The sequence below is a fragment of the Sphingomonas sp. AC449 genome (genome assembly GCF_979253475.1).
In genome coordinates this window covers 230,687-451,871 of sequence record NZ_CEEDCZ010000001.1, presented here as the reverse complement: position 1 = coordinate 451,871, position 221,185 = coordinate 230,687, and the positions used below count along the sequence as shown (strand labels likewise).

The window sequence follows — 221,185 nt, the reverse complement described above, 5'->3', positions numbered from 1 at the left end:
AGATGATCTGCCGCTTCGTCTTACGCCCCGCGTCATGCCATTTCGGCCCGAACTCGCCGCCGCCGCGGATATTGGCGAGCACGAAGCTGCCCCCGCGCTCGAGCCACAGCTTGCCCATCACGCCCGAATAATAGGGCGTCATCGACGATTCGAACCCGCCATAGGCGGTCATGATCGTCGGCGTCGTCCCGTCGAGCGGCACGCCCTTGCGGTGGACCACGAAATACGGAATCTTCGTGCCATCGGTCGAGACCGCCTCGAACTGCTCGACGGTGTCGTTCGAGGCATCGAACTTCGCTGGCAGCGCCTTGACCTGCTTCGGCACCCCCGTCGGGCCCGCATCCAGCGTCCACAACGTCGTCGGCTGAAGGAAGCCCGTGACCTGCACGAACGTCGCATTGCTGCGATCCGTCGTGCTCGCGACGTCGATCGAGGCGTTGTCGGGCAGCGCCACCGCGCGCGACGTCCAGCCCGTCTTGCCGCGCGTGAACACCATCGCCCGGCCGCGCACATTGTCATACACGCTCGCCACGACGTGATCGCGCGTCACCGACACGCCATCGACCGACTGGCGCGCGTTGGGCGCGAAGATCAGCGTCGGCGTGAACCGGCCCTTGCGCACCTCGGCGAGCGGTGCCGACGCGATCGCACCCGCCGGGATCTGCCCCCACGCCTCGCTGGTCGAGAAGATCACGTGCCCGTCGACCATCCCCGACGGAAACACCCTGGCCGGGACGTCGAGCTTCACCAGTCCGGTGGGCGTCACGACGTGCTTCTCGCCGCCGAAGAACGTCGGCCGCCGCTGGATCATCGTCACGCGATTGCCCTGCCCGTCGGTCATCACGCCGGCATAGGTGCCGAGCTGATCCGACGCCTCGCCGCGGAAGATCTCGCGCGCCGCACTCAGCGGCTGGCCGCGCTTGACTTCCTTCACGACGAACGGATAGCCCGACGCGGTCATCGATCCCGCGCCCCAGTCGCGCGCGACCAGCACCGTGTCCTTGTCGACCCATGACGCGCCTTGCTTCGAGGTTGGCAGCGTGAAGCCGCCGGGGACGAACTGCCCGGTCTGGAGATCGAATTCGCGGTACGTCACCGCGTCCTCGCCACCTTCGGACAGCGACACCAGGCACAAGCGCTCGTCGGGCTGGAGGCAGGTCGCGCCCTTCCAGACCCATTTCTTGCCCTCCGCCTTGCTCAGCACGTCGAGGTCGAGCGCGGTGGTCCAGACGGGGGTCGCCTGCGTGTAGCCCGCCTCGCTCGTCCAGCGCCAGATGCCCTGCGGATGCTCGGCATCGCGCCAGAAATTGTAGATCCGGCCGAACCGCTGGTCGGGCATCGGGATCCGGTCCTTCGCCGCCGCGATCGCCAGCGCCTCGGCATAGAAGCTCTTGTAGCGCGGGTCGTTCTGCAGCCGGGGCAGCGTCACGGCATTCTCCGCCTCGACCCAGGCAAGCGGCTTCGCGCCATCCTTGTCCTCGAGCCAGATATAGGGGTCGGCAGCGGCGTCGGCCTGCGGGGCCTTGGAAGCGTTGGGCGTGGTCATCGATGCGACTTGGGCGAGCGCATCGCCTCCTGCAACCCCGACGGATCCCGCCACGATCGTCGCCGCTAGTGCCGTGGCCACAACCCGCATCGTCTTATCTCCCGCTAAACGCTTGGCCCCGAAGCGCCTGCCCCCGAAGGGCTTGGCCCCGAAAGCCTTGAGCGAGGTACATGCCGCGGTCTATCGCGCTCTGCAATGCAGCCCGACCAGATCTCGGCCGTCGACGGCCTTCCCAAACCCCGCCGATTCCTCGCGGTCGCAGCGATCTCCGCGGGCACCGCGCTGACAATCATCGATGGCGGCGTCGCCAATGTCGCACTGCCGACGATCGCGCGCGATCTGAACGTCGGCAGCAGCGCCGTCGTGACCGTGGTCACCGTCTATCAGCTGATCCTGGCGATGGCGCTGCTCCCCTTCTCGGGTCTGGGCGACCGGATCGGGCTCAAGCGGATGTATCAATATGGCCAGCTCGTCTTCACCATCGCGACGATCCTGTGCTTCTTTGCCAAGAGCCTGCCGTTCCTGCTCGTCGTCCGCGCGGTCCAGGCGCTCGGCGCCGCCGCGGCGCTCAGCGTCTCATCCGCGCTGATCCGGTCGATCTATCCGGCAAGGCAGCTTGGCCGCGGGCTGGGGATCAACTCGGTCGTGGTGTCGAGCTCGGCCGCGCTCGCCCCGACGATCGGGGGGCTCGTCCTCGCGATCGCGCCCTGGCCGTGGGTCTTTGCCAGCGCGGTGCCGTTCGCGATCATCAGCCTCGTCCTCGGCCGGTCGCTGCCCGAGCCGCGCAAGCGTGAAGAGCCGTTCGACGTGGTCGGCGCGATCATGTGCGCGGCGATGTTCGGCCTCGTCATCGGCGGCGCGGAAAGCGGCGTGCACGGCGACAGCCCGGTCGTGTCGGTGGCGATCGTCCTGACCGGCATCGCGATCGGCTGGGTGTTCGTCCGCCGCGAGCGTGCGGAGACCAAGCCGATCCTGCCGATCGACCTGCTCGCGCGGCCCGTGCTCGCGCTGTCCGCCGTCGGGGCCTATACCGCGTTCATCGCGTCGATGACGCTGTTGCTGTCGACGCCGTTCCGCCTGACGCACGGCTATGGCTTTTCCGCAGCGGAAGTCGGCGCCGCGATCGCCCCTTGGCCGCTGACCAACATGATCGTCGCGCCGCTCGCCGGCTGGCTGTCCGATCGCTATCCCGCGGGGATCCTCGGCGGGATCGGCATGGCGATATCGATCGCCGCACTGTTGCTGATCGCGTTCATGCCCGCCGACCCGAGCTATTTCGACGTCGCGTGGCGGATGGCGCTGTGCGGGTCGGGGTTCGGGATGTTCCTGCCGCCCAACGCGCGGCTGATGATCGGGTCCGCACCACGCGACCGCGCCGCGGCGGCAGGCGGGCTGGTTTCGACCGTGCGCTTGGTCGGGCAGACGACGGGCGCGACGCTGGTCGCCGCGCTGCTCGCGCTCGGGATCGGTGCGGGCGCGACGCCGCCGCTCGTCGCCGCCGGGTTCGCGCTCGTCGCAGGGCTGTGCAGCCTGTCGCGCCTGCGCCCCTCGATCCGCAATCCCCCGACCGACGAGACGCGCGACGTCCAGCCCGCGTCGCAGGCGCGCTGACCCGCGGCTCAGAACACCGCGAGCGGGCGCGGCTCGTTCATCATCCGCTGCCGGACGAGCGGGATCGGCGGCCCGCCATAGCTCATCAGCCGGTCGTGGAACGCCTTCCATGCGCGTCGCCCCCCGCGGGCTGCGGTCCAGTCGGCGCGCAGCCGTCGGATCAGCAGCTTGCCCATCGTGTAGTTCAGATAGGCCGGATCATATGTCCCGCGCAGCGCCTGTTGCCGCGCATTGCCCTCGTCCTGGTGGCACTGGTCGACGAACAGCCGGAATGCCTGCGCCTGCGTCATGCCGCGCGTGTGCAGGCCGATCGCCGCGAGAAACCGGCAGTCGCGCAGCAAGGCGTTCGACAGCTGGCCGACATGCGTCTCCGGATTTCCCGCGTTGAGGCCCGCCTCCCACATCATCTCCTCGGCATAATGCGCCCAGCCCTCGGCAAACGCGTAGCCGACGAACACCCGCCCGATCAGCGACGGCGACCGGTTGGAGTGGAGGAACTGGACGAAATGCCCCGGCATCGCCTCATGGATCGAGGTGAACATCAGGTCGTCGCGGCCCGGCACGAACGCCGCCTGGACCGCAGGCGTCCAGCGCGGGTCGGGCGGCGAGATGTAATAGACCGACGGCACGCCGCGGTCGAACGGCCCCGGCGGATCGATATAGGCGAGATTCTGCCGGCTATAGGGCGGGCTCTCCTCGACCAGCGCCCGCTCGGGCCCGGGGATCGTCAGCAGGTCGCGATACTGGATGAACGACTGCAACAGCGGGATCTGTCGCCGCGCTTCCGCGACGGGTCCGTCGACCGGCTTGTCCGCCGCCATTTTCGCCATGCACGCAGCGATCGACTGGCCCCGCGCGAACGTGCGGCAGGCGATCCCGAGTGCCCTCTGATTGCGCGCGAGGTCCGCGCGCCCGGCGGCCTCGAGCTGGTCGAGCGGCGTATCCACCCCCTCGGTCGCCGCGATCATCCGTGCGAAGCGGCGGTCGCCCAGCGCGAACGCCTCGGTCGCGGTCGATCGCTGCGCCTCCATCCACCGCCCGAGGTCGCGCATCGCCTCCGACGCCGTCATCGCCGCATCCGCCAGCTCGCGCTGCAACTGCTCGTCGTCGACATCCGCGAACGCCTTGACCGAATCGTCCATGTAATAGGCGGCAAAGCCGTTGAACGCGGTCGCGCCGTAATCGACAAAGCTGCGCGGCATCGGCGTCCGGAGATTCGCCCTGATGTTCGCCGCCGCGACCGGGATTCGCCGCAGCAGGCGAGTCAGCGCCTTCATCCGGATTACCGGACTGGCATAGGCCCGCATCACATACACGTTCGGGTCGAGCCCACCGGTCACGTACCAGGCCGGATTGCGATGCGGCTGATCCGCATCCTCGAGCCAGAACAGCTTGCCGCGCGCGACCATCATCAGATAGTCGCGCTCGAACCGTTCGTCGGGGTTCAGCGCAGCGTCGCGAAAGCCCCGCGCTCGCGCGATTGCCGCATGAAGGAACGCCGCCTGCCGTGTGAGCCCTGCCGCGCTCCAGTCGGAAAGCCCGCCATCGAAATCGTGGCGCCCCTGGAACACCGCATAGGCCGGGTCGATCCGGAACCAGTCCTCGACGAAGCGGTCGCGGAACGCGGCCCAGTCCCGGTTGCGCCGCACCTGCGATCCCGCGCGCGTCTCGCCCCCACCGAGCGCCCCCGCCCGCCCCCTTGCCGCACGCGAAGCCCGCTCCGAAGCGGTCCTGTCGAAATCACACGACCCCAGCGACAGCGTGACCCAGATGGTCACGACCGTAGCCAGACGCGTGGTCCGCATGCCTCTCCCCCTTCACGCCCAACCGGTCGGCCGATGCTGCCAGTCGAAACGCGTCGGCGCTAGAGCGGGAACGGGGGACGACTCCACCCGTTACGTCCAAATACGCCCGATCTATCTTGGAGAGTATCATGCCCTTTATAAAAACACGTGATGGCACGGATATTTACGTCAAGGATTGGGGCAGCGGGCGCCCCGTCGTCCTTTTGCATGGCTGGCCGCTCAACGCCGACAGCTGGGATGCGCAGGCGATGGCGCTCGCCAATGCCGGGTTCCGCGCGATCGCGTATGACCGCCGCGGGTTCGGTCGCTCGAGCCAGCCCTGGTCGGGCTATGACTATGACACGCTGACCGACGATCTTGCCGACGTGCTCGAGGCCACGGGTGCGCAGGACGATGCGACGATCGTCGGCTTCTCGATGGGCGGCGGCGAGGTCGCGCGCTACATGAGCCGCTATGACGGCAAGGGCGTGGTCGCCGCCGGGCTGATCGCCTCGGTCGTCCCGTACATGCTCAAGACCGACGACAATCCCGATGGCGTCCCCGCCGAGACGCTCGCCAGCATCGGTGCGGGTATCGAGGAGGACCGTCCGGCCTTCTTCAAAACGTTCCTGCAACAGTTCCTCGGCGTCGGGTTCATCACCTCGCCGGTCAGCGACGAGGTCGTCGACTGGGTCTGGGGTCTGGCGATGCAGGCCGGGCTCAAGCCTACGCTCGCCTGCGCCGAATCGTTCGGCCACACCGACTTCCGCCAGGACCTCGCGGCGTTCCGCATACCCACACTGATCGTCCACGGCACCAGCGACAAGACGGTACCGATCGATGCCACCGGCCGCGCCGCCGCCAAGGGCATCGCAGGCTCGCAGCTCGTCGAATATGACGGCGCCCCCCACGGTCTCACGCTGACGGAAAGCGAGCGTTTCACCAACGACCTGCTGACGTTCCTCGGCCGGTAATTCCGTCTGTCACCCACCCCGTCATCCTGACGAAAGTCAGGATCCAGAGCCCCGAGCGATACCGCCAGTGGCTCTGGATCCTGGATCAAGTCCAGGATGACGGATGTTAAGTTCCCGCGGGACGATCAAGGCGCCAACAGTGCCCCCGTCTGTCATCCTGGCGAAAATCAGGACCCAGAGCCCCAGGCGCTACCGCAACCAGCACCCGATCCAAGATCAAATCCGGACCGGCACGATGATCAGTTCCCCAGCGGAACGATCACCTCATCCGGATGCGCCACATTGAGCTCCTTGCGCACCATCTCGTCGACCATGTCCGGATTGGCATGGTCCGGATCGAGCAGCGCGACGCGGTTCTTCAGGATCTCACGCTTGCGGTCGAGCGCGGCATAGTCGCGCTCGCGCTTGGCAAGCTGCCGCTTATAGTCGCCATAGGCAAACATGCCGTTCGGCCCGAGCACGGCGTACGCGCCGAAGAACGCCATCAGCGTCAGCCCCAGCGCGGGCCATGCGGCCTTGCGCATCGTCCGCCGCAGCTTGCTCGTCTTCGTCACGCGCGCCATGTCGGTTCTCCTGCGCCTAGCCTATCAACGCCCGATCAGGATGTCGCGACCCGCATAGCGCGCCGCGTCGCCGAGCTCTTCCTCGATCCGGATCAGCTGGTTGTACTTGGCGAGCCGGTCCGACCGCGCGAGGCTGCCCGTCTTGATCTGCCCGCAATTGGTCGCGACCGCGAGGTCGGCAATCGTCGAATCCTCGGTCTCGCCCGACCGATGTGACATGACCGCGGTGTACTTGGCGCGCTGTGCCATCGACACGGCTTCGAGCGTCTCGGTCAGCGTGCCGATCTGGTTGACCTTCACCAGCAGCGAATTGGCATAGCCGCCGTCGATGCCGCGCTTGAGTCGCTTCGGGTTGGTCACGAACAGATCGTCGCCGACCAGCTGGACCTTGTCGCCGATCAGGTCGGTGAGCGTCTTCCAGCCTTCCCAATCGTCCTCGCCCATGCCGTCCTCGATCGAGAAGATCGGGTAGCGGCGCGTGAGGTCGGCGAGATACTCGGCCATCTCGGCGCTCTCGAGAATCTTGCCCTCGCCCGAAATGTCGTACTTGCCGTTCTTGTAGAATTCGGTCGCGGCGCAATCGAGCGCGAGCATCACGTCCTCGCCGGGGGTGTACCCCGCCTTCTCGATGCTCGACATGATGAAGTCCAAGGCCTCGGTCGTGCTGCCGATGTTCGGCGCGAAACCGCCCTCGTCACCGACGCTGGTCGACAGGCCCTTCTCGCTCAGGCCCTTCTTGAGCGTGTGGAAAATCTCCGAGCCGCAGCGCACCGCCTCGAGGATGTTCGACGCGCCGACCGGCACGATCATGAATTCCTGGAAATCGATCGGGTTGTCGGCATGCTCGCCGCCATTAATGATGTTCATCATCGGCACGGGCAGCAGATGCGCCTGCACGCCGCCGACATAGCGGTACAGCGGCAGGCCGCGCGCTTCCGCCGCCGCCTTGGCGACCGCGAGGCTGACGCCGAGGATCGCGTTCGCGCCCAGCCGGCCCTTGTTCTCGGTGCCGTCGAGCTCGATCATCGCGCCGTCGAGATCCGACTGGTCCTCCGCGTCCATGCCGAGCACGGTGTCGGTGATCTCGTCGTTGACCGCGTCGACCGCACCGTCGACGCCCTTGCCGCCCCAGCGCGTCTTGTCGCCGTCACGGCGCTCGACCGCCTCGTGCGCGCCGGTCGATGCACCCGACGGCACCGCCGCGCGACCGAAGCTGCCGTCCTCGAGCAGCACGTCGACTTCGACGGTCGGATTGCCACGGCTGTCGAGGATCTGGCGTGCATGAAGGTCGATGATTGCGGTCATGTAACGATGCTCCTACAAATTCCCAGGCTGATCCGATCACCCGGGGTCGTTCGCGTTGCCTCTATCGCCTCGCGACTTATCGGGCAATCGGGCCGGCAAGGCGGAACCGTGCCATCGCGCCGGTGTTGAGACCGTAACAATTCGAAAGGGACCGTCATGGCCGATACCGACGCACAGCCAATGGGCAATGCCGACTTCAACGCCGCCAGCACTGCCACCACCGCAACGCCGGTAAAGGGCGCCACGCAGACCGCCACGACGTCGGATGGCACGGCTCTCGCAAATACTGTCACCGACGCCAAGCAGGCGCTCAAGGACAATGCCGGCAAATATGGCCAGCAGGCCGCCGACAAGGCGCGCAGCTTCGCCGAGGACGGCAAGACGCGTGCGGGCGAAGCGCTCGACCAGATCGCGCAGCTTCTGACCGACGCGGCGGGCCAGGTCGACGACAAGCTCGGCGCACAATATGGCGGCTATGCGCGCACCGCAGCCGACAGCGTATCGGGCTTTGCCGATCAGGTGAAGGCCAAGGACATCGACGCGCTGATCGAAGACGCGACCGCGCTGGTCCGCAAGTCGCCGGCAATCGCGATCGGCGCAGCCGCGGCGGTCGGCTTCGTCGTCGCGCGCCTCGTCCAGTCCGGCGTCGATGCCGATCCGAAGGTCTGACCTTGGACAACTCCGTCACGTCCCCGTTCGACAGCGATGAGAGCCTGACCGAAGTCGTCGGACGTCTCGCCGCGGAGACCCGTGCACTCGCGGGTGCGGAAGTCGCTGTGTACAAGGCGAAATTCGGTGAGACGGCGTCGGCCTACAAGTCGGCGGCGATGTTCTTCGCGGTCGCCGGCGTGCTGGGGCTGGCCGCGTTGATCGCACTGCTGGTCGGTGCGATCTTGACGCTGGCGACGCTGGTGGGGCCAGGTTGGGCGACCGTCATCGTCGTCGGGGTCGTGCTGGTGCTTGCCGGCATCCTCGCGATGATCGGCAAGTCGAAGCTTCAGACCAAGAGCGAGCCCGTATCATGACATCCGCCAAAGTCGCCGCCGCAGAGATCGAAGCCGCCCTCGCCCGCCAGCGCGTCATGATGACGATCGGCCAGCTTCAGGACCGGCTCAACCCACGCCGTCTCGCGCTCAACGCCAGCCGCGATGTGGCGGACGTGAGCAGCGCCGCGCTCACCGCAGGTGTCGACACGGTACGGCGCAATCCGGGGTCGGCGGCGGGTGCCGCGGCCGTCGCCGGGCTTTTCTTCGCCCGTCACCGCATCGTTGGCCTTTTCCGCCGCGGTCGCTGACCGGTTTCGACCGAAACCCTATTCACCGGCGTGCGTTCGATACCGTGACGCCGGAAACCAGAAGGACCGTCCCATGACCGACGCCCATACCAAGATCCACGATGCCGAAAACCGTCTGCGCGAGGGCTATGACAGCGTTCGCGAAACCGCATCGCGCGTCATCCACGACGCGGGCGACAAGGCTGCGGAAGCGCTCGACGCCTCACGCGAGACTGCCAAGCGCACCGTCCACAGTCTCGAATCGAATCCGCTCGGCATTCTCGTCGGAGGCCTCGCCGTCGGCGCACTCGCGGGTGCGCTGATCCCGCGGTCGGCGCGTGAGAAGCAGCTGCTCGCCCCACTCGGCAAGCGTCTGGGTGCGACCGCCGTTGCCGCCGTCGCCGCTGCCAAGGCAGCGGGCCAGTCGGAGCTCGGCGAACTCGGGCTTACCAAGGACAATGCCCGCGGCCAGGCCAAGGGTCTCGTCGAAGGCGTCGTCAAGGCGCTGACCACCGCGAGCACCGCAGGTGCGAAGGCCGTAACGCAAAAGCCGGCCAGCTAAGGGTTCAAAGCGCGGGTCGAACACGCTAGGGCAACTGCGACATCCCTCCCAAGGACAGCAGCGCATGAGCAAGCTTCACCTCGTATTCGGCGGCCGCGTCAGCGACCCGCGCACCCTCGACTTCAACGATCTGAGCAAGATCGAATTCGTCGGCGTCTTTCCCGACTATGCCAGCGCCGAGAAGGCGTGGCGTGCCGCAGCGCAGCGTACGGTCGATGACGCCGAGATGAAATTCGTCGTCGTCCACCTCCACCGCATGCTCGAGCCGAACCTCAACAGCACGCCCACTGCCGCATAAACCACTACCGCAAGCCCCCGCCCGTCATCCTGACGAAAGTCAGAACCCAGCGCCAAACACGGCCAACGCGGCATCTGTAGGTTTATCTGCCGCCGCATGACGGGGAGGGCAGGCGCGGGACACAGCCTCCGAGGCTGCCGGGTAACCAATCAGGCCGCCCGGTACCGCCACAGCAACAGCGGCCGCGCGAGCACGAGCCCCGCCAGGAACCCGCCAATATGCGCGCCGATCGCGATCGGCCCATTCGCACCGACTGACGCGCCAAACCCGGCCAGTCCCATCAGCAACTGGATCCCGATCCATGCCGCGGCAAGCCATGCGACATGCACGACGCCGGCAGGCACCGGACCAATCGCCTTCGCGCGCCGCTCGCCGTACAACAGCGCATAGGCACCGACGACCGCGGAGATCGCGCCACTGGCGCCGATCATGGGAGCAACGGACTGCGGGTCGAACGCCCAGTGCCCGGCCGCCGCGACATACGCGCCCACGGCGTACAGCAGCACCGTCTGCGGCGTCCCGATCGCGCGTTCGACGAATTGCCCGCAATAGACGAGCATCACAAGGTTGAGCAGGACATGCGCCCATCCGCCATGGATCAGCGTCGCGGTCAGTGGCGTCGCCCAGGCGGGAACCGCGAACATGTGATCGACCGGCACGCCGGCGTCGCCCATCCGCAGCGGAATGAAGCCCGCGTTGACCGCCCAATAGGGCAGTAGCCCCGCAACCAGCAGAAATCCCGAGACGATGACCGTCACGATCGCGATGATCGCCGTCGCCCGCGTCTCGAAAAACGGCATGGCGATCAGATGAACTCGATCTTCGACACCACGTAATAGCGATCGCCCGCGGGCACCGTGACCTCGACCTCCTCGTCGAGCTTGCGACCAATCAGGCCACGCCCGAGCGGCGAATTGTACGAGATGCGGCCCGTCTTGGCGTTCGCCTCGGTCTGACCGACGATCTGGTACGTCACCGGCTTGTCGTTCTCATCGAGCAAGGTGACCGTCGCGCCGAACACGACTTTGTCACCCGACAGGTCCTTGGGATCGATGATCTGCGCGCGGGACAGCTTGTCCTCGATGTCCGAGATCGAGGCCTCGACCTGCCCCTGGCGTTCCTTCGCGGCATGATATTCCGCGTTTTCCGACAGGTCGCCATGCGCGCGCGCTTCTTCGATCGCGTCGACTATCGTCGGACGTTCGGCTTTCAGGCGCTTGAGATCCGCACTGAGCGTCTCATAGCCTTCCTGCAGCATCGGCATCTTTTCGACGGTCGCCATCATCTCGTCCCCAAATTCATTACCCGACGCGGGGCGCGATGGCCCCGCCCACACATCACGCTCATGTCGGGATCAGTTGTGCGACTGCGAATAATAGGATTGCAAGGGCCGTACTTCAAGGCTGTGCGTCGAAAGCTTGGCGATCGCCTTGGCCGCCTCGAGCGATGCGGGCGCGGTCGTGAAGTAGGGAATCCGCTGCCCGAGCGCGGACGCACGGATCGGTTGCGAGTCCTTCAGGCTCTGCCACCCCTCGGTCGTGTTGAAGATCAGCGCGATGTCGCCGTCCTTGATCCGGTCGACGATATGCGGCCGCCCCTGCGCGACCTTGTTGACCTTCTCGACCGGGAGCCCCGCACGCGCGAGGTAATCCGCGGTGCCGCCGGTCGCGACGATCGCAAAGCCCGTGTCGATCAGCGCCTTGACCGCCTCGACGATCATCGCCTTGTCACCGTCCTTCACGCTGACGAACACGTTGCCGCTCGTCGGCAGGATCGTCCCCGCCCCGAGCTGTGCCTTGGCGAAGGCCGTCGTGAAATCGGGATCGATTCCCATGACTTCACCGGTCGACTTCATTTCCGGTGACAACACCGGATCGACGCCCGGAAACTTGTTGAACGGGAACACCGCCTCCTTGACCGCATAATAGGGGATATGCCGGTCGATCGGCGGCAGGTCCTTGAGCTTCTCGCCCGCCATCACGCGCGACGCGATCTTGGCGATGGGCACGCCGATCGCCTTGGCGACGAACGGCACGGTGCGCGACGCACGCGGATTGACCTCGATGAGGTAAACGAGCCCGTCCTTCACCGCGAACTGGATGTTCATCAGCCCGACGACCGACAGCGCATGCGCCAGCGCCACCGTCTGCCGCTCGATCTCGGCGATGATCTCCGCGGACAGCGAATAAGGCGGGATCGAGCACGCAGAGTCGCCCGAATGGACGCCCGCCTCCTCGATATGCTGCAGCACACCCGCGACGACGACATCGGTCCCGTCGCAGATCGCATCGACATCGACCTCGATCGCATCGCGCAGATACTGGTCGATCAGCACCGGCGAGTCGCCCGACACCTGCACCGCGGTGGTGATGTAATCGTCGAGCTGCCCGAGCGTATCGACGATCTCCATCGCCCGCCCGCCAAGCACGTACGACGGCCGCATCAGCACCGGATAGCCGATCCGCTCCGCCGCCGCGACCGCCTCGTCGCGGCTGCGCGCGAGCCCGTTGGCGGGCTGGAGCAGACCCAGCTTGGTGATCAGCGCCGCGAACCGCTCGCGGTCCTCCGCCAGATCGATCGCGTCGGGCGTCGTCCCCAGGATCGGGATCCCGGCGGCTTCCAGCGCACGCGCGAGGTTCAGCGGCGTCTGCCCGCCAAACTGCACGATCACGCCGACGAGCTCGCCCTTCGACGCCTCGACATGCAGGATCTCGAGCACGTCCTCGGCAGTCAGCGGCTCGAAATACAGCCGGTCGCTGGTGTCGTAATCGGTCGACACGGTCTCCGGGTTGCAGTTGACCATGATCGTCTCATAGCCCGCATCGGCGAGCGCGAAGCATGCATGGCAGCAGCAATAATCGAACTCGATCCCCTGCCCGATCCGGTTCGGCCCGCCGCCAAGGATGACGATCTTCTTCCGGTCGGTCGGCGCGGACTCGTTTTCGGGCTCGCCGAAGCTCGGCGCCTCATAGGTCGAGTACATATACGGCGTCTTGGCGTCGAATTCGGCCGCGCAGGTATCGATCCGCTTGAACACCGGCCGCACGCCGAGCTTCAGGCGATGCTGGCGCACCTCCTCCTCGGTCACGCCGCCGGTCATCGCCTTGACGACCTCGTGGATCAGCCCCGACCCGCGCGCGATCCCGCGGTTCATGCCCCGCAGATTGGCAGACTGCAGCGCGAGCCAGGCGAGCCTTTTGTCGCTGAACCCCATGCTCTTCAGACGCCGCATGCCCGCCGCGTCGATCGGCAGCCCGTCCTTCATCACCTCGGCCTCGGCCGCGATGATCTCGGCGATCCGCTCGAGGAACCACGGATCATACTTGGCGATCGCGTGCACCTCGGCGACGGTGAAGCCCTCGCGCAACGCCTGAGCGGCGACCAGCAGCCGGTCGGGGGTCGCGACGGCCAGTGCCGCCTCGATCTCCCCGCGCGGCGCGCCGACCAGATGGTCGACCTGGTTGAAGCCCGACAGCCCGGTCTCGAGCCCGCGCAACGCCTTCTGCATCGATTCATGGATGTTGCGGCCGATCGCCATCACCTCGCCGACAGACTTCATGGCGGTGCCGAGCGTGCTCGACGCACCCTTGAACTTCTCGAACGCGAAGCGCGGGATCTTGGTGACGACGTAGTCGATCGTCGGCTCGAAGCTCGCGGGCGTCGCGCCGGTAATGTCGTTCTCGATCTCGTCGAGCGTGTAGCCGACCGCGAGCTTGGCCGCGACCTTGGCGATCGGGAAGCCCGTCGCCTTCGACGCCAGCGCCGACGAACGCGACACGCGCGGGTTCATCTCGATGACGACGAGCCGGCCGTCCTTCGGATTGACCGCGAACTGGACGTTCGAACCGCCTGTTTCGACACCGATTTCCCGCAGCACCGCGATCGATGCGTTGCGCATGATCTGGTATTCCTTGTCGGTCAGCGTCAGCGCCGGCGCGACCGTGATCGAGTCGCCAGTATGGACGCCCATCGGATCGACATTCTCGATCGAGCAGATGATGATCGCGTTGTCCTTGCGGTCGCGCACCACCTCCATCTCATACTCTTTCCAGCCGAGCAGCGATTCCTCGATCAGCACCTCGGTGGTCGGCGACAGGTCGAGCCCGTTGCGGACGATCGCGATAAACTCCTCGCGATTATACGCGATCCCGCCGCCCGATCCGCCCATCGTGAAGCTCGGCCGGATGATCGACGGAAGCCCCGTCTTTTCAAGCCCTTCCAGCGCTTCCTCGACAGTATGTGCGATCGCCGAGCGCGCGCTTTCGAGCCCGATCCGGTCCATCGCGTCGCGGAACTTCAGCCGGTCCTCCGCCATGTCGATCGCATCGGCATCCGCGCCGATCATCGTCACGCCGAACTTTGCGAGCGTACCGTCATGGAACAGCGCGAGCGCGGTGTTCAGCGCGGTCTGCCCGCCCATCGTCGGCAGGATCGCGTCGGGCCGCTCCTTCTCGATGATCTTGGCGACGATCGCGGGCGTGATCGGTTCGACATAGGTCGCGTCGGCCAGCTCGGGATCGGTCATGATCGTCGCGGGGTTCGAATTGACGAGGACGATCCGGTAACCCTCCTCCTTCAACGCCTTGATCGCCTGCGTGCCCGAATAATCGAACTCGCACGCCTGGCCGATGACGATGGGTCCTGCGCCGATGACGAGGATGGAGGAGATGTCGGTGCGTTTTGGCATTGTTAACCTGCAATCATGGAATACGATGATGGCATTGCCATCACAGGAGGCAGCGCATGGCGAATGTGACGATCAAGAATCTGCCCGACGACGTTGAGCAGGACCTGCGTGATCGGGCCGTACGCAATGGCCGATCGCTGGAAGACGAGGCACGTCATACGCTGATCGCGCTCGTCAGACCCGAGCAACCCGAGCTCCGCAAAGGCTTGTTCGAAATGCTGTACGAGGCCAGCCGACCGGGCATCGATCTGCCGATCCCGCCGCGAAGCCGCGCGCGTATCCTGACCTTCGACGACGAGTGATCCTGGTCGACACCAACGTCTGGAGCGAGGCGTTCCGACCGACGCCGGACCCGACCGTGCGCAAATGGGCGCAGGCCAATGCGGACCGGCTGTGGCTATCGACGATCGTGGCGGGCGAACTGTTGGCGGGCGTCGAATTGCTGCCCGTGGGTCGCAGGCGGACGACGATCGAGCAGGGCTATGGTGACCTTCTCGAAACCTATCGTGACCGGATAGCGCCGTTCGACCTTGATGCGGCACGACATTTTGCGGTCGTGCTGGCGCTTCAGGCGCGAGCCGGACGCAATCCGGATACCGCAGACGTACAGATCGCAGCAACGGCGCTTGCCCGTGGGATGTCGCTCGCGACGCGAAATACGAGGCATTTCGACGGCCTGGGGCTCGCGCTGATCGATCCGTGGCAGGCGTGATCGCCTGCTGACACGTCAGGCCAGACGCGGCCCTGATCACCGTAGCGAACCCACAAACCGCTCGAACAGATACAGGCTGTCCTGCGGCCCCGGGCTCGCCTCGGGGTGATACTGCACCGAGAACGCCGGCTTATCGGTCAGCTCGAGCCCCGCATTCGACCCGTCGAACAGCGACACATGCGTCTCGCGGACGTTCGCCGGCAGGCTGTCGCGCTCGACCGAAAAGCCGTGGTTCATGCTGGTGATCTCGACCGCGCCATCGGAGAGGCGCTTGACCGGATGGTTGGCGCCGCGGTGGCCCTGGAACATCTTGGTCGTGGTCGCGCCGACCGCGAGGCCGAGCAGCTGGTGGCCAAGGCAGATGCCGAACAGCGGCTTGCCCGTCTCGAGCAGCTCGCGGATCACCGGCACGGCGTATTCGGCCGTAGCGGCGGGATCGCCCGGGCCGTTCGACAGGAAGATGCCGTCGGGCGCGAGCGCCATCACCTCGTCATAGCTCGCGGTGGCAGGCACGACGGATACCTTCGCGCCCGCGGCGACGAGGTTGCGGAAGATGTTGCGCTTCGAGCCGTAATCGATCGCGACGACATGCGGGTGGGCCGCACTCGCGACGGGGGCATCGCCTTCGCCCGGCGCGAACGATTGGGGCGACGCATCCCCTTCCCCGTTCGTGCTGAGCGCAGTCGAAGCACCGCTCTCCCCATAGCCGAACCCAAGCCGCCACGTGCCGCCCGGCGCCTGATCCCCCCAGCCATAATGCATCTCGGTCGATACGCCCTTGGCGAGGTCCATCCCCTCGAGCCCGGGCCAGCCCCGCGCCATCGCCAGCAGCGCGGCGACGTCGAACTCGCCGCTCGCCGAATGCGCGATCACGCCGTTGGGCGCGCCGCCGACGCGAATCCGCCGCGTCAGCGCGCGCGTGTCGATCCCCGACAGGCCGATCCGCGCATGCCGCTTCATCCAGCCGTCGAGGCCCTCGACCGCGCGGAAGCTCGAGGGGCTCGTAACGTCCTCGCGGACGATGATGCCCAGCGCGTGCGGGTCGTCCGCCTCGATATCGTCGGGGTTCGCGCCGACATTGCCGATATGCGGAAAGGTGAAGCAGATCATCTGCCCGGCGAAGGACGGATCGGTCAGAACCTCCTGGTACCCGGTCATCGCGGTGTGGAAGCACACCTCGCCGACCGCCTCGCCCTCGGCGCCGAACCCGCGCCCCCAGATCACGTCGCCATTGGCAAGCACGAGCACGCCGGTCGCGCCGGCGGGCTTTGCCGAAGACATGGGTGTAGGCTGGGCGTCGGCCATCAGGCTGGGCACTCTCTTTACGTTGACGATGTCGCTAAGTGGTGTCCGCTAAGGCCGGCGTGCCGCAGCGTCAATCTGTTAAACCTTGGCTCGACGCGCTATCGCGTCCGGCTATCCCGAACCGCCTGAAAGACCCGTATATGATTCGCGACGACATCAAGGCCGCGCAGCTCACCGCGATGAAGGCCGGCGACAAGGAGAGCCGCAACGCCATCTCGTTGATCCAGGCCGCAATCAAGAACCGCGACATCGAGGCGCGGACCGGCAAGGCACCCGAAAGCGACGACGCGCTGGTCATCGAAGTGCTCCAGAAGATGGTCAAGCAGCGCCGCGAGTCGATCGAAATGTTTTCGAACGGCGGCCGCCAGGAACTCGCCGACGCCGAGGCCGCGGAGGTTGCGGTAATCGAACGCTTCCTGCCCGCGCAGATGGACGAGGCGGAAACGACGGCCGCGATCCTCAAGATCAAGGACGAACTCGGCGCGACCGGCATGAAGGACATGGGCCGCGTCATGGCCGAGCTGAAGGCGCGTCATGCGAGCGAGCTGGACATGAGCAAGGCGAGCGGGCTGGTGAAGGCGGCGCTGAGCTAAATGGACGAGGACGCCCCCCTTCTTCCTCCCCTCCCGCAAGCGGGAGGGGACCGAGGGGTGGGCCCGCGCCATCGACTGGACCGACCGACCGAGAGAGCTCGCAACCTCCGCAACGACGCGACAGATGCCGAGCAGATGTTATGGCGACAACTCAAAGGCTCGAGGCTCCTGAACCTCAAGTTCAGTCGCCAGCTCCCCATCGCCGGTTACTTCGCCGACTTCGTCTGCCGCTCGCACAAGCTGATCGTCGAGCTCGACGGCACCCAGCATTGCGAACACCAATCCTATGACGAGGCGCGAACCCGCGACCTCGCAGCAGCAGGCTACCGCGTCATCCGCTTCTGGAACAACGATCTGACGAGCAACATGGGCGGCGTTTTGGAGACCATTGTCAGCGCTGCGATCGGAACCGAGCGCGTGCCCACCCCCCAGCCCCCTCCCGCAAGCGGGCGGGGGGGCTCGGTCGAGGCTGGAACGGACTGATGGCCCTGACCCCGCAATTTCTGGACGAGCTGCGCGGCCGTACGTCGCTGTCGGCGCTGATCGGCAAGACCACCAAGCTCACCAAGGCCGGGCGTGAGCACAAGGGCTGCTGCCCGTTCCATAACGAGAAGACGCCCAGCTTCTACGTCAACGACGACAAGGGCTTCTACCACTGCTTCGGCTGCTCCGCGCATGGCGACGCGATCAAGTGGATGACCGACCAGCGCGGCCTGCCCTTCATGGACGCGGTCAAGGAACTCGCCCAGGCCGCCGGGATGGACATGCCCGCGATGGACCGCCAGTCCGCCGCCAAGGCCGAACGCGCCAAGGGCCTGCACGAGGTGATGTCCGACGCCGCCGACTGGTTCGTCGAGCAGCTGAACGGCCTCGCGGGCAACGACGCCCGTGCGCTGCTCGACCGCCGCGGCATCACGCCCGAGACCGCGCGCGCGTTCGGCATGGGGTTCGCCCCCGACAGCCGCGGCAAGCTCAAGACCGCGCTGAAAACATACGGCGACCCGATGCTTGTCGAGTCGGGCATGCTCATCAACGTCGAGGGCAAGGCCCCGTACGACCGCTTCCGCGGCCGCCTGATGATCCCGATCCGTGACCCGCGCGGCCGGACGATCGCGTTCGGCGGGCGCGTGCTCGACGGCGGCGAGCCCAAATACCTCAACTCCCCCGACACCCCGCTCTTCGACAAGGGCCGCACGCTCTACAACCTCGACAAGGCCGCCCCCGCGTCGCGCAAGTCGGGCCGCGTCCTCGTGGTCGAAGGCTATATGGACGTCATCGCGCTAGCCCAGGCCGGGTTCGGCGAGGCCGTCGCCCCGCTCGGCACCGCACTCACCGAAGCGCAGCTCGAACGCCTGTGGCGGATGGTCGATGTCCCCCTGCTCTGCTTCGACGGCGACAGCGCCGGCCAGAAGGCCGCGCTCAGGGCAGCCCACCGCGCGCTCCCCCTGCTCGCCCCCGGCCGCAGCCTCGCCTTCGTCACGCTCCCACAAGGCCAGGACCCCGACGATCTCGTCCGGTCGGGCGGCCCCGCCGCGTTCGAGGCGCTGCTCAAAGCCCCCGAACCGCTCGTCGACCGCCTCTGGGCGTCCGAAGTCGCCGCCGAGGCGCTCGACACCCCCGAACAACGCGCCGGCCTCAAGCGCCGCCTCCACGAGCTTGCGGAAGGGATCGCCGACGCATCGGTGAAGCAGGAATATCAGTCCGAGTTCAAGGACCGCTTCTACAAGCACTTCAAACCCGTCCGCGCGCCCTTCGTCCCCCGCGGTGAACGCCCGAAAGGCGGGTGGAAGCCCCCCGCCGCGCCCGTCACTGAAGACGCGAAGGCGTTTCTCGCCACCGGAATCGACCGCGTGCTGGCGAAGGCCGTGCTCGCCGGGCTGATCCGCCATCCCGTTGAGATCGCCCGCCACATGGAGGTGCTGGGGCCGCTGCAGCTCATCGACGGCGCGCTCGGCCGGCTGTTCGAGGCGGTCGTCGATGTTGCACTTGAGGACCAGAAGCTTGATAGCGGGCGACTTCTCACCATATTGGCGAGGTCCGGTTTCAATTCAGTCGCGAGTGACCTGTTGAGAGCCGATACGATGCCCTACTCGTTCACGCAGACCACGGCCGATCCCGCCCGCGTCCGCGCCGACCTAGACGAGGCGATCGCGATCATGGTCGCGCGTCCCGAGGTCGATGCGGCGCTCAAACAGGCGACCGCGGCGATGCAGACGCACTTCACCGAAAGCGCGTTCGAACGACAAGTGGCTATGGTAAGAGAGAAACAGGCGTTGGAAGTCCGACTTGCAAATCTTGTACAGTCGAACGAAGACGCCCGAGCGTTGGGTACCGAGGGCGATTGATGGCTAAGGCGAACATGGCGGAACCCGCCGAGACGAACGACACCGGCGATGCGCCACTGATCGACATGAACGATGCGTCGATCAAGAAGGTCATCGCGCGCGCCAAGAAGCGCGGCTACATCACCTATGATCAGCTCAACGAAGCCTTGCCGCAGGGCGAGATGTCGTCCGATCAGATCGAGGACATCAGCGCCGCGCTGAGCGAGATGGGTATCAACATCGTCGACAACGACGAAGCCGGCGAGGAAGGCGAGGCCGAGCCCGCCAAGGACGACGACGACGAGCCGGAGACCGCCGACGCGGAAGCCGACGCGGGTCCCGCGATCGAGAAGAAGAAGGAGACCGTCGATCGCACCGACGATCCGGTCCGCATGTATCTTCGCGAGATGGGCGCGGTCGAGCTGCTCAGCCGCGAGGGCGAGATCGCGATCGCCAAGCGGATCGAGGCGGGTCGCGACACGATGATCCTGGGTCTGTGCGAATCGCCGATCACCTTCAACGCGATCATCGACTGGTCGACCGCGCTCAACGAGGGCACGATGCAGTTGCGCGAGATCATGGATCTCGACGCGATGCTCTCGAAGGACCCAGCGCCCGAGGCGATGGCCGAGGACGGCGAAGCCGACGACGGCGAGATCAGCGAGAAGAACGCCGGCCCCTCGTTCAAGGAAGAGGCCGAGCCCGAAGAGCCGTCCGCCGACGAGGACGAGGACGGCGAGCGCCGCGCCCCGCGCGCGTCGGACGACGAGGAGGAGGACAACACCCTCAGCCTCGCGCAGATGGAGGAACAGCTCAAGCCGATCGCACTCGAGCGCTTCGCCAACATCACCGCGCTCTACAAGAAGTTCAGCAAGATCCAGCAAGCCCGTGTCGACGCGATGGGCATCGGCGGCGAGTTCTCGGCCGCCGACGAGCGCAAGTACCAGAAGCTGCGCGAGGAACTCACCGCAGAGGTCGAGAGCGTCCAGTTCCACAACGCCAAGATCGAATATCTCGTCGATCAGCTCTATGCGTATAACCGTCGCCTGACCGCGCTGGGCGGCCAGATGCTGCGCCTCGCCGAGCGCCACAAGGTGCCGCGCAAGGACTTCCTCGATCGCTATATCGGTCACGAGATCGACGAGAACTGGCTGGCGACGGTCAACAAGGTCGACAAGAAGTGGACCGCGTTCGTCGCCAACGAGAGCGAGGCGGTCGAGCGCATCCGCGCCGAGATCGCCGATATCACGCAGCAGACCGGCATGGCGCTCACCGAGTTCCGCCGGATCGTCAACATGGTCCAGAAGGGCGAGCGCGAGGCGCGTATCGCCAAGAAGGAAATGGTCGAGGCGAACCTGCGGCTCGTGATCTCGATCGCCAAGAAATACACGAACCGCGGTCTTCAGTTCCTGGATCTCATCCAGGAGGGCAATATCGGCCTGATGAAGGCGGTCGACAAGTTCGAGTATCGCCGCGGCTACAAGTTCAGCACCTATGCGACCTGGTGGATCCGCCAGGCGATCACCCGCTCGATCGCCGATCAGGCGCGCACGATCCGCATCCCGGTCCACATGATCGAAACGATCAACAAGCTGGTCCGCACCAGCCGCCAGTTCCTCCACGAGCAGGGCCGCGAGCCGACCCCGGAAGAAATGGCCGAGCGCCTCTCCATGCCGCTCGAGAAGGTCCGCAAGGTGATGAAGATCGCCAAGGAGCCGATCAGCCTCGAAACGCCGATCGGCGACGAGGAGGATAGCCACCTCGGCGACTTCATCGAGGACAAGAACGCGATCATCCCGGTGGATGCCGCGATCCAGGCGAACCTCAAGGAAACCGTCACGCGCGTGCTGGCGAGCCTCACCCCGCGTGAGGAACGCGTGCTGCGCATGCGCTTCGGCATCGGCATGAACACCGACCACACGCTGGAAGAGGTCGGCCAGCAATTCTCGGTGACGCGCGAGCGCATTCGCCAGATCGAGGCGAAGGCGCTGCGCAAGCTGAAGCATCCGAGCCGCAGCCGGAAAATGCGGAGCTTCCTCGACCAGTAAGCGGTCGTAAGATGCCGGAACGAAAAAGGGCCGCGGTGGCAACACCGTGGCTCTTTTTCGTCGCGTACGTCATTCCATGACGCTGCCCGCGCGACCTGCAAATCGAGCGTAGCGGGCCGGTGGTATTCCCGCCGAACTTACAACAGCGTCCCCGACAGGATCGCCAGTGCAATTGAAAAATAGATTACGAGCCCCGTCACATCGACGAGTGTCGCGACAAACGGCGCAGAGGCGCTCGCTGGATCGAAGCCGAGCCGCTGCAGCGCAAAGGGGAGCATCGATCCTGCAAGTGATCCGAACGTGACGATCGCAACGAGTCCCATCGCGACCGTGACCGCGATCAGCGACCAATGCGGGCCATAGTCGTAAAAGCCCAGCCCCTGCCACGTGGCGATACGTGCGAACCCCAGCAGCCCGAGAATGCTGCCGAGAACGAGCCCTGCGGGCAACTCACGCAGTGCCACCCGCCACCAATCCCTGACGCGCACCTGACCGAGCGCCAGCGCGCGGATGATCAGTGAGGTCGCCTGTCCGCCGCTATTGCCTCCGGAACTCATGATCAGCGGAATGAACAGCGTGAGCACCACGGCACGTGCCAGTGCGTCCTCGAAGTGCTGCATGACGCTGGCCGTCAGCATCTCCGACAGGAACAGGATGCTGAGCCACCCAGCCCGCTTGCGGATCATCGCGCCGAAACGGGTATCGAGGTAGGCGCGATCAAGCGCCTCGACTCCTCCGAATTTCTGGGCATCCTCCGTATGTTCGGCAACCAGCGCATCGACCACGTCGCGGATGGTAACGATGCCGAGGGGGCGATCTTCGGCATCGACGACGGGAAGCGCCAGCAGATCATGGCGACGGATCAGGTCGGCCACCCATTCGCGATCGGTGTCCGGCGACGCCTTGACCGTTTCACCGGCGCCGGCCAGCGCGAGCGCGACCGACGCCGGATCGGCGACGATCAGACGCCGAAGCGACACCGTCGCGGCGAGCCGGCCCGTGTCGTCGATGAGGAAAACCGAATAGATCGCTTCACGACTGCGTTCCGCGGTACGGATCTGGCCGAGGACCTCCCCGACAGTGGCCGCCGCCGGGGCTGCAACATAATCGGTGGTCATCATGCCGCCCGCGCTATCCGCGGGCCAGGCGAGGAGGATGTCGAGCGAGCGCCGCACAGCGGGTGGCAATGCCGCAAGGATCAGCGCCGCGACGTGCGTGTCCATTTCGGCCAGTACATCCGCTGCTCGATCATCTGCCATCCGGGCAACAAGCTGCACAGCCCGCGCGAGCGGCAACACCGCCAGGACCTCCGGCGCCGTGGTGAAGTCTGACCGGTTGAGTGCCCCTACCGCCTGCTCATCTGCCATCTGGGCAAGTGTCCGGGCGGCTTGCTTCCGTGGAAGCGACTGGAGCATCTCGACGATATCGGCGAGGGAGGGGCCACGCGTCGCGGGCCGCAGGCTGGCGGCGACGCCAGCGAACTAGCAGACGGCCGTAGAGCGTGCGGTCATACTGGAACTGTCACTGGACATGTTCATGCTTCCTGGACTGACACGGGAATCCGTATCGCCGCCTTCGTGGGCAACGTCGGGCGGCCCGTCAACCCGCAAGCGCATTCTTGGCCCGAGACGTTCAGGATCGCGCGCAGGGATCCCCGTCGACACGGATATCGTGCCGGCACAAGGAATTGTCCGCCCGGTTGCTCGTTGGCGCATCCCCACATACGGGTTAAGCTGAGACCCAACGACCAGCAGGCCCCGTGTATGTTTCACAAGCTCAATCCCCGGATCCGCATGTTTCTGGAACAGGTGGTCTGGGTCGTCGGAAGCTATCTCGCCGCCACCGGGCTCCTCGCGATCCTCATGCACAAGGTTGCAGGCCCGCCCTGGTGGGTGCTCCCGCTGTTCCTGACCGCATCGGCGTGCGCCGCGGCGTTTCGCGACATGTCGGGCGACAGTGCTACGAGCGTGCGGCCTTCCGCGCACGATAGTGACGTAACCCCCCGTTAAACCTCGACTGTTACGCTCTCCCCATGAAGGCGTCATGGATAGTCGCGGCAGAGCCGCAGCGGAATTATCTCCGCATGAAGATCTCGGGCTTCTTCACGGTCGACGACGTCGCGGCGTTCGCCGCCACCGTCGCGGCGGAGATCGCGGTGTTGAAGCGCCAGGCGGGGGCGCTGCCACACGTGACGCTGTGCGACACGCGCGGGGTGCAGATCCAGTCGCAGGACGCGGTCGCCGCGTTCACCGCGATGCTCGACAACCCCGCCGCCCGCTCGCGCCGGCTCGCTTATGTCGTCGATGCCGCACTCGCACGGATGCAGATCCGCCGCCTCACCGAACGCAGCGACGCCGGCTATTTCGACACCGTCGAGGCCGCCGAGGCCTGGCTCTTCGCCGAGGATGCGGACCCCGCCCTGCCCGGCGCTACGCCTCCCGCGACCCCGGCCCCCTAGCCCCGCTCCCCTCGACCGGCCGGTACGCGCCGGGGACGCGCAAAAAATGGCTCGCGACCGCGCCGCGCATGGTGTCGGGGCCGCTATGATACGGCGATGAAAGCGCACTTCTCCATCCGGGTCGACGTCCCGCGCAGCCTTGTCGTCATCACCATGGCCGGGTTCTTCGAGCCCGCGGACATCGCGCGGTTCGTCGCCGCGCGCAACGACGCGCACCGCCTGCTGACCTGCGGCGCGAACCAACAGGTCACGCTGATCGACATCCGCGCGATGGATATCCAGGCGCAGGACAGCGTCGCCGCGTTCCGCGCGGTCCTCGTCGATCCCGCCAGGGCCTCGCGCCGGCTCGCCTTCGTCGTCCCGCAGTCGCTCGCGCGGATGCAGATCCAGCGCGCCGCCGACAGCCGCGCGGCGCACTATTTCGGCTCGCTCGAGGATGCCGAGCACTGGCTGATGGCACCCGACCCTGACCCCGCGCCCGTGCCAGCCGCCACAGGGACACCGGCCGCTCCCGCCGCCCCTGCGGCCTCCACCGCCACGTCGAGAGCGGACGCCGCACTTCCCGCCTGACGGCGCTGCGCAGGAGCGCGTTGGAAGGACCATCGCTGTCTACATCGCGCCGGTCCCGCTGCCGCGCCGCACTATCCGGGGCAAGCATCACCAAAGCCGCCCCGGCGCCTCAACCTCTTTAACTTGACCGTCTCGATGGGGCCCGCCCGCGCGGACGGCGCGCACGAAAAAGGGCGCGGGGACCAACGCCCCCGCGCCCTTTTCCCTGTCGAACCCGGCGTACCGGGCCGCGCGATTACTCGGCGGCTGCGGTGCCCTTGGCCGGACGGTTGTCGCGGCGCTCGGCGATACGCGCCGACTTGCCGGTACGACCACGCAGGTAATACAGCTTGGCGCGACGCACCGCGCCCTTGCGGACGACTTCGATCGAATCGATGTTGGGCGAGTACAGCGGGAAGACGCGCTCGACGCCCTCGCCGAAGCTGATCTTGCGCACGGTGAAGTTGCTGCCCATGCCCTTGTTCGAGCGCGCGATGCACACGCCCTCATAGTTCTGAATACGCGTGCGCTCGCCTTCGACGACCTTCACGCCGACCTTCAGCGTATCGCCGGGGCGGAAATCGGGGATCGTCTTGTTGGCCAGGAACTTCGCGATGTTCTCGGCTTCGATCGTCTGCAACAGGTTCATAGTCAGTCCTCGTGTCGCCGCGCGCCAGAGGGCGACTGGACCCGAGCGCCCTCATGGCGCTCCCAAAGGTCCGGTCGCCGTGACCGTGTATCGATCTCCGCGCGGCGCTTGCGCCATGCGTCGATCTTCGCATGATCCCCCGATCGCAGCACCTGCGGGATCGTGCGCCCTTCCCATATCTGAGGTCGGGTATAATGCGGATATTCGAGAAGCCCCGTTTCGAAGCTCTCGTCATCCCCACTAGAAGCCGCGCCCATTACGCCGGGGAGCAGCCGAATGCAAGCATCGAGCAGCACCAGCGCGCCCATCTCGCCCCCCGACAGGATATAGTCGCCGATCGACACCTCCTCGATGGCGCGCGCCTCGAACAGTCGTTCGTCGAACCCCTCGAACCGCCCGCACAACACGGTGACGCCGGGGCCCGCTGCCAGCTCACGGACGCGCTCCTGCGTCAGCGGCCTGCCGCGCGGCGTCATCGCCAGCACCGGCCGCCCATCCGCGACGCTGTCGATCGCCGCGGCGACCACGTCTGCGCGGAGCACCATCCCCGCGCCGCCACCCGCCGGTGTGTCGTCGACCGAGCGATGCTTGTCGGTCGCGAAGTCGCGCAGTTGAACGGGCTGGCATGACCACCGCCCCTCCCCCAGCGCCCGCCCGGCGAGCGACGTGCCGAGCGGCCCGGGGAACATCTCGGGGTACAGCGTCACGATCGTCGCCGCCCAGGGTAGCTCACCCGCCGCCAGCCGCGCCAGACGCGCCTCCTCCTGCGCCGCCACAAGGACCTGGGAGACGACGTCGGCGGGAAATTCACACTCCCGCGCCTTCAGCCATTTCAGGCGCGCGAGGAACGCGTCGGCGCTGTCCTCGACATAGTCCGCCTCCACCCCGCATCGCGCGACCGCAGGCTCGGCGACCTGTGCGACGTACCGCCGCACCCCCTCCGCGGTTTCCGACGCATAGGCGTGGAGATCGCCCTCCGACCAATCACAATAGCTCATGCTGCCCGCCGCTATCACTCCCGCGCCTGGCTTGCGATAGCGATCGAGCGTTTCGCCACCGGAACGGATTCGCCGCGCCGCGCTTATAGCGGGATGGACGATTGCATCATCATCGGCGCCGGGCCTGCGGGCCTCACCGCGGCGATCTATCTCGCGCGGTTCCACCTTTCGATCCGGCTGTTCGACTGCGGCAGCAGCCGCGCCGCTTTGATCCCCTGCACGCACAACCACGCCGGCTATCCCGAGGGGATCCGCGGCACCGATCTGCTCGCGCGGATGCTCGCGCAGGCAGAGACCTATGGCGCCGTGCGCGAGGGCGCGCGCGTCGACGCGATCGAGGTCGATGACGACGGCTTCACCGTCCGCCTGGGCGATCGCCGCGCCCGCGCGCGGAGCGTCCTGCTCGCGACCGGCGTGGTCAACAATCGCCCCGCCATGCCCGACGCGGTCCACGACCAAGCGCTCGAGGCCGGCCTGTTCCGCTATTGCCCGATCTGCGACGGCTACGAGGTGACGGACAGGCGTGTCGGCGTGATCGGCACCGGCGACCACGGCATGCGCGAGGCGCTGTTCCTGCGCGGCTACACTAAGGACGTGACGCTGATCGCCCCGGACGGCGGCCACGAACTAGATCCGAAATGTGAGGCGGCGCTGGACGACGCTGGGATCTTCCGCGTCGGCGGCCCCTGCGGCAACTATGCGATCGAAGGCGATCAGCTCGCGCTGGATACCGTCGAGGGGCGGATGTCGTTCGACAGCGTCTATCCCGCGTTAGGCTCGGTGATCCGATCGGAACTCGCCGTCGCGGCCGGCGCACGCGCGACCGCCGAAGGGTGCCTAAAGGTCGACGACCACCAGCGCACCTCGATCCCCGGGCTGTTCGCGGCAGGCGATGTCGTGAAGGGGCTCGACCAGATCAGCCACGCGATGGGCGAAGCCGGGGTGGCCGCCACGACGATCCGCAACATGCTGTCGGAACAGCGCCCGATCCGGCGATGACTTAGCGACGATGTGTCCCCGCGAAGGCGGGGACCCAGACTGGGCTCCCGCCTTCGCGGGAGAACAGGCGCGCCCGAGGAATTAATCGGTCGCGAAAGACGCCTCGACCACGAGCCGTTCCGAATCCCATTCGGGCACCGCCTCGACGCGCATCGGCACCATGAACCGCTTGCCGGGCTTCTCGTCCACGGCAGGCCGCTCGATCTCGATGACATCGCCCGCGCCGAAATTGTCGATCGCAACGACGCGCCCGATCGCCTCGCCATCGGTCGAGACGGCTGCGAGCCCGATCAGGTCGGTATGATAATATTCGCCGTCTTCCAGTGGCGGCAACGACGACCGCGGCACGGTCAGTTCGGTCCCGCGCATCGCCTCGGCGGCATTGCGATCGGCCACCTCGGCGAAGCGCGCGATCGTGCCGTTGTTGCCGGCACGCGCGGACTTGAGGCTCAGCGCGCCATCGTTGAAGCTCTTATACGCCGCGAAATTCTCGGCAAAGACCTTCAGCCGCACCTCGCCGCCGATGCCGTGCGCGCCGATCACGACGGCGAGCGTCACGCTACCCTTGCGCGGAGCCGGTGTCGGGTCCGGGGCTGTCGTCGGCGCCTTCTGCGGGGTCTTCGGCGGAGACGCCTTCATTGCTGGCATCTTCGATGTCCTCGGGTGCGGGGGCTGTTCTGGGATCTGGATCGGGGGTCATCATGCGCTCCTTGTGGGTGACAGACCGACAAAGAACGCATGAACCGCCGTTCGGCTGCGGGCATCGCCGCTCCCAATCCGTCATCCTGGGCTCGACCCAGGATCCAGAGCCTAGGACGTTGCCGTCCCTGGCTCTGGATCCCAGCCTTCGCTGGGATGACGAGGAAGACGATCTTACGAAGCAGCTTCTTCGGTCTCGGCAGCAGGTGCCTCTGCCTCGGCAGGAGCCGCCTTTGCAGCCGCTTCGGCCTCGGCAGCTTCGGCCGCCTTGGTCGCACGCTCTTCAGCGCGCTCGGTGGCCTTCTCGCCGGGCTTGCCCTTGTTCGGGTTGTTGCGCGCCGAACGCTCGAGAACGCCTGCGGCATCGAGGAAGCGAGCGACACGGTCGGTCGGCTGCGCGCCGACGCTCAGCCAATGCTTTGCGCGGTCGGCGTCGAGCTGCACGCGCTGCTCGTTGTCCTTGGCGAGAAGCGGGTTGTAGTTGCCGATCTTCTCGATGAAGCGGCCGTCACGCGGGCTGCGCGCATCGGCAACGACGATCTTGTAATAGGGACGCTTCTTGGAGCCACCGCGCGCGAGGCGAATGTTGATTGCCATGATATTTTCCTTCTGGATCTAAACGTCACCCCAGCAAAAGCTGGGGTCTTTGGGTTGGTAGGTCCCGCACTCTCACCGGGAGATCCCAGCGTTCGCTGGGAAGACGGTGGGGCGCGGAGGGTTATTTCTTCTTCAGAAAATCGTCGAAGCCCGCGGGCAGCTGCGGCATCTTGCCGCCAAGGCCCGGCAGGCCGCCCCCGGAATTGCCGCCCGGAAGCCCGCCTGTGCCGGCCTTGTTGAGCATGTCGCCCATCTGCGGCCCGCCGATCGCATTACCGATGCCGCCGAGACCGCCGCCCATGCCGCCCTTACCGAGCATCGCCATCATGCCCTTCATACCGCCCATCTTCTTGATCTTCTTCATGGCGGTCGACATTTCGAGGTGCATCTTGAGCAGCTTGTTGACCTCCTGCACCGTGGTGCCGGAGCCCTTGGCGATGCGGATCTTGCGCTTGGCGTTGATCAGCTCGGGCTTGTTGCGCTCCTTGATCGTCATCGATCCGATCATCGCGTCCATATGGACGAGGACCTTCTCGCCGCCGACCGAGGCGACCGCGCCCTGCGCCTTCTTCATGCCGGGGATCATCCCCGCCAGCGCGCCGAGCCCGCCCATCCGCTGCATCTGCGCGAGCTGGGCACGCAGGTCGTTCATGTCGAACTGACCCTTGGCCATCTTGGCGGCCATCCGCTCGGCGTCTTCGACCTGGATCGACTCCGCCGCGCGCTCGACCAGGCTGACCACGTCGCCCATGCCGAGGATCCGGCCGGCGACGCGCTCGGGATGGAACGCCTCGAGCGCATCGAGCTTCTCGCCGGTGCCCGCAAACTTGATCGGCTTGCCGGTGACCGCACGCATCGACAGCGCCGCGCCGCCACGCGCATCGCCGTCCATCCGGGTCAGCACGATACCCGTCAGCGGCACCTGGTCGGAGAAGTTCTGCGCGACGTTGACCGCGTCCTGCCCGGTCAACGAGTCGACGACGAGCAGGATCTCGGCCGGCTTGGCGACATCCGCGACCGCCTTCATCTCGTCCATCAGCGCCTGGTCGACATGGAGTCGACCCGCGGTGTCGAGCATCAGGACGTCATAGCCCTGCAGCTTGGCCGCCTGCATCGCGCGCCGCGCGATATCGACCGGCTGCTGGCCAGCCACGATCGGCAGCGTCGAAACCTCGATCTGCGTGCCGAGCGTCGCCAGCTGCTCCTGCGCGTTCGGGCGATTGACGTCGAGCGACGCCATCAGCACCTTCTTGCGCTCGCGCCCGTTGCCGCCGATCGCCGACTGCCCCGCCGCGAGCCGCTTGGCGATCTTCGCAGTGGTCGTCGTCTTGCCCGAGCCCTGAAGCCCGACCATCATGATGACCGCGGGCGGCGTGACGCCCAGTTCGAGTTCGGAGGCCTCGGCGCCGAGCATCTCGACCAGCGCGTCGCTGACGATCTTGACGACCTGCTGCCCGGGCGTGACCGAGCGGAGCACGTTCTGGCCAACGGCCTTCTCGGTCGCCTTCTCGACGAAGTCGCGCGCGACGGGCAGCGCGACGTCGGCCTCGAGCAGCGCGACGCGCACCTCGCGCATCGCTGCGCGCACGTCCGCTTCGGTCAGCGCACCCCGGCCGCGAAGGCGGTCGAAGACGCCGCCAAGTCGATCGCTCAGGCTTTCGAACATCGAAATACTCCAATACACCGTCACCAAACGCAAAAGCGCCGGCGGGCGAAACCTCGCCGGCCAGCGTGCATCCTTGGATGCTCGTCTTATGCGTCCCGTGACGGAACGTGGAACGCCCGATACGCGACCGCGCCGCTTGATGCAAGATGGCGCCCGCCGGGCAGTTGCGCACGACGCTCCGCACCGCGGCTAAACCGCCTCTTAACGGGTCCTACACATTTCGCGCGCAGATGTGATGTAGATCATAAGCGCAAAGGCCCGTCATCGCATGACAGCATCGCCGGCGGCTCCCCGCCTGCCCCGCAACATCAGCCGTGAGTTCGTCACGGGTGCCGTGACGGGCGCGGCTGCGTTGTTGCTGGTCGGTACCGGCGGCGCGGTTCTGCTCGACGCGATCGCGCATGTCACGGGTGACGGGACGGGAATCGACCACCGGCTGATCGTCGCGATGCTGCTCAACGTCGCGCTCATTTTTTTCGGGGTCCTGCGCTATCGTGCGTTGTCCGTCGAATTGAACGAAGTCGCCGATGCGGGGATGCGGGATCGGATCCTCGCGCAGCGCGATCCGCTTACGGGGTTCCTCAATCGGCGCAGTCTGTCGGAAGACGGCGCGACCTTGTTCGGGAGCGCGCGTCGCCGCGGCAAGGCGGTCGCGATGCTGATGATCGACATCGACCTCTTCAAGGGCGTCAACGATCTGCACGGCTATGCGATCGGTGACCTGCTGCTCATCCATGTCGCAGAGACGATCGCCGCGATCGTTCCGGGGTCGAGCCTGCTGGCGCGACTCGGCGCGGATGAATTTGCCTGCGCCTTCATCTTCGACCCCTCGCATCAGGAAGTCGCCGACCGCATCGCCGAGCGTCTCGTCGCCGGTCTGGCCACGCCGTTTCGCGCCAACGGGATCGAGATCCATACCAGCGCCTCGATCGGCGTGGCGCGCTCGGATGCGGATTGCGCCTCGATCGACGCGCTGCTCCGTACTGCGGACATCGCGCTGCACGCCGCGCGGACGAACGGCCGCAACCGCCATGCATGGTTCAGTCCGTCAATGGAGCGCACGCTCCAGCTTCGCGGCGAACTCGAGACGGGTCTGCGCCATGCGATTCCGGCGCAACAGATCATTCCCTGCTTCGAACAGCAGGTCGATCTCGCAACGGGGCGTGTCACGGGGTTCGAGGTGCTTGCGCGGTGGGAACACCCTACCCGCGGCACGATCACCCCCGACGTCTTCATCCCGATCGCCGAGGAGATCGGCGCGATCGGCGACCTCTCGCTGTCGATCATGCGGCAGGCATTCACCGCGGCGCGCGATTGGGATGCGGCGCTGACATTGTCGGTCAACATCTCGCCGCTCCAGCTTCGCGACGCGTGGCTCGCACAGAAGATCATCAAGACGCTCGTCGAGACGGGCTTCCCCGCAAGCCGGCTGGAAATCGAGATCACCGAGAGCGCGCTGTTCGACAACCTGCCGCTCGCGCAATCGATCGTTGGAAGCCTGAAGAACCAGGGTATCCGCCTCGCGCTCGATGATTTCGGGACAGGCTATTCGAGCCTCGCGCATCTGCGCGCGCTGCCGTTCGACCGGATCAAGATCGACAAGAGCTTCGTCGCTTCTATCCTCGAAAACCCCGAGAGCATGGCGATCGTCAACACGATCGCGCGGCTTGGCGACAGCCTCAACCTGCCGACCACCGCGGAGGGAATCGAGGACGCCGCGGTCGAGGAACGCCTCTGCGCGATCGGATGCGCCAAGGGTCAGGGCTATCTCTATGGCCGCCCCCTCAACGCCGCGCAGGTCCGCCGGATGCTCGCCGAGAAGCGCCTCCTCGCGCACCAGCCCGACAGCGAGTTCCCGGCACTGCGCGATTCGTCGCCCCGCCTCGCAAGCTGACCGACCGGCCGACAGGCCCGCGCCTGCACGGTCCACCCGCGCCAAAGAGATTGCGTGGACTTCGCGCAACGTCGCTTATAGATCGCACCCATGCCATCCGCCCCCCTGCCTCAGGCTGCGCCAGAGGCCGGTCCCGACGTCGTCAGTCTGGGTTGCCGCCTCAATATCGCCGAAAGCGAAACGATTCGCGCACTGGTCGCGGGGCGGGACATGGTCGTGGTCAACAGCTGCGCGGTCACCAACGCCGCGGTGAAGGCGACCCGCGTCGCGATCCGGCGCGCCCGCCGCGACCGTCCATCGGCGCAGATCGTCGTCACCGGCTGCGCAGCGCAGATCGATCCCGCCAGCTTCGCCGCGATGTCCGAGGTCGACCGGGTTATCGGCAATGCGGACAAGCTGTTGCCGTCTGCGTGGCAGAGCGAGGCTGCGGTCCTGGTCTCCGACGTCATGGCGGTTCGCGAGACCGCACCGCATCTCGCCGCGAGCTTTTCCGCCCATGCCCGTGCGTTCGTCGAGGTCCAGAACGGATGTGACCACCGGTGCACCTTCTGCGCGATCCCCTTCGGTCGCGGTCCGAGCCGTTCGGTCCCCGCTGGCGCGGTCGTCGATCGCATCGCGGGCCTCGTCGACGCCGGGCACAGCGAGATCGTCCTGACGGGCGTCGACCTCACCAGCTACGGCCCCGACCTGCCGGGCGCCCCCACGCTTGGTCACCTCGTCGAGCGGATCCTCACGCACGTGCCCGCATTGCGGCGGTTGCGGCTGTCGTCGCTCGACGGGATCGAGATCGACGACCGGCTCTTTGCCTTGCTGACGGGGGAGGCGCGGATCATGCCGCACGTCCATCTGTCACTGCAGGCCGGGGATGACATGATCCTCAAGCGCATGAAGCGCCGCCATTCGCGCGCCGAAAGCGTCGATCTGGTCCAGCGACTCAAGGCGGCCCGTCCGGATATCGCGATCGGTGCGGACCTGATCGCGGGCTTCCCGACCGAGGACGACGCGATGTTCGCGAACACGCTCGCGCTGATCGACGATTGCATGATCGTCCACCCGCACATCTTCCCCTATTCGCCCCGCGCCGGCACGCCCGCTGCACGCATGCCCCCGGTCGAGCCTGAGATCCGCCGCCACCGCGCGACGCTGTTGCGCGAGGCGGGTGAGGCGGCACGGACGAAGTGGTGGCGCGGACTGGTCGGCACCACGCAGGACCTGCTTGTCGAGCGACCCGGCGATCGCGGCCATATCGGTAACTTTGCCGAAGTCGTGCTGGACGAAACCGCGATACCGGGCGAAATCGTCCGCGTCAGAATCACCGGCGCAACGGGCGACCGCCTGAGCGCAACACGGGACAACACATGAGCACCACCCCCACCTGGCACGACAAGCTGCTCGGCGGCTTCAAGCGCACGTCCGACCGGCTCGTCGGCAATCTCGCCGGCCTTGGCGGCGCACGCCTCGACGACGCGACGCTCGACGATATCGAGGAGGCGCTGATCGCCTCCGATCTCGGGCCCGAGACCGCTGGCCGGATCCGCCATCGCCTGTCGGAGGGCAGCTTCGAGCGAAACATGGAGGAACTCGGCATCCGCGTCATCGTCGCGGAAGAGGTCGAGAAGGTCCTCGCGACCGTCGCGAAGCCGATCGAGATCGACGCGTTTCCACGCCCGCAGGTCATCCTTGTCATCGGCGTCAACGGCTCGGGCAAGACCACGACGATCGCCAAGCTCGCGCATCTGTTGATGGAGCAGGATTACGGCGTGATGCTGGCCGCAGGCGACACGTTCCGCGCCGCCGCGATCGGGCAGCTTCGCACCTGGGCCGAGCGCGTCGGCGTGCCGATCGTCACGGGCCCGGAGGGCGGCGACGCGGCAGGCGTGGTGTGGGACGCGGTCAAGAAGGCGACCGAGACGGGGATCGACGTGCTGATCGTCGACACCGCGGGCCGGCTCCAGAACAAGCGCGAGCTGATGGACGAGCTGGCGAAGATTCGCCGCGTGCTCGGCCGCATCAACCCCGAGAGCCCGCACGACATCGTGCTCGTGCTCGATGCGACGACCGGCCAGAACGCGCTCCAGCAGATCGAGGTCTTCAAGGAGGTCGCGGGCGTGACCGGGCTCGTGATGACCAAGCTCGACGGCACCGCGCGTGGCGGCGTGCTCGTCGCGGCGGCCGAGAAATACGGCCTCCCCATCCACGCGATCGGCATTGGCGAGGGCATGACCGACCTCCGGCCGTTCGATGCGAACGAGGTCAGCCGGATCATCGCGGGCGTGGAGAGCGTTCGGAAGTAACGCTCCGTCCGGAGGGGTTACCCTCCGTTCGTCCTGCGCGACGTCGAATGACCGGCCAGCTTGTGGCAATGTCGTTCGACTATGGTCGGGGCGAACCGGATTTCACCGCATTTCTTGGAAGACACAGTGACCAAATCCCCCCTGCCCCCCGGTCTTCGCATGGCGATCGACTATGGCCCGCTCGCGATCTTCTTTGCGGTGAACTCGCTCACCCCGGGCGCACCGATCGCGCGCGTCGTCGCCGCGACGACCGCGTTCATCATCGCCACGATCGTCGCGATGATCGTCTCCAAGGTGAAGTCGGGGCATATCTCGCCGATGCTGTGGATGTCGGGCGCGCTGATCGTCGTGTTCGGCGGACTGACGATCTATTTTCACGACCAGCGCTTCATCCAGATGAAGCCGACGATCATCTACGCGATGTTCGCCGCAATCCTGACGTTCGGGCTCGTCACTGGCCGCCCGCTGCTCCAGTCGCTGCTCGGCACGGCGTATCCGGGACTGTCCGCGGACGGCTGGCGCAAGCTCACGCGTAACTGGGCGGTGTTCTTCGTGTTCATGGCGGTGCTCAACGAAGCGGTCTGGCGCAACAGCACATGGGATTTCTGGGTCGGCTTCAAGCTCTGGGGCGCGATCCCGCTGACGCTGATCTTCGCGTTCGCCAATATTCCGATGCTGTTGAAGCATGGACTGCAAACGGGCGACAAAGCCGTGACCGACTTGCCGCCCGAAGGGTAACGCAAAAACCCGTCATCGCAGCAACGCTGCAATCTCCCCGTGTCAGCGGTCACAACTACCACGGGGATACCCCGGCTGTCGCCGGGGTGACGGTTCAAGCGTCAGTTCAGCCCGCGACCTTCGCGTAGCGCTCGCCGACCACGTCCCAGTTCACGATGTCCCACCACGCCTTCAGATAGCCCGGACGGTCGTTCTTGTACGTCAGGTAATAGGCGTGCTCCCACACGTCGTTACCGAGAAGCGGCGTACCCGGCTCCTTGGCGTCGTCCATCAGCGGGTTGTCCTGGTTCGGCGTGCTGGTCACCTTCAGCTTGCCGCTGGCGTCGGCGATCAGCCATGCCCAGCCCGACCCGAACTGGCCCGCACCCTTGGTGTTGAATTCGTCCTTGAGCTTGTCGAGGCCGCCAAAGTCACGATCGATCGCCTCTGCCAGCTTGCCCGACGGGGCCTGGCCAGCCTTGGGCGCCATCGTCTTCCAGAAGAAGTCATGGTTCCAGAAGCCGCCGCCATTGTTGCGGACGAGCGGCGGTTGCGACGAGATCATCCCGAGAATGTCCTCGATCGACTTGCCCGCCAGCGCGGAGTCCTTCTCGACACCTTCATTCAGCTTCGCGGTATACGCCGCATGATGCTTGTCGTGGTGAAACTTCATCGTCTCCTGATCGATCACCGGCTCGAGCGCGTCATAGGCGTAAGGCAGCGGCGGTAATTCGAAAGCCATCGGAAGTCTCCTTGGTGAATGGGTTGGACGTTAAACGCCCGCCCGCCCCAAATGGTCCGCGCAAAGTCGTTCCGCAAGCGTCCCGACCACCCTGCGCGGCGATAGCGAGGGTGCAGGCATCACAAGTTGGTAACGGGTCAGCCGCCGGCGTTCAGCAGGTCGTGGCGCTTCAACGCATGCCGCAACTGGTCATAGGACAGGCCGAGCGCTTCCGCCGTCGCCCGCTGGTTGAACCGGTGTTCGGACAATGCCTTGGCAAGGAGATCGCGCTCGAACCGCGAGACGCGCGACTTGAAATCGGACGGCCCTTCTTCACACGCGACGACGGGATCGTCCTCGTCGATCGCTGCGACGTCGGGCTGGCGGGCGGGCGGTGCGGCCGGGACGATGGTCTGAGGCCGAGGCGCCTGCCCCGCACCGGGGCGGTGCGGCGACTGGAACGGGTCGATCTCGATCTCGTCGATCGGACCCGCCTGCTCCCACCGATAGACCGCGCGCTCGACGACGTTGCGCAGTTCGCGGACATTGCCCGGCCAGCGGTACGCGACCAGCGCGTCCATCGCGGCAGGCCCGAACCCTTCCCACCGATCGCGCCCGAGTTCGGACGCCATGCGCCGCCCGAAATGCTCGGCAAGCACCACCACGTCGCCGCTCCGCGCGCGCAACGGCGGCAGTGTCACCACCTCGAACGACAGCCGATCGAGAAGGTCCGCGCGAAACTCATGGCGATCGACCTTGTCGGGCAGATGCTCGTTCGTCGCGGCGACGATCCGTACGTCGACACGCCGTGGCCGCGACGATCCGATCCGCGTGATCTCGCCATATTCGACCGCGCGCAGCAACCGGTCCTGCGCCGCCATCGACAACGTCCCCAACTCGTCAAGGAACAGCGTGCCGCCATCGGCCTCCTCGAACCGCCCGACGCGCGCCTTGGTCGCGCCCGTGAACGCCCCCGCCTCGTGCCCGAACAACTCGGCCTCGATCAGCGACTCGGGCAGTGCCGCGCAGTTCATGATCACCAGCGGTTGATCCCAGCGCGGCGACAGGCGATGCAGTCGCTCCGCGACCAGTTCCTTGCCCGTTCCCCGCTCGCCGATCACGAGCACGGGACGGTCGAGTGCAGCCGCACGCGATGCGCGTTCCAGCGCCCCCATGAAGGTGCTCGATTCCCCGATGACCTGCGTTGTTCGCTCCATGACGAAGATGTGGCGCGATTTACCAACTCTTCGCAAGCACCTGATCGATATCAATCTGAAGGAAATCGCTAAGTAACGGTTTTTCCGCCTTTTTCAAAACTGGCACGACTGATGCAAAGCTTGAGACAATCCGCACACAGGCGGAACATCGCACCATCAGGGAGTTCCATCATGTTCAAGACCGACATCATCCGCACCGTTGCCGCCGCACTCTGCACCATCGTCTTCAGCGCGACCTGCGTGCTGGGCGCAGTCGCACCGGCGCATCAAGCGAACGCGGTCGCGGCCCGCACCGCAATCGTGGCATAAGCGCCCGACGGCTCGACCAGAGCCTCGGGCCGATCCCTGGAGTAGGATTTACATGGGCATTTTTTCCCGCACTCGCGACATCGTCGCTGCCAACTTCGCCGATCTTATCGAGAAGGCCGAAGATCCGTCGAAGATGATCCGCATGATCATCCTCGAGATGGAGGAAACGCTGGTCGAGGTGCGCGCCTCCGCGGCGCGGACGATCGCCGACCAGAAAGAAATGCGGCGTCATATCTCGAAGCTCGAGCAGCTCCAGGACAACTGGACCGAGAAGGCCGAACTCGCGCTCAGCAAGGACCGCGAAGACCTTGCCAAGGCCGCGCTGGTCGAACGGCAGAAGGCGTTCGACATGGCCGATCAGCTGAAGGCGGAGATCGTCGTTCTGGACGATGCGCTGCGCGCGTCGGAAGAGGACATCGCCAAGCTGCAGACCAAGCTGCGCGAAGCCCGCACCAAGCAGAACGCGGTGCAGACCCGACTGGAGAGCGCGAACAACCGGACGCGGCTCCGCGAGATGTACAACGGCCCGAAAACGCACGAGGCGTTCAGCCGCTTCGACATTCTCGACCGCCGCGTCGACGAGGCCGAGGGCCGCGCGGATGCGATGGGGCTCGGGGTGGTCAAGACGCTGGAGGAGGAGATCGCCGAACTGCGCAGCAACGACAAGGTCGATGCCCAGCTCGCCGCCCTCAAGGCGCGCCTGAAGAAGGAAGACTGAGATGGAAGACGTCGTTGTACCGCTGATCGCGATCACCTCGATCTTCATCGGTCTGCCCTGGGTCATCCTGCACTACATCACCAAATGGAAGCAGGCGCCGCGGATTACCGAAGAAGATGAGCGCCTGCTCGACGAGCTGCAGATGCTCGCCCGCCGCCTCGAGGACCGGGTGATGACCGTCGAACGGATCATCGCCGCCGACAACCCCGACTGGAAGCCCGGGATCACGAGCCAGACCCATTCGCCCTATCGGATCGACCGCGACGAGATGAAGCGCGACCTCGATCAATCGTTCAACCGGAGGAACTGAAATGTCCGCCAGCCGCACCAAGTTCTACCTCGACAAGCAGAATGCCAAGTACAAGGGCGTCTGCGCCGGGATCGCCGACTATACAGGGGTCGATGTCCTCTGGGTCCGTGTCGCGATGGTCCTGCTGACGTTCGCCGGCGGGTTCCCCTGGACGCTGATCGCCTATTGGCTGGTCGCGTGGATGGGCGAGGCCAAGCCGTACGGACTGTACGAAACGCCGGACGATGCGAAGTTCTGGCAAGGCGTGCGATCCAACCCGAAGCGCTCGACCGCCGAGGTCCGCAGCAAGTTCCGCGATATCGACCGCCGGCTCGCCGACATCGAGACGCACTATACCAGCCGCTCGAGCAACAGCCTCGCAGCAGAGATCGACAGCCTGCGCTGAGACGCGGGCGGGGTTGAGGGAGACGAACAATGAGTTGGGGTGGACCGGGCTTCGTCATCGCGATCATCGCGATCTCGACGGTGGGATGGGTAATCAACAACTGGATCCGGGCAAAGCATGGCTATGCGCTGGAAGACGAATGGAGCGGCAAGACGCACCGTGGCGATCCCGATGGCGAGCGCAAGGTACAGCTGCTCAGCACCGAGAACGAGCGGCTGACCGGCCAGGTCTCGCGGCTCGAGGAACGGATCGCCGTCCTCGAACGCATCGCCACCGATCCCGCGGAGCGTACCGCCCGCGAAATCGAAGCACTCCGCAACCGTTGAAGGGTACGAAGATGAACGGGTTCACGATCTTCATGCTCGCGATCATCTGCGTCGGCCTGCCGGTCACGCTCGGGATCGGCAGCGAGATGTTCAAGCGCTGGTTGAAGCACAAGGAAACGATGTCGACCGCGCTGACGGCGCAGACCGCGGAAAAGGCGGCGCAATATGCCGCCCACACCGAACGCCTCGAACAGCGCGTACGGGTGCTCGAACGGATCGTGACCGATCGCGGCATCGCCCTGTCCAGCGAAATCGATCTGCTCCGCGACGAGCGGCCCCTCAACTAGACGCGTAAGCAGGAGAAATCCGATGAATCCCTTTACGATGGTCGTCTGCATCGTCCTGATCGTGGCGGTTTCGAAAGTCCTCAGGGCGAAATACCGGGCGCAGGGCTCGCTGATCAACCCGGCGGACACCGGCGACACGCTGCGGCTGCGCGAGGAAGTCAGCCAGATGAAACAACGCATCCAGGAGCTGGAGCGCGTGATCACCGACAATCACAAGAGCGTCGACCTCGATCGGGAGATCGAGCGGCTTCGCGACCGCTAGGAGGAGGCGGACATGACCGAACCTAACATCTACATCACGCTGGCCCTGACGAGCCTCGCGGGACTTGCGATGATCGTCGCGGCGGGGCTTGCCGGCTGGCGGGGTTGGCTTTCGCTCCGGCGGATGGAACTCGACCACGCGCACGACACCGGAATGCCCGTCGCGGTATCGACCGGCGCGCGGATCGAGATCGCCGACCTGAAAGAGCGTATCAAGAAACTTGAGGCGATCGCCGCCGGGGTGGATCTGTAGGACTCACCCCGTCGCGCCTCGGCGGCTGCCCGATCGGCCAACCGGGCGATTGCGTCAGACGCGAGGTTACGATGGTTGCGGCCGACATGACGCCGGGGTACCGCAGCGCAATGCCCGACCTTTCCGCTATCCATGAGGAATATGACTTCCTCGAACCCGACGATCGCTACCGTCTGCTGATCGATCTCGGGCGCGATCTCGAACCCATGCCGGACGCGCTGAAGACCGATGCGACGCTGGTCCGCGGATGTTCGGCCTCCGTGTGGGTATACCCGACCAAGACCGACGATGGCCGCCTCCACTTCCTTGCGGACTCGAACGCTGCGATTACCAAGGGGATCATCGCGCTGGTGCTCCAGACCGTCCAGGATCAGGCCCCTGCGACGATCGTTGCGACCGACATCGGCGACGCGCTCGCACCGTTCGACCTGAGCAAGCAGCTCAGCTCGAACCGGACGCAGGGCATCCCGAACATGATCGCGCTGATCCGCGAGACGGCCGAGCGTTATGCCGCCTAGCGCAATGCCTCGGCCGGCGGCGGATCGTCGACTTCAGTCCTGCGCAAGCATCGCCACGACTTCGCGCGCTTCGGTCCCGGCCGGCACCAGCATCCAGTGCCCCGGCCGCGCGCCGTCGATCATCACGACGGCGTTTTTGGGGCAGACCCCCAGGCACTTGACCTCGACGACGCCGCGATCGGCCTTGCGTCCCTTCTTCACCCCAAATGCGGTCCGCAATAGCTTGGCAAGCGGCGTCCGGTGCTTGTCGCCAAACCCGCCGTCGAGCTTCTTCGAACATTTGCCGCACACGAGCACGCTGCCCTGCCAGCGGCTCGCGAGCACGCGGATCACACCGGCTTCCACGTCCGTGCATCCTCGGCCGCGCGCAGCACCTCGTACGCCGCCTGCACGCCCTGGAACCGCGTCGCGGCATCCTTGTCGCCGGGGCGAACATCGGGATGGTTGGCCTTCGCCATCCGCCGCCACGCCGCGCGAACGTCCTCGAACGTCGCATCGGGCTCGAGCTGCAACACTTCCAGCGCGCGCATCTCGTCACGCGACCGGCTGCCGTCACCCGACCCTGCCCAGGCATAATGTTTGGGGTCGGCATACCCGTCCGCCGTCCGCGTTTCCGCCGCCTCGCGCTCGGCGGCTTCCTCCGCGCTCAAGCCTTCGAAATAATTCCACCCGCGATTATACTCGCCTGCATGCTCCATGCAGAAATACCAGCGATCGGGGCTGTTCGGCGATTTCGGCGCGGGACAATTGCCGGGCTCGTTGCAACCATGCCGGTCGCACAGCCGCACCGTCGTCGCCTCGCTGCTCGAGCCATAGCCCCGCCACCGCGGAAAGCCCCAGTCGGACGTACGTGTCGTGCTTCGCGCCATAGCGGCCCGAGATAGGCGTCTGCGCCGACAACGCAACCGCGCCCGTCCGCAAACTTGCCCTGCATCACATACCGTGCATCACATACCGCCCGGCCACTTGACGCTTGAGTTGGCGTACCTTCATCGCGTATCAAGATGAACATTTTGTCATCTGGCATGGGATGAAGCGTCCATTCCGGTCGCATCCCGGCTGACACCATAGCGACTGGAACACCGGTGACGTCACTCATCCCGAAGCTAACGACCTGGCGGGCAGATCTTCCGGCCTCGATCGTCGTCGCGCTCGTCGCATTGCCGCTATGCCTCGGCGTTGCGCTTGCGTCAGGCGCACCCTTGTTCGCAGGGCTCATCTCGGGGATCGTCGGCGGTATCGCCGTCGGCCTCTTCTCGAAATCGCCGCTTTCGGTCAGCGGCCCCGCGGCGGGCCTGACGGTGATCGTGCTCGCCGCGATCGAGAGCATGCCGAGCTATCAGATGTTCCTGCTCGCGGTCGTGCTCGCCGGTGTGCTCCAGCTCGCCTTCTCGCTGACCCGCGCCGGGATCCTCAGCGAATTCGTCCCCTCGTCGGTGATTACCGGCATGCTGGCGGCGATCGGCCTGATCCTCATCCTCAAGCAGATCCCGCATGCCGTCGGCTTTGACCGCGAGGCGGAGGGGATCTTCGAATTCAGCACCGCCAACGGCGCGAACACCTTCACGCGCATTCTCGACAGCCTGTCGGCCAGCACCACCCCCGGCGCGATCCTGATCGCCGGGATCAGCCTCGCCTTCCTGTTCTGGTGGGACGGCGCGAAGCCCAAGACCGGGCCACTGCGGTTCGTCCCGGGCCCGCTCGTCGTCGTGCTGATCGGCGTGATCGGCAACGTGCTCCTCGGCGCACTCAAGCCCGAGTGGCAATTGCAGGCCACGCATCTCGTGCAGGTCCCCATCACGCAGCGGCTTTCCGAATTTCCGTCGCTCTTCACGCTGCCCGACTTCTCCGGGATCGGCCTCGGCATCGTCTGGACCACCGCGATCACGCTCGCGATCGTCGCCAGCCTCGAGTCGCTGCTGAGCGTCAAGGCCGTCGACGAGATCGACCCGCGGCGTCGCTCGACCGACAAGAACTGGGAGTTGTTGGCGCAGGGCGGCGGCAACATCATCTCCGGCATGATCGGCGGGCTTCCCGTCACATCGGTGATCGTCCGGTCGTCGGCCAATGTCGACGCGAAGGCCGAGAGCAAGCTGTCGACGATGCTCCATGGCTTCTGGCTGTTGATCAGCGTGGCGTTGATCCCCGCCGTGCTCAACCTCATCCCGTTGTCGGCGCTGGCTGCGGTGCTGATCGCGACGGGCTACAAGCTGACCAAGCCGAAGCTCTTCATCGAGCGCTACAAGCAGGGGTGGACGCAGTTCATTCCGTTCGTCGTCACCGTCGTCGCGATCCTGTTCACCGACCTGCTCGAGGGCATCATCATCGGCATCGTCGTCGGCTTCGTGTTCGTGATCGCGCGGAACTTCCGTACGGCCATCACCTTCGCCTGCGATGGCGACGACTGCCTCGTCCGCGCGCGCCGCAACCTGTACTTCATCCACAAATATGAACTGCAGAAGTCGCTCGACCGCGTGCCCGACAACACGCAGGTGCTGATCGATCTGTCCTCGACCAGCTATGTCGATCTCGACAATATCGACATCATCAACGCGTTCATCAAAGGCGCGGTCTATCGCGGCATCACGGTCAGCTTGCGCGGGGACATCGCCGGCAAGCGCGCCGCGCTGATCAACGCGCCATCGAGCGAGGTTCTTTACACATGAGACGCTACAAACAGCTCCTGCTCGCCAACAAGGCATGGGTCGCCGAGCTCACGGACGAGAACCCCGAATTCTTCAGCCGGCAGACGCTCGGCCAGCGGCCCGAGTTTCTCTGGATCGGCTGCTCGGACAGTCGCGTCAGCCCCGAACAGATGACGATGACCCAGCCGGGCGGGATGTTCATCCACCGCAACATCGCCAATCTCGTGAACGAACACGACCTGAACCTGATGTCGGTGCTGCAATATGCGGTCGACGTGCTGAAGGTGAAGCATGTGATCGTCTGCGGTCATCATGGCTGCGGCGGTATCAAGGGCGCGTTTCACGGCGGGACGGAAGGCCCGGTCAACGAGTGGCTCGATACCGCGCGTCAGGTGCTCGATGATCACCGCGACGAAATCGACGCGCAGCCCGACGCGGAGGCCAAGGTGAACCGTTTCGTCGAGGTCAACGTGCGCGACCAGCTGGTTCGCCTCGCGCGGACCAAGACCGTGCAGGACGCGTTCGCCAGCGGCCAGGAACTCGCGCTTCACGGATGGGTCTACGACATGCGCGACGGCCATATCAAACCGCTGATGGAGATCGCGTCGGACACGGTGCTCGACGAGATCGGCCGTCCGGCCAAGGTCCTCGTCTAACGGCGCCGCCGTCGCTCCGACCGCGCGACGGCGGCCCTGCCCCACGCCGCTGGCCGGGGCAATGCGGGAAACGGTGCCAGAGGGTCTGTAAGCCGGGTTCTGTCCATTCCCGATCCTTCGATACGGAAGTTAGGCGACCATTCCTCTAGGACGACGGTTGCCCGTCGCCTCAAGCAATCAACCCGGGTGACGAGCTGAAACGAAGCCCATGCGCCACCCCTATTCGATCTTGCTCCCGGTGGGGTTTGCCGTGCCGCCCCTGTTACCAGGCGCGCGGTGCGCTCTTACCGCACCCTTTCACTCTGACCGCCCCGGCTTGCGCCGAGGGTTGGCCGTCTGCTCTCTGTGGCACTGTCCCTAGGGTCGCCCCCGCCGGGCGTTACCCGGCACCGTCGTTTCGCGGAGCCCGGACTTTCCTCGCGGATGCCAATACAACACCCCCGCGGCCGCCCGACCCTCTGGCGCGACGATCCCTAATCGTCACCCATCGGTTTGGGAAGCAGCAAAGCGAGCAGGATGCAGCGGCATTCGGCATCGATCTCGCCATCGACCAGTTCGGGGCGGAAACGCCGCTGGAACGCCATGATCGCCGCCATCCGGTTTTCGACATCATAGCCGAAGCGTTCGAGCGCCAGGCAGAAGCCCGCCTCGGTCCAGCCCGGATCCATCAGGTTCTTCGTCGGCCGCGGCAAGGCGAGGCGGCGGCGCGCGAGTTCATGCCACGGGAACAGCTCGCCGGGGTCGCGCTTGCGCGTCGGCGCGATGTCCGAATGGCCGACGATGTTGCCGCGTGTGATCTCGTGCCGGTCCTTGATCGCCGCGACGAGCGGGAGCAACGCAGCGATCTGCTCGGCGGGAAACGGGCGATAGCCGAATTCATGCCCGGGATTGACGATCTCGATGCCGATGCTCGCCGAATTCACGTCGTCGATGTCGCGCCAGTGCGAGCGCCCCGCATGCCAGGCGCGCTTGTCCTCGGCCACCATCCGCAACACGGTGCCGTCCTCGTCGATCAGATAATGCGACGAGACCTTGGCGTCGGGATCGCGCAACCGGGCGATCGCCGACGGGCCGTCCTGCATTCCGGTATAGTGCAGCACGATCATGCTGATAGGCAGCGTGCGGTCGTCGAAATTCGGTGACGGCGTCTCGATGATCGTCAAGCGAGCTTCCCCTCCAGCCATGGCAAGCGGGCAGCATGCAGCCCGCTTGCGTCGGCAATAGCGTCAACCGATCGCCGGCGTAATAGCGGAAAAGCCATCCGCCACCATCGGATGCGAGCCAGGCGATGCTGGCACTGGTCCGGCTCAGGCGGCGGCGCGACCGGCGGTCAGCGTGGTCGACCCGGGGGGCGGCGTCTCGTAGAACCCGCGAAAGCGCTTGCTCGGCTCGAACGCGGAGGTCTGGCCGATCACCGTCTCGCCCGCCCCCATGACGAGCAGCCCGCCCGGACGCAACGCCCGCGCGATCGTCGCGAACACCTGCCGTTTCGTATCGGCCGCAAGGTACAACAGGACGTTGCGGCACAGCACGACATCGAACTGCCCCGACGGCGCCGGATCGGCGACGAGGTTGAGGCGCCGGAACGTCACCATCTTGACCAACTCCGGTTTGGCGACCCAGTCGCTGCCATCGCCGTCGAACCACCGCATCATCCGCCGGATCGGCAGGCCGCGCTGGATCTCGAACTGCGTGAACCGCCCGGCACGCGCGCGCGCGATCGCCGCTGCGGAGACATCGGTCGCGACGATCTCGGGTATCGGCGCGCCGGTCTGCTCGTGACGTTCGGCGAACAGCATCGCCAACGACAGCGGCTCCTGACCCGTCGCGCAGCCCGCGCTCCAGATACGGACGGCGCGCCCCTTGGCCTCCGCGTCGGCGATCGCCTCGACGAGCGATTCGAACACCAGCGCATCGCGGTAGAACGAGGTCTCCTGGTTGAGCAGCGCATCGACGATGCGGTCGCCGATCACCCGGTCGCTGCCCTCGAGCAGTTGCGTGACGAGCTGGTCGAGCGTGTCGAGCTTGCGATCGCGCAGCAACGGCTTCAGCGCGGTGTCGAGCCGCCATGAGCGATAGGCCGAGATCTGCTGGCCGGTACGCGCTTCGAGCAGCGCGGTGAGGACGTTGGTCGCAATCTGCGACACGGGGCTTGCCTCGGATCGGCTGGCGGGTGGTCCGGACATCATGGCCGACGCCGCATCGCGACGAGGCGGCCGATCGCATCGGGCGCAAGGACGGCGTCGGCGAGTCCCGCAGCGACCACGGCACCCGGCATGCCCCAGACCACCGAGCTCGCCTGGTCCTGCGCGAGGATACAGCCGCCCGCATCGCGAACATGCTGCGCCCCCTCCGCCCCGTCGCGCCCCATGCCGCTCAGCATGATCGCGAGCGCGCGCGAGCCAAACACCTCTGCGACCGATCGCAGCATCGGATCCACCGAAGGCAGGCATCCATTCGCAACCGGCTCGTGCAGCAGCCGGATCGCCGCGCCGCTGCCGGGCAGCGTGACGCACCGCAGATGCGCGTCGCCGGGGGCGACGATCAACCGCCCGGGACGGATGCGCAGGCGATCCGTCGCCACGTCGCATGGCCGCCCCGACAGTACCGCCAGCTGCGCCGCAAAATAGGGCATGAACGATGCGGGCAGATGCTGGGTGATCAGGATCGGCAGGCGGAACGATACCGGTAACGCGCGCAGCAGTGCGCTGAGCGCGTGGATCCCGCCCGTCGACGCACCGATCGCGATGATGTCATAATCGTCCGACGATCCGGGGCGCTCGGTTGGCTCATTTATGCTCGTCGCGAGGCGGGGGCTGATGCCCGACCGGCTTGCCGGTCGCAGCGACAGCGGCGAGGGTGTGTCGGCAATCGTTTCGGACAAGCGTTCGAGCGTCTCGACCAGTGCGCTGGCGAACCGTCCCGACATCCCCGTTGCGCCGGGCTTGACCAGCGTTTCGGCTGCGCCCAGCGCGAGCGCCTGGACCGCGGCGACGCCGCCCTCGGTCGCGGACGACGAGACGATCACGACCTTAGCCCCGGCGCCCGCCTCGATCAGGTCGGGCAAGGCGGTGAGGCCGTCGACGCCGGGCATCTCGATATCGAGCAGGATGAAATCCACGCTCGCGCCGCTGAGGAACTGCAGCGCGGCCGCGGCATTGGCGACGGCACCGACCACGGAAAACTGTTCGCTCGCGTCGACCAGCCGCGCCATCACCGCGCGGGCCACGACCGAGTCATCGACGATCAGGACTCGCGACGCCCGGTCCACCGGCGCCTTGAGCACAGGCGTGAAGGGCAGCGAAACGGCCACGGCGTCGCCTCCCCGATCAGGCCATGCCGACGATTTGCAGTTTGGATTCGAGCGTATCGCGATCGAAGGGCTTCATCACATATTCGTCGGCGCCCGCCTCGATCGCGGCGCGGATATACGCCATGCCGTTCTCCGTCGTGCAGAACACCACCTTCGGCCGATGGCTCAGGTCGCTCAGCCGCAATGCGCGCAGGAAATCCATCCCGCTCATCACGGGCATGTTCCAGTCGAGCAGGATGACGTCGGGCACGGACGCCATGCACGCTTCGAGCGCCTCGCGACCGTCACAGGCCTCGCTGACGGTAAAGTTGAGCGTCTCGAGGATATGGCGTGCGACCTTGCGGATCACCTTAGAATCATCGACGACAAGACAGGTCTTCATGGAAAGCCTTCCAGGGGTGATCGTGACGCCAGTCTTAGCCGGCAAAGCGTAAGGACAGGGTTAAGGCGCCGGGTCGTCAGGCAGCGGATTGCAACGCGGACACCGGCAGGATCGTCGCCAGGTCGAGCACCAGCAACGGCTCGCCATCCCGTTCGACGAGCCCGGTCGCGGCACTTGCCCAGCCATGGTTGAGCGCGAGCCCGGACGACAATGGCAGGCGTTCGAACGGCGCGACGTCCTCGAGCGAATCGACCAGGATCGCGTAATGATGGCCATCGACCTGCGTGATGACCGCGCGTCGTGCCGCGGCGGGCGTCGGCGCGAGACCGAGCGCCGTGCCGGTGTCGATCACCGTCACCACCCGGCTGCGCAAGGCGGCGAGCCCGCGCACCGACGGCTCGGCGAGCGGGACCGCGACGACGTCGCCGATATCGACGACCGATGCGACCTGGTCGGCAGGAATCGCGACGCCGCGCCCCGCGATATGCGCGATAAGGAACAGTTCCATCAGCCCCGTCCCCCGATCGCGGTCGTGGTTGGCCATGCCATGCGCACCGGCGGCACCACCGGGTCCGCCATCATCCGTCGCGCGATCTCCTCGATCAGCGCGGGCCGGTCATAGCGATAGATGCTGCCGTCGTCGGCGCCCGCACCGGTACGATTGCGCCGCAGCGTGACGACCGGCGCGACGCGCGGCTCGATCGTTGCATCGTCCATCGCCAGCACGATCGCCGCCGTCTCGTCGACGCCGAGCCTGGTCACGCAGCGATAGCCCGAAGCCTCGAGCGCGGGCGTGAGGAAGGTTTCCATCCACCCGCTGCCGTCGCTGTGCAGCAGGCATACCGGCCGCGACGCGTGTCGCACGGGCTCGCTCGCGAACAGCGCATAGGGGTCGACGACCTCGACCTGTTCGCCCGCGATCATCACGACACCCGCGATCGGCCCGGTCCCGCGCGCCGGCGCGATGTGGGCCGGCAGCGTCACGATCTCGATCGCCTCGGCAATCGCATAGGCCATCTCGCTGTCGCCGTCGGTCAGCCGCAGGACCGCGACCTCGGTCCGGTCGGCCAGATCGCCGACCATATGCAGCGGAATGATCGCCTCGCCGACCGCCAGCCGCATCGCACCCGCGCTCCAGCAGATCGACGCGGTCGGAACCGGCTCGACCCGGTCGATCACGGCCAGCGCAAGGACCCGGCGGTGGCCGTCAAGATCCTCGAACAGCAGCGCCGCAATCCCCGGCGCGACATCCTCCGCATCGACTGTGTCCGCAATCGTGATGGGCGCGAACCGCAATCCGGCTGCCGCCGCGATCCCCGCCCCGTCGAGCAGCAGCATCGGCAGCCCACTGTCGGGCAGCGTCTGCCCCGCATAGACTCCCGTCGCCATGACCTGCGGCGACGCCGGCTTGACGACGAGTTCCTCGGTATCGAGCACGTCGTCGACGCCCAGCGCATAATCGCCTTCGCGCGTCGACACGATCACCAGCGTTGACGGGTCGCCGATGCCGAGCCCGAACAGCGCGCCAAGCGACACCAGCGGCATCCGACGGCCACGCACCGACACGGCGACCGCATCGCCGATCGCATCGATCCGCACCTGGTCGCCGCGTACCTTGACGATCTCCTCGATCGACTGGCGCGCCAGCGCGAACCGCTGCGTGCCGACGCCGACGATGATCGTCGACAGGATCGACAGCGTCAGGGGAACGTGGATGACGATCCGCAGCCCCTTGCCCGGCTGGTTGGTCAGCGCGATCCGGCCGCCGGTCTGCTCGATGTTCGCGCGCACCACGTCCATGCCGACCCCGCGACCCGATATCGCGGTGACCGCGTCGCGGCTGGACAATCCGGCCTCGAAGATCAAGTCGAGCCTTGCCGCATCGTCCATCGCGGCGATCTGCGCATCGGTCCGCAGCCTGTGTTCGCGCGCCTTTGCGACGATGCGCTCGACGTCGATACCGCGCCCGTCGTCTTCGATCTCGACGAGAATCTGGTTCCCCGCCTGCCGTGCAGACACCAACAGCCGCCCGCTGGCCGGTTTGCCCGCGGCCAACCGATCCGCCGGCATTTCGATCCCGTGATCGACCGAGTTGCGGATGATGTGCGCGAGCGGATCGCGGATCAGCTCTATCATCTCGCGGTCGAGTTCGACGTCCGATCCCTCGATCGTCAGGCTGACCGTCTTGCCGAGCTCGGCCGCGGTGTCACGGACCATGCGTGGCAACGCCGAGAAGAGCGCCTCGATCTTCTGCATGCGCGTCCGCGTCACCGTGTCGCGCATGTCCGCGACCGTCAGCGACAGCCGCTCGAGTGCCGCCTCGACATGCGGGTCCCCCTCGGTATCGCGCAGGCGTCGTGCCAGCTCGTTGCGCGCCAGCACCATGTCCGACATGCCGCTCATCATCCGGTCGAGCAGATCGACGTTGAGCCGCACGCTCCGACTCGCGGTGCGGACCGCGACATGCGCGGAATGCGTCGCGGGGGCGGCGTCGGGCGCCAGCGCGGCAATCAGCAGGTCCTCGCTCGAATCGTCGAGCGCCATCCCGCCGTCGATCGCCTCGACGAGGTCGCCGATCCGATCGACGATCGCCAGCACCGCGTCGACCAGCGCGGTATCGGGAACGCGCTTGCCCTCGCGGACCGCCATGAGCACGTCTTCCGCCGCATGGCTGAGCCGTCCCAGCCGCGGCAGGTCGAGAAAGCCGCAGCTTCCCTTGACGGTGTGCACGAACCGGAAGATCGCATCGAGCCTCGCGCGGTCGTCGGGCGCGGCTTCCCACGCCACGATCTCGCCCGAAAGCGCCTCGAGCGTCTCGCGCGTCTCTGCAATGAAGTCTTGTAGCAGATCGTCCATGCGGGCCCCGAAACGCGTTGTCGGGACCGTCATGCCGTACAGGGGTTAAGGCGCCGTTAGCTTCGTGCCGCTCCGGCGCCGGACCGCACGCCCCTCACCTAGCGGGCGTTGAACACCGCGCCGAAGATCATGACGCCTTCGTCGGGCTCGAATACCTGCATGCTGCCCCCCGATTCGGTGACGAGCGCATGCACCATATAGGCGGCGGCGGCGCGCGGCGTGACCTCGTCGCTACCCTGCCCTTCGATCAGCGTGCGGCGGATCTCCGGGTCGAGCACGAGCCGCGCGCCCTCGACCTTGACCACGATCTCGAGATGGCCGGCATTGTCCTCGCCGCCGATCTCCATGCGCCCACCGCGCACCAGCGACTCGCTTGCGATCAGCACGAGGTTGAGCAGGACCTTGATCGCCGCCTTCGGCATCGTCGGCACCTCGACGACCCAGTCCAGCTCGATCCGCTTGTTCTCGCCGATCAGCCCCTCGATCGCCGCACGCGCCTCGCGCGTGGCGACCTCTTCGCCAAACCCGCCCGCGGCCCCGAAGGCCAGACGGAAGAATTTCAGCTTGCTTGCCGATACCCGCGCGCTGTCCGCGAGCAATTCCATGCACCGCGCGCGCATCGCGGGATCGGTTTCGTCCGCCAGCAGCTCGAGCCCGTTGTTCAACGCCCCGATCGGCGACAACAGGTCGTGGCACAGTCGCGAACACAGCAGGCTGGCAAAGTCGACCGGGCTGACAGTCATCGAAATCCCCTCGTGATATCACGCTGTTCTGGCGCGCATGGCCGAAGCTGGCAAGGCCGATAACCCGGTCGATCCCACGCATGTCCGGGTCACTTCATGACGATATCGACCTCGACGAAGCACCCCGGCTCGTCCGACCGCCACGCACGCGCCGATCCACCGCCTATAATGACCCAGACGGCGCCGTCCCCCATCGCCTGCGCGGCATCGCGGGCGGAGGGGATCGCCAAGCCCGAGGGGTGCGAATGATAGTGACCCACGACTGCCGGACCGCCCGCACGTGACCGCCGGTGCGCCGCGATCAGCGCCTTCGGGGCTATCTCGAACGTGCGCGCCGGATCAGCGGCGACGTTTGCGCATGGCTCGACCGCGTCGATCCTGTCGCGTGCGCCGAACAGCAGTCCACAGACCTCCGCATCGGGTGACGCGCCGGCATGACGAAGCAATTGCTGCAGCATGCTGCTTGAAATCGTTACGCTCATCGCCACATCGCTACCGCATGGACCGGGGGGTTTCCACGATTGAAGCGCGCATCGCGGACACGGCTCATGGCTGGCGGCTTGACCGCGCGCTCGCCGATGCGGTCCCGACGCTGTCTCGCGAGCGGCTCAAGACGCTGATCGCTGCGGGTGCGGTATCGCATGACGGGCAGCCGTGGCGCGAGACATCGAAGAAAGCCGCCGCCGGTCAGCTCTTCGCGATCGCCGTCCCCGCCCCCACGCCGCTCCACAACGAGGCGCAGGCGATCCCGCTGGTCATCGCCTATGAGGACGACGATCTCATCGTGATCGACAAGCAGGCGGGACTGGTCGTCCACCCCGCGGCTGGCAATTTCGACGGTACGCTCGTCAACGCGCTGCTGCATCACTGTGCGGGCAATCTGTCGGGGATCGGCGGCGTTGCGCGGCCGGGCATCGTCCACCGCATCGACAAGGATACCTCGGGACTGATGGTTGCGGCGAAGACCGATCGCGCGCATGAGGGCCTGGCACGACAGTTCCACGACCACAGCATCGATCGACGCTATCGCGCGATCGTCGGCGGGACCCCGCGGCCCGCCGCGGGGACGATCGACGCACCGCTCGCGCGTAGCCCGCAGAACCGCAAGAAGATCGCGATCGTCCAGGGCGGCAAGCGCGCGGTAACCCACTTCACGACGCTGCAGCCGCTGCGCGATGCCGCGCTCGTCGAATGCCGGCTGGAGACCGGACGCACACATCAGGTCCGCGTCCATATGGCGTCGATCGGCCACGCCTTGCTCGGCGACCCTGTTTACGCTAAGGTAAAGTCCACTCACAAGACAGTGATCGAAACGCTCGGTTTCCGGCGCCAGGCCTTGCACGCGGCCTATCTCGGGTTCATCCATCCGGTGAATAATACCGCTTTGGCGTTTGAAAGCAGGATGCCTGCGGACATGCAGGAACTGTTCAGTCAGCTTCACGTATAGATAGTGGGCCTGCCGCAGTGCGGTATAGGCTCGTAGAAAGGGAAGACGAAAATGGCAGCCCGCTCCAACGTTCCAGCGACCATTCCCGCGCTCGGCAGCGAAGCGGGGCTCAATCGCTATCTCGCCGAGATCAAGAAATTTCCGATCCTGCAGCCCGAGCAGGAATATATGCTCGCCAAGCGCTTCCAGGAGCATGGCGATACCGATGCTGCAGCGCAGTTGGTCACCTCGCATCTGCGTCTCGTTGCGAAGATCGCGATGGGGTATCGCGGCTACGGCCTGCCGACGTCGGAGCTGATCTCCGAGGGCAATATCGGCCTGATGCAGGGTGTGAAGAAGTTCGAGCCGGAGCGTGGCTTCCGCCTCGCGACCTATGCGATGTGGTGGATCCGCGCGTCGATCCAGGAATATATCCTGCGCAGCTGGTCGCTCGTGAAGATGGGCACCACCGCCGCTCAGAAGAAGCTGTTCTTCAACCTGCGCCGGATGAAGAGCCGCCTCGACGCATTCGAGGACGGCGATCTGCGTCCCGAACACGTCACCAAGATCGCGACCGATCTCGGTGTCGCGGAAACCGACGTCGTGAGCATGAACCGCCGCATGGCGATGGGGGGCGATACCTCGCTCAACGTGCCGATGCGCGAGGACGGCGACGGCCAGTGGCAGGATTGGCTGCAGGACGATGCACCGCTGCAGGACAAGATCGTCGCCGACGCGCAGGAAGCGGATGTCCGTCACTCGATGCTGGTCTCCGCGATGGACGACCTCAACGACCGTGAACAGCATATCCTGACCGAACGCCGCCTCACCGACGATCCGAAGACGCTCGAGGAGCTGTCGCAGGTGTATGGCGTATCGCGCGAGCGTGTCCGCCAGATCGAAGTCCGTGCCTTCGAAAAACTGCAAAAGGCGATGATGCGTATCGCCGGTGAAAAGCGCCTTCTGGCAGCGTGACGTGATACGCACCGTCGTCGTTGGCGGCGGTGCGGCTGGCATCGCTGCCGCACGGACGCTCCACGATGCGGGACACGAAGTTCTGCTGCTGGAGGCAAGCGACCGGCTCGGAGGTCGTGCGCGCAGCCTTTCGCTAGGTCCCTCGGTTTCAGGCCGGAGCACTGCTCCACCCGCGCACCCCGGGTCCGCACCCTACACCGTCGATGCGGGCTGTGGCTGGCTCCACTCGGCGCAGCGCAATCCGTGGACGCGCATCGCAGAAGCGTCGGGGTTCACCGTCGACCGTTCCGACGCGAACTGGCGCAGCCAATGGCGCGATCTGGGTTTCCCGCCCGAGGATCAACGTGCATCCGCCAAGGCTTACCTCGCCTGGAACGAACGCGCGCTTGCCGCCCTTGACGGCCCCGACCGGCCGCTGTCGGATTTCATCAGCGCTGATGACCCATGGCGCGCGAAGATCGACGCGATTTCGGGATACGCCAACGGCGCCAACCTGTCCAAGGTCTCGCTGCATGATTGGGCAGCGTATGAAAATGCCGCGTCCGACGACAACTGGACCGTGAAGCAGGGCTACGGCACGCTCGTCGTCAGCCACGGCGCTGATCTCCCGACCCACCTCGACACGCCGGTAACGCGCATCGATCACAACGGTCGCTGCCTCAGCCTCGATACGCCAACCGGGCGAATCGAAGCGGACCGGGTCATCGTCTGCGTCCCGACCACCGTGCTCGCCACGTCGCGGATCGTGTTCGACCCGCCGCTACCCGACAAGCACGCCGCCGCCGCCGACCTGCCGCTCGGCCTCGCCGACAAGGTGTTTCTCCATGTCGATCGCCCCGAATGGCCGGCAAACGCGCATCTCGTCGGCAATGCCTATGCGGCCTGTACCGCGAGCCACCGTCTTTCGCCGTTCGGCTGGCCGATCGTCGAAAGCTTCCTCGGCGGCGATTGTGCCGAGATGCTCGAAGACGGCGACGCCGCGGCGTTCGCGATCGACGAACTCGTTGGCCTGCTCGGCAGCGATTTTCGGCGTCGCGTTCACCCCCTCGCCACGACCCGCTGGCGCCACGAACGCTGGATCGGCGGCAGCTACAGTCACGCGCGGATCGGTCGCGCAGGCCAGCGCGCAGTGTTAGCCACACCGGTCGACGGCCGGATCTTCTTCGCGGGTGAAGCCTGCCATTCCCACGATTTCTCGACCGCGCACGGTGCGTATGAAACCGGCGTCGCGGCGGCACGCGCGATCATTGGCGACGACGCGACGATCGCATAAGACGCGCCGATGGGCTTTCTTCGCATCCTCGCCAAATTCGCGTTCGTCTTCGTCGTCGTGACGGTCGCCTGGGTCGGCCTCTATCGTTTCGTCCCCCCGCCCTTCACCTTCACGATGATGGGTGATGTCCTTTCGGGGCATACCGTCACGAAGGACTGGATGCCGCTGTCGGAAATGGATCCCGACATGGCACGCGCAGCCATTGCAGGTGAAGACTCACGCTTCTGTTCGCACAACGGCTTCGATTTCAAGGCAATCGCCGGCGCCGCCGCGCGCAACGCGCGGGGTGGGCGGATCCGCGGTGGCTCGACGATCAGCCAGCAGACCGCGAAGAACGCATTCCTGTTCCAGGGCGGCGGCTATGTCCGCAAGGCGTTCGAGGCCTATTTCACCGTCCTGATCGAGGCGATGTGGCCGAAGCGGCGGATCATGGAGGTGTATCTGAACATCGCCGAGACCGGGATCGGTACCTATGGCGCCAATGCCGGCGCGATCCGTTATTTCAATCACGACGCATCGCGGCTGTCGCCAACCGAGGCGGGCCGGATCGCCGCCGTCCTCCCGCTCCCCAAGAAGCGCGCGGCAATCGCCCCCCGCGGGTTCGTCCGCAAACACGGCAACACGCTGTCACGCCGCGTTTCGACCGTCCGCAGCGAAGGTCTCGACGGCTGCCTCCGATAGGGACAGCCGCCGGGACAATTTCAGTAATAGGCTAGGCGATCAGAACGGCAGCTTGAAACCTGGCGGCAGCTGCAGACCGCTGGTCATCTTCGACATCTCGGTTCCGGAGACCGCGTCGGCCTTGGCACGCGCGTCGTTGAACGCCGCGGTCAGCAGATCTTCGAGCATCTGCTTCTCGCTTACCTGAATCAGCGAATCGTCGATCGCGATGCCGATGATCCGGCCCTTGGCCGACGCCTTGACCTTGACGAGGCCGCCACCGGATGCGCCTTCGACCTCGATCGTGTCGAGATTGGCCTGCGCCTTTTCCAGCTCACTCTGGACGTTCTGCGCCATGGCGAGGATTTCATCGATATTCTTCATGCGTTGCTCCTTTGACCCGGCCACGATTCGAGCTTGGCGTCCGGAAACGCTGCCACCGCGGCCTTCATGATGGGGGATTCGAGAATGGCTTGGCGCACCGCGTCGTCCGCTGCGTCCTGCGCTTCACGCAACGTCGGCGCGCCGGGTGCATCGACGATCGACACCTTCCACGCGGTCCGCGTCACCGTCTTCAACAGCGTGTTGAGCTCGGCAAGCGTGTCCGCCGATATCGGCCGGCTGCCGCTGAGCGTGATCTCGGGGGGTGCATAGCCGACGATCCGCGCGCCGTGCCGCAATCGCGCCGCGATCGCGAGGCCACCCGATTCGTCGAGCAGGTCGACCAATGCCTCGAACGTCGGCGGCAGGATCGGGCCGGTTGCGACGGGCTCGGGAGCAGGTGTCACCGCAGCGGCATTCCACGGCGGCGCTTCGCCCGCCCCCGCAGGCGCCGGTGGCGGCGCAGCCGGCGCTGCGGTCGCGACGGGCCCGCCATTCGCGATCTGCCGCGCGAGCTCGCCGGGATCGGGCAGCGTCGACGCATAGATCGCACGCAGAAGCGCCATTTCCGCCGCCTCGATCGGCAGCGCCGCCTTGGCGACCTCGTCATGTCCCTTCAGGAACAGCTGCCAAAGTCGGTGCAACGCGGGATAGGACAGGCTCGCCGCCCAGTCCTCGCGCGCGGCACGTTCCTCGGCGGGTTGCGCCGCGTCGATCGGCGTCCCGACCTTGGTCAGCGTGATACCGTGGACGGTCTCGAGCAGCGAGCGCAACACCGACAGCGGATCGACGCCATAGTCATATTGCCGCCGCATCGAGGCGAGCGCCGCCGCGCCATCCCCCGCAAGAACCAGCGTCAGCAGGTCGCGCACCGCGCCGCGATCCGACAGGCCGAGCATCTGCCGTACCGCATCCGCGGTCACGCCCGCGCCGTCGAGACTCCCATGCGCGATCGCCTGGTCGAGGATCGAAAGACCGTCGCGCGCCGACCCCTCCGCCGCGCGCGCGATCAACATCAGCGCCTCGGGCTCGGCGACGACGCCTTCCTCGCGCGATACCCAGTCGAAATGCTTTGCAAGCTGTTCCGCCGAGATCCGCCTGAGGTCGAACCGCTGGCAGCGCGACAGCACCGTCACGGGTACCTTGTTGACCTCGGTCGTCGCGAACAGGAATTTCACATGCGCCGGCGGCTCTTCCAGCGTCTTCAGAAGCGCGTTGAACGCGTTCTTCGACAGCATGTGGACTTCGTCGATGATGTAGATCTTGAACCGCGCGGTGACCGCCGAATAGCGCGACGCGTCGATGATCTCGCGCACGTCGTCGACGCCCGTGTGGCTCGCGGCGTCCATCTCGATCACGTCGATATGGCGTCCCTCGGCGATCGCGCGGCAGGGCTCGCACACGCCGCACGGGTCGATCGTCGGGCCGCCCTGCCCGTCGGGACCGATGCAGTTGAGCGCCTTGGCGATCAGCCGCGCGGTCGACGTCTTGCCGACCCCGCGCACGCCGGTCATCAGGAACGCATGCGCCAGCCGGTCGCGCTTGATCGCGTTGCCGAGCGTCTGCACCATCGCATCCTGCCCGATCAGTTCGGAAAAGGTCTGAGGACGGTATTTGCGCGCGAGCACGCGGTAGGCGACATCCGCCTTGGCGGCCGGCTGCGGGGGTTCGCCCAGGTCGAAGGGATCTGACATTGCGCTCGATATAGGAGGTTTGGGTCGCGCTGTCGAAGGGCTAGCGAACCCTTTCTGTTCCCTCACGGTCGGGAAGGCGGTTTGCCAGGCTCAGGGCGCCGTGCGGCATTCGCGGTGGGAGCCGGGACGACCCGGAGCGAAATCGTTGTGGCTGCTTCCTTCCGGACCTGACCAAGTTGGCGACGACCCCGTCCGCCCGACTCCCGCGGCGCATATGGCGGGGTCGGGCGGGATGATCAAGCGTTTGCTGTGATCACCGGGCTGCCGGGTCGTTCAGCGGCTGACGCGGACCGTGCGGCAGACGCGCTGGCGGTGATGATTGCGCACGACATTGCGGCAGACCTGACGCGTCCGCGTGCGATGACGAACGCCCGGACGGCTATCGTTGTGACGAACGACGGTACGCTCATGAACGACCGTCCGTTGCGCCGAGGCCTGCGCCATCATGGCAGCAGGCGCGAACCCGGTGAACGCGACAAGACCGGCGGCGGCGAGTGTAAGCAACTTCATGAGAGTCTCCTGATCGGCCGGAAACGTGAGCGATCCTGACCTATGCGCACAACTCGCTGCCGTTCGTTACGGTTCCGTATCAGCGACGGAAGCAGCGACGCACCGGCCCGTAATAGCCGCGCTGGATCCGACAGACGACGCGCGAGCGCCCGTAACCGCGCGGACCGCCATAGCCATAACGACGGCGATACCCGCCGCGCGGCCCATGATAGCCGCCGCGATACCCCCGATACCCGCCGCGATACCCGTCATAGCGATGACGCGGCCCATGCCAGCCGCGACCGCCATGACCATGACCACCGCGCGGCCCGTCCCATCCGTGACGCTGCGCGTCTGCAGGCGCCGGGGTGACCAGCGTTCCGGCCGCCAGCGCGCCGGCAGCGAAAAGGGCTAATATTTTCATGATGATACTCCTCTCATGCCCGAAGGTAAGGCCCCGTACACTGGGGCGATGGAGGCATAATCATCTTGGCGCGCTGGACACTCCCTGAACCGCGTGTTGCGGATTTGTAAGGTTCGCGGTTCAACCCTGGCCAGTGCCGTCAGGGGATCTGCACGGTCAGCCCGTCGAGCGCCTCGTCGAGCCGGATCTGGCAGGCGAGCCGGCTGGTCCGCGTCGCGCCGGGGGCGAGGTCGAGCATGTCCTCCTCGTCCTCGCTCGCCGGGGGCAGCCGCGCGAAATCGTCGGGATCGACGATCACGTGACAGGTGGCGCAGGCGAGCTGGCCCTCGCACGTCCCCTCGAGCGGCTGGCCATCGGCCTGCGCCGCATCGAGCAAGCGGTCACCCGGGACGGCGACGACGGTACGGATGGTCCCGTCGCGAGCGACGAAGCGGACGTTCATGGCCATTGCGTCCGGGCTGCGGCGGCAATCGCATCGACCGCGTCGCGCAGTTCCGCCTCGCCGGTATAGCGCCCGAAGCCCAGCCTGATGCTCGATCGCGCCTGCGTCTCGCTCAGCCCGATCGCACGCAGGACATGGCTCGACCGCCCCGAACCGCTGGCGCAGGCCGATCCTGCCGAGAATGCGATGTCGCGCAGGTCGGACATCAGCCGGTTCACGTCGAGCCCGTCTCGACGGACGTTGAGGTTCCCGTGATAGCGGTTCGCGACCGCGCCGCCGCCCGTCGCACCGTTGATCATCCATCCCGGCCCGAGTCTCTCGACCGCCAGCGTCCAGAGCCGCTCGGCATGCGCGGCATCGGCGTCGCGACGATCGACCATCAGCCGCGCCGCCATGCCGAACCCCGCGCACAATGCGGGGGATAGCGTCCCCGAACGCCCCGGCGCTTCCTGGCCGCCGCCATGCAACAGCGGCGCGAGAGCGACGCCGTCGCGGATCCAGAGCGCGCCAATGCCTTTGGGCCCATGGATCTTGTGCGCGGAGATTGCGACGAGATCGACCCCGTCGGGGATCGCGACCCGACCATAGCCCTGCACCGCATCGCACAGCAGCAACGCGCCCGCATCGTGCGCGGCGTCGGCAAGCGCGGCGATCGGCTGGATCACGCCGATCTCGTTGTTGACCAGCATCGCGGCGACCAGCCCGGGACGGATGGCCTCGCGTGCGACGTCGGGGTCGATCCGGCCGTCGGCACCGACCGGAAGCACGCTCACGTCGCGCGCTCCCGGCCCGGTGCCCACCGTAGCGACGGTGTCGAGCACGGCGGCGTGTTCGCTCGACAGCGTGACGATCGCGCCGGTGCTGCCCTTGATCGCCCAGTTGAGCGCCTCGGTCGCGCCGCTGGTGAACGCGACCCGGCCACCCGATGGCAGCAACGCCGCGATCTGGTCGCGAGCCGTCTCGACGGCCGCGCGCGCACGGCGGCCCTCGCGGTGGGCCGAATGCGGATTGGCATGCTGCGATTCGAGCCAGGGCAGCATCGCGGCGAGTGCTTCGGGCGCGAGCGGCGTGGTCGCCTGGTAATCGAGATAGGTCATGCGGCGCGCACCACGTCGCGGGCGATTGCCGCCCACGCCCTGGCGAAGCGCGCGACGTCATCCGGCGTGGTGGTCCAGCCGAAGCTGACGCGGACGATCTCCGCGGCGACGTCTGGCGTATAGCCCATCGCTGCGAGGACATGGCTTGGCCGCATGCTCCCTGACGAACACGCGCTGCCCGCCGACACCGCAAACCCGGCCATGTCGAGCCGGATCAACTGCGCCGCCGAACTGACACCCGGCATCCGGTAGGCGGCGATCGTCGCGATCCGCGGCGAGCCCGGCGCGACAACCTCGCCGCCCGCGGCAATGATCGCGGCATCGAGATCGGCGCGAAGCTGCTCCATCCCGGCGACCCAGTCGCGCGGTGCCTCGAGCGCGGCGGCAAAGCCCAGCGCGCCGGGCAGGTTCTCGGTCCCGCCGCGATAGCCGCGCTCCTGACCGCCCGTCGGTTCGATCGTCCCCACATCGCGCACCAGCAATGCGCCGATCCCCGGTGGTCCGCCCAGCTTGTGCGCGGACACGATGACGATATCGGCATCGGGCAGCGGCAGCTTGCCCGCGGTCTGCGAACAGTCGGCGATCCGGAACCCCGCGACATGGGGCTGCACGACACCCGTCTCGCTGTTGGCGGACTGGAGCGCGATCGCGGCCGGGGACGAATCCTGTGCGACGACGCGCCCGCCCCTATCGACCCCGAGCAGGACCGGCTGCTCGGCGACGCGCAGGACCGCATCATGCTCGATCGCCGCCAGCCCGATGCCGGTTCGCCCGCGCAGCGCGATCGCCGCGGATTCACTCGCGCCGCTCGTCAGGATCACATGGTGCGGCCAGCCCAGCGCGGCTGCGATTCGCCTGCGCGCATCCTCAAGCGCTGCGCGTGCCGCGCGCCCCTCGGCGTGCGGCGACGACGCATTTGCCCAGCGCGTCATCCCCTCAATCACCGCCGCGGTCGCCTCGGGGCGCATCGGCGTGGTCGCGGCATGATCGAGGTAGATGCGGGACAGGATCGGTTCCAATTGCGAAAAGAGGCGTGTGGCCTATATAGCGCGCATAGCCCGGCACTCCACCCGAGTGCGTATTCCAGCTCGCGAGTGCTCATGCCAGAAGTCATTTTTCCCGGCCCCGAAGGCCGTCTCGAAGGTCGATTTGCTCCGGGGCCGCGTCCGCGCGCGCCCGTCGCGATGATCCTCCACCCGCATCCCTCGGCTGGCGGCACGATGAACAACGCGATCGTGCAACAGCTCTACAAGACCTTCCAGCGCCGCGGCTTCGCGACGCTGCGGTTCAATTTCCGTGGCGTCGGAAAGAGTCAGGGCGTGTTCGACAACGGCGTCGGCGAACTGTCCGATGCGGCAAGCGCGCTCGACTGGGTGCAGAGCTTCCATCCCGAGGCGCAGACGACATGGATCGCAGGCGTGAGCTTCGGCGCGTGGATCGGCATGCAGTTGCTGATGCGCCGCCCCGAGATTCGCGGCTTCATCTCGATCGCACCGCCGGCCAATCTGTATGACTTCACGTTCCTTGCCCCGTGCCCGTCGAGCGGGATCATCATCCAGGGCGAAGGCGACGAGGTCGCGACACCGGGCGCCACGCAGAAGCTCGTCGACAAGCTGCGTACGCAGAAGCACATCACGATCCATCACGACACGATCCCGAAGGCGAACCACTTCTTCGAGCATGAAATGCCGCAGCTGATGGGCAGCGTGGACAAGTATCTCGACATGCGTCTCGACCCCAACTCGCCGATCAGGTGAACGCTGCCGACGTTTAGACGAGGGGCGTCAGGCGGACCGGTTCCGCGGACGCCCCCGTCCACCGCGCGACGTGCGGCGCGTTCTCGCCAGCGCAGGTGGGGCGTTAGAGCGTCCAGATCGCCACATTGGCAAGCAGCACGGCCGCCATCACCAGCATCAGCACGCCCTTGGTGCGGTCGCGTTTCTTGACGATGAGCACGACTCCGCCGACCAGGCAGGCGAACATCCCGAGCATCGCAATTGCGGGCGCGGCGGCGGCGATCGTGACGAGGGCAGCGTTCATGCCCCGTGTTAGACACAGGCGCGGCGATAAGGAAACCGGCTCGCCGCATTGACTCGGGCGAGCACGAAAATAGCATGGCGATCGTCCATCCGGACATGGGAGCCGTAATGCCGATCCTCATCGCCCTAGTCGTCGCGCAGGCCGCCCCAGTCGCTGCCGGTCGGAAGCCCCCGCTCGCCGCCCCGACGCCCGCGAACTGCCGGTACGACAAGCCCGCGATGCTCGCGCTCGACGAACGTGCCTTCGATCAGACGATGTCCGGCGGCTGGCGCGCGCTCGCGTCGGCCGGGTGCGACCTCGCCGCGGCCGACGCGATCCAGGCGTGGCGCGCGGCGCATGGCGGCGAGCCGAGAACCGCCGGGTTGCTCAACTGGCACGAAGGTCAGCTGCGCGCCAATGCCGGCCAGACGGCCCCGGCGATCGCGTTGTTCGAAACCGCACGCAAGGCTTCCGCCGAAGATGCCGCGTTCGGCTGGAACCTCTATGTCGACGGCAGTATCGCCTTTCTGCGCAGGGATCTTGCGGGTCTCGATGCCGCGCGCGCCAGACTGGCGGCATTGCCGCGACCGCCCGGCTACGCGCCGGTCGGCGTCGACGGAAAGCCGCGCGCCTTTGCCTGGCCGATGAACCTCAACATCCTCGACGGGCTCGTCGCCTGCTGGAACCGCGGCTACAAACAGGCCTATGCCTGCGCGAAACCGGCGGTCCGCACGTTGCCGACCACTGGTTGAGGTCAGCCCGCCATTACCTTCGCATAGGCCGCCCGGTCGACATTGCCGCCCGACAGGATGACGAGCAGTCCCGGCTCGAGCGGCACCTTGCCCGCGAGCACCGCCGCCAGCCCAACCGCCCCCCCCGGTTCGACCACCAGCCGCAACGTCTCCGCCGCCCAGCGCTGTGCCGCGGCGATCTCCGTTTCGCTGACCGCCACACCGGTCGCATCGCGCCGCGACAGCACGTCGAAGGTCAGCGGCGACACGCGCAGCGTCTGGAGCGAATCGCACGCGGTCGGCGGCGGGTTGTCGCCAACGGGTTCGATCCACGATGCCTCGAGCGACCGCCGCATGTCGTCCCAGCCCTCGGGTTCGACGACGGTGATCCGGGCGTCCTTCACCGCCAACGCGACCCCCGCGGACAGTCCGCCCCCGCCGCACGGGATGACAATGCGCGTGGGCGTACCCAGACCGAGCGCCGCCATCTGCGCCGCGGCCTCGATCCCCGCACTTCCCTGCCCCTCGATGATCCACGGATCGTCGAAGCTCGGCACCAGCGTCGCGCCGCGCGCCTCCGCCAGCCGTGCCGCAATCGCCTCGCGGCTTTCGGTCGCCCGGTCATAGGCGACGACCTCGGCCCCCAGCGCCAGCGTCGCATCGCGCTTCGTGCGCGGTGCGTCCGCCGGCATCACGATCGTCGCCGCGATCCCCAGGCGTTTCGCTGCCCACGCGACCCCCTGGGCATGGTTGCCGGACGAAAAGGCGACGACCCCCCGTGCGCGAGTCGCGTCGTCGAGCGCGGTCAGGCGATGCCATGCACCGCGGATCTTGAACGCTCCGACCGGTTGCAGCGATTCCGCCTTGAAAGACACCACGACACCCTTGATCTCATGGGTGAAAAGCGGCGTTGCGGGGAGGATTCTGGCAATCTTTTCCGCTGCGTCGCGAACCCCGGCCCGTGTCGGCTGTCGCAAAATCGTCACACGTCGTCTCCTACGCGGCCTACGCTATTTACATGGGGGGCAAGCGACCCTAAATCGCCCTTCCGCTGCCCCATGGGACTTCCAACCGCAAGGCAGTGTTTTCGTAATTTGTCTCAGGACATTGGAGGTCCCTTGAATTGCACAAGCATCATAACGCGCTGGGGCTAGCGAAAGCCCATTCGACCGCCGTTTCCGCCAATGCAGGGCGCGGCATCGACATCGCTAAGGGGCGCCCGGTTGATCCGGTCACGCTCGTTCGACCGCACGCCGCTGCGCGCGCCGCCCGCTTCTTCACGGAGAAGTTTCCGGGCCGCTCGATGTATGCGGTGAAGGCGAACCCGAGCCCCGAACTCCTGCAGATCCTGTGGGACAATGGCATCACGCATTATGACGTGGCGTCGATCGCGGAGGTGCGCCTTGTCGCCCGTACGCTCCCTGAGGCGACCCTGTGCTTCATGCACCCGGTCAAGGCCGAGGAAGCGATCCGCGAGGCGTATTACACGCATGGCGTACGGACCTTCAGCCTCGACAGCCTGGAAGAGCTCGACAAGGTCGTTCGTGCCACCAACGAAGCCGCCGACCTGACGCTGTGCGTCCGGCTGCGCGTGTCGTCGGAGCATTCGAAGCTGTCGCTCGCATCGAAGTTCGGCGTTGCACCCGGCGAATCGAAAGAGCTGCTGTTCGCGGCCCGCCAGGCGGCGGACGCGCTGGGCATCTGCTTCCATGTCGGTTCGCAGGCGATGACCCCGGAGGCCTATTCGAACGCGATGGAGCGCGTGCGTGCGGCGATCGTCGAGGCGGCGGTCACGGTCGACGTGATCGATGTCGGCGGCGGCTTTCCGTCGTCCTATCCGGGCATGGAGCCCCCGCCGCTCGAGCATTTCTTCGAGACGATCCACCGTGCGTTCGAATCGCTGCCCGTCAGCTATTCGTCCGAGCTGTGGTGCGAGCCGGGCCGGGCACTGTGCGCGGAATATTCGTCGATCATCGTGCGCGTCGAGAAGCGCCGCGGGACCGAGCTGTACATCAACGACGGCGCCTATGGTGCGCTGTTCGATGCGGCGCATATCGGCTGGCGTTTCCCGGTCGAGCTGCTCCGCGAGCCGGACAGCCGGGCGAAGGACATGGAGTTCAGCTTCTACGGTCCGACGTGCGACGACATGGATTACATGGTCGGGCCGTTCCTGCTGCCCGCCGACATCCAGGCCGGCGACTATATCGAGATCGGCATGCTCGGCGCCTACGGCTCGGCGATGCGGACCGCGTTCAACGGGTTCGGATCGGACGAGACGGTGATCGTCACCGACGAGCCGATGGTCTCGCTGTACGACGAACGCTACCAGGACCTCGCGTCCAACGTCGTCACGCTGTAACAGCCGACCGCAATAATAACCGTCATCCTGACGAAAGTCTGGACCCAGGGCCCAGAGCGATACTCTGCAGGGTTCTGGGTCCCGGCTTTCGCCGGGATGACGACGTATGAGGACCTCTCCCAATGACCGAAGACACCCGCATCGACGCGCAGCGCAAGGCTGAGCTCCTGTCCACCACCGTCGAGCATATCGACATCACCAGCTTCGACGCGCGGCCGATCGTCGACGCGATGAAGAAGATGTCGTTCACCAGCCGCGACCTCGGCCGTGCGACCGACATCTACAACCAGATGCTCGCCGACAAGGACTGCACGATCTTCCTCGTGATCGCAGGCTCGACGAGCGCTGGCGGCTGCATGGACCTGTATGCCGAGCTGCTGCGCAACAACATGATCGACGGCATCGTCGCGACCGGCGCGACGATCGTCGACATGGATTTCTTCGAGGGCCTCGGCCACAAGCATTATCAGGCGCTCGAGGTGCCGCACGACGACGTGCTGCGCTCGCTGATGATCGACCGCATCTACGACACCTATATCGACGAGGAAGAGCTCCAGCACGTCGACCACACGATCTTCGAGATCGCCGAGACGCTGGAACCCCGCCCCTATTCGAGCCGCGAGTTCATCCGCGAGATGGGCAAGTATCTCGTCGAGCACGGCAAGAAGGAGAACAGCCTCGTCAAGCTCGCCTATGAGCATGACGTGCCGATCTTCTGCCCGGCGTTCGTCGACAGCTCGGCCGGCTTCGGTCTGGTCAAGCACCAGGTCGATGCCGCGAAGGCGGGCAAGCCGTACATGGTCCTCGACGCGATCGCCGATTTCCGCGAGCTCACCGAGATCAAGATCAAGGCGGGCACCACCGGGCTTCTCATGATCGGCGGCGGCGTGCCGAAGAACTTCATCCAGGACACCGTGGTGTGCGCCGAGATCCTCGGCCATGACGACGTCCAGGTCCACAAGTACGCGGTGCAGATCACGGTTGCCGACGTGCGCGACGGGGCGTGCTCGTCCTCGACGCTGCAGGAGGCCGCCTCGTGGGGCAAGGTCAACACCGGCATCGAGCAGATGGTGTTCGCCGAAGCGGGTTCGGTGATGCCGCTGCTCGCGTCGGACGCGTATCACCGTGGCCTCTGGAAGGACCGTCCGGTCCGCAAGTGGGGCGCGAGCTTCGACAAGGCCTGACGTCTAAATCCTCCCCCGCAAAGGGGGAGGATCGGAATGCGGACGACCTTGCTACGCGCCGGTGATTGATGCAGCCTCCTCCGGGGAACCGGGGGAGGCTTTTTGATGCATGACGACCTGATCCACAGCGAGATCCTGCGGCCGATGGTGGCGCTGATCGCCTGGACGCTGGTGATGCTGCTCTGGATGCTCGCGACGCGGCTGCCCGCGATGAAGGCGGCCGGCGTCCGCCTCGGCAGCCTGGTCGGCACCCGCGCCGCCGATGCCGATCGCTCGCTGCCCGCCAGTGCGCAGTGGAAGGCGCATAACTACAATCATCTGATGGAACAGCCGACGCTGTTCTACGCGGTCTGTACGGTGATCGCGCTCACCGACACCGGCGACGGCGTGAACGCCTGGATCGCCTGGGCCTATGTCGGCTTGCGGATCCTCCACAGTATCGCACAGGCGACCACCAACCGCGTGCAGACCCGGTTCATCCTGTTCCTGCTCTCGAGCCTCGCGCTGGTAGCCCTCACGCTGCACGCGGCACTGGCGGTGTTCTGACGACGCAGCCGTTTCGCCGGGCGTCGATGTCCCCTTCCCCTGCGCGATCAGGATCGGCTAGCAGGGTCGTCATGACCTTCGACCGTCGCACGTTGCTCGCGCTTCCGCTCGCTGCCGGGCTCGCTCCCGCCGCCCTGGTTTCCGATGCTGCCGGCCAGTCCGCGGCGGCCACTGGCACGATGCGTCTGCCCGGTGACCCCGTCTGGCCGCCCGCCGAACGCTTCGGCCTCTGGCCGGGCATTCCGGCGGGTGCGCCAACGCCGCTGCCCCGCCCGCGTCCGATGATCACCGGGCGCCCGGGCAAGTATCGCGACGTCCAGATGCGCGGCGTCGTCCAGCCCGAGGTCGGCGTCTTCCGCGCTGCCCGCCCCGACGGGCGCGCGGTGCTCGTCTGCCCCGGCGGCGGCTATTCGATCACCTCGCTGCGCAACGAAGGGATCGACGTCGCGCGCGTGCTGAACGGCTTCGGCATCACGGTGTTCGTGCTCAGCTACCGCTTGCCCGGCGAAGGCTGGGCGGATCGCGCCAACGTGCCGCTGTCGGACGTGCAGCGTGCGATGCGGCTGATCCGCGCCAATGCGCGCCGCTATGCCATCCGTCCCGATACGCTCGGCGTGCTGGGCTTTTCGGCGGGTGGGCATCTCGCCGGCTCGCTCGAGATCCATCACGGGCTTGAGGTGTATCGCCCGATCGACGCCGCCGACCGCCAGTCGGCGCGTCCCGCCTTTACCGGGCTGATGTACGCCGTGTCGAACATGGATCCCGGCCGCAGCCATGGCGGGTCGCGCGCGCAGTTGCTCGGCCCCGATCCGGATCCGGGGATGCAGGCGCGCTATGCGATCGACCGCAACCTGCGCAACGGCGACGCACCGCTGTTCCTGGTGCATGCGGAGGACGACGACACCGTTCCCGTCGCCAACAGCCTCGACATGCTCGCCGCCGCGCGCCGTGCGGGTATCCCCGTCGAGGCGCACATCCTGCGTCGCGGCCGCCACGGATTCGGCACGCGCCTGCCCGCGAGTTCGCCGGGCTCGCTCTGGCCGCAGTTGTTCGACCGCTGGATGCGCGAGGCGATCGGCCCCGAAGCGCCGCTCTGACGGCGGGTATGCGCGGCTGGGCCTAACCGAACACCCGCTTCAACGACCGCTCGAGCATCAGCAACTGCCACAGCGTCCGGCCATGCTCGGCGCGCCCGCCGCGATGCGCCTCGGCGAGCGCGGTGATCGCTGCCATGTCGAACCACCCCGTCTCGCCGAGCATCCGCGACGACCCCAGCGCGCTCGCCTCACTCGCGAGCGCGCCGCGGAACCACGCGCTGATCGGCGTCACGAACCCCATCTTCGGGCGATACAGGATGTCCTTGGGCAGATACGGCTCCATCGCCTTCTTCATCAGCCACTTCCCCTGCCCCGCGTGCAGCCGCATTCCGACGGGCAGCGTCGCACAGAACTCGATCAGCCGGTGATCGAGCAGCGGCTCGCGCGCCTCGAGCCCGACCGCCATGCTCGTCCGGTCGACCTTGGTCAGGATATCGCCGGGGAGCCAATGCTTGATATCGGCATATTGCGCGCGGTCGATCGCATCACGCGCGGGCGCATCCGCCATGCTCGCGACATAGCGCTCCTCCGCCCGGTATCCGCCAAGCGCGACCCGCGCCACGCCCGAGAACAGCTGTGCACGAACCTCGGGTGCCGTCACCCCGACCGAGCGCGCATAGGCTTCGCCGCCGCCCGCCGCGAGCGCCAGCAGGGTCGACTTGGCGCGGAACGGTCGCGGCGCCCAGTCCGCCTTGGGATAATGCCGCCCCAGCGCCCCGAACACCTGCGTCCGTAGCGACGCCGGCAGCATCCCGCGCACGCGCTCCTCCGCCGCCTGAAACCGATAGCGGCGATAGCCCGCCAGCGCCTCGTCCGCGCCATCGCCCGACAGCGCGACCGTCACCCGCTCGCGCGCCAGCGCGCAGACCTGATAGGTGGCAAGCGCCGATCCGTCCGCAAACGGCTCGTCGAACGCCGCGACGAGCGTATCGATCAGCGCGAAGTCGTCCGTATCGACCACCCGCTCGACATGATCCGTCGCGAACCGCCGCGCGATCGTCGTGGCATAGGTCCGCTCGTCATGCCCCGCCTCGTCGAAGCCTATCGTGCAAGTCCTGACCGCGCGCGGGCTTGCCTCCGCCATCAGTGCGACCACCGCCGAGCTGTCGACCCCGCCCGACAGGAACGCGCCGAGCGGAACGTCGGCGACCATCCGCGACCGCACGCCCGCGCGCATCCGCTCGACCAGTTCCTCGCCCAGCGCCTTGGCAGAGCCGGTCGCGCGGTTGGAGAAGTCGACGTCCCACCAGCGCCGCGGCGCAGGCACGCCGCGCCCGCGCTCGATCAGCAGGAAATGCCCCGCCGCCAGCTTCTTCACGCCTGCGACGAGACACGCATCGTCGGGGATATAGCCGAGCGCCATATAATCCTCGACCGCCGTCAGATCGGGCGCACGCCGCACCAGAGGATTGGCGAGCAACCCCTTCAGCTCGGAGGCGAACGCCACCGACCCGTCCGCCAGCTCGACATAATGCAGCGGCTTCACCCCCAGCCGGTCGCGCGCGAGGAACAGCACGCGCGCGCCCGCATCGTGGATCGCAAAGGCGAACATCCCGTTCAGCCGGTCGAGCATCGATGGCCCCCAGGCGCGCCAGCCGTGCAGCAGCACCTCGGTATCGCCCTTGGTCCGGAACCGCGCGCCGCCCGCGATCAGCTCGGCGCGAAGCTCTGCGAAATTGTAAATCTCGCCATTGTAGCTGATCGTCAGATCGCCGTCCGACATCGGCTGTGGCGAGCCTTCGAGGTCGATGATCGACAGCCGGCGATGCCCGAGCCCGACGCCCGGCGCGGTCCAGATGCCGTCGCCGTCGGGACCACGGTGCGCCTGCGCGGCGATCATCGCGTGGATGCGGTTGGGATCGACCGGCTTGGGGATGCCCGGGTGGAAGATCCCCGCGATACCGCACATCTAGCGCAGCCCTGCGGCATGATCGGCGACCGCGCCGACCGGCCCCAGCGCCTTCAGGAACCGCGCCATCGGCCGTGCGTCCGCCCCCTCGACCGACACATGTATCGCCACCGCGCGCTGCGGTCCGCCCAACAGCCGCGCCTTCATCGTCTCGATCTTCACGATCATCCCGTCATCGGTGGTAGCATTGCCGACCCGGTACCACGTCGCGACGATGCGCTCCACGGGTCCCGGCGCGGTAATCCGCATCGCCGAACCGCGTGCACCCGCAGCGTCCGCGACCGGGGGCAGATCGGCGACGCGGACCCAGCGATCCTCCTCGCGCAGCACCCCCGTGCCGAATGCGATCAGCTCATGCCCGTCGCCCTGCCGCCCGAACACCGCGAGGCTCATGTCGACGGTCGCGCCCGACGCGTCGGCATAGCGGCCGAACAGATAATGGTCCGCGCCCGGATACCAGGGCATCCACGGCGCGCGGACGCTGACATCGACGCGGTGCCAGCCGGGCACGTCGGGCAGCGCGATCTGCGCGGGCAGCATTTGCCGCCGCCCCGCGACCGCCGCACTCCACGCGGGAAACGCCGAGGCGACCGCCAGCACAAGCAGCGTGACGATAGCGAGATCGCCCCGATAGCGCGGGACCGCCTGCAGCGGCGCGGGATCGAAGGCGGGATCGTCGGGCGCGCGATCGAACCAGCGCCAGCCGATCGCCAGCACCGCGGCCATCACGAGCGCGAAGAACAGCCAGCCATAGACGATGTGGTCGATCCCCGTCGCCGCCTCGACCGAGGTCAGCTCGGCCGCCCAGATCGTCCCGAACGCGCGAAATCCGTTGGCGACGACCGGCACGACCACCGACACTGCGAGGAACACCACACGCCGCCGCCACGACACGAAACAGACATTGGCGACGAGCACCCCGAACGCGACCATCGCGATCACGAACTTGGCGCCCGAGCACGCCTCCGCCACCTCGAAATAATAGCGGCCGGCATGGATTAGCACGCCGTCGACGACCGCGGGCACGCCGACCAGATGCAGCAACGGCATGACGATCGCGACCGTCACCGCCTGCAACGGCGGCTCGATCCCCTCGCCAAAGGGCACGAGGAACACCGCATAGCAGAGCGGAAACAGCAGCCCGCGCGCGACATTCGGGCCGAGGATCGCGACGACCGCGCCCTGCAGCATCACCACCAGCCCCAATTGCCGCGCGAGATTGACCGACGCCGCATCGCCCATCAGCCACCCCGCGCCGCCGACCGCGACCAGCGCCAGCCCCGGCCACCAGCCGACCGGGGTCAGCTGCGCGAGCTCTCCGCGCCGCTGCCACACCAGCCAGGCGATCACCGGACCGATGAACAGGCAGTGCCCGAAGGTCGTGCTCGTCCACCAGATCGTCGTCAGATCCGCGACGTCACGCCGGAACAGCGCCAGCATCAGCAGCGCCGCGACGCCAAGCGCCAGCAGATGCCGTGGCCAGGGCGCCGCCAGTCGACCGGTCACAACGCGGTCCGGTCGCTGTCCTCGAACCCGAACAGCGCATCCAGCGGCGCCAGCCGCGCGTCCCAGCCATAGCGTCGCAGCACCTGCGCGCGCGCCGCCTGCCCCAGCTCTGCCGCGTCGGCGGGCGCATCGATCAGCGCGAGCACCTGCGCGGCGAAGTCTTGCGCGTCCGCCGCGACGCGGATCGTGCCGGCGTGGTCGATGCCTTCCGCCGCCGCCGCCGAGGCGACGACCGGGCGCGCCATCGCCATCGCCTCGAGCACCTTGTTCTGGATCCCGCGTGCGAGCTTCAGCGGTGCGACGCACACATCGGCTGCGGCGAGCCAGCCGCGCACATCGTCGACCGCGCCGGTGACGGTGACAGCTTCGCCTGCCAGTGCCTGCACCGCCGGGGTCGGCGCGCGACCGACGATCGCGAACCGCGCCGTCGGGTGTCGCGCGCGAATCTGGGGGAGGGTGTCGCGCGCGAACCACGTCACCGCTTCGATGTTCGGGCGGTAATCCATCTGGCCGGTGAAGACGATCAACGGCTCGTCGCAAGCGCCGCCTGGTAGCGCCCCACCCTTTACCTCCCCAGCCCGAACCGCCCCACCCGGCACCGCCCCACCCGGCGCCTCCCCGGCGGAGGCCGGGGTCCAGTTGGGGGACGTCGATGACGACGGACTGTCCAGTATTACTGCGGCCTTTCCAACTGGGCCCCGGCCTTCGCCGGGGTGGTAAGATGGGGTCTCGGCATACGCAGCCGGATCGAACGTCGCCGAATCGATGCCGTTCTCGACCGCGACGATGCGTCCGGTCGCGCCGCCGGTGCGGAACAGCGCGGCCTCGGCTTCGCTGACGAACAGGCTGGCGGAGACCCTTGCCGCGATCTCCCGCTCGAAGGCCCCTAACAGCCGTGCCTCGCGGCGCATCATCCAGCGCATCGGGCCGCGCGAGTCGTCCGCAAAACCCGCAAATTTGGCGGAGTCCACGTCGACGAAATCCATGACCACGCGCGCCCCGCCATCGGGGAGGTACTGCGCCATCTGTCCCGAGAAGCAGTAGATGCCGCCGACCCTCGGCAGGACGCGGTCGACCGCGACCTGCATTGCGGAAGAGGCGAACGCCGTCAGCGATACGGGCTTGCCGGTCACCAGCGCTTCGATCGCGGCGCGCGCCTGCGACTTGCCGCGTGGCAGGATCGTGCAGCTCGCGAGCCTATCCGTGAAGGCAACAGGCGGATCAAGGTCCGCCGCATCGTCGGCAAACGCCACCAGATGCACGCGCGCGCGGGCGCTGAGATAACGGAGCACATGGAAACTGCGAATCTTGTCGCCGCGATCGGGCGGAAACGGCACGCGGTGCGCCAGGAACAGCAGATCGCTCACCCCAGACCCCGGGAGATCCACGGTCCCGCGAGATTGGCCGCCCAGAGCGGCATCTTCTTCCAACTCCGCACCATCAGCGCATATTTGGGGTTGAGCGGATTGACCGCGCGCGCCGGCCCGCCACTGCGCTTGGCGTACAGTCGCGGCTCGGGCGTGAAGCCCCAGTTCTTCTTGAACGCGGCCGCCCCCGTCCCCGTCTTCGACCGCCCGAAGTCGAACCGCGTGCAGCCGCGTGCGCGCGCGTGCGCCATCAGCGCGAAATACATCCGGTCATTCGCGCGCAAGCCCCGCGCCGCCTCGGTCCCGCCACCCCAATAGGGATAGACCGTGCCCTCGAAATACAGGCTGAGCACGCTCGCGACCGCCCGCCCCTGATGCCGCACGGTCAGCACGTCCGCGTCCATCGTCTCGACGACAGAGCGGAACAGCCGCGCCGGAAAGACCGGCGTCCCAAGGTTGCGGACCGATTCGGCATAGACCCGGTAATGCTCGGCGAGCAGCGCGCGATCGTTCCCGGTCACGACGTCGAGCGCATAGCCCAGCGCACGCCGCACCTCCGCGCGTTGCTTGCGCGGGATGGCGAGGAGTTCCGCATCGTCATCCGCCGCCAGATCGCGCGCAAAGCCGAGATAGCTGTCCGAGTCACTGTCCCACCCCGCCGGCACCGCGCCACCGCGCAGCTCGACCGAAGGGCAGCCGATCCGCTGCGCCAGAGCCCAGGCCGCCGCCGCCAGCGGCTCGACCGCCGCATCGCCCAGCACGCCGCCATCGACCGCGAACCCCGCAGACACCAGGGCGCGGCCGAACAGAGGCGAGCGCATCTCGGTCAACGGCAGCACGCCGACGATCGCGCCCCCCTGTTCCGCCACCAGATAGCGCGCGCGCTGCCCGCAGCCGCGTGCGACTGCCAGGCTCCACGCGGGCAAATGAAACGGCGTCCCCCCTTCGGTCGCGGCCACGAACGCCGCGATCCGCGCGCAATCGCCCGCGTCTTCCAGATTGGCCTCGCGGACCATGGTCGTCGTCACTGCAAACGGCCCGCCTCGGCTGCGACCACCGCATCGACGCGCCCCCAGTCATGCCGTCCGATCAACCCGCGCAGCTTGCCCGCCATCGCCCCGAGCCGCGAATAATGCCGGATCTTCGAGCGAAGCGGGGCCGCGGCGACGCGCGGCTGGCCCGGATCGATCTCCCAGGGGTGGAAATAGAACATCGCCGCGTGATCCTGCGCATTCACCTGGCGCACCGCGAAATCCATTAGCGCCGACGGCAACAGCCGGAAGAACCCGCCCCCCGTGGCGACGCGCCGTTGGCCGAACTGCGCGACGGTCACCGGCACTTCGAGCAGCGTGCTGTCGGGCAGCGGCCTGAACGCGAAGCGCGGCGCGTCGCGCCAGCCATAATGATCATGGACGAGCGGTGCGACGCTCGACGAATAGGCATAGCCCTCCTCGGCCAGCACGGCGTGCGCCCAGGGGGTACGCTGGTCGATCGAGAAGCTGGGCGCACGATATCCCGTCACGCGCTGCCCCGCCGCATCCTCGATCGCCGCACGCGCGCGGGCAAGGTCGGCGCGAAACAGGCCTGCATCCATCGTGAAGACGCGCTGGTGATCCCAGCCGTGGCTCGCGATCTCGTGCCCCGCATCGACGATCCGGCGGATCAGTCCGGGATAGCGATGCGCAACCCAGCCGAGCGTGAAGAACGTCGCCCGCACCCCGCTTTCGGCGAACAAGGCGAGCACCGCATCGGTATTCGCCTCGACGCGCGGCTGGAGGCCGTCCCAGTCGCGCTTGTCGATGACCGTCTCGAACGCGCCGACCTGGAACCAGTCCTCGACGTCGACCGACATGCCGTTCAGGATCGTCCGCTGCGTCACCCGGTCAGGCCGCGTCGTGCCAGTGCGCAGCCCCGCGGATCGGCGCGTAATCGGGCTTGGGCTCGTCGCCCTCGATCCAGTCGACGAGCAATGTCAGGATCCGACGCATCGCCTGGTCCTGCTGTTCGACGCGTGCCTCCAGCGCAGCAACGCGGTCGGCGATCGCCGGGTCGGTCATCATGGCGAACGGCTCGGCCGCCGCCGCGGCCGCGAGCTCGACGTCTGGCACAGGCTTTGTCGCCGCCGTCGCGACGACCGGCATGTCGGACATCAGGTCGCGCTGCACCGTGCGCACGACCTCGCCGTCGATCACGCGCAGATCCTCGATCGCGGCATACAGCATCACGCGACCGGCGAGCATGTTGAGCCGCCGTGGTACGCCGTCCGACCCGTGGTACAGCGCGGTGAACGCATCGTCCGCAAAATCGGGATTGCCCTGCCAGCCGACCACCGAAAGACGGTGCGCGATATAGTCGGCGACCTCATGCTCCTCCATCGGATCGAGATGGTGGATCGCGATGACGCGCTGACGCAGCTGTTCGAGCCGCTCCGACCCGTGCAGCCGGTCACGGAATTCGGGCTGGCCGAGCAGCAGGATCTGCAGCAGCGCGTGCCCGCCCGTCTGGAAATTGGACAGCATCCGCAATTCCTCGAGCGCGGACACGGGCAACGCCTGCGCCTCGTCGACGATGAGCAGCGTTCGCTTGCCCGTGCGCGCGACGGCGTGGAGCCCACGTTCGATCGCCGTCAGCAGCTGTGCCTTTTCCAGCCCCGCCGGATCCACGCCGAGCGCGGTCGCGATGATCCGCAACAGGTCGTCCGCCTCGATCGCGGTCGACACCAGACGGATCGCGTTCAGGCTCTCATGATCGATCGTGTCCATCAGATGCCCGACCAGCGTCGTCTTGCCCGCGCCGATGTCGCCGGTGATGACGATAAAGCCCTCGCCCTGCGCCAGGCCATAGCCGAGATACGCCATCGCCTTGCGATGCGTCCCCGTCTCGTACCAGAAACGCGGGTCCGGGGTGAGCTGGAACGGGCGCCCCGTCAGTCCGTAGTGTTCGTCGTACATCTGCCAAATATCCTAGAACTGATACCGTGCACCGAGCAGCGCCTGCGCGGACCAGTCGCTGTCGAAATCGCCGACCTTGAAGCTGTACAGTCCGAGCGACGCGGTCGTGCCAAGCCGTCCGAAATTATGAAAATAGGTCCCTGTCGCGCCATAGGACCACACGCCGTCATCGCCCGTCGCGATCAGCCCGCTGCCGGGCTGGCCGCCGGACTGCCCGCCCAGCTGCGTCTCGAAATAATTGACGAACGCGGTGGCGTTCAGACCCGACACCGTGCTGAGCGAGCGGCCGTAATAGAGCTGTCCGTAATGGCTCTCGTCCTCGAGCCCGCTAACCACGAGCCCGGGGGCACCGTCGGGTGCATACAGCTTGCGGCTGGCATAGCCGATCCCGCCGCCGAACGTGTTGCGCCCACGCGTCGCGACCAGCACCGCGTCGATCCCGCGCGCGCGGTAGCTCGACGTCGAGATCGACTGGAACACGTCGTCGAGACACCCGCCCGGCGCCGCGCCGGTCGCACCGAACACGCACCCGTTAAACTGCTGCGCAAAACCCTGGCTCGGCGAGATAAAGCTCGTCGGCAGGTTTGCCAGTCCGGTGCGCAACTGCCGTCCGAACGTCTGCACGCCGTCATACACGTTGACCGCGAGCCCGACGTCCTTCGATGCCTGATAGGTCGCGGTCCCCGTGAAGCTGAGCGATCCGTATCGCTCGCCGACGCGCGCCGCGACCGAGGTGCGCCGGTTCGGCCGCCAGATCACGCCCGCGTCATAATATAGCCCGTCGGTGCGGTACGCGATCCGGCGCGGCGACCCGGGCGCGGTCCGGAACCGGCCGTCGCTGTCGAGCACGGGGACGCCCGTCGCATCGACCAGCGCGTCCTTCTGGCTCGTCTCGATCTTTTCATAACCGACGCCCGCGGTCAGCGCGACATAGGGCGACACCGGCAGCAGCGCGTCGCCGCGACCGAAATACCCTTCATAGCGCTGGCTCAACTGCCCCGCCGTCTCGCGGTCGTACCCTGCGCTCGCGGTCAACCCGACGGGCAGCAGCGTTCCCGGCCTGAACCCCGCGCTCGCCGTCGCGGTGTGCCCGACCGAATCATCGTAATAATCGAGCCGTTGCCCGCCGGTCGCCGTCGTCCCGAACGTCGGCGTCTCGACCTTGGTATAGCCGAGCCGGTAATTGGCGTTGACGACGACGTCGCCCGACTGCGCGTTGAAACTGGGACCGCCATACACCGCATAGACCTGCGCGATGTTCGACACGTTGCCGACCAGCACGCCGGGCGCGGCACCCCGGATGTCCGACCGCGACCGCGTCGCGATGCCCCCCGCCTCAAGCGACAGGCTCCGGGTCAGCTGCGCATCGACACGCGCCAGACCCGAATGGACATCGGTATCGCCGATGTCGTCGTCATAGGAGAACCGGCGCTCGTAGCGATAGCTTACCTGCCCATTGACGCGCGCGGTCGCGACCGCCGCATCGACGCCCGCGGCAAGCGAGGTGTAGGTCAGGACGTTGCTGTCGCCGCTCAGGTCGGCGGCGAGGATCTGCGTCGCCTCGATATACGGCACAACCACGACCCGGCGCGTGGCCCCGCTCGCGGACGACGCATCGGCCTGGGCCAGCGCGGGCGTGGCGAACAGCGCCGCCGTCCCGCCGATCATGGCCCGAAATTTCGTCACCTCGCGCCTCCCTGATCATAATAGCTGCCGAACCGCGCGCCGCCGGGGACGAACGATACCGCGTTCAGGACGAGTTGAATATGCTCGCAGCTGTCAAGCCGCTGAACCGCTGCGCGAACCTCGCCCTCAGGCGTCCGATCCGCGCGCACCACGAGCATCACCTGCCCGACCAGCATCGCCAGCACGCCGGCAGGCGACGCCGCGAGCGCGGGCGGCGAATCGAAGATCACGATGCGACGCGGATCGGCCGCCATCAGCCGCGACAGCACGCTGCGCGTCCGGGCGCTGGCGAGCAGCTCGGTATCCATCGCGGTCTTGCGACCCGCGGGCAGGATCGACAGATGCGGAACGTCGGTCCGCACCACGAGCGTCTCGACGTCGATGCTGGTATCCGCCAGCGCGTCGAGCAACCCCGGTGCATCGGTCAGCCCCAGTTGCTTCAGCACGTCGGGCTTGGCGACGTCGGCATCGACCAGCACGACCTCGGTGTCGCGCTCGGCGGCGATCGACATCGCCAGGTTGATCGCACAGAATGTCTTGCCGTCGCCCGGCCTTGCCGAACACACCAGGATCGTCCGCGCGCGTTCGGATGCGCCGTCGATCTCCGCGATCCGCGCGCGCGTGATCAACAACTGCCGCTTGATCAGCCGGAATTCCTCGGCAAGCGGGCCGACCGGCGCACCCGGGACCATCATCCCGTTGGCCGCAAGCATCCCGCGATCGATCATGGCGACGTCGCCGGGCTCGTCGGGCAGATGAAACTCGTCGGGCAGCTCCTGTCCGATCGGCGCGCGCAGCTCTTCGGGGATCGCGAGAAACGTCGGATCGGTAAAGACCGCGGCGTCGGAATCGGGCGCCGATCCGGCCCCGGTTCCGGTGTCCGTCGTCGTCCGGTCGGCCGTCCTGGCCGACGCCGAATCCGCCAGCGGCGGCACCGCGGCACGGCTGCGCACGTGCTGGCTGAAATCATAGACCTTGGCGGCGCGCTCCAGCAGCGAGGCTTCGCGCGCGCGCGGCGCGGTCGATGCCGGCCGCTTGTCCGATGAGGGTGTCGTGTCGGGCATGGTCATGTCCTCAGGCCGCGAGGCCACGCTGCAGGATCTCGACCCCCAGCAGCAATATATATGCACCGCCGAGCGCCGCCGTCCCGCCGAGGAACAGCTTCAGCTGCTTGGCGCGGTGATCCGATTGCGTCCGCGTGACGACTTCGCCGATCGACCCGATGACGGGCATCCCCGCGGTCCGCTCCAGCTTTGCGCTCGTCGGGAACGTCCCGCGGAGCTGGCCGAGCGCGAACGCCCCGCCGATTCCCGCGCCCAGACCTGCGATCAGCACCCCCGTCAGCAACAGCATCCGGTTCGGCGCGCTCGGCGTCTGCGGCGTCGTCGGCGGATCGATCACGCTGAACTTCACGCGATCGGTCTGCGACTGCGCCTGCCCGCGCAATGCGATCTGTTCGCGCTGCGTCAGCAACTGGTCATACTGGTCCTTGAGCACCTGGTAATCGCGGTCGATCGATCCCTGCTCGGCGGCGACCGTCGGGTCTTCGGACAGCTTGGCGTTGAGCTGCTCGAGATCACCCTGCAATTGGGCCTTGCGGATCCTCAGCGACGCGACTGCGGCCTGCTTGTCCGCCATCATCGCCTGCAACGACACGTAAAGCGGGTTCGGCGTCGACCCTGCCCCCGAGCCACCCGACAACGGCTCGCTCCGCGCGGCGGAGGTGGCCTGGGCGAGCTGCGCCTTCAGGGCGATCACGTCGGGATGGCTCTCCGTATAGCCCCGCGCCCGCGCATCCGCGAGCTGTCCCTGGATTGCCGACAGCCGCGCGCGTGCGGGTCCGGCGGTACCCGCGGTCCCGCCGCTGCCCGCGACCGACTGCGGCGTGCCCGCCATCTGCCCCTGCACCGCGGCAAGACCGGACTGCGCCGCCGCGAGGTCGCCATCGACCTGTGCCATCTGCGCACGCGACGCGCCGATCCGGTCACCGACCGATCCGGTGCCCGGCAGCGATCCCAGATACCGGTTCTGGAAATCCGCGCGCTTGGCCTCGGCGTCCTGCAATTGCTTCTGTCGCTGCTCGAGCTGCTTGTCGAGGAACGACAGGCTCTGGCTCGTGCTCGTCCGATCGCCCGCCAGATTGGCCTCGACGAAGATGTCGATCAGCTTCTGCGTGATCGTCCGCGCAAGCTTCGGGCTCGCGGCGGTCGTCGCGATCTCGAACAGATTGTCCTGCGCCGAGGTCACCTTGATGTTCTGCGCCAGGCTCGCGACGCGGTCGGCGACGTCGCGGTCGCTGGCGACCGTGTTGGCGAGATCGGTCCCGCGCACGACCTTCTCCAGATTGACCGCGGAGGTCAGCGTCTGGCGGATCGTGTCGATGCTCGTCTGGCTCGACGGCGTCGGCTGGTCCATGCTCGCAGGCAGTAGCGACTGCATCTGGACGAAGACGCGCGCACGCGATTCGTAGCGGCTCGGAATCTGCGACACGAACAGCCAGCCCAGCACGCACACGCCCCACGCCACCGCGAGCGCCAGCCAGCGTCGCGTCCAGATCGCGTGGAGCGCGACGCGCACCTCGTCGTAAATGCCGTTCATGCGATCACGTCCCTCAGAACATCGATTCGGGGATGATGATCACGTCGCCGGGCTCGAGCCTGACATTGGCTGACGAATCGCCCTTCTTCAGCAGGTTCGAGATCTGCAGCGAGAATTCGGTCTGCTTGCCGCTCGCGCGGTCGTACCGCACCAGCCGCGCCTTATTACCCGCGGCATATTGATTGAGCCCGCCCACCGCGATCATCGCGTCGAGCAGTGTCATGTTCGCGCGGTACGGGATCGAGGCGGGTTTTTCGGTCGCGCCGACGATGCGGACCTGCTGGCTGTATGTGCCGCTGAAATTCTCGACGATGACCGACACGATCGGGCTCTTAACATATTCGCCGAGCGCGATCTTCATGTCGTCGGCCAGCTGTGCCGGGGTCTTGCCGACCGCGGGCATGTCGTTGACCAGCGGCGTCGTGATCCGGCCATCGGGGCGGACCTGCACCTTCGACGACAGCTCGGGATTGCGCCAGACGAAGATGTTGAGCTGATCGAGCGGCCCGATCACATATTCCTCGCCCGGCAATTCCTTGTTCGCGACATAGGCCGCGGGCGGCAGCACGGGCCGGCTGCCGCCGCTCGTGCACGCACCGAGCGTCGACGCGGCGAGCCCCAGGATCGTCAGGGAACGGGATACGGGTCCGGAACGCATGGGCACTTATTCTCCTGGCGCCATACCGGCCGTCGGACGTCCGACAGCCGGCTAAACTCATGATCGGCTATGCAGGGAACAGGTGAAGATAGCGTTAGGAGCGCCCCGTAACCATGCTCCCCTCGGCGCGGTGGCTGGGGTTAGACTGGAGTAACGATCTCGCGCGCCGGAGGATGCCCGAGAAATGCCGCGGGGCTCGCGCTCGCGCCATAAGCGCCCGCCAGGAAGATCGCGACGAGGTCGCCGACCGCGACCGGCGGCAGCACGACCTTGTCGCCCAGCCTGTCGAGCGGCGTGCAGAGCGGCCCGACGACCGACACCGTGTCGGCGGCCGGATGCCCCATCCGCGTCGCCACCGCGATCGGATAATTGCGGCGCACGACCGTCCCGAAATTGCCGCTCGCCGCGAGCTGGTGGTTCAGCCCGCCATCGACCACGACGAAGGTCTCGCCTTGGCTCTGCTTCACGTCGATCACGCGCGTCAGGTAGACGCCCGCCTCCGCGACCAGCCACCGCCCGAGCTCGATCGCGAACCGCGTCTCGCGCAGGATCGCCGCGCGGTCGTCGAGCGCGGCGCGCAACGCTGCACCGACCCGCTCGACGTCGAGCGCAACGTCGCCCGCGAAATAAGGCACGCCGAACCCGCCCCCCAGGTTGACGAGCGGCGGCGCCACGGCAGCCTCTTCCGCCAGCCGCGCCGCGAGCGCGATCGTCGCCGCCTGCGTCTCGATGATCGCACCCGCATCGAGCGCCTGGCTGCCTGCATAGATGTGAAAGCCGCGCCAGTCCGCGCCGGCCGCGACGATCGCCCTCACCAGCGCGGCGGCCCGGACGGCATCGACCCCGAACGGCGATGCCCGTCCGCCCATCCGCATGCCCGATCCCCGCAGCTCGATATCGGGGTTCACGCGCACGGCCATTCGCGGCGCGATGCCCAGTCGCTCGCCGATCGCGAAGCCGCGTACCGCCTCGCCTTCCGACTCGACATTGAGCGTCGCCCCCGCGCGGATCGCCGCCGCCAGCTCGTCGTCGCGCTTGCCCGGTCCGGCGAAGCTGATCGCCGACGCGCGCTTGACGCCGAGCGCGGTCCCGAGTTCGCCGGCCGATGCGACGTCGAGTCCGTCGACCAGCGGCGCGATCGCCGCGAGCAGGTCGCCGTGCGGATTGGCCTTGATCGCATAATGCAGGTCGATCGCGGGCATCGCCGCGCGGAACCGCGCGATCCGGGCCGCAACGATCGCGCACTCGTACACGAAGAGTGGCGTATCGCCGGCCTGCGCGACCCAGTCCGCCGCCGACCGCCCGCCGATCACCAGCGGCCCATGCTGCTGCGCGAACTCAGGCGGAAATGCACCCATCGGCTTCATTGTGCGCCCTCCTTATCCGCGGCGGACCAGGACCTGACTTCAGCTGCGATGGCAGACCTGTCCAGCTTCCCATTGGCATTGCGCGGCAATTCGTGTCGCCACAGATACGCGCCCGGCTGCATGAAGCTCGGCAGCGCGGTCCGCAACCGCGTTCGCAATGCGGCCTCGCCTGACGCATCGCCCGCCAGCATCACGCTGATCGCCTGTCCCAGTCGCGCGTCCGGCACGCCGACCGCGACCGCTTCGTGCGCCTCGCCGCCGGCCAGAACCGCCTCTTCCACCTCGAGCGGGCTTATCCGGTTGCCCGCGCTCTTGATCATCTCGTCGTCGCGACCGACGAACCTGAGCAGGCCGTCCGCCCCCTCGATGACGGTATCGCCCGACCATACCGCCATTCCCGCGCTCGACCCGAGCGCCGCCGGCACGCGGCGGAAGCGCTGCGCCGTCCGCTCCGCATCGCGCCAATAGCCCTGCGCGACGAGCGGTCCCGCATGGACCAGTTCCCCCGTCTCGCCCGGCGCCGCACGCGTGCCATCGGGCTTCACGACCCAGACGTCGGCGAACGGGATTGCCCGCCCCATCGCGTCGGGATGCGAATCGATCAGCGACGGGTCGAGATAGGTCGACCGGAACGCCTCCGTCAGCCCGTACATCGCGTAGATGTCCGCAGCCGGAAACCGGGCGCGCAGCCCCCGGACCAGCCGCGGCGTCAGCGCACCGCCCGAATTGGTCAACCGCGCGAGCCGCGCCGCGGTCGCCGCCGGCCAGTTCGCCTCGAGCAGCTGCACCCAGAGCGGCGGCACGCCCGCGAGCGTCGTCGCCCCCACGCGTTCGACGGCCTTCACGACGTCGCGCGCGACCATGTAGTCGATCGGCGCCACCGATGCGCCCGCCGCCCAGGTCGATAAGAGCTGGTTCTGCCCATAGTCGAACGAGAGTGGCAGCACGCCCAGCACGCGGTCGGTGCGGTCGAGCTTCAGGTAGTGCGCGACGGAAATCGCACCCAGCCACAGATTCGCATGGCTCAGCATCACCCCCTTGGGACGCCCGGTCGATCCCGAGGTGTAGAGGATCGCGGCGAGCGTATCCGGATCGGCATCGGACGGACCCGGGCCCCCATCACGCTGTAGATCGAGCACTGCCTCGTCGACTGCTTTGCAGTTCATGGGCACGTCGCCCGGCTCGAGCGTCGCCGCCCGCGCGCCTTGCGTCACCAGCAGCGCCGCGCCGCTGTCGCCCAGGATATGCGCGACCTGCGCGCGCCGCAGCAGCGGATTGACCGGCACATGGACCAGCCCCGCGCGCGCCGCCGCGAGCGGCATCACGCAGGCGACCCGCGTCTTGGGCAACCAGGTCGCGACGCGCGCGCCCTTTGCCAACCCCTGCCCCGCGAGCCAGCCTGCGAGCGAACCGGCCGCGGTTTCGAGGTCGCGGAACGTCAACGTTCCCGCGCGGTCGATCAGCGCGACATCGTCGGGCGCACCACGCAGCGGGAGGTGATCGATCGGATACGGGACGGGGTCGAGCGGGATCATGATCCCCCCATAGCGCCAAGCCGTTGCCGAATTCACCCCCACAGGCTAGCGGGGCCGGGTTCGTAACGGTTCAGGCGATGCTCGTGATCTTCGAAGGCACTTCCCAAGTCGAAACGACGGTGCGCGCCGTCCTCGCCGACATTCTCGGCCTCGACGCCGGCCGAGTCGCCGCGTTCACCGCCGACACGCCGCTGTTCGGCGCGCTGCCCGAACTCGATTCGATGGCCGTGGCAAGCGTCCTGACCGAACTCGAGGACCGTCTCGCTATCCTGATCGAGGACGACGAGATCGACGGGGAAATGCTCGAGACGTTCGGCGCGCTCGTCCAGTTTGCCGCGCGCAAGGCGCTGGTCTAGCCTCCGCCGGGATGACCGGCGCGCGCTTCGACCATTATGACTGGGCCGGTGGGCGCGAGGCGACGTTGCGCTTCGGCCCCGATACCGGACCAATCGTCGTCGCCGCCCTGCCGCTGTTCGAGGAGGCGAACCGCACGCGCGCGTTCCTCGTCGATATCCTGCGCGCGCTGGCGGGGCGCGGCATCGGCAGCATCCTGCCCGACCTGCCCGGTACCGGCGAGAGCCTGGTCGAGACGCGCGACCTGCGGCTGGCCGATCTGCGCCAGGCCTTTGCCACGCTTGCCGGCACGCTTGACGCGCCGGTTTATGGGCTCACGATCCGCAGCGGTGCGCTCGTCGATCGCGACGCGCGCCTCGCCGGGCGGTGGCGGCTCGCACCGCAGACGGGCGGTGACCTTCTGCGCGAGCTGAACCGGATCCGCGCCGCGTCGACCATGCCCGACGAGGAGGATTACGCGGGCAACAGCCTGTCCGAGGCGCTGCTCGCCGATCTGCGCGACGCCGCACCGCATGCCGCGTCGCGAACGGTTCGACTCGAGACCGATCCGCGTCCCGCGAATGCGCGTTATCCCGGCGCGGCGCTGTGGCGGCGATCGGAGCCTGGCGGCGACGCGACGCTCGCGCAGGCGCTCGCTGCCGATGTGGCCGGGTGGATCGCCACATGCGCCGGCTGATCGCGGTCCCCTGCGAGGGCGAGACGCTGGTCGCGACGCTCGACGACGCCGCGGGCGCGACCGGGCTGCTGATCGTGTCGGGCGGCAACGAGATCCGCAGCGGCGCGCACCGCGGCATGGCGATGCTCGCACGGCGGCTGGCGGCGGGGGGCACGCCGGTGTTTCGCTACGACCGCCGCGGCGTCGGCGATTCGAGCGGCGAGAATGGCGGTTTTCTGTCGGCGCAGCCCGATCTGGTCGCCGCCGCCGCCGCGTTTCGCGCCGCCGCGCCGCACGTCACGCGGCTGGTCGGGTTCGGCAATTGCGACGCTGCGAGCGCACTCGCGCTGTTCGGAGCCGCGGCGGGGATCGACCGGCTGCTTCTCGCAAACCCCTGGGTGATCGCGCCGACCGACGACCTCCCCCCCGCCGCCGCGATCCGCGCGCGCTATGCGGCGCGCCTGCGCGATCCAGCCACCTGGGGACGCCTGCTCCGCGGCGGGATCGACCTACACAAGCTCGTCCGGGGTCTGTTGAAACTGTCGCGAGCGTCGGGGGAGGTCGAGGGCGATCTCGCGAGCCAAGTCTGCGGTGCGATCGACGGCTGGGCGGAGCGCGTCGTCATCCTGCTCGCGACCGGGGATGCGACTGCGCAGGTGTTTGCGGCGCGCTACCGCGGCGCGGCGCGGATCGTGCCGTTTGCCACCGGTTCGCACAGCTTTGCCGGTTCCGCCAATGCCGCTGAATTGGAGGCCGCGGTCAGGGAGGCGATCGCCTGCACGGACGATGCAGGCGCCGCCACCTGCTCCAGTTCGTCATCCTGACGAAAGTCAGGACCCAGGGTTACGGGCGGTGCCGTTCCTGGCTCTGGATCCTGACTTTCGTCAGGATGACGGAGGGTGGGATGGGACGCTGGCGCTTCCCCCGCCCGTCAGCCGGACGAAAGATGTGAGAGGAACACCGGCACCTCCCCACACTCGTCATCCTGACGAAAGTCAGGATCTAGGGTTACAGACGATGCCGTTCCTGGCTCTGGGTCCTGACTTTCGTCAGGATGACGGGTGGAGGGGCGCGGATCGGAAGGACGCACGCCCCCCCGCTTACTCCGCGGCTTCGGCCATTTCCGCGAATTCCGCCGCCGCGAGGAACCGCTCGGCGTCGAGCGCCGCCATGCAGCCCGTGCCCGCGGCAGTCACCGCCTGGCGATAGACCTTGTCGGCAACGTCGCCGCACGCGAACACGCCCTCGACGCTGGTCCGCGTCGAACCCGTCTCGACCGAGATATACCCGTCCGAATCGAGATCGATATGCCCGCGGAACAGCTCGGTCGCGGGGTGATGCCCGATCGCGACGAACCCGCCATCGACCGACAGCCGCGACCGCTCGCCCGTCACCGTGTCCTCGAGCTCCAGCGCGACCAGCCCCGCATTGCCGCCGCCGTCGACGAACTCGCGGACTTCCTTGTTCCACAGCACCGTCACGCCCTTGTGCGCGAACAGCCGCTCCTGGAGGATCTTCTCCGAGCGGAGCGAATCGCGGCGGTGGATCAGCGTCACGTCGGGCGAATGGTTGGTCAGGTACAGCGCCTCCTCGACCGCGGTATTGCCGCCGCCGATCACCGCAACCTTCTTGCCGCGGTAGAAGAACCCATCGCAGGTCGCACACGCGCTGACGCCCTTGCCCTTCATCGGCTCCTCGCTGTCGATGCCGAGCCACTTGGCCTGCGCACCTGTCGCAATGACGAGCGTCTCGCCCTCATACACGTCGCCGCTGTCGCCGGTCAGACGGAATGGCCGGCTGCTGACGTCGACCTTGACGATCGTGTCCCACATCATCCGCGTGCCGACATGTTCGGCCTGCGCCTGCATCTGCTCCATCAGCCACGGACCCTGGATGACGTCCTTGAAGCCGGGATAATTCTCGACATCCGTCGTGGTGGTCAGCTGGCCGCCCGGCTGGATGCCCTGAACGACGATCGGCGCCATCCCGGCACGCGCGCCATAGATCGCGGCCGACAGCCCGGCGGGCCCCGAACCGAGGATGAGCATGCGGGTGGTATGCGTCGTCATTCTGATATCCTTGGAGAGTCAGACGTCATCTAGGCGATCAACCGTGTGATTTGAACCATCGACAGAACGCTTTGGCCTGCATCGAAACCATTCGCGCTTCGTTGAAGGAGGAAATCGGAGATTATGATGAGCGAACACCGCACGATTGAGATCGAGGATTACACGGCACCCGCAGGTGGCTGGGGATCGATGAAATCACTCATCGAGATATCCGCGCGCGAAAAGGTCGGTCCCGAAGTCGTCCGCGAACTCGCACGCCAGAACAAGCCCGACGGCTTTGCCTGCGTCAGCTGCGCCTGGGGCAAGCCCGCGCACCCGCACGTCGCGGAATTCTGCGAGAATGGTGCGAAGGCGACCGCATGGGAGCTGACATCGTTCCGCGTGACGCCAGCGTTTTTCCAGGAGCATACGGTCAGCGAATTGCTCGGCTGGAAGGATTACGACCTCGAACAGGCCGGGCGCCTCACGCATCCGCTGAAATACGACGCCGCGACCGACAAATATGTCGCGTGCAGCTGGGACGAAACGTTCGCCGGGATCGGCGCGAAGCTCAAGACCTACGACCCCACCAAGGTCATCTTCTACGCGTCGGGCCGCGCCAGCCTCGAGACCTCGTACATGTATAGCCTGCTTGCACGGATGTACGGCAGCCAGAACCTGCCCGACAGTTCGAACATGTGCCACGAGACGACGTCGGTTGGGCTGAAGTCCGCGATCGGTTCCGCGGTCGGCACGATCCATCTGACCGACTACGAGAAGTGCGACGCGATTTTCTACTTCGGGCAGAATCCCGGCGTGAACAGCCCGCGGTTCCTCCACCCGTTGCGCGATTGCGCGAAGCGCGGTGTCGAGATCGTCGTCTTCAATCCGCTGAAGGAGCGCGGCCTCGAGAAATTCCAGGATCCGCAGAACCCGATCGAGATGGTCACCGGCAAGTCGACGCCGATCGCATCACAATATCATCAGGTGAAGACCGGCGGCGACGTCGCCGCGATCATGGGGATGTGCAAATATCTGATCGAGGCGGACGACAGGGCGAAGCAGATCAACACGCTGCCCGTGCTCGATCACGCGTTCATTGCCGAGCATACGACGCGGTTCGAGGATTTCGCGAATTCGGCACGTCAGACCGACTGGGCGACGATCGAGCATGAGAGCGGCCTGCCTCGTGCGGATATCGAGGCAGCGGCGAAGGTCTATGCCAAGTCGAAGGCGGTCATCGCGGTCTATGGCATGGGTCTGACCCAGCATGTCGGCGGCATCGACAACGTCCACATGGTCGTCAACCTGATGCTGTTGCGCGGGAATATCGGCAAGCCGGGCGCGGGCATGGGGCCGGTGCGCGGCCATTCGAACGTGCAGGGACAGCGTACCGTCGGCATTACCGAGAAGCCCGAACTCGCCCCGCTCGATCTGCTCGCCGAGCAATATGCCTTCGAGCCCCCGCGTGAGAAGGGCTGGGACACGGTCGCCTCGTGCGAGGCGGTCCTCGACGGCAGCGCACAGGCGTTCATCGGGCTCGGCGGCAATTTCGTCCGCGCCATCCCCGACCATGCGACGATGGAGCCCGCATGGGGCGGTCTCGACCTGACCGTCCACATCGCGACCAAGCTCAACCGCTCGCACCTCCTGCCCGGCCAGACCTGCTACCTGCTCCCGTGCCTCGGCCGGATCGAGACCGACATGCAGGCGACCGGCCCGCAGAGCGTATCGATCGAGGATTCGTTCAGCCAGATCTACGGGTCGAAGGGCAAGGCGACGCCTGCCGCGGAGACCTTGCTGTCCGAACCCGCGATCGTCGCCGGGATTGCCAAGGCCACGCTCGCGCCCAACCCGAAGCTCGACTGGGACACGTGGGTTGGCGACTATGGCCATGTCCGTGATGCGATCGAGGTGTCCTATCCCGACATGTTCGGCAACTTCAACGCGCAGATGTTCACCCCCGGCGGCTTCTGGAAGGGCGTCCCCGCGGCGCACCGCGAATGGAAAACCGACAGCGGCAAGGCCGAATTCAACGTCCCCCAGTCGCTCAACGTGACCGGGTTCGAGGAGAGCGAAGGCCGCTTCCGCCTGATGACGCTGCGGTCGAACGATCAGTTCAACACCACGGTCTATGGCTATCACGACCGGTTTCGTGGCGTGAAGGGCACGCGCGACATCGTCTTCATGAACGCCAAGGACATCGCACGGCTCGGCATCGCCGATGGCGACGATGTCGATCTGGTCGGTGATGCAGGGTCGAACGCGGACCGGCGCCTTGGCAAGCTGAGGGTCGTCGAATATTCGATTCCGGAAGGCTGTGTCGGGGCCTATTATCCCGAGTGCAACCTGTTGATGCCGGTCTCGCATCACGCGCGCGAAAGCCATGTTCCCGCCGGCAAGTCGGTGCCCGTCCGGATCGAGAAATCGCGCTGACGCAGGACACCATCCTCGGCGTCGTCCTGGCGGGCGGGCAGTCCTCGCGCTTCGGGTCGGACAAGGCCCAGGCGCTGTTCGGTGACCGGCCGCTTGCGCATCACGCAGGAAACCTGTTGCGGCCCTATGTGGCGGACGTCGTCATCGCGGGGATCGGCGGCACCATCGTCGACCTGCCCGAGCCCGGGCTCGGGCCGCTTGGCGGGATAGCGGGCGCACTCGACCATGCCGCGACGCTGGGGTTCACCTCGGTCATCACGATCGCCTGCGACATGCCGGTGCTGCCCGACGGCCTGCTCGCGGCACTCGCGCGTCGTGCGCCCGCCTATTGCAACGATGCGCCCGTGCTGGGCCACTGGCAGGCCGCGTTCGCCGCACATCTGCTCGCGCATATCCAACGAACGCCGCGCCGGTCCGTGCGCGGCTGGGCCGAGGCGATCGGCGCGTTGCCGATCATCGCCGCGGGCCCGGTCCCCAACGTCAACACGCCGGCCGACATGGCCGCACTATGACCGTCTCGCGGACCCAGCCGACCACGATCCTGCGCCCCGATTCGCAGACTCGCGGCGAACGCACGATTGCGGTCGAGGTCCCGGTCGCCATCGAGGTCGACGGGCTCGGCTATGCGGTGATGATGATGACGCCCGCCGACCTGGCCGAGTTTACCACCGGGTTCCTCCTGACTGAACGTCTTGCTGACGCTGCCGACGACGTGCGCGACATCGACGTGTTCGAGGCGGAGGCGGGCTGGATCGTCCGCGTCGGTCTGTCCGACCGGTGCAAGGGGCGAATTCATGACCGCGTCCGCCACCGCACCAGCGACACGAGTTGCGGGCTGTGTGGCATCTCCGGGCTCGAACAGCTCCGCAAACCTGTCAGGACCACCCCGCCCCGCCCGGAGGCGTCGGTAGAGGCGCTGTTCGCTGCGCTGGCGGGGCTACGCGCGCATCAGCCGCTCAACGCCGCGACAGGAGCGATCCATGCCGCCGCCGCGTGCGACCGGTCAGGAGACGTGCTGGCCGCCTATGAGGATGTCGGCCGCCACAATGCGCTCGACAAGCTCGTCGGCGGGCTGGCGATCCGGCCGACCGAGCCGCCCGCCTTCATCCTCGTCACGTCGCGGATCAGCTTCGAGATGGTCGACAAGGCGCTGGTCGCAGGCGTGGCAATGCTGGTGGGAATTTCCGCACCGACCAGTCTCGCGATCGATCATGCGCGGGCGCACGGCCTGACGCTGCTCGCGCTCGCCCGGAGCGACGCGATCCTGGTCGTCAACGATCCGTTCGGCGTGTTTGAAAATGGTAGCGAAGGAGGGACTTGAACCCCCGACCCCAGGATTATGATTCCCGTGCTCTAACCAACTGAGCTACTTCGCCGTACCGTCTGCAGGAGCGCGTTCGTCCCTGCGAGGCGCGGCCTATAGGAAGCGGATTCGAGGCGGTCAAGCAAACATGTGCCGGGAAATCGCTTCCCAGGGTCCGCCGCGGTACCACCACGCACCCAGACCGGCGATCTCGACGTCCCGCGATACGAAATCACGCTGCAGGTTGCCGAGCAGCAGCTTGGCGACCGACGGATTGACCTTGTTCTGGATCGTGACGTGCGGACGCCATCCGCCCGCGTCCTGCGGCGTCAGCATCCCCGTGAACGCATCCGCCAGCCGCGCGCGGATCCCGACCAGTTCGGGCGATTCGATCCGGTAGGCGACGCCGCGCCCCAGCGACATCAGCCCGCCGATCCGCGCCCGCGGTGCTGGCAGCCCGCGCGTCTCCTGGTTCAGCCGGTGCTTCAGCTCGTCGAGCCCTGACGGTGGCAGGTGGTGGAACAGCGTCAGGTGCGAATCGAGCTGGTTGCGCTCGGGCGGAAAATGCTCGCGGCGCATCGCGTCGAAAAACGCCGTGTCCTGCCGCCCGAACAGCGCCGTCACGATGATCGGCGCAGGCACTATCTCGGTCATGGTCAAATCTCGATCTGGCTGCCGAGTTCGACCACGCGGTTGGTCGGCAGGCGGAAGAATTCCATCGCGCTTTCGGCGTTGCGCAGCATCCACGCGAACAGCTTCTCGCGCCAGATCATCATCCCCGGCTTGTCCGACGCGAGCAGCGTCTGCCGCGACAGGAAGAAGCTGGTGTCCATCATCTTGAAGTCCGCACCGCAGCTATGGACCTGGCGCAGCGCCGCGGGGACGTCGGCATCCTCCATGAAGCCATAGCGCAGGATCAGCCGGTGGAAGCCGTCACCCAGCTCCTCGCGCACCGCCCGGTCATGCGCCGGCCAATAGGGCTGGCCGACGATCTTGACGGTCAGCAGGATCACGCGCTCGTGCAGTACCTTGTTGTGCTTGAGGTTGTGGAGCAGCGCGTGGGGCACCCCGTCCGAGGTCGAGGTCATGAAGACCGCAGTGCCCGGCACGCGCGACGCCGAACCGGCCGCGGAGCCGATGAACACCTTGATCGGCATCGCCGCCTCGCGCATCCGGTCGATCATCAGCTGCCGCCCCTTCGACCACGTCGTCAGGAAGGTGAAGATGATGAGGCCGATCAGCAGCGGGAACCAGCCGCCGTCGGGCACCTTGGTCAGGTTCGCGGCCAGATAGGCGCCGTCGACGGTGAAGAAGATCGCGAGCAGTGGAATCGCGGCGATCTTCGGCCAGTTCCACAGCCGGAACAGCACGACGCCGAGCAGGCAGGTGTCGATCAGCATCGCCCCCGTCACCGCGATGCCGTAAGCGCTGGTCAGGTTCGACGAGGTGCGGAAGAACAGCACCAGCAGGATCACCATCACCATCAGCGCGCCGTTGACCAGCGGGATGTAGATCTGGCCCGCGGTCGCGGCACTGGTATGCTCGATTCGCAGCCGCGGGATGAAGCCGAGCTGGATCGCCTGCTGCGTGACCGAGAACGCACCCGAGATCACCGCCTGCGATGCGATCACCGCGGCCATCGTCGCAAGGATCACGAGCGGAAGCTGGAGGCTTTCGGGCGCGAGATTGTAGAACGGGCTGACGAGCGCCGCCTGCCCGTCGCGGAACAGCAGCGCGCCCTGCCCCATGTAATTGAGGATCAGCGCGGGAAGCACGAAGAACAGCCAGGAAATGCCGATCGGCCGGCGGCCGAAATGCCCCATGTCCGCATAGAGCGCCTCCGCGCCGGTCACCGCGAGCACGACCGAGCCGAGCGCGAGGAAGGCGCGGGTCGGGTCGATCAGGAAGAACTCGACCGCATAATGTGGCGAGAACGCCCAGAGCACGCCCGGCGTCTGGATGATGCTGAGGATGCCGAGCACGGCGATGACGCTGAAATACACCAGCATGATCGGCCCGAACACCATGCCGATCCGCGCGGTCCCGCTCTTCTGGACCCAGAACAAGGCGATCAGGATCGCGATCACGATCGGCAGGACGAGCCCGCCGAAGCTCGGTGCCGCGACCGCAAGCCCCTCGACCGCGGACAGCACCGACACCGCGGGCGTGATCATGCTGTCGCCGTAGAACAGCGCGGTCGCGAAGACGCCGAGCAGGATGATCCCCTTGCTCCATCGCCGCGTCTTGGTCTTGCCCGAGACGAGCGCAAGCAGCGCGAGACTGCCGCCCTCGCCCTTGTTGTCCGCGCGCATGATGATGATGACGTATTTCACCGTCACGACGATCATCATCGACCAGAACATCAGGCTGATGACGCCCATGATGTGCGCCGAATCGAGCGCGAGCTTGTGGTGGCCGGCAAAGGTCTCGCGGAACGCGTAGAGCGGGCTCGTGCCGATATCGCCGAACACGATGCCGATCGCCCCGAAGGCGAGCTTGAGCATGCCGTCCGAATGATGGTGGCCGGTATCCGGATCAAGGCCGGCGGGGGGCACGGTCGAAGCCGCGGCGGTCTGGTCGACGCTCACTGGACGGTGAATCGACCCGGAAGTGCAGCAATCATCATCGAATGTCCGATTTCACCCTGTGCCCCAAGCGCGCGCATTTAGCATGCACGTCAGGGGGCGGCAACGGCACCGCCGGCAACGTGGATTAACCGCTGCTGATCATGAGCCGCCACTCCCCGAGCCGGTTGCGATGCATTTTGCGCCCGTCTGGGCGTCGAACCGTCAGCGCGTGATCACCTCGCGAATCACGAAGTGCGACGCCAGCCGCGTGACGCCCGGCAATTGCGACAGCGTCTCGCGGTGGATGCGTTCGAACGTCTCGCCCTGCCGTATCTCGACGTGCAGCATATAATCGGCCTCGCCGCTCATCAGGAAACACTGCACCACCTGCGGGCAACGCACGATCTCCGCTTCGAAGGCCGCCATCGTCTCCTTGCGCTGGTCGCGGAGCGTCACGTTGACGAGGACGATGCTGGGATCGCCGCGCGCCGCGCGCGACAGTACCGCGCGATACCCGCTGATCGCACCGCTTTCGCGCAGTTGCGCCACCCGGCGATGCGCCGCGCTCGCGGACAGCCCGACCGCCTCGCCAAGCTCCGCACTCGTCAGATCCGAATTTGCTGCCAGCAGGTCGAGGATCCTGCGCTCGATCGAATTGGTCACAAATCTTGCGCCGCGACGTCGCTAATCACACAAATCATGCGTTTGACGTAGCCGACCGGGACATGTTTGCGAACCCTTCCCGCGCGAAGCAGCGTAAAAGGCGCGCAAACATAAGGAGTGGAAGCAATGCGTGTCGGTGTCCCCAAGGAAATCAAGAATCACGAATATCGCGTCGGCCTGACCCCGCCATCGGTCGCCGAGCTGGTCGCCGCAGGCCACGAGGTCGTCGTCGAGTCTCAGGCCGGGTCGGGCATCGACTTCGAGGACCAGGATTATGTCGACGCGGGTGCGACCATCCTCCCCGACGCGAAGTCGGTCTTCGCCGCCGCGGACATGATCGTGAAGGTCAAGGAGCCGCAGCCGGTCGAGATCGCGATGCTCGAACCGCGCCACCTGCTCTTCACCTATCTCCACCTCGCCGCCGACAAGCCGCAGGCCGAAGGGCTGATGAAGTCCGGCGCGACCTGCATCGCGTACGAGACCGTCACCGACCATCGCCGCGGCCTGCCGCTGCTCAAGCCGATGTCCGAAGTCGCGGGCCGCATGTCGGTGCAGGTCGGTGCGCATTATCTCGAAAAGGAACAGGGCGGACGCGGCGTCCTGCTCGGCGGCGTCCCCGGTGTCGCGCCCGCCAAGGTCGTGATCCTCGGCGGCGGCGTGTCGGGCGTCAACGCCGCGCAGATGGCGGTCGGCATGCGCGCCGACGTGACGATCTACGACATCTCGAACGATCGCCTCGCCGAACTCGACATGTTCTTCTCGAGCCAGATCAAGACCGCCTATGCCTCGAAGGCCGCGATCGCGGCGGCGGTGAAGAACGCGCATCTCGTGATCGGTGCGGTGCTTGTCCCCGGCGCGGCAGCGCCCAAGCTCGTCACGCGCGAGATGCTCAAGACGATGAAGCGCGGCTCGGTCCTCGTCGACATCGCGATCGATCAGGGCGGCTGCTTCGAGACGAGCCATGCGACCACGCATGAGGATCCCGTGTTCGAGGTCGACGGCGTGATCCATTACTGCGTGGCGAACATGCCGGGCGCGGTCGCGCGTACGTCGGCGTTCGCGCTCAACAACGCGACGCTCCCGTTCGCACTGAAGCTCGCGAACCTGGGTGCGGAGGCGGCGATGAAGGCCGACCCGCATCTCGCCAACGGCCTCAACGTCTACAAGGGCAAGATCGCCTACAAGGCGGTCGCGGATGATCTGGATCTACCTTACGAAGCGTGGTCGAATTAACCGGGAACGGATGCGGAACACGGGTGTTGGACAGGGGAAAGGAATTTCCGATGTCCGACACCCCGAACCCCAAGTCCGAGCCCTTTTCGAACGCCGAGAAGGATCCGCACGACTGGACCACCGGCGACGAAAAGATGACCGGCGCACAGGCGAGCTATCTCAAGACGCTTTCCGAGGAAGCGCATGAGGAATTCGACGAGACGTTGAGCAAGGCCGATGCCTCGCTCAAGATCGACGAACTCCAGGGCAAGACCGGCCGCGGCCAGTAACGGCTCGCGCGGAGGAGAGATCGGACGCGATGCGCCGATCTCTCCTCGTCTCCCCCTAATTCTCCAAACCGCCCTGACGAACGTCGGGCCTCAAGGACCGCCACCCCGCAACCATCAAGATCGCGTCGTTTGGGCCTCCAGCAGCCGGTCGAGCAGCGCCAGCCGCGTGGCAATCGCATCATGGTAGGAAATCCGCGCCGGCGTCAGCGCCAGCGCCCGCGCCCAATACGGCCGCGCCGCCGCGAAATCGCCCGCACGCACATAGGCCAGTCCCAGAAAGAACGGTGGCGCCGGATGTCTCGGCGCCAATCGCGTCGCCTGCTGGAACGCGAACAGCGCGGCCGACGATACCTGGTTGCCGTCATGCGCGGCGAGCGCGTTGCCGAGGCCGGTCCACAACACCACGCTGCGCGGCGCGATGCGGATTCCGCCGAGTAGCACCCGCACCGCCGCGCGGCGGTCACCGAGCCGCGTCATCGCATCCGCTGCGACCAGATACGCTGCCGCCCCGGTATACCGCTCGAGCATCTGGTCGCGCAGTTCGATCGTCGCGCCGTCGTCGGGCGTCGGCGCGAGTCCGCCGATCACCGGCTGCCCCGCAAGGCCGGGCCGGCCCTGCAGCGCATAGCCCGCCGCGCCCAGCATCAGCGCGGACGCGACCATCGACCACAGCATCCGCTCGACCTTGAGCAGCGCGAGAACGCCGAACGCCGCGGCCGCGATCGCCGCCAGCATGACCCAGCCCATCAGCGCGCCCTCCGACGAAAACTCGACCGCGCGACCCAGATCCCGGCGAGCAACAGCGCGATCGGCGCCAGCCACAACGGCCAGGTCAGTGCCGACAGCGGCGGGTCATAGGTGACGTAATCGCCATACCGCGACACCAGCCACGCGCGGATCGATGCGGGTGCCTCGCCCCTGTCGATCCGTTCGCGGACCAGCGCGCGCATGTCGGCCGCCATGTCGGCGTCGCTGTCGGCGATCGACTGGCCCTGACAGACCAGGCACCGCAGCGTTTCCATCAGGGCCTTCGCGGAGGCTTCCTTGGCGGGATCGGCGAGCTGGACATTGGCATAGGGCGCCGGCGGGGTGACCGGCTGCGCGGTGGCAGGCGCGGCGAGCAGCAACAGCACCGTCGAGACACGACCCCGCATCACCGCGCCGCCCTGACGGCCTGGACGATCTCGTCGACCTGCTCGGGCCGGATGTCGCCGATGATCTGCTTCACGACGATCCCGCGGCCGTCGACGACGAAGGTCTCGGGGACGCCCGACGATCCCAGCGCCATCTGGACGCGGCTCGCCGAATCGCTGCCGATCCGCGCATAGGGATCACCGTTGCGCGCGAGAAAGCCCGTGATCGCCGGCCCCGTGTCCCGGACCGCGATCGCGTCGATCGGCACGCCCGCCGCCTTCAACCGCATCAATTGCGGCGCTTCTGCAATACACGGCACGCACCAGCTCGCGAACACGTTGAGCAGTCGCGGCTGTCCCTGCCTGAACGTCGCAGCGCTCAGCCCCGGCTTGCCCGCGACCATCGCCGGCAGCGCGAAGTCGGGGACGGGCTTGCCGACCATCGCCGAGCGCACGACCGTTTCGCCGGGCTTCACCAGCCCGCTGATCACGACGACGAACACCAGCGCGAAGATCGCCAGCGGCGCCCACAAGGCGACGCGCTTCACGCCCACTCCGCCCGCAGCGACGTACGGCGTTCACGCCGCACGCGTCCGATCAGCGACAGCATCCCGCCGAGCGCGATCAGCACCCCGCCGAACCAGATCAGAGTCACGAACGGCTTCCACCACAGACGCAACTGCCAGCGTCCCTGCGCGTCGGGCTGGCCGAGCACCGTATAGAGCTGCCCGTCGAGCGCGGTCAGGATCGCGGACTCGTTGGTGCTCGTCGGTGGATTGGCAAAGAACCGTAATTGCGGGTGCAGCACGCGCGTCTTCGTGCCGCGGACCACGGACAGACGTGCCTCGAGCGCCGACCAGTTGTCGCCGATCACCGGCGAGATCCCGTCGAGCGTGACCTGGTACGGTCCAACCCGCGCCGGCTCGCCCGCGCGTACCGCGACCAGCGTCTCCTTCGTGAACGCGCTGTCCGACGCCATGCCGGCAAGGCTGACCGCGATGCCGAGATGCGCGATGACCATGCCGTAGGTGAACAGCGGCGTGCGGCGCAGGTTGCGCTTCCACAACGGCGCGACGCTCGCCACGGCGAGTCCGGCGGCCAGCGACAGCCCCGCCCAGGCCAGCACGCCCGGCCAGACGAACATCAGCGTGATCGCGGCAGCCACCGTCGCGCCGATCGGCAGCGCCATCCGCGCGATCACCGCACGAGCGTCGTCGCGTCGCCAGCGGAGCAGCGGCCCCGCCGCCATCACTGCGACGAGCAGCAGCGCGATCGGTCCTGCCGCCTTGTTGAAGAACGGCGGCCCGACCGAGAGCTGCACGCCGAAGCTCGCCGCGACAATCGGATAGAGCGTCCCGATCAGCACGATTCCGAGGATCACCGACAACAACAGGTTGTTGGCGACCAGCCCGCCCTCGCGGCTGACGGGGTCGAACGTCGTGCCCGCACGGACGGTGCCGATCCGCGCAGCGAACAGCGCGAGCGCACCGCCGATATAGATTGCCAGCAGCGCAAGGATGAACGCGCCGCGCTCCGGATCGACCGCGAACGCGTGCACGCTCGTCAGGATGCCCGACCGGACCAGGAACGTCCCGATCATCGACATCGAGAATGCGACCACCGCGAGCATCACCGTCCACGCGCGCAGGCCGTCGCGCGTCGCCAGCACGGTCACCGAATGGAGCAATGCCGTCGCCGCGAGCCACGGCATCAGCGACGCGTTCTCGACCGGGTCCCAGAACCACCAGCCGCCCCAGCCGAGCTCGTAATAGGCCCAGTAGCTGCCAGCGGTGATCCCGAGCGTCAGGAATATCCAGGCGATCAGCACCCAGGGCCGCATCGCCCTGGCAAATGCCGGCCCGACGTCGCGCGTCACGAGGGCGCCGACCGCGAACGAGAACGCGACCGACAGCCCGACATAGCCGGCGTACAGCGTTGGCGGGTGGAACGCCAAACCGGGGTCCTGCAACAGCGGGTTGAGCCCCAGCCCGTCGGGCGCCGCCGGGCTCAGCCGCGCGAACGGGTTCGACGAGAACAGCAGGAACGCATAGAATCCGAGCGCGATCACCGCCTGCGCGCCCAGCGTCGCGGTCAGGGTCCGCTCCGCCAGCGATCGCTCGAAGATCGCGACCGCGCCCCCCGCCAGCCCCAGGATCGTCACCCAGAGCAGCATCGAGCCCTCGTGATTCCCCCAGGCGCCCGCGAACTTGTACAGCCACGGCTTGGCCGAATGGCTGTTCTCGACGACGAGCTTCACCGACATGTCCGACCGCAGGAACAGCCAGATCAGCAAGACCATCGCCAGCGCCGACAACAGACCCTGGACGATCGCGACCGGCCGCACCGCTGCCGACACGTCGTCGCGGTTCCGTGCGATCCCGATTGCCGCCATGGCCAGCTGCAACGCCGCCAGCGCGCCCGCGAACCAGAGCGCGGCAAGGCCTGCTTCAGCAATCACGGCGTCTGGTCCGTCACCAGCGTCTTGGTCTCGTGCATCTTGCCTGCCATTTCGGGCGGCATGTATTTCTCGTCGTGCTTGGCGAGCAGATTGGACGCGACGAAGCGACCGTCGGGCTCGAACCGGCCCTCGGCGACGACGCCCGACTTTTCGCGGAACAAATTGGGGACGATGCCGGCGAACACCACCGGTGTCGTCGCCGCGCCATCGGTGACGGTGAAATGCACCGTGACGCCGTCGGCTGCACGCTTGACCGAGCCGTCCTCGACCATGCCGCCAAGCCGAACCGCGCGCCCCAGCGGGATCCCGTCACGCCGCACGTCCGACGGCGCATAGAAGAACGCCGCCTGATCCTTGAGCGCCGACAGCGCGAGCAGCCCCGCGACGACGACCGCACCCAGCGCGAGCAGCGCCAGCGTCAGCCGCTGATGCTTGGCCTTCATCGCTCCGCCTTCCGCATCGCAAGATAGCTCAGCAACGCGACCACGCCGCCGCCGCCGAGCGTCACGCCATAGGCCGCGATCACGAAGGGCCAGGCGGTCATGACCGCGCCATCCGCCGCATCCGAGCCTCGGCCTTGGCCAGTGCGAGGATCGTCCGCATCCGCATCAGCACGATGCCCGCGAACAGCAGCGTGAACCCCAGAAGCATGATCGGCAGCGGCCACAGGATCGCACCGGCAATGCTCGACTGCGTCAGGCCGATGCTCGGCCCCTGGTGCAGCGTGTTCCACCAGACCACCGAATAGCGGATGATCGGCAGCAATACGGATCCCGCGACGCCGTACAGCGCGGGGATCCGCCCGTCGCCGCCACGATCCGCGTCCGCCTTCGCAAGCGCCATATAGCCGAGATACACGAAGAACAGCAGCAGCATCGACGTCAGCCGCCCGTCCCACTCCCACCACGTTCCCCAGGTCGGCCGCCCCCAGATCGACCCGGTCGTCAGGCACAGCGCCGCGAAGACCGCCCCCGGCAGCGCGATCGCGCGCGCGGCGATCGTCGCCAGCGGGTGCCGCCAGACGAGCGCCATGATGCTGCTGATCGCGATCCCGCTCCATCCGCCCATGCCCAGCCACGCTGCGGGAACATGGATATAGAGGATCCGCACCGTCTCGCCCTGGAGATAATCGGGGGGCGTCAGCGTCAACCCTGCCCAGCAGCCGATCGCGACAAGCACAACGCCTGCCCAGAACAGTAGGGGCGTCAACGGCTTGGCGATCTTCAGAAAGCGCGCAGGATTGGCGAAGGCATGGAGCGTAGGCACTGCCGCTCCCTTATCGGCTCATTGCCCGGCCGTCACGCGAGACTTCGCCCGACGACGGCAACGAAGACGCGGCGGAGACGCGGCGGAGACGCATGCCGGACAACGCCTCCGCCCATGACGCAACACGCGTCCCGAGCTTACCGCCCGATCAGCCGCTTCGCGATCGAGTCCGCGACATCCGACGACGGCTCGCCGCTGCGATCGCTTTCGTCCCAGACCTGGATCAGCCGCTCGGGAATGCGCGCGATCCGCGCCTTCACTTCGGCCTCGTCGCCCTGGCCGAGATATTCGAGCCCGACATTGATGATCCCGCCCGCGTTGATCACGTAGTCCGGCGCGTACAGGATGCCGCGTGCATGCAGCCGCGCGCCGTCTTCGCGCACGCTCAACTGGTTGTTCGCGCCGCCCGCGACGACCTTGGCCTTCAACGCGGCGATCGACATCTCGGTCAGGATCGCGCCGAGCGCGTTCGGGCTGAAGATGTCGGTCTCGGTCGTCAGGATCGCTTCGGCCGCAACCGCGGTCGCGCCGAGCTCGCTTGCCAGCGCCTGCGCGCGCGCCTCGTCGACGTCTGCCAGCGTCAACACCGCGCCGTCCTTTGCCAGCAGCCGCGCGAGCCCGCCGCCGACAGAGCCGACGCCCTGGATCGCGACGCGCACGCCCTTCATGTCGGTCGCGCCCAGCCCGCGCTGCGCCGCCGCCTTGACGCCCAGATAGATGCCGAGCGCGGTGTATGGCCCCGGATCACCACCCGCCGCGCCGCTAGCAACCGGCAGGCCCGAGACATACCGCGTCTGCGTCGCGATGACCTTCATCCGCTCCTCGGACATGCCGACGTCCTCGGCCGTCACATAGCGACCGCCGAGCGCCTCGACCGCGCGACCGAAGGCTTCGAGCTGCGCGGTCGTGATGACGTCGCCGGGCTTCGCCGCCAGCACGACACCCTTGCCGCCGCCAAGCTCGAGCCCGGCCATCGCGTTCTTGAAGCTCATGCCGCGCGACAGGCGCAGCGCATCGGTCACCGCGCGGCCATTGTCGGCATAATGCCAGAAACGCGTCCCGCCCGCCGCCGGACCAAGCTTGGTCGAATGGAGCGCGATTACCGCGCGCAGACCCGATTCGGGATCGGTAAAGCTGTGGACGCCCTCATGGTCGTCGAAATCGGGAAGGTCCCAAACCGCTGTCATCGCCGGCTCCGTCAGGAGGAATAAAATTGCTGTGAGGTGAAATATTATTTTCCGGCGCGATTTACCAGCGCAAAGCTGCACGATGCCAGGGACTTGGCAAAATAATGCCAGTGGGGAAAATAACGCCCGGTACCAGGACCGGGAAATAATGGGGCGACCGACGGGACTTGAACCCGCAACATCCGGCATCACAAGCCGACGCTCTAACCAATTGAACTACGATCGCCGCGAAGGCCCGTGCCCCTAAGCGGGCTGTCCGGGTCCGTCAAGCGCCGCGATGTCGCTCGCGTTCAAAAACTGCCCTCGATCGCCTGGCGGTATCCGCCTGCCCCCCGGACGAACCCGAGCGTTTCGAGCGTCTGCTGTGCAACCGGGTCGGTCGGCTGGAGCATCAGCTCTGCCCGATACCGTCCATCATTCTCCAGCCGCAGCGTCACGCCCTCGGTCCCCGCCTGGCTGATGAGCGGCAGGATCACCGCGCTCCCGTCGCACCGCGGCGTGCCCGCAACCGACTGCGGCAGCGTGATCCCCGCCACCGTCCCGCCGAGTGTCGCCCGCACGCGCCCCTCCGCACTCTGGCACTGGCCGTCGGCGAACCCCACAGTGACCGCCTCAAGCTCCAGCGCGGTCACCGGGACGGGCGCGAACACCGCCCCCGCCGCGATCGTCCCGCTCAGTGCATCGACGCCAAAACCGTGCCGGCTGACGCTGGCGGCGCCGCGCAGCGCCCCGGGCAGTCCGTCCGGCCCTGCCAGTACGATCCGCGCCTTCCCGACCAGCAGTGGCAGCGGCGACAGCCGTGCGTGTAGCGACCCGAGCGCGACGTCGCCGAACCGGGCATCGGTCAGCGTCGCACCCCAGATCGTTCCCGTGACGCGCCGTGCCACCAGGCCCGCGTCACCGACGCCGAACCAGCCGAGCGCCGCGCGCATCGGCAGGAACACGAGCAGCGCAACGACCAGCATCGCCCCGAACAGCGCGGTCGGTCCGGTTTTCAACCTGATCCGCCTCATGAGGCGCGCGCCTTCAGCGTCATCGTCGCGCTCACCGTCCGGTCGCCCGAATTGATCATGGTCGCCGAAACCACCAGAATCCCCGCGCGTTCCAGCCGTGCCAGCCAGGCGGTCAGCGCTGCCGGGCGTGCCGAGGGGATCGCGATCCGGACGCGGTCAGGCCCATCCTGATCGAGGCTTGTCACGGCGAACCCCGCGACATCTGCCTGCACACGAACCACGTCGGCGAGCGCGCCCGTCAGCGGCGCGGGCCGCGTGCGTTGCGCCTCGCGCAGGATCGCGACCTGCGCCTGTGTCTCGCCCAGCCGCGTCACCGCGCTCGCATGCCGTTCACGCGCGCTCGACAGGCCGTCGCCGACGGGCCGGATCACGGCGCCCCAGATCAGCGTCAGCACCGCCAGCGCCGCCATCGCGACGAGCAGCCGCTTTTCCCGCAGCGATCGTCCCTCGAACCAGTGCCGCAGTCCTGTCATCGTCACGCGCCCCCACCGGTGCTGAGCGTCAAATCGCCGGCGACACGCCCATCGGCCGCCTGGAAGACGCCCGCCTGGACCGTGAACCCGGCCGCCTCGAACGCGGTCTTCAAATCGGTCGCGAGCGATTCGCGCTCGACGGCCACGCTCAGCCTCACGGTCCCGTTCGGCTGGAAATCAAGCGCGGTGATCTCGCTGCCGGGCACTGCGCGCACCACCGCGAAGATCGCCGCGCTGGTTGCGCTGAACCCCAGCCCGGGGCCGCGCACGCGCGACAGCCGCTCGTCGAGTTGCCGCGTCGCATCGGTCACCGTCTCACCGCGCGGCAGGCCCGATCTTGCAACGAGGTCCGCCTGCGTCGCGAGCATATCCGCACCAAAGCTGTATTTCGCGATCCGCACCAGCGAGATCGCTAGCGTCACCGCCAGGATCAGCCCGGCAAGCACCGCCAGCCGCCGGATCAGCGCCCAGTCGAGCGCGAATCGCCGCCGCCGTGCGAACACCCCCTGCCGAAGGTCGAGGGACGGTGCCGCGGCTGCCCCGACCAGCGCCGCTTCCAGGTCTGCGCGCTCGATCGGGACCGGCGCGCTGTCGCCCGTGACGAGCGCGGTCATCGGCGCCTCGTCGGCGAACCCGCACGTCGTCCCGCGGATGATCGCGCTGCCCGCCAGGACGGTGCCGACATATCCCTCGTCCGGGCGTGGCAGCAGCATCGGTGCGGGGATGACCGCGACCGGATCGATCCCCGCCTCCGCGAGCATCCGCAGCCAGCCGAGCATCACCGCGCTGCCGACCACGCCGATCGGTCGTTCGGCGTTGCCCTCGTCGCCGACGACGACGTGAAGCTCGGCCAGCGGCGCGGCGCTCGCCTCGGCGACGAGCAGCCGCGCCGCCGCGGTCGCCTGCGCGGGGCTGCGCGACGGAAGCTCGGCCCAGTGGAGCGTCACCGCCTCGGCCGGGGCGACTGCGATCGTCGCGCCATCGGGATCGGGCGCGGGGATCCCCTCGCCCTCGTCGACGACGCGCCTGTCCGCCATGCGGATCCAGCGATAACCGGTCTCGCCGGACGGAAGGAACACCAGGGTCGTCATGAGTCCTCGCCCCATTGCCGCGATACGAGCCGCGCGGGAAGCGTCGTCGCATCGATCAGCGCATGTTCCTGCAAAACCGTCGTGCCGATCGTCACGTCGATCTGCAGCGTGAACCATTTCGACACGATCGCGGTCCCGCGCTCGCCATCCGCATTGGCATTGCCCTGCAGCGCCGCGCTCTTGAAGAAAACATCGGTGCTGCCAACGCCCTGCGGCGGGCGCTGAAGGATCATCTGGCGCGCGCCGGCGATCGACATCGTGTCGGGGAACAGCATCGCGAGGATCGGCGCCTGTTCGGGGAGCAGCGTGTTGACGTTGATCGGCGCGGCCTGCGCTATGGGCAGCGTGCATATCCACGGCTTCAGCGTCGCATAGATTTGCGGCGTCATTCCCACCACCGCGCGAATCTCGCTCGGGTCGGTCATCAGCGTGTCCGCGGTCCGGTACGGCGTCTCGCGGTTGAGATACGCGGCATCCTCCGCCCCCATCGCCTGCTGCGCCTGATCGCTGTCGATCCAGTCGGCGGTCCCCGCCGCGATCTGTTCGGCAACCTGCACGGGCACGTCAAGCAGCCGCATCAGCCGGACGAATTGCGGGCGCATCAGCGGGTCGGTGACATAGGCCCCCGCCCGACCACTCACGAGGCTGTTGAGATTGAAGCAATTCCCGCCGTCGCGCACCCGCGCGGTTGCAAATCCGCCACCCGGCAACGGCATCCCGAACGGCCGGCCGCTCCAGTCGCCCTGCAACGTCACGCGTTTCGGGCTCGCCTCCAGCATCGCCCCGATCCGCGTCGTCGCAAGCGTCTCGGCGGCCAGCGCATAGGCGCGCGCCTGTTCGCCCGCTGCCGCATTGCCGGCCAGTCGCGTCGACAGCCGCAACTTCTCGAGCGCCGCACCCGCCATCACCGCGATGATCGCCACCAGCATCAGCACGGTCAGCAACGCCGCGCCCCGCTCATGGACCGGCGCCCCGACGTCACGGCGTTTCATTGACGACCTCCTGCGGCGGCGGTGCATAGCCCGATCCGACGAGGAACATCTGGCGGAACAGCGTCCCGTCGGTGCGTTGCAGCGTGAGCTCGAGCGCCTCGGGCAATGGCACACCCTGCAGGCCGTCCCACCGGTCGCTCCACGCGCCCGCCAGCCGATAGCGCAGCCCGATGCGCGTCACCCCCGCCATCAACGCGGCGGGCGGCAGCGGGCTCGCGCCATCGACCATCGGATAGGCGATCCGCTGCACCACGCCGTCGCTCAGCCGATAGGCGACCTTCTGCGCGTTCGATCGTGCCGCACCGTCGATATTGGTCCAGCCCCCGCGGACCAGCCGCAGAATCGGGGCGTCGCCGCTGCCACTTCCGCTGTCGCCGACGAACGCGGGAATCGGCGCACCCGATTCGTCCCGCGCGGCCCGCAGCGACGCCTGGCCGAGATCCGCCGACAGAATCGACAGCGTTCGCGTCAGGGCGCCGATATCGTCGAGCCGCGCGCCCGTCGCGCGCTGCGCGGTCACGCTGAACGACAGGATCGCCGCCCCCGCCGCGGCGATCATCCCGAAGATCATGAGCGAGACCATCACCTCGACCAGCGTGAAGCCGTGCTCGGCGGACCGTCGATCGTCTTTGAATGCATGTTCGAAACGTTGGCCGCTCTCGGGCGTGAACGACACAGCCGCGCCGTGCGCGCGCGCGTACTTCCTGAACGAGGCAACGCGCCGCCCACTCATGTCGACGCCGCCACTGCCGTAGCCTGGCGCGGCGCAGGACGGATCATCGTCGATCGGCCGAGGATTGCGCCGCTGCGGTTCGCCACCGTGACGTCGATCCGCAGCACCTGCGATCCGCCCATCGCGCGCACGCTGCGCATCCAGGCCCAGCTTCGCCCGCCATTGGTCTCCGCACCCGCGACCGCACCGGCGGTCGGCGGCTGCGCGGCGGTCACCGCGTCGATCGCGACGTTGCGCGCGACCATCTGCGCGATCAGCGTATCGTCGAGGATCGTCGCCCCCCGGATTGTCGCGCTCTCCAACCTGACGAGCGCCATCGCCGCGAGGCTGAACACCGCCAGCGCGACCATGATCTCGATAAGCGTGAAGCCCCGTTCCGCGCGGCGGATTCGCCCCGCGCGCAACGGCGCGCGCCGCGTTCGTTCAGCGCGCATCGGCGCGCACGCTGCCATCGGCGTCGATCGTGACGCTCGCCTCGGCTCCACCGCGGCTAAGCGCCACCGCCGCCGGGCGATCGACAAGACCCGTCGGATCGAACGTCACCCGCACGCGGCCGCTCAGGTCGCCGATCGTCGCGCGCGTGCCTTCGGTCCAGCGTTCGACGCGCAACGGCTTCTCGCTGATCGGCGTCCAGCCGCCCGCAAGCCGCCGGTCGAAGCCGTAGCCGCCCCCCGTGATCCACACGCTGACCGGTCGCGCCTCGACGATCGCCGAGTCATGCGCAGCGCGCACCCGCGCAGCAAAGCGCGTCGCCTCGTCGAACACGCGGCCGCGCGGATCGGGCATGACGAACACCGCCACGGCCGATGCCAGCCCGATGATCGTGACCACGACCATCAGCTCGACCAGCGTGAAGCCGTGTTCGGCGGAACGCTTCAAGGAGGTGAAGCCGTGTTCGCCGGAACGCTTCACGGGCGAGAAGCCGCGCCGATCCCCGCCGGCGCGAACACCGACGGGACGCCCGGCCAGAGGCTTACTGCCAGCTGCCGATATCGGCATCGATCCCCTCGCCGCCTTCCTTGCCGTCGGCGCCGAAGGTCCAGACGTCGGCCTCGCCATGCGTGCCCGGCGAGGCATAGAGATACGGACGACCCCAGGGATCGTTCGGCAGCTTCTTCAGATACCCGCCCCGCTGGTAACGCGACGGATCGGTCAGCCCGGCCGGCGCCGTGACAAGCGCGTTCAACCCCTGTGACGTGTTCGGAAAGGTCATGTTCTGAAGCTTGTACAGCTCCAGCCCGCCCTCGATCTGCGCGATGTCGGCCTTGGCCTTCTGGATCCGCGCGGTATCGCCCGATGGCAGCACGTTGAGTGCGACGATCGTGGCGAGCAGGCCGATGATCACGATCACGACCATCAGCTCGACCAGCGTAAAGCCCGCTTCGCGCTTCCTGGAGAGTACGGGACGCTTTTTCTGTTCGGTACGCATACGAGACCTCATTGTCCGGCCAGCGTGTTGAGCTGGAGGATCGGGAGCAGGATGGATAACACGATCGTCGCGACGATGCCGCCCATCACGACGATGATCAGCGGTTCGAGCAGCGACAAGGCGGTGGCGGTAAACCGGTCGAACTCGCGCTCGAGATAGTCGGCCGCGCGCTCGAGCATCTCGTCGAGCCGCCCCGCCGCCTCGCCCGATGCGGCGAGGTAAGTCAGCAGCGGAGGGAACACGCCCGCGCGCCGCATCGCCGCCGACAGGCTGCCACCGCCGCGAATCGCCTCGACGATCTGGTCCGACGCGAGCCGGAGGCGGCGGTTGTGGATCGTGCTGGCGGTCAGGTTGAGCCCGTCGAGCAGCGGCAGGCGGCTCGCGACCATCGTCCCGAGCGTGCGCGCCATCCGCGCCGCATGCAGGTCGCGCAGCAGCCGCCCGAGCAGCGGGATCCGCAGCAGCCAGCTGTCGAAGGCAAGCCGGATCGACGGGTCCTTCAACGCCTGCCAGCCACCCAGCGCGGCGACCGCGACGACAAGCAGCATCACCCACCAATAGCCGACGAGGAACGCCGAAAACGCCATCACCATCCGCGTCAGCAGCGGCAGTTCCTGGCCGACCGTATCGAACTGCTCGACCACCTGCGGCACCACAAACATCATCAGCGCGGTGACGACGCCCAGTGCAACCAGCGCGAGGATCGCGGGATAGGCGAGCGCGGTGATCAGCTTGCCGCGAATCTCCGCCTGCCGCTCGAGCAGCGCCGCCAATCGGTCGAGGATCGTCGGCAGCGACCCCGAACTCTCGCCCGCAGCGACCATCGCGCGGTAGAGCGGCGGAAAGCTTTTCGGCTCGCGCGCCATCGAATCGGCGAGCCGCCGGCCCTCGACGACGCCGGCGTGAACATGCTGGACGATCGCGCGGACGCTGTCCTGCTCGGTCTGTCGCGTGATCGTGCGGAGCGATTCCTCGAGCGGCGACACGCGGTTGAGCGTCGCCAGCTGGCGCGTGAACAGCGTCAGGTTCTTGCCCGACATCTTGGGCTTGCCGAGCTGCAACCCGAACAGCGGGCGGCCCTTGGTCGCTTGGGGCGGCGCGCCCGGGGTGATCTTGACGACGTAGAGCTTGCGCGCGTCGAGCGTCGCGCGTGCGGTGTCGATATCGGACGCGGCGACATGGCCGCGCCGTTCGGCACCCTTGGTATCGATGGCGAGATAGTCAAAATCAGCCATGCGGGTGCATCACGCCGCCGGCTCGTCGACGATCTCGGTCGTATCGCGCCGCGACACGCGAACGGCTTCCTCGGCCGTCGTCTGGCCGGACAGCACGAGGTCGCGCGCGGACTGTCCAAGGTTCGGCGACCGCGCGAACGCGTGCGCCGTAATCGCGGATTCATGGCCGTCGGTGTTGATCAGGCGGCGGATCGTGTCGTCGACGCGGACCGCCTCGAACACGCCGATCCGGCCCTTGTATCCCGTCTGGTTGCAGTCGTCACAGCCTTGCGCGACATAGACCACCGCATCGGGTGCGATCCCCAGCAGCGGCGCGACCGTCTCGGACGCCGCCACGGGTTTCCGGCAGGTCGGGCACAGCCGCCGCACCAGCCGCTGCGCGATCACCGCGCGGAGCGTCGAGGCGAGCAGGAAGCTCTCGACCTTCATGTCGCGCATCCGCGTGATCGCGCCGATCGCGTCGTTGGTATGGACGGTCGACAGCACGAGATGCCCGGTCAGCGACGCCTGCACCGCGATCTCGGCGGTCTCGCGGTCGCGGATCTCGCCGACCATCACCACGTCGGGATCCTGACGCAGGATCGCGCGCAGCCCCGCCGCAAACGTCAGCCCGACCTTCGGATTGACCTGCGTCTGGCCGACCCCGTCGACCGCATATTCGACCGGATCCTCGACCGTCAGGATGTTGCGGCTGCCGTCGTTGAGCAGGCGCAGCGCGGCGTAGAGCGACGTGGTCTTGCCCGAGCCCGTCGGACCGGTGACGAGGATGATCCCGTTGGGCTCGCTCAGCGCCTCGTTGAGCAGCGCGAACAAAGCGGGCGGCAGGCCGAGCGCCTTGAGGTCGATGCCGGCATTCTCCTTGTCGAGGATACGAAGCACCACGCGTTCGCCCGCGCGGCTCGGGAGTGTCGAGACGCGGACGTCGAGCAGCTTGCCACCCAGCGTCAGCCCCATGCGGCCGTCCTGCGGCACGCGCCGCTCGGCGATGTCGAGCCGTGCCATCACCTTGATCCGGCTGACGACGACCGGCGCGACGTTGGGCGGCATGCGCAGCGTCTCGCGCAGCACGCCGTCGATCCGCATCCGGACGACGAGTCCCGTTTCATACGGCTCGATATGGATGTCCGACACGCCGTTGCGCGCCGCGTCGGCGATGATCCCGTTGATCAGCCGGATCGCGGGCGCATCGTCCGCCGTATCAAGCAGATCCTCCGCGGTCGGCATGTCGCCCGCAAGCAGGTCGAGCTCGTCGCCCATCCCGACCGCCGCCAGCGCATTGGCCTGTCCGTCCATCGCATAGACGTTCGACAGCAGCCGGTCGAACGCGGGCGCCTCGACCAGGCCGACATCGAACGCGCGGCCGAGATAGCGGCGCAGTTCGAGCAGCACCTTCGGATCCGCCCCCGCGCGCATCGCGATCGTCAGCTGCGAGTCGGTCTCGGTGTGATCGACGACGACCCCGAACTTGCGCGCAAAGGCATAGGGGATGGTGATCTGGGGCAGCGCAACCTCAAGCCCCTCCCCTTCAGGGGAGGGGTTGGGGGTGGGGCCTGTGGCGAGAATTGCGTCGCTCGCGGCATCGCCCCACCCCAACCCCTCCCCTGAAGGAGAGGGGCTTTGGTCGCCCAGCGCACGCCCCTCGCGGATAATCATTTCTTCACCGGCCGGAACACCGTCGTCGAGGTCCGCACCGGCACCGCGATCCGAGGGTCCTCGATGTTCCCCGGCACAGGGCCAGACGGGATCGGTGGCGCGGCGCCGAGGTAGTCGCGGACCAGCTGGTCGATCGACGGTTCGCGCTCGGGCTCGGCGAGCCCCTGCTGCAACCGCAGATAGCCGTAACGCTGCTCGGTGATCCGCCGGCTGTCCGCGGCGGTGCGCAGGATCGTCGGGCGGATGAAGATCATCAGATTGGTCTTCGAGCGCTGTTTCGCCTTCGACGTGAACAGGTGCCCCAGCACGGGCAGGTCGCCGAGCAGCGGGATCTTCTCGATCGTCCGCCGCTCATTGTCGTCGAGCAGCCCGCTGATCACCGCGATCTGCCCATCGTCGACGGTCCGCGTCGTCTCGACCTCGCGCTTGTTCAGGATGAGGTCGCTATTGTCGCTCGACACCGGTCCCGCGATCGAGCTGACCTCGAGGCGAAGGTTGAGCTTGACCGTGCCACTCGAATTGACCTGCGGCCGCACGGTTAGTTCGATGCCGACATTCTGCCGCTGCGTCGTGCGGAACGCGTTGTCGAAATTGTTGCTGAGCGCCTGCCCCGTCGTGATCGGGATTTCCTGCCCGACCAGGCTGTGCGCCTCCTGGTTGTCGAGCGTGACGAGATGCGGGACCTGCAACAGGTTCGACGTCGTGTCGCTCTTCACCGCGTTGATGATCGCGCCGAAGAAGGTGCTGCCGATCTTGCCGCCGAACCCGCCAAAGCCACCCGTCGCGGCGAGGATCGACGAGATCGCCGACTGCGCGAGCGAGTCCGCGGCGGCATTGGGCGTGTTGGTTTCCGTGCGCGTGCCATCGGGCGCGACGACCGTCGTGCCGTTGCCCGTGATCGAGCGCGCGCCGATCGCACCCGCGATCTGCAGGATGTTGGGCGCGGAGTTTGAGAAGGTCGACGCGCCGAACGCCCCGCCGCTGGGATCGCCGACGATGAACTGCGCGCCGAGCGTCCGCGCGGTCGTGTCCGACACCTCGGCGACGATCGCCTCGACCAGCACCTGCTCGCGCCGCGTATCGAGCTGGCGGACAACCTCGGCGAGCTGGCGCTGGATCTCCGCAGGCGCGGCGATGACGATCGCGTTCGCACCGACGAAGCGCGTGACGACCGCCGCGGTCCGTCCCCCGGCGGCGGTGATCGCCGGCTGGCCCGACCCCGATCCCGACGATCCGCCGCTGGTCTGGACCGGCTGGATCGCCTGCGCCTGCTGCGTGCCGCCAAAGCCCGATCCGCCACCGCCGTTGCTGCCGCTGTTCGCGCCGAAATTCGACCGCGACAACGCCTGCGTGGTCGGCTGGGTCGGCGTCTGCCCGACCAGTTCCTGCAACACCGGCAGCAATTGCTCGGCATCGGCGTTTTCGAGGAAGACGACCTTGATCTCGGTCCCGTTGCGCGCCTTCTGATCGAGATCGGCCGCCACCTGCGCCAGCCTCGCGACGGTCGTCGGGTCGCCGCGCAGCGCGACCGCGTTCGATCCCTCGACCGCGACCACCGATGCGCTCGGCCCGGTGGCAGCCGCGCCGCCGCCCTGCCCGCCGCCGGTGCCCGTCCCGATGAGCCCCTGCAGCGCGGTCGCGATCTCCTTCGCACTCGCATTCTTCAGTGCGACGACGCGCGTCGACGAGCTGTCGGTATCGATCCGGCGGATCACCTCGCGGATGCGGCGGATATTGTCGGCGAAGTCGACGACCACCAGGCTGTTGCCGCCGCGGTTCGCGGTGACCGACCCCTGCGCGCTGACCAACGGCCGGACCGTGTCGACCGCGCTCGTCGCGTCGGTCGATCGCAGCCGGATGATCTCGGTGACATAGCTGTTGCGCGCGGCACCCGCGACGCCGATCCGGCTCGGCTGCGACGCGGCATTGTCGAGCGGCTGCACCCTGAACGCGCCGTTCGACGTCGGCACCGCGACGAGCCCGTTGGCGCGCAGCGTCGAGAGGAACACCTCGAAATATTCCGACCGCGTCAGCGGCCGGTCGGTGACGACCGTCACCTTGCCCGCAACGCGGTTGTCGATGATGAACGTCCGCCCGGTGACCTTGGCGGCATCGGCAATAAAAGCGCGGATATCGGCATCGCGGACGTTGAGCGTCGTCTGCGCGCGCGCCTCGCTCGCGACGGCGAACGCCAGCACGGGCGCCAGAACCGAGGCGAGAACCAGTTTCTTCATTGCGGCCTTGGAGTTTCGAGAAGCGGGGGACGGCGAATGCGTCATTGCGGAGGGGCGATCGTGATGGCGAGCGGCAGCGTATCGGTGCCACGCTCGACGGTGATGGGGACGTTGCCGCCCTTGGCGAAATCGGTCGCGACGCGGTCGAGGTCGGCGGGGCCGCTGACGGGGCGCCCGCCGATCGAGGTGACGACGTCGCCGTCGCGCAGCCCCGCCTGGCGGAACGCCGCGCCCGACCCCTGCGATCGCACCGTCAGCCCGCTGACGCGGCCGCCGTCGATCCGCGGGATGAAGCCGATGTCGCTGCGCAGTTGACCGCTCTGGATGCCGGCGCCCGGCGCGGATGCGCCGCCGCCGATCGCCCCACCGGGCGCGCCCGTCGGCGACACGGGCGCGACCGCGTCCGACTGGTCGAGGAACAGGTCCTCGTCGACGCCGCCGCGATCGATCGTCACATGATCGAACGCGACCGCCTTGAGCGTGACGCCGGGCTGGATCTCCTCGCCGACGACGACGCTGCGCTGGACGCTGTCGGCCCCCGCGAGGATCGCCGAACTCCGTCCCGTCGCATCGTCGATCCGCGTGCCGAACAATGTCAGTTGCAGCGCGGTGACGGTTGCCGGCCCGGCGCTCGCGGGCGTGCCCAGGCGAAAGAACGGGTCGAACCCCCGCAGGATGTCGGCGGTCGCGCCCGCAACCGCGACCGGCGCCGGGCGCCACGCGCCGAGCGGACTGACCGGTGTCACCGCGACCCAGATCAGCCGCGCGCACTGCACCGCCAGCCCCGCCATCAGCGCCAGTTCGGCGGCCGAATAGATCGTGATCACGGGCAATCGTCGCAGGATGCGGCGCGCGCGCGCGTCGAACGTCAATCGCATCTGCAAACCCTCCCGCCACAGTCCCCGGCCACCCAGGCCCCCTGCCCGCCTAGGCATGCCATGTTACAGTTACGCGTCAAGGCGCCGATAGATTAATCCTGGTCTGGCGCAGCCGCGGATCGCTTGGCAAAACAGGACCATGGCCCAGACTCCCCCGCCGAACCCGACCCCGTCCAACCCGGCCCCGTCCAGCGTGGCCCCGACGGACACGCTCCCGCTCGGCAGCGGCCTTGCCGCCGCGCCGATCGTCTCGCGTCTGACGGCGGCGCCCGGCGTCCAGCGCGTACCGAGCCCCAAGCTCACGCTGTTTCTCAGACGCGGATTCCTGTCGCCCGCGCTTTGCGCCGCGTTGATCGAGCGGATCGACGACGTCCGCCGCCCCTCGACGATCTCGGATTCGAACGGCGACGCGAGTTACCGGACCAGCGAGACGGGCGACCTCGACCCCGCCGACCCCGTCGTGCTCGAGGTCGAGGCGCATATTGCCGCGCTGACCGGTCTCGACGGGATCTACGGCGAGCCGCTGCAGGGACAGCGTTATGCGGTCGGGCAGGAGTTCAAGGGTCATACGGATTATTTCGAGCCGACCGGTGTCGACTATGACCGCTATTGCAGCGTTGCCGGCAATCGCACCTGGACCGTGATGGTCTATCTGAACCAGCCCGAGGCGGGCGGCGCGACGCGGTTCAAGGCGATCGACAAGATCGTCCAGCCCGAGACCGGCAAGCTGCTCGCCTGGAACAACCGCCGACCCGACGGCACGCCCAACCCCGCGACGCTCCACCACGGCATGAAGGTCCGCAGCGGCGTCAAATACGTCATCACCAAATGGTACCGCGAACGGCCCTGGGGGTAGCCAGCCCCGTCATCCCGGGCTCGACCCGGGACCCAGGGCCAGGCAGCGCCGTCCTCCGCAATTCCGAATCCCAGCCCTCGCCAGGATGACGGAGAAGGAGGCTGGCGCGCAGCTCACCCCACCCACCCCGTCATCCTGGGCTCGACCCAGGATCCAGAGCCAAACAGCGCCGTCCTCCGCAACTCTGGATCCCAGCCTTCGCTGGGATGACGGGGAAGGGGGACGGCGCGCCGCTCACCCCACCCCAATTCCGTCATCCTGGGCTCGACCCAGGATCCAGAGCCGAGCAGCGCCGTCCTCTGCAACTCTGGATCCCAGCTTTCGCTGGGATGACGGGGAAGGAGGCCGGCGCGCCGCTCACCCCGCCCCAATTCCGTCATCCTGGGCTCGACCCAGGATCCAGAACCGAGCAGCGCCGTCCTCTGCAACTCGGGATCCCAGCCTTCGCTGGGATGACGGAGGAGGAGGACGGCGCGGCGCTCACCACCCCACCCCGTCATCCTGGGCTCGACCCAGGATCCAGAGCCAAGCAGCGCTATCCTCTGCAACTCTGGATCCCAGCCTTCGCTGGGATGACGGGCGGTGGCAGGCAAGTGACGGGCGGTGGCACGCGAAAGCCGGACCTCGCTTCCACTGCCCGAACCTTAGCCTCAGCCCGGCCTTAGAACGTCGTGCTCAGTCCCAGCGTGAACACCCGGCCAAGGTTATACCGGTTGATGAACACCTGCGCGCCGTTGTCGAAGGTCTGTCCCTCCTGGAACCGCGTGCCCGTCAGGTTGCGCGCCTCGGCCTTGAGCTCCCAGCGGCCGCCGACGAGGTCGAAGCCCTGCCGCGCAACGACGTCGAGGCGGATACCGGGCTTCTCGACGATGTCCGGCTGGAACCCGACGCCGCTGAGGTTCGACGGCCCGCGATTGGTCACGCGGTTGCTCGCATAGTTGAACAGCACCGTGACCTGCGACAGCGATGCCGTATCCTCGAGCCCGACCTGCACGTTGACGAGGTGATCCGACTGCCCGGTCAGCGACGCGCCGTCGCGGAACTGGAGCGCAGCCGGACCAAAGCCCGCCTGACACCCGCCGAGCGTCTGGTTGAGCACGTTCGGGACGCAGCTATCGTCCGCAGTGATCGACGACTTCGAATAGGTGTAGTTGGCGATGAACAGCGCGCGCCGCGTCGCGAAGAAGTCCGAATTGAGGAAATCGAGCGCGAAATATTTCTGGAGCTCGACCTCGGCGCCATACAGCGTCGCCTCGGGCAGGTTGGTGAAGCCGGTCTGCAACCGGTCGTCCGCGCCGGTGTAGAAGCCGACCTGCTCGACCGGGTTCTTGATCTCCTTGTAGAAACCGCCGAGCGTGAAGCGCTGGTCGCGCGCGAAGAACCACTCGTAACGGCCTTCGAGATTGTAGAGCTCCGAGTCCTTCAGCAGCGGGTTGCCGAAGAACAGCCGATCCGATTCGGGATCGCGGAACTGCTGCGGCGCGAGCTCGCGGAACTGCGGGCGCGAGATCGTCTTCGACGCGCTCGCGCGCAGCTGCATGTTGCTCGCGAAATTATAGGTGAGCGTCGCGGCGGGAAGAAAATAATCGTTCTTCAACCGCGTCGTCGTCGTGCCGATCGGCGTCACGCGCTCGTCCGCGGTCTCGTAGCGCACGCCGATCGTCGCGCGGACGCCGTCGGTGGCTTCCGCCTCGGCCTGCACATAGCCCGCATGGATGCGCAGCGACGCATCATAGGCATAGGCGCCGAGCGGCGTGTTGAACTGCAGCTGGATCTGGTTCGCGTTGAGCGAGTCGATCCCGAGCAGATAGTCGGGCCGCAACAGATTGTACGGATAGCCAGGCGCCGTGCCGCCGCCCGCGGCGGTCTGGTAATTGAACTGGAGGCGCGTCGAATTGCGCGTCGTGTCCGAATAGAAATAGCCCGTCGACAGCGTCATCGGCCGCTCGGTGTCGAGCTTGTACGACAGGTCGCCCTGCCCCGTGTACAGATCCTCGTTCAGGTCGCTGAAGATGATAGAGGCGAACGGCGTGAAGCGCTGCGTCACCTGGTACGCGCCGTTGCACTGCGCGCCGTCGGAGCCGTTGGGCGCCTCGACGCTGATCGGCAGACCGGTCGTCGTCGTCGCCGAGCACAGATAGTCGAACTGCCGCTCGTACGGCGCGTTGCGCTTCGAATTGGCATAGGCGCCGCGCGCGTCGAATTTGAGCGCGTCGGTCAGCTTGAACTCGCCGACCAGCTGGCTCTCGAACAACTGGCGTTCGAACCAGTTGGTGTTCTGCTGAAAACGCAGCCCGCTCGAATTGTTGTAGACCAGCGCGGACGATCCGCGCGCCTGTTTCAGCGTGTCGTGGATATAGACCGTGGTCGAACGGATCGTGTTTGGCCCGAATTCATAGCCGAGCCCGATCAGCGCGTTGGTGACGATCCGGTTGTCGGTCAGCAGCGTCTGGAAGTCGTTGCGCAGCGTACCATCGGTCGACACCGAATCCTGCTGCGTCGACGATCGCGTGCGGAACGTGTTGCTCGCGCTCAGCGACGCGATGACGCCCAGCCGGTCCGAACCGAAATTGAACACCGACCCGCCGCTGATCTCCCCGGACCAGTTCGCCGGCAGCTGGTTGTTGCGCTGGAGCAGGGTCGTGCTCGCGTTGCTGAGCTGCGCGACCTGGTCGGTCGGGATCAGTCCCGTTCCGTTCGGCGCGTTCTTGATGAAGGCGGGCACCTTGCGCGTGCCGTCGTCGAAGCCGATCCAGTCCGCATCGCCGCCATAATAGGTGTAGCCGAGCTCGCTGGTCGTCGCGGTATCCGCCGAGATCGAACCGCCGACGCTCAGGAAGTTCTTCTCGGGGATCGCCTTGGTCGTGAGGTTGATCACGCCGCCGCCGAACTCGCCGGGATAGTTCACCGAATAGGTCTTCTGGACCAGCGCCGATCCGACGATCGCGGTCGGAAAGATGTCGAGCGGGACCGAGCGGCGCAGCGGCTCGGGGCTCGGCAGTGGCGATCCGTTGAGCAGCGACGACGAATAGCGATCGCCCAAGCCCCGGACATAGACGAATCCGTTGCCGACGACGCTGAGCCCGGTGACGCGCGACAGCGCGCCGGCGATGTCGCCCTCGCCCGTCCGCGCAATGTCCGCGCTCGACAGCACCGAGACGATCTGTGCGGTCGCGCGCACGGTGTTCGGGATGTTGCGCCCGACGACGACGATGTCCTCGCCCGCCGCGGCGTCATAGCCCGGGCTCGAGACCTCGACCCCGGCTTGCGGCGTCGCATCCTCCTGTGCGGACGTGCCCGGCGTCGCGGCATTGGTCTGGGCGGCGTCGGCCTCGGGCGTCTGAGTCGGGCGCGGCGGTGCGGCCGGCGCGGGCGCGGTCTGGGCGAGCGCGGCCGGGGCGACCAGCGTCGAGGTGAGGAGGAGGAGCGTTCCGTAGGCGAGGCGCTTGGACATGGCCTGTAATCCCGATTCGATAAGTCATAGGCGAATGCCGGGACGGCCCCCCAAGGACCGCCCCGGCATCACGGCGCATTCAGATGGCGCCCGCCTCAGCGGCCCTGGCAGGCGAAGTAGATCGAGCTGAACGCGGGCGGCCCGACGTCCTGCAGCGCGGCATCCGCCGGCCGGACCGTGGTGCGGCCGCCCGTCGTCTGCTCGCCGGCGATCATGTTGACGCAGGCGACGTTCGCCGGAGTCTTCACCACGCCGTTGACGAAGGTCATGTCCGCACCACCGCGCAGGCGGATCGCGGCCGGGGCCAGCGCGGTCTGGATGAAGGTGAAGTTGGCGTAGCGGCCGAACGTGCGCGGCAGCAGATCCTCGGCATTGTTCGAGTCGATCTCGGTCGAGAACGAGTCCGCCGTCGCGCCGATCGTGCGCTGTGCCGCGATCATGAACTGGATGAAGCCGCGATAGCCATTGTCGATATCGAAGCCGTCGTCGTCCGCGCCGGTGATCGCGATATACTTCATGTTGCTCGTGCCGCCGAAGATCTCGACGCCGTCATCCGCCGAATTGTGGCTCTGGATGTGGTCGAGCACGGTGCCCGACCCGGTGCCGCCGAGCGTCAGGCCCTGCAACTCGTTGCCGTCGCTGATCGCGATGCCGCTGTAGCGGATCTGGACGAACTGCATCGTGCCGCTGCTGTCGTTGGCGGTCGGGCCACCGTAGAAGCGACCCGTGACGCCCTCGATCGCCTGCTGGCAGGTCGCGCTGCTGCCGGCGGCCGTGTTCGGACCCGTGCCGGTGGCGCAGACCGCGACCGGTGCGCGGCCGAGCATGACGATCCCGCCCCACTGGCCCTGCGTCGCGTCGCTGACGCCGTTCGACGCGAGGTTCTGCTGCGAGGTGAAGACGATCGGCGCGGTGGCGGTACCGACCGCGTTGATCTTCGATCCGCGGTTGACGATCAGCAGGTCGTTGGTCGTCTCGCTCGAATCCGCGGCGATCACGACGCCCGCCTCGATGTTGAGGATCGCATTGTTATCCGCGCCGGTCGTGCCGACGTCGGTGCCGACCTCGGTCTGCCCGCGCAGGCGATAGAAGACGCCCGCGATCTTCGGCAGGTTGAGCGTACCGCTGATCACCGTCGGCAGGCGGCACGCGCGGAACGTCGCAACCAGGCCGTCATCGGTCGTGCCGGTCGGGCAGACGCTCGCCGCGGTGACCGCGCCGACCGAGGGCACCGCGGTGCAGCGTGCGCCCGCGCCGCCAAATTCGGCCGAGGTCGAGTTGCAGGTCCAGCCCTGGAACGCGGTGTCGGTCGGGCCGTTGAGCGCGCCGACATAGTTGGTGCTGGTAAAGAAGCTGTTGAGCGTCGACGGGTCCATCGCGGTCGTCAGCGAGGTCGCCGCGACCGGATAGATGCCGTTGAGCGTATTGCTGACGCCGCTGACGTTGTTGTTCGTGCCGGCGTTGACGATCGCGAGCTGTTCGTCCGCGGTGACCGAGATGCCGTTGACCGGGGTGACGGCCGCGAACTGCGCCGCGGTGATCGCGGTCGGCGTGGGCGTCGGGGTCGGCGTGGGCGTCGGCGTCACCGCCGGCGGGTTGATGATGACCGAGCCTGCGCCCGGCGACGCGACGCTGTCCGCGCCTCCGCACGCCGAGAGCGCCGCACAGGCGGTGCTCGTCAGCAGGATAAGGCCGATGCGCTTGAAGCTGGTCATTCACGGAACTCCCGGTCGATCATTGATTGCGTGGATCGACTCGGGTCCCCCTGCCGATCTCGAGACCGCGGTTAGGCGGCACAGATGACAGTGCGATGCGGTTTTGGTGACGGTTGAATGACTGTAATATTGCAGTGCTGTGACGCTCGACGCGGGCGATGCGCGCTAAGCGGTTCTTGCGGCAGATTAGTTGGCGCGGCGCAATCCCAAACGAATCACCCGGCTTTCGCTGCGCGGCACAATGATTTAAGGAGCACGGACGCAAGCACGGCCCGGATCCGGGCAATCCCGCGGATTTCACCGCGATTACAGGAATTTTCGACGAGTATGGCCTCTTTCAAGGACCCCGGTTTTCAGGAACGTACTGCCTCCGCTAACGACGCGAAGCTGAAGGCGCTGGAGAAATTGCGCGCCAAGCCTGCGATCGATCCCGCGGTTGTCGCCGAGCGCGCCGCCGCCCGCGCCGCCAAGGAGGAAGCCGAGCGCGCCAAGCGCCAGGCCAAGCGCGATGCCGAGGAGGAGGCCAAGGCCGCCAAGAAGGCCGCCGCCGCCGAAGCCGCAGCGCGCGCGCTAGAGGCCGAAGCCAAGTCGCAAATGTCCGACGCCGACAAGAAGGCGCTCCGCGACGCCAAATACGCGGCGCGCAAAGCCAAGAAGAAGTAACGAAACGGCCGGGTAACCCCCGGCCGTTTTCTTTTGTGGTGCCGGGATGTCCGGTCACGGCCATCCCTCACCGTCATCCTGACGAAAGTCAGGACCCAGAGCCACGAACGCCCCCGCCCGCAACTCTGGATCCTGGATCAAGTCCAGGATGACGGAAGCGGGAGAGGCGCATTCCACAAACGCCCCGTCATCCTGACGAAAGTCAGGATCCAGAGCCACGAACGCCCCCGCCCGTAACCCTGGGTCCCGGATCAAGTCCGGGATGACGGAGGGGGTGAAGCCGCGCCCCCCTCAGGCGGCGAGCGCGTCCTGCTCTTCGGGCGCCAGCCGGATCATGTAATCGAACGCCGCCAACGCCGCCTTCGAGCCCTCGCCCATCGCAATCACGATCTGCTTGAACGGCACGGTCGTCACGTCGCCGCCCGCGAAGACGCCGGGGATCGACGTCTCGCCGCGGTGGTCGACCTCGATCTCGCCGCGCATCGTGAGGGCGACCGTGTCGGTCAGCCATTCGGTGTTGGGCACCAGCCCGATCTGGACGAAGATCCCCTCGAGCTCGACCTGATGCACCGTGTCGTGGTTGCGGTCCTTGTAGCTCAGCCCCGTCACCTGCTTGCCGTCGCCGAGCACCTCGGTGGTCATCGCCGAGGTGACGACCTTGACGTTGGGCAGGCTGGCGAGCTTGCGCTGCAACACCGCGTCCGCGCGCAGGTCGCTGTCGAACTCGATCAGCGTGACGTGCGCGACGAGGCCCGCCAGGTCGATTGCCGCCTCGACGCCGCTATTGCCGCCGCCGATCACCGCGACGCGCTTGCCCTTGAACAGCGGGCCGTCGCAATGCGGGCAGTAGGTCACGCCCGCGTTGCGATACGCCTCCTCGCCCGGCACGTTCATCTGCCGCCAGCGCGCACCGGTCGACAGGATCACGGTGCGTGCCTTGAGCGAGGCGCCGCTCGCAAGCTGCACCTCGTGCAGGCCACCGACCTGAGTCGCCGGGATCAGCTTGCTCGCGGTCTGCAGGTTCATCACGTCGACGCCATATTCGGCGACATGCTGCTCCATGTGCGCGACGAGCTTGGGCCCCTCGGTATGCGCGACCGAGATGAAATTCTCGATCGACATCGTGTCGAGCACCTGTCCGCCGAACCGCTCGGCGGCGATGCCGGTGCGGATGCCCTTGCGCGCGGCATAGATCGCCGCTGCCGCGCCGGCGGGGCCGCCACCGACGACGAGCACGTCGAACGGATCCTTGCCAGCGATCTTCTCGGCGGCGCGCGCGGTGCTGCCCGTGTCGAGCTTTGCGACGACCTGCTCGACGCTCATCCGGCCTTGCGCGAACGGCTCGCCGTTGAGGAAGATCGCCGGCACCGACAGGATGTTGCGGTTCGTCACCTCGTCCTGGAACACGCCGCCTTCGATCGCGACATGGCTGATCCGCGGGTTAATCACGCTCATCAGGTTCAGCGCCTGCACCACCTCGGGGCAGTTCTGGCAGCTGAGCGAGAAATAGGTCTCGAACGCGAAATCGCCGTCGAGCCCGCGGACCTGCTCGATCACCTCCTGCGTCAGCTTCGACGGATGCCCGCCGACCTGAAGCAAGGCGAGCACGAGCGAGGTGAACTCATGCCCCATCGGGATGCCGGCGAAGCGCACGCCGATATCGGTCCCGGCGCGGCGGATCATGAAGGACGGGCGACGCTTGTCGTCATCCTTACGGACCATCGTCACCGAATCGGACAGCGCCGCGATCTCGGTCAGCAGGCCCTCCAGCTCGCGCGACTTGGCGCCGTCGTCGAGCGAGGCGACGAGTTCGATCGGCTGGACGATGTTCGCCAGATAGGTCTTGAGCTGCGCGGTAAGGTTCACATCGAGCACGGACGCTCTCCTGTCGGGTGGAAGGAACGCGCGGCAGGCTGCCGTCGCGAAAATCGTCACCCCGGACCCGGTCCGGGGTCCACCGTGCCGCACGACATCGGGGCGTCATGCGGCAGGGTGGCTGCCGGACCGAAGTCCGGCAGGCCGGGGAAGGCGCGAACCCCTTCCCCTTTGGTGACGAAGCCGGGCGACCGGCTCCGTCAGTGGCTCAGATCTTGCCGACGAGATCGAGCGACGGGGCGAGCGTGGTCTCACCCTCTTCCCACTTGGCGGGGCAGACCTCGCCAGGGTGCGCTGCGATATACTGTGCGGCCTTGACCTTGCGCAGCAGCTCCATCGCGTTGCGGCCGACGCCTTCCGAGGTGATTTCCATCAGCTGGATCACGCCCTGCGGATCGACGACGAACGTGCCGCGATCGGCGAGGCCCTGGCCTTCGCGCATTACGTCGAAGTTGCGCGTGATGGTGCCCGACGGATCGCCCAGCATCGTGTAATCGATCTTGCCGATCGCCGGCGACGTGTCGTGCCAGGCCTTGTGCGAGAAGTGGGTGTCGGTCGACACGCTGTAGACCTCGACGCCCATCTTCTGGAACGCTGCATAATTGTCGGCCAGATCCTCGAGCTCGGTCGGGCAGACGAACGTGAAATCGGCGGGGTAGAAGAAGAAGACCGCCCACTTGCCCGTGACGTCGGCGTCCGACACCTCGATGAACTTGCCCTGGCGATACGCCTGGGTGGTGAACGGCTTCAGCTGGGTGCCGATGATCGACATGGGGTAGCTCCTCAAATTTGTGCGACGCATCATATATGGGATGCTGCGGCGCAGCGTGAAATGCAGAATGCCGATCTAGTACATTTACGCAGTCGATCACAGAGGCGTCAAAGATCGACTAAGACACTGAAAAGCCTGTAGAAACAGAAACGCCGGCCCGCTCGCAATGGAGAGGACCGGCGTAAATCTGGTGGGCGCGACAGGGATTGAACCTGTGACCCCACCCGTGTGAAGGGTGTGCTCTACCGCTGAGCTACGCGCCCGAAACTCGTTCGGAAGCGGGCCTTTAAGCGCGGCCGCCCGCGCTGTCCAGCCCTCTCGTCATGATCACCCGATCAGTTGACCGAATCCTTCAGCCCCTTGCCCGCCTTGAACTTGGGCTGGGTCGATGCCTTGATCGTCATCGGCTCGCCGGTGCGCGGATTGCGTCCGGTCGAGGCCTTGCGCTTCGAGATCGAGAAGGTGCCAAATCCGACGAGACGGACCTCTTCGCCCTTTTTGAGCGAAGCGGAGATCGCGTCGAATACGGCTTCGACCGCCTTGGTCGCATCGCCCTTCACCAGCCCGGACGTATCGGCGACCGTAGCGATCAGTTCCTGCTTGTTCATACTCTTAATCCCCCAGAGACTATCGAATCGCTCGCGACCGGATCGCGACCATGCTTCCCCGGCAGTAACCCGGCCAGCCGGTCTGCTGTCAAATTAATCCGCCGCACAAAGCTCTCGGCACGGCTGTTTCCCGTGCCGAGCCCAGCATTTACACGCGATCGATGGCGGATCGGCAGCGCTCAACGCCCCGATCCCGCCGCCGTCCCATGCGGACGCCGGCGGGATCGGCGGCATATCACGCTCAGTGGTGCAGCGTGGCCCCCACCGGGGGGATCGGCGCAGGGGGCAGCGCCGCCAGTTCGTCCGCATCGGTCCACTCGATCGCCTCGAGCGGCTCGGTCAGCGCGAGGCGGAGCACCTCATCGACATGGCTGACGGGGATGATCTTCAGCCCCTCCTTGATGTTCGCCGGGATGTCGGCGAGGTCCTTCTCGTTCTCCTGCGGGATCAGTACCGTCTCGATGCCACCACGCAGCGCCGCAAGCAGCTTCTCCTTCAGTCCGCCGATCGGCAGCACGCGGCCACGCAGCGTCACCTCGCCGGTCATCGCGACCTCGCGCCGCACGGGCACGCCGGTCATCGTCGACACGATCGACGTCACGATCCCGACACCCGCCGACGGCCCGTCCTTGGGCGTGGCGCCCTCGGGCAGATGGATGTGGATGTCCTTGCGGTTGAACAGCGACGGCTTGATGCCATAGCTCGGCGCGCGCGCCTTGACGTAGCTGAACGCGGTCTCGATCGACTCCTTCATCACGTCGCCGAGCGTCCCCGTCAGCTTCGCCGCGCCCTTGCCCGACACGGTGACGCTCTCGATCGTCAGCAATTCGCCGCCGACCTCGGTCCAGGCGAGCCCGGTGACCGCGCCGATCTGGTTCTCCGTCTCGGACAGGCCGTGGCGATATTTCTGCACGCCAGCGAACTCAGCGATGTTGTCGGGCGTGATCGTCACGCTCGTCGCCTTGCCCTCGAGGATCCGGCGCAGCGCCTTGCGCGCAAGCTTGGCGATCTCGCGCTCGAGCGTCCGCACGCCCGCCTCGCGGGTATATTGCTGGATCAGCGTGCGCAGCCCCTCCTGAGTCAGGATGAACTCGCCGTCCTTCAGGCCATGCGCCTCGATCTGCTTGGCGATCAGGTGCCGCTCGGCGATCTCGACCTTCTCGTCCTCGGTATAGCCCTCGAGACGGATGATCTCCATCCGATCGAGCAGCGCCTGCGGCAGGTTCAGCGTGTTCGCGGTGGTGACGAACATCACGTCGGACAGATCGAGGTCGATCTCGAGATAATGATCCTGGAACTTGCCGTTCTGCTCGGGGTCGAGCACCTCGAGCAGCGCCGACGCGGGATCACCACGGAAATCCTGGCCGAGCTTGTCGATCTCGTCGAGCAGGAACAGCGGGTTCGACGCCCCCGCCTTTTTCAGGTTGGTGACGATCTTGCCCGGCAGCGAACCGATATACGTACGGCGATGCCCGCGGATCTCGGCCTCGTCGCGCACGCCGCCCAACGACTGGCGGATGAACTCGCGCCCGGTTGCCTTGGCGATCGACTTGCCAAGCGAGGTCTTGCCGACGCCCGGAGGGCCGACGAGGCACAGGATCGGCCCCTTCAGCTTGTTGGTGCGCGCCTGGACCGCGAGATATTCGATGATCCGGTCCTTGACCTTCTCGAGCGCATAATGGTCCTCGTCGAGCACCGCCTGTGCCGCCGAGATGTCCTTCTTGATCTTCGACTTCTTGCCCCAGGGAAGCCCCAGCAGCACGTCGAGATAATTGCGCACGACGGTCGCCTCGGCGCTCATCGGCGCCATCGTCTTGAGCTTCTTCAGCTCGGCAGTCGCCTTCGAGCGTGCTTCCTTGCTCATCTTGAGCGTCGCGATCTTCTGAGTCAGCTCGGCGATCTCGTCGCCTTCACCCTCGTCGCCCTCGTTGCCGAGCTCCCGCTGGATCGCCTTCAGCTGCTCGTTGAGGTAATATTCGCGCTGCGTCTTCTCCATCTGGCGCTTGACGCGGCTCTTGATCTTCTTCTCGACCTGCAGGACGCCGAGCTCGCCTTCCATCGCCGCAAACGCCATTTCGAGGCGCTTGGCAGGATCGGTCTGCATCAGCATCGCCTGCTTGTCGGCGACCTTGATCTGGATGTTCGCAACCACCGCGTCGGACAGCTTTGCAGCGTCCGTGATCTCGGACAGCTGAGTCGCCGTCTCGGTCGGCAGCTTGCGGTTGAGCTTGGCGTAATTCTCGAACTGATCGACCACCGACCGCATCAGCGCGGTGACCTCGGCGCCCTCGACCTCGACATCGGCGACGGTCGCGACCTCGGCCTTCAGGAAATCGCCGCTCTCGTCGAGCGTCTCGAGCGTCGCACGGACCTTGCCCTCGACCAGCACGCGGACGGTGCCGTCGGGCAGCTTGAGCAGCTGGAGCACGGTCGCGGTGACGCCCATCGTGTACAGGTCGTCGCGCGAGGGATCGTCCTCGGCCGGGTCGAGCTGCGCGACGAGGAAAATCTCCTTGTCGGCCGCCATCGCTGCCTCGAGCGCCGCGACCGATTTGTCACGACCGACGAACAGCGGCACGATCATGTGCGGGAAAACGACGATGTCGCGCAGGGGAAGGACGGGATATTGGGTCATGCAAGCTCCGGTACCGGACCAAACGAGGTCCGCGTCATCACATTATATGGTGCGGATCGCGCGTCCATCAATCTCACGCGTATCTTGACGCCTGTCATCCCCCTGATCCTCCCCCATCGCCCCTTGCCATGCGACGCCCGAACGCGGACACCGGCACGATAATCTCCGGAGATCCTGCCACATGGTCCGCATGCCGTCCGCCGTCCGCCTGCGTCCTCTCACGGCGTCGCTCGCGGGGCTCGCGATCCTGCTCGCCGCCCCGGCGCTGGCGGATCCGGGCAAGCCGCCGCTGACCGCCCAGACCACGCAGTCGGGTGGCCCGCTCGACGCTGCGCAGAAGCGGGTTCGCTTCGACAGCGCCGACCTGGCGATCGAGGTGTTCCCCGACCGCGAGCAGATCGCCGGCGTCGCGACGCTGCGTTTCACCACCACCGCGACGACCGACCGGCTGGTGATCGACCTCGACCGCAATCTCCCGGTCAGCGCGGTCGCGATCGACGGTGTCGATCTCAAGCCGGGCGCATGGCGCAACCCCGAAGGGCGCATGACGATCATGCTGCCGCGCCGCATTGCGAAAGGCGGCAAGGTCGCCGCGCGGATCACCTATGCGGGTACGCCGCACGTCGCGGTCCGCGCGCCCTGGGACGGCGGCTTCGTCTGGTCGCGCACGCCCGCCGGTCAGCCCTGGGTCGCGACCGCGGTCCAGATGGAGGGCTGCGACCTGTTCTGGCCGTGCATCGACTATCCGACCTACGAGCCCGACAGCATCGACCTGCACATCACCGTCCCCAAGGGCCTGAAGGCGCCGTCGAACGGCAAGTTCATGGGCGTCACGACGCTCGCCGACGGCCGCACGACGTGGAACTGGCGCGCGCTCGACCCGACGCTCTACAGCATCGCGCTCAACGTCGGCCCCTATGAGGAGATCAGCGGCAGCTACAAGAGCCGCTACGGCAACGTCATTCCGATGTCCTACTGGTACCTGCCCGGTGAAAAGGCGCAGGCCGAGGCGCTGTTCGCCGAGTTCGCGCCGACGCTCGACTTCTACGAAAGCATCGTCGGCCCCTATCCCTGGGCGAACCAGAAGGTCGGCGTCGTCGAGACCCCGCACAAGGGCATGGAGCACCAGACGATCAACGCATATGGCAACGCCTATGCAAAGACCGTTAACGGTTTCGACGATCTCTTCCAGCATGAATTCGGGCATGAATGGTTCGCCAACCAGCTGACCGCGAGCAACTGGGACGACTTCTGGCTGCACGAAGGCTTCACCGCCTATATGCAGCCGCTCTACGGCCGCTGGCGCGAGGGCGACGGCCGCTACACCGCGATGATGCTCGCCGCACGCGCGGGTATCCAGGCGAAGTCGCCGCTGGTGACGGGTACGCCGCAGTCCGCCGAGGACGTCTACGAAAAGGCACCGGGTCGTGGTGGCGACATCTACACCAGGGGCGAATGGACGCTCCACACGCTGCGCAACCTGATCGGCGACGCGGCCTTCGCACGGCTGCTCCGGCTCGAAGTATACGGCCGCGAGGATCCCCGGCCCGGCAATTTCCGCCCGCAGTTCCGCACCACGCCGCAGTTCATCGCCTATGTGAACCAGGTGACGGGGAAGGATTATCGCTGGTTCTTCGACGTGTATCTCTATCAGGCCGCGCTTCCCAGGCTGGTCCAGACGCGGACCGCGGACACGCTGACGTTGCGCTGGCTGGTCCCCGGCAGCACCCCCTTCCCGCTGCCCGTCGAGGTCGAGGTCGACGGCCAGACGCGTCTCGTGCCGATGCCGGGCGGCACCGCCACGCTGACCGTTCCCGCCGGCGCGCACGTCGTCATCGACCCGATGGCGCGCATCCTGATGCAATCCGATGAGATCGACGCCTTCCAGACATGGCGCGCCGCGCAGCCCCCCCGGAACTAGCCGATCCCGACCCCGGTCCTGGCGAAGTTCAGGTCCGGGGACCAGCCTGCCACCACCGCCACCGTATCACTCTTGTGTCGTCCCGCCCCGCGCGCGACAACGCGGCGCATGATCCCGCGTCTTCTCCTCACCGCCAGCATCTGCGCGCTTCCCGCCGCGCTGCTCGCCCCGCCCCTTTCGGCCCAGCTCCCGCAAAAGGGCGAGCCTGCGATCACCGCGCAGACCGAGCGGTCGGGCGGCGTACTGACCGCCGAACAGACTGCATTGCGCTTCGATCACGCCGATCTCGTATTCGAGGTGCTGCCCGACACGCGCACGCTGAACGGTGTCGCGACGCTCGCCTTCACCGCGACGGCGCCGATCGCGCGGCTGCCGATCGATCTCGATCGCAACCTCCCCGTCAGCGCGATCGCGGTCGACGGTGTCGCGCTCCCCAGATCCGCGTGGAGCAATCCCGAGGGCCGGCTGACGATCAGACTCGCACGACCGCTCGCCGCGGGTGCGAAGACCAGCGTCAGGATCACTTATGGCGGCACGCCGCACGTCGCGGTGCGCGCGCCGTGGGACGACGGCATGGTCTGGTCGCAGACCCCCGATGGCCGCACCTGGTTCGCGACCACCGCGGAGGGCTATGGCTGCGACCTGTTCTGGCCGTGTCTCGACTTCCCGACCGGCGAACCCGCGCTGGTCGATCTCCACATCACCGTGCCCAAGGGGCTTAAGGCCCCGTCGAACGGCGTCCTTCTCGGCGTCGACACGCTGCCCGACGGTCGCACGCGGTGGAACTGGCGCGCCAAGCATCCCAACACCTATGGCATCGCGCTCAACGTCGGCCCCTATGAGGAGATCAGCGGCACCTACAAGAGCCGCTACGGCAACAGCATCCCGATGTATTACTGGTATCTGCCGGGCGAGAAACCACAGGCGGAAAAGCTGTTCGCCGAGTTCGCGCCGACGCTCGATTTTTTCGAAAGCATGATCGGTCCCTATCCGTTCGGCGACGAGAAGGTCGGCGTCGTCGAGACGCCGCACAAGGGCATGGAGCACCAGACGATCAACGCGTACGGCAACGACTATGCAAAGGCGCCCGAAGGGTTCGACTGGCTGTTTCAGCATGAATTTGCGCATGAATGGTTCGGCAATCAGCTGACCGCCGCCAACTGGGACGACTACTGGCTGCACGAAGGCTATGGCAGCTACATGCAGCCGCTTTACGGACAGTGGCGCGAGGGGCGCGCGCGCTATGCAACGATGATGCTGGGCAGCCGCGGCGCGATCCTCAACCGCAGGCCGATCACGCAGCAGCGCGTCACCACCGAGGAGGAGGTCTACGAGCTCGACAAGGGGGGAGCGGGCCAGGACATCTACAACAAGGGGTCGTGGATGCTCCACACGCTGCGTTCGCTGATCGGCGACACCGCGTTCTTCGACGTCACGCGCCGCGCGGTCTATGGCCGCGCCGATCCGAAGCCCGGCAATTTCAGCCCGCGCTTTGGCTCGACCCGCGAATATGAAGCGCTGGTCCGCACCGTCACGGGCAAGGATTATGGCTGGTTCTTCGACGTCTATCTGCGCCAGGCCGCGCTTCCCGACCTTGTCGAGACGCGCACCGCCGACACGCTGACGCTCGCGTGGAAGGTCCCCGGCAACGGCCCCTTCCCGCTCCCCGTCCAGATCACCGTCGACGGCCAGCTTCGGACGCTGCCGATGACGGGCGGCAAGGCAAGCGTCGCGGTGCCCGCCGCAGCGCACGTCGTGATCGATCCCGACGCACTGCTGCTCCGCCGCAGTCCAGCGCTCGAGGATGTCGCCGCCTGGAAATCGGCGCAGGCGGCAAAGGCTGAAGCTTCAAAGGGCAAGCCGCAATGACCGATTCCCCGCCCCGCCGCGACAACGCGAGCGACGCGCGCCGCGAGACGCCATCCGTCGTCGGTGCAGGACCGAAAGCCCCCTGGATGGCGCGCGCAGCCGAGATGGCGGCGATCTTCATGGTCGGCGACGGCCTGATCGGACTGACGCAGCCGCGCCGCCACGTCGACCTGTGGAAGGACGACGCGCTCGGCTCCGAGACGCTCGTCGCACCGTTCGTCGATCGTCCCGCCCGTCGGCGGCTCTACGCCGTGCTGCAGATCGCCGCCGGGCTCGCGCTCGCGGCGCGTCAGCGGCCGTGATCATCGCGCGCTGGACCGCGCTGGTGCCGATAGCGGCGCTGTCGCTTGCGGCCTGCGGTTCGGATCCGACAGGCGACACCCGCCGCGCCACGAGCGGCGTCGCCTCCGCCGAGGCCGGCGCCCGGATATTCCGGCGCTGTGCCGCCTGCCACACGATCGGCCGCGATTCGACGGACACCGACGGACCCAATCTCTACGGCGTGATGGGCGGCCCAATCGGCGAGCGCCGCGCGCGCTTTTCCTATACCGCCGGGCTCAAGGCGCTCGGCGGGCGCTGGGACGATGCGCGCATGGACCGGTGGCTGACCAATCCGCGCGCCCTCGTGCCCGGCACGACGATGAACTTCGCCGGCCTGCGCGACCCCGCGGACCGCGCCGACGTCATCGCCTATCTCAAGACACAGGGGCCCTGACCCCCGTCAGCGCCTTCCCCAGCGTTTTGGTCAGCGGACGACGAACGTCGTCGTCGTGATCCGGTGCAGCGTCGTCACCGGCCCGCGCGGCAGACGGTGCTCGACCGAATCCTTCGCCGCCGACGACAGCAGATAGCGTCCCTTCTCGGTGAACCGCGGCGCGATCATGCCCTTGGCATCGGCGACAACATTGGTCGAGACGCGCGCCGGCGACACGATCGTCACCTTCGCACCCGGCACGGCCCGCCCCTCGCGCGTCACGACGAAACGCGCGCCATTCGGTGTCGCTGGCGCGATCTCGAACGGCAGCCGTGCGCGCGCTTCGGCGCGACCGGCGCGCGCATAATAGATGATGCCTTCCTGCTTGTCGGGATCACCCCAGGGCGCGAACACGTCGTCGTCCCAGACCCGCACGTCACCCGCAGGCAGCGCTGCCTCGAGGAACCCCGCCTTGCGGACCAGCGTCGCGCCAGCCTTGGACAGCACGCGTGGTGTCTTCAGATTGGCGAATTCGGGATCGCCACCCGGCGGCAGCGCCTCAGCCGGTTCGCCGAGATAGATCCGCGCCGGTCCCGCACCATCGCGCTCGACCCAGACCTCATGCGCCTGCGCGGTCCCTGCCAGCACCAGCAACGCCGCCCCCATCCACGCGATCTTCACATTGGCTCTCCCGTTTTGCCGGCCATATACCGACCAAACGGACGCTATTGCAAATCACTCGCGCAGATTCAGTCCGTCGCGACATCCTCCCGTCACGGCCACCCGATCCAGCGTTGATCCGCGCACGTCCAACATCTGCGGGCAAAAAAAGGGCGCCGATCGCTCGACGCCCCCTTCTCTAACACTGCGTACGCGGATTACGCCGCGTCGCCGGCCTTCTTCTTCTCGGCATAGACGCGGATCGGTTCCTTGCGGCCTTCGATCACGTCCTTGTCGATCATCACCTCGTCGACGCCGTCCATGCCGGGCAGGTCGAACATCGTGTCGAGCAGGATGCTCTCGAGGATCGAGCGAAGCCCGCGCGCACCCGTCTTGCGTTCGATGCCCTTCTTGGCGACCGAGACCAGCGCGTCGTCAGTGAACCCGAGCGCGACGTCCTCCATCTCGAACAGCTTCTGGTACTGCTTGACCAGCGCGTTCTTGGGCTCCTTGAGGATCTTCACCAGCGCGTCGACATCGAGATCCTCGAGCGTCGCGATCACCGGCAGGCGCCCCACGAACTCGGGGATAAGCCCGAACTTGAGCAGATCCTCGGGCTCGACCGACTTGAGCGTCTCGCCAGTCTTGCGCTCGTCCGGCCCGGCGACATACGCGCCGAAGCCGATCGACTTGCCCTGCAAACGATCGCCGATGATCTTCTCGAGACCCGAGAACGCACCGCCGCAGATGAACAGGATGTTCATCGTATCCACCTGCAGGAATTCCTGCTGCGGATGCTTACGGCCACCCTGCGGAGGAACGCTCGCCGTCGTGCCTTCCATCAGCTTGAGCAGCGCCTGCTGCACGCCTTCACCCGACACGTCGCGCGTGATCGAGGGGTTCTCGGCCTTGCGGCTGATCTTGTCGATCTCGTCGATATAGACGATCCCGCGCTGCGCGCGCTCGACGTTGTAGTCGGATGCCTGAAGCAGCTTAAGGATGATGTTCTCGACATCCTCGCCGACGTAACCGGCTTCGGTCAGCGTCGTCGCATCGGCCATCGTGAACGGCACGTCGAGGATGCGGGCGAGCGTCTGCGCAAGCAGCGTCTTGCCGCAACCCGTCGGCCCGACGAGCAGGATGTTCGACTTGGACAGCTCGACATCGGCACCCTTGGCACCATGGTTGAGCCGCTTGTAGTGATTGTGCACCGCCACCGACAGGACACGCTTGGCGCGCTTCTGGCCGATCACATAGTCGTCGAGGACGTCGCAGATCTCCTGCGGAGTCGGCACGCCGCCATCCTTCTTGGACACCAGCGCCGACTTCGTCTCCTCACGGATGATGTCGTTGCATAGCTCGACGCACTCGTCGCAGATGAAGACCGTCGGCCCGGCGATCAGCTTGCGCACCTCGTGCTGCGACTTGCCGCAGAACGAGCAATAGAGGGTGCTCTTCGAGTCGCCACCGCTCAGCTTCGTCATTCAATCACCTCTCGTGCATGTCGGTGCACGTGCCGTTTCCGGGGCGGTCATCGTAACGCACCCCGGATATCCTACAATCAAATAAACCCGCGAGGCTTACGATTCGCCTTATGCAGGCTTCGTATCGTCGGCGACCACGGGCCGCTTTTCGAACACTTCGTCGAGCAGGCCAAACGCCTTGGCCTCGTCCGCCGACAGGAACTTGTCGCGATCCATCGCGAGTTCGATCGCCTCGAGCGGCTGGCCGGTGTACTTGGCGTACAGCTCGTTCAGACGCGCACGGATCCGAAGAATTTCCTTCGCCTGGATCTCGATATCGGTCGCCATGCCCTGTGCTCCGCCCGATGGCTGATGGATCATGATCCGCGCGTTGGTTAGCGCGACGCGCATCCCCGGCTCGCCCGCGGCCAGCAGGAAGCTGCCCATCGAGGCGGCCTGGCCGATGCACACCGTCCCGACGCGCGGCCGGATATACTGCATCGTGTCATGGATCGCCATGCCCGCCGTGACGACACCGCCCGGCGAGTTGATGTACATGAAGATGTCCTTCTTCGGGTTCTCGGACTCGAGGAAGAGCAGCTGCGCGGTGATCAGCGAGGCCATGCCGTCCTCGACGCCACCGGTCACGAAGATGATACGCTCGCGGAGCAGGCGCGAGAAAATGTCGAACGAGCGCTCACCGCGGTTCGACTGCTCGATAACGATGGGAACAAGGCCTGCTTGCGTCTGCTGCAGGCCGAGCCCGGCGCTGGCCAACGGGCTCGCGAAATCGCCGGTCTCGAACGGATTGTGCATGGAAATCTCTCTTATGCCCCAGTGAACCGCCAACATCGGCGCTCGCACAGGGGAGTTCAAGCCCATCCAACGCTTCCCCTCGCCCCTCCGGAGAGAGGGAGGGGCCCGCACGCACTTGCGGGCGGGAGGGTGAGGGGCAGTTGCGATCCACCAACCGCCCCTCACCCTCCCGTCGCCTACGGCTCCTCCTTCCCTCTCCCCAAAGGGGCGAGGGAGTCAGACGCCAGGCGCGGGATACGCCAGATACGCTAGCCGACGCACCTCGCGACGACCGCGGACCACCGTGTCGAGGATAAGCCCCGTAAAGACGTTCAACGCGGCGAAGATGCCCAGCCCCGTGATCAGGATCGCAGTCGGAAAGCGCGGGACCTGGTGGATCTCGAGATAGGTCAGCACCAGCGGGATGCCGAGCAGCAGCGCGAGCAAGGCGAACGCCCCGCCGATCGCGCCGAAGAACCACAGCGGCCGCTCGATCCGGTAGAGGGTCATGATCGTCCGCAGGATACGCCACCCGTCGCCGTACGTGCTCAGCTTCGATTCGGACCCCTCGGGCCGCGCGAAATAGGGCGTCTCGACCTCGCCGATCGGCATCTTGAGCTCGAGCGCGTGGACGCTGATCTCGGTCTCGATCTCGAACCCCGCCGACAGCGACGGGAAGCTCTTCACGAACCGCCGCGAGAACACGCGGTAGCCCGACAGGATATCGGTGAAGCTGCGCCCGAACAGCCGCGCGAGCATGCCGGTCAGCAGCGCGTTGCCGAACCGGTGCCCGCGGCGATAGCTCTCCTGGACCTGGCTGATTCGCGAGCCGACGACCATGTCGAGCTGCTCGTCGAGCACGCGTGCGACCAAAGCCGGCGCGGACGCCGCATCATAGGTCGCGTCGCCGTCCGCCATCACATAGATGTCGGCGTCGACGTCCGCGAACATCCGCCGCACGACCGCGCCCTTGCCCTGGATCCGTTCGGTCCGCACGACGGCACCCGCCGCGCGGGCGACCGCGACCGTGCGGTCTGCGCTGTTGTTGTCGTAGACATAGATGGTGGCGCCCGGCAGCGCCGCGCGGAACCCCGCGACCGTCTGCGCGATCGCCGCCTCCTCGTTGTAGCACGGCAGCAGGACGGCGATTCTCGGTTCGGTCATGCCCTGCCCTGTACACTTGGACAGGGTATCGAAGATCGAGCAGCGGGCGAAGCTTCAGTCACCGAACCATCCCAAAACGCACTTCCCCGGCGGAGGCCGGGGCCCAGTTGGGGAAGGTCCATAACGAAGCTTTGCGCGCCGTCACAGCAACCTTTCCAACTGGACCCCGGCCTCCGCCGGGGAAGTGGCCCGAAAACGGGGGGAGTGCCTCAGCGACGAGGCGCTCCGATCGGCTTACGCCTCGGTCTTGGTCGCCGCCTTCTTGGCGCGCGGCTTCTTAGCCGGCGCGTCGGCAGCTTCGGTGCCCTCGGCATTTTCAGCCGCGACCGGCGACGATTCCGTCACGGCCGTCTCTGCCTCGACCGGAGCCGCCTTCTTCTTGGCGGGAGCCTTCTTGGCAGGCTTGGCCTCGTCCGCGGCGTCCGAAGCGGGCGCCTCGTCCGTCACCGCTGCGTCGTCGGCAGGCGCTGCCTTCTTCTTGGCGGCAGCCTTCTTCTTCGGCTTGTGGTTGTCGTGGTCATGCACGTGCGTGCCGCTGGCGAAACCGTCCTCGCTCTCGATCGCGGCTTCCAGCTCCTCACGGGTGGCTTCGCGATCGGTGATCTCGGCCTTCTCGAACAGGAAGTCGACGACCTTGTCCTCGTACAGCGGTGCGCGCAGCTGAGCGGCCGCCATCGGCTCCTGCTGGACGTACTGCATGAACTGCTGACGCTGCTCGGCCGGATACTGCTGGGCTGCCTGCGCGAGCAGACGCTGCATTTCCTGGTTCGACACCTCGACGCCGTTCGCCTGGCCAATCTCGGACAGCAGCAGGCCGAGGCGCACGCGACGCTCGGCGATCTTGCGATAATCGTCGCGCTCGCCTTCCATCTCGGCCATCGCGGCCTCGGGATCGGCTTCGTGCGTGGCTTCGTGCTGGAGCTGCGACCAGATCTGGTTGAACTCGGCTTCCACCATCGACGGCGGAACCTCGAAGTCGTGACCCTCGGCAAGCTGGTCGAGCAGCTTGCGCTTCATGTGCGTGCGCGTGAGCCCGTTATGCTCCTGTTCGATCTGCCCCTTGAGCAGACCCGTGAGCTGCTCGAGGCTCTCGAGACCCAGCGACTTGGCCAGATCCTCGTCGATCTTGCTTTCGCCCGCGGTCTTGACCGACTTGACGGTGATGTCGAACGTGGCGGGCTGACCCGCGAGCGACTTCTCCTGATACTCCTCGGGGAAGGTCACGTTCAGGACCTTGTCGTCGCCGGTCTTCACGCCGACGAGCTGATCCTCGAAGCCGGGGATCAGACGCCCTGCGCCGAGCTCGACGCCCATGTCGGTGCCCGTGCCGCCGTCGAACGCGACGCCGTCGGCGGTCTTGCCGACGAAATCGACGGTGACGAGATCGCCCATCGCCGCGACGTAATCGTCAGCGGCGTCGTCCCACTTCTTCTGCTGGTCGGCGAACTTCTGGAGCTGCTCGGTGACCGCCTCGTCGGCGACGGGCACGGTCAGGCGCTCGAGCTTCAGGCCGTCGATCGCGGGGGCCGGGACCTGCGGCAGGACCTCCATCTCGACCTTGACGACCGCGTCCTTGCCGAGGTCATAGCCGTCTTCCAACTCGACCGAAGGCTGCATCGCGGGGCGAAGCTGCTTTTCGGCAACGAGGTTCTGGACGCTCTCCTGGATCGCCGCGTTCAGCGCGTCCTGCGTCAGCGCGGGGCCGTGCATCTTGCGGATGAGGTTCGCCGGCACCTTGCCCGGACGGAAGCCCGGCATCTTCATCTGCGGCGCGAGGCGCTTCAGCTCGACATCGACCTTCGCATCGATATCCTTCGCAGTAATGGTGAGGGTGTAGGCGCGCTTGAGGCCCTCGTTCAACGTCTCGACAGTCTGCATGTCCGGCCTTTGTCTAAAAGAGCATTCGGGAAAAATTCGTCTGGGTGTCGCCCCGCCTGGGCGGCGGAGTGGTGCGGGCGAAGGGACTCGAACCCCCACATCTTGCGATGGCAGGACCTAAACCTGCTGCGTCTACCAGTTCCGCCACGCCCGCACAGGACATCGCCGTAGCGGGCGCGTCTATACCAACGTTGTATCCCGGGGCAAGCACGCAAGGCAACACGGTTGGCACTACCGGGGCAACTCCCGACGATTGCGCGCGTTGATGCACGAGAAGGAGAGACGATCATGGCCACCCAGCCGCCGCAAGAGACCCCTGCACCGACGCCCCCAAGCGAGCCGACGGCGCCACCCCCAGAGTTCACGCCGCCCGCGCCGGACAGCGACGTCCCCGCACCCGGCATGCCGTCGAATGACCCGGCGCCCGTCCAGCCAGAGTTCTGAGGACCATCATGCCTGACACGAATTCACCGACGCATTCGGGCACCGATCCCGATACGCTTCCCGAGGATCGCGATGCGGACACGCGGAGCGACATCGAACAGGCTGTCGCCTCCCGCTCCGACGCGGTCGAGCGTGGCGACGGCGGGGCAGAGCCCGGCACCTTCACCGATACGGGGCTTCCCGACGGTGTCGGCGGCACGGGCGGCGTGACCAAAAACCAGGACGCGGACGCTCAGTAGCCGCGTCGAAGCGCGTTCAGGACTGCGGCAGATGGTGGTTGGCGCGATACGTGTCGACCGCCATCAGCATGCCGGCGATCTCCGCGGTCGACAGCATGAGGATGCGCGCACTGCCCGCCCTCGCGGACACCTTGAATTGCCACGGGGTCAGCATGCCCGGCACGTACCGCTCGGCCTGTTGCCGGAAAATACTCGCTGCCACTCCAAACCCGATCGTTTCGGAGCGCGGGCAGACCCATCCCCGACGACACACGGTCCGCAGTCGGGCAATCCGGTCGACGCGCGCGGCCTGCGGCCCTCCCGGTGTTTCGTAGTTAGCACTGTCCCACTGCGCCCAGCTGTAGCCGCGATACCGGATCGTCACATAAACCTGATAGCTGACGCGTCCCGTTGCCTTCTCGACAAACGCGCGAAGGAACACGTCGTCGGGGGTGTGCCCGCCGAAACTCCGGTGCTCGACGAACCCGTTCGTAGTGGTCAGCGTCGCGAACCGGTCGAGCGCATCGTCGGATACGCTCGTCCGAGCCTGGAAATCCGCCGGGGTCATCACGCGCAGCCGGTCGACATCCCCCGCTTCGGCCGACGCGACCGGCACCGTCGTCGCGGGCGCCATCGCGGCCAACGCGGTCGCCGCCGTCAGGAGCACAGCCGCATGGCTACCGTGTTTCAGCATATCTCGCCCACCCCCGCCCCGCGCACGACTAGACGTAACGTCCGCAACATGCCTGCGCGACGGCAACCCGGACCGTTCTGGACCGGCTTGCGACCAGCCAATCGCACGACGCACAACCGGTCAGCCTCGATACAGCTTCGCGTCGACACTATGTTCCCGTTTCACCCTGTCGCCCGAGGACCCGCCGATCTTCACCTTTCCTGACTTCGCGCAGCATCAAACGCTCTATGGCGCGATCGCCGTCGCGGTCCTCGTGCTGGTCGTTGCGCAGCGTATTCCGATCATCCGCACGCTCGTGAATGGCGCGATGACGCTTGCCCTCGTCGCGCTGCTGTTCGTGGCAATCGGCCAGCGGAGCCAGTTCGATCCCTATCTGGGCAAGATCGCGAAGCTGCTCCGGATCGACGATCAGGAGGTCGTCGGCGGCGAGGTGCGGATTCGCATGTCGCCCGACGGACATTTCTGGGCGCGCGCGCGGATCGATGGGGTCGAGCGGCGGTTGCTGATCGACAGCGGCGCGACGATCACCGCGCTGTCGACGAAAACGGCAGACGCCGCGGGGATCGATGCGCGGACCAGCGTCGTGCCGATCGTGCTGCAGACCGCTAATGGCGCGATCCCGGCGCAATCGGGGAAGATCGGCGAATTGAAGCTCGGCGCGATCGTCGCGCGCGACCTGCAGGTGGTGGTGTCGCCCGCGTTCGGGGACACCAACGTGCTGGGGATGAACTTCCTGTCGCGCCTCGCGTCGTGGCGGGTCGAGAAGAATGTACTCGTCCTCGTCCCGCATCATCCGCAGAAGGTGGACGCGTAACGCGAGTTTGGCTCGTGCCTTCGTCCCTAGCCTCGCACTTACCACCACCCCGGCGAAGGCCGGGGTCCAGTTGGGAGGTCGAGGTAGCAGGGATCAGCGCCTGATCAGCAGCGTCTGCCAACTGGACCCCGGCCTTCGCCGGGGTGGTGCCATTGTTGACGTTTCCGCGAACGCTCTTGTACCCCCGCGAACGCGGGGGCCCGGAAATCAAGCAGCGCTGCGCTCGATTACCCTGGGCTCCCGCCGTCGCGGGAGAACGGAGGCGTTACGGCGCCACCGACTCCCCAAGCGCGCTCTTCAGCACCTCGTTCACCACAGCCGGGTTGGCCTTTCCGCCCATCGCCTTCATCGTCTGCCCGACGAAGAACCCGAACAGCTTGTCCTTGCCGCCGCGATAGTCCGCGACCTTGTCCGCATTCGCCGCCATCACCTCGGCGATGACCTTCTCGATCGCGCCGGTATCGCTGGTCTGCTTGAGCCCGCGATCCTCGACGACCTTCGCTGCGCCGTCACCGGTCTCGAGCATCACCTCGAACACCTGCTTCGCAAGACTGCCCGACAGCGTACCGTCGGCGATCAGCCCGAGCAGTTCGGCTGCCTGCGCCGGCGAAACCGGCGAGTTCGCGATGTCCTTGCCCGTCCGGTTGAGCGCACCGAACAGCTCCGACGTCGTCCAGTTCGCCGCCGCCGCCGGCTTCACGCCCGCGTCGAGCAACGCATCGAACCAGCGCGCCGCCTCGACCTCGGCGGTCAGCACCGTCGCCTGATACGCCGTGATCCCGAGCGCTTCGTACCGCGCGCGCTTCGCATCGGGCAGCTCGGGCAATGACGCGCGGCATTCCTCGAGAAACGCGTCGTCGAGCACGAGCGGCAACAGGTCCGGATCGGGGAAGTAGCGGTAATCATGCGCATCTTCCTTCGATCGCATCGAGCGCGTCTCGTTGCGATCGGGATCGTAGAGCCGCGTCTCCTGCTGGATCTTGCCGCCGGCTTCGAGCACCTCGACCTGGCGCCTGGCCTCCTGCTCAACCACCGCCATCACGAAGCGCACCGAATTGACGTTCTTCGTCTCGGTCCGCGTGCCGAGTTCGTCGCCGGGCTTGCGCACGCTGACATTGACGTCGGCGCGCATCGAGCCCTCTTCCATGTTGCCGTCGCACGAGCCGACATAGCGCAGGATCGACCGCAACTTGCGCAGATACGCCCCGGTTTCCGCCGGCGATGCGAGATCGGGCTTCGACACGATCTCCATCAGCGCGACGCCCGAGCGGTTGAGATCGACATAGGACTGGGTCGGATGCTGGTCGTGCATCAGCTTGCCCGCGTCCTGCTCGACATGGATCCGCTCGACACCGATCCGCTTGCCGGCCGCGTCTGGGTTCTTCTCGTCGAGGCTGATGTCGATCGCGCCTTCGCCGACGATCGGATGATAGAGCTGGCTGATCTGATAGCCCTGCGGCAGATCGGCGTAGAAATAGTTCTTCCGGTCGAACCGCGACCATTTGTTGATCTGCGCCTCGATCGCCATGCCGGTACGGACAGCCTGGCGGATGCATTCGCGGTTCGGCACCGGCAGCATGCCGGGCATCGCCGCATCGACGAGGCTGACCTGCGTGTTGGGCTCAGCCCCGAACGCAGTCGCCGCGCCCGAGAACAGCTTGGCGTTCGACGTCACCTGCGCATGGACTTCGAGGCCGATCACGACCTCCCACTCGCCGGTTTCGCCCTGGATACGATAATCGCTCATGTTACCACCAAGCCTCTGGCCGTGCCGTAAATCCTGCCCGCTGTTCGATCGCGAGCCCTGCGTTCAGCACGCCTTGTTCGTCGAGCGGCTTGCCGATGATCTGAAGCCCAAGCGGCAGGCCCTGCTTGTCGAGACCACCAGGCACCGACATCGCGGGCAGACCCGCGAGCGACGACGGCACGGTGAAGACGTCGTTCAGATACATCGCGATCGGATCGGCCGATTTCTCGCCGAGCGCGAACGCGGCGGAAGGGGCGGTCGGCGTGAGCAGGACGTCGCACGTCTCCCACGCCTTCTCGAAATCGCGCGCGATCAACGTCCGGATCTTCTGCGCCTGCGTGTAGTACGCGTCGTAGTAGCCGGCCGACAGCACATAGGTGCCGATCATGATGCGGCGCTTCACCTCGGGACCGAAGCCGTCAGCGCGCGTCGCGGCGTACATGTCCTGCAGGCCCGAGCCCGCAGGCAGGTCGCGGATGCCGTAGCGCACGCCGTCATAGCGCGCGAGGTTCGACGACGCCTCGGCGGGCGCGATGATGTAGTACGCAGGCAGCGCGTATTTGGTGTGCGGGAGCGAGACCTCGACGATCGTCGCGCCGGCATCCTTCAGCCAGTCGATGCCCTTCTGCCAGAGCGCCTCGATCTCCTCGGGCATGCCGTCGACGCGGTATTCCTTGGGAATACCGACGCGCAGGCCCGCGAGGCTGGCCGACAGACCCGCTTCCCATTTCGGCACGTCGAGCTGGAGCGAGGTGCCGTCCTTCGCATCGAACCCGGCCATCGCCTCGAGCAGGATCGCGCAGTCGCGGACATCGCGCGCCATCGGCCCGGCCTGGTCGAGCGACGAGGCAAACGCGATCGTCCCCCAGCGCGAGCAGCGGCCATAGGTCGGCTTGATGCCCGAAATGCCGGTAAAGGCGGCGGGCTGGCGGATCGACCCGCCGGTATCGGTGCCGGTCGCGCCGGGGCACAGCCGCGCGGCGACCGCCGACGAGGAGCCGCCTGACGACCCGCCGGGTGCGAGCGAAGCGTTGCCGCCGTCGTTGCGCTTCCAGGGTGAGATGACGTTGCCGAACGCGGAGGTCTCGTTCGACGATCCCATCGCAAACTGGTCCATGTTCAGCTTGCCGAGCATCCCCGCGCCCGCATCCCACAGATTCTGCGAGACGGTCGACTCATAGGTCGGCGTGAAGCCTTCGAGGATATGGCTCGCCGCGGTCGTCGCAACGCCCTTGGTGCAGAACAAATCCTTCATGCCGATCGGCACGCCGGCCAGCGGCTTGAGCGTCTCGCCGGCGGCGCGCGCGGTATCGGCGGCGGTGGCGGCGGCGATCGCATGCTCGGGCGTCTCGACCAGGAACGCGTTGAGCGCCTTGGCCTGGCTCACCTTGACGATGAACGCATCGGCGACGTCGCGCGCCGAGAAGCTGCCGTCGCGCACGCCGTCGCGGATGCCGGCGATGCCGAGATCGGTAAGGTCGGTCATTATTCGATCACCTTGGGCACGGCGAAGAAACCGTGTTCAGCTACGGGCGCGTTGGCCAGGACCTGCTCGCGGATATTGCCGCCGGTCAGCGGGTCGGCGTTGACGACGTCGTCGCGCAGCCGCAGCGTGTTGGGGATGACGGCGGTCATCGGCTCGACGCCGGTCGTATCGACCTCGCCCAGCATCTCGATCCAGCCAAGGATGTTTCCGAGTTCCGGCGCCATGCGGGCGGCGTCCTCGTCGGTGATCGCGATGCGCGCAAGGCTCGCGATCCGCTTCACGGTTGCAGTATCTACGGACATGCCCCGCGGCTAGCACCGCGCGACGCGGCCGCGCAATATGTTTAAGCCGAGCGCCCCCTCATCCTCCCCCGCCAGGGGGAGGTGGCAGGCGTCAGCCTGACGGAGGGGGAGGAACGCGAAACGCCTGATCCGTGTCCGCCCCCTCCGTCGCCTCCGGCGCCACCTCCCCCTGGCGGGGGAGGATTCATCAGAAGCTCACACCCCGCTTAGCGAGACGCGCCCGTTGCAACCGCCCCCGGGTTGCGGCACGGGGGCGGCACCGCCTGCACGGAAGGTCCCGCTTGGCCCGCAAATTCCTCTATTTCGTCACCGCGATGATCGTCCTCGCGATCGCCGCCCTGCTCGCCTATCGGCTTTTCGGCACCGACCTGATGCGGATCGCGATGGTCCCCAGCGAGACGTTCCAGCCGCAGCGCGAGGCGCCGCGCAACATCTATGCGCGCAAGGTCCTGTGGCTCGCGCGACCCGACCGCCCAGGCAATCCGGCGCTCTGGACACCGCCCGGCTACACCCCCGGCAAGCCGGGTACGGGCGCCGCGATCTTCTTCATCCACCCGACATCGTACATCAACCGCGACCATTGGAACGCGCCGATCGACGATCCGGAGACCAATGCGCGCGCCGAGCTCTTCCTGCGCGGCCAGGCGAGCGCGTTCAACGAAGCGGGCGACATCTGGGCGCCGCGCTATCGTCAGGCGACGTTCGGCGCGTTCCTGACCAGCGAGGCTGACAGCGAACGCGCACTCGCGCTGGCGTACGGCGACGTCACCGCCGCGTTCGACCGGTTCCTCAAGGAAGCCGGCCCGACCCGCCCGATCATCCTCGCCGGCCACAGCCAGGGCGCGCTTCACCTCACCCGCCTGCTGCGCGACCGCATCGCCACCGACCCGAAGCTGAAGGCGCGCATCGTCGCGGCCTATGTCGTCGGCTGGCCCGTCTCGCGCACCACCGACCTGCCGCAGATGGGCCTTGGCGAATGCCGCACCGCCGATCAGACCGGGTGCATCCTGTCGTGGGAAAGCTTCGCCGAGCCTGCCGACCCTTCGCTGATCGTCGACACCTATGACAAGACGACGGGCTTCGATGGCCAGCCGCGGAAGAATACGCCGATCGTCTGTACCAATCCGCTGACCGGCACCGCCGACGCGGCGGCGCCCGCGACCGCCAATCTCGGCACGCTCGTCCCGTCCGCCGACCTCGCAACCGCGACGATGACGCCCGGCAGCGTGCCCGCGCGCTGCGCCGATCGCGGCATCCTGCTGATCGGCGACGCGCCCGATCTCGGGCCCTATGTTCTGCCCGGCAACAATTATCACGTCTATGACTACAGCCTGTTCTGGGCGAACGTCCGCGCGGACGCCAACCGCCGCCTTGCAGCGTTCACGCGATGATCACGCTCTCCCCCGCGCAGTTCCGCGACGCGCTTCCCGACGGCGGCCGGCTGATCGGGCTCGACGTCGGGACCAAGACGATCGGCACCGCGCTATGCGATGCCGGCTGGTCGTTCGCCAGCCCTGCGCTGCTGATCCGCCGCACCAAGTTCCAGAAGGACAAGGCCGCGCTCGCCGAGATCATCAAGGCGCAGGCCGTCGTCGGCCTCGTCATCGGCCTGCCGATCAACCTCGACGGCAGCGAAAGCCCGCGCTCGCAATCGACGCGAGCCTTTGCGCAGAACCTCAAGGACATGGGGCTGCCGATCCTTCTCCAGGACGAGCGCTGGTCGACCGTCGCGGTCACGCGCACGCTGATCGAACAGGATGCCAGCCGCGCCAAGCGCGCCGAACTCGTCGACAAGATGGCTGCCGCCTACATCCTCCAGGGCGCGATCGACGCGCTGGTGACCAGACAGATCTAGCGGACGACCCGGTACAGGGTCGAAGACCCGTTGGTCCACACCACGCGCAGGTCCGCGGCCTGTGCCGCCCCCGGTGGAAACCCGATCGTCCAGACATGCGTGAACGCGGCACGGGGGAAGCCGGCGATCGCTGCGTTGAAGTTGGACCCGATATCGGAACATTGGGCGGGATAGACGCTCTGGCTCGGATCGGCGAGATAGGGGGCGGCGACCTGGTGCCGGATGCTCAGCAGTTGCTGGCCCGCGATCACCCACTGATCGTTGGTGAAGACGTCGCGCCGGACGATCGCCAGCCCGGGCAGGTGATCGCGACGCAGATCGGTCCACGCATTACCACATGGCCGTGCGATCAATGACAGCACCGCTGCACCACGCGGGATCGCAGCGATCGCGGCAAGCTCGCGCTGCTGTTCGGCGTTGCGCTCGGCAAAGCTCAGCGTCGTGCCGCCAAGGCGGACCGCGACGAGCAGCAAGGCGAGCAACGCGGTCGTCCGCGTCGCCCTCGCCGCGATCGGCGGCGCGATCGCGACGAGCGCGAGCATCATCGCGGCGGGCGCGATCCGCATGTCGACATACGCCCCGCCCATCAACAACCGCGGCAGGATGACGAACGCCGCCAGACACGCAGCTGCAGGCCAGCCGAGCAGCCGCGAAAACCCCCAGTCGGGGCTCCGCACCGCGACGTAGAGCAACAGGACGAGCGGAACCAGCGAGAGCAGATCGAACGCCTGCCACCGATCCCTGAACAGCGACAACAGCCAGAGCGCCTTGATCGGCACGTTGAACCAGTCCGACGCGCCGAGGCCACCTGCCCCTGCTCCTGGCCCCGCTCCCGCCCCATATCCAGCCTGCGCGGCCATGACGATCACCGGCCCCGCGAGCGGCAGGCACTGCAGCATCGTCGTGCCGAGCGCGGCCCCCCAGCCCCTCTCCGCCGCACGCATGCGCGCGAGCTCGGCGGCCGCCGCCATCAACCCGAACATCCCCCAGCCGAAGCTGTGCGACACCCACAACACGAACGCGATCGCGAAGAACGCCACCGCGCGCACCGCAAACCGCCCCTCCCGCCCCCAGCGGATCCACAAGGCCAGCGCGCAGAAGGCCAGCGCCTGTGACAGCGTAAAATTGACGAAACCGAACTGGAACGGCCAGGCATAAGCGAGCGGCACCGCAAGGATCGCGGTCGGCGGAACGCGCCCATGCGCCTCGCGCGCCGCCCATAGCAGGCCGATGACGGTCAGCACCGGGATCGCCATCACCGCGAGCTTGGTCGCTGCCTCGAAACCGACCACGCGGGCGAGCGTGGGTACCAGCAGGTCCATCCCCAGATTGGGGATCAGTGCCCAGTGAAACGCATAATAGCGCGCCAGATCGGGCGAGTCGCGCAGCGCCATCGCGATATGCCAGCGACCCATATGCCCCGGCAGGTCGCTCAGCGGCGGCAGCGACGGCCATGCCAATGGCACCGCGGCGGCGACGACGAGCGCGGCCAGGACCCAGCGCCGCTCCCACCAATGCGCGCTGCTGCCGATCACGCCGTCGTTCGCGTTGCTTGTCCCCACCATGCGCCCCCCATCGCACGCTGCCCCTAAAACGGGGTTAACCATCCACGCCCCTGGGGCAAAGACGTCGGCAAAGACGGCGGCAAACCTTGCCCCCGCCGCCGCAGCCCACTACCCAGCGCGCTTGATGCAACGTTCAGATCACCGCCCCGCCACCCTTATCGAGGGCGGCGCCGTCTTCCCGCACCGGCACCTCACCGGGATCGACGGGCTCCAGCCGCACGAGATCGCGTTCCTGCTCGACGAAGCGGAGACCTGGGTCGAGGCGAACCGCACCCATGCGACCCCCGACAAGCGGCTCGCCGGGCTCACGCAGATCAACGCGTTCTTCGAGAACAGCACGCGCACGCTGCTGTCGTTCGAGATCGCGGGCAAAAGGCTCGGCGCCGACGTCGTCAACATGCACGCCGCGCAGTCGAGCGTGAAGAAGGGCGAGACGCTGATCGACACCGCGATGACGCTGAACGCGATGCGCGCGGACGTCATCGTCATCCGCCACATGTCGAGCGGCGCGGTGCGGCTGATCGCGGACAAGGTCGATTGTCCCGTCCTGAACGCGGGCGACGGCCGCCACGAACATCCGACCCAGGCGCTGCTCGACGCGCTGACGATCCGCCGCCGCCGCGGGTCGATCGCGGGGCAGCGCGTCGTGATCTGCGGCGACGTGCTCCACAGCCGCGTCGCACGGTCGAACATCCTCGCGCTCACCGCGCTCGCCGCCGAGGTCCGCGTCTGCGCACCCTCGACGCTGATGCCCGCCGCGATCCACAAGATGGGGGTGACCCCCTTCACCGATTTCGATGCCGCGCTGGAGGGCGCCGACGTGGTCATGATGCTCCGGCTTCAGAACGAGCGGATGGACGGCGCGTACGTGCCTTCCACGCGTGAATACCGGATACGCTACGGGCTGACGCTCGACCGGCTCGCGCGCGCCGCGCCCGATGCGCTGGTGATGCACCCCGGCCCGATGAACCGCGGCGTCGAGATCGATTCGGCGGTCGCCGACCACGCCCGATCCGCGATCACCGAACAGGTCGAGATGGGCGTCGCGGTGCGGATGGCGTGTCTCGACGTGCTGACCCGCCGATCGCGCGGCGTGGAGGGCTGGGCATGATCCTCGCGCTCACCAATGCGACGCTCGCCTGCCCCGTCGGCGGCGTCACCACGGGCAATCTGCTCGTCCGCGACGGCGTCGTCGTTGCAACAGGGCTGGTCGAGATCCCCGCCGAGGCGCAGACGATCGACTGCGCGGGCAAGACGATCGCGCCCGGCATCGTCGACCTTGGCGTCGCGCGGATTGACCGTGCCGCGTTCCGCGCGGGCGGCATTGTCCGCGTCGGGCTGATGCCCGACCAGTCGCCCGTGCTCGACGATCCCGGCATCGTCCAGCGTGCCGCATTGATCGGCAAGCCCGATCTGTGGATCCACCCGATCGCCGCCGCGACTCAGGGGCTCGCCGGCACCGACCTCGCCGAAATGGCGGTCTGCCTGTCGGCGGGGGCGCGCGCGGTCGGCACCGGCAAGCGCTGGATCGCGGACACCGGCGTCATGCACCGCGTGCTCGCCTATGCGCGCGACCTCGACATCGCCGTCGTCACGCATGCCGAGGATGGCGGGCTGACCAATGGCGCGGTCGCGACCGCGGGCGAGACCGCGACGCGGCTCGGCCTGCCCGCCGCTCCCGCGATCGCCGAGGCGCTCGCGATCGCGCGCGACCTGATGCTGGCGGAGGAGACCGGCGCGCGCCTCCATGTCCGCCAGGTCACGACCGCCGCGGGCTTCGACCTGATCCGCGCGGCCAAGCGCCGCGGCGTCGCCGTGACGTGCGGCATCACGCCCGCACATCTCCATCTGTCCGATATCGCGGTCAGCGATTTCCGCAGCTTCGCGCATCTCTCGCCCGCGCTCAGGAGCGAATCGGATCGTCAGGCCGCGCTCGCGGCGGTCGCCGACAGTACGATCGACGTGATCTGCTCGGCGCACGACCCGCGCGGTCCCGAGGAAAAGCGCCTGCCCTTCGCCGATTCGACCGCGGGGATGGCGGGTGCCGAGACGCTCCTGCCGCTCGCACTGATGCTCGTGCGCGACGGGCACGCGACGCTCGACCGGCTGTTCGCGCTGCTCGCGCGCAACCCCGCCGCGGTGCTCGGGCTCGACACCGGAACGCTCGAGGTCGGCAAGCCCGCCGACCTGCTCCTGTTCGACGCGGATGCGCCGTGGCAGATCACCGGCGACGCGTTTGCCGCGAGCGCGAACAACACGCCGTTCGACGGGCTACCGGTGCAGGGAAAAGTGCTGCGCGTGTGGAAGGGCGGCCGCGAGATCGTCTGAAGCGGGATAGCCCGCCAAGACGTCTGCGCGGCGATCCCGGTCGGTTACCGCGAAGCCACCTGCATCCCGCCCTTTCGCAGCCACTGCGCCATCTGGTCGCCCGCGCCCTCGCGGACGAAGCACGCGCCCCCCGTCGTGCGATAGCGGCGGCAGAGCCGGTCCGCCTCGCCGCGGCTGAAGCCCCCGACCGACAAGCGGTAGAACGCGTCGCCGTTCGCCCTGAACGTCATCCCGTTGGGCTGCTGGCCGGCAAATGCCGCAAAGCGCCGTGTCGCGCGGGTCCAGGCATCCTTCGCCACGCCAACCGTGTCATAGGCGCCGATCTGGACATACCAGTCGCCCGAGCGTGCCGGGATCGCAGACCGCATTGCCGCCGCCTGTACGGCCGACGCCGCGGTATCGGGTGCAACACCCGTGCTGCGGTCGGCGAGCCGCGGCGTGGCGTCACGCAGCATCATCGCGGGGCTTCGCGACGGCAGCGCCTGGACGATCTCGCGCCGGGGCGCGAACGTCACCTTTGAAAACCCTGCGACGACGCCCGGCGTTGCCGTCGCATCGTCCTGACCAACCGCCGCGAAGGCACGACGGTCGTCGGTTCCGTCCGTAGTCGCCGGCGCCAGTGCTTCGACCGGTGCCGCGCCCGAGGCCAGCGCCATCGGTGCCATCAGCGGCGCGCGGTTGAGCGCCAGCGCGACCGGTTGCCCCGCATCTGCCACCGCGCGAACGCCGAGCAGCGCGGCAATCTGCTCATGGGCCGCGGCGGGCTGCGCGAAGGCGGCCCATTGCGCGAGCCGGACATCGACGTCGGCCGGTGCGAGATCGGTCGCCGCGACGACGCGTGCAGCCTGCCACTGGCCCGCAAGCGCGAGACTGAGCGCAAGATTCTGCCGGACCTTGGCGTTGCTCTCGGACGAACGGGCGACATCGGTAAGAAGCGTGATCGCGCCCTGCGCATCCCCCGCCAGCGCCAGCGCCAGCCCGCGATCGCTCGCCGGGATGATCGCCGCGTGCTGCGCCAGCGTGAGCCGTGCCGCCTGCCAGTCGCCCCCCGCGGTCTGCATCAGCGCGAGGTTCAACGCCGCCTTGCCATTCTCGGGGGCCAGCGCGAGCGCATCGGCAAATCCCTGTCGTGCGGAGGTGAACCGACCCGCCTCGAGATAGCCTTGCGCCAGCAGCAGGCGATAATCGGCGGATTGCGGCATCATTCCCACGGCAGCCTCGGCGTACCGCACAGCGCCGTCACCATCGCGCTTGGCGAGCGCCGCTTGCGCGCGGCGCGCGTTCGCCATCCCCGCCTTCGCCGCAAACGCATCGTCGCGGCTGCTCGCCGAGGCGATGCCGGTGCCGCCGTCGGATGCACTGCACCCGACCATCGTGCCGCCAAGGACCAGCGCAGACAGGCCCATCGAAAGGAAAACGCGCGTCTTCATCGGATCAAACCCCACCGGTTTACGTGTCGCCCGTCGTCGGAAGGCGCGTCGATCGCATCCTCCCCGGGCACTGTCTCTAGAAAGGCGTCCAGCGCCGCGGTCAGCAGATGCTGCGCGGATCGTCCCGTCGCCGCACTCGCCTGTTTCAGCCGCGCGTGCCGCGCAGGCTCGAGCCGCAGCGTGAAGGCGATCCGCTTGACCTTGGCAGGGATCACCGGATCGTCCGCGAGTTCGTTCGCCATCGCCATCGCCATCGCCATGTCGGCGGCCGGCAGGCTGAGCGCCATGCGCCTTGGCCCGCGGCGATCGCCCGGCGTGCGCGCCAGCAATGCCGACGACAGCGATGCCAGCGGCTTCGGGTTCGGCGTCATGCCCCCTCCCCCACGACGCGGCGACCGAAGCCCACAGGCGCGGTGCGCTGGCCTCGGGGTGCCGGATGTACCGGAACCGCGAACACCGTACGCCGGAAATTCTTCTCGAGCCGGTCGCAGATATAGGTCCAGAGCGACTCGACCTCGGCCGCCGACTTGCTCCGGGCATCGACCTCCATCACCGTCCGGCCGTCGATCATCGACGCGGCGAAGTCGGTGCGCTGGTGGATCGTGATCGGCGCGACCGTCCCGTGCTGCGACAGTGCGACGATCGCCTCGCCGGTGATTCGCGCCTTGGGCGTCGCCGCGTTCACGACGAAGATCAGCGGTTTGCCGGCACGGTCGCACAGGTCGACGGTAGCCCCCACCGCGCGCAGGTCATGCGGGCTCGGCCGGGTCGGGATGACGATCAGCTCGGCGACCGCGATCACGCTCTGGATCGCGATGGTGATCGCGGGCGGCGTATCGATCAGCGCCAGCTTGAACCCCTGGAGACGAAGGATCTCGAGATCGGCGGCCAGCCGCGAAACCGTCGTCTGCGCGAACGCCGGCGTCTCGTCCTCGCGCTCGTTCCACCAGTCCGTGAGCGACGCCTGGGGGTCGATGTCGATCAGCACGACCGGCCCGTGGCCGGCGCGCTCGGCCTGCACCGCGAGATGGCCCGACAGCGTGGTCTTGCCCGATCCCCCCTTCTGCGATGCCAACGCCAGAACGCGCATGAATCCGCCAACCCCTTGAATGCCTATCTCGAATATCGTCGGGAATGCCATGATGGCGGATAAGAAGCGGTTAACGCGGAGGCAGGAATCGCCCCCGCGGTGCGCGGCAAAAGGCTTAACGTGATCTTTGCCTTCACCGGGCTATGACGGCATGAGGAACGGCAATGGCTTCGATGAGGTGGACGATGCGGAACGTGTTTTTCGGCGCGGTGGCGATGGCAGCCGCCTGCGCCGCTGTACCGGCGGCGGCGGATGTGAAGGCGGGCGTCGACGCATGGAGCCGCGGCGACTATCGCACCGCGATCGACCAGTGGCGGCCACTCGCGATCGCCGGTGACGCCGACGCCCAGTTCAACCTCGCCCAGGCGTACAAGCTCGGGCGCGGCGTCCCGCTCGACCCCGCGCTTGCGGAAAGCTGGTTCCGCAAGGCGGCGGCGCAAGGACACGTTCAGGCGCAGGACAATTACGGGCTCGCCCTGTTCCAGGCGGGCAAGAAGTCGGAGGCACTGCCCTGGCTCGAGAAGTCGGTGGCACGCGGCGAACCCCGCACGCAGCTGGTGCTGGGAACGATGCTGTTCAACGGCGACGGCGTGCCCCGCGACTATCCCCGTGCCTATGCCTTGATGACGCGCGCCAGCAGCGCGGGGCTGCAATCCGCCTCGCAGACGCTCGCGCAGATGGATCAGTACATCACCGCCGAGGATCGTCAGCGCGGTACCGCGCTCGCCCAGCAGATCGCCGCGCAGCAAAAGCTGGCGCAGGCCAGCGCTCCCGCCACCATTCGCCCGCAGCAGGCGCCCGCACCGATCGTCCGCACGCCCGTTCCGTCCTCGACACCGGCACAGCCACCGCGTGTCGCTCCCAGCCCCGCACGCACGGCAGCGCCTGCCCGCGAGGCCGAAAAGCCGGCGCCGAAGCCCGAGGCACCGGCCAAACCTGCCCCCAAGGCAGCGCCCAAGCCCGCACCGGCGAAACCGGCGCCAGCCACAGCACGCGCGTCGGGCAAATGGCGGATCCAGCTCGGCGCGTTCCGCGACCGTGCCAATGCCGAGACGCTGTGGAGCCGTGTCCGCGGGAAGCTGCCTGGTGCACAGCCGAGCTATGTCGCCGCCGGCGCCGTCACGCGGCTTCAGGCCGGCGGGTTCGCGACGCGCGCGGATGCGACCCGCGCCTGTGCCGCGTCGGGGCAGCCCTGCGTCGTCGTCAATCCCTGACGCGTCCGGCGACGGACCTGCCCGCGTCCGGGCACGTCCGTCGCCTCGGTCATCTCATGTGGTTCGCGCCGGAATCCAGCTGATATCGCGCTCGGCGCGCTGCGGCAGCTCGGCATAGTCGATCAGCCGGGGATAATCGGTGATCGTGATCTCGCCGCGGCGCCAGACCGCGACCCCCTCGGTACGCAGCTGCCGAAGCGTCCGATTGACATAGACCGGGGTCAGCCCCGTCAGATCGCCGATATCCTCCTGCGTCAGGGGGGCCGGGAACGCGGTGTCGACCGCCGCATCGCTCCGCCGCAACCGCGACCGCAGTTCGAGCATCAGCGCGGCGACGCGGCTGATCGCGCTGGTGCGCCCGATCGAGGCAAGGCGCTCCATCAGCAGCACGCGTTCCTGCTGCGCGACGAGGAAGAACAGCGCGGCAAGCCGGGGGTTCTCGGCGAAGACACGGCCGATCGCCGTGGTCTCGACCACCCCCATCGTCACGTCGCTCAGCGTCTGGATCGTGTCGCACGCCGTGCTTGCCGCGATGCTGGGCATCCCGACCAGATCGCCGGGCAGATGCACCTTCACGATCTGCCGTGCGCCATGCCCGACGTTGATGCTGCACGTCACCCAACCGCTGATCAGCATGTAGACCTGGGGATCGGACGAGCCTTGGCGCCGTACGATATCGCCGCGCTTCAGCCGTATCGACGGCCCCGCCATCTGCTTGAACCGCTCGATGTCCGCGACGTCCGCGCCCGTGAATTCCTTGAACCGCTCAACATTCCAGCCCGCATCCATCCCGTCGACCATTCCTCGTAACGCGTTGAGCAAGCCCCTTAAAACGCATTGGTCGGGTAACAAGGCCGGAGTGGTAAACCCGCTAACTTATATCAACAACTCAGACGACATGCATGCGCGCCTTCACGTCGGTTGTCAGGGCGTCAGGCGACGATCCAGTCTCGCCGAGGCAGTCCCTGCGCATGGAGGAGCGCGGTCAGGTCGCCATGATCGACGCGCGCCGCCGCGGCCGCCGCGACGATCGGTTTCGCACGGAATGCGACCCCCAGCCCCGCCGCCTCGATCATCGCCAGATCGTTCGCGCCGTCACCCACCGCAAGCGCCTCTTCCACCGCGATCCCCCGCTCGGCGATCGCCGCGTTGAGCGTCGTCAGCTTGGTCGCCGACCCGACGACCGGCTTCGTCACCGTTCCCGTCAGCACGCCATCCGCAACCTCAAGCACGTTGGCGATCGCGCGGTCGAAGCCGATCGCTTTTGCCACTGGCTCCGCGAACCGTGTGAACCCGCCCGACACCAGCACCGCCAGCGCGCCGCGCGACCGCATCGTCTGCACAAGCGCCTTGGCGCCCGGCATGATCGTCACGCGCTCGGCCAGGCAGCGTTCGATATCGCTCTCCGCCAGCCCCTTGAGAAGCGCCACGCGCGCATCGAGCGCCGCCTCGAAATCGAGCTCGCCGCGCATCGCGCGTTCGGTGATCTCCGCGATCTGCGGCTTGATGCCCGCATAATCCGCCAGCTCGTCGATGCACTCGACGGTGATCATCGTCGAATCCATGTCCGCGACCAGCAACGTCTTGGTGCGCGTGTGGCTCGGCTGGACCACCACGTCGGTCTTGCCGAACGCCCCCTCAAGCGCGGTCCGTGCCGCGTCGGGCGCCATCCCGAAGATCAGGTCGGCGGCATCGCCCTCGTCGATCCAGCCGCTCGCGCCCGGTGCGCAACCCGCGTCGCGCAGCCGGTCCATCGCGGTCGAAATATCGCCTGCGGTCAGCGTGCCCGAGGCTATAAGCGTTGCCGTGAACATAGAACATCTCCCGAAGGTCGCGCTCATCGCAGGGCCGACCGCGAGCGGCAAGTCCGCGCTCGCGCTCGCGATCGCCGCGCGCCACCACGGCGTCGTCATCAACGTCGATTCCGCGCAGGTCTATGCCGATCTCCGCATCCTAACCGCGCGCCCTTCGGCCGAGGAGGAAGCGAGCGCCCCGCACTGCCTGTTCGGCCATGTCGACGCCGCCGACGCGACCTATTCCGCCGCACGCTGGGCCGCCGAGGCGACGCGCGCGATCGACGCCACGCTCGCCGAGGGCAGACTGCCGATCCTGGTCGGCGGCACCGGCCTCTACGTCCGCACGCTGCTCGACGGCATCGCCCCCGTCCCCGCAACCGATCCGGCGCTTCGCGAGCAGATCCGCGCGCTCCCCGTCGCCGAGGCACATGCCGCCCTCGCCCTGCTCGACCCGCCCGCCGCCGCGCGGCTCAACGCGGCTGACACCACGCGCGTCGCGCGCGCGCTGGAGGTGGTCCGCGGCACAGGCCGCACGCTCGCCGACTGGCAGACCGAACGGGTGGGCGGGATCGGCGACCGCCTTGACGTCCGCGCGCTGATCCTCATCCCCGACCGCGACTGGCTGAACGTACGCATCGATCAGCGCTTCGCCGAGATGACCGAGACCAGCCAGAGCGAAATCGCCGCGCTCCTGGCCCGCACCGACATCCCGCAGGATGCACCGATCCGCCGCGCGATCGGCGTCCCCGAAATCGCCGCACTCGTCCGCGGCGAGACGTCGAAGACCGATGCAATCGCGGCCGGATCGCTCGCCACGCGACGCTATGCCAAGCGGCAATATACCTGGCTCAGGCACCAGCCCCCGGCCGCCTGGACGCGCACCGATGCGCTCGATTTTCCAACGCGCCTGCAGCAATTTGAAACTATATTGCTCAAATGATGTTTGACACGCATCTTTTATATCGGTAGCCGCCCCCTCCACGAGGCGCTAAAGGCGGCGCATTCGAAAGGATTTTGACGTGATGACCGAGAAGAGTGGAGCCGATATCCTGATCGAGGCGCTGTGCGATCTCGGCGTGGAGGTCGTGTTCGGCTATCCGGGTGGTGCCGTGCTGCCGATCTACGACGCGCTGTTCCGCAGCGGCCGGATCAAGCACATCCTGGTGCGCCACGAACAGGCGGCGACGCACGCGGCGGAGGGCTATGCCCGCTCGACCGGCAAGCCCGGCGTGGTGCTCGTCACCTCGGGGCCCGGCGCGACCAATGCGGTCACCGGGATCACCGATGCGCTGATGGATTCGATCCCGATGGTCGTGATCACCGGGCAGGTGCCGACCGCGCTGATCGGCACCGATGCGTTCCAGGAGGCCGATACCGTCGGCATCACGCGCCATTGTTCGAAGCACAATTATCTCGTGAAGGATCCCGCCAAGCTCGGCGGCGTGATCCACGAGGCGTTCCACATCGCCACCTCGGGTCGTCCGGGGCCGGTGGTCGTCGACATCCCCAAGGACGTGCAGGTCGCCACCGCGCGCTACTCAAAGCCCGGCCCGATCCAGCACAAGACCTATCGCCCGCAGGTGAAGGCCGACCAGAGCCAGATCGAACAGCTCGTCGACATGCTCGCCGCGGCCGAACGCCCGATCCTGTACACCGGCGGCGGCATCATCAATTCGGGCCCGGCCGCGAGCCAGCTGCTGTGCGAGCTCGTCCGCATCACCGGCGCACCGGTGACATCGACGCTGATGGGTCTCGGCGCCTATCCTGCGAGCGGCGAGCAGTGGCTCGGCATGCTCGGGATGCACGGCACCTACGAGGCCAACATGGCGATGAACCAGGCCGACCTCGTCGTCGCGCTCGGCAGTCGGTTCGACGACCGCGTGACGGGGCGGCTCGACGCGTTCAGCCCGAACTCGCGGAAAGTGCATATCGACATCGATCGCTCGTCGGTGAACAAGACGGTGCGCGTCGATCTCGGTATCATCGCGGACGTCGGCCATGCGCTCGAGGACATGGTGCGGATCTGGAAGAGCCGCCAGCATCCCAAGCCCGACACCACCGACTGGCAGCGTCGGATCGCCGGCTGGCGTGCGGTCCGGTGCCTCGACTTCCCAGAGAACGACCCGAACGCGATCATGCCGCAGCGCGCGATCCGGGCGCTGTTCGACGCGACGCACGTGCGCAACCCGATCATCACGACCGAGGTCGGCCAGCACCAGATGTGGGCAGCCCAGCATTTCGGGTTCGAGAAGCCGAACAAGTGGCTCACCTCGGGCGGTCTCGGCACGATGGGCTATGGCCTGCCCGCCGCGATCGGCGCGCAGCTCGGCAACCCGAACGCGCTGGTGATCGACATCGCCGGCGAGGCGTCGATCCAGATGAACATCCAGGAGCTGGCGACCGCGACGCAATACCGGTTGCCGGTGAAGATCTTCATCCTCAACAACCAGTATATGGGCATGGTCCGCCAGTGGCAGGAGCTTACCTATGAGAGCCGCTACGCCGAGAGCTATTCGGACTCGCTGCCTGATTTCGTGAAGCTGGGCGAAGCGTATGGCTGGAAGGGCATCCTGATCGAGACGCGCGACCAGCTCGACAGCGGGATCGCGGAGATGCTGGCCTATGACGGCCCGGTGATCGTCGATTGCCGCGTGTCGCAGCTGACCAACTGCTTCCCGATGATTCCATCGGGGGCGGCGCATACAGACATGATCCTGCAGGCGAACGAAGTGTCGGGCACGATGGACGACGAAGCGAAGGCGCTGGTTTGATGCATATTTCCCAGGAAAAGGCCGAGCGGCACACGCTCGCCGTCATCGTCGACAACGAACCGGGCATCCTCGCCCGGATCGCCGGCCTGTTCACCGCGCGCGGCTATAATATCGAGAGCCTGACCGTGTCGGAGATCACCGCCGACAAGGCGGTCAGCCGCATCACGATCGTCACCAGCGCATCGCCCGCGACGATGGAGCAGATCCTCGCGCAGCTCGACCGGCTCGTCCCCGTCCACAAGGTCACCGACCTGACCGCGCAGGGCGCGCATGTCGAACGCGAGCTGGCGCTGGTTAAGGTGCGCGGCACCAGCGACCACCGGATCGAGGCGCTCCGCCTTGCCGACGTCTACCGCGCACGCGTCGTCGATGCGACGACGTCGAGCTTCGTGTTCGAGGTGACCGGCGGGATCGACAAGATCGACAAGTTCGTCGAACTCATGGGCGAAGTCGGCCTGATCGAAGTCGCCCGAACCGGCATCGTCGCGATCGCCCGCGGCAAAGAGCCGGCCTGAATTTACCCCACGAGTTTTAACGAAGCCCGCCGCCCCCAACTCCGTCACCCCAGCGAACGCTGGGGTCTCCCGCGGCTCCTGTCCTGCAGGAGCCGCATGAGATACCAGCTTTCGCTGGTATGACGGATGTGCGGGCGCCGACGCTTTCCAATGCAACGCTTCAAGAAAGGACTCTCCCAATGCGTGTCTATTACGATCGCGACGCCGACCTGAACCTGATCACCGACAAGAAGATCGCGATCGTCGGTTATGGCTCGCAGGGCCACGCCCACGCGCAGAACCTTCGCGATTCGGGCGTCAAGGACGTTGCGATCGCGCTGCGTGAGGGCTCGGCGACCGCCAAGAAAGCGATCGAGGCCGGCTTCGCAGTCAAGTCGAACGCCGAGGCGGCCGCCTGGGCGGACATCGTCATGATCCTCGCCCCCGACGAGCATCAGGCGGCGATCTACGCGACCGACCTGCACGACAATCTCAAGCAGGGTGCGACCATTGCTTTTGCTCATGGCCTCAACGTCCATTTCGGTCTGATCGAGCCGCGCGCCGATCTCGACGTCATCATGATCGCGCCCAAGGGCCCCGGCCACACCGTGCGCAGCGAATATGTCCGCGGCGGCGGCGTCCCCTGCCTGATCGCGATCGACCAGGACAAGTCGGGCAACGCGCACGACATCGCGCTTGCCTATGCCAGCGGCGTCGGCGGCGGTCGCTCGGGCATCATCGAGACCAACTTCCGCGAGGAATGCGAGACCGATCTGTTCGGCGAGCAGGCCGTGCTCTGCGGCGGCATCACGCATCTGATCCAGGCCGGGTTCGAGACGCTGACCGAGGCCGGATACGCCCCCGAAATGGCCTATTTCGAGTGCCTGCACGAGACCAAGCTGATCGTCGACCTGCTCTATGAGGGCGGCATCGCCAACATGCGCTATTCGATCTCGAACACCGCCGAATATGGCGACATCACCACGGGTCCGCGGATCATCACCTCGGAGACCAAGGCCGAGATGAAGCGTGTGCTCGCCGACATCCAGTCGGGCCGCTTCGTCAAGAACTTCATCCTCGACAACCGCGCGGGCCAGCCCGAGCTGAAGGCCGCGCGCAAGCAGGCGCTGGCGCATCCGATCGAGAAGATCGGCAGCGAGCTGCGCGGGATGATGCCATGGATCGGGAAGAATGCTCTGGTCGACAAAGCTAAAAACTGACGTCGTCAGTTTTCGCTTTATCGACCGGCCGGCACGACGGAGCCCGCCCATAGGGCGCGGCTTCGCCGTGGCCGACGGGCGGGCGTGGGGCATGGGCGTCGCTCGCCCCAACACCCCCTATCCACCCCGGCGAAGGCCGGGGTCCAATTGGCAAGGTTGTAGTAACGGAGAACGATGCTTCGTTACCGACGTCCCCCAATTGGGCCCCGGCCTTCGCCGGGGTGGTGGCGTTTTGGGGGTAAGCGCTCCTCTCCCCACCACTCCCGCTCCTGCACCACTCCTCCTCCTACACCACTCCCGTTCCCTGCTACCCTCGCTCCAGCCCCTCCCCCAGCCGCCCTTGTTCCCCCGCGTCCGCGGGGGAACAAGCTACCCCCCACCGACAAAAATCTGAAACACAGCGTTGGCATAACGCCGTTTGACGCAGCGCAGCCGCTCGGCCAGCATCGCGCATCAAACAGGAGACCCCGCATGCGCCTAGTCCTAGCCACGATCCTCGCCCTCACCGCCGCGCCGGTATTGGCCCAGACCGCCGCCGTCCCCGGCGCCCCCGTCAAGGCCCGCGTCGCCGCCGGCACCTATGCGGTCGACCCCAACCACACGCAGGTCACGTGGCAGGTCAACCATATGGGCTTCTCGATGCTCGAAGGTCAGTTCGGCGCATCGGGCGGCAGCATCATGATCGATCCCGCCAAGCCGAACGCGACCAAGGTCGAGGTCAATTTCGCGATCGACCAGCTGTCGGTGACCTCCGCACCGTTCACCGGCCATCTCAAGTCGAAGGATTTCTTCGACGTCGCCACGCACCCGACCGCCAAGTTCGTCTCGACCAAGGTCGTCGCGACTGGCGACAAGGCGACGATCACGGGTGACCTGACGATCAAGGGCATCACCAAGCCCGTCGTGCTGCAGGCGACGTTCGTCGGCGCGGGCACGAACCCGATGAACAAGAAGGTGAACTTCGGCTTCCGCGCGACGAGTTCGATCAAGCGCAGCGATTTCGGGCTCGGTACGGCCGTACCGGTCGTCTCGGATCGCGTCGACCTGACGATCAACGCGGCGTTCGCTGCGCAATAATACGTAACCCTGCCCTATCGCGCTGGACATTTACCGTGTCCGCGCGATAGGGAAGACGCAATGACTCACGGTCGCCTCCTGCTGCTACGACTTACGCGCCCTTAGGCGCGCCGATCGTTTGCGTGGTGGCCAGCCCCCGCGCCTCGCGCCTAAGGGCTGACCCGAACGCTCCCGATCACGAGAGACACGAGCCATGCTGCGCGACCCATCGACCAAATACCGACCCTTCCCGCAAATTGACCTGCCCGACCGCCAATGGCCGTCTAAGACGATCGTCACGCCGCCACGCTGGCTGTCGACCGATCTTCGCGACGGCAACCAGGCGCTGATCGACCCGATGGATGCCGAGAAGAAGACTCGCTTCTTCGACCTGCTCTGCAAGGTCGGGCTGAAGGAGATCGAGGTCGGCTTCCCGAGCGCCGGCGCGACCGAATTCGACTTCATCTCGGGGCTCGTGAAGACCGGCCGAATCCCCGACGACGTGTCGATCCAGGTGCTGACGCAATCGCGCCGCGACCTGATCGAGACGAGCTTCGCCAGCCTCGTCGGCGCGAAGACCGCGATCGTCCATCTCTACAACGCGGTCAGCCCGGCATGGCGCAAGATCGTGTTCGGCATGGACCGCGCGCAGGTGAAGCAGATCGCGATCGACGGCGCCAAGGTGCTGCGCGACGAGGCCGCCAAGCAGCCGAACGTCCGCTGGCAGTTCGAATATTCGCCCGAGACCTTCTCGACCGCCGAGCTCGAGTTCAGCCTCGAGGTCTGCGAGGCGGTGATGGACGTCCTGATGCCAACGCCCGACAATCCGATCATCTTCAACCTGCCCGCCACCGTCGAGTGCGCGACGCCGAACATCTATGCCGACCAGATCGAATGGTTCGGCCGCTACATCCGCAACCGTGACTCGGTCGCGATCAGCCTGCACACGCATAACGACCGCGGCACCGGCGTCGCCGCCGCCGAACTCGGCATGATGGCGGGCGCGGACCGGGTCGAGGGCTGCCTGCTCGGCAATGGCGAGCGCACGGGCAATTGCGATCTCGTGACCGTCGCGCTCAACATGTACACGCAAGGCGTCGACCCGAAGCTCGACCTGTCGGACATCGACGGCGTCGTAAACACGGTCAACTACTGCACCAACATCCCCGTCCACCCGCGCACGCCCTATGCCGGCGACCTCGTCTTCACCGCGTTTTCGGGCAGTCATCAGGACGCGATCAAGAAGGGATTCGCCGCGCAGGAGGCGAAGAACGACACGCTGTGGGAGGTCCCGTATCTTCCGATCGACCCCGCCGACCTGGGCCGCAGCTACGAGGCGGTGATCCGCGTCAACTCGCAGTCGGGCAAGGGCGGCGTCGCCTGGGTGATCGAACAGGACAAGGGGCTGAAACTCCCCAAGCGGTTGCAGGCCGACTTCAGCCGCCACGTCCAGGCCTATGCCGACCAGACGAGCCGCGAGCTGAATGCCGCGGACATCTGGAGCCTGTTCGAGCGGACCTACATGCCGCAGGCGGACGACCGCGTGACCTTGCGCGATTACGAGGAGAGCGGCACCGCGGGCCAGCGCGTCTTCATCGGCCGCGTCGCGATCGATGGCGAGGAACGGTCGATCTCGGGGCGCGGCAACGGGCTGATCTCGGGCGTGATCGCGGCGATCGCGGACTCGACCGGCCCGACGCTCGACGTGGTGGATTACAACGAGCACGCGATCGGTCACGGCGCGGATGCGCAGGCAGCAGCGTATGTCGAATGCCGGACTGCGGCGGGCAAGACGGTGTTTGGTGTCGGCATGGACACCGACATCGCCACCGCCTCGGTGCGCGCGGTTCTGTCGGCAGCGAACCGCGCCTGAACCAAACCATCACCGTCATCCTGGGCTTGACCCAGGATCCAGAGCCACGGACGCTGGCGCGCGTGGCTCTGGATCCTGACTTTCGTCAGGATGACGGGGTTAGGCTTAGCGCTCGCGGATGATTTCGCAGCCGACCCGCGCATCGGGATAGACGTCGGCCTTCACCGTCCGCACCTTCACCCGCCGCACGCGCGCATCGCCAAGGCACAGCGCGGCGATCGCCTCGCACAGTGTCTCCTGCAACGCGAACGGCCGGTTTGCCGCGAGCGCGAGGATCCCCTCGCGGACGAAATCATAATCGAGCACCTCCTCGATCGCATCCTCGCCGAGCGGCGCCGGATACGCGACCGTCATCTCGACCGCGACGACCACGCGTTGCGGCGCGACCTCATGCGGGTGGATCCCCAGCCGCATCCGCACCTCGAGCCCCTCGAGGATCGTCGTGAATTCAGCCATTACGCCCCCCGCTGCGCCCCTCGAACATCACGTCGCCGTCGCGCGCGAGGAAACGCTGGCCGCAATCCACGAACAGCGTCTGTCCGGTAACGCCCTTCGCAGCCAGCAACCACGCGACCGCGTCCGCCACCGCGTGCGCACCAACCGGTCGCCGCAGCAGATTGTCGCTCGCCACCGCCGCGAACTCGGCATCGGTCTGGTCGCCGCTCGGCAGCGTCAGCCCCGGTGCTACTGCGTTGACGCTGATCCGCGGCCCCAGCGCCTGCGCCAGCATCACCGTCGCCCCCTCCAGCGCAACCTTGCCGCAGCTGTAGGAGAAGAAGTCGGGGTTGAGGTTCGCGACCTTCTGGTCGAGCAGGTTGATGACCGCGCCGTCGCGGACATCCTCCTGCGACGCGAGCGCCGACGCGAGCAGCACCGGCGCGCCACAATTGATCGCGGCAAGCTCGGCAAACAGCGCAGGATTGACTCCGGGCGGCCGATCAAAGTCGAACTTCGATGCGCAGTTGACCAGCCCGTCGATGGGTCCGCCGATCGCGCCCCGCGCCGCCGCGAACAGGTCGGCGATCGCGCCCAGATCGCTCAGATCGCCTTCGACCGCCGCCGCACGCCCGCCGGTCGCTGCGATCTCGTCGACCAGCGCCGCGGCTTCGACCGCCGAATGCCCCTGATGCACGACCACCGCATGCCCGTCCGCCGCCAGCCGCCGGACGATTGCCGCGCCCAGCCGTTTCGCCCCGCCCGTCACCAGCACGGTCCGGCACAGCGCTGGCATCAGGCGCGGTGCCCCATCAGCGACAACACCTCCTTGCGGCTGCGCTCGTCGTCGCGAAACACGCCCATCATCCGGCTCGTCACCATCGCGACCCCCGGCGTCCGGACGCCGCGCGCGGTCATGCACGCGTGGCTCGCCTCGATGACGACCGCCACGCCGAGCGGTTTGAGGTTTTCCCAGATACAGTCCGCCACTTCTGCGGTCAGCCGCTCCTGCACCTGCAACCGGCGCGCGAAACCATGCAGCACCCGCGCGAGCTTCGAAATCCCGACGACATGGTTGCGCGGCAGATAGGCGATGTGCGCCTTGCCGATGATCGGCGCCATGTGATGCTCGCAATGCGACTGGAACGGGATGTCCTTCAGGAGCACGATCTCGTCATAGCCCCCGACCTCCTCGAACACGCGCGCGAGATGTTGGGCGGGATCGTCGCCATAGCCCGCGCAATATTCCTTCCAGGCCCGCGCGACGCGTCGCGGCGTATCGATCAGTCCCTCCCGCGTGGGATCGTCGCCGGTCCAGCGGATCAACGTGCGGATAGCCGCCTCGACGTCTTGCGGGACGATCAGCTTGCCATCTGCTCCGACCGTATCGGAGAAAGGCGTTTCAGCGATCATCACGGCGCTCCATCATTCTGCCGCGACTGCGGCGTCCAGGGTGTCATAGGTCTAAATCGGCCGCATTGCATCACGGCGCATGGGCCGCCGCGGCTCGTCCCCGCAGCACCCATGGAGTTCCCCATACAGCGTATAGGCGCCAACGCACGGTCGCGCGACCGGCCAGCGTCGCCGCGCGGGTGTGCGGTGCTTGGCCGTAGGGTGCCGGTCAGCGCGGTCCCAGGCGTTCCGCATGCCAGGCGACATGGTCCGCCATGAAGGTCGATATGAACGCATAGCTGTGATCATAGCCCGGCTGCATCCGCAGCGTCAGGTCGATCCCCGCGGCGGCACACGCCGCCTCGAGCAGGTCCGGCTTGAGTTGCTCGTGCAGGAAGCCGTCGGCATCGCCCTGATCGACGAGGATGTCGGCGATCCGCGCGCCGTCGTCGATCAGCGCACACGCGTCGTAGGCGCGCCACGCCGCGCGATCCGGGCCGAGATAGCCCCCCAGCGCTTTCTCGCCCCACGCACAGTGCAGCGGCGACGCGATGGGCGCGAACGCCGAGACGCTCGCGAACCGGTCGGGATTGCGCAGCGCGATCGTCAGCGCACCATGCCCACCCATCGAATGGCCCATGATCCCCTGCCGCGCCATGTCCGCCATGGCGAATTCAGCGGCGATCAGCGCGGGGAGCTCGTCCTCGACATACCGCTTCATCGCGAAGTTCGCGGCCCAGGGTTCCTCGGTCGCATCGACGTAGAAGCCCGCACCCTTGCCGAAATCATAGCCCTCGTCGTCGGGCACCGCGTCGCCGCGCGGGCTCGTATCCGGCGCGATCAGGATGACGCCATGCTCGGCGCACGCGCGTCGATACTCGCCCTTGTCCATGACGTTCGCGTGGGTGCAGGTCAGCCCCGAAAGGAACCACAGCACGGGCAGGCGTGCGCCATCGTCGTGCGGCGGGACATAGACTGCAAAGGTCATGTCGGTGCCGGTCGCGGCCGATGCATGGCGGTACACACCTTGCGTTCCGCCAAATGCCTTGGTGGTGGAAACCGTCTCCATGGCCATCACGCGACCCGGTGCAGCGCGCACAGCTTGTTGCCGGCCGGATCGCGCAGATAGGCAAGGTACAGCCTGCGTCCGCCGGTCGCCTCGCGGATGCCGGGGGGATCTTCGCAGGCGGTCCCCCCCGCGGCCAGCCCCGCCGCGTGCCACGCATCGGCGGCGTCGGTCGATTCGGCAGCGAACCCCAGCGTGCCGCCATTGGCGTGCGTCGCAGGCTCGCCGTCGATCGGCCTGGTCAGCAGGAAACGGCTGCCGCCATGCGCGTAGATCACCCGGCCCCATTCATCGACGACACCCGCCGGCACGCCGAGCGCGCCCAGCGCGGCATCGTAGAACGCCTTCGATGCGCCGATATCGTCGGCGCCGATCATGATGTGCGAAAACATGGCGTTCCCTCTCAGTAGATCACGACGGAGCGGATGCTCTCGCCGGCATGCATCAGGTCGAAGCCCTTGTTGATCTCGTCGAGCGTCAGGCGGTGCGTGATCATCGGGTCGATCTCGATCATCCCGTTCATGTACCAGTCGACGATCTTGGGCGTGTCGGTCCGCCCGCGTGCGCCGCCGAACGCGGTCCCGCGCCAGTTGCGCCCGGTGACGAGCTGGAACGGGCGCGTGCTGATCTCCTTGCCCGCCTCGGCCACGCCGATCACGATCGACGTGCCCCAGCCGCGGTGGCACGCCTCGAGCGCCTGGCGCATCACGGTCGTGTTCCCGGTCGCGTCGAAGGTGAAGTCGGCACCGCCATCGGTCATCGCGACGATGTGGGGGACGATGTCGCCCACCTCCTTGGGGTTGGCGAAGTGCGTCATGCCGAAGCGACGCCCCCATTCCTCGCGGTCGGGGTTGATGTCGACGCCGACGATCATCCCGGCGCCTGCGAGCTTGGCGCCCTGGATCACGTTCAGCCCGATCCCGCCGAGCCCGAACACGACGACGGTATCGCCGGGCTGGACCTTCGCCGTGTGGACCACCGCGCCCACCCCCGTCGTCACGCCGCAGCCGATATAGCAGGACGTGTCGAACGGCGCATCCTCGCGGATCTTGGCGACCGCGATTTCGGGGAGCACGGTGAAGTTCGAAAAGGTCGAACAGCCCATGTAATGGAAGATCGGCTGGCCCTTGTAGCTGAACCGCGTCGTGCCGTCGGGCATCAGCCCTTTCCCTTGTGTCGCGCGGATCGCAGTGCACAGGTTGGTCTTGCCGCTGAGGCACGACTTACACTGGCGGCATTCGGGCGTGTAGAGCGGGATGACGTGATCGCCGACCGCGACGCTCGTCACGCCCGCGCCGATCTCGCGCACGATGCCGGCGCCTTCATGGCCAAGAACGCTCGGGAAAAGACCTTCCGAATCAAGCCCATCAAGCGTGTACGCGTCGGTGTGACAAAGGCCCGTGGCCATGATTTCGACGAGGACCTCACCGAATTTCGGGCCTTCCAGGTCGAGCTCGACGATCTCGAGTGGTTTTTTCGCTTCGAACGCGACGGCAGCGCGGGTCTTCATGAACGGGTCTCCTGACTGGCCGCCCTGATGCCCGGAGGTGGTGGCATCCGCAACCCGCGCGCCGTGCAACCAATGCGTTAATCACGCGCTTGATCCTTACTAATCAAGGAGATGGCACAGTGAAGGATCCCAAAAAGGGCGACGAGGTCACCTGGAAGTCGCCCGGCGGCGAGGCGCACGGCGTGGTCGAAAAGAAGCAGACCAGCGATACCAAGATCAAGGGACACACCGTCCGCGCCTCCTCGGACGACCCGCAATACATCGTAAGGAGTGACAATGGCGGCAAGGCAGCGCACAAGGCGGGCGCGCTCAACAAGGCGTGACCACGCGCGCAGTGCCTAACGCACGCACGCGAACAGGAAGGAATGCTTATGGCTACAGCTCCCAAGACCGGCGGCATCCACGCCCCCGTCCAGCCCTCTCCCGAGCTCGCTGAGATCGTCGGCAAGGACAAGCTGCCGCGCAGCGAAGTGATCAGCAAGGTGTGGGTCTACATCAAGGCCAACAATCTTCAGAATCCCGAGAACAAGCGTGAGATCCTCGCCGACGAGAAGCTCAAGAAGGTTTTCGGTCGCGACAAGTGCACGATGTTCGAGATGAACAAGTACATCTCGCAGCACGTGAAGGCCTGAGCCCGACCGTGATGCCAGGCGACGCCGGCCGCTTCGACGAAGTGGCCGACGTCGCCTGATCGGCATCACCGGCGATGTGACGACAGGATCCGCGGCGCGCAGGCCCCGCTTGATCCGCTCGCCCGACCGACCTAAAAAGCCTCGATGCCCCCGTAGCTCAGCCGGATAGAGCGACGGTTTCCTAAACCGTAGGCCGCGTGTTCAAATCTCGCCGGGGGCACCAGCTTTTCAGCCATATTTACACTTTTCACATCTTAGCTCCTTGGTTCGCGAGAGCCTAGCCACTTGATCAGGCGTAGGATTTCAGGACTGCGGTCGAACCATTCGCCGTGCAGGCGCAGGCTCGAGAACCGCTCTTGATAGGCTCGCTCGCGCGCAACTCCGCCCGGAGCGGACGCAAGAACGACGAGCGGAAAAGGTGAATGGGCTGACATCTCGTAAGCACGTGACACTGGGCTTCGCGACGCACCAATCTTGATCGGGCATTGCTCAAGCCGATCGTCAGCTGCGGAGATGAAGTACACGCGCGGCTCTGGAGATAGAGTAACGTTGTGGCGGTACGGCAACACCACTCGATCGGGCGCCGGCCCGTAATCGATATCCGGCCCGATGATCATGATCTCGGGGCGTTCATCCTTCGATCTTACCATTCAAGAGCCTCCGCTGCTGTCGAAAGGAATTGCGGGGCGAACCTTGCGTACACGCGCTCGGTGATCCTGCTGTCCGTGTGGCCCAGGAACTGCGCAATCTGCGTCATCGGCACCGCCTGCTCGGCCATCCAGACGGCTGCGCTGTGACGAAGCATATGCGGTGTGGCCTTGATGCCCGCCCGCACGCACGCCGCGGCGAACCCCTTCTTCACCGACCCGATCTTCTCAAGTCCGTGCTCGATAACATAGTCCGACAGCGCCCCGGCCTTCGCTTTCTCAAGCGTCGCGCGCAGCTGGGCATTCATCGGCACGGTCGCCCGGTACTTGCTCGTCTGCACCCGATCGACCGGGTTGAGCGTGATCAGCCCGCGGGCGAAATCGACCTGGTCCCATTTCAGATCGAGCAGCGCATTGGACCGTGCGCCGGTCCCGACCGCCAGCTTCATGAACAGCTGCACGTGCGGACGGACCGCCGAGTCGACCAGCTTCCGAAAGTCCGCCTTCGAGAGGTGCCCGACCTGTGACGCCGGCAACTTCGGCATCTGGATGAACGGCGCGGCCGTGATCATCTTGTGCTTCGCTGCCCAGTTCAGCGCGGCGCGGATTACGGCGAGCTCGTTGCGCACGGTGATGGCGCGGCAATGGGCGCGGCGGGCGCGGTAATCCTCTGACGCCTGGATGTCGACGCGACCGATCGGCAGCTTGTCCCAGAACTCCTGCGCGGCCTTCCACGCCACCTCGGCGCGCTTGATTGACAGCATCCCGGCCCGAGCCTTCAAATAGGCTCGCACCGCCTCGCCAACAGTGTCGGCCTGCCCGCCTACTGCGCGGCGCTGCCAGAACGCGCGCGCCGCGGACTCCCCTGACGATCGATCAGTCGTTCCAAGCGAATGCCGGTGTCGTTTGCCGTCTTCGAACCAGACGATCGCAAGGACGCCTCGGTATCGTTGGATGCTATATTCTGACATTCGTAACGCTCCACCTCTTCGGCGCGGATCCTGAGCAGCTTTCCGCCCAGCTTGAAGGCAACCAGATTCCCGCTGTGGATCAGGCTGTAGATTGTGTCGGTCCCGCAGCCCCACCGATCGGCGAGGCCTGAGACGTTGAAGACGGCGGCGCTCATCGGCTTTGTCCTTCCTGATCTGTGAGGTGGGCTTTTGCGGCAAGGACGAGCGGGGTAAGCCAACTGCCACCGCGTCGCTGGGCCTTGGTCAACGCTGCAACACTGGCGTACGAGAGCGCGCGTTCACGGGCCATGTAGACTGGCCAATCAGGCAGCCGCTGCGGAGCAAGGCTCATCGCCGGAAGCTCTCGGCTATTGATGTGAGATAGGAAGATCGATCGGGCCCTGCCGACCGCAATGGCGCGTTGAGGTCGCTCCAGCAGAGGAGTTGATCATGACCGACAGCAACCCAGCCGACCCGAGCAAGGCTGACTTCGCGGACACGGCGAAAAAAAGCACCGACGCCGGCATCGCGGATGAGAGCGCTGCATATGGGCAAGCCATTGACGGCGATGACGATGATCAAGTTGCCGAGGGTAAGTGGAAGTCGACCGACGACGGGAAACGCTGGGCGGTGGTCCAGCCATCGGCCTCGACGAGCTTCTCGGTGCCGCTCGGAGAGATCAGGCGTGTGGACGGGCGTTGTGCTCGCGGGCATCGGCGTGATCTCGCTAATCATCCGACAGTGGGGCCCCTGGCAGGTGATCGCGGGAAGCCAGCGCCGCGCCGACATTGAGGGCATGGGCAAGCGCATCGCCGAACTCGAGGCGCGGCTGGACCGCCAATCCGTTCAGCACGAGGCGAAGATTGAGCAGGAACGGCGCGAGCACGCGGCCGAGCTTCAGATCATGCGCCACCGGATGAACAACCTCGACCAGTGCCTGACCATGCTGCTGGCCCTGATCGAACTCGACCCCGAGCGCGCGCGCGATTCTGCCGCGCGTGTCCGCCAGATGCGTGAACGGCAAGAGGCCAACGAAATCGCCGAGAAGGGCGCGATCGCCGCGGCGCGTCTCACCGCCGCGCCTGTGGAACCCACACCGTGAACGACGTCGACCGCCACTGGCGCTACATCATCGCCCTCACCCTGATCGTTGGATACGTCGGGTTGGCTGCGATCTCATTCTTTCATCAGGTCCCCGCGAACAACACGCGCTTCGTCGACGGCTTCTTCACTGGCTTGGGGCCGATCGTCGGTGCCGCGGTCGCGGCAGTGCTGAACGTCGGGAAGGGAGGTAGCGCGCAGCAGGATGCGAACCTGGCCACGGCACTTGATAAGCTGCCTCCCCAGACGACCGGCACAGGGCCAGCCACGCCAGCAGAATAACGGCCTGTCCCCAGGGGCAACCACGGACGGGCCGACCAAGGCACATTAGGCGTGGCCCCTGGCAAACCGGTGACGAGCGGTCTTCCAAATAGCTTCGTAGGGTAGTGAAATCATGACGACGGCATCGGATGCGGCGGCGATTCTGCACGCCATGCTTTGCCGTCTCGCGATGAAGCCCGTAGGCGCCCCGCATGTCCGTGTGACTGAAGCAGGCGGAGCGCTGAGGATGCTCGGTCGGAAGACGAACACCTCATCAACGGCAATAAAATGCGTCCATCAATTAAAAGTAAAACATCCCGCCCGCCCCGCGTGACACCATAGATGTCGCGGGCGGGATGTTGAGCGCTCACTGTCTTGGTCCAGCACGCTCCGACATCAGCATCGTAAGGAACGCTGACGTTTACAAGGTCGCGTGACACCGCGAGTCCCGAAAGGGGAAACTCGGGTCACCAGTGATCATGGCAGGTGCAGCCCCCCACGCAGCGCTCAATCGCGTCTTTAACGGCCCGCCCAACCGGGAGGGGTTCAAGGCGGGCCGGCCAGAGCACGTTGGAGTGCCACTCCGGCGCCTCGATAACGGGCAACCGTCCCGATAGCTTCACATGGAGGGAAATAATCATGACGACGGCATCAGAGCCGGCGTGGCTTCGCCATGCCCGGTCGCTTCTTGGTACCCGCGAGGCACCGGGGGCAGCGAACAGCGCGACCATCATGGCGTGGGCAGAGAAGCTCGGCACGAAGGTGTTGGGCATGCTCTACAACGCCGACAGCGTGCCGTGGTGCGGGCTGTTCGTCGCACACTGCCTCGCCGAAGACGGCATCCCGGCCGCGCCGATCGCGGTGCGCGCGAAGGCCTGGGCGACGTGGGGCGCGAACATCGCGGCCGATCGCATTGCGCCCGGCGCCGTTCTTGTCTTCGAGCGACCGGGTGGCGGCCACGTCGGCTTTTACGTCGGCGAGGACAAGACCAGCTACCACGTCCTCGGCGGCAACCAAGGCGACCGGGTCAGCATCATGCGGCTGGAGAAGTCGCGCTGCATCGCGCGGCGCTGGCCGATCGGGCGCGCCGTCATTGGCAAGCCCCGCCTGATGACTTCGACCGCGGGCGTCCCCTCATCTTCGAACGAAGCATGACCTGGGCGGCAGGCTTGGCCCTGCTGCGGCGCTCCTGGTGGGCGGTGCCGATGATCGGCCTGTTATTCGCGCTGCACTTCACCCGCGAGACGCTCGCCGATCGTACGGCCACGCTGAAATCCGAACGGGCGGCATGGACGGCCGAGATCACGAAGGCCGAGCAGCGGCGCGCTGCCGCGGAAAAGCAGTTCGCCGTCCAGCAAACTACGGCGCTGACGACCTTCGCCGACCGCCTCGCAAACCGCGAACCCATCATTCTTCGATCCACTGACACCGTGAGGACCTATGCGCAAACTGATGCTGGCCGTGCTGCCTGTCTGCCTGCTGACCGCGTGCGGGGGATCACTGCCGCAGGCGGGAACGACGTTCTCGGCGCAGCTCGAGGACAGCAACGGCAGCCTCTTCGGTGCGATTACATTCGATAACGGTCAGCCGAAAGCCAGCACCTTGCCTGCGAGCGGCGTGTTTTGGACCGACACGATTCTGCCTGCAGGTTTAGGCCGATCGACATTTGCAGCCGGCACGACAACGCTCTTCGTCAAAATGGAGTGGGAGTTTCCATCGACTGGCACAAACCGTATCTTCGTGGCAGACAACAGCGGCGGTTCCACGGGCGTACCCGGCGAAGGCGTCGCGTACGGCGGCACCACGACGATGGGCGTCTACGGGGCAGCCACCGGTGGCGGTGGCTCGACACAGAGCACGCGCATCTTCCGTCCTTGGCTGGTGGTCGGAACGCATGGCGGTGTCGCCCTGGCGTTCGTTGGCGACAGCCTCACGTTTGGGCAAGGTGATGCCAAGGCGGGCACGATTGGCTCTGACGGCGCTGGTGGCGGCGCGTTCGCGCGCGCAGGCTATGCATCAGCGATCCCCTATACAAAGATAGGCAAGCCTGCGGACCGAATTCAATATTGGGCTGGCAATGCCGGCGCCAACAGTGCGAACCGTATCGACGCCATGCGCTATCACACTCACACCACGATGATGCTCGGGTTCAATGACATTGCCGGCGGCAGCAACACCGCCGCCCAAGTGCTGGATAACCTGCGATTGGCGTGGGGCCGGATGAGAGCAGTCAACCCCGCCCTCAAAGTCTTGGAAGGTTTCATCACTATCCGCACCGCGTCGAGCGACTCTTGGGCAACACAATCTGGCCAGACGGTGCAAGGCGGCTACGAAACAGGGGGCGTCCGCACGGCGTTCAACAACAGCCTTGCTGCCGAGGTATCGGCCGGAACGATCTTTGGCACCTTCGACCTCGTTTCTTCGATCAACGACCCCGCGGCACCGGATAAGTGGCTCACGAACGGAACGGCCAACTACCCAACCACAGACGGCACTCATGCCCGTCCAACCTTCCACGGGCTCGAGGCAGCATACCTCCGGTCGATCTTCTCAGGAATTACCGTATGATCCGCTATCTTATGCTGCTGCTCACTATGGTTTCAGCTCCGCTCCACGCCGCTTCTAACGCCAACCCAAGGCGCAACGCGCGCATAGGATCACCCCAGAAGCCGTACACTTCGGCGGGATCTTACCGCTGGCTCGACGACAACAAAGGCGACCCCTCTGGAACGGTCATCGATCACGCCAAGGTTAGTGCCAATCAGCGAGGCGTGAATCTCGAAAAGGAAAGCACAAACATCACGATACGCGACAGCGTGATCAGCGGCTTCAAACCACAGGCCAACACGATCTTTCCAGCCGGGATTTATGCAGAGCATGGCAGCGGCCTCCTCATCGAGCGGACGACGATTCGTGACTGGACGACGATCCCGAACGGCAAATATCGACAAGGTGACTGCATCGATGCGGAATGGGGCTTCGTCGGCGTAATTCTGCGCGACGTCATCCTTTCCGGCTGCACTGACGGCGGATACGACAGCAAGGCGCGCAACGATCTGCTCGATCGCGTGACGGCGATCGGCAATAGGAAGAGCTTTCGACTTTGGTACACAATGCACACGGCAACCAGCATCGAAAGCATCAACCCGACCGAGGTGCATATCGAGACAAGCACGCGCGCTGACGGCGCCTACGGGATGGGTGCTGGATCGCTGACCGCGAAGCGGGTGACGTTCCGCTCAGTCGGCAACCAAGCCCTGCTCTCGCTCGGGCCGAACGCCGTAATAAAGATCGCCGAATGTGTAATTGCGGTTCCCCCCGGTACGCCCTTTGTTCGCTATCACGATGGCGGCAAGGCTTCGAACGTGAGGTTGGTTCTGGGCAAAAACTGCAGTCAAGACGCGCGCGGGTTTGCGGTCAACACATCAGCCGCGCTCGTTCAGGCTTCGCCACGTCGCGAGTTCGATGCGGGCGAGGTTATGCTGGACCGAGACGGTGACGGGCTGGTGAAGCTGAGCGCTTCGAAAGCCAATCAGCTTAAACTTCCGACTGGCACGAAGGCCCGATTTATCGGTGGCACACGGTACGAGGTTGCGAACTAGGTGAACCATGATGCTTCCGTCGCTATCTTGAGCCGGCCTTATGCCAACGTTCTTTAAGCTCGACGCTGCATGGTTACGCTTGCGCCAAAGCGGATGCACGGCTGCTCGATGTAGCGAAATGTTACGCACGATATCAAATATGTCGTCACTATAGTAATCAACATAACTATTATCTGCATTGCATCTTGAGGCAACTTTGCATCACGCAGAAAGTATATCGACGCATATAACGGAATCATATGGATAAGATAGACTGAGTAAGATATCTCACCCATCTTAAACAGGGTTGAGCCACCAAATAATCGGGCGAATGAATGGCCAGCGCTATGCGCCGGTCGCGATGAGGACCAAATAACAGCCGCCCAGATACCTAGCGGAATGACCTGTATGGCGCCATTTTTAGCGATGGCGGCAATCGTTAAAGCGATCGATACCAAGCCCCAAACCGGAACGTCTTCTCTCTTTAAGAGCTTAAACGTTACTATTCCGATTGCGAAATGGATGATCTTGGCTCCGATAAAGGCCCCCGTAAACCAGTGTGACAATATAATCAGCACAATAACAGTGACAAGCGCCAATGGCGTTCGCCTTGTTTTCGCTAGAGTCCACATTAAAAGAGGCGCGATCAAATAGAACTGCCACTCAAGGGATATGCTCCATGCTTGCCCGACGATAGTATAAGGCGCCTGCGAGCTTATTGCCTTCGGTACTAATCCTTGGGCCAGCGGAATATGAGTGATCATGTGACTGGTTAGATGTTGCCAGCCATCCCATGCGAGTTTTACGCGATTGAGGTTAGGGGCGGTGCCTTCCAAAGAAGCCCAAGCACCAATTTGGATTGGCAATAAAGCAGCCGATATGCCGAGGACGATCAGATAAAGAGGGAAAAGCCGAAATGCCCGCCGAACGATGTACGTACCGTAAGGCTCGCGCTTTCGGTCAATCAACATTGCTATCACGAAGCCCGAGAGCAACACGAAGACATCGACTGCTAGGGTATTGCGATCAATGAGAGGAATCTGCCAGTTGAAGGCGAGCGAAATATGGCCGAACACGACCCACCACGCCATCACGCCGCGAAGACCGTGAAGCGCATGGATCTTTGCATTCTCAGGTGTCGGCTGAACCACCGCTTCCTCCAGTAATTTTGCCGGAGTTCCATTAGTGCCGCCGTCGCCTAAGACCGAGCACCCCCCGCTTCAAGCCGCCCCACTAGAGGCATTACGGCGATTCGCCATGTCATTTGCGCGATCGGTTTTGCGGCAGCACCCGATACGGTACAGATTTTGGAGAGATGGCACTGTCACGGTTGCATTCTGGCGATGCAGAATGGGATTTGAACATGACCCACCTCCCCATGCTCTAATTTCGATCGGCCGCGCCCGCTGACGTGGAGCATATCGATCGGCGGGATGCTTTCAGTATGCGCAAATCGATCACGGCGCAGTATGAGTGCTATATCTCGTTACAAACGGACACTTAGCGATAAGCTTCTCCGCAAGTCTCGACAAAATCAAAAAACGCCCACGTCGAAGATCGGGCATGGCGAGCTCCGCCAGAAGCCTAAGCAAGTGAAGGCCTTCAGGAGCGCATCAGGCGTGGGTTCACCTTGATATGCACCGGCAAGCCTCTCGGAAATCGTCATCTATCCCCGCCTGCGAATAACGATCAGGCTTACCGCTCCAAGGCCCTCGGGAGCTACAACGAATATGAAATGTGCCGGATTTTTGACTAGCACCGGTGATATGCTTTGTTCGACTTCCCCGAGGCATTCAGACGAAAACCTGTTCCTTTATGAGAAATTGGAAGAATCATACACAGGCCGGACTGATTTTGGCGTGATACCCAGGGTGAAATATTTCCCGGGGGGGGGTGTCATGCAAAGCGATCGTTCGCAGATCTACTCGATACAAGGGCTACGTGGGCTGGCCGCCTTGGCCGTCGTCATCGCTCATTCTTTTGAGCACGGAAAACTCGGTGGCGTGCCAGCGCTCTTCACAGGTCGATTCGGGGTAGAAGTATTCTTTGTTATTAGCGGATTTGTCATAACGCTGGCATCCGGCAAAGGATGGTTCGACCCGCGGGACTTTGCGATACGTCGTTTCATGCGCGTTGCACCACTTTATTGGCTAACCACGTTTTTAGTCGGCGGACTCGCAATTGCTCTTCCATCGATATTTAAAAATACCTCGTTTGACCTAAGCTACTTTATTAGTTCAATACTATTTATCCCGGATCCTATTCCTGGGACTGATGATTGGCGACCGCTTTTCAAACTGGGGTGGACGTTGAATTACGAGGTATTTTTCTACGCTATAGTATGTGCATTTTTCTGGTGTCGCACGAGCCTGTTGAGATCGATATGCTTGATCTCGGTTTTGATAACTTTTGTAGTAATATCGTTTGGTATTGAAATTCGTAGTGGCATTGCATCTTTCTATTTTAACTTAAACCTGATGCCATTCATCGCTGGCGTTGTCATCTGCGAGACTTTTCGCCAGCGCACAACGCTGATGGCGAGAATGGCAGATTATACCCTCATCATAATGGTAATTGCCATCGCTTCGCTGTACTGGGCGCTACAGTTTTCACACGAGGAATACCGGACATTTCCTGGCCATATCGCGCTAACGTCAGCGGCTGTGACGGTTGTTTTAACCGCACTGTCTATTGAACACGTGTTTTCTCGGTCAGCATCGATCTGGTCATGGCTAGGAAATATATCTTATTCGCTTTATCTGCTGCACATGTTCGTAGTTGGCGCGGGGTGGGCAGTACTAAGGCGCGTCGCCGGTCGTGGGCAAGACAGCGCGATAACGCCTTTCGCAATTGTAGCAATCGTCATTGTCAGCCTTATCGCTGCGACAATAAGCTACCGGCTCTTTGAAAAGCCGCTTGCCAGACTAGCCAGACGATTGGCGTCTAAGCCGGCTCATGATCCGCTAGACCCGGTCGTGATACCCAAGGCGATCTGATACATATACGTCAGAAGTCTGCTCAAGATTGGGACGAGGTCGTTCGACATGCGTGAAGTGAGGCTGGGCCTAGCCAATAAAATTGTCATTATTATTACATGATGATTTTGTATGGCGTACTCGCAGTCGTGTGGGGCCTCCCGCTTGCCGTCCTATCAGTGACATCGATTGGCTGCGGTGTCTCAACACGCTTTGCCAACTATGTGCGAGCGCATCTTGGAATATGAAATCCTCGATCTGCTGCTTCGAACCGATAGAATGACACGCTAGCGCTTACTTATCGGCGCAATGAGGCCTTGCTGTTAGCAGCGCTTGCGCAGCTTCATCGAAAGAGAAGGGCCTCATCTCCTGGCCGGTAGAGCGGGTCACGCTCTCCCGTCCAATGCCCGCCCCCTCCCCCGATCGCGTTGCGCTCCATAGGGCCAGGGCGCACGGACTGGGGCCGCTGCCCACATTCTCCGCAGCGGAAGTGCTGATGCATGCGAATGACGACTAGGGCGCCATCGCACTGATCGACGTTGATCTCACGCTCCCGGCCGCATCGGCAATGCACTGACAGGGTCCGGATCCCGATCGCGCGCATGTTTGCCAGGGTCATAGGGGCGGGATCGGTCATTCCTTACATAGAACATTAAGAGAACGATTCGGCTAGGAGGGGCGCGTTAAAACTCTGATCGGTCGAACGACCCTGAGCCTCAGCCGCGTCACTCCCACGGTCCAGCGGGTCGAAAGCGACTCGTCGAAGTTAAGACGCGCCATTCTGCAGGATCAAAGGAACCGGTCGCCCGTTGCTTCTGGACCAAGCAGGAGAACGATGATGATGAAGCTCAGTATCGGTATCGCCGCAATCATGATGGCCACAGGCGCGGTGGCCCAGCAAACTGGATCTACTGGCGCCGGCTCGCCAACAGGCGCGGATGCCAAAGTCGCCGTATCTGGAAAAAAGATCCAAAACGGCGATAAAGCGATGGCGAATAAGCCCAAGGTTAAAGCATCGAAGCCGGCAACCATGGACCATACGCCGGCAACTCAGGGGAGCATGAGCTCCACAAAGCCGCAGTAGGTATGACCGGGCTGGTCATCTCCCACCGGGGTGGCCAGCCTGCTCAACGATTATGGACGCTGACAAAGCCACTTTGCGTTCACTGAACTTGACTGTCCAGAATCACGTCGACTGCCGCAGCGACGCGCGCCCAATCGTTCTCGTGGGGCTTGTCGCCCAGCACATCGAGGATTGTATCAACGATCGGAGCGGCCTCCACCGTACCGTGCATTTCCACGATCGCCATCGCCTTTAGCCAGACTTCGCGGTCGGTCATCATAGATCGAGGTTGCGGCGCTCAATCTCGGTAAGCAGACCGTCCGTATCGGGATGGCCGGCGTCCTCAATCGTGCGGCGATACGCCGCAATCAGGTCGGCATCCGACATCGCCTTCAGCTGCTGATCGTATGTATCATCCCATTTGATCATTCGCGCAGCCTAGCCGCGCTGGTTCGACCCAAGCAAACCGTGAGTGGAATTGACGGATTATCACAGTAGCGTCGCGCCCTAACTGCCAAATTTGGTGCCTGCGATATAGTCGACGGCTGCGGCAATCCGCCTCCAGTCCTCGATCGCGCCCATATCCCCAAACGCATCGTCGAGTTGGTCAATGATATAGTCGGCGCTGCCATCGCCGTGTTGATCAAGGATCATCCCAGCTTTGGTCCAAATTTCTCGGGAAGATAGCCGCTTGGCGTACTTCATATCTCGAGTCCCCGGCGCTCAATTTCAGCGACGAGTGCGTCCTTGGCGGGTCCGTCCGCTTCGACGTCGATTTGGCGATACGCGTCTAGCAGGCTGCGGTCGTCTAGGAATTCTATCACATCGGGGTGAAGGGGCGGGGCCGTCATTGCCTCGTACTTTCGGCAATTATGTCGACCGCCTCAGCGATGCGCGCCCAGTCGCTTCGCTCAGGCTCTTCCCCAAGAACCGTCCTGAGCGTCTCAACCAACGATGCCGACTCGACCGTTCCATGCCTTTCGACGATATCCATCGCCTTCAGCCAAACTTCCCGATCGGTCATCATAGCCCAGTCAATGCGCGAGTGCCCGATTCGGGCAAACTGTTGGCAGGGGTAGCTCGCAGTTCAGGCGTCAAGCCTTCCCACGAAGGCACCAACCACGATCACGGCTGCTATGACTGCCCAGCCCTCCCACGTCCGCGGCGTCCATCCAATGCCGACAGCCTTTGCCTGGAACCAAGTCCTCGGATCACTCATAAAGGCCCCGTCAATGTCGAGTCGTCTGCGCTGGTCGACAGCGTAAGCTTGTCAGAATAATCGTCAAAGCCGCCAGTGTAATTATGTCGGGCGACGCTCATTCGCAGGCAGTTCTACTTATCGAGGCTCTTTCCAGGGCTGCATCGCAACGATTGCCGCAACGGCGATCAGCAACGCCAGCACGCTATACCCATGACTGCTCCTTTGATGCCCGCATATCCTCATTAAGTTAAAGTGCCGTTGACGCGTAGAAGGCAAGGCTGAAAAATTGGACGGCAGCGAACGCCAACACCCATGCCAAAATGCAAAAAGTGGCAAAACGGACGCGGCCTGTTCCAGCGGGCATGGGGGGACTCCTTGACCACTAATTTGTAAGAAACACCTCTTAATAAAACTAAAATGGTGTATTCTTTGATCAGTCCGGACCCGTCACTGAGGCTCGCTATCGTTGATCGCATCGACCGCAGCCGCGACACGCGCCCAGTCCGCCCTGTGCGGATCATCTCCGAGCACATCGAGTAGGGTGTCCATGACCGGTGCCGATGCCATCGTGCCATGCGTCTGGACGATCGCCATCGCCTTGAGCCAGACTTCGCGGTCGGTCATCATCCGCGGATCCTATGCGAGCGCACTCGATTTAGGCAATCTATCTCAATGTAAAGTTGGCCACCCAACAGGCCGCATGGACTGACTTGCCGGCGCTTCGACCTACTGGTTTATTGTGTAGACGCCCGATCTCGCCAGCTGATGGATTATGCCGTTCAACGATGCTTTGACGATTTGCGGGCGAACCATGTCGTCCGTTGCGTTGATGCCGCTCCAGAATTGCGTGAGCGGCCACTGGTCGCGGCAATGAGGCCGGAGAACCCGAAGAGCTAGCCGAGCTCCGCTTGACGGTTTTTGCTCGGCGGCCGGCGCTGTGGCTACTTCTTGGAGAACGGTCATAGCGAGACCAACCAGATAGCGTTCATAATCAGTCACGCCTCGGTCCCCTTCCTGAAGTTCGTCTTAGATTTGAGGGGTTAATTAACCGCACGATGCGAGCGCGGGGGCGGCACCGACAAGGGGCGCAAATCGAGGCAATCGCAATCGTTCAAGAGATGCACAGGCGTAAGGAGCCTATATCCGGATCCAATTCGGAGGCGGTGTCCCTACCCTGCCCGACCCAGTTCCAGATGATCCGAAGCCTGCGGAGCTTCGCCCGTTGCGGCCGGCGTTGCGGACAATGAACGACCCTCACGCGCTTTACCCAGGCGACAAAGGGCGTGAATTCAAAGATAAACAGGGTTGAGATAATGGGACAGGATTGGTAACTAATTGGCGTCATGTCTTCATGTGACATCTCCTCCTGGGCGGCTGCGGCCGCTCCTTTTTTCGGGGTCGAGCGTATCTGATAGCGGCCAGCTATCTCGTTGAGGGAGGCGAGAGTAGATAGCGCAAGATCATCGCGCCATGATATTTGCGGCCGTGGAGGGAAGCAGCCGACGTATGAAACTTTCAATAAGTCGTAAAGCAAACGACCGCTGGGCTGTCGATAGCGCGATGCGCTTCAATGCCCGAAACGAACTAGGAGATCGGGTCACGGTCGATATTCAAAAAGACGATTGGAACGAGATTACACTGGTTTGGTCGGAGGATCCGATAGGGAAACTTGAAGAACTCGCGCGTGACCGCAGAGCACACTGGGGCAACTTTGGCGCCGGCTTAGTGTGGCGTGTCTTCCTTTGACCGCAGCACTTTAGCGGCCGACCCTGTATTACGACAAACAACCGCAGGACCGGGAAGCGTGATTGCTATTCCCCTAGTATGTTTCGGCGTCATCGCCTTCATAATCGCATCATTAGCTGGAAGCCCCGATCACGATCATCGTGGCGCTACCGGACTCCAGCTGACCGTTGCATACACCGGTGCTCTTGCATTGGTCGCGGGGGTGATCGCGCTTGCCACATCTGCCCCCCCAAGTTGCCGATCCTACTCAAACGTCGCCATCGTCGAGGACTGCTGAGTCGGGCTTCGAGATTTGCAGGCATCTAGTTTACGGCGGTGCCCGCGGCACGGTCGCATAGCATCCCTCGCGTCTTATTCGGACGAATAGAATCCAAAACCCAGAGCTCGGTCAGACCCAATCAATGGGGCGATTGTCGTGCAGCATCTCTGTCTGCTGAAATCGAGCTGCTTCGCATGCAGCAAGCAGCTGGTCCGATAGAAACGATGCCGCGGCCACATCAAGCGTGGCAACAAGACCGGGTGCGTCGAGCAGAACATGCCCCTCGACTGCCGTGATGCTGAACGCCTCAGCTCGTAGAGTCTGAATCATTAGGATCCTCCGATCCCTTGGCAACGCTCGTCGAACAGGTTTGCCCCGCCTGCTGCTTTGGCTCAGCATGATTCACGGCCTGTACCCTACCTGATGAGGGAAGGCCGGAGCTCGGGGTTTAGCGGATACTACGCTCGAAATCGTTGAGCACGTACTCATGGGCCTGTGTTAAGGTATAAAACCGGCCACTTGTGAAGTGGATCACCGCCCGCCCATCGGTGCTGACAGATACAAACTCGACGTGGTTGAAGTTCACGGCGATCTTATCGCCTTCCGTCGTGGTGTAGCGTTTCATAGGGGCGTCCTTCTACGTTCGCTGCCCGTTTATCAGATCTGGCCGCAGGAGCAGACCGGTCATCGCCAACGGTCCTTGCTCCGACAATCTGATCAAGGTGCAGCACGTCCAGCCGCGATCCTCACGCGTTCTATTCCGACGAAATTGGGCACGACTTTAGGGCTTAAGCGTCGAGACATAACTCCTCAGCGATTTGTGCCTGATGTTCGTTAAATGCCGCCAGGTCTAAGTGCATGCCGACGATTTCGTCCGCTCTCGCCAATAAGGCTAGCCTGACTTGATCTCGTGCATAGGCATGGAGTGAATCTATCAGTTCTTCACAATCGGTGTCGGCCATCCGGTACGCTATCAGACCTGATCCTTAACGTATCGCCTCCGTACCGAATTTATGATCCGTTCTATCCTGATGAGGAAGGGCCCGAGTTCGGGGTCTAGTACCTGCCTACCTAGTTCCTCGCTTGGCTCGGATTACGATATTCGGCTCGTCCCTTGGGCCGCGACCTACGATCGGCCTCGAGCTGTGGTGAACCGAGACTACCTCGACGACTGTCATTTCGCCGTCTGGCCATACTACGGCCGAATCTCCGGGCCTTGGGCATGCCAAGAACTTATGCACGCCAAGATCTTTGTCGTCCTCGCCGTCGTACAACGAAACCCAAATATCGATCATCTCATCCCTATCTCTTGCCCAGCGGGCGCGCAGCAGCTGCCGGCATAGTTTGCAGATCCGCGTAAGCGCTGACCGTTGCCGCCCCCGCTGCCACGACAGCGGACAGCCCAACAATCGCGGCGCCGACATTCTGGAACGTCGTGAGGGTGATGCCCTTGCGAACAACGACCGGCTTTCCGTCCCAGTGCAGATCACCGTCCGGGCCGACCCCGATGTGCGCGAGCCCGTCCTGTGAGATCGGGCGAACCCCGTTGGGCCAGCCCGGCGGGGTGCTCTCGTTGCTCTGGGCGTGGTGCGCTCGCTGGTCGGTCATCGGCTATACCTAACATCTAGTCGGTGTGGGTCCGGCGCGCCAAGAGAAGGGTTGCGCATTCATAGACGAAGCGCAGGGTTTCCTCGCGCTCTTTGCCAGTGTTGGCGCAGGCGACGATGACATAATCAGGAAGCACCCCGCCGTGCGCGCTTAGGACCTGATGCAACATGTACGCGCTCGTCCGGCCGCCGCTGAAGCTGACGAGGGTCGGTCCATGGCAGAAGTATGGGCTACTCGGATCGGCGGCAGGCCACGCGATCTCGCTCATGCCGCGGACCATGAAGCGCAACCACTTCCCCCTGGTGCAACACGAACCTTGATCCCCCTATGTTCGCCGGAAAGACCGGAACAAACAGGGCTCGCAGCGGCGGAAATCCGCCGTTTCCCCTCATAGCCGACGACATGCGGCCGGTTTCCTAAACCGTAGGCCGCGTGTTCAAATCTCGCCGGGGGCACCAGCTTTCACGACGCATCCGCCCTCGCCGAACGCGATGCCGTGCCTGTACGCCTTAATGAGCCAAGCCGACGGGCGCGATGCGCGTGTCAGTTCACCTTGTTCGGCGGAACCACCGGCAGCAGCAACGGCGCGATGGGCACGCCGTCATCGATCAGCGCGCGCGCTTCGGCGACACTGGCCTCGCCATAGATCGCACCCGACGTCTCTTCGCCCAGATGCATCGCCCGCGCGCGATCGGCGAACCGGTCTCCGACCCATTTGGACGTCTTGAGCGCCTCCGCCTGGAACGCGGCCAGCGCGGTGACGGCGGCCTTTGCGGCCTCTGGCGAGAATTTGACCGACCGCTCGGGCCGGCTGTTGCCCTTGCTCGCGATCGCTGGCGCCATCACCGCCTTGCCCACGTCATGATCGTCGCAGAGCGGACAGCGGACCTGCCCCTTTTCGCGCTGTGCGTCATAGGCTGCGGTCGATCCGAACCAGGCTTCGAACACATGATCCCGGCTGCATTTGAGATCGAAGACGATCATCGAACCACAGTCACGCGCGGGATCGCGCGTCGGTGCGACAGCGCCGGGATCCGCGCGCGGACGTCGTCGAGACGCGCCGGGTCGATGTCGGCGAATTGCAGGCCCGCCGGTTCGCGCATATCGAGGATGACATCGCCCCAGGGGTCGATCACCAGCGAATGCCCATAGGTCGCCCGGCCATCGGCGTGGATACCGGTCTGCGCCGCCGCGACGACGAAGGCCCCCGCTTCGATCGCACGCGCGCGCAACAACACTTCCCAGTGCGCACGGCCGGTCGGCTGCGTAAACGCGGCCGGCACCGACAACAGCGTCGCGCCGGCGTCGCTGAGCGCGCGGTAGAGATCGGGAAACCGCACGTCGTAGCAGATCGATGTCCCCAGCATCCCGGCGGGGGTCTCGACAACCGTCGCCGTCTCGCCGGCAGCATAGGCCGCGGATTCGCGCCAGCTCTCGCCAGTCGGCAGATCGACGTCGAACAGATGGAGCTTGTCGTAGCGCGCGCGGATCGCACCCTCCGCATCGATCACGAACCCGCGATTGGCGAATTTTCCGTTGGTGCGCCGCACCGCGAGCGATCCGAGATGGACCCAGAGGCCAGCCTCTGCCGCCGCCTGCCGCACCGCCAAGAGAACCGCGTCGTCAGCTTCCGTGGTGATCGAGGCCGATCCGCGCGCGCGGTCACGGTCGATCAGCCCCGACATTTCAGGCGTGAACAGCATCGCTGCGCCCCCCGCTGCCGCCGCATGGATCGCACCGACAAGCGTCTCGGCATTGCCGGCGGGATCGATCCCGCTGGTCATCTGAAGGACGCCGATCCTTGGCATCAGGTCAGCAGCGGGTCCAGCCCACCCCTGGCATCCAGTGCCGCCAGGTCGTCGGAGCCGCCGATATGGCGCCCGTCGATGAAGACCTGCGGCATCGTCATGCGACCGCCGGAGCGCTCGACCATCTCTGCCTTTTTCGGGCCGCCCATCGTCACGTCGAACGTTTCGGGCTCGACGCCCTTGGATGCGAGAAGCTTCATCGCCCGCGAGCAATAGGGGCAGAATTGCTTGATGTAGATTTCAACTTTTGCCATATTTCCCACCTGTGGTCTCACCCCTGGCTTGTCAATAATCTCCGGTCTCGGGCAGCACTCTTGCCCAGCACAGGATCGTCACGGACCGCGCACCCGCCGACCGCAGCACGCGCGTGCATGCATCTGTCGTCGCACCGCTCGCACAGACGTCGTCGACGAGCACCACGGCCTTGTCGCGCACGCGTCCCTCCCGGCTGGCCTCGCCGCTGATCGCGAACGCCCCCGCGACGGTCCTTGCCCGCGCGCGGCCGCCTAGCCCTCGCAGCGACAGCGTCTGACGCCGACGCAGCAGCGCATCGTGATCGACCGGCAGGCCCGATCGCGACGCCACGCCCGCCGCGATCAGCCCAGCCTGGTTGAACCCGCGCGACCAGAGCCGCCAGCGATGCAGCGGAACGGGTACGATCAGGTCGGCCCCCTCTGGCAGCAATCGCGCCATCGGCCCCGCCATCGTCTCGGCGAACGCGATACGCCCGCCATATTTCAACCGGAGCGCGAGGCTGCGTGCGACCGGCCCATAGGCCACCGCGGCGCGCAGACCCGCGTGACGCGGCGGATCCGCCAGACAGGCGGCGCACCGCGCGTCGTCGCCGCGATCATGCGCGAACGGCAGGTTGCACGCTGCACACCAGGGCGGGCCGAGGAACCGCAGGCTGTTCCAGCACGTCGCACAGAAACGATGATCGGCCGCGACAGGGATCCCGCATCCGGGGCATCGCGGCGGCAGCGCCAGCCGCGCGGCCGCGCCAATCGGATCGAGCCATCGCACGCACCCTTGTCGTCAAACCATGCACGCGGCACAAGCGCCGCGTGCAAACCCCCGATCCCCACCACGCCGCGCCCGAAATATTCGACCGTGCCGCCCGCCGGACCCGCCGCGACCGCGCGGCACCGGTCTATGGCGATCATGATTTCGTCCGCGCGACGATGCTCGACGGTATCGCCGAGCGACTCGATGCGGTGAAACGCGATTTCGTCGACGTGCTCGATCTCGGCAGCTTCGACGGCGCGTTCGTCCCGCCGCCCGGCGCCCGCGTCGCGCGGTGCGATGCGGGATATGCGTTTGCCGCGGCTCATGGCGGCGTCCAGGCAGACGAGGATCGCCTGCCGTTCGCCGATGCGTCGTTCGATCTGGTGATCAGCGCGGGCGTCCTCGATCAGGTCAACGACCTGCCCGGTGCACTGAGCCTGATCCGCCGCGTGCTGCGGCCCGACGGGCTGTTCCTCGGCGCGTTCGCAGGCGCCGGCAGCCTGCCCGCGTTTCGCGGCGCGCTGCGGATGGCAGAGGCAGAGCGTCCCGCCGCGCGTCTGCATCCGCAGATCGACGTGCGGTCCTCGGGGGATCTCCTAATGCGCGCGGGGTTCGCGCTTCCCGTTGCCGATGTCGAGACACTGAATGTCGGCTACCGCGACGTCGGGCGCCTGCTCGGCGACCTGCGCGGGATGGCGGCATCGAACCTGCTCGCGACACGCACCGCGATGACGCGCAGCACGCTGGTCGCGCTCGCGCAGGCCTTTGGTGCCGCGGGCGACGAGGACGGCCGGACCGCCGAACGGTTCGAGATCGTGTTCCTGACCGGCTGGGCCCCGTCCCCGACGCAGCCAAAGCCCGCGCGCCGCGGCAGTGGGCGAACCTCGCTCACCGAGGCACTGCGCAAGGCGGGTCCGCCGCCGCCGTCTGACCCCGCCTAGCGCGACATGCAGGCTATTCCGGCCTAGCGGGCTTCGATCGGCCGAACGGGATCCTGAGCGACACGACCGCGCCAGACCCCGTCGCTCCGGGCAGCGTGCTCTGGACCGCATGCACATTGCCCTGCCCGCCCCCCGGCAGCCGGAACGTCAGCGGCGCCTCGGGTGCCCGCCGCTGCGGTTCGGGCAGACGGCCAAGCCGCTGGTCGTCGGGGCGACCGCAGACGATGATCTCATCGCCCGGGACGATCTCGGGACACGGGACCGTGGCTGGCGGGGTCTTGCGCGCGATACGGGGGGCCGGTGGGCCGACGACGCCTTGCAGGATCAGCAGCATCGCCAGCATCTAGAATCTCCGCGCAATACCCGCATAGAGACGGGCATCGGGCGTATCATGCGTCAGGCCGACCGCGCCGAACAGGTCGAACTGCAGATCGTCCGTCGCCAGCCAGGCAAGCGACGCCGCCGCCACGGCCTGCGTCGTCACGCCGCCGGGGTCATCGTCGCGCAACGCCTGGACCTCGCCCATCGCGGTCAGCGCCTTGCCGAGCTTGAACGCCAGTCCCGCGGCGCTGCTGAACGCGACGTGGCGACCGTGGCCATCATCGTCGACCGCGGCATCGACCTCGGGGGTCAGATCGACCGAGACGCTGTCGCTGATCTCATAGGTAACCGGCAGCAGCATGCCGCCGCCCCAGTCACCATCGCCGATCGGCCGGCGCCCGACGGGCAAGCTCACGAACGGCAGAAGCGCGATCGCCAGACCACTGCCGTCCGGATCGCGCAGATTGGCCTTCATCCCGAGCGATACGTCGCCGACACGATTGGCGGACTCAACCGCCGCCCCATCGCGCGCCCGGTCATGGCCGAACGGCGTGAACCCAAGCCTGGCCTCGATCGTGTCCGATACACCGAGCCGTACCAGCGTATCACCGACCAGCACATTGTCCTCACGCGCGCCGGACTGATCATCGCGCGTCCAGTCGGCGATCGACGTCTCGACCGACACGCGGCCCTTTGCCATCGTACACGCCGGCGTATCGATCCCCGGACGTTCGGGGCAATAGGGCCGGTCCTGCGCGAAGGCGGGCGAACTCCCCGCGATAACGATCGCAGCCGCCAGCAGCGGCAGCAGTCTCACCGTAACCGAACCCAAGTCGGTGCGTGGTCGCTGGCCTTGTCGCGGCCGCGATAGGCCTTGTCGACGCCGGCATCGATCATCCGGTCCGCCGCCTGCGGGCTAAGCAGCAGATGGTCGATACGGAACCCCGCATCGCGTTGCCACGCTCCCGCCTGATAGTCCCAGAACGTCCAGACGCCACCCTTGGGGAACTGCGTCCGGAGCGCATCGGTCCAGCCCTGCCCGACCAGCGCGCGATAGCGTTCACGGCTTTCGGGCTGCATCAGCGCATCGTCCTGCATCGCGCGTACCGAATAGGTGTCGTCGTCGTTCGCGATGACATTATAATCGCCGGCGAGGACCGCGGGCACCTCTTCCGCGAGCAGCACGCGCGCGCGCGCCGCCAGCCGGTCCATCCAGCGCAGCTTATAGTCGAATTTCGGCCCCGGCTGCGGATTGCCATTCGGCAAATACAGCGCGGCGACGACGATCCCGCCTGTCTCTGCCTCGATGTACCGGCTGTGTTCGTCCTCGGGCTCGCCGTCCAGTCCGCGCTGGCGCACTACGGGCGTCGCGCCCTTTGCGAGGATCGCGACGCCGTTCCACGCCTTCTGCCCGTGCCAGACAGCGCCGTAGCCCGCCGCCTCGATCTCGGCGACCGGGAACGTCTCGTCGCTCGACTTGAGTTCCTGGAGGCACACGATGTCGGGCTGGTCTTCGGTCAGATACTCGATCAGCCTTGGCAACCGCGCCTTGATGCCGTTGACGTTATAGGTGACGATCTTCACGCGACATCAAACCGAAAAGCTGGAGCCACAGCCGCATCCCGATGCGGCGTTCGGATTCTCGACCTTGAAGGCCGCACCGGCGAGCGATTCGACATAATCGACCGCGCAGCCACGGACCAGATCGATGCTGACCGCATCGACGACCAATCGGACGCCGTCGGTCACGGCGATCACGTCATCCGCGTCGATGTCGTCTGCAAACCCGAATTTATACTGGAATCCGGAGCATCCGCCGCCGTCCACCGAAAGGCGAAGGATCGCGGGCTTACCCTGCTTGGTGGCGATCGCAGCGACGCGCGCCGCCGCGGAAGGGGTCAGGATGATGTCGGGTGCAAGCGTTGCCATGCACCCGAGATAGGCGGTCGGCAGGACCGCGGCAACCTAAGTAAACCTATCCGCCGCCTCGATGTGCCGAAGCGCTCAGTCCTGTGCGGCAGGACCGCTCGTCGAAACCGGGATCGCGCCGACCGACCGGTCCTGCGCGGCGAGCAGATAGTCTGCCGTGGTCAGGAACGGGATCGGGTTGACCGCATGGCCATCGATCCGGACTTCGTAATGCAGATGCGGACCGGTCGAACGCCCTGTCGATCCCATCAGCGCGATCAGCTGCCCGCGCGTCACGCGGACATTGTCGCCCACCAGGATCTTCGACAGATGGCCATAGCGCGTGGCGATGCCCTTGCCGTGGTTCAGCTCGACCAGATTGCCATAGCCGCCCTGGCGACCGGCGTGCGAAACGATGCCATCCGCGGTCGCATAGATCGGCGTGCCGACCGGACCGGGAATGTCGACGCCGGCGTGCATCGCGGCCGTGCCGCGGAACGGGTCCGAGCGGATGCCGAAATTGCTCGTGAACGACAGCAGGTGAACCGGCTGGACCGACGGGATCGCGATCACGCCCTGCTGCAGCGTGTCGGCCTTCTTCCAGGTCTGGAAGAGCGTGCGGAACTGTGAGTCGGCGCGGAGATCGGCGAGTGTCTCGGGGCTGTCGGCGGGGGCAAGCGGCCCACCCATCGCAACCCGGGTCGCATGCGCGGTGGTCTTCGTGGCGGGCGAACCGTCTGCGGCCTGCGCGGTGCCGTAAGCGGGGAGGCCGAAAGCGACGGCGCCAATCGCGAGGATCGTGACGTGACGCTTGATGTTACCCACAGCCTTGGAAGCGAACGCTGCAGCGGTACCGGTGATGTTGACCATTAGTCCCCGACAGATATCGAGCGCGGATCCTTCGGGACCCGGCGCCAAGGCAATGTCTCTGATCGCAGCCCCTCCGCGCTCCAGACCGTGCTTTTAGGGCCGATGCCGCCGCGTTAAGCAAGTCCGGCGCCGCGATGTCGGGGCAGACCGGGAGCCGCGCACGGCGAACCGTTGAAACCTTCGCCGGGCCGCAACTCACCTCACGCGGTGATCTTGCCCCAGAATCGCATCACGTCGGCACAGACCTGCTCGAGCGCCGCCGCCACGCCGCCCCAGTCCGACACCGCGAGCGCGCGCGCGATGACCGCCTGCGTCGCGTCACCCGGAAGCACCGCATCGGGCGCGACGAGGCGTAGCGTCACCAGCAACCGCGTCAGCACGTCGTGCGCCTCGAGCATCGACGCAGGCATGGCCTGCTCGTCGACCAGACGCGCGATCGCGGTCCGCAGATTGGGATCGAACCCCGATTTGCGGGTCAACTGGACGACGTGGGTCGCGAATTCGAGATCGACCAGCCCCCCGGGCAACAGCTTGGCGTCCAGCGGTCCCTGGGGCGGCTTGTGCGCGGCCATCTTTGCCCGCATCTCGCGCGCGTCGCTCACGATGTCGTGCGCGACGCGGTCCCCCAACAGCACGGCCGCGATCACGTCGGTGACCGCAGCCCGCGCCGCCGGCGAGCCGAACACTGCGCGCGCGCGGGTCAGCGCCATATGCTCCCACGTCCACGCCTCGTCCTGCTGATAGCGGCGGAAGCTGTCGAGCGACACGACCAGCGGGCCATTGCCCCCCATGGGGCGCAACCGCGTATCGATCTGATAAAGCGGCCCCGCCGCGGTCGGGACCGACAATGCGGCCGTGATCCGCTGCGCGAGCCGATTGTAATAGAGCGACGCACCAAGCGGCTTTGCGCCATCGGACTCTGCGTTGAAGTCGCCGGTGAACAAATAGACGAGGTCGAGGTCGGACGCATGCGTCAGCATCGCGCCCCCCATCCGCCCCAGCGCGACGATGACGAGCTCGCTCCCTGCGACACGACCATGCGTCGCGACGAACGCCGCGACCGTCGCGCTCGCCAGAACGTCGATCGCAGCCTCCGCGACGCGCGCATAGCCTGACGCGACGTCGAGCGGGTCGGACGTCCCCGCGACGATCTGCACGCCCAGCGCGAACCGCATCTCGCCCGCGGTCCGCCGGACGTGATCGAGCAGCGCCTGATAGTCGCCATCGGTATCACCGCCGTGCATCGACGCCTTGAGCGTCTCGAGATCGGCGACGGGCATCAGCGCGCTCGCATCGATCAGCCCGTCGAGCAGGTTCGCGCGGCGTCCCAGTTCATCCGCCAGCGTCGGCGCATGGCTGAGGATCGTGACCAGCAGCCTCGCCAGAGGGGGCCGTGCGTGGAGCAGGCGGAAAATGTTGATCGCACTCGGCAACCGCTCGATCATCGCATCGAGCCGCATGAGCGCCTGCTGCGGCTCGGGGGCCGTCGCAAGTGCCGGGATCAGCGTTGGCAGCACCTGTTCGAGCGCCTCCTGTGCGGCCGCACTTCGCAGCGCCGGATAGGCACCGCCACGCCACGCATCGATCCGTCGCCGCGCGGCATCGGGATCGGCGAAGCCCGCGTCGACGAGATTGGCCTCGAGCCCGCGCGGATCGTGCGGCAGCCCCGCGGCGGCATCGTCGTCGAGCGCGTCGTAGATTCGCCCCGTCGACGCGACATGCGGCGCGATCTCCGCAAGCAGCGCGGCACCGTTCTCCGCCCCGTGAAGCCATGCCAGCCGGTCGAGCGACTCGCCTTCGGGCAGACGATGAGTCTGGCGATCGTCGACCATCTGCACGCGGTGCTCGATCGTCCGCAACAACGTATAGCTCGCGCTCAGCGCCCCCGCCTCGTCGCGCCCGATCCATCCGGCATCGGCGAGCCGGGCGAGCGCGGTCCGCGTCGCGGGCGCCCGCAACGCGGGATCTCGCCCGCCGTGGATCAGCTGGTGGATCTGCGCAAAGAACTCCGCCTCGCGGATCCCGCCACGCCCGCGCTTGAGATCATAGCCCGCGCCGAACGCCTGCCCCTGCGCATAATGGTCACGGATGCGACGCGAGATGCCGCGAAGCTCGCGTATCGCGCCAAAATCGAGCGCCCGGCGCCAGACGAACGGGCGGATCGTGTCGAGGAACGCGCTGCCCAGCGCGATATCGCCCGCGGCGGCGCGCGCGCGAATGAACGCCGCGCGCTCCCACGGCAGCGCCTGAGCCTCGTAATAGCTGATCGCGGCCGACACGGGCAACGCGATCGGGGTGATCTCGGGCGATGGCCGCAATCGCAGGTCGACGCGGAGCACATAGCCATCGCCGTCGCGCGCCTGGAGCAATTCGACGACGCGCCGCGCTATCCGCACCGCGGCGACGTCGGGTGTCTCGGTGCCCCGAACGGGCAGCGTGCCGGGATCGTAGAGCAGGATCGGATCAATATCCGACGAATAATTGAGTTCGCCGCTGCCCTGTTTGCCGAGCGCGATCGCGACGAAACCGCGGACTTCGGCGTCCGGTGTCCGTTCCCGGATCGCGGTGCAGATCGCGGTATCGAGCGCGTGATCGGCAAACCGCGTCAGCGCCGTCGTGACCGCGCCGAGGTCCAGCACCCCCGCCAGATCGCCAACCGCGACCTTGAGCGCCAGCGCACGCCGCTGCAGTCGCAACTGGCGACCAACGGAGACGTCATCGGCAAATGTCTGGTGAGCCAGGTCGAGGCGGCCGTTCGCCAGATCCTCGGCGACAGCCGGCTCGCGAGTGAGGATCATCGCCAGAAACGGCGACCAGCGTCGTGCCCGATCAAGCGCGTCCGCGAGCTGCCCTACCGGATACGTCGCTGGCTCAGGATCCCGGATCATCGCGCACCCCGCAAAAGGCAAGTAAAGTCAAGTCAAAATGCAACGAAGAGCGTGGCTCATCGTTATGGACGCATGACCTACGAACCTCAAATCTCGCGCGGCGTCGAGGATGGCGGCCGCGTCATACGCGCTCCCCGTCGCACCGATGCGATCGGGGCCTCCTTGTGCCGCGTCTACGGTCGTCCGTCGACCATGCCCCGGGACTTCGCCGCGCTTCTCGACCAACTCGACGACGCGCCGCACCGCGCGCACTAGAGATCGAGAAACGTCGGATCGACCGATACCCGACCTATCCGACAAACAGATTAACGGCCGCGGCTCAAATGCTCGACATCACCCATGATCGAGTCGAGCGCGCTTTTGCTCGCATCGGTCTCGTGATCACGGCGTGAGGGAAGCGACCCGTCGGTCAGAATGGTTTCGAGCGCAACGCGACCACGTGCGACACGGCTCTTGATCGTGCCGACCGCGACGTTGCAGATCTCCGCCGCCTCTTCATACGCGAAGCCACCGGCGCCGACGAGAATGAGCGCCTCACGCTGCGGCTGTGGCAGATGCATGAGCGCACGCTGCATGTCGCCCAGTTCGACGTGACGATCCTGGCTGGCGGGTGCCGCGAGGATACGGTCCGCGACCAGATCATCCCATTCGCCCTTGAAGCGCGCGCGACGCATCTGCGACAGATACAGGTTGCGCAGGATGATGAACGTCCAAGCGCGCATGTTCGTGCCGGCCTGGAAACGCAGACGTGCGGCCCATGCCTTCAACAGCGTTTCCTGGACAAGATCATCGGCAAGATCGCGGCTGCCAGACAGCGAACGCCCGAACGCGCGAAGATGCGGAATCACCTGTGCGAGCTGAACCTTGAACTCGGCATCCGAAAGCGAAACGTGCTCGAGCGGCGCGACTTCGGCCTCACCGGCGTCGACCTCGTCGTCACGCTGAGCAGACTGTATCATGTAATTCCGATCGTCTCGTTAGGACGACTGTGCCCGAAAGCCAGCCGCCATGGCAGCACGGATCGGCAAACACCGCCCCGCACCTGTCGTCATATGCTATCGAATGACCAGAAAAGCAAAGATCGCAATGACAAGGACGAGGGATATCGCGAGGATATACCGCGTCATGTGCGGCGTTGCGCCTGCGCGAGCGTCTTCGCCATCGACATGGATCGGTTCGTTTGGATCAGCCATTTCGGTCAAACGACCAGGGACCGTTTTGGGTCCGTAACCTTCGAAACTTATCGAACGGCACGACCTCTCGGGGCCATGCCGCTCGATGAAAGCGCCAGCTTAGAGGCCGGGAACAGTCGCCTGGTCAAAGAACAGCGCCTGGCTGATCGCAGCCTTCACGGTCGACCGCTGGAACGGCTTGGTGATCAGGAACGTCGGCTCCGGCCGCTCGCCCGTCAGGAGCCGCTCGGGGAACGCGGTGATGAAGATCACCGGAACCTCGAACTCGGCGAGGATGTCCTTCACCGCATCGATGCCCGAGCTGTCGTCCGCCAGCTGGATGTCTGCCAGCACGAGGCCGGGACGCTCTTCCATCGCCAGCGCGACCGCCTCGTCGCGCGTCACTGCAACGCCCGTCACTTCGTGACCCAGATCACGGACAATCGTCTCGATATCCATCGCGATGATCGGCTCGTCCTCGATGATCAGCACGCGTGCACGCGTCTGGTTCTCGATCTCGGCAAGCGCCTCGGTGACCAGTTCCTCGACTTCGCTCGGCTCGACGTCGATCAAATACGCCGCGTCCTCGGGCGTGAAGCCCTCCATCGCGGTCAGCAACAAGGCCTGACGCGACAACGGCGTCATCCGCGACATGCGGGCACGGGCGACCGCCGCTTGGCCGTCCATGTCACCGGGGCCTTCGTCGGCGACTTCGTCATAATTGGCCGAGGCCCAGATCGCCTGGAACATCCGGTACAGGCCGAGACGAGGGTCGACGTCCTTGGGAAATTCTTCCGGTGCCGCGACGATGGCCTCCAACGTCGCGCGCACATATTTGTCGCCATGACTCTGACTGCCGGTCAGAGCCCGGCCGTAGCGCCGCAAAAAAGGAAGATGCGGGGCAAGTTGCTGTCCAAGCGACATGGGTATTGGTAACTCCCTGATCGGTACGACGCCCCGACTGGAACGCCGCCATTGTAATGCGCCACGAGCCTTCGTCCGTCGCAATCTCGTCCGGGTTGTGCCCTTTCGTAACGACGGTGTCGATTTTTCGCTCGAACGGGGAACCATCGAGAGGCTATTTGGTTTCACGAACAATATTACGAGTGTGTGCCTGTCGCGTCGCGTCCGGTGCGCATTCGCCATCACATGCTCGCCAACGTAACGTGCGTCGTGCAGGGGGAAGTTTGAGTTTGGGCCACGACACGCAACAGAAGACCCCGGCAAGCAAGACGCCCCGTTCCACCGCCGACAAGGATCGGCAGATGGGCAGCGCCTTGCGCTCGGTCTATCAGAAAACCGTTGAAGAGGCCGTTCCGGACGAGTTTCTCGCGCTGCTCGGCAAGCTAGACTGACGGCGGGCCGGATGGCCTCGCCCTCATCGCCACCGCGTTTCGAATCCCCGGCCGCCCCTGACCTTGATGGGGGCGATCTCCCCGCTCCCGCTCCACGACAGCGCTCGGCCTTGTCCGCATCGCTGGGACGATTGCCGACGGGGGCGAAGCTTTTCCTGATCCTCAGCGCGGCATTGCTGCCGCTGGCGCTGATCGCGGTGTTCGCCACGCTCCAGACGACGCGTGTCGTCGACGCCGAGGCGCGCGCACGCCTGCGCGTTGCCGCAGCCGAAAGCGCGCGCGCGATCGCGATCGAACTCATCGGCGACATGACCGCGCTGCGCGTCGCGGTAAACGCCCTGGGCTCAGACCCCGCCGACGCGCCGAGTTGCGCCCGCGCACAGGGGGTCTTCGCGCAGCAATCCTCCGCGGGGACCCGTTTCGTCATCACCGACCGCGCCGGCCGCGTGCTCTGTGGCCAGGCGCTTCCCGATCCGGTCGCGCTGAACGCAGTGTCGAACCCGGTCGAGGCCGCGATCCTGCCCGACCGCGGACTCGTGCTTGCGATCACCGGGCCCGGCGGCGACACCTCGGCGCGTGCCTATTTTCCCCGGATGTTTCTCGAACGGATAGGCCGCCCGTCGACCAACACGCTCGATTTCAGCAGCGCGCTCGTGCTTGGCCAGGACGCGCTGCGGCTCGAGATGATTTCGGACGAGGCACCGCTCGACCGCATGGAAACGATGCGCACCGATCTCGGCGTCGCGGGACTGGCGCTGCGCACCAGCGTCCGCAGCGCGCCAATCACCTCGTCGCTGGTCATCGCGATGCTGCTTCCGCTGCTGATGTGGGCGGCGGCGGCGGGGATCGGCTGGTTCGTCGTTGACCGCCTGCTGATCCGCCCGTTGCGCCAGCTTCGCGCAGCCGTCGCAGCCTATGTCCCCGGCGAGGTCATCGATACGGGCACGGTGCGCGCGCTGCCGGCGCAGGAGATCCGTGAACTTGGCGACACGTTCCAGTCGATCAGCCAGACGGTTGCGGCGCACGAGGCCGGGCTCGCGGCAGGGCTCGTCCGGCAGACCAAGCTGACGCGCGAGGTCCACCACCGGGTCAAGAACAACCTCCAGGTCATCTCCAGCCTGATCAATTTCCACGCCCGCAGCGCACGCAGCGACGACGCAACCGATGCCTATTCCTCGATCCAGCGCCGCGTCGATGCGCTGGCGGTGGTTCACCGGAACCACTTCGCCGAACTCGAGGAAAACCGTGGGCTGAACCTCAGGACGATGCTGGGCGAATTGTCGTCGAACATCCGCGCCACCGCCTCCAGCCGGTCGCACGGGCTCGGCATCACGCTCGACGTCGATCCCTATCTCGTCAACCAGGACGTCGCGGTCGCGGTGGCGTTCCTCGCCACAGAGACGATCGAGCTGGCGATGAGCTGCGATCCGGCGGCGCAGATCCGGGTCTCGATCAAGCCCGGCGACGATCCGAACCGCGCCGTGCTCCGCGTCATTTCGCGTGCGCTGATCGAGAGCGATGCGCTCCGCGAGGCGTCGCAGCGTTATGGCCGCGTCATGGAGGGGTTGTCGCGCCAGCTGCGATCCGCGCTTCACCACGACCCGCTGGTGGGCGCCTACGAGATCGCATTCGCAGTGATCGGACGCGACTGAAGACGCTAAATCCGGCGCCTTAAAAAATTCCTCACGACCGCCGGAACCGACGACCACCGCCGCCGTTCTACACTTCGGATAGCGACATTATGCCCCCCCGCTCTCGCTATCCAAGTCATAGGCCCGGAAGTATCACCCTCCCCCCCCCCGGTGATGCTTCCGGGCCTTTATCGTACAGGGTCATGTCGCGGCATTTGTCTGGTTCCGGCGTCGGAACGAAAATGCAGCCCGGACATTTGACCTGTCGGTGGCATCAAGCCCGTCTAGGAGGAATATCATGCGTAAGTTGGTTGGATTGGCGATTGTTGCCAGTGCTCTGGTCGTGTCGGCATGCAACACGGTCGAAGGCGCGGGCAAGGACGTGAGTTCGGCGGGCCGCACCGTTGCGAAGACCGCGAGCGACGCCAAGTAAGCCTTTGCGCTTAAAACGAAACGGGGCCCGGTGCACATGCACCGGGCCCCGTTTTTGTTTGCCTGGGGACACCGCGCGCGACGCGCGGTCAGGGAACGAGATCGGTGCTTTCCTCATCCGCCTCAAGCGCCTTGGCCTTCTCGCGGCTCCGCTCGGTGAACCATATCCCGATAAGCGCGAATTCGTACAGGATGACGAGCGGGATCGCGAGCAGCAGCTGCGAGCCGATGTCCGGTGGGGTCAGCACGGCGGCGATCGCGAAGGCCGCAACGATCGCATAGCGGCGCGCGCCGACGAGCTGCTGACGCGTCACGATGCCCGCACGCTCGAGCAGCATCAGCAGGACGGGCAGCAGGAATGCGAGGCCAAAGCCGAACAGGAACTGCATCGTGAACGACAGGTAATGGCCGATCGCGGGCAGCGCCTCGCGCTTCACGCCGCCAACGACACCGTCGAACCCCAGCAGGAAGTGCAACGCCATCGGAATCGCGATGTAATACGCCATCGCGGCGCCCGTTAGGAACAGCACCGGCGTCGCGAGGATGAACGGCAGCAGCGCACGCTTCTCCTTCTTGTACAGACCCGGTGCAACGAACTGCCACAGCTGGTTCGCAATGACCGGGAACGACAGCATCATCGCGGCAAAGAACGCGACCTTCACCTGGACGAAGAACGCCTCGAAAATCTCGGTGTAGATCACCGTGTCCTGCCCCGCCGCGAGCAGCGGATGGACGAGGAACCCGAAAATATCCTCGGCGAAATACATCGCGATGCCAAACGTCACCACCAGCGCGGCGATGCAGTAGAGCAGCCGTCGACGCAGCTCGATCAGATGGTCGAGCAAAGGCGCCCGGCTTTCGTCGATTTCACTCATGCGGTTAGGCTCTCGGCATTCGAGGCTGCAATTCTTCGACGGTCACGACGGGGCGATGTCGGACGTCGCGGCGGGCGTTTCGCCCTTCGCACCGGCGCGGGGCTTGCCAGACGACGTGTCGGGGGCCGGGGCATCGGTCGCATGCGCGTCCTCGAACAGGTCGAGGCTGTCCATCGACCTTGCGGGCGCGACCACGGGCTTCTCGACCATCACCGGATCACCGCTGTGATCGTCCGCGGGTCGATCGACCGGATCCTGCGTGCCGTGCGACGAAATCGCCGCGACGTCATCATCCTTGGCCGGCTCGGTCGGCGGATGCTCGCGCATGATCCGCTCGTTCTCGGCGGCCCAGCGCTTCTCCATTTCCTCGAGTTCGGCCTCGCGGACCATCGAATCGAAGCCGGACCGGAATTGCCGGGCGACGCCACGCGCCTTGCCGACCCAATAGCCGACCACGCGCATTGCCTTGGGCAGGTCCTTCGGACCGATCACGACGAGCGCGACAAAGGCCACGAGCAGGAACTCGGAGGGAGCGATATCGAACATTCAGTCCCGCCTGTCTGGACGCATCGAAACTAGCCGCGTCAACCGACGCTCAGCGCTCTTCGCGAACGCGATTGCCGTCGCGATCGAACGCGGGGTCGGCGGCCTTCTGCGCCTCGATGCGTGCCGACGGCTTGGCGGTCGCGTCGTCGTCGGGCTCGGCCATGCCCTTCTTGAAGTTCTTCACGCCCTTGGCGACATCGCCCATCAGGCTGGAAAATCGACCACCACCGAGCAGCAGGATCGCGACGATCGCAAGAACGAGCAAGTGGATAGGGCTGAAACCACCCATGATATTTCTCCTAAGACCGGTTACTATCTAGGCGTCATCGTCCGCGTTTGCCACAGCGCTTTCGCGGTTCGCGCCCTCGATACGCTCTTCCTCGGCACAATCGACCGGATCGAGCAGCCCCGCGGCACGAAGGTCGCTGATTCCGGGCAGGTCCGCGCGGCTGGCAAGCCCGAAATGTGCAAGGAACGCCGGCGTCGTCGCGAACAACAGCGGGCGCCCCGGCACCGCGCGGCGCCCGGCAGGCCGGACCCAGCCCGCCTCCATCACGACGTCGAGCGTGCCCTTCGAGATCTGGACGCCGCGGATCGCCTCGATCTCGGCGCGGGTGACGGGCTCGTGATAGGCGATGATCGCAAGCGTCTCGGTCGCGGCGCGGCTCAGCCGGCGCGGCGATTCGCGCGTATGCCGCACGACATGCGCCATGTCCGCGGCGGTTTCGAAATGCCAGCGCTCGCCGCGCCTGACCAGTCCGACGCCGCGTCCCGCATAATCGGCGACGAGGCGGTCGAGCGCCGCGCGGACGTCCCCCGCCGCGCCACCGACATGCCCGCGGATCGCATCGATCGTCAGCGGAGTCTCCGCCGCGAACAGCACCGCCTCCACCGCGCGCGTCACCGCGTCGGGCGGGCTCATCCGCACCGTCTGAGATACAGCGGCGCAAAGGGCTCGGTCTGGCGTAGCTCGACCTTCCCCTGCCGCGCAAGCTCGAGCGCGGCGACGAAGCTCGACGCCAGTGCGGACCGCCGCAGCCGCAACTCCGCATCGGGCAGGAAGCTCGCGATCTCGCTCCAGTCGATCCGTTCGCCGAGCAACGCCGATACCCGCCCGAGCGCCGTCTCGAGCGTCATGACCGCACGGTCCGCGACGACGTGCATGACCGGACGGCTCCGCGCCGAGACACGTCCATACGCCTCCAGCATCTCATAGAGATCGACGCGCCACGCCGCGGTGCGGATCGATTTCAGCCCCTCGGGTGCGCCCCGTACGAACACGTCGCGCCCCATCCGGTCGCGTGCCATCAGCCGCGCACCCGCCTCCCGCATCGCATCGAGCCGTTCGAGCCGTCGCTGCAGCCGCGCCGCCATCGCTTCGGGATCCGGCTCGGCCAGCGGATCGCGCGGCAGCAGCAGCGCCGATTTGAGATAGGCGAGCCACGCGGCCATCACCAGATAATCCGCCGCAAGCTCGAGCTTGAGCACGCGCGCCGAGCGGACATACGCCAGATACTGCTCGACCAGCGCAAGGATCGAGATCGCCCGAAGATCGACCTTCTGCCCCCGCGCGAGCGACAGCAACAGATCGAGCGGCCCTTCCCAGCCCTCCAGATCGAGCGTCAGCTGTGGATCGTCCATGACCGCGGCCTACACCATCGACGCGCCGCATGCAGCCGGCTTGTCGCCAGCGTCCGGGTCGACGGCGTCAGTACGATCGCTAGCCGAGCCGCTCGAGGCGCGCCTAGACCCGCGCGAGCAAGGCGTCGCGCGTCGCGATCATCTCGGCGAAGTCCCCCGTCGCGCGCCCCACCGACGCCATCGCGCGATCGAGCCTGGCGCGCGACACGTCCGCAATCTCGCCGAGCCGTCCCGCGATCTCGATCATCTCGTCCATGCGCGCCCAGCAGTCGAGGACCAGATCGCATCCCGCCGCGATCGCCCCCGCGGCCTTTTCGCCCGCGGTTCCCGACAGTGCCTTCATGTCGATATCGTCGGTCATCAACAGTCCGTCGAAGCCGATCCGCTCCCGGATGACGCGCTCGATCACGACCGGTGACAGCGTCGCGGGACGATCGGCGTCCCAGGCATCGAACACGATATGCGACGTCATTCCCATCGGCGCGCGGTTGAGCGTGCGGAACGGTTCGATGTCGACTTCGAGTTCCACGTCGGTCGCAGTGACGGTGGGGAGGTGATGATGCGTGTCGACGCGTGCTCGGCCATGCCCCGGCATATGCTTGACGACGCCGACGACACCGCCCGCCGCAAGTCCTTCGAGCGTCGCGCGGCCCAGCGCCGCGACGCGCATCGGGTCCGACCCATAGGTCCGCGTCGCGACCGCCTCGGTCGTGTCCGGCTGCGCGACGTCGAGCAGCGGCAGGCAATCCACAGTGATCCCGACCTCGCTGAGCATCAGACCCAGCGCATGCGCGTTCGCCCGCGCTGCCTGGATCGCGGTCATCGGTGCCCGGTCATAGGCTGCATCGAATATCGGGCCCGCCGGAAATGCGGGCCATTCGGGGGGACCCATCCGCGCGACGCGGCCCCCTTCCTGGTCGATCAGGATCGCCAGATCGTCGCGCCCTGCGAGCGCGCGAAGCGAATCGGTGAGCGCACGGACCTGCGCGCGATCGACGACGTTGCGCCGGAACAGGATATAGCCTGCGGGCTCGCATTCGGCGAAGAATGTGCGTTCGTCGGGGGTGAGCACGGGGCCGGACAGGCCGAAGATGACGGGCTTCATGCCCGCCGATCTACCCACTCACTCCCGGTGCGTCACGCTAAACCCGTCATGCCGTTCGACCGGCAGACCTCAGCTCGCGACGAAGCAGGTCTCGCCCGCGACGCGCAGGCGCCCGCAGATGTCCGCCGCCTGGTTCGCGCTGCCCGCGTCGACGCGCAGCCGGTACAGCGTGCTGCCGCCACGCGCGACGGGTTCCACCGACTTGGCGAGCGGTGCCAGATAGTTGAACCGCTTGGAAAAGTTGGTCCAGGCCGCATTCGCCACCGCCGCGCTTGGAAACGCGCCGAGCTGAACCAGCGACCCTCCCGCAGCCGTCCCCGCAGCCGCCGGCTTGGCGCGCAGCGGCGCCGCGGCGACGAGCTTGCCGCCCGATTCGGGCACCTGCGCCACCGCATTGCGCCCGGCTTCACCGCTCGGTTCCGCGACCTTTGCCGTCGAGCGCGTTCCCGCGACGGGCGCCTCGGGAACGCCGGTCAGGTCGATCGCCCCATTGCCCGCGCCCTTGCCCGCGCTGGTCGCGATCGCGCTGTCGCCCTCACCATTGACCTTCAGCCCGCCGACATCGTCGGGCTTGACCTTGTACGGTCCTTCCTGGGCCGCGATCAGCCGTCCGTCGCCGGTCGGCGCGCGGTTCTGCAACGAATAGACCCCGAAGATGATCGCCGCGAGTACGCCCAGCCCGAGCACGACGAGCGCGACCACGCGCGCGGCCGACGGCCCCTCACGGTCGTCGGGCTCGACGGTTTCAAGCCAGGGAAGGCGATCCTCGTCGCGAAGGTCCATTTCGTCGGCCATTAATTCAACTCCGAAACCGCCTCGACGCCCATGATTGCCAGGCCGTTGCGGATGATTTGCCCGATTGCGTCGGCAAGGAAAAGCCGTGCCGCGGTCGCGCCGGGATCCTCGACGACGAGGAAGCGGCGATCGGGTCGGTCGTTCCCGACATTCCACAATGCGTGGAAGGCTGCTGCCAAGTCATAGAGATAAAAGGCTATCCGGTGCGGCTCGCGCGCGGTTGCCGCGGTCTCGACGATCCGCGGAAACTGGCTGGCGAGCTTCATGAGAGCGAGCTCGTCCGTATCAAGCCGGGACAGGTCTGCCTCGATTTCCGCGATTCCCGCCTCTGCCGCGCGCCGGTGCAGCGAAGCGATCCGCGCGTGTGCGTACTGAACGTAGAAGACCGGGTTGTCCTTCGACGCCTCGACCACCTTGGCGAAGTCGAAGTCCATCTGCGCGTCCGAGCGGCGCGTCAGCATCGTGAAGCGCACGACGTCCTTGCCGACCTCGTTGACGACGTCGGCGAGCGTGACGAAATTGCCCGACCGCTTCGACATCTTGACGGGTTCGCCGTTGCGCAGCAGCCGCACCATCTGGACGAGCTTGACGTCGAACCGCGTCTTGCCGCCGGTCAGTGCCGCGATGCCCGCGACGATCCGCTTGACGGTCCCGCCATGATCCGCGCCCCAGATGTCGATCAGCTGGTCCGCGGTCTGGCTCTTCTGGAAATGATAGGCGAGATCGGCGCCGAAATAGGTCCATGACCCGTTGGACTTCTTGATCGGGCGATCCTGATCGTCGCCGAACTGCGTCGAGCGGAACAGCGGCAGCTCGACCGGTTCCCAATCGTCCGCCATCTCACCCTTGGGGGCCTCGAGCACGCCGTCATAGACGAGGTCGCGCGACCGCAACTCGGCCTCCGCCGCCTCGGGCTTGCCGAGCGCCTGCAATTCCGCCTCGGACGAGAACACCTCGTGCTCGATGCCCAGCAGCGCGAGGTCGGCGCGGATCATCACCATCATCGCGGCCACGGCGCGCGTCCGGAACGTCGCCAGCCAGTCACGCTCGGGCGCATCGACGAACCGGTCGCCATATTCGGCCGCGAGCGCCTGCCCGATCGGCACAAGATAATCGCCGGGATACAGGCCCTCGGGGATCGTGACGGTCTCGCCGAGCGCCTCGCGGTAGCGCAGGTGCACCGACCGCGCGAGCACGTCGACCTGCCCGCCCGCATCGTTGACATAATATTCGCGGATCACCCGGTGCCCGGCGAACTCGAGCAGGCTGGCCAGCGCATCGCCGACCACCGCGCCACGGCAATGCCCCATGTGCATCGGCCCCGTCGGATTGGCGGAGACATATTCGATGTTGACCGTGATCCCCGCGCCCTGCGTCGAGCGGCCATAATCCGCGCCCGCGACGGGTACCGCGGCCAGCTCGTCGCGCCAGGAATCGTCCGTGAGCTTCATGTTGATGAACCCCGGGCCGGCGACGCTCGCGCTTTCGACCGCGTCGATCTTGCCGAGCTCGACGACCAGCGCATCCGCCAGCACGCGCGGGTTGGTCTTTGCGGGCTTGGCGAGCACCATCGCCGCGTTCGTCGCGAGATCGCCGTGGCTGGCGTCACGCGGCGGCTCGACCGTCACGTTCCTGCGATCGAGCCCGGCCGGCAGGAGTCCCGCCTCGGTCAGCGTATCGAGCGCCGCATCGATATGCGCGGCAAAGCGGGTGTAGAGCGTCATGGCAATTCCGGTATCGTAAAGAAGTAAATATTCAGCCCGGCGCTCTAGCCCAAACGCTTCCCACGCTCAATTCATCCCTCGCGCCCCCCGCGGAGCGCCGCCGGTGCTCGCACCCGCCGCTTTCCGTGCACGACGTGCAACCGCGACGGACTCCTTTGCATTTGCGACCCATGCTGCACCGCAATATCTTTGGGCATGACAGTCGGGCTGGAACGATCCCGCCCGACACCCCTGGAAGACGGAGCACAGACCATGCGCAAGACCGTATACATCCTGGCCGCCGCCGCTGCCGCACTGACCTCGACGATCGGCATGGCCGACGAGGGCAAGCAGTCGTTCGTCCATGAGGGCGACACCTATGTCTACACGAGCAACGTCGACCATGGCCGTCAGGTGATCAGCGGTCGCCGCTATCCCTCGGGCCAGGCGTTCCGCCTCGTCGTCAACGGCAACCGCGTGTCGGGCGTGTCGGGCGGCGTCCCCGTCGCGTTCAAGACGACCGAAGCCACCGGCGCCGCTGGCGGTATCGCTGCCGTCGCGCGCTGAACCGCGCCATCTGGCATGACAAAGGGGTGTGCGACACGCGTCGCACACCCCTTTTTCGTGCGCGCCCGGTTCAGAAGCCCTCGGGCAGGTCGATCGGTCCGATCAACGCCTGATACCGCGAGATCGCATAGCGATCGGTCATCCCCGCGATGAAGTCGGCGATGTGCCGGCTCCGGTCGGGATCGCTCTCGGGCAGGCGTTCGCGCCATTCCTCGGGGATGGCGCGCGGATCGTCGTGATACACCGCAAACAGCCCCGTCACGATCCCGTGCGCCGCTTCCGCCGCGGCGATCTGGCGCGGATGATGATAGAGATTGGCGTACATGAAGCGCTTGAGGTCGCGTTCCTCCTCGCGCATCTGGGCCGAGAACCCGACCAGGCATTGCCCCGCCGCACGTACGTCCTCGACGCTCCCCACGCCGCTCGCCGCGATTCGCGCCTGCGTTTCCGCGATCAGGTCGTTGGCCATCGTCCCGATCTGCGACCGGACGAGCTCGCCCATCAGCCGCTTCGGATCGACGTCCGGGAAGCGCGCGCAGACGTCGCCCCAGCCGCGCGCGATCAGCGGCACTGCCATCAGCTGGTCGAGCGTCAGCAGTCCGGCGCGCAATCCGTCGTCGATGTCGTGATTGTCATACGCGATGTCGTCCGCGATCGCCGCGACCTGCGCCTCGAGCGACGAGAAGCTCGTGAGCGCCAGCGGAAACGCGTCGTCCGCCGCGCGCAGTGCCCAGCCCGGATGCCGCACCGGCCCGTTATGCTTTGCCAGCCCCTCGAGCGTCTCCCAGGTCAGGTTCAGGCCGTTCCACCGCGGATAGGGCCGCTCGATCTCCATCAGCGTGCGCAGCGTGTGCCCGTTATGATCGAACCCGCCCCGCCCCGTCAGCGCGATCTTCAGTGCGTCCTCGCCAGCGTGGCCGAACGGCGGATGGCCGATATCGTGCGCCAGGCACAGCGCCTCGGTCAGATCCTCGTTGAGCGCCAGCGTCCGCGCGACCGCACGACCGATCTGCGCGACCTCGAGACTGTGCGTCAGGCGGACGCGGAAATGATCGCCGTCGGGTGCCATGAAGACCTGCGTCTTGTGACGCAGCCGGCGAAAGCTGATCGAGTGGATGATCCGGTCGCGGTCGCGCTGGAATGCATCGCGCGGACCACGGACGGTCCCGTTCTGTTCCTCGTGAAGCCGACCTTTGCTGCGCGCCGGGTCCGATGCCCAGGGCGCGTGCGGCCTCACTTCGCGGGCAACTTCGTGATGACCTGACCCGCGTCGCTGGTGAAGGAGAAGGTCGAGACCCCTTCCTTGGCGAGCGCGTTGACGAACGTCCGCGCCTCGGCCGCAGTCTTGAACGGCCCGGCCAGCACGCGGTTCGTCGCGCGCCACGGTGTCGTCCAGCCCCCACGCGTACCGACCACGGCAGGCGCCTTGGCCTTTACGCCCTTCCACGCCTTGGGAAGGTCACCCTCGGTCGCGCCGGTCGACACCTGGACCCAGATCCGCTCGGGATTGGCACGCGCAATGCGCTTCTCCTCCGCCGCTGCCTTGTCAGCGATCGCCTTCTTCTCGGCGGCTTCCTTCTTCTCGGCGAGCAGCTTCTTGTCCGCCACGGCCTTGCGGTCGGCGGCCTTCTTGTCCGCGGCAAGCTTGGCGCGCGCAGCCTTGGCCTCGGCCGCCTTCGTCACTGCGAGCGCGTCCGCCGCCGCACGATCGGCCAGCGCGTCGCGCGCGGCTTTCGCTTGTGCTTCGGCGACCACGCGCGCTCCGTCGTCGGGTACGGGAGCTGCTCCCGCAGCCGCCGCGGGCTGCGCCGCGGAGGAGCGTGCAAGCGGCGCAACGTCGAGCTCGGATGCCGGGATCGACAGGCTGGCGACGATACGCGCAAGGATCGAGTCCTCGCTCGCCGTAACCGCTCGGGTCGGCATACGCGTCGTGTTTGCTGCAAGCTCGACCGGAGCGGCCGACGTGAAGCCGGGCGTCGGCGACGTCGTGGCGATTTGGGTCGGCGTTGGCGTCGGCGTTGACGCCGCAGCCACCTGCGCAGGCGTGGACGCGACCGGTTCGGCAGCGACCACGGTTGCGCCCGCGCGCGACACGATCGGCGTGCCTGCCGACGACGCGGGCAGCGCCGCCATCTGCGCGGTCAATGTCTCCGGCAGCGTACCCGATGGCGTCGGCGTCGACACCGTGGTCGACGGCCGCGCAGTCGCCAGCGCGACGGGTGGCCGCACGGGCAGTGGCTGGACGAATACGGGCGCGGGCGACGACGACGGCGACGCCGAGGCGACGACCGAGCTGGACTGCGTCGGCGTCGTCACGGGCGCCGTCGCGCGGGGAAGCGGCTGCACGCTCGCGAGCTGCGTGGCGCCGCCTACAGGCGTCGATGCGGCCGGTGTGGACGGTGCCGGCGATGCAACACCCGCCGTCGAGGCGACGCGCGTACCGGCTGCGCTGCCCGTTGCCGATACGCCAGCCGCGGCTGTCGGCGCGACGGTTGCAGGCACCGGCACGGGCACGGGCACGGCCGCCGCCATCTCGACGCGCCCGGGCGAGGCCCGCCGCTCGCGACGGTCACGCGACTTCTCCCGTCGACCGGCATTCGCCGATGCCGTCGCCTGCGGCACCACCTGCGGCTGAACCTGAGCGAGCATCACGGGTGCGGTCGGATCGACGCCCATGACGGGCAAGGCCGGCGTCAGCCGCGCATCGGCGATCCGCTGCGGCGTGGTGTGCACCTCACCGAAATGCACCGCGAACGCGCGATCGGCGGGCGACAGCGTCGGCAGCCGCTGGAAAAAGGGTTGCAGCCCCTGCGCCGCAGCGCCGGGCATCATCGTCGTCACGATCGTCTCCGCGCCGCGCTGATCGTTGCTCATCGCCAGGATGAACGCGCGCGCGCGCCACGCTCCGCGATCCTTTTTCAGGACCAGCGGATCGAGCTGTTTCAGCGCGAGGTCGCGTTTCCCCGATATGCCAAGCGACAGCGCATAGCGGCGGATCGTCTCGTCGTCGCTCGCATCGCGCAGGGCGACACGGTAGTCGCGTTGCGCGCGATCCTGTTCGCCGATCAGGTCATAGGCGAGTCCGCGATCCGAGGCGAAAAAGCGCGGCTGCAATCCGAACGCCTCGGCCTGCGCGAAATAGCGCAGCGCCTGCCCCGGCCGCTCCGACCGGACGAGGATCGACGCCATCCCCGCCTTCATCCGGCCGTTGCGCGGATCGACCTTTTCGGCGCGCGCGAACAACGCCGCGGCACCGCTCAGATCGCCAAGCCCCAGCGACAATTCGCCCGCCCGCACGAGCGCATCGACGTTGCGCGGATTGGACGCGAGTTGCCGCATCGTATCCGCGAGCCGATCCGCGTCGGTCGTCCCGGGCAGCGGCTGGACGACCTCCTGCGCTGCAACCGCCTGTGGAACGGCGGCAAGCACGAGCGCCAGGCTGGCGGTCAGGATGTGATGGGACAAGCGAGTCATGGGAAGCCCGTTGCTAGACCCCAACGCGTCTCAACCGGCAATATCCGGTTGCGGGCAGCGCGCCGAAGCGGGGCGCGCCGGCGGTGAACCGGCGCGCCTGCCGCGAAAAGTCCTACTGGTTGTTCTGACGATGCAGGAACCGCGGAATATCGAGCGGATCCTGCGGCGCGGTGTCGACGTCGTCCTTGGCTGCGCCACGAGCGGCGTTCGACATCCGCTCGAACAACGTGCCGCCCAGCTTGACGCGCGGTGCCGCCGGGACACCCTCGGGTGCACCTTCGGCGCCGGGCGCAAGCCAGCGGCGACGTGCACCACCTTCGTCCGCGGCAGGCGTCGGCGCGGGCGCCGATTGCGGCGTCACGGGTGACGCCGACTGCGGTGCGGCGGGGGTCGACGGCACGGCGGGCGCCGGCGCGTAGCGGTCATCGGCATAGGCCCGCGGTGCGGGCGTATAGCTCGGTGCCTGGGGCTGGGGCGCGCGTGCCATCGGCTGCGCCGGCGCCGGCGCGGGTGCCGGCTGCGGCTTGGCCTGGGGCTGCGCCGCAGGGGCCTGCACGATCGTCTCGCTGCCGAGAACGAGCTCGTCGCCGTTGCCGCCGTCGTTCACCGCGTCGGCGCTCGACAGGTCAAGTAGCTCGTCATCGGCGGCGATCGGCGCAGGGGACGATCCCGTCGACTGGCCCGCGGCATCGCTCGGGCGGAAGGACGTGGTCTCGTCATTCTTGCGCCCCATGCCGAAGCTGAACGAGCGCGTCGGCTCGGGTGCGACGGCGGGCTTGGCGTCCGCGTCGATCCCGGTCGCGACGACCGAGACGCGGATCTTGCCCTCGAGCTCCTGGTTGAACGCCGAGCCCCAGATGATGTTGGCATCGGGATCGACCAGGTCGCGAATGTGATTCGCGGCTTCGTCGACCTCGAGCAGGCGCATGTCGTCGCCGCCGGTGATCGAGATGATGACGCCCTTGGCACCCTGCATGCTGACGCCGTCGAGCAGCGGGTTCGAGATCGCCTTCTGCGCGGCCTCCAGCGCGCGGTTGTCGCCGCTCGCCTCGCCGGTGCCCATCATCGCCTTGCCCATTTCCTGCATCACCGAACGGACGTCGGCGAAATCGAGGTTGATGAGGCCCGGCATGACCATCAGGTCGGTGATGCTGCGCACGCCCTGCTGCAGCACCTCGTCCGCCATCGAGAACGCTTCCTTGAAGGTCGTGTTCGCGTTGGCGATCAGGAACAGGTTCTGGTTCGGGATGACGATGAGCGTATCGACGTACTTCTGCAGTTCCTCGATCCCGCCATCGGCCGACTTGGCGCGACGGTTGCCCTCGAATGCGAACGGCTTGGTGACCACGCCGACGGTCAGGATGCCCATGTCGCGCGCCGCCTTGGCGATGACCGGTGCCGCGCCCGTGCCGGTGCCGCCGCCCATGCCTGCGGTGATGAAGCACATGTGTGCGCCTTCGAGCATCTTGGCGAGCTGGTCGATCGTCTCCTCGGCGGCCGCGCGGCCGATCTCGGGACGCGAGCCGGCGCCGAGACCCTGCGTGATCTTGGTCCCCAGCTGGATCCGCTGCGGTGCGGTCGACTGTTTGAGAGCCTGTGCGTCCGTGTTGGCGACGAGGAAGTCGACCCCCTGCACGTCCGCTCTCATCATGTTCGCGATCGCGTTACCGCCCGCGCCACCGACCCCGATCACTGCGATCCGGGGGGCCAGCTCGTCCACTTCGGGACTAAGGAATTCGATGCTCATCGCCTGCTTCTCCGCCCATCCCGGTGATACGCTACGGCCGGGCCCCTGATTAACCTGTGTGCACCAACGCCACCGGCTGTTCCAGCCGAAATAGCGCCAGCCGCTTCGAAACTCTTAATAATTCGCGCGGGCCGCCTGAATCAACTTGCGGACCATCCCGATTCCCTTCGGCCGGTGGACGATCGTCCGTTGCGACGCGATCCCGCGCAGATCGACCGGATCGGTCGCCGCATAGAAGGCCAGTCCCGCTAGCGTCGCAAACGCCGGTCCGCCATGCGCCTCTGGCAGGGCGGTCAATCCGCGCGGTCGGCCGATCCGAACCGAGCGTCCGAGCGCCTGTTGCGCATAATCCGCGATCCCCTTCAGCTCGGCGCCGCCGCCGGTCAGCACGACCTGCCGCCCGACTGGCCCCTCGAACTTCAACGTGGTCAGCGCGTTGCGCACCTCCCCCATCTGATGCTCGAGCCGCTGGCGGATCACGCCGATCAGCTGCGCCTTGGTGATCTGCGCGCCCTCGCCCGCGCCGTCCTCGGCCGAGATCGGCATGACCGGGATCATGTCGTGATTGTCGCGCGGGGAGGCGTTGGCCGATCCGTGGAAGCACTTCATCCGCTCGGCATTCTGCCGCCGCGTCCCGAATGCGCTCGCGATGTCGTCGGTGATGTCCTGCGCGCCGATCGGGATCGAGGTCAGCCCGACGAGCATACCCCCCGCGAACAGCGACACGTTGGTGATCCCCGCCCCCATCTCGACCAGCGCGACGCCCAGCTCGCGCTCCTCGTCGCTGAGGCACGCGAGCCCCGTCGCGACCGGCGAGGCGATGATCGACTTCACCTCGAGATGCGCCGAGCGCACGCACAGGTCGAGGTTGCGCACCGGCGAGCCGTCCGCTGCAACGACATGGATATGGACGCCCAGCCGGTCGGCATGCAGCCCGAGCGGCGTCTTCACCCCCGTCAGCCCGTCGAGCGTGTAGAGCGCGGGCTGCGCGTGCAGGACCATGCGTCCCTGCGGATCGATCGAATTGCGCCCCGCAGCGAGCAACGCATCGATATCCTGCTGCTCGACACGGTGGCCGCCCAGTTCGAACTCGACCTCGGCGACGTCGGACACGAGCCCGCCCGCCGAGAACCCGACCCAGACATTCTCGATGTTGATCCCCGCGATCCGCTCGGCCTGCTCGACCGCCTCGCGCACCGCGGCCTCGGTCGTCGCCATGTCGGCGATATAGCCGCGCTTGACGCCGCGGCTCTCGCGCTGGCCGGTGCCGAGCACGATCAGCTCGCCCCCGTCCCCCTTCTGCGCGATCATCGCCGAAACCTTCGACGACCCGATATCGAGCGCCGTGATCAGCCCTTCCGGTGCCACCTTCGCCATGTCATCCCTCCCCGCCCGTTGCGCCCGCGCCCGCCGTTTGCGACGGAGTCGTCTGTATGTCGCTCGAATTCGTCTCGCTCGTCACCGGTGCCGGCACGTCGACGCTGTGCGCGAGGCTTGCGCCCGGCTTGCGCGCGACCAGCTTGGTCGGATCACGCATGTCGAACCGGATCCAGCCGCGCCCGAGCAATGGCCGCGCCCCGTCCAGCTCGGCGAACTTCACCAGCGCGCGCGGTGCGCCGTCCTCGGGCAGCGCCAGCGTCTCGCCGCTCTCGAACGTCAGGTCCCAGCGGCGATTGCCAACCCAGGTCGCCGCCTTCACGCGCGGCTTGAGCGCAGGCGCCGCGCCCAGCAGCGCCTGATACGACGCCTCCTGCCGATCCGCACCCGGCCCGATCACCAGCGGGAGATTGGGAATGGCATCGGGCTGCACGGGTTCGAGCAATACGCCCGACGCATCGATCAGCGTCAAATTGCCATTGTCCTGCCACACCGCCGCGGGCGTCCGCTCGACGATATCGACGAGCAGCGTGTCGGGCAGCCGCCGCGACACATGCGCGTCCGCGATCCAGCCATAGCGCAGCAGCTTCTGCCGCACCGCCTCGAGATCGACGAGCGGCATCGCGCGCGACTGCTGGTCGAGCGCGACCGCATAGACCGACATCCGGTCCATCCGCTTGAGCCCCGTCACCTCGATTTGGTCGACCTTGAAGCCCGCGCGCCCCGCGCCCTCGGCCATCGCGCCGCCGATCATCCCCGGGATCCCGATCCACGTCGCCGCGGCGATCACGACCGCGCCGCCCGCGCCGAGGATCGACCAGGTCGCGATCTTCTTGAGCGTCTCCTCGCTGACGGGCAGCATTCCAACCAACCGGTCGAGGACCGACACCTTCTTGACCGCGACTTTCCGCCGCGGGGCGGGCCGCTTGGGCGGCGGTCCGCGCTTGATCGTCCGGCTCATGGCGCGCCGGCCTGCGCCAGCGGATGATCGGCCAGCGCCTCGTCGACGATCGCCTGCACCAGTTCGGCATAGCTCATGCCGATATGCCGCGCCTGTTCGGGAACGAGGCTCAGCGGGGTCATCCCCGGCTGCGTGTTCACCTCGAGCAGGAACAGCCCGTCGACCCCGCGCTCGTCGTCCCAGCGAAAATCCGACCGCGACGCGCCCTTGCAGCCGAGCAACCGGTGCGCCTCGAGCGCGAGGCTCTTGCACGCGTCGGCGATCTCGTCGGGGATCTCCGCCGGGCAGACATGCTCGGTCATCCCGTCGGTATATTTCGACTCATAGTCGTACCAGCCCGTCTTGGGCTTCAACTCGGTGACGCCGAGCGCACGGTTGCCGAGCACCGCGGTCGTCAGCTCGCGCCCGCGAATATAGGGCTCGGCGAGCAACTCCTCGAAATCGATCCACGGCCCGACCGCGTCGCGCGCGATCGGGTTGCCGTAATTGCTGCTATCGGTGACGATCGCGACGCCGACCGACGACCCTTCGTTGACCGGCTTCAGGACATAAGGCCGCGCCATTGGGTCGCCCTCGAACAGGTCCGCCGACTTGACGATCCGCCCGCCCGGCATCGGAATCCCTGCGGGCACGAGCAGCAGCTTGGTCAGCACCTTGTCGATCGCGATCACCGACGTCGCGAGCCCCGAATGCGTGTAGCGCACCCCCATCAGGTCGAGCAGCCCCTGCACCGAGCCATCCTCGCCGGGCGTCCCGTGCAGCGCGTTGAACACGAGATCGGGCTGAGCCTCGGCCAACCTGGCGGCAACGTCGCGCCCCATGTCGATTCGCGTGACGCGGTGCCCGAGCGACTTCAGCGCATCGGCACAGCCATCGCCCGACATCAGCGAGACCTCACGCTCCGCCGACCAACCGCCCATCAGCACCGCGATGTGAAGAGGACCGCTCACTTCGCCACCCCCCCGTCATCCTGACGAAAGTCAGGATCCAGAGTTACCGAGCGCGCCGCTTTTGGCTCTGGATCCTGACTTTCGTCAGGATGACGGGCGACACCCACCCGCTGGATTTCCCATTCCAACGTCACCCCAGAATGCGCCTTCACCTTGTCCCGTACCTCTTCACCCAGCGCCTCGATCTCCGCGCTCGACGCGGACCCGAGGTTCAGCAGGAAATTGCAATGCTTCTCGCTCACCTGCGCGTCGCCGCGGGTCAACCCACGACACCCGGCCGCGTCGATGAGCGCCCAGGCCTTGTGCCCCTCGGGATTCTTGAAGGTCGATCCGCCCGTCCGCGACCGCAACGGCTGCGACGCCTCGCGCTCGGCGGCGATCCGGTCCATCTCGGCCCCAATGACCGAAGGCTCGCCGGGCGTGCCCGCGAACACCGCCTCGACCACCACCGCGCCCGCGGGCAGGTCCGAATGCCGATACACATAACCGAACCGCGCCGCCGGCCACGTCTCGACCGCGCCGTCGCGCGTGACGACGGTGGCCTCGATCAGGATATCGCTGACGTCGCGCCCATAGGCCCCCGCGTTCATCCGCACAGCACCGCCCACCGTTCCCGGAATCCCGCGCAGGAACTCGAGCCCGGCGATCCCCGCATCGCGCGCGGCGCTGGCAACCGTAATCCCCATCGCCCCCGCCCCTGCGCGGACGCGACCGTCCTGAACCGACACCTTCGCCATAGCCTTGGGCAGCCGCACCACGACCCCCGGCACACCCCCGTCACGAACGATCAGGTTGGAGCCAACGCCGACGGGCAGAACCGGCGTCGAAGGATCGAGGGTCTTCAACAACCCGGCCAGATCCGCGACATCCGCAGGCCGCACGAGCCACTCGGCCGGCCCACCGGTCCGAAACCAGATAAAGTCCGCGAGCGACCCACCAGCCTCGACGCTCCCCCTGATGCTCTCCCGCGACGGTGGGAGCCCAGTCTGGGTCCCCGCCTTCGCGGGGACACAAGGAGACGCAGAGCTCACGCCGGCACCTTCGCACGCTCGACCGCGATCGCATCCGCCAGCCCGGCCGCCCACTTCGTGATGTCGCCAGCGCCAAGGCAGACGACCATGTCGTCCGCCTCGATCGTCGCCGCCAGCTCGACCGCCAGCGCGTCCGCATCCGCGACCACGCCCGCAAACCGGTGCCCGCGCCGCTTCAACCCCTCGACCAACGCCGCCGCATCGACGCCCTCGACCGGCGCCTCGCCCGCCGCATAGACGGGAGTCACCAGCACGCGATCCGCGTCGTTGAACGCGGTCTGGAAATCCTCCATCAGATTGCCGAGCCGCGAATAGCGATGCGGCTGCACGACCGCGATCACGCGCCCCTTCGCCCCCTCGCGCGCGGCGGCCAGCACCGCGCGGATCTCGACTGGGTGATGCCCGTAATCGTCGATGATCGCCACGCCGCCACCCTCGACCGGAACCTCGCCCACCTTGGTGAACCGCCGCTTCACGCCGCCGAACTTGGCGAAGCCCTGCTGGATCGTCGCATCCTCGATGCCGAGCTCCAGCGCGACGCCGATCGCGGCCAGCGCGTTCTGGACGTTGTGCCGCCCGGGCATCGGCATCTCGATCCCCGCAATCGTCCGCGTCGCGCCGTCGCGCGTCCGCACCACGCAGTCGAAGCGATTCCCGCCCGGGATCGGCGTCACCTCGACACCGCGCACGTCCGCCTGCGCCGAGAAGCCATAGGTCACGATCCGCCGGTCGCGCACGCGCGGCAGGATCCCCTGCACCTCGGGATGATCGAGGCACAGCAGCGCCGCGCCGTAGAAAGGCACGTTCTCGACGAACTCGACGAACGCATCCTTCACCGCGTCGAACGATCCGTAATGATCGAGATGCTCGGGATCGATGTTGGTGACGACCGCGATCGTCCCGTCGAGCCGCAGGAAGCTGCCGTCGCTCTCGTCCGCTTCGACCACCATCCAGTCGCTCGCACCCAGTCGCGCGTTCGAGCCATAGGAGTTGATGATGCCGCCATTGATGACGGTCGGGTCGACGCCGCCCGCATCGAGCAACGCCGCGACCATCGACGTCGTCGTCGTCTTGCCGTGCGTGCCAGCAACGGCAACCGTCGACTTCAGCCTCATCAGTTCGGCGAGCATCTCCGCACGCCGCACCACGGGCACGCGCGCGTTGAGCGCCGCCTCGACCTCGGGGTTCGACCGCACGATCGCGGTCGAGACGACGACCACCGCGGCATCGCCGATATTTGCCGCGGCATGGCCGATCGCCACCGGGATCCCCTTGTCGCGCAGGCCCTGCACGACATAACCCTCGGCCACGTCCGATCCCTGCACGCGGTAGCCGAGATTCTTCATCACCTCGGCGATGCCCGACATGCCGATCCCGCCGATCCCGACGAAATGGATCGTGCCGATATCCGTTGCGACACCCTTCATGCGAACTGCGCCTTTGGCTTGGACGGCGCACCGACCGGAACCCGCGACACGGGCGCGTCGAGACTCTCGACGAGATCCGCCAGATCGCTTGCGGCATTGGGCCGCCCGCAACTGCGCGCGCGTCCCGCCGCATTCTGCAACGCGGCCGGGTCGAGCCCGAGTTTCTGCATCTGCTTGGCCAGTTCCACTGCGGTAAAGTCTCCCTGCGCGATCGTCCGCGCGCCGCCTGCCCGCGTGATCTCGCGCGCGTTCGCGGTCTGGTGATCGTCGGTCGCGCCCGGCAGCGGAACGAGGATCGCCGGACGCCCCGCAGCGGTCAGCTCAGAGATCGTCGACGCCCCCGCCCGCGCGATCACCAGATGCGCCCAGGCAAGCTGCTCGGGCATGTCGGGAAGATACGTCGCGAGCTCGGCGGGAATGTCGTGTTCGGCATATTTCTTCCGGACCGCGTCGATATCCTCGATCCGGGCCTGGTGCGTCACCTGCAACCGCCGACGCAGCGTCACCGGCAGCATCGCCAGACCGTCGGGCACGACCTGCGACAGGATGCTCGCCCCCTGGCTTCCGCCGGTCACGAGGATCCGGAAGATCCCGTCCTCCTCGAGCAGTGGATACGGGCGCGTACGCAGCGCCAGCACCGCCTCGCGCACCGGATTTCCGACCAGATGCGTCTTGCCGAGCAGCTTGGGCGCCAGCCGCTCGGTCGGCTCGGACGAGGTGGCGATCGCATCGACGCGGCGCGCGACGAAGCGGTTGACCCGCCCCAGCACCGCATTCTGCTCATGCACCGCGGTCGGGATCTTGTCCGCGAACGCCGCAAGCAGCGCGGGCAGCGCGGGATAGCCGCCGAACCCGATCACGGCGGCGGGCCTGAACGTGCGGTACAGCTCGCGCGCCATCGTCCGGCCACGCCACATCTCGCGCATCGCCTTGCCCCAGCCGAGCGGCCCGCCGCCAAGGCGGCCGGCTGGCAGGACATGCGTCTGGATTCCCTCGAACAGGCCCGGAAACCGTACGCCGCGCTCGTCGCTGACCAACGCGACACGGTGGCCGCGCTTGGTCAGTTCGGCCGCGAGCGCCGCTGCCGGCACCATGTGTCCGCCGGTCCCGCCGGCTGCCAGGACGAAATGCCTCGGACGCTGATTCACACTCATTCCCCACTCCAGCGGACGACATACGGGCTCCGCGTGAGAAACGGATTGCGCCGGGTGAACGCCAGCAGCAACCCCATGCCGATCGACAACGCGATCATCGAAGACCCGCCATAGCTGATGAACGGCAGCGTCATGCCCTTTGACGGCGCAAGGCCGGTGTTGACCGCCATGCTCACCAGCGCCTGCGCGCCGAACTGCGTAGCCAGTCCCGCTGCTGCGAGCAGCTTGAATTCATCCTGCTCGTCCAGCAGCTTGACGAACACGCGCACGACGATCGCGAGGAACGTCACCGCGATCACCGAACACGCGATCAGCCCAAATTCCTCGCCGATCACCGAGAAGATATAGTCGGTGTGCGCCTCGGGCAGCCCGAACTTCGCGACGCCGCCGCCCGGCCCCGTCCCGGTCCAGCCGCCCGCGGTCAGCGTATGGTGCGCGGCATTGGTCTGGAAATGATCCGATGCGCCCTCGCCGTCGACGCCGGGGAACAGGAACGCGTCGATCCGCGACCGCGCGGTGCCATAGAACATGTACGCCGCCCCCAGCCCGACGGGAACGCACGCGACCAGCCCGGCCATTACGCGCAGCGGCGTTCCGGCGATCATCAACAGCGCCATCCAGACCGTGCAATAGATGATCGTCTGGCCGAAATCGGGCTGGAGCATCAGCAGGACGGCGATCGCGCCGGTCAGCGCACCGGTGATCAGCACGGTCGGCAGCTCGGGGTCCTTCGCGCGCAGCGACAACAGCCACGCGACGGTGACGATGAACATCGGTTTCAGGAATTCGGACGGCTGGAACTGCGCGAAGCCGAAGCCGATCCAGCGCCGCGCGCCATTGACCTCGGCGCCGACGAACGGCGTCACCGCGAGGATCGCGACGAGCACGACCGCCCCGGTCAATGCCATCCGCCGCGCCATCGACACGGGCATCATCGACACGCCGAACAGCACGGGCATCGACACGCCGACCCAGATCAGCTGTCGCCAGAAATAGTAAAGCGGCGTCAGCTTGTGATGCTCGCCCGAATAGCGAACCGCGGTCGCGGGCGACGCCGCGGCGACGGCGATCAGGCCGATCGCGATCAGGAACAGCGTCAGCAGCAGGAGCATCCGGTCGATGTCCCAGAACCACGTGCCCAGCGGCGACTGGTCGCCGCGGCCGCCACGCCGCTTCATCTTCGCGACAATCCCGGTCCGTTGTACCCCCATGTCGATGGTCCTAGCACGCATATCGGTCATGCCAACTGCTCCACCGCGGCGCGAAACGCGGCGCCGCGCGCTTCGTAATCGGCAAACTGGTCGAAACTCGCGCATGCCGGCGACAGCAGCACGGTGTCGCCGGGCTGCGCACGGGCGGCGGCACTCGACACCGCGACCGCAAGGGTGACCGACTGCTCGACCGGCATCACCGGCTGGAGCAGATCCGCAAACGTCCTGCCCGCCTCCCCGATCGTATAGGCGTGGACGACGTGCCCGAACGCCGGCGCGCAGGCGTCGAGATCGTCGCCCTTCGCCCGGCCACCGACGATCCAGTGCACCCGCTCGAACGCCGCGAGCGCAGGGGCGCTGCTCTCGGGGTTGGTCGCCTTGCTGTCGTTGACATAGCCGACGCCGCGGATCGTCGCGATCCGCTCCATCCGGTGCGGCAGCCCGGTAAAGCTGATCAGCGCACGCTCGATATCGCGCGCATCGACGCCCAGCGCCTCGGCCGTGGCGATCGCCGCGGCGGCATTCTGCCGGTTGTGCGGCCCCTGCAAGGCCGGCCAGTCGGCATTCGACACGTCCGGGTCCGCGGCGATCGGCACGAGCCGATGACCGCTGCCGCCAAGCCGCGCGGCAATCGCGCCCGATGTCGCATCGCCGGTTCCGACGATCGCCACGCTGGCTGCGGTCTGCATCGCGAAAAGCCGGGCCTTCGACGCGGCATAGCCCTCGAACCCGTCATAGCGGTCGAGATGGTCGGGCGTGACGTTGAGCAGCACCGCGACGTCGCAGTCGAGCGTCTGCGTCAGGTCGATCTGGTAGCTCGACAGTTCGAGCACATAGACGCCGCCCGCGGGCAGCGGATCCTGCCCGAGGATGGGCAGCCCGATATTGCCCCCCATCAGCGTCGGCACGCCCGCGGTCTTCAGGATATGATGCACGAGCGCGGTCGTGGTCGACTTGCCGTTCGTGCCCGTGATCCCGACGACCCTGTGCGACGGAAGGTCGCGCCGTGCCTGAGCGAACAGCTCGATATCGCCGATGACGGGGATTCCGGCCGCGCGTGCCGCCGCTGCGAGAGGATGCGTGTTCAACGGCACACCCGGGGACACGATCAGTGCGTCGAACCCAGCCAGATCCTCGAGCGGTGCCAGCTCGAGACGTGCGGGGTCTCCCCGCACGGGGTCGGCAGCGAAGACGGCACGCTTCGACTCGTCGGCGTCCCAGGCGACGACGTTCGCCCCGCCGGCGACCAGCGCCCGCACGGTCGCCGCGCCCGACCGCGCGAGCCCGAGCACCGCGAGGCGTTTCCCGCGCCAGGCCTTAGCGACGATCACCGCAGCTTCAACGTCGACAGGCCGACCAGCGCCAGCACCAGTGCGATGATCCAGAAGCGGATCACCACGGTCGGCTCGCTCCAGCCAAGCTGTTCGAAATGATGGTGGATCGGCGCCATCCGGAACACGCGCTTGCCGGTGCGCTTGTAGAAGAACACCTGGATGATCACGCTCAGCGCCTCGGCGACGAACAGCCCGCCGATGATCCCGAGCACGATCTCGTGATGCGCAACGACCGCGATCGTCCCGAGCGCACCGCCCAGTGCGAGGCTCCCGGTATCGCCCATGAACACCGCGGCCGGCGGCGCATTGAACCAGAGGAACGCCAGCCCCCCGCCGACGACCGCGCCGCAGAAGATCGCGAGCTCGCCCGCCCCCGGCACGTGCGGGATGCCGAGATAGTCGGCGAACTTCACGTTGCCCGCGAGATAGACGATGACCATGAACGCCACGCTGGCGATGATCACCGGCATCGTCGCCAGTCCGTCGAGCCCGTCGGTCAGGTTCACCGCATTGCCGAACGACACGATCGTGAACGCGGCGAAGACGGGGAAGAACCAGCCGAGATCGATATACATGCGCGACGTGAACGGCAGATAGAGGTGCGGCCCGTTCTGCGACATGATGATCGTCGCGGCGATCCCCGCGATCGCGAATTCGAGCAGCAGCCGCGTGCGCCCCGAAATCCCCGCGGTGCTCGCCTTCCGCACCTTGTCGTAATCGTCCATAAACCCGATCGTGCCGAACCCCAGCGTCACGAACAGGCAGGCCCAGACATAGGGGTTGGCGAGGTCCATCCACAACAGGATCGCCAGCGTCATGCTGGTCAGGATCATCAGCCCGCCCATCGTCGGCGTGCCGCGCTTGGCGAGATGCGTCTGCGGGCCGTCGGCGCGGATCGGCTGCCCCTTGCCCTGTCGCACGCGCAGCCAGCCGATGAACCGCGGCCCGATGATCAGGCCGATGATCAGCGCGGTCGCGACCGCGCCGCCCGTCCGCGTCGATTGATAGCGCAGCAGGTTCAATATACCCGGGAAACCCAGATGTGCGGCGATCCAGTACAGCATTTACGTCTTCCCACCCCCGAGGCTCGCCACGACACGCGCGAGCCCTACACCGTTCGATCCCTTGATGAGAACCGCATCGCCCGGCGCCAGGATCGTCCGTAACGACGTCAGCGCGGCCGCAGCGTCGCCCACATGGACGGTTTCGACTTTCCCCTCAAGCGCCTGCGCGAGCGGCGCCATCGCTTCACCGACCAGCAGCGCCATTTCGACGTTTGCCGCAAGGATCGGCTCGGCCAGCCCCGCATGATAATCTGCCGACGCCGCACCCAGTTCGCGCATTTCGCCGAGGACCGCGACATGCCGCCCCGGTTCCTGTTTCAGCACCGCGAGCGTCGCGCGCATCGACGACGGGTTGGCGTTGTAGCTCTCGTCGATCACAAGCGCCTCGCCGCCCGGCAGCGACGCCATGAACCGCGCACCGCGCCCCTGCAGCCCGCCAAGTTCGGCAAGCGCCAGCCCCGCGAGCCCCAGATCGGCCCCCGCCGCATCGACACAGGCGAGGACCGCGAGCGCGTTCGATACCCAGTGCATGCCGGGCTGCGCCATCGTGAAGCTCAGTTCATGCGCGCCGAACTGCGCGGTGACGAAGGTCGACCCCGTCGCCAACCGCACCGTCTCGATCGCGCGGACGTCCGCACCCTTTTCGAGCCCGAACGTCACGACCGTCGCCGCATGCGGCGCTGCCGCTGCGACGAGCCGATCGCGGTGCACGCTGTCGAACGGCACGATCGCGCGGCCGCCGGGCTCGAGCCCCTCGAAGATCTCGCCCTTCGCGTCGGCGATCGCGCTCTCGTCGGGAAAGAACGCGGTGTGCGCAGGTGCGATCGCGGTGACGACCGCGATGTGCGGGCGGACGATCCGCGTCAGCGCCGCGAGTTCGCCGGCATGGTTCATCCCCATCTCGAACACGCCGAAGCGCGCGTCGCGCGGCATCCGCGCGAGGCTCAACGGCACGCCGGTATGGTTGTTGTAGCTCTTGACCGAGCGATGTACCGCGCCGGGCGCGCCGCGATCGAGCGCGGCGTACAGCGCCTCCTTCGCGCTGGTCTTGCCGACCGACCCCGTCACCCCGATGATCGTCGCACCGCTGCGCTTTCGGCTCGCGCGTGCCAGCTCCTCAAGCGCGCGAAAACTGTCGGCGACGCGGACGTGCGGATGATCGCATGGCTCGGAGACGATCGCGCCTGTTGCGCCTTGCGCGAACGCCTGGTCGAGGAACAGATGGCCGTCGCTCGCCTCGCCCTTCATCGCCACGAACAGGTCGCCCGGGCCGACCTCGCGCGAATCGAACGCGACGCCGCCTACCTCGAAGTCTGCCGAGGCGGTCCCCCCGGTCGCCGCCGCGATCTCCGCGGCGGTCCACAGTGGTGCGGCACCGGTCACGCGGCGCACTCGCGCGCGACGCCGACATCGTCGAACGGCAACACCATGTCGCCGACGATCTGGCCCTGTTCATGCCCCTTGCCCGCGATCAGCACGATGTCGTCGCCGCCGGCCTCGTCGATCGCCGCCTTGATCGCCGCACGCCGATCGCCGATCTCGATCGCGCCGGGCGCGCCCTTCAGGATGTCGCGGCGGATCAGCGCGGCGTCCTCGGTACGCGGGTTGTCGTCGGTGACGATGACGCGGTCGGCATAGTGCACCGCCACCTGCCCCATCGTCTCGCGCTTGCCCGTGTCGCGGTCGCCGCCCGCGCCGAACACGACGATCAGCCGCCCCCCGGCATGCGGCTTGAGCGCCGCGATCGCCGCCTCCAGCGCGTCGGGGGTATGTGCATAATCGACATAGACCGGCGCGCCCGACCGCGCGATCACTGCACGCTCGAGCCGCCCGCGCACCGGCTGCAACCGCGCGAGATTGGCGATCGTCGTCGCGACATCGCCCCCGGTCGCGATCACCAGCCCTGCGGAGACAAGCGCGTTCGCCGCCTGATATCCGCCGATCAGCGGCAGCGTCACGCGGTAGGTCTGGCCCCCCGCCTCGATCGTCAGCCCCTGCCCCAGCAAGGTCGGATCGCGTCCGACCAGCCGCAGCGTGTCGCCGCGCGTGCCGACGGTTACGAGCCGGTTACCGCGTTCGCGCGCCAGATCGATCACGCGCGCCGCCTGCGGATCGTCAGCCCAGACCACCGCAACACCGTCGCGTCCAAGCACCTCGGAGAACAGGCGGATCTTCGCCGCGAAATAGGCCGCCATGTCACCGTGATAATCGAGGTGATCGCGGCTGAGATTGGTGAACGCGGCAGCCGAGACGGGAAGCCCCTCGGTGCGATACTGCGTCAGCCCGTGGCTCGATGCCTCGAATGCGAGGTGAGTCACGCCCTCGCGTGCCAGCCCGGCGACGTTCGACAGGAACGTCACCACGTCGGGCGTCGTCAGCCCGGTCGTCACGCGCTCGTCCGCGGTCGTCACGCCGAGCGTGCCGATCGAGGCGGCGTGGAACCCCGCCATCCGCCACAATTGCCGGGTCATCTCGACACAGCTGGTCTTGCCGTTGGTGCCGGTGATCGCGACCGTCGTCTCGGGGAACGGGGCGAAGAACCGCGCCGCGAGCTGCGCGAAACGCTCGCGCGGGATCTCGTCGGCGATGTAGGCCGCGCCGTCGATGACCAGCCCGGGGCGCGCGACTACTGCGATCGCACCCGCGCGGATCGCGTCGGGGATGAAATCCTCGCCATTGACGCGTTCGCCCCTGAACGCGCCGAACACCGTCCCCGGTGCGACCTTGCGGTGGTCGATCGCGAAGCCGGTGACGTTGCGGTCCATGTCTCCGCCGGATGCGACCGGTCGGACGGCGGCCTGTACAGACGACGCATGTCCGCCGCTGCCGGTCTCTTCGCCGATCAGCGTAGCCAGTTTCATGCAAACATCCTCATTGGCACAATCCCCATGGCCGTCCCGTCACGGCCAAATCTCATGACCGGACGTTCAGCCGCTTACTCCGCCCCGATCGTCGGCTTCGCACCGAATGCCGGAGTCCCCGGCGCATGCCACAACAACGGGAGCAAGTCGCTCTCGTCGATATCGCGATTGGTGTCGGGTATCACCCCAAGCATCGATCCGGTCCGGCTGATCACGCGCGAGACGACCGGTGCCGCGGTCCAGGCGGCGGTGGTGAACCCGTAGGATTCCTTGTTGCCCTTTGCCGAGTCGAGCGTCACGACGACGACATAGCGCGGCGCGTCCATCGGGAAGGCGGCGGCAAAGGTCGAGACGTTGGTATGCTTGTTGTACCCGCCCGCCTGCGCGATCTCCGCGGTGCCCGTCTTGCCCCCGACGCGGTAGCCGGGCGCCTCGCCCTTTCGACCCGTACCATATTGCACGATCAGCCGAAGCAGCTGGCGCATCCGCGCGCTCGTCGTCGT

At 66.6% G+C, this 221,185-nt stretch carries 229 protein-coding genes, 5 tRNA genes and 2 other RNA genes (2 of these 236 cut by a window edge); 87 read left to right on the top strand and 149 right to left on the bottom strand.

Features of this window, described 5'->3' with window-relative positions; all coding sequences use genetic code 11:
* On the bottom strand, positions 1-1,546 hold the 5' portion of the coding sequence (locus AC0CH3_RS02270; RefSeq protein WP_354302095.1) for a prolyl oligopeptidase family serine peptidase. Its footprint begins 518 nt before the window's first position; only the first 1,546 of its 2,064 coding nucleotides appear in the window; its start codon is at positions 1,544-1,546; its stop codon lies beyond the left edge, outside the window.
* A gap of 195 nt (positions 1,547-1,741) precedes the next feature.
* Between AC0CH3_RS02270 and AC0CH3_RS02265 the strand changes: the two genes are divergently transcribed.
* Positions 1,742-3,157, top strand: a complete 1,416-nt coding sequence (locus tag AC0CH3_RS02265; RefSeq protein WP_354301724.1) for an MFS transporter — start codon at positions 1,742-1,744, stop codon at positions 3,155-3,157.
* Between the two features lie 8 nt (positions 3,158-3,165).
* Here AC0CH3_RS02265 and AC0CH3_RS02260 read toward each other — a convergent pair whose 3' ends face one another.
* A complete protein-coding gene (locus AC0CH3_RS02260; RefSeq protein ID WP_465237518.1) occupies positions 3,166-4,962 on the bottom strand; it encodes a DUF885 domain-containing protein in 1,797 nt (598 codons plus the stop codon).
* 128 nt (positions 4,963-5,090) lie between these two features.
* Between AC0CH3_RS02260 and AC0CH3_RS02255 the strand changes: the two genes are divergently transcribed.
* Positions 5,091-5,915 (top strand): alpha/beta fold hydrolase, encoded by an 825-nt coding sequence (locus AC0CH3_RS02255; protein WP_354301720.1) that lies wholly within the window; start codon positions 5,091-5,093, stop codon positions 5,913-5,915.
* Between the two features lie 239 nt (positions 5,916-6,154).
* On the opposite strand, the gene AC0CH3_RS02250 is transcribed toward AC0CH3_RS02255, so the two are convergent.
* Positions 6,155-6,478 carry an FtsB family cell division protein gene (locus AC0CH3_RS02250; protein WP_056015601.1) on the bottom strand — a complete coding sequence of 108 codons (324 nt, stop codon included), beginning with the start codon at positions 6,476-6,478 and terminating at the stop codon, positions 6,155-6,157.
* A 24-nt stretch (positions 6,479-6,502) separates the two neighbouring features.
* Complete coding sequence (eno, locus tag AC0CH3_RS02245) at positions 6,503-7,783, bottom strand: phosphopyruvate hydratase (protein ID WP_354301718.1); 1,281 nt, start codon at positions 7,781-7,783, stop codon at positions 6,503-6,505.
* 156 nt (positions 7,784-7,939) lie between these two features.
* Here eno and AC0CH3_RS02240 point away from each other — a divergent pair, with 156 nt between their 5' ends.
* From AC0CH3_RS02240 to AC0CH3_RS02220, 5 genes are all read left to right on the top strand, one after another.
* On the top strand, positions 7,940-8,452 hold the full coding sequence (locus AC0CH3_RS02240) for a hypothetical protein (RefSeq protein ID WP_354301716.1): 513 nt from the start codon (positions 7,940-7,942) through the stop codon (positions 8,450-8,452).
* Positions 8,453-8,454: 2 nt separating this feature from the next.
* A complete protein-coding gene (locus AC0CH3_RS02235; protein WP_333994097.1) occupies positions 8,455-8,808 on the top strand; it encodes a phage holin family protein in 354 nt (117 codons plus the stop codon).
* On the top strand, positions 8,805-9,077 hold the full coding sequence (locus AC0CH3_RS02230; RefSeq protein WP_333994098.1) for a phosphatase: 273 nt from the start codon (positions 8,805-8,807) through the stop codon (positions 9,075-9,077). The genes AC0CH3_RS02235 and AC0CH3_RS02230 overlap by 4 nt, the downstream gene beginning before the upstream one ends.
* A 73-nt stretch (positions 9,078-9,150) precedes the next feature.
* Positions 9,151-9,618 carry a hypothetical protein gene (locus tag AC0CH3_RS02225; RefSeq protein WP_333994099.1) on the top strand — a complete coding sequence of 156 codons (468 nt, stop codon included), beginning with the start codon at positions 9,151-9,153 and terminating at the stop codon, positions 9,616-9,618.
* A gap of 64 nt (positions 9,619-9,682) precedes the next feature.
* On the top strand, positions 9,683-9,916 hold the full coding sequence (locus AC0CH3_RS02220) for a DUF4170 domain-containing protein (RefSeq protein WP_354301713.1): 234 nt from the start codon (positions 9,683-9,685) through the stop codon (positions 9,914-9,916).
* Between the two features lie 149 nt (positions 9,917-10,065).
* Here AC0CH3_RS02220 and AC0CH3_RS02215 read toward each other — a convergent pair whose 3' ends face one another.
* From AC0CH3_RS02215 to carB, 3 genes are all read right to left on the bottom strand, one after another.
* Positions 10,066-10,716 (bottom strand): rhomboid family intramembrane serine protease, encoded by a 651-nt coding sequence (locus tag AC0CH3_RS02215; protein WP_465237517.1) that lies wholly within the window; start codon positions 10,714-10,716, stop codon positions 10,066-10,068.
* 5 nt (positions 10,717-10,721) lie between these two features.
* A complete protein-coding gene (gene greA, locus AC0CH3_RS02210) occupies positions 10,722-11,198 on the bottom strand; it encodes a transcription elongation factor GreA (RefSeq protein ID WP_056018624.1) in 477 nt (158 codons plus the stop codon).
* A 72-nt stretch (positions 11,199-11,270) separates the two neighbouring features.
* A complete protein-coding gene (gene carB, locus AC0CH3_RS02205) occupies positions 11,271-14,603 on the bottom strand; it encodes a carbamoyl-phosphate synthase large subunit (protein WP_354301709.1) in 3,333 nt (1,110 codons plus the stop codon).
* A gap of 56 nt (positions 14,604-14,659) precedes the next feature.
* Between carB and AC0CH3_RS02200 the strand changes: the two genes are divergently transcribed.
* Both AC0CH3_RS02200 and AC0CH3_RS02195 read left to right on the top strand, forming a co-directional pair.
* Entirely contained in the window at positions 14,660-14,905 is a 246-nt protein-coding gene (locus AC0CH3_RS02200) for a FitA-like ribbon-helix-helix domain-containing protein (protein WP_354301708.1), read from the top strand.
* Positions 14,902-15,315 (top strand): type II toxin-antitoxin system VapC family toxin, encoded by a 414-nt coding sequence (locus AC0CH3_RS02195; protein WP_354301706.1) that lies wholly within the window; start codon positions 14,902-14,904, stop codon positions 15,313-15,315. Before AC0CH3_RS02200 ends, AC0CH3_RS02195 begins: the two co-directional genes overlap by 4 nt.
* Positions 15,316-15,351: 36 nt before the next feature.
* Here AC0CH3_RS02195 and carA read toward each other — a convergent pair whose 3' ends face one another.
* Positions 15,352-16,620, bottom strand: coding sequence for a glutamine-hydrolyzing carbamoyl-phosphate synthase small subunit (gene carA, locus AC0CH3_RS02190; protein ID WP_465237516.1), 1,269 nt, complete (start codon positions 16,618-16,620; stop codon positions 15,352-15,354).
* 140 nt (positions 16,621-16,760) lie between these two features.
* Between carA and AC0CH3_RS02185 the strand changes: the two genes are divergently transcribed.
* Genes AC0CH3_RS02185 through rpoD form a run of 4 tightly spaced genes read left to right on the top strand, consistent with a single transcriptional unit; the run spans position 16,761 to position 21,585 of the window.
* Positions 16,761-17,213: a GatB/YqeY domain-containing protein gene (locus tag AC0CH3_RS02185; RefSeq protein ID WP_056405543.1), complete on the top strand. Its 453-nt coding sequence runs from the start codon at positions 16,761-16,763 to the stop codon at positions 17,211-17,213.
* 57 nt (positions 17,214-17,270) lie between these two features.
* Complete coding sequence (locus AC0CH3_RS02180; protein ID WP_354301701.1) at positions 17,271-17,696, top strand: endonuclease domain-containing protein; 426 nt, start codon at positions 17,271-17,273, stop codon at positions 17,694-17,696.
* A complete protein-coding gene (dnaG, locus tag AC0CH3_RS02175) occupies positions 17,696-19,558 on the top strand; it encodes a DNA primase (protein WP_354301698.1) in 1,863 nt (620 codons plus the stop codon). The genes AC0CH3_RS02180 and dnaG overlap by 1 nt, the downstream gene beginning before the upstream one ends.
* Positions 19,558-21,585, top strand: a complete 2,028-nt coding sequence (rpoD, locus tag AC0CH3_RS02170; protein ID WP_354301696.1) for an RNA polymerase sigma factor RpoD — start codon at positions 19,558-19,560, stop codon at positions 21,583-21,585. The genes dnaG and rpoD overlap by 1 nt, the downstream gene beginning before the upstream one ends.
* A 137-nt stretch (positions 21,586-21,722) precedes the next feature.
* Here rpoD and mgtE read toward each other — a convergent pair whose 3' ends face one another.
* The gene (mgtE, locus tag AC0CH3_RS02165; protein ID WP_354302093.1) at positions 21,723-23,045 is read right to left on the bottom strand and encodes a magnesium transporter; all 1,323 of its coding nucleotides are present in this window, start codon (positions 23,043-23,045) and stop codon (positions 21,723-21,725) included.
* Between the two features lie 303 nt (positions 23,046-23,348).
* Here mgtE and AC0CH3_RS02160 point away from each other — a divergent pair, with 303 nt between their 5' ends.
* From AC0CH3_RS02160 to AC0CH3_RS02150, 3 genes are all read left to right on the top strand, one after another.
* Positions 23,349-23,594, top strand: coding sequence for a hypothetical protein (locus AC0CH3_RS02160; protein WP_465237515.1), 246 nt, complete (start codon positions 23,349-23,351; stop codon positions 23,592-23,594).
* A 74-nt stretch (positions 23,595-23,668) separates the two neighbouring features.
* Positions 23,669-24,043 carry an STAS/SEC14 domain-containing protein gene (locus AC0CH3_RS02155; RefSeq protein WP_354301692.1) on the top strand — a complete coding sequence of 125 codons (375 nt, stop codon included), beginning with the start codon at positions 23,669-23,671 and terminating at the stop codon, positions 24,041-24,043.
* Between the two features lie 96 nt (positions 24,044-24,139).
* Entirely contained in the window at positions 24,140-24,613 is a 474-nt protein-coding gene (locus tag AC0CH3_RS02150; protein WP_354301691.1) for a hypothetical protein, read from the top strand.
* Between the two features lie 235 nt (positions 24,614-24,848).
* Here the strand turns inward: AC0CH3_RS02150 and rplS are convergent, their stop codons facing one another.
* Both rplS and trmD read right to left on the bottom strand, forming a co-directional pair.
* Positions 24,849-25,241 (bottom strand): 50S ribosomal protein L19, encoded by a 393-nt coding sequence (gene rplS, locus AC0CH3_RS02145; protein ID WP_056015633.1) that lies wholly within the window; start codon positions 25,239-25,241, stop codon positions 24,849-24,851.
* A gap of 2 nt (positions 25,242-25,243) precedes the next feature.
* Complete coding sequence (gene trmD, locus AC0CH3_RS02140) at positions 25,244-25,930, bottom strand: tRNA (guanosine(37)-N1)-methyltransferase TrmD (RefSeq protein WP_354302091.1); 687 nt, start codon at positions 25,928-25,930, stop codon at positions 25,244-25,246.
* A 402-nt stretch (positions 25,931-26,332) separates the two neighbouring features.
* On the opposite strand from trmD, the gene AC0CH3_RS02135 reads away from it, so the two are divergent.
* The gene (locus tag AC0CH3_RS02135; protein WP_354301689.1) at positions 26,333-27,238 is read left to right on the top strand and encodes an NAD(P)/FAD-dependent oxidoreductase; all 906 of its coding nucleotides are present in this window, start codon (positions 26,333-26,335) and stop codon (positions 27,236-27,238) included.
* A gap of 81 nt (positions 27,239-27,319) precedes the next feature.
* Here the strand turns inward: AC0CH3_RS02135 and rimM are convergent, their stop codons facing one another.
* From rimM to ffh, 3 genes are all read right to left on the bottom strand, one after another.
* Entirely contained in the window at positions 27,320-27,877 is a 558-nt protein-coding gene (gene rimM / locus AC0CH3_RS02130) for a ribosome maturation factor RimM (RefSeq protein ID WP_354301687.1), read from the bottom strand.
* 234 nt (positions 27,878-28,111) lie between these two features.
* Positions 28,112-28,534, bottom strand: a complete 423-nt coding sequence (gene rpsP, locus AC0CH3_RS02125; RefSeq protein ID WP_354301685.1) for a 30S ribosomal protein S16 — start codon at positions 28,532-28,534, stop codon at positions 28,112-28,114.
* A gap of 121 nt (positions 28,535-28,655) precedes the next feature.
* Complete coding sequence (ffh, locus tag AC0CH3_RS02120; RefSeq protein ID WP_354301683.1) at positions 28,656-30,200, bottom strand: signal recognition particle protein; 1,545 nt, start codon at positions 30,198-30,200, stop codon at positions 28,656-28,658.
* A gap of 268 nt (positions 30,201-30,468) precedes the next feature.
* Here ffh and AC0CH3_RS02115 point away from each other — a divergent pair, with 268 nt between their 5' ends.
* From AC0CH3_RS02115 to AC0CH3_RS02100, 4 genes are all read left to right on the top strand, one after another.
* Positions 30,469-32,094, top strand: coding sequence for a putative bifunctional diguanylate cyclase/phosphodiesterase (locus AC0CH3_RS02115; RefSeq protein ID WP_354301681.1), 1,626 nt, complete (start codon positions 30,469-30,471; stop codon positions 32,092-32,094).
* 90 nt (positions 32,095-32,184) lie between these two features.
* Positions 32,185-33,456, top strand: a complete 1,272-nt coding sequence (mtaB, locus tag AC0CH3_RS02110) for a tRNA (N(6)-L-threonylcarbamoyladenosine(37)-C(2))-methylthiotransferase MtaB (RefSeq protein WP_465237514.1) — start codon at positions 32,185-32,187, stop codon at positions 33,454-33,456.
* On the top strand, positions 33,453-34,388 hold the full coding sequence (ftsY, locus tag AC0CH3_RS02105; protein WP_056015644.1) for a signal recognition particle-docking protein FtsY: 936 nt from the start codon (positions 33,453-33,455) through the stop codon (positions 34,386-34,388). The genes mtaB and ftsY overlap by 4 nt, the downstream gene beginning before the upstream one ends.
* 126 nt (positions 34,389-34,514) lie before the next feature.
* On the top strand, positions 34,515-35,126 hold the full coding sequence (locus AC0CH3_RS02100; RefSeq protein ID WP_268795866.1) for a septation protein A: 612 nt from the start codon (positions 34,515-34,517) through the stop codon (positions 35,124-35,126).
* Positions 35,127-35,232: 106 nt separating this feature from the next.
* Here AC0CH3_RS02100 and AC0CH3_RS02095 read toward each other — a convergent pair whose 3' ends face one another.
* Together AC0CH3_RS02095 and pspF are read right to left on the bottom strand one after the other, a co-directional pair.
* Positions 35,233-35,847, bottom strand: a complete 615-nt coding sequence (locus AC0CH3_RS02095) for a superoxide dismutase (RefSeq protein WP_333994129.1) — start codon at positions 35,845-35,847, stop codon at positions 35,233-35,235.
* Positions 35,848-35,984: 137 nt separating this feature from the next.
* Positions 35,985-37,043, bottom strand: coding sequence for a phage shock protein operon transcriptional activator (gene pspF, locus AC0CH3_RS02090; RefSeq protein WP_354301676.1), 1,059 nt, complete (start codon positions 37,041-37,043; stop codon positions 35,985-35,987).
* A gap of 171 nt (positions 37,044-37,214) precedes the next feature.
* Between pspF and AC0CH3_RS02085 the strand changes: the two genes are divergently transcribed.
* The 9 genes from AC0CH3_RS02085 to AC0CH3_RS02045 all read left to right on the top strand — a co-directional run bounded on the left by AC0CH3_RS02085 (position 37,215) and on the right by AC0CH3_RS02045 (position 40,410).
* The gene (locus AC0CH3_RS02085; RefSeq protein ID WP_333994131.1) at positions 37,215-37,352 is read left to right on the top strand and encodes a hypothetical protein; all 138 of its coding nucleotides are present in this window, start codon (positions 37,215-37,217) and stop codon (positions 37,350-37,352) included.
* A 52-nt stretch (positions 37,353-37,404) separates the two neighbouring features.
* On the top strand, positions 37,405-38,070 hold the full coding sequence (gene pspA, locus AC0CH3_RS02080) for a phage shock protein PspA (protein WP_056015655.1): 666 nt from the start codon (positions 37,405-37,407) through the stop codon (positions 38,068-38,070).
* Position 38,071: 1 nt separating this feature from the next.
* The gene (pspB, locus tag AC0CH3_RS02075; protein WP_354301674.1) at positions 38,072-38,380 is read left to right on the top strand and encodes an envelope stress response membrane protein PspB; all 309 of its coding nucleotides are present in this window, start codon (positions 38,072-38,074) and stop codon (positions 38,378-38,380) included.
* Between the two features lies 1 nt (position 38,381).
* Positions 38,382-38,765, top strand: coding sequence for an envelope stress response membrane protein PspC (pspC, locus tag AC0CH3_RS02070; RefSeq protein WP_056015661.1), 384 nt, complete (start codon positions 38,382-38,384; stop codon positions 38,763-38,765).
* Positions 38,766-38,794: 29 nt separating this feature from the next.
* A complete protein-coding gene (locus AC0CH3_RS02065; RefSeq protein WP_056015664.1) occupies positions 38,795-39,091 on the top strand; it encodes a hypothetical protein in 297 nt (98 codons plus the stop codon).
* Positions 39,092-39,102: 11 nt separating this feature from the next.
* Complete coding sequence (locus AC0CH3_RS02060) at positions 39,103-39,378, top strand: hypothetical protein (protein WP_056018633.1); 276 nt, start codon at positions 39,103-39,105, stop codon at positions 39,376-39,378.
* Positions 39,379-39,400: 22 nt separating this feature from the next.
* Positions 39,401-39,640, top strand: a complete 240-nt coding sequence (locus tag AC0CH3_RS02055) for a hypothetical protein (protein ID WP_465237513.1) — start codon at positions 39,401-39,403, stop codon at positions 39,638-39,640.
* A 12-nt stretch (positions 39,641-39,652) separates the two neighbouring features.
* Complete coding sequence (locus tag AC0CH3_RS02050) at positions 39,653-39,892, top strand: hypothetical protein (RefSeq protein ID WP_056015670.1); 240 nt, start codon at positions 39,653-39,655, stop codon at positions 39,890-39,892.
* Between the two features lie 110 nt (positions 39,893-40,002).
* Complete coding sequence (locus AC0CH3_RS02045) at positions 40,003-40,410, top strand: SufE family protein (protein ID WP_056018636.1); 408 nt, start codon at positions 40,003-40,005, stop codon at positions 40,408-40,410.
* 33 nt (positions 40,411-40,443) lie between these two features.
* On the opposite strand, the gene AC0CH3_RS02040 is transcribed toward AC0CH3_RS02045, so the two are convergent.
* Positions 40,444-40,755 carry a (2Fe-2S) ferredoxin domain-containing protein gene (locus tag AC0CH3_RS02040; protein WP_354301669.1) on the bottom strand — a complete coding sequence of 104 codons (312 nt, stop codon included), beginning with the start codon at positions 40,753-40,755 and terminating at the stop codon, positions 40,444-40,446.
* On the bottom strand, positions 40,740-41,279 hold the full coding sequence (locus AC0CH3_RS02035; protein WP_056015673.1) for a J domain-containing protein: 540 nt from the start codon (positions 41,277-41,279) through the stop codon (positions 40,740-40,742). The genes AC0CH3_RS02040 and AC0CH3_RS02035 overlap by 16 nt, the downstream gene beginning before the upstream one ends.
* A 216-nt stretch (positions 41,280-41,495) precedes the next feature.
* Between AC0CH3_RS02035 and AC0CH3_RS02030 the strand changes: the two genes are divergently transcribed.
* Positions 41,496-43,076: a SulP family inorganic anion transporter gene (locus AC0CH3_RS02030; RefSeq protein ID WP_354301667.1), complete on the top strand. Its 1,581-nt coding sequence runs from the start codon at positions 41,496-41,498 to the stop codon at positions 43,074-43,076.
* A complete protein-coding gene (locus tag AC0CH3_RS02025; protein WP_056015678.1) occupies positions 43,073-43,711 on the top strand; it encodes a carbonic anhydrase in 639 nt (212 codons plus the stop codon). The genes AC0CH3_RS02030 and AC0CH3_RS02025 overlap by 4 nt, the downstream gene beginning before the upstream one ends.
* A 72-nt stretch (positions 43,712-43,783) precedes the next feature.
* On the opposite strand, the gene rnpB is transcribed toward AC0CH3_RS02025, so the two are convergent.
* The 9 genes from rnpB to AC0CH3_RS01980 form a co-directional block, all read right to left on the bottom strand.
* An RNA gene (gene rnpB / locus AC0CH3_RS02020) (RNase P RNA component class A) lies at positions 43,784-44,173 on the bottom strand.
* 11 nt (positions 44,174-44,184) lie between these two features.
* Positions 44,185-44,895, bottom strand: a complete 711-nt coding sequence (locus AC0CH3_RS02015; RefSeq protein WP_056015681.1) for an N-acetylmuramoyl-L-alanine amidase — start codon at positions 44,893-44,895, stop codon at positions 44,185-44,187.
* 123 nt (positions 44,896-45,018) lie between these two features.
* Complete coding sequence (locus AC0CH3_RS02010; RefSeq protein WP_354302089.1) at positions 45,019-45,897, bottom strand: CheR family methyltransferase; 879 nt, start codon at positions 45,895-45,897, stop codon at positions 45,019-45,021.
* Complete coding sequence (gene cheB, locus AC0CH3_RS02005) at positions 45,897-47,024, bottom strand: chemotaxis-specific protein-glutamate methyltransferase CheB (protein WP_354301664.1); 1,128 nt, start codon at positions 47,022-47,024, stop codon at positions 45,897-45,899. Before cheB ends, AC0CH3_RS02010 begins: the two co-directional genes overlap by 1 nt.
* 16 nt (positions 47,025-47,040) lie before the next feature.
* Positions 47,041-47,406 carry a response regulator gene (locus tag AC0CH3_RS02000; RefSeq protein WP_056015683.1) on the bottom strand — a complete coding sequence of 122 codons (366 nt, stop codon included), beginning with the start codon at positions 47,404-47,406 and terminating at the stop codon, positions 47,041-47,043.
* Between the two features lie 76 nt (positions 47,407-47,482).
* Positions 47,483-47,914 carry a chemotaxis protein CheW gene (locus AC0CH3_RS01995; protein WP_354301662.1) on the bottom strand — a complete coding sequence of 144 codons (432 nt, stop codon included), beginning with the start codon at positions 47,912-47,914 and terminating at the stop codon, positions 47,483-47,485.
* Positions 47,914-50,262: a chemotaxis protein CheA gene (locus tag AC0CH3_RS01990; RefSeq protein ID WP_354301660.1), complete on the bottom strand. Its 2,349-nt coding sequence runs from the start codon at positions 50,260-50,262 to the stop codon at positions 47,914-47,916. Before AC0CH3_RS01990 ends, AC0CH3_RS01995 begins: the two co-directional genes overlap by 1 nt.
* A gap of 98 nt (positions 50,263-50,360) precedes the next feature.
* The gene (locus tag AC0CH3_RS01985; RefSeq protein ID WP_333994151.1) at positions 50,361-51,005 is read right to left on the bottom strand and encodes a histidine phosphotransferase family protein; all 645 of its coding nucleotides are present in this window, start codon (positions 51,003-51,005) and stop codon (positions 50,361-50,363) included.
* A gap of 89 nt (positions 51,006-51,094) precedes the next feature.
* Positions 51,095-51,487 carry a M67 family metallopeptidase gene (locus tag AC0CH3_RS01980; protein WP_354301658.1) on the bottom strand — a complete coding sequence of 131 codons (393 nt, stop codon included), beginning with the start codon at positions 51,485-51,487 and terminating at the stop codon, positions 51,095-51,097.
* 17 nt (positions 51,488-51,504) lie between these two features.
* Here AC0CH3_RS01980 and AC0CH3_RS01975 point away from each other — a divergent pair, with 17 nt between their 5' ends.
* The 4 genes from AC0CH3_RS01975 to mtgA are packed head-to-tail and all read left to right on the top strand — an operon-like array spanning position 51,505 to position 55,360.
* On the top strand, positions 51,505-52,452 hold the full coding sequence (locus tag AC0CH3_RS01975) for an RluA family pseudouridine synthase (RefSeq protein WP_354301656.1): 948 nt from the start codon (positions 51,505-51,507) through the stop codon (positions 52,450-52,452).
* A 51-nt stretch (positions 52,453-52,503) separates the two neighbouring features.
* The gene (gene rpoH / locus AC0CH3_RS01970) at positions 52,504-53,406 is read left to right on the top strand and encodes an RNA polymerase sigma factor RpoH (RefSeq protein ID WP_056015692.1); all 903 of its coding nucleotides are present in this window, start codon (positions 52,504-52,506) and stop codon (positions 53,404-53,406) included.
* Positions 53,381-54,679, top strand: coding sequence for a flavin monoamine oxidase family protein (locus AC0CH3_RS01965; protein ID WP_354301654.1), 1,299 nt, complete (start codon positions 53,381-53,383; stop codon positions 54,677-54,679). Before rpoH ends, AC0CH3_RS01965 begins: the two co-directional genes overlap by 26 nt.
* A gap of 9 nt (positions 54,680-54,688) precedes the next feature.
* Positions 54,689-55,360 carry a monofunctional biosynthetic peptidoglycan transglycosylase gene (mtgA, locus tag AC0CH3_RS01960; protein ID WP_333994158.1) on the top strand — a complete coding sequence of 224 codons (672 nt, stop codon included), beginning with the start codon at positions 54,689-54,691 and terminating at the stop codon, positions 55,358-55,360.
* A gap of 39 nt (positions 55,361-55,399) precedes the next feature.
* On the opposite strand, the gene AC0CH3_RS01955 is transcribed toward mtgA, so the two are convergent.
* The 8 genes from AC0CH3_RS01955 to AC0CH3_RS01920 all read right to left on the bottom strand — a co-directional run bounded on the left by AC0CH3_RS01955 (position 55,400) and on the right by AC0CH3_RS01920 (position 60,876).
* Positions 55,400-55,723: a YbaB/EbfC family nucleoid-associated protein gene (locus tag AC0CH3_RS01955; RefSeq protein ID WP_055878059.1), complete on the bottom strand. Its 324-nt coding sequence runs from the start codon at positions 55,721-55,723 to the stop codon at positions 55,400-55,402.
* Entirely contained in the window at positions 55,720-57,414 is a 1,695-nt protein-coding gene (locus AC0CH3_RS01950; protein WP_465237512.1) for a DNA polymerase III subunit gamma/tau, read from the bottom strand. The genes AC0CH3_RS01955 and AC0CH3_RS01950 overlap by 4 nt, the downstream gene beginning before the upstream one ends.
* A gap of 112 nt (positions 57,415-57,526) precedes the next feature.
* Positions 57,527-57,620: signal recognition particle sRNA small type (gene ffs / locus AC0CH3_RS01945), an RNA gene on the bottom strand.
* A gap of 67 nt (positions 57,621-57,687) precedes the next feature.
* Positions 57,688-57,924 (bottom strand): hypothetical protein, encoded by a 237-nt coding sequence (locus AC0CH3_RS01940; RefSeq protein WP_056015704.1) that lies wholly within the window; start codon positions 57,922-57,924, stop codon positions 57,688-57,690.
* Positions 57,925-58,003: 79 nt separating this feature from the next.
* Positions 58,004-58,327: a hypothetical protein gene (locus AC0CH3_RS01935; protein WP_354301649.1), complete on the bottom strand. Its 324-nt coding sequence runs from the start codon at positions 58,325-58,327 to the stop codon at positions 58,004-58,006.
* A 139-nt stretch (positions 58,328-58,466) separates the two neighbouring features.
* Complete coding sequence (locus AC0CH3_RS01930) at positions 58,467-58,769, bottom strand: 2Fe-2S iron-sulfur cluster-binding protein (RefSeq protein ID WP_443019264.1); 303 nt, start codon at positions 58,767-58,769, stop codon at positions 58,467-58,469.
* Positions 58,766-59,866, bottom strand: coding sequence for a cysteine desulfurase family protein (locus AC0CH3_RS01925; RefSeq protein WP_354301647.1), 1,101 nt, complete (start codon positions 59,864-59,866; stop codon positions 58,766-58,768). The genes AC0CH3_RS01930 and AC0CH3_RS01925 overlap by 4 nt, the downstream gene beginning before the upstream one ends.
* The gene (locus AC0CH3_RS01920) at positions 59,863-60,876 is read right to left on the bottom strand and encodes a cysteine desulfurase family protein (protein WP_354302087.1); all 1,014 of its coding nucleotides are present in this window, start codon (positions 60,874-60,876) and stop codon (positions 59,863-59,865) included. The genes AC0CH3_RS01925 and AC0CH3_RS01920 overlap by 4 nt, the downstream gene beginning before the upstream one ends.
* Positions 60,877-60,966: 90 nt before the next feature.
* Between AC0CH3_RS01920 and AC0CH3_RS01915 the strand changes: the two genes are divergently transcribed.
* The gene (locus AC0CH3_RS01915; protein WP_056015710.1) at positions 60,967-61,623 is read left to right on the top strand and encodes an alpha/beta hydrolase; all 657 of its coding nucleotides are present in this window, start codon (positions 60,967-60,969) and stop codon (positions 61,621-61,623) included.
* Positions 61,624-61,726: 103 nt separating this feature from the next.
* Here AC0CH3_RS01915 and AC0CH3_RS01910 read toward each other — a convergent pair whose 3' ends face one another.
* Entirely contained in the window at positions 61,727-61,906 is a 180-nt protein-coding gene (locus AC0CH3_RS01910) for a hypothetical protein (RefSeq protein WP_056015713.1), read from the bottom strand.
* A gap of 74 nt (positions 61,907-61,980) precedes the next feature.
* Here AC0CH3_RS01910 and AC0CH3_RS01905 point away from each other — a divergent pair, with 74 nt between their 5' ends.
* Complete coding sequence (locus tag AC0CH3_RS01905; protein WP_354301644.1) at positions 61,981-62,637, top strand: hypothetical protein; 657 nt, start codon at positions 61,981-61,983, stop codon at positions 62,635-62,637.
* A gap of 2 nt (positions 62,638-62,639) precedes the next feature.
* Here the strand turns inward: AC0CH3_RS01905 and AC0CH3_RS01900 are convergent, their stop codons facing one another.
* On the bottom strand, positions 62,640-63,602 hold the full coding sequence (locus AC0CH3_RS01900; protein WP_354301642.1) for a threonine ammonia-lyase: 963 nt from the start codon (positions 63,600-63,602) through the stop codon (positions 62,640-62,642).
* Between the two features lie 137 nt (positions 63,603-63,739).
* On the opposite strand from AC0CH3_RS01900, the gene AC0CH3_RS01895 reads away from it, so the two are divergent.
* The 4 genes from AC0CH3_RS01895 to AC0CH3_RS01880 all read left to right on the top strand — a co-directional run bounded on the left by AC0CH3_RS01895 (position 63,740) and on the right by AC0CH3_RS01880 (position 67,802).
* Positions 63,740-64,975: a type III PLP-dependent enzyme gene (locus AC0CH3_RS01895; protein ID WP_354301640.1), complete on the top strand. Its 1,236-nt coding sequence runs from the start codon at positions 63,740-63,742 to the stop codon at positions 64,973-64,975.
* A gap of 122 nt (positions 64,976-65,097) precedes the next feature.
* On the top strand, positions 65,098-66,159 hold the full coding sequence (locus AC0CH3_RS01890; protein ID WP_031396469.1) for a 1,9-bis(guanidino)-5-aza-nonane synthase: 1,062 nt from the start codon (positions 65,098-65,100) through the stop codon (positions 66,157-66,159).
* 120 nt (positions 66,160-66,279) lie between these two features.
* Positions 66,280-66,705, top strand: coding sequence for an MAPEG family protein (locus tag AC0CH3_RS01885; RefSeq protein WP_333996953.1), 426 nt, complete (start codon positions 66,280-66,282; stop codon positions 66,703-66,705).
* Positions 66,706-66,776: 71 nt separating this feature from the next.
* Entirely contained in the window at positions 66,777-67,802 is a 1,026-nt protein-coding gene (locus AC0CH3_RS01880) for an alpha/beta hydrolase (RefSeq protein ID WP_354301638.1), read from the top strand.
* A gap of 22 nt (positions 67,803-67,824) precedes the next feature.
* Here the strand turns inward: AC0CH3_RS01880 and AC0CH3_RS01875 are convergent, their stop codons facing one another.
* The 12 genes from AC0CH3_RS01875 to AC0CH3_RS01820 form a co-directional block, all read right to left on the bottom strand.
* Positions 67,825-69,711 carry an XrtA/PEP-CTERM system amidotransferase gene (locus tag AC0CH3_RS01875; RefSeq protein WP_354301636.1) on the bottom strand — a complete coding sequence of 629 codons (1,887 nt, stop codon included), beginning with the start codon at positions 69,709-69,711 and terminating at the stop codon, positions 67,825-67,827.
* Positions 69,712-71,217, bottom strand: a complete 1,506-nt coding sequence (xrtA, locus tag AC0CH3_RS01870; RefSeq protein ID WP_354301634.1) for an exosortase A — start codon at positions 71,215-71,217, stop codon at positions 69,712-69,714.
* A complete protein-coding gene (locus tag AC0CH3_RS01865; protein WP_465237511.1) occupies positions 71,214-72,584 on the bottom strand; it encodes a glycosyltransferase in 1,371 nt (456 codons plus the stop codon). Before AC0CH3_RS01865 ends, xrtA begins: the two co-directional genes overlap by 4 nt.
* The gene (locus AC0CH3_RS01860) at positions 72,581-73,600 is read right to left on the bottom strand and encodes a FemAB family XrtA/PEP-CTERM system-associated protein (RefSeq protein WP_354302085.1); all 1,020 of its coding nucleotides are present in this window, start codon (positions 73,598-73,600) and stop codon (positions 72,581-72,583) included. The genes AC0CH3_RS01865 and AC0CH3_RS01860 overlap by 4 nt, the downstream gene beginning before the upstream one ends.
* Before the next feature lie 8 nt (positions 73,601-73,608).
* Positions 73,609-74,436 carry an XrtA system polysaccharide deacetylase gene (locus AC0CH3_RS01855; RefSeq protein ID WP_354302083.1) on the bottom strand — a complete coding sequence of 276 codons (828 nt, stop codon included), beginning with the start codon at positions 74,434-74,436 and terminating at the stop codon, positions 73,609-73,611.
* A gap of 31 nt (positions 74,437-74,467) precedes the next feature.
* On the bottom strand, positions 74,468-75,535 hold the full coding sequence (locus tag AC0CH3_RS01850) for an XrtA/PEP-CTERM system-associated ATPase (RefSeq protein WP_354301632.1): 1,068 nt from the start codon (positions 75,533-75,535) through the stop codon (positions 74,468-74,470).
* A 12-nt stretch (positions 75,536-75,547) separates the two neighbouring features.
* The gene (locus tag AC0CH3_RS01845; protein ID WP_465237510.1) at positions 75,548-77,221 is read right to left on the bottom strand and encodes a hypothetical protein; all 1,674 of its coding nucleotides are present in this window, start codon (positions 77,219-77,221) and stop codon (positions 75,548-75,550) included.
* On the bottom strand, positions 77,218-78,285 hold the full coding sequence (locus tag AC0CH3_RS01840; RefSeq protein ID WP_354301630.1) for an AAA family ATPase: 1,068 nt from the start codon (positions 78,283-78,285) through the stop codon (positions 77,218-77,220). The genes AC0CH3_RS01845 and AC0CH3_RS01840 overlap by 4 nt, the downstream gene beginning before the upstream one ends.
* 10 nt (positions 78,286-78,295) lie before the next feature.
* Complete coding sequence (locus AC0CH3_RS01835; RefSeq protein ID WP_056015745.1) at positions 78,296-79,819, bottom strand: XrtA system polysaccharide chain length determinant; 1,524 nt, start codon at positions 79,817-79,819, stop codon at positions 78,296-78,298.
* Between the two features lie 13 nt (positions 79,820-79,832).
* Complete coding sequence (locus tag AC0CH3_RS01830; protein WP_333994194.1) at positions 79,833-80,477, bottom strand: XrtA/PEP-CTERM system exopolysaccharide export protein; 645 nt, start codon at positions 80,475-80,477, stop codon at positions 79,833-79,835.
* A 140-nt stretch (positions 80,478-80,617) separates the two neighbouring features.
* Positions 80,618-81,844: a pyridoxal-dependent decarboxylase, exosortase A system-associated gene (locus tag AC0CH3_RS01825; protein ID WP_354301629.1), complete on the bottom strand. Its 1,227-nt coding sequence runs from the start codon at positions 81,842-81,844 to the stop codon at positions 80,618-80,620.
* Positions 81,841-83,379, bottom strand: a complete 1,539-nt coding sequence (locus AC0CH3_RS01820) for an acyl-CoA ligase (AMP-forming), exosortase A system-associated (RefSeq protein WP_465237509.1) — start codon at positions 83,377-83,379, stop codon at positions 81,841-81,843. Before AC0CH3_RS01820 ends, AC0CH3_RS01825 begins: the two co-directional genes overlap by 4 nt.
* 77 nt (positions 83,380-83,456) lie before the next feature.
* Here AC0CH3_RS01820 and AC0CH3_RS01815 point away from each other — a divergent pair, with 77 nt between their 5' ends.
* The 3 genes from AC0CH3_RS01815 to AC0CH3_RS01805 are packed head-to-tail and all read left to right on the top strand — an operon-like array spanning position 83,457 to position 85,212.
* Positions 83,457-83,735 (top strand): acyl carrier protein, encoded by a 279-nt coding sequence (locus tag AC0CH3_RS01815; RefSeq protein WP_156350040.1) that lies wholly within the window; start codon positions 83,457-83,459, stop codon positions 83,733-83,735.
* 11 nt (positions 83,736-83,746) lie between these two features.
* Positions 83,747-84,409, top strand: coding sequence for an alpha/beta hydrolase family protein (locus AC0CH3_RS01810; RefSeq protein WP_354301626.1), 663 nt, complete (start codon positions 83,747-83,749; stop codon positions 84,407-84,409).
* Positions 84,397-85,212 (top strand): hydrolase 1, exosortase A system-associated, encoded by an 816-nt coding sequence (locus AC0CH3_RS01805; protein ID WP_354301624.1) that lies wholly within the window; start codon positions 84,397-84,399, stop codon positions 85,210-85,212. Before AC0CH3_RS01810 ends, AC0CH3_RS01805 begins: the two co-directional genes overlap by 13 nt.
* 276 nt (positions 85,213-85,488) lie before the next feature.
* Here AC0CH3_RS01805 and trxB read toward each other — a convergent pair whose 3' ends face one another.
* Entirely contained in the window at positions 85,489-86,457 is a 969-nt protein-coding gene (gene trxB / locus AC0CH3_RS01800) for a thioredoxin-disulfide reductase (RefSeq protein ID WP_354301622.1), read from the bottom strand.
* A gap of 126 nt (positions 86,458-86,583) precedes the next feature.
* Between trxB and AC0CH3_RS01795 the strand changes: the two genes are divergently transcribed.
* The 3 genes from AC0CH3_RS01795 to fdhD are packed head-to-tail and all read left to right on the top strand — an operon-like array spanning position 86,584 to position 90,193.
* Positions 86,584-88,872, top strand: coding sequence for an FdhF/YdeP family oxidoreductase (locus AC0CH3_RS01795; RefSeq protein WP_465237508.1), 2,289 nt, complete (start codon positions 86,584-86,586; stop codon positions 88,870-88,872).
* Entirely contained in the window at positions 88,779-89,384 is a 606-nt protein-coding gene (gene mobA / locus AC0CH3_RS01790; protein ID WP_354301618.1) for a molybdenum cofactor guanylyltransferase, read from the top strand. Before AC0CH3_RS01795 ends, mobA begins: the two co-directional genes overlap by 94 nt.
* Positions 89,381-90,193: a formate dehydrogenase accessory sulfurtransferase FdhD gene (gene fdhD, locus AC0CH3_RS01785; protein ID WP_354301616.1), complete on the top strand. Its 813-nt coding sequence runs from the start codon at positions 89,381-89,383 to the stop codon at positions 90,191-90,193. Before mobA ends, fdhD begins: the two co-directional genes overlap by 4 nt.
* On the opposite strand, the gene AC0CH3_RS01780 is transcribed toward fdhD, so the two are convergent.
* The 4 genes from AC0CH3_RS01780 to AC0CH3_RS01765 form a co-directional block, all read right to left on the bottom strand.
* A tRNA-Met gene (locus AC0CH3_RS01780) sits at positions 90,172-90,248 on the bottom strand. The genes fdhD and AC0CH3_RS01780 overlap by 22 nt on opposite strands.
* Before the next feature lie 65 nt (positions 90,249-90,313).
* Entirely contained in the window at positions 90,314-90,829 is a 516-nt protein-coding gene (locus tag AC0CH3_RS01775) for a 2'-5' RNA ligase family protein (RefSeq protein WP_354301614.1), read from the bottom strand.
* Positions 90,830-90,831: 2 nt separating this feature from the next.
* A complete protein-coding gene (locus AC0CH3_RS01770) occupies positions 90,832-92,763 on the bottom strand; it encodes a potassium transporter Kup (RefSeq protein ID WP_457326237.1) in 1,932 nt (643 codons plus the stop codon).
* Between the two features lie 201 nt (positions 92,764-92,964).
* Complete coding sequence (locus AC0CH3_RS01765; RefSeq protein ID WP_056015770.1) at positions 92,965-93,405, bottom strand: Lrp/AsnC family transcriptional regulator; 441 nt, start codon at positions 93,403-93,405, stop codon at positions 92,965-92,967.
* 126 nt (positions 93,406-93,531) lie between these two features.
* Between AC0CH3_RS01765 and ald the strand changes: the two genes are divergently transcribed.
* Both ald and AC0CH3_RS01755 read left to right on the top strand, forming a co-directional pair.
* The gene (gene ald, locus AC0CH3_RS01760; RefSeq protein WP_465237507.1) at positions 93,532-94,638 is read left to right on the top strand and encodes an alanine dehydrogenase; all 1,107 of its coding nucleotides are present in this window, start codon (positions 93,532-93,534) and stop codon (positions 94,636-94,638) included.
* A 50-nt stretch (positions 94,639-94,688) separates the two neighbouring features.
* Positions 94,689-94,907 (top strand): DUF3072 domain-containing protein, encoded by a 219-nt coding sequence (locus AC0CH3_RS01755; RefSeq protein ID WP_056015776.1) that lies wholly within the window; start codon positions 94,689-94,691, stop codon positions 94,905-94,907.
* A 114-nt stretch (positions 94,908-95,021) separates the two neighbouring features.
* Here the strand turns inward: AC0CH3_RS01755 and AC0CH3_RS01750 are convergent, their stop codons facing one another.
* From AC0CH3_RS01750 to AC0CH3_RS01655, 20 genes are all read right to left on the bottom strand, one after another.
* A complete protein-coding gene (locus AC0CH3_RS01750; RefSeq protein WP_354301608.1) occupies positions 95,022-95,654 on the bottom strand; it encodes a tetratricopeptide repeat protein in 633 nt (210 codons plus the stop codon).
* Complete coding sequence (locus AC0CH3_RS01745; protein ID WP_354302079.1) at positions 95,654-96,061, bottom strand: cytochrome c-type biogenesis protein; 408 nt, start codon at positions 96,059-96,061, stop codon at positions 95,654-95,656. Before AC0CH3_RS01745 ends, AC0CH3_RS01750 begins: the two co-directional genes overlap by 1 nt.
* A complete protein-coding gene (locus tag AC0CH3_RS01740) occupies positions 96,061-96,588 on the bottom strand; it encodes a redoxin family protein (RefSeq protein ID WP_354301606.1) in 528 nt (175 codons plus the stop codon). Before AC0CH3_RS01740 ends, AC0CH3_RS01745 begins: the two co-directional genes overlap by 1 nt.
* On the bottom strand, positions 96,585-98,498 hold the full coding sequence (locus AC0CH3_RS01735) for a heme lyase CcmF/NrfE family subunit (RefSeq protein WP_465237506.1): 1,914 nt from the start codon (positions 98,496-98,498) through the stop codon (positions 96,585-96,587). The genes AC0CH3_RS01740 and AC0CH3_RS01735 overlap by 4 nt, the downstream gene beginning before the upstream one ends.
* On the bottom strand, positions 98,495-98,941 hold the full coding sequence (ccmE, locus tag AC0CH3_RS01730; protein ID WP_333994225.1) for a cytochrome c maturation protein CcmE: 447 nt from the start codon (positions 98,939-98,941) through the stop codon (positions 98,495-98,497). Before ccmE ends, AC0CH3_RS01735 begins: the two co-directional genes overlap by 4 nt.
* Positions 98,942-99,038: 97 nt before the next feature.
* Positions 99,039-99,764, bottom strand: a complete 726-nt coding sequence (ccmC, locus tag AC0CH3_RS01725) for a heme ABC transporter permease CcmC (RefSeq protein WP_354301602.1) — start codon at positions 99,762-99,764, stop codon at positions 99,039-99,041.
* A gap of 137 nt (positions 99,765-99,901) precedes the next feature.
* Positions 99,902-100,951, bottom strand: a complete 1,050-nt coding sequence (locus tag AC0CH3_RS01720; protein ID WP_056015793.1) for a Leu/Phe/Val dehydrogenase — start codon at positions 100,949-100,951, stop codon at positions 99,902-99,904.
* A gap of 149 nt (positions 100,952-101,100) precedes the next feature.
* Positions 101,101-101,177, bottom strand: a tRNA-His gene (locus tag AC0CH3_RS01715).
* A 64-nt stretch (positions 101,178-101,241) separates the two neighbouring features.
* Entirely contained in the window at positions 101,242-101,949 is a 708-nt protein-coding gene (gspN, locus tag AC0CH3_RS01710; RefSeq protein ID WP_465237505.1) for a type II secretion system protein N, read from the bottom strand.
* Positions 101,950-101,960: 11 nt separating this feature from the next.
* Positions 101,961-102,437 carry a type II secretion system protein GspM gene (gene gspM / locus AC0CH3_RS01705; protein WP_354301598.1) on the bottom strand — a complete coding sequence of 159 codons (477 nt, stop codon included), beginning with the start codon at positions 102,435-102,437 and terminating at the stop codon, positions 101,961-101,963.
* Between the two features lie 2 nt (positions 102,438-102,439).
* Entirely contained in the window at positions 102,440-103,528 is a 1,089-nt protein-coding gene (gene gspL / locus AC0CH3_RS01700) for a type II secretion system protein GspL (RefSeq protein WP_354301596.1), read from the bottom strand.
* Positions 103,525-104,520, bottom strand: coding sequence for a type II secretion system minor pseudopilin GspK (gene gspK / locus AC0CH3_RS01695; protein ID WP_354301594.1), 996 nt, complete (start codon positions 104,518-104,520; stop codon positions 103,525-103,527). Before gspK ends, gspL begins: the two co-directional genes overlap by 4 nt.
* Positions 104,507-105,253, bottom strand: coding sequence for a type II secretion system minor pseudopilin GspJ (gene gspJ, locus AC0CH3_RS01690; protein ID WP_354301592.1), 747 nt, complete (start codon positions 105,251-105,253; stop codon positions 104,507-104,509). The genes gspK and gspJ overlap by 14 nt, the downstream gene beginning before the upstream one ends.
* Positions 105,250-105,687, bottom strand: coding sequence for a type II secretion system minor pseudopilin GspI (gene gspI / locus AC0CH3_RS01685; RefSeq protein ID WP_354301590.1), 438 nt, complete (start codon positions 105,685-105,687; stop codon positions 105,250-105,252). Before gspI ends, gspJ begins: the two co-directional genes overlap by 4 nt.
* The gene (locus AC0CH3_RS01680) at positions 105,677-106,165 is read right to left on the bottom strand and encodes a GspH/FimT family pseudopilin (protein WP_354301588.1); all 489 of its coding nucleotides are present in this window, start codon (positions 106,163-106,165) and stop codon (positions 105,677-105,679) included. Before AC0CH3_RS01680 ends, gspI begins: the two co-directional genes overlap by 11 nt.
* A gap of 61 nt (positions 106,166-106,226) precedes the next feature.
* Positions 106,227-106,682: a type II secretion system major pseudopilin GspG gene (gspG, locus tag AC0CH3_RS01675; RefSeq protein ID WP_082445719.1), complete on the bottom strand. Its 456-nt coding sequence runs from the start codon at positions 106,680-106,682 to the stop codon at positions 106,227-106,229.
* A gap of 8 nt (positions 106,683-106,690) precedes the next feature.
* Complete coding sequence (gspF, locus tag AC0CH3_RS01670) at positions 106,691-107,917, bottom strand: type II secretion system inner membrane protein GspF (protein WP_354301586.1); 1,227 nt, start codon at positions 107,915-107,917, stop codon at positions 106,691-106,693.
* Positions 107,918-107,926: 9 nt separating this feature from the next.
* Entirely contained in the window at positions 107,927-109,570 is a 1,644-nt protein-coding gene (locus tag AC0CH3_RS01665; protein WP_354301584.1) for a GspE/PulE family protein, read from the bottom strand.
* Positions 109,567-111,804, bottom strand: coding sequence for a type II secretion system secretin GspD (gene gspD / locus AC0CH3_RS01660; protein WP_465237504.1), 2,238 nt, complete (start codon positions 111,802-111,804; stop codon positions 109,567-109,569). The genes AC0CH3_RS01665 and gspD overlap by 4 nt, the downstream gene beginning before the upstream one ends.
* Before the next feature lie 41 nt (positions 111,805-111,845).
* A complete protein-coding gene (locus AC0CH3_RS01655; protein WP_465237503.1) occupies positions 111,846-112,682 on the bottom strand; it encodes a type II secretion system protein N in 837 nt (278 codons plus the stop codon).
* Positions 112,683-112,821: 139 nt separating this feature from the next.
* Here AC0CH3_RS01655 and AC0CH3_RS01650 point away from each other — a divergent pair, with 139 nt between their 5' ends.
* Positions 112,822-113,538 (top strand): prolyl hydroxylase family protein, encoded by a 717-nt coding sequence (locus AC0CH3_RS01650; RefSeq protein WP_354301578.1) that lies wholly within the window; start codon positions 112,822-112,824, stop codon positions 113,536-113,538.
* 661 nt (positions 113,539-114,199) lie between these two features.
* Here the strand turns inward: AC0CH3_RS01650 and AC0CH3_RS01645 are convergent.
* Entirely contained in the window at positions 114,200-116,992 is a 2,793-nt protein-coding gene (locus tag AC0CH3_RS01645; RefSeq protein WP_354301576.1) for a TonB-dependent receptor domain-containing protein, read from the bottom strand.
* Positions 116,993-117,087: 95 nt separating this feature from the next.
* Positions 117,088-118,707 (bottom strand): hypothetical protein, encoded by a 1,620-nt coding sequence (locus AC0CH3_RS01640; protein ID WP_354301574.1) that lies wholly within the window; start codon positions 118,705-118,707, stop codon positions 117,088-117,090.
* A gap of 327 nt (positions 118,708-119,034) precedes the next feature.
* Between AC0CH3_RS01640 and AC0CH3_RS01635 the strand changes: the two genes are divergently transcribed.
* Entirely contained in the window at positions 119,035-119,370 is a 336-nt protein-coding gene (locus AC0CH3_RS01635; RefSeq protein WP_056015824.1) for a DUF6481 family protein, read from the top strand.
* A gap of 291 nt (positions 119,371-119,661) precedes the next feature.
* Here the strand turns inward: AC0CH3_RS01635 and ahpF are convergent, their stop codons facing one another.
* The 5 genes from ahpF to lon form a co-directional block, all read right to left on the bottom strand.
* Positions 119,662-121,245 carry an alkyl hydroperoxide reductase subunit F gene (gene ahpF, locus AC0CH3_RS01630; protein ID WP_465237502.1) on the bottom strand — a complete coding sequence of 528 codons (1,584 nt, stop codon included), beginning with the start codon at positions 121,243-121,245 and terminating at the stop codon, positions 119,662-119,664.
* Positions 121,246-121,453: 208 nt separating this feature from the next.
* Entirely contained in the window at positions 121,454-122,017 is a 564-nt protein-coding gene (ahpC, locus tag AC0CH3_RS01625) for an alkyl hydroperoxide reductase subunit C (protein WP_031396422.1), read from the bottom strand.
* Between the two features lie 188 nt (positions 122,018-122,205).
* A tRNA-Val gene (locus tag AC0CH3_RS01620) sits at positions 122,206-122,280 on the bottom strand.
* Positions 122,281-122,352: 72 nt separating this feature from the next.
* Positions 122,353-122,625 carry an HU family DNA-binding protein gene (locus AC0CH3_RS01615; RefSeq protein ID WP_056015835.1) on the bottom strand — a complete coding sequence of 91 codons (273 nt, stop codon included), beginning with the start codon at positions 122,623-122,625 and terminating at the stop codon, positions 122,353-122,355.
* A 241-nt stretch (positions 122,626-122,866) separates the two neighbouring features.
* A complete protein-coding gene (lon, locus tag AC0CH3_RS01610) occupies positions 122,867-125,260 on the bottom strand; it encodes an endopeptidase La (protein WP_056015838.1) in 2,394 nt (797 codons plus the stop codon).
* A 181-nt stretch (positions 125,261-125,441) separates the two neighbouring features.
* Between lon and AC0CH3_RS01605 the strand changes: the two genes are divergently transcribed.
* From AC0CH3_RS01605 to AC0CH3_RS01590, 4 genes are all read left to right on the top strand, one after another.
* The gene (locus AC0CH3_RS01605; RefSeq protein ID WP_465237501.1) at positions 125,442-127,181 is read left to right on the top strand and encodes a M1 family metallopeptidase; all 1,740 of its coding nucleotides are present in this window, start codon (positions 125,442-125,444) and stop codon (positions 127,179-127,181) included.
* A 108-nt stretch (positions 127,182-127,289) separates the two neighbouring features.
* Positions 127,290-129,050, top strand: coding sequence for a M1 family metallopeptidase (locus AC0CH3_RS01600; protein WP_354301567.1), 1,761 nt, complete (start codon positions 127,290-127,292; stop codon positions 129,048-129,050).
* A complete protein-coding gene (locus AC0CH3_RS01595; protein WP_354301565.1) occupies positions 129,047-129,352 on the top strand; it encodes a hypothetical protein in 306 nt (101 codons plus the stop codon). Before AC0CH3_RS01600 ends, AC0CH3_RS01595 begins: the two co-directional genes overlap by 4 nt.
* Positions 129,349-129,765 (top strand): c-type cytochrome, encoded by a 417-nt coding sequence (locus AC0CH3_RS01590; RefSeq protein ID WP_354301564.1) that lies wholly within the window; start codon positions 129,349-129,351, stop codon positions 129,763-129,765. Before AC0CH3_RS01595 ends, AC0CH3_RS01590 begins: the two co-directional genes overlap by 4 nt.
* Before the next feature lie 30 nt (positions 129,766-129,795).
* On the opposite strand, the gene AC0CH3_RS01585 is transcribed toward AC0CH3_RS01590, so the two are convergent.
* The 6 genes from AC0CH3_RS01585 to AC0CH3_RS01560 all read right to left on the bottom strand — a co-directional run bounded on the left by AC0CH3_RS01585 (position 129,796) and on the right by AC0CH3_RS01560 (position 135,858).
* Positions 129,796-130,425, bottom strand: a complete 630-nt coding sequence (locus AC0CH3_RS01585; RefSeq protein ID WP_354301562.1) for a DUF4198 domain-containing protein — start codon at positions 130,423-130,425, stop codon at positions 129,796-129,798.
* 197 nt (positions 130,426-130,622) lie between these two features.
* A complete protein-coding gene (gene clpX, locus AC0CH3_RS01580; RefSeq protein WP_465237500.1) occupies positions 130,623-131,888 on the bottom strand; it encodes an ATP-dependent Clp protease ATP-binding subunit ClpX in 1,266 nt (421 codons plus the stop codon).
* A gap of 108 nt (positions 131,889-131,996) precedes the next feature.
* Positions 131,997-132,683 (bottom strand): ATP-dependent Clp protease proteolytic subunit, encoded by a 687-nt coding sequence (locus tag AC0CH3_RS01575; protein ID WP_354301560.1) that lies wholly within the window; start codon positions 132,681-132,683, stop codon positions 131,997-131,999.
* Positions 132,684-132,899: 216 nt separating this feature from the next.
* Entirely contained in the window at positions 132,900-133,826 is a 927-nt protein-coding gene (locus AC0CH3_RS01570; protein ID WP_354301558.1) for a glycosyltransferase family 2 protein, read from the bottom strand.
* Between the two features lie 234 nt (positions 133,827-134,060).
* Positions 134,061-135,704, bottom strand: a complete 1,644-nt coding sequence (gene tig / locus AC0CH3_RS01565; protein ID WP_354301556.1) for a trigger factor — start codon at positions 135,702-135,704, stop codon at positions 134,061-134,063.
* 69 nt (positions 135,705-135,773) lie between these two features.
* Positions 135,774-135,858, bottom strand: a tRNA-Leu gene (locus AC0CH3_RS01560).
* 298 nt (positions 135,859-136,156) lie between these two features.
* Here AC0CH3_RS01560 and AC0CH3_RS01555 point away from each other — a divergent pair.
* A complete protein-coding gene (locus tag AC0CH3_RS01555; protein ID WP_354301554.1) occupies positions 136,157-136,387 on the top strand; it encodes a hypothetical protein in 231 nt (76 codons plus the stop codon).
* A 16-nt stretch (positions 136,388-136,403) separates the two neighbouring features.
* Here AC0CH3_RS01555 and AC0CH3_RS01550 read toward each other — a convergent pair whose 3' ends face one another.
* The gene (locus tag AC0CH3_RS01550) at positions 136,404-137,060 is read right to left on the bottom strand and encodes a hypothetical protein (RefSeq protein WP_354301552.1); all 657 of its coding nucleotides are present in this window, start codon (positions 137,058-137,060) and stop codon (positions 136,404-136,406) included.
* A 253-nt stretch (positions 137,061-137,313) separates the two neighbouring features.
* Between AC0CH3_RS01550 and AC0CH3_RS01545 the strand changes: the two genes are divergently transcribed.
* Positions 137,314-137,874: a retropepsin-like aspartic protease family protein gene (locus tag AC0CH3_RS01545; RefSeq protein WP_354301550.1), complete on the top strand. Its 561-nt coding sequence runs from the start codon at positions 137,314-137,316 to the stop codon at positions 137,872-137,874.
* A 265-nt stretch (positions 137,875-138,139) separates the two neighbouring features.
* Here AC0CH3_RS01545 and gatB read toward each other — a convergent pair whose 3' ends face one another.
* Genes gatB through gatC form a run of 3 tightly spaced genes read right to left on the bottom strand, consistent with a single transcriptional unit; the run spans position 138,140 to position 141,409 of the window.
* The gene (gene gatB, locus AC0CH3_RS01540; RefSeq protein ID WP_354301548.1) at positions 138,140-139,621 is read right to left on the bottom strand and encodes an Asp-tRNA(Asn)/Glu-tRNA(Gln) amidotransferase subunit GatB; all 1,482 of its coding nucleotides are present in this window, start codon (positions 139,619-139,621) and stop codon (positions 138,140-138,142) included.
* A gap of 1 nt (position 139,622) precedes the next feature.
* Complete coding sequence (gatA, locus tag AC0CH3_RS01535) at positions 139,623-141,107, bottom strand: Asp-tRNA(Asn)/Glu-tRNA(Gln) amidotransferase subunit GatA (RefSeq protein WP_354301546.1); 1,485 nt, start codon at positions 141,105-141,107, stop codon at positions 139,623-139,625.
* Entirely contained in the window at positions 141,107-141,409 is a 303-nt protein-coding gene (gene gatC, locus AC0CH3_RS01530; protein WP_031396405.1) for an Asp-tRNA(Asn)/Glu-tRNA(Gln) amidotransferase subunit GatC, read from the bottom strand. Before gatC ends, gatA begins: the two co-directional genes overlap by 1 nt.
* A gap of 281 nt (positions 141,410-141,690) precedes the next feature.
* Between gatC and AC0CH3_RS01525 the strand changes: the two genes are divergently transcribed.
* On the top strand, positions 141,691-142,800 hold the full coding sequence (locus AC0CH3_RS01525; RefSeq protein ID WP_354301544.1) for a DUF3089 domain-containing protein: 1,110 nt from the start codon (positions 141,691-141,693) through the stop codon (positions 142,798-142,800).
* A complete protein-coding gene (ruvX, locus tag AC0CH3_RS01520; protein ID WP_354301542.1) occupies positions 142,797-143,264 on the top strand; it encodes a Holliday junction resolvase RuvX in 468 nt (155 codons plus the stop codon). Before AC0CH3_RS01525 ends, ruvX begins: the two co-directional genes overlap by 4 nt.
* Here ruvX and AC0CH3_RS01515 read toward each other — a convergent pair.
* Positions 143,261-144,829 (bottom strand): hypothetical protein, encoded by a 1,569-nt coding sequence (locus tag AC0CH3_RS01515; RefSeq protein ID WP_354301540.1) that lies wholly within the window; start codon positions 144,827-144,829, stop codon positions 143,261-143,263. The two genes, ruvX and AC0CH3_RS01515, sit on opposite strands and share 4 nt — an antisense overlap.
* Positions 144,830-144,953: 124 nt before the next feature.
* Here AC0CH3_RS01515 and AC0CH3_RS01510 point away from each other — a divergent pair, with 124 nt between their 5' ends.
* Together AC0CH3_RS01510 and AC0CH3_RS01505 are read left to right on the top strand one after the other, a co-directional pair.
* Positions 144,954-145,940 (top strand): aspartate carbamoyltransferase catalytic subunit, encoded by a 987-nt coding sequence (locus tag AC0CH3_RS01510; protein ID WP_354301538.1) that lies wholly within the window; start codon positions 144,954-144,956, stop codon positions 145,938-145,940.
* A complete protein-coding gene (locus AC0CH3_RS01505; protein WP_354301536.1) occupies positions 145,937-147,157 on the top strand; it encodes a dihydroorotase in 1,221 nt (406 codons plus the stop codon). Before AC0CH3_RS01510 ends, AC0CH3_RS01505 begins: the two co-directional genes overlap by 4 nt.
* A 44-nt stretch (positions 147,158-147,201) precedes the next feature.
* Here the strand turns inward: AC0CH3_RS01505 and AC0CH3_RS01500 are convergent, their stop codons facing one another.
* The 3 genes from AC0CH3_RS01500 to AC0CH3_RS01490 are packed head-to-tail and all read right to left on the bottom strand — an operon-like array spanning position 147,202 to position 149,677.
* Positions 147,202-148,587, bottom strand: coding sequence for an SPOR domain-containing protein (locus AC0CH3_RS01500; protein WP_465237499.1), 1,386 nt, complete (start codon positions 148,585-148,587; stop codon positions 147,202-147,204).
* Positions 148,584-148,958: a hypothetical protein gene (locus AC0CH3_RS01495; RefSeq protein WP_354301532.1), complete on the bottom strand. Its 375-nt coding sequence runs from the start codon at positions 148,956-148,958 to the stop codon at positions 148,584-148,586. The genes AC0CH3_RS01500 and AC0CH3_RS01495 overlap by 4 nt, the downstream gene beginning before the upstream one ends.
* Positions 148,955-149,677 (bottom strand): ParA family protein, encoded by a 723-nt coding sequence (locus AC0CH3_RS01490; protein WP_354301530.1) that lies wholly within the window; start codon positions 149,675-149,677, stop codon positions 148,955-148,957. Before AC0CH3_RS01490 ends, AC0CH3_RS01495 begins: the two co-directional genes overlap by 4 nt.
* Before the next feature lie 185 nt (positions 149,678-149,862).
* Here AC0CH3_RS01490 and AC0CH3_RS01485 point away from each other — a divergent pair, with 185 nt between their 5' ends.
* Positions 149,863-150,891: an SPOR domain-containing protein gene (locus tag AC0CH3_RS01485; protein WP_465237498.1), complete on the top strand. Its 1,029-nt coding sequence runs from the start codon at positions 149,863-149,865 to the stop codon at positions 150,889-150,891.
* 54 nt (positions 150,892-150,945) lie between these two features.
* On the opposite strand, the gene AC0CH3_RS01480 is transcribed toward AC0CH3_RS01485, so the two are convergent.
* Positions 150,946-151,680, bottom strand: coding sequence for a Crp/Fnr family transcriptional regulator (locus tag AC0CH3_RS01480; protein WP_354301526.1), 735 nt, complete (start codon positions 151,678-151,680; stop codon positions 150,946-150,948).
* A 143-nt stretch (positions 151,681-151,823) separates the two neighbouring features.
* Complete coding sequence (gene serB / locus AC0CH3_RS01475) at positions 151,824-152,705, bottom strand: phosphoserine phosphatase SerB (RefSeq protein ID WP_354301524.1); 882 nt, start codon at positions 152,703-152,705, stop codon at positions 151,824-151,826.
* On the opposite strand from serB, the gene miaA reads away from it, so the two are divergent.
* The 6 genes from miaA to leuA all read left to right on the top strand — a co-directional run bounded on the left by miaA (position 152,698) and on the right by leuA (position 160,101).
* A complete protein-coding gene (miaA, locus tag AC0CH3_RS01470; protein WP_354301522.1) occupies positions 152,698-153,627 on the top strand; it encodes a tRNA (adenosine(37)-N6)-dimethylallyltransferase MiaA in 930 nt (309 codons plus the stop codon). The genes serB and miaA overlap by 8 nt on opposite strands.
* Positions 153,628-153,709: 82 nt before the next feature.
* Positions 153,710-155,458: an acetolactate synthase 3 large subunit gene (locus tag AC0CH3_RS01465; protein WP_354301520.1), complete on the top strand. Its 1,749-nt coding sequence runs from the start codon at positions 153,710-153,712 to the stop codon at positions 155,456-155,458.
* Positions 155,458-155,973, top strand: coding sequence for an acetolactate synthase small subunit (gene ilvN / locus AC0CH3_RS01460; RefSeq protein WP_465237497.1), 516 nt, complete (start codon positions 155,458-155,460; stop codon positions 155,971-155,973). Before AC0CH3_RS01465 ends, ilvN begins: the two co-directional genes overlap by 1 nt.
* Before the next feature lie 179 nt (positions 155,974-156,152).
* Entirely contained in the window at positions 156,153-157,172 is a 1,020-nt protein-coding gene (ilvC, locus tag AC0CH3_RS01455) for a ketol-acid reductoisomerase (RefSeq protein WP_055872745.1), read from the top strand.
* Between the two features lie 471 nt (positions 157,173-157,643).
* Entirely contained in the window at positions 157,644-158,249 is a 606-nt protein-coding gene (locus tag AC0CH3_RS01450) for a YceI family protein (RefSeq protein WP_354301518.1), read from the top strand.
* Between the two features lie 193 nt (positions 158,250-158,442).
* Positions 158,443-160,101, top strand: coding sequence for a 2-isopropylmalate synthase (gene leuA, locus AC0CH3_RS01445; RefSeq protein ID WP_354301516.1), 1,659 nt, complete (start codon positions 158,443-158,445; stop codon positions 160,099-160,101).
* 105 nt (positions 160,102-160,206) lie between these two features.
* Here leuA and AC0CH3_RS01440 read toward each other — a convergent pair whose 3' ends face one another.
* From AC0CH3_RS01440 to AC0CH3_RS01415, 6 genes are all read right to left on the bottom strand, one after another.
* Positions 160,207-160,557, bottom strand: coding sequence for a dihydroneopterin aldolase (locus tag AC0CH3_RS01440; RefSeq protein WP_354301515.1), 351 nt, complete (start codon positions 160,555-160,557; stop codon positions 160,207-160,209).
* Entirely contained in the window at positions 160,550-161,332 is a 783-nt protein-coding gene (locus AC0CH3_RS01435; protein WP_354301513.1) for an SDR family NAD(P)-dependent oxidoreductase, read from the bottom strand. The genes AC0CH3_RS01440 and AC0CH3_RS01435 overlap by 8 nt, the downstream gene beginning before the upstream one ends.
* A complete protein-coding gene (gene folE, locus AC0CH3_RS01430; protein WP_056015896.1) occupies positions 161,332-161,949 on the bottom strand; it encodes a GTP cyclohydrolase I FolE in 618 nt (205 codons plus the stop codon). The genes AC0CH3_RS01435 and folE overlap by 1 nt, the downstream gene beginning before the upstream one ends.
* Positions 161,950-162,157: 208 nt before the next feature.
* Positions 162,158-163,003, bottom strand: a complete 846-nt coding sequence (gene fghA / locus AC0CH3_RS01425) for an S-formylglutathione hydrolase (protein ID WP_354301511.1) — start codon at positions 163,001-163,003, stop codon at positions 162,158-162,160.
* On the bottom strand, positions 163,003-163,386 hold the full coding sequence (locus AC0CH3_RS01420) for a VOC family protein (RefSeq protein WP_354301510.1): 384 nt from the start codon (positions 163,384-163,386) through the stop codon (positions 163,003-163,005). Before AC0CH3_RS01420 ends, fghA begins: the two co-directional genes overlap by 1 nt.
* An 11-nt stretch (positions 163,387-163,397) precedes the next feature.
* Positions 163,398-164,504, bottom strand: a complete 1,107-nt coding sequence (locus AC0CH3_RS01415) for an S-(hydroxymethyl)glutathione dehydrogenase/class III alcohol dehydrogenase (protein ID WP_354301508.1) — start codon at positions 164,502-164,504, stop codon at positions 163,398-163,400.
* Between the two features lie 119 nt (positions 164,505-164,623).
* Between AC0CH3_RS01415 and AC0CH3_RS01410 the strand changes: the two genes are divergently transcribed.
* The 3 genes from AC0CH3_RS01410 to AC0CH3_RS01400 all read left to right on the top strand — a co-directional run bounded on the left by AC0CH3_RS01410 (position 164,624) and on the right by AC0CH3_RS01400 (position 165,359).
* Complete coding sequence (locus tag AC0CH3_RS01410; RefSeq protein ID WP_056015902.1) at positions 164,624-164,827, top strand: hypervirulence associated TUDOR domain-containing protein; 204 nt, start codon at positions 164,624-164,626, stop codon at positions 164,825-164,827.
* A 48-nt stretch (positions 164,828-164,875) separates the two neighbouring features.
* Positions 164,876-165,136: an SWIB/MDM2 domain-containing protein gene (locus tag AC0CH3_RS01405; protein WP_056015904.1), complete on the top strand. Its 261-nt coding sequence runs from the start codon at positions 164,876-164,878 to the stop codon at positions 165,134-165,136.
* 146 nt (positions 165,137-165,282) lie between these two features.
* Positions 165,283-165,359, top strand: a tRNA-Arg gene (locus AC0CH3_RS01400).
* Positions 165,360-165,390: 31 nt separating this feature from the next.
* Here the strand turns inward: AC0CH3_RS01400 and AC0CH3_RS01395 are convergent.
* The 3 genes from AC0CH3_RS01395 to AC0CH3_RS01385 all read right to left on the bottom strand — a co-directional run bounded on the left by AC0CH3_RS01395 (position 165,391) and on the right by AC0CH3_RS01385 (position 166,909).
* Positions 165,391-165,786 carry a GIY-YIG nuclease family protein gene (locus AC0CH3_RS01395; RefSeq protein ID WP_465237496.1) on the bottom strand — a complete coding sequence of 132 codons (396 nt, stop codon included), beginning with the start codon at positions 165,784-165,786 and terminating at the stop codon, positions 165,391-165,393.
* Positions 165,780-166,523 carry a tyrosine-type recombinase/integrase gene (locus tag AC0CH3_RS01390; RefSeq protein ID WP_465237495.1) on the bottom strand — a complete coding sequence of 248 codons (744 nt, stop codon included), beginning with the start codon at positions 166,521-166,523 and terminating at the stop codon, positions 165,780-165,782. Before AC0CH3_RS01390 ends, AC0CH3_RS01395 begins: the two co-directional genes overlap by 7 nt.
* 83 nt (positions 166,524-166,606) lie before the next feature.
* Positions 166,607-166,909 carry a helix-turn-helix transcriptional regulator gene (locus AC0CH3_RS01385; RefSeq protein ID WP_465237494.1) on the bottom strand — a complete coding sequence of 101 codons (303 nt, stop codon included), beginning with the start codon at positions 166,907-166,909 and terminating at the stop codon, positions 166,607-166,609.
* Positions 166,910-167,183: 274 nt separating this feature from the next.
* On the opposite strand from AC0CH3_RS01385, the gene AC0CH3_RS01380 reads away from it, so the two are divergent.
* From AC0CH3_RS01380 to AC0CH3_RS01350, 7 genes are all read left to right on the top strand, one after another.
* Positions 167,184-167,525, top strand: a complete 342-nt coding sequence (locus AC0CH3_RS01380; RefSeq protein ID WP_465237493.1) for a hypothetical protein — start codon at positions 167,184-167,186, stop codon at positions 167,523-167,525.
* A gap of 4 nt (positions 167,526-167,529) precedes the next feature.
* A complete protein-coding gene (locus AC0CH3_RS01375; RefSeq protein ID WP_465237492.1) occupies positions 167,530-167,835 on the top strand; it encodes a hypothetical protein in 306 nt (101 codons plus the stop codon).
* Positions 167,832-168,116: a hypothetical protein gene (locus AC0CH3_RS01370; RefSeq protein ID WP_465237491.1), complete on the top strand. Its 285-nt coding sequence runs from the start codon at positions 167,832-167,834 to the stop codon at positions 168,114-168,116. Before AC0CH3_RS01375 ends, AC0CH3_RS01370 begins: the two co-directional genes overlap by 4 nt.
* 618 nt (positions 168,117-168,734) lie before the next feature.
* Entirely contained in the window at positions 168,735-169,250 is a 516-nt protein-coding gene (locus AC0CH3_RS01365) for a TIGR02594 family protein (RefSeq protein WP_465237490.1), read from the top strand.
* Positions 169,247-169,675 (top strand): hypothetical protein, encoded by a 429-nt coding sequence (locus AC0CH3_RS01360; RefSeq protein WP_465237489.1) that lies wholly within the window; start codon positions 169,247-169,249, stop codon positions 169,673-169,675. Before AC0CH3_RS01365 ends, AC0CH3_RS01360 begins: the two co-directional genes overlap by 4 nt.
* Positions 169,557-170,663 carry a GDSL-type esterase/lipase family protein gene (locus AC0CH3_RS01355; RefSeq protein WP_465237618.1) on the top strand — a complete coding sequence of 369 codons (1,107 nt, stop codon included), beginning with the start codon at positions 169,557-169,559 and terminating at the stop codon, positions 170,661-170,663. The genes AC0CH3_RS01360 and AC0CH3_RS01355 overlap by 119 nt, the downstream gene beginning before the upstream one ends.
* Positions 170,660-171,697 (top strand): hypothetical protein, encoded by a 1,038-nt coding sequence (locus tag AC0CH3_RS01350; RefSeq protein ID WP_465237488.1) that lies wholly within the window; start codon positions 170,660-170,662, stop codon positions 171,695-171,697. The genes AC0CH3_RS01355 and AC0CH3_RS01350 overlap by 4 nt, the downstream gene beginning before the upstream one ends.
* 53 nt (positions 171,698-171,750) lie before the next feature.
* On the opposite strand, the gene AC0CH3_RS01345 is transcribed toward AC0CH3_RS01350, so the two are convergent.
* The gene (locus AC0CH3_RS01345; RefSeq protein WP_465237487.1) at positions 171,751-172,827 is read right to left on the bottom strand and encodes an acyltransferase family protein; all 1,077 of its coding nucleotides are present in this window, start codon (positions 172,825-172,827) and stop codon (positions 171,751-171,753) included.
* A 747-nt stretch (positions 172,828-173,574) separates the two neighbouring features.
* On the opposite strand from AC0CH3_RS01345, the gene AC0CH3_RS01340 reads away from it, so the two are divergent.
* Together AC0CH3_RS01340 and AC0CH3_RS01335 are read left to right on the top strand one after the other, a co-directional pair.
* Complete coding sequence (locus tag AC0CH3_RS01340; RefSeq protein WP_465237486.1) at positions 173,575-174,672, top strand: acyltransferase family protein; 1,098 nt, start codon at positions 173,575-173,577, stop codon at positions 174,670-174,672.
* An 817-nt stretch (positions 174,673-175,489) separates the two neighbouring features.
* Positions 175,490-175,735, top strand: a complete 246-nt coding sequence (locus tag AC0CH3_RS01335) for a hypothetical protein (protein WP_465237485.1) — start codon at positions 175,490-175,492, stop codon at positions 175,733-175,735.
* Positions 175,736-175,814: 79 nt separating this feature from the next.
* Here the strand turns inward: AC0CH3_RS01335 and AC0CH3_RS01330 are convergent, their stop codons facing one another.
* The 4 genes from AC0CH3_RS01330 to AC0CH3_RS01315 all read right to left on the bottom strand — a co-directional run bounded on the left by AC0CH3_RS01330 (position 175,815) and on the right by AC0CH3_RS01315 (position 177,539).
* Complete coding sequence (locus AC0CH3_RS01330) at positions 175,815-175,991, bottom strand: hypothetical protein (RefSeq protein ID WP_465237484.1); 177 nt, start codon at positions 175,989-175,991, stop codon at positions 175,815-175,817.
* A complete protein-coding gene (locus AC0CH3_RS01325; RefSeq protein ID WP_465237483.1) occupies positions 175,991-176,143 on the bottom strand; it encodes a hypothetical protein in 153 nt (50 codons plus the stop codon). Before AC0CH3_RS01325 ends, AC0CH3_RS01330 begins: the two co-directional genes overlap by 1 nt.
* Before the next feature lie 78 nt (positions 176,144-176,221).
* Positions 176,222-176,419, bottom strand: coding sequence for a hypothetical protein (locus AC0CH3_RS01320; protein ID WP_465237482.1), 198 nt, complete (start codon positions 176,417-176,419; stop codon positions 176,222-176,224).
* Between the two features lie 943 nt (positions 176,420-177,362).
* Complete coding sequence (locus AC0CH3_RS01315; RefSeq protein WP_465237481.1) at positions 177,363-177,539, bottom strand: hypothetical protein; 177 nt, start codon at positions 177,537-177,539, stop codon at positions 177,363-177,365.
* An 882-nt stretch (positions 177,540-178,421) separates the two neighbouring features.
* Between AC0CH3_RS01315 and AC0CH3_RS01310 the strand changes: the two genes are divergently transcribed.
* Positions 178,422-178,661, top strand: a complete 240-nt coding sequence (locus AC0CH3_RS01310; RefSeq protein WP_465237480.1) for a hypothetical protein — start codon at positions 178,422-178,424, stop codon at positions 178,659-178,661.
* 707 nt (positions 178,662-179,368) lie between these two features.
* Here the strand turns inward: AC0CH3_RS01310 and AC0CH3_RS01305 are convergent.
* The 7 genes from AC0CH3_RS01305 to AC0CH3_RS01275 all read right to left on the bottom strand — a co-directional run bounded on the left by AC0CH3_RS01305 (position 179,369) and on the right by AC0CH3_RS01275 (position 183,359).
* Positions 179,369-179,545, bottom strand: a complete 177-nt coding sequence (locus tag AC0CH3_RS01305; RefSeq protein WP_465237479.1) for a hypothetical protein — start codon at positions 179,543-179,545, stop codon at positions 179,369-179,371.
* A gap of 677 nt (positions 179,546-180,222) precedes the next feature.
* Positions 180,223-180,528 carry a hypothetical protein gene (locus AC0CH3_RS01300; RefSeq protein ID WP_465237478.1) on the bottom strand — a complete coding sequence of 102 codons (306 nt, stop codon included), beginning with the start codon at positions 180,526-180,528 and terminating at the stop codon, positions 180,223-180,225.
* A 16-nt stretch (positions 180,529-180,544) separates the two neighbouring features.
* Entirely contained in the window at positions 180,545-180,796 is a 252-nt protein-coding gene (locus AC0CH3_RS01295) for a hypothetical protein (RefSeq protein ID WP_465237477.1), read from the bottom strand.
* A gap of 275 nt (positions 180,797-181,071) precedes the next feature.
* Positions 181,072-181,512, bottom strand: a complete 441-nt coding sequence (locus tag AC0CH3_RS01290) for a DUF1178 family protein (protein WP_354301505.1) — start codon at positions 181,510-181,512, stop codon at positions 181,072-181,074.
* A complete protein-coding gene (locus tag AC0CH3_RS01285; protein WP_354301503.1) occupies positions 181,509-182,336 on the bottom strand; it encodes a carbon-nitrogen hydrolase family protein in 828 nt (275 codons plus the stop codon). Before AC0CH3_RS01285 ends, AC0CH3_RS01290 begins: the two co-directional genes overlap by 4 nt.
* The gene (gene grxC / locus AC0CH3_RS01280; protein WP_056016046.1) at positions 182,336-182,590 is read right to left on the bottom strand and encodes a glutaredoxin 3; all 255 of its coding nucleotides are present in this window, start codon (positions 182,588-182,590) and stop codon (positions 182,336-182,338) included. Before grxC ends, AC0CH3_RS01285 begins: the two co-directional genes overlap by 1 nt.
* 31 nt (positions 182,591-182,621) lie before the next feature.
* Positions 182,622-183,359 (bottom strand): ComF family protein, encoded by a 738-nt coding sequence (locus AC0CH3_RS01275; protein WP_354301501.1) that lies wholly within the window; start codon positions 183,357-183,359, stop codon positions 182,622-182,624.
* A 41-nt stretch (positions 183,360-183,400) separates the two neighbouring features.
* Between AC0CH3_RS01275 and AC0CH3_RS01270 the strand changes: the two genes are divergently transcribed.
* Complete coding sequence (locus tag AC0CH3_RS01270) at positions 183,401-184,282, top strand: class I SAM-dependent methyltransferase (protein ID WP_354301499.1); 882 nt, start codon at positions 183,401-183,403, stop codon at positions 184,280-184,282.
* Positions 184,283-184,295: 13 nt separating this feature from the next.
* Here AC0CH3_RS01270 and AC0CH3_RS01265 read toward each other — a convergent pair whose 3' ends face one another.
* From AC0CH3_RS01265 to AC0CH3_RS01230, 8 genes are all read right to left on the bottom strand, one after another.
* Entirely contained in the window at positions 184,296-184,625 is a 330-nt protein-coding gene (locus tag AC0CH3_RS01265) for a hypothetical protein (RefSeq protein WP_354301497.1), read from the bottom strand.
* Positions 184,626-185,420, bottom strand: a complete 795-nt coding sequence (locus AC0CH3_RS01260; protein ID WP_465237476.1) for a transporter — start codon at positions 185,418-185,420, stop codon at positions 184,626-184,628.
* On the bottom strand, positions 185,417-186,187 hold the full coding sequence (gene xth, locus AC0CH3_RS01255; RefSeq protein ID WP_354301494.1) for an exodeoxyribonuclease III: 771 nt from the start codon (positions 186,185-186,187) through the stop codon (positions 185,417-185,419). Before xth ends, AC0CH3_RS01260 begins: the two co-directional genes overlap by 4 nt.
* 6 nt (positions 186,188-186,193) lie before the next feature.
* Positions 186,194-186,532 carry an iron-sulfur cluster insertion protein ErpA gene (gene erpA, locus AC0CH3_RS01250; RefSeq protein ID WP_056016064.1) on the bottom strand — a complete coding sequence of 113 codons (339 nt, stop codon included), beginning with the start codon at positions 186,530-186,532 and terminating at the stop codon, positions 186,194-186,196.
* A gap of 75 nt (positions 186,533-186,607) precedes the next feature.
* Positions 186,608-187,429 (bottom strand): M23 family metallopeptidase, encoded by an 822-nt coding sequence (locus AC0CH3_RS01245; RefSeq protein WP_354301491.1) that lies wholly within the window; start codon positions 187,427-187,429, stop codon positions 186,608-186,610.
* A gap of 152 nt (positions 187,430-187,581) precedes the next feature.
* Positions 187,582-190,269, bottom strand: a complete 2,688-nt coding sequence (locus tag AC0CH3_RS01240) for a bifunctional [glutamine synthetase] adenylyltransferase/[glutamine synthetase]-adenylyl-L-tyrosine phosphorylase (RefSeq protein WP_465237475.1) — start codon at positions 190,267-190,269, stop codon at positions 187,582-187,584.
* A 305-nt stretch (positions 190,270-190,574) separates the two neighbouring features.
* Positions 190,575-191,228, bottom strand: a complete 654-nt coding sequence (locus AC0CH3_RS01235) for a sigma-70 family RNA polymerase sigma factor (RefSeq protein WP_056016074.1) — start codon at positions 191,226-191,228, stop codon at positions 190,575-190,577.
* 333 nt (positions 191,229-191,561) lie between these two features.
* A complete protein-coding gene (locus AC0CH3_RS01230; RefSeq protein WP_465237474.1) occupies positions 191,562-192,365 on the bottom strand; it encodes a response regulator in 804 nt (267 codons plus the stop codon).
* A 269-nt stretch (positions 192,366-192,634) separates the two neighbouring features.
* On the opposite strand from AC0CH3_RS01230, the gene AC0CH3_RS01225 reads away from it, so the two are divergent.
* The 3 genes from AC0CH3_RS01225 (at position 192,635) to AC0CH3_RS01215 (ending at position 194,860) form a co-directional block, all read left to right on the top strand.
* Positions 192,635-192,796 carry a NepR family anti-sigma factor gene (locus AC0CH3_RS01225; RefSeq protein WP_156350073.1) on the top strand — a complete coding sequence of 54 codons (162 nt, stop codon included), beginning with the start codon at positions 192,635-192,637 and terminating at the stop codon, positions 192,794-192,796.
* An 11-nt stretch (positions 192,797-192,807) separates the two neighbouring features.
* Positions 192,808-194,448 (top strand): sensor histidine kinase, encoded by a 1,641-nt coding sequence (locus tag AC0CH3_RS01220; protein WP_465237473.1) that lies wholly within the window; start codon positions 192,808-192,810, stop codon positions 194,446-194,448.
* A 277-nt stretch (positions 194,449-194,725) separates the two neighbouring features.
* Positions 194,726-194,860 carry an entericidin A/B family lipoprotein gene (locus AC0CH3_RS01215; protein WP_056016086.1) on the top strand — a complete coding sequence of 45 codons (135 nt, stop codon included), beginning with the start codon at positions 194,726-194,728 and terminating at the stop codon, positions 194,858-194,860.
* Positions 194,861-194,948: 88 nt separating this feature from the next.
* Here the strand turns inward: AC0CH3_RS01215 and tatC are convergent, their stop codons facing one another.
* From tatC to argS, 8 genes are all read right to left on the bottom strand, one after another.
* Positions 194,949-195,734, bottom strand: a complete 786-nt coding sequence (tatC, locus tag AC0CH3_RS01210) for a twin-arginine translocase subunit TatC (RefSeq protein ID WP_354301485.1) — start codon at positions 195,732-195,734, stop codon at positions 194,949-194,951.
* A 42-nt stretch (positions 195,735-195,776) separates the two neighbouring features.
* Complete coding sequence (gene tatB / locus AC0CH3_RS01205) at positions 195,777-196,280, bottom strand: Sec-independent protein translocase protein TatB (RefSeq protein ID WP_082445731.1); 504 nt, start codon at positions 196,278-196,280, stop codon at positions 195,777-195,779.
* Positions 196,281-196,329: 49 nt separating this feature from the next.
* The gene (locus tag AC0CH3_RS01200; protein ID WP_354301483.1) at positions 196,330-196,569 is read right to left on the bottom strand and encodes a twin-arginine translocase TatA/TatE family subunit; all 240 of its coding nucleotides are present in this window, start codon (positions 196,567-196,569) and stop codon (positions 196,330-196,332) included.
* A 27-nt stretch (positions 196,570-196,596) separates the two neighbouring features.
* A complete protein-coding gene (gene scpB / locus AC0CH3_RS01195; protein WP_354301481.1) occupies positions 196,597-197,202 on the bottom strand; it encodes an SMC-Scp complex subunit ScpB in 606 nt (201 codons plus the stop codon).
* Positions 197,199-197,921: a segregation and condensation protein A gene (locus AC0CH3_RS01190; protein ID WP_354301479.1), complete on the bottom strand. Its 723-nt coding sequence runs from the start codon at positions 197,919-197,921 to the stop codon at positions 197,199-197,201. Before AC0CH3_RS01190 ends, scpB begins: the two co-directional genes overlap by 4 nt.
* Positions 197,922-198,024: 103 nt before the next feature.
* On the bottom strand, positions 198,025-199,026 hold the full coding sequence (locus AC0CH3_RS01185; protein WP_354301477.1) for a glycoside hydrolase family 3 N-terminal domain-containing protein: 1,002 nt from the start codon (positions 199,024-199,026) through the stop codon (positions 198,025-198,027).
* A gap of 69 nt (positions 199,027-199,095) precedes the next feature.
* Positions 199,096-199,821: an SPOR domain-containing protein gene (locus AC0CH3_RS01180; RefSeq protein ID WP_465237472.1), complete on the bottom strand. Its 726-nt coding sequence runs from the start codon at positions 199,819-199,821 to the stop codon at positions 199,096-199,098.
* A complete protein-coding gene (gene argS, locus AC0CH3_RS01175; RefSeq protein ID WP_354301473.1) occupies positions 199,821-201,545 on the bottom strand; it encodes an arginine--tRNA ligase in 1,725 nt (574 codons plus the stop codon). The genes AC0CH3_RS01180 and argS overlap by 1 nt, the downstream gene beginning before the upstream one ends.
* A 252-nt stretch (positions 201,546-201,797) precedes the next feature.
* Here argS and AC0CH3_RS01170 point away from each other — a divergent pair, with 252 nt between their 5' ends.
* Complete coding sequence (locus tag AC0CH3_RS01170) at positions 201,798-202,091, top strand: hypothetical protein (protein ID WP_056016105.1); 294 nt, start codon at positions 201,798-201,800, stop codon at positions 202,089-202,091.
* Between the two features lie 70 nt (positions 202,092-202,161).
* On the opposite strand, the gene AC0CH3_RS01165 is transcribed toward AC0CH3_RS01170, so the two are convergent.
* From AC0CH3_RS01165 to AC0CH3_RS01095, 15 genes are all read right to left on the bottom strand, one after another.
* Positions 202,162-203,328 carry a deoxyguanosinetriphosphate triphosphohydrolase gene (locus AC0CH3_RS01165; protein ID WP_333994335.1) on the bottom strand — a complete coding sequence of 389 codons (1,167 nt, stop codon included), beginning with the start codon at positions 203,326-203,328 and terminating at the stop codon, positions 202,162-202,164.
* Positions 203,325-205,565 (bottom strand): SPOR domain-containing protein, encoded by a 2,241-nt coding sequence (locus AC0CH3_RS01160; protein WP_465237471.1) that lies wholly within the window; start codon positions 205,563-205,565, stop codon positions 203,325-203,327. The genes AC0CH3_RS01165 and AC0CH3_RS01160 overlap by 4 nt, the downstream gene beginning before the upstream one ends.
* 112 nt (positions 205,566-205,677) lie before the next feature.
* Positions 205,678-207,312, bottom strand: a complete 1,635-nt coding sequence (ftsZ, locus tag AC0CH3_RS01155) for a cell division protein FtsZ (protein ID WP_465237470.1) — start codon at positions 207,310-207,312, stop codon at positions 205,678-205,680.
* 114 nt (positions 207,313-207,426) lie between these two features.
* On the bottom strand, positions 207,427-208,689 hold the full coding sequence (gene ftsA, locus AC0CH3_RS01150) for a cell division protein FtsA (protein ID WP_056016117.1): 1,263 nt from the start codon (positions 208,687-208,689) through the stop codon (positions 207,427-207,429).
* Position 208,690: 1 nt separating this feature from the next.
* Positions 208,691-209,650 (bottom strand): cell division protein FtsQ/DivIB, encoded by a 960-nt coding sequence (locus AC0CH3_RS01145; RefSeq protein ID WP_333994343.1) that lies wholly within the window; start codon positions 209,648-209,650, stop codon positions 208,691-208,693.
* Positions 209,647-210,600, bottom strand: coding sequence for a D-alanine--D-alanine ligase (locus AC0CH3_RS01140; protein WP_354301465.1), 954 nt, complete (start codon positions 210,598-210,600; stop codon positions 209,647-209,649). The genes AC0CH3_RS01145 and AC0CH3_RS01140 overlap by 4 nt, the downstream gene beginning before the upstream one ends.
* Positions 210,597-211,559, bottom strand: coding sequence for a UDP-N-acetylmuramate dehydrogenase (gene murB / locus AC0CH3_RS01135; RefSeq protein ID WP_354302077.1), 963 nt, complete (start codon positions 211,557-211,559; stop codon positions 210,597-210,599). Before murB ends, AC0CH3_RS01140 begins: the two co-directional genes overlap by 4 nt.
* A 68-nt stretch (positions 211,560-211,627) precedes the next feature.
* On the bottom strand, positions 211,628-213,058 hold the full coding sequence (gene murC, locus AC0CH3_RS01130; protein ID WP_354301463.1) for a UDP-N-acetylmuramate--L-alanine ligase: 1,431 nt from the start codon (positions 213,056-213,058) through the stop codon (positions 211,628-211,630).
* Positions 213,055-214,212 (bottom strand): undecaprenyldiphospho-muramoylpentapeptide beta-N-acetylglucosaminyltransferase, encoded by a 1,158-nt coding sequence (gene murG / locus AC0CH3_RS01125; RefSeq protein ID WP_354301461.1) that lies wholly within the window; start codon positions 214,210-214,212, stop codon positions 213,055-213,057. The genes murC and murG overlap by 4 nt, the downstream gene beginning before the upstream one ends.
* Positions 214,209-215,423 (bottom strand): FtsW/RodA/SpoVE family cell cycle protein, encoded by a 1,215-nt coding sequence (locus AC0CH3_RS01120; protein ID WP_354301459.1) that lies wholly within the window; start codon positions 215,421-215,423, stop codon positions 214,209-214,211. The genes murG and AC0CH3_RS01120 overlap by 4 nt, the downstream gene beginning before the upstream one ends.
* A gap of 26 nt (positions 215,424-215,449) precedes the next feature.
* On the bottom strand, positions 215,450-216,754 hold the full coding sequence (gene murD, locus AC0CH3_RS01115; RefSeq protein ID WP_354301457.1) for a UDP-N-acetylmuramoyl-L-alanine--D-glutamate ligase: 1,305 nt from the start codon (positions 216,752-216,754) through the stop codon (positions 215,450-215,452).
* Complete coding sequence (gene mraY, locus AC0CH3_RS01110; RefSeq protein WP_056016134.1) at positions 216,751-217,821, bottom strand: phospho-N-acetylmuramoyl-pentapeptide-transferase; 1,071 nt, start codon at positions 217,819-217,821, stop codon at positions 216,751-216,753. The genes murD and mraY overlap by 4 nt, the downstream gene beginning before the upstream one ends.
* The gene (locus tag AC0CH3_RS01105) at positions 217,822-219,204 is read right to left on the bottom strand and encodes a UDP-N-acetylmuramoyl-tripeptide--D-alanyl-D-alanine ligase (RefSeq protein ID WP_354301455.1); all 1,383 of its coding nucleotides are present in this window, start codon (positions 219,202-219,204) and stop codon (positions 217,822-217,824) included. It lies immediately after the preceding gene.
* The gene (locus tag AC0CH3_RS01100; protein WP_354302075.1) at positions 219,201-220,586 is read right to left on the bottom strand and encodes a UDP-N-acetylmuramoyl-L-alanyl-D-glutamate--2,6-diaminopimelate ligase; all 1,386 of its coding nucleotides are present in this window, start codon (positions 220,584-220,586) and stop codon (positions 219,201-219,203) included. The genes AC0CH3_RS01105 and AC0CH3_RS01100 overlap by 4 nt, the downstream gene beginning before the upstream one ends.
* A gap of 170 nt (positions 220,587-220,756) precedes the next feature.
* A protein-coding gene (locus AC0CH3_RS01095; protein ID WP_354301453.1) for a peptidoglycan D,D-transpeptidase FtsI family protein crosses the window boundary here: on the bottom strand, positions 220,757-221,185 show its 3' end. It continues 1,311 nt past the right edge of the window; only the last 429 of its 1,740 coding nucleotides appear in the window; its start codon lies off the right edge, out of view; it ends in the stop codon at positions 220,757-220,759.

Excerpts from the sequence above, each read along its gene's own strand:
- AC0CH3_RS02265 (WP_354301724.1), top strand. The coding sequence starts at position 1,742 with ATGCAGCCCGACCAGATCTCGGCCGTCGACGGCCTTCCCAAACCCCGC.
- AC0CH3_RS02260 (WP_465237518.1), bottom strand. The coding sequence starts at position 4,962 with ATGCGGACCACGCGTCTGGCTACGGTCGTGACCATCTGGGTCACGCTG.
- AC0CH3_RS02255 (WP_354301720.1), top strand. The coding sequence starts at position 5,091 with ATGCCCTTTATAAAAACACGTGATGGCACGGATATTTACGTCAAGGAT.
- AC0CH3_RS02250 (WP_056015601.1), bottom strand. The coding sequence starts at position 6,478 with ATGGCGCGCGTGACGAAGACGAGCAAGCTGCGGCGGACGATGCGCAAG.
- eno (WP_354301718.1), bottom strand. The coding sequence starts at position 7,783 with ATGACCGCAATCATCGACCTTCATGCACGCCAGATCCTCGACAGCCGT.
- AC0CH3_RS02240 (WP_354301716.1), top strand. The coding sequence starts at position 7,940 with ATGGCCGATACCGACGCACAGCCAATGGGCAATGCCGACTTCAACGCC.
- AC0CH3_RS02230 (WP_333994098.1), top strand. The coding sequence starts at position 8,805 with ATGACATCCGCCAAAGTCGCCGCCGCAGAGATCGAAGCCGCCCTCGCC.
- AC0CH3_RS02225 (WP_333994099.1), top strand. The coding sequence starts at position 9,151 with ATGACCGACGCCCATACCAAGATCCACGATGCCGAAAACCGTCTGCGC.
- AC0CH3_RS02220 (WP_354301713.1), top strand. The coding sequence starts at position 9,683 with ATGAGCAAGCTTCACCTCGTATTCGGCGGCCGCGTCAGCGACCCGCGC.
- AC0CH3_RS02215 (WP_465237517.1), bottom strand. The coding sequence starts at position 10,716 with ATGCCGTTTTTCGAGACGCGGGCGACGGCGATCATCGCGATCGTGACG.
- greA (WP_056018624.1), bottom strand. The coding sequence starts at position 11,198 with ATGGCGACCGTCGAAAAGATGCCGATGCTGCAGGAAGGCTATGAGACG.
- carB (WP_354301709.1), bottom strand. The coding sequence starts at position 14,603 with ATGCCAAAACGCACCGACATCTCCTCCATCCTCGTCATCGGCGCAGGA.
- AC0CH3_RS02200 (WP_354301708.1), top strand. The coding sequence starts at position 14,660 with ATGGCGAATGTGACGATCAAGAATCTGCCCGACGACGTTGAGCAGGAC.
- carA (WP_465237516.1), bottom strand. The coding sequence starts at position 16,620 with ATGGCCGACGCCCAGCCTACACCCATGTCTTCGGCAAAGCCCGCCGGC.
- AC0CH3_RS02185 (WP_056405543.1), top strand. The coding sequence starts at position 16,761 with ATGATTCGCGACGACATCAAGGCCGCGCAGCTCACCGCGATGAAGGCC.
- dnaG (WP_354301698.1), top strand. The coding sequence starts at position 17,696 with ATGGCCCTGACCCCGCAATTTCTGGACGAGCTGCGCGGCCGTACGTCG.
- rpoD (WP_354301696.1), top strand. The coding sequence starts at position 19,558 with ATGGCTAAGGCGAACATGGCGGAACCCGCCGAGACGAACGACACCGGC.
- AC0CH3_RS02160 (WP_465237515.1), top strand. The coding sequence starts at position 23,349 with ATGTTTCACAAGCTCAATCCCCGGATCCGCATGTTTCTGGAACAGGTG.
- AC0CH3_RS02155 (WP_354301692.1), top strand. The coding sequence starts at position 23,669 with ATGAAGATCTCGGGCTTCTTCACGGTCGACGACGTCGCGGCGTTCGCC.
- AC0CH3_RS02150 (WP_354301691.1), top strand. The coding sequence starts at position 24,140 with ATGAAAGCGCACTTCTCCATCCGGGTCGACGTCCCGCGCAGCCTTGTC.
- rplS (WP_056015633.1), bottom strand. The coding sequence starts at position 25,241 with ATGAACCTGTTGCAGACGATCGAAGCCGAGAACATCGCGAAGTTCCTG.
- trmD (WP_354302091.1), bottom strand. The coding sequence starts at position 25,930 with ATGTTCCCCGGGCCGCTCGGCACGTCGCTCGCCGGGCGGGCGCTGGGG.
- AC0CH3_RS02135 (WP_354301689.1), top strand. The coding sequence starts at position 26,333 with ATGGACGATTGCATCATCATCGGCGCCGGGCCTGCGGGCCTCACCGCG.
- rimM (WP_354301687.1), bottom strand. The coding sequence starts at position 27,877 with ATGAAGGCGTCTCCGCCGAAGACCCCGCAGAAGGCGCCGACGACAGCC.
- rpsP (WP_354301685.1), bottom strand. The coding sequence starts at position 28,534 with ATGGCAATCAACATTCGCCTCGCGCGCGGTGGCTCCAAGAAGCGTCCC.
- ffh (WP_354301683.1), bottom strand. The coding sequence starts at position 30,200 with ATGTTCGAAAGCCTGAGCGATCGACTTGGCGGCGTCTTCGACCGCCTT.
- AC0CH3_RS02115 (WP_354301681.1), top strand. The coding sequence starts at position 30,469 with ATGACAGCATCGCCGGCGGCTCCCCGCCTGCCCCGCAACATCAGCCGT.
- mtaB (WP_465237514.1), top strand. The coding sequence starts at position 32,185 with ATGCCATCCGCCCCCCTGCCTCAGGCTGCGCCAGAGGCCGGTCCCGAC.
- ftsY (WP_056015644.1), top strand. The coding sequence starts at position 33,453 with ATGAGCACCACCCCCACCTGGCACGACAAGCTGCTCGGCGGCTTCAAG.
- AC0CH3_RS02095 (WP_333994129.1), bottom strand. The coding sequence starts at position 35,847 with ATGGCTTTCGAATTACCGCCGCTGCCTTACGCCTATGACGCGCTCGAG.
- pspF (WP_354301676.1), bottom strand. The coding sequence starts at position 37,043 with ATGGAGCGAACAACGCAGGTCATCGGGGAATCGAGCACCTTCATGGGG.
- AC0CH3_RS02085 (WP_333994131.1), top strand. The coding sequence starts at position 37,215 with ATGTTCAAGACCGACATCATCCGCACCGTTGCCGCCGCACTCTGCACC.
- pspA (WP_056015655.1), top strand. The coding sequence starts at position 37,405 with ATGGGCATTTTTTCCCGCACTCGCGACATCGTCGCTGCCAACTTCGCC.
- pspB (WP_354301674.1), top strand. The coding sequence starts at position 38,072 with ATGGAAGACGTCGTTGTACCGCTGATCGCGATCACCTCGATCTTCATC.
- pspC (WP_056015661.1), top strand. The coding sequence starts at position 38,382 with ATGTCCGCCAGCCGCACCAAGTTCTACCTCGACAAGCAGAATGCCAAG.
- AC0CH3_RS02065 (WP_056015664.1), top strand. The coding sequence starts at position 38,795 with ATGAGTTGGGGTGGACCGGGCTTCGTCATCGCGATCATCGCGATCTCG.
- AC0CH3_RS02060 (WP_056018633.1), top strand. The coding sequence starts at position 39,103 with ATGAACGGGTTCACGATCTTCATGCTCGCGATCATCTGCGTCGGCCTG.
- AC0CH3_RS02055 (WP_465237513.1), top strand. The coding sequence starts at position 39,401 with ATGAATCCCTTTACGATGGTCGTCTGCATCGTCCTGATCGTGGCGGTT.
- AC0CH3_RS02050 (WP_056015670.1), top strand. The coding sequence starts at position 39,653 with ATGACCGAACCTAACATCTACATCACGCTGGCCCTGACGAGCCTCGCG.
- AC0CH3_RS02045 (WP_056018636.1), top strand. The coding sequence starts at position 40,003 with ATGCCCGACCTTTCCGCTATCCATGAGGAATATGACTTCCTCGAACCC.
- AC0CH3_RS02035 (WP_056015673.1), bottom strand. The coding sequence starts at position 41,279 with ATGGCGCGAAGCACGACACGTACGTCCGACTGGGGCTTTCCGCGGTGG.
- AC0CH3_RS02025 (WP_056015678.1), top strand. The coding sequence starts at position 43,073 with ATGAGACGCTACAAACAGCTCCTGCTCGCCAACAAGGCATGGGTCGCC.
- AC0CH3_RS02015 (WP_056015681.1), bottom strand. The coding sequence starts at position 44,895 with ATGGCTGGAGGGGAAGCTCGCTTGACGATCATCGAGACGCCGTCACCG.
- AC0CH3_RS02010 (WP_354302089.1), bottom strand. The coding sequence starts at position 45,897 with ATGTCCGGACCACCCGCCAGCCGATCCGAGGCAAGCCCCGTGTCGCAG.
- AC0CH3_RS02000 (WP_056015683.1), bottom strand. The coding sequence starts at position 47,406 with ATGAAGACCTGTCTTGTCGTCGATGATTCTAAGGTGATCCGCAAGGTC.
- AC0CH3_RS01995 (WP_354301662.1), bottom strand. The coding sequence starts at position 47,914 with ATGGAACTGTTCCTTATCGCGCATATCGCGGGGCGCGGCGTCGCGATT.
- AC0CH3_RS01990 (WP_354301660.1), bottom strand. The coding sequence starts at position 50,262 with ATGGACGATCTGCTACAAGACTTCATTGCAGAGACGCGCGAGACGCTC.
- AC0CH3_RS01985 (WP_333994151.1), bottom strand. The coding sequence starts at position 51,005 with ATGACTGTCAGCCCGGTCGACTTTGCCAGCCTGCTGTGTTCGCGACTG.
- AC0CH3_RS01980 (WP_354301658.1), bottom strand. The coding sequence starts at position 51,487 with ATGAGCGTAACGATTTCAAGCAGCATGCTGCAGCAATTGCTTCGTCAT.
- AC0CH3_RS01975 (WP_354301656.1), top strand. The coding sequence starts at position 51,505 with ATGGACCGGGGGGTTTCCACGATTGAAGCGCGCATCGCGGACACGGCT.
- rpoH (WP_056015692.1), top strand. The coding sequence starts at position 52,504 with ATGGCAGCCCGCTCCAACGTTCCAGCGACCATTCCCGCGCTCGGCAGC.
- mtgA (WP_333994158.1), top strand. The coding sequence starts at position 54,689 with ATGGGCTTTCTTCGCATCCTCGCCAAATTCGCGTTCGTCTTCGTCGTC.
- AC0CH3_RS01955 (WP_055878059.1), bottom strand. The coding sequence starts at position 55,723 with ATGAAGAATATCGATGAAATCCTCGCCATGGCGCAGAACGTCCAGAGT.
- AC0CH3_RS01950 (WP_465237512.1), bottom strand. The coding sequence starts at position 57,414 with ATGTCAGATCCCTTCGACCTGGGCGAACCCCCGCAGCCGGCCGCCAAG.
- AC0CH3_RS01940 (WP_056015704.1), bottom strand. The coding sequence starts at position 57,924 with ATGAAGTTGCTTACACTCGCCGCCGCCGGTCTTGTCGCGTTCACCGGG.
- AC0CH3_RS01935 (WP_354301649.1), bottom strand. The coding sequence starts at position 58,327 with ATGAAAATATTAGCCCTTTTCGCTGCCGGCGCGCTGGCGGCCGGAACG.
- AC0CH3_RS01930 (WP_443019264.1), bottom strand. The coding sequence starts at position 58,769 with ATGAACGTCCGCTTCGTCGCTCGCGACGGGACCATCCGTACCGTCGTC.
- AC0CH3_RS01925 (WP_354301647.1), bottom strand. The coding sequence starts at position 59,866 with ATGACCTATCTCGATTACCAGGCGACCACGCCGCTCGCGCCCGAAGCA.
- AC0CH3_RS01915 (WP_056015710.1), top strand. The coding sequence starts at position 60,967 with ATGCCAGAAGTCATTTTTCCCGGCCCCGAAGGCCGTCTCGAAGGTCGA.
- AC0CH3_RS01910 (WP_056015713.1), bottom strand. The coding sequence starts at position 61,906 with ATGAACGCTGCCCTCGTCACGATCGCCGCCGCCGCGCCCGCAATTGCG.
- AC0CH3_RS01905 (WP_354301644.1), top strand. The coding sequence starts at position 61,981 with ATGGCGATCGTCCATCCGGACATGGGAGCCGTAATGCCGATCCTCATC.
- AC0CH3_RS01890 (WP_031396469.1), top strand. The coding sequence starts at position 65,098 with ATGACCGAAGACACCCGCATCGACGCGCAGCGCAAGGCTGAGCTCCTG.
- AC0CH3_RS01880 (WP_354301638.1), top strand. The coding sequence starts at position 66,777 with ATGACCTTCGACCGTCGCACGTTGCTCGCGCTTCCGCTCGCTGCCGGG.
- AC0CH3_RS01875 (WP_354301636.1), bottom strand. The coding sequence starts at position 69,711 with ATGTGCGGTATCGCGGGGATCTTCCACCCGGGCATCCCCAAGCCGGTC.
- AC0CH3_RS01860 (WP_354302085.1), bottom strand. The coding sequence starts at position 73,600 with ATGGTCCGCGAGGCCAATCTGGAAGACGCGGGCGATTGCGCGCGGATC.
- AC0CH3_RS01855 (WP_354302083.1), bottom strand. The coding sequence starts at position 74,436 with ATGTCGGTCGACGTCGAGGACTGGTTCCAGGTCGGCGCGTTCGAGACG.
- AC0CH3_RS01850 (WP_354301632.1), bottom strand. The coding sequence starts at position 75,535 with ATGTACGACGAACACTACGGACTGACGGGGCGCCCGTTCCAGCTCACC.
- AC0CH3_RS01840 (WP_354301630.1), bottom strand. The coding sequence starts at position 78,285 with ATGCCCGACACGACACCCTCATCGGACAAGCGGCCGGCATCGACCGCG.
- AC0CH3_RS01835 (WP_056015745.1), bottom strand. The coding sequence starts at position 79,819 with ATGAACGGCATTTACGACGAGGTGCGCGTCGCGCTCCACGCGATCTGG.
- AC0CH3_RS01830 (WP_333994194.1), bottom strand. The coding sequence starts at position 80,477 with ATGCGTTCCGGACCCGTATCCCGTTCCCTGACGATCCTGGGGCTCGCC.
- AC0CH3_RS01825 (WP_354301629.1), bottom strand. The coding sequence starts at position 81,844 with ATGAAGCCGATGGGTGCATTTCCGCCTGAGTTCGCGCAGCAGCATGGG.
- AC0CH3_RS01820 (WP_465237509.1), bottom strand. The coding sequence starts at position 83,379 with ATGATCCCGCTCGACCCCGTCCCGTATCCGATCGATCACCTCCCGCTG.
- AC0CH3_RS01815 (WP_156350040.1), top strand. The coding sequence starts at position 83,457 with ATGCTCGTGATCTTCGAAGGCACTTCCCAAGTCGAAACGACGGTGCGC.
- AC0CH3_RS01810 (WP_354301626.1), top strand. The coding sequence starts at position 83,747 with ATGACCGGCGCGCGCTTCGACCATTATGACTGGGCCGGTGGGCGCGAG.
- AC0CH3_RS01805 (WP_354301624.1), top strand. The coding sequence starts at position 84,397 with ATGCGCCGGCTGATCGCGGTCCCCTGCGAGGGCGAGACGCTGGTCGCG.
- trxB (WP_354301622.1), bottom strand. The coding sequence starts at position 86,457 with ATGACGACGCATACCACCCGCATGCTCATCCTCGGTTCGGGGCCCGCC.
- AC0CH3_RS01795 (WP_465237508.1), top strand. The coding sequence starts at position 86,584 with ATGAGCGAACACCGCACGATTGAGATCGAGGATTACACGGCACCCGCA.
- fdhD (WP_354301616.1), top strand. The coding sequence starts at position 89,381 with ATGACCGTCTCGCGGACCCAGCCGACCACGATCCTGCGCCCCGATTCG.
- AC0CH3_RS01775 (WP_354301614.1), bottom strand. The coding sequence starts at position 90,829 with ATGACCGAGATAGTGCCTGCGCCGATCATCGTGACGGCGCTGTTCGGG.
- ald (WP_465237507.1), top strand. The coding sequence starts at position 93,532 with ATGCGTGTCGGTGTCCCCAAGGAAATCAAGAATCACGAATATCGCGTC.
- AC0CH3_RS01755 (WP_056015776.1), top strand. The coding sequence starts at position 94,689 with ATGTCCGACACCCCGAACCCCAAGTCCGAGCCCTTTTCGAACGCCGAG.
- AC0CH3_RS01750 (WP_354301608.1), bottom strand. The coding sequence starts at position 95,654 with ATGGGCTGGGTCATGCTGGCGGCGATCGCGGCCGCGGCGTTCGGCGTT.
- AC0CH3_RS01745 (WP_354302079.1), bottom strand. The coding sequence starts at position 96,061 with ATGCGGGGTCGTGTCTCGACGGTGCTGTTGCTGCTCGCCGCGCCTGCC.
- ccmE (WP_333994225.1), bottom strand. The coding sequence starts at position 98,941 with ATGAAGGCCAAGCATCAGCGGCTGACGCTGGCGCTGCTCGCGCTGGGT.
- AC0CH3_RS01720 (WP_056015793.1), bottom strand. The coding sequence starts at position 100,951 with ATGACAGCGGTTTGGGACCTTCCCGATTTCGACGACCATGAGGGCGTC.
- gspM (WP_354301598.1), bottom strand. The coding sequence starts at position 102,437 with ATGACAGGACTGCGGCACTGGTTCGAGGGACGATCGCTGCGGGAAAAG.
- gspL (WP_354301596.1), bottom strand. The coding sequence starts at position 103,528 with ATGACGACCCTGGTGTTCCTTCCGTCCGGCGAGACCGGTTATCGCTGG.
- gspK (WP_354301594.1), bottom strand. The coding sequence starts at position 104,520 with ATGAAACGCCGTGACGTCGGGGCGCCGGTCCATGAGCGGGGCGCGGCG.
- gspJ (WP_354301592.1), bottom strand. The coding sequence starts at position 105,253 with ATGAGTGGGCGGCGCGTTGCCTCGTTCAGGAAGTACGCGCGCGCGCAC.
- gspI (WP_354301590.1), bottom strand. The coding sequence starts at position 105,687 with ATGCGCGCTGAACGAACGCGGCGCGCGCCGTTGCGCGCGGGGCGAATC.
- gspG (WP_082445719.1), bottom strand. The coding sequence starts at position 106,682 with ATGCGTACCGAACAGAAAAAGCGTCCCGTACTCTCCAGGAAGCGCGAA.
- gspF (WP_354301586.1), bottom strand. The coding sequence starts at position 107,917 with ATGGCTGATTTTGACTATCTCGCCATCGATACCAAGGGTGCCGAACGG.
- AC0CH3_RS01665 (WP_354301584.1), bottom strand. The coding sequence starts at position 109,570 with ATGATTATCCGCGAGGGGCGTGCGCTGGGCGACCAAAGCCCCTCTCCT.
- gspD (WP_465237504.1), bottom strand. The coding sequence starts at position 111,804 with ATGAAGAAACTGGTTCTCGCCTCGGTTCTGGCGCCCGTGCTGGCGTTC.
- AC0CH3_RS01655 (WP_465237503.1), bottom strand. The coding sequence starts at position 112,682 with ATGCGATTGACGTTCGACGCGCGCGCGCGCCGCATCCTGCGACGATTG.
- AC0CH3_RS01650 (WP_354301578.1), top strand. The coding sequence starts at position 112,822 with ATGGCCCAGACTCCCCCGCCGAACCCGACCCCGTCCAACCCGGCCCCG.
- AC0CH3_RS01645 (WP_354301576.1), bottom strand. The coding sequence starts at position 116,992 with ATGTCCAAGCGCCTCGCCTACGGAACGCTCCTCCTCCTCACCTCGACG.
- AC0CH3_RS01640 (WP_354301574.1), bottom strand. The coding sequence starts at position 118,707 with ATGACCAGCTTCAAGCGCATCGGCCTTATCCTGCTGACGAGCACCGCC.
- AC0CH3_RS01635 (WP_056015824.1), top strand. The coding sequence starts at position 119,035 with ATGGCCTCTTTCAAGGACCCCGGTTTTCAGGAACGTACTGCCTCCGCT.
- ahpC (WP_031396422.1), bottom strand. The coding sequence starts at position 122,017 with ATGTCGATCATCGGCACCCAGCTGAAGCCGTTCACCACCCAGGCGTAT.
- AC0CH3_RS01615 (WP_056015835.1), bottom strand. The coding sequence starts at position 122,625 with ATGAACAAGCAGGAACTGATCGCTACGGTCGCCGATACGTCCGGGCTG.
- lon (WP_056015838.1), bottom strand. The coding sequence starts at position 125,260 with ATGACCCAATATCCCGTCCTTCCCCTGCGCGACATCGTCGTTTTCCCG.
- AC0CH3_RS01605 (WP_465237501.1), top strand. The coding sequence starts at position 125,442 with ATGGTCCGCATGCCGTCCGCCGTCCGCCTGCGTCCTCTCACGGCGTCG.
- AC0CH3_RS01600 (WP_354301567.1), top strand. The coding sequence starts at position 127,290 with ATGATCCCGCGTCTTCTCCTCACCGCCAGCATCTGCGCGCTTCCCGCC.
- AC0CH3_RS01595 (WP_354301565.1), top strand. The coding sequence starts at position 129,047 with ATGACCGATTCCCCGCCCCGCCGCGACAACGCGAGCGACGCGCGCCGC.
- clpX (WP_465237500.1), bottom strand. The coding sequence starts at position 131,888 with ATGACGAAGCTGAGCGGTGGCGACTCGAAGAGCACCCTCTATTGCTCG.
- AC0CH3_RS01575 (WP_354301560.1), bottom strand. The coding sequence starts at position 132,683 with ATGCACAATCCGTTCGAGACCGGCGATTTCGCGAGCCCGTTGGCCAGC.
- AC0CH3_RS01570 (WP_354301558.1), bottom strand. The coding sequence starts at position 133,826 with ATGACCGAACCGAGAATCGCCGTCCTGCTGCCGTGCTACAACGAGGAG.
- tig (WP_354301556.1), bottom strand. The coding sequence starts at position 135,704 with ATGCAGACTGTCGAGACGTTGAACGAGGGCCTCAAGCGCGCCTACACC.
- AC0CH3_RS01555 (WP_354301554.1), top strand. The coding sequence starts at position 136,157 with ATGCCTGACACGAATTCACCGACGCATTCGGGCACCGATCCCGATACG.
- AC0CH3_RS01550 (WP_354301552.1), bottom strand. The coding sequence starts at position 137,060 with ATGCTGAAACACGGTAGCCATGCGGCTGTGCTCCTGACGGCGGCGACC.
- gatB (WP_354301548.1), bottom strand. The coding sequence starts at position 139,621 with ATGAGCGATTATCGTATCCAGGGCGAAACCGGCGAGTGGGAGGTCGTG.
- gatA (WP_354301546.1), bottom strand. The coding sequence starts at position 141,107 with ATGACCGACCTTACCGATCTCGGCATCGCCGGCATCCGCGACGGCGTG.
- gatC (WP_031396405.1), bottom strand. The coding sequence starts at position 141,409 with ATGTCCGTAGATACTGCAACCGTGAAGCGGATCGCGAGCCTTGCGCGC.
- ruvX (WP_354301542.1), top strand. The coding sequence starts at position 142,797 with ATGATCACGCTCTCCCCCGCGCAGTTCCGCGACGCGCTTCCCGACGGC.
- AC0CH3_RS01515 (WP_354301540.1), bottom strand. The coding sequence starts at position 144,829 with ATGGTGGGGACAAGCAACGCGAACGACGGCGTGATCGGCAGCAGCGCG.
- AC0CH3_RS01510 (WP_354301538.1), top strand. The coding sequence starts at position 144,954 with ATGCAACGTTCAGATCACCGCCCCGCCACCCTTATCGAGGGCGGCGCC.
- AC0CH3_RS01505 (WP_354301536.1), top strand. The coding sequence starts at position 145,937 with ATGATCCTCGCGCTCACCAATGCGACGCTCGCCTGCCCCGTCGGCGGC.
- AC0CH3_RS01500 (WP_465237499.1), bottom strand. The coding sequence starts at position 148,587 with ATGAAGACGCGCGTTTTCCTTTCGATGGGCCTGTCTGCGCTGGTCCTT.
- AC0CH3_RS01495 (WP_354301532.1), bottom strand. The coding sequence starts at position 148,958 with ATGACGCCGAACCCGAAGCCGCTGGCATCGCTGTCGTCGGCATTGCTG.
- AC0CH3_RS01490 (WP_354301530.1), bottom strand. The coding sequence starts at position 149,677 with ATGCGCGTTCTGGCGTTGGCATCGCAGAAGGGGGGATCGGGCAAGACC.
- AC0CH3_RS01485 (WP_465237498.1), top strand. The coding sequence starts at position 149,863 with ATGCGGAACGTGTTTTTCGGCGCGGTGGCGATGGCAGCCGCCTGCGCC.
- AC0CH3_RS01480 (WP_354301526.1), bottom strand. The coding sequence starts at position 151,680 with ATGGATGCGGGCTGGAATGTTGAGCGGTTCAAGGAATTCACGGGCGCG.
- serB (WP_354301524.1), bottom strand. The coding sequence starts at position 152,705 with ATGTTCACGGCAACGCTTATAGCCTCGGGCACGCTGACCGCAGGCGAT.
- AC0CH3_RS01465 (WP_354301520.1), top strand. The coding sequence starts at position 153,710 with ATGACCGAGAAGAGTGGAGCCGATATCCTGATCGAGGCGCTGTGCGAT.
- ilvN (WP_465237497.1), top strand. The coding sequence starts at position 155,458 with ATGCATATTTCCCAGGAAAAGGCCGAGCGGCACACGCTCGCCGTCATC.
- ilvC (WP_055872745.1), top strand. The coding sequence starts at position 156,153 with ATGCGTGTCTATTACGATCGCGACGCCGACCTGAACCTGATCACCGAC.
- AC0CH3_RS01450 (WP_354301518.1), top strand. The coding sequence starts at position 157,644 with ATGCGCCTAGTCCTAGCCACGATCCTCGCCCTCACCGCCGCGCCGGTA.
- leuA (WP_354301516.1), top strand. The coding sequence starts at position 158,443 with ATGCTGCGCGACCCATCGACCAAATACCGACCCTTCCCGCAAATTGAC.
- AC0CH3_RS01440 (WP_354301515.1), bottom strand. The coding sequence starts at position 160,557 with ATGGCTGAATTCACGACGATCCTCGAGGGGCTCGAGGTGCGGATGCGG.
- AC0CH3_RS01435 (WP_354301513.1), bottom strand. The coding sequence starts at position 161,332 with ATGCCAGCGCTGTGCCGGACCGTGCTGGTGACGGGCGGGGCGAAACGG.
- folE (WP_056015896.1), bottom strand. The coding sequence starts at position 161,949 with ATGATCGCTGAAACGCCTTTCTCCGATACGGTCGGAGCAGATGGCAAG.
- fghA (WP_354301511.1), bottom strand. The coding sequence starts at position 163,003 with ATGGCCATGGAGACGGTTTCCACCACCAAGGCATTTGGCGGAACGCAA.
- AC0CH3_RS01420 (WP_354301510.1), bottom strand. The coding sequence starts at position 163,386 with ATGTTTTCGCACATCATGATCGGCGCCGACGATATCGGCGCATCGAAG.
- AC0CH3_RS01415 (WP_354301508.1), bottom strand. The coding sequence starts at position 164,504 with ATGAAGACCCGCGCTGCCGTCGCGTTCGAAGCGAAAAAACCACTCGAG.
- AC0CH3_RS01405 (WP_056015904.1), top strand. The coding sequence starts at position 164,876 with ATGGCTACAGCTCCCAAGACCGGCGGCATCCACGCCCCCGTCCAGCCC.
- AC0CH3_RS01395 (WP_465237496.1), bottom strand. The coding sequence starts at position 165,786 with ATGGTAAGATCGAAGGATGAACGCCCCGAGATCATGATCATCGGGCCG.
- AC0CH3_RS01385 (WP_465237494.1), bottom strand. The coding sequence starts at position 166,909 with ATGAGCGCCGCCGTCTTCAACGTCTCAGGCCTCGCCGATCGGTGGGGC.
- AC0CH3_RS01380 (WP_465237493.1), top strand. The coding sequence starts at position 167,184 with ATGACCGACAGCAACCCAGCCGACCCGAGCAAGGCTGACTTCGCGGAC.
- AC0CH3_RS01375 (WP_465237492.1), top strand. The coding sequence starts at position 167,530 with ATGGGCAAGCGCATCGCCGAACTCGAGGCGCGGCTGGACCGCCAATCC.
- AC0CH3_RS01365 (WP_465237490.1), top strand. The coding sequence starts at position 168,735 with ATGACGACGGCATCAGAGCCGGCGTGGCTTCGCCATGCCCGGTCGCTT.
- AC0CH3_RS01360 (WP_465237489.1), top strand. The coding sequence starts at position 169,247 with ATGACCTGGGCGGCAGGCTTGGCCCTGCTGCGGCGCTCCTGGTGGGCG.
- AC0CH3_RS01350 (WP_465237488.1), top strand. The coding sequence starts at position 170,660 with ATGATCCGCTATCTTATGCTGCTGCTCACTATGGTTTCAGCTCCGCTC.
- AC0CH3_RS01340 (WP_465237486.1), top strand. The coding sequence starts at position 173,575 with ATGCAAAGCGATCGTTCGCAGATCTACTCGATACAAGGGCTACGTGGG.
- AC0CH3_RS01335 (WP_465237485.1), top strand. The coding sequence starts at position 175,490 with ATGATGAAGCTCAGTATCGGTATCGCCGCAATCATGATGGCCACAGGC.
- AC0CH3_RS01330 (WP_465237484.1), bottom strand. The coding sequence starts at position 175,991 with ATGACCGACCGCGAAGTCTGGCTAAAGGCGATGGCGATCGTGGAAATG.
- AC0CH3_RS01325 (WP_465237483.1), bottom strand. The coding sequence starts at position 176,143 with ATGATCAAATGGGATGATACATACGATCAGCAGCTGAAGGCGATGTCG.
- AC0CH3_RS01320 (WP_465237482.1), bottom strand. The coding sequence starts at position 176,419 with ATGAAGTACGCCAAGCGGCTATCTTCCCGAGAAATTTGGACCAAAGCT.
- AC0CH3_RS01315 (WP_465237481.1), bottom strand. The coding sequence starts at position 177,539 with ATGACCGACCGCGAAGTCTGGCTCAAGGCGATGGCGATCGTCCAGACG.
- AC0CH3_RS01310 (WP_465237480.1), top strand. The coding sequence starts at position 178,422 with ATGAAACTTTCAATAAGTCGTAAAGCAAACGACCGCTGGGCTGTCGAT.
- AC0CH3_RS01305 (WP_465237479.1), bottom strand. The coding sequence starts at position 179,545 with ATGAAACGCTACACCACGACGGAAGGCGATAAGATCGCCGTGAACTTC.
- AC0CH3_RS01300 (WP_465237478.1), bottom strand. The coding sequence starts at position 180,528 with ATGACCGACCAGCGAGCGCACCACGCCCAGAGCAACGAGAGCACCCCG.
- AC0CH3_RS01295 (WP_465237477.1), bottom strand. The coding sequence starts at position 180,796 with ATGAGCGAGATCGCGTGGCCTGCCGCCGATCCGAGTAGCCCATACTTC.
- AC0CH3_RS01290 (WP_354301505.1), bottom strand. The coding sequence starts at position 181,512 with ATGATCGTCTTCGATCTCAAATGCAGCCGGGATCATGTGTTCGAAGCC.
- AC0CH3_RS01285 (WP_354301503.1), bottom strand. The coding sequence starts at position 182,336 with ATGCCAAGGATCGGCGTCCTTCAGATGACCAGCGGGATCGATCCCGCC.
- grxC (WP_056016046.1), bottom strand. The coding sequence starts at position 182,590 with ATGGCAAAAGTTGAAATCTACATCAAGCAATTCTGCCCCTATTGCTCG.
- AC0CH3_RS01265 (WP_354301497.1), bottom strand. The coding sequence starts at position 184,625 with ATGCTGGCGATGCTGCTGATCCTGCAAGGCGTCGTCGGCCCACCGGCC.
- erpA (WP_056016064.1), bottom strand. The coding sequence starts at position 186,532 with ATGGCAACGCTTGCACCCGACATCATCCTGACCCCTTCCGCGGCGGCG.
- AC0CH3_RS01240 (WP_465237475.1), bottom strand. The coding sequence starts at position 190,269 with ATGATCCGGGATCCTGAGCCAGCGACGTATCCGGTAGGGCAGCTCGCG.
- AC0CH3_RS01235 (WP_056016074.1), bottom strand. The coding sequence starts at position 191,228 with ATGATACAGTCTGCTCAGCGTGACGACGAGGTCGACGCCGGTGAGGCC.
- AC0CH3_RS01230 (WP_465237474.1), bottom strand. The coding sequence starts at position 192,365 with ATGTCGCTTGGACAGCAACTTGCCCCGCATCTTCCTTTTTTGCGGCGC.
- AC0CH3_RS01220 (WP_465237473.1), top strand. The coding sequence starts at position 192,808 with ATGGCCTCGCCCTCATCGCCACCGCGTTTCGAATCCCCGGCCGCCCCT.
- AC0CH3_RS01215 (WP_056016086.1), top strand. The coding sequence starts at position 194,726 with ATGCGTAAGTTGGTTGGATTGGCGATTGTTGCCAGTGCTCTGGTCGTG.
- tatC (WP_354301485.1), bottom strand. The coding sequence starts at position 195,734 with ATGAGTGAAATCGACGAAAGCCGGGCGCCTTTGCTCGACCATCTGATC.
- tatB (WP_082445731.1), bottom strand. The coding sequence starts at position 196,280 with ATGTTCGATATCGCTCCCTCCGAGTTCCTGCTCGTGGCCTTTGTCGCG.
- AC0CH3_RS01200 (WP_354301483.1), bottom strand. The coding sequence starts at position 196,569 with ATGGGTGGTTTCAGCCCTATCCACTTGCTCGTTCTTGCGATCGTCGCG.
- scpB (WP_354301481.1), bottom strand. The coding sequence starts at position 197,202 with ATGAGCCCGCCCGACGCGGTGACGCGCGCGGTGGAGGCGGTGCTGTTC.
- AC0CH3_RS01190 (WP_354301479.1), bottom strand. The coding sequence starts at position 197,921 with ATGGACGATCCACAGCTGACGCTCGATCTGGAGGGCTGGGAAGGGCCG.
- AC0CH3_RS01185 (WP_354301477.1), bottom strand. The coding sequence starts at position 199,026 with ATGAAGCCCGTCATCTTCGGCCTGTCCGGCCCCGTGCTCACCCCCGAC.
- AC0CH3_RS01180 (WP_465237472.1), bottom strand. The coding sequence starts at position 199,821 with ATGGCCGACGAAATGGACCTTCGCGACGAGGATCGCCTTCCCTGGCTT.
- argS (WP_354301473.1), bottom strand. The coding sequence starts at position 201,545 with ATGACGCTCTACACCCGCTTTGCCGCGCATATCGATGCGGCGCTCGAT.
- AC0CH3_RS01170 (WP_056016105.1), top strand. The coding sequence starts at position 201,798 with ATGCGCAAGACCGTATACATCCTGGCCGCCGCCGCTGCCGCACTGACC.
- AC0CH3_RS01160 (WP_465237471.1), bottom strand. The coding sequence starts at position 205,565 with ATGACTCGCTTGTCCCATCACATCCTGACCGCCAGCCTGGCGCTCGTG.
- ftsZ (WP_465237470.1), bottom strand. The coding sequence starts at position 207,312 with ATGAGCATCGAATTCCTTAGTCCCGAAGTGGACGAGCTGGCCCCCCGG.
- ftsA (WP_056016117.1), bottom strand. The coding sequence starts at position 208,689 with ATGGCGAAGGTGGCACCGGAAGGGCTGATCACGGCGCTCGATATCGGG.
- AC0CH3_RS01145 (WP_333994343.1), bottom strand. The coding sequence starts at position 209,650 with ATGAGCCGGACGATCAAGCGCGGACCGCCGCCCAAGCGGCCCGCCCCG.
- murC (WP_354301463.1), bottom strand. The coding sequence starts at position 213,058 with ATGAAGGGTGTCGCAACGGATATCGGCACGATCCATTTCGTCGGGATC.
- murG (WP_354301461.1), bottom strand. The coding sequence starts at position 214,212 with ATGAGTGTGAATCAGCGTCCGAGGCATTTCGTCCTGGCAGCCGGCGGG.
- AC0CH3_RS01120 (WP_354301459.1), bottom strand. The coding sequence starts at position 215,423 with ATGGGGGTACAACGGACCGGGATTGTCGCGAAGATGAAGCGGCGTGGC.
- mraY (WP_056016134.1), bottom strand. The coding sequence starts at position 217,821 with ATGCTGTACTGGATCGCCGCACATCTGGGTTTCCCGGGTATATTGAAC.
- AC0CH3_RS01100 (WP_354302075.1), bottom strand. The coding sequence starts at position 220,586 with ATGGACCGCAACGTCACCGGCTTCGCGATCGACCACCGCAAGGTCGCA.